Origin of the sequence: Methylobacterium platani, assembly GCF_001653715.1 — a bacterium.
GTDB lineage: Bacteria > Pseudomonadota > Alphaproteobacteria > Rhizobiales > Beijerinckiaceae > Methylobacterium > Methylobacterium platani.
This window is the reverse complement of the sequence record NZ_LWHQ01000038.1, coordinates 1-212,144: the sequence shown is the minus strand read 5'-3', so window position 1 is coordinate 212,144 and position 212,144 is coordinate 1. Positions and strand designations below refer to the sequence as shown.

213 protein-coding genes, 2 tRNA genes and 2 pseudogenes are annotated in these 212,144 nt (G+C 70.6%); 111 read left to right on the top strand and 106 right to left on the bottom strand.

Annotated elements, in window-relative coordinates:
* Positions 1 to 783: DMT family transporter (locus tag A5481_RS19625; protein WP_064504208.1), on the bottom strand; the 783-nt coding region annotated here is incomplete at its 3' end.
* A gap of 104 nt (positions 784 to 887) precedes the next feature.
* Between A5481_RS19625 and A5481_RS19620 the strand changes: the two genes are divergently transcribed.
* The 9 genes from A5481_RS19620 to A5481_RS19580 all read left to right on the top strand — a co-directional run bounded on the left by A5481_RS19620 (position 888) and on the right by A5481_RS19580 (position 8,636).
* Complete coding sequence (locus A5481_RS19620; protein WP_048436886.1) at positions 888 to 1,697, top strand: IclR family transcriptional regulator; 810 nt, start codon at positions 888 to 890, stop codon at positions 1,695 to 1,697.
* A gap of 120 nt (positions 1,698 to 1,817) precedes the next feature.
* The gene (gene pcaH, locus A5481_RS19615; RefSeq protein ID WP_048436891.1) at positions 1,818 to 2,546 is read left to right on the top strand and encodes a protocatechuate 3,4-dioxygenase subunit beta; all 729 of its coding nucleotides are present in this window, start codon (positions 1,818 to 1,820) and stop codon (positions 2,544 to 2,546) included.
* 21 nt (positions 2,547 to 2,567) lie between these two features.
* Complete coding sequence (pcaG, locus tag A5481_RS19610) at positions 2,568 to 3,203, top strand: protocatechuate 3,4-dioxygenase subunit alpha (protein WP_048436885.1); 636 nt, start codon at positions 2,568 to 2,570, stop codon at positions 3,201 to 3,203.
* Between the two features lie 326 nt (positions 3,204 to 3,529).
* Complete coding sequence (locus tag A5481_RS19605) at positions 3,530 to 4,363, top strand: 3-oxoadipate:acetyl-CoA acetyltransferase (RefSeq protein ID WP_064504206.1); 834 nt, start codon at positions 3,530 to 3,532, stop codon at positions 4,361 to 4,363.
* Positions 4,364 to 4,367: 4 nt separating this feature from the next.
* Complete coding sequence (locus tag A5481_RS19600; RefSeq protein ID WP_064504204.1) at positions 4,368 to 5,726, top strand: class-II fumarase/aspartase family protein; 1,359 nt, start codon at positions 4,368 to 4,370, stop codon at positions 5,724 to 5,726.
* An 11-nt stretch (positions 5,727 to 5,737) separates the two neighbouring features.
* Positions 5,738 to 6,919: a bifunctional 3-oxoadipate enol-lactonase/4-carboxymuconolactone decarboxylase PcaDC gene (gene pcaDC / locus A5481_RS19595; protein WP_064504202.1), complete on the top strand. Its 1,182-nt coding sequence runs from the start codon at positions 5,738 to 5,740 to the stop codon at positions 6,917 to 6,919.
* 76 nt (positions 6,920 to 6,995) lie between these two features.
* Entirely contained in the window at positions 6,996 to 7,640 is a 645-nt protein-coding gene (locus A5481_RS19590) for a TetR/AcrR family transcriptional regulator (protein WP_064504200.1), read from the top strand.
* Between the two features lie 74 nt (positions 7,641 to 7,714).
* Positions 7,715 to 8,020, top strand: coding sequence for a hypothetical protein (locus tag A5481_RS19585; RefSeq protein WP_156655639.1), 306 nt, complete (start codon positions 7,715 to 7,717; stop codon positions 8,018 to 8,020).
* Between the two features lie 208 nt (positions 8,021 to 8,228).
* Positions 8,229 to 8,636, top strand: a complete 408-nt coding sequence (locus A5481_RS19580; protein ID WP_156655638.1) for a cupin domain-containing protein — start codon at positions 8,229 to 8,231, stop codon at positions 8,634 to 8,636.
* A 24-nt stretch (positions 8,637 to 8,660) separates the two neighbouring features.
* Here the strand turns inward: A5481_RS19580 and A5481_RS19575 are convergent, their stop codons facing one another.
* The 3 genes from A5481_RS19575 to A5481_RS19565 form a co-directional block, all read right to left on the bottom strand.
* On the bottom strand, positions 8,661 to 10,817 hold the full coding sequence (locus A5481_RS19575) for a TonB-dependent receptor (protein ID WP_064504196.1): 2,157 nt from the start codon (positions 10,815 to 10,817) through the stop codon (positions 8,661 to 8,663).
* A gap of 121 nt (positions 10,818 to 10,938) precedes the next feature.
* A complete protein-coding gene (locus tag A5481_RS19570) occupies positions 10,939 to 11,724 on the bottom strand; it encodes an SDR family NAD(P)-dependent oxidoreductase (protein WP_064504194.1) in 786 nt (261 codons plus the stop codon).
* Between the two features lie 52 nt (positions 11,725 to 11,776).
* Positions 11,777 to 12,223: a cupin domain-containing protein gene (locus tag A5481_RS19565; RefSeq protein ID WP_064504192.1), complete on the bottom strand. Its 447-nt coding sequence runs from the start codon at positions 12,221 to 12,223 to the stop codon at positions 11,777 to 11,779.
* A 206-nt stretch (positions 12,224 to 12,429) separates the two neighbouring features.
* On the opposite strand from A5481_RS19565, the gene A5481_RS19560 reads away from it, so the two are divergent.
* The 5 genes from A5481_RS19560 (at position 12,430) to A5481_RS19540 (ending at position 16,510) form a co-directional block, all read left to right on the top strand.
* Positions 12,430 to 12,936 carry a copper chaperone PCu(A)C gene (locus A5481_RS19560; RefSeq protein ID WP_082172904.1) on the top strand — a complete coding sequence of 169 codons (507 nt, stop codon included), beginning with the start codon at positions 12,430 to 12,432 and terminating at the stop codon, positions 12,934 to 12,936.
* A 98-nt stretch (positions 12,937 to 13,034) separates the two neighbouring features.
* Positions 13,035 to 14,804 (top strand): PQQ-dependent dehydrogenase, methanol/ethanol family, encoded by a 1,770-nt coding sequence (locus A5481_RS19555; RefSeq protein ID WP_048431765.1) that lies wholly within the window; start codon positions 13,035 to 13,037, stop codon positions 14,802 to 14,804.
* Positions 14,805 to 14,865: 61 nt separating this feature from the next.
* Entirely contained in the window at positions 14,866 to 15,381 is a 516-nt protein-coding gene (locus tag A5481_RS19550) for a c-type cytochrome (RefSeq protein WP_048431766.1), read from the top strand.
* Complete coding sequence (locus A5481_RS19545; protein ID WP_048431767.1) at positions 15,359 to 15,985, top strand: hypothetical protein; 627 nt, start codon at positions 15,359 to 15,361, stop codon at positions 15,983 to 15,985. Before A5481_RS19550 ends, A5481_RS19545 begins: the two co-directional genes overlap by 23 nt.
* A 159-nt stretch (positions 15,986 to 16,144) precedes the next feature.
* Positions 16,145 to 16,510 carry a hypothetical protein gene (locus A5481_RS19540; protein ID WP_048431768.1) on the top strand — a complete coding sequence of 122 codons (366 nt, stop codon included), beginning with the start codon at positions 16,145 to 16,147 and terminating at the stop codon, positions 16,508 to 16,510.
* Positions 16,511 to 16,515: 5 nt separating this feature from the next.
* Here A5481_RS19540 and sfsA read toward each other — a convergent pair whose 3' ends face one another.
* Entirely contained in the window at positions 16,516 to 17,223 is a 708-nt protein-coding gene (gene sfsA / locus A5481_RS19535; protein ID WP_048431769.1) for a DNA/RNA nuclease SfsA, read from the bottom strand.
* A gap of 126 nt (positions 17,224 to 17,349) precedes the next feature.
* Here sfsA and A5481_RS19530 point away from each other — a divergent pair, with 126 nt between their 5' ends.
* The 4 genes from A5481_RS19530 to A5481_RS19515 all read left to right on the top strand — a co-directional run bounded on the left by A5481_RS19530 (position 17,350) and on the right by A5481_RS19515 (position 20,313).
* The gene (locus A5481_RS19530; protein WP_048431770.1) at positions 17,350 to 18,102 is read left to right on the top strand and encodes a competence/damage-inducible protein A; all 753 of its coding nucleotides are present in this window, start codon (positions 17,350 to 17,352) and stop codon (positions 18,100 to 18,102) included.
* Between the two features lie 6 nt (positions 18,103 to 18,108).
* Entirely contained in the window at positions 18,109 to 18,615 is a 507-nt protein-coding gene (gene gpt, locus A5481_RS19525) for a xanthine phosphoribosyltransferase (protein WP_048428071.1), read from the top strand.
* Between the two features lie 176 nt (positions 18,616 to 18,791).
* Complete coding sequence (locus A5481_RS19520) at positions 18,792 to 19,472, top strand: transglutaminase-like cysteine peptidase (RefSeq protein ID WP_048431771.1); 681 nt, start codon at positions 18,792 to 18,794, stop codon at positions 19,470 to 19,472.
* A gap of 148 nt (positions 19,473 to 19,620) precedes the next feature.
* The gene (locus A5481_RS19515; protein WP_048431772.1) at positions 19,621 to 20,313 is read left to right on the top strand and encodes a transglutaminase-like cysteine peptidase; all 693 of its coding nucleotides are present in this window, start codon (positions 19,621 to 19,623) and stop codon (positions 20,311 to 20,313) included.
* Positions 20,314 to 20,334: 21 nt separating this feature from the next.
* Here A5481_RS19515 and A5481_RS19510 read toward each other — a convergent pair whose 3' ends face one another.
* Both A5481_RS19510 and A5481_RS19505 read right to left on the bottom strand, forming a co-directional pair.
* Entirely contained in the window at positions 20,335 to 21,075 is a 741-nt protein-coding gene (locus A5481_RS19510) for a hypothetical protein (protein WP_048431839.1), read from the bottom strand.
* Positions 21,076 to 21,182: 107 nt separating this feature from the next.
* Positions 21,183 to 21,512, bottom strand: coding sequence for a DUF6949 family protein (locus A5481_RS19505; protein WP_048431773.1), 330 nt, complete (start codon positions 21,510 to 21,512; stop codon positions 21,183 to 21,185).
* Positions 21,513 to 21,764: 252 nt separating this feature from the next.
* On the opposite strand from A5481_RS19505, the gene A5481_RS19500 reads away from it, so the two are divergent.
* A complete protein-coding gene (locus tag A5481_RS19500; RefSeq protein ID WP_082172905.1) occupies positions 21,765 to 22,478 on the top strand; it encodes a hypothetical protein in 714 nt (237 codons plus the stop codon).
* 9 nt (positions 22,479 to 22,487) lie between these two features.
* Here the strand turns inward: A5481_RS19500 and A5481_RS19495 are convergent, their stop codons facing one another.
* From A5481_RS19495 to A5481_RS19480, 4 genes are all read right to left on the bottom strand, one after another.
* Entirely contained in the window at positions 22,488 to 22,688 is a 201-nt protein-coding gene (locus tag A5481_RS19495; protein WP_425339716.1) for a DUF3126 family protein, read from the bottom strand.
* A 223-nt stretch (positions 22,689 to 22,911) separates the two neighbouring features.
* Positions 22,912 to 23,751: a serine O-acetyltransferase gene (gene cysE, locus A5481_RS19490; RefSeq protein WP_048431775.1), complete on the bottom strand. Its 840-nt coding sequence runs from the start codon at positions 23,749 to 23,751 to the stop codon at positions 22,912 to 22,914.
* Between the two features lie 207 nt (positions 23,752 to 23,958).
* Complete coding sequence (locus A5481_RS19485) at positions 23,959 to 24,681, bottom strand: response regulator (RefSeq protein WP_425339717.1); 723 nt, start codon at positions 24,679 to 24,681, stop codon at positions 23,959 to 23,961.
* Between the two features lie 170 nt (positions 24,682 to 24,851).
* The gene (locus A5481_RS19480; RefSeq protein ID WP_048431776.1) at positions 24,852 to 25,079 is read right to left on the bottom strand and encodes a hypothetical protein; all 228 of its coding nucleotides are present in this window, start codon (positions 25,077 to 25,079) and stop codon (positions 24,852 to 24,854) included.
* 361 nt (positions 25,080 to 25,440) lie between these two features.
* Between A5481_RS19480 and A5481_RS19475 the strand changes: the two genes are divergently transcribed.
* Positions 25,441 to 27,183 (top strand): ATP-binding response regulator, encoded by a 1,743-nt coding sequence (locus A5481_RS19475; protein WP_048431777.1) that lies wholly within the window; start codon positions 25,441 to 25,443, stop codon positions 27,181 to 27,183.
* A 353-nt stretch (positions 27,184 to 27,536) separates the two neighbouring features.
* Here A5481_RS19475 and A5481_RS19470 read toward each other — a convergent pair whose 3' ends face one another.
* The 6 genes from A5481_RS19470 to A5481_RS19445 all read right to left on the bottom strand — a co-directional run bounded on the left by A5481_RS19470 (position 27,537) and on the right by A5481_RS19445 (position 34,682).
* On the bottom strand, positions 27,537 to 27,827 hold the full coding sequence (locus tag A5481_RS19470; protein WP_048431778.1) for a formate dehydrogenase subunit delta: 291 nt from the start codon (positions 27,825 to 27,827) through the stop codon (positions 27,537 to 27,539).
* A gap of 11 nt (positions 27,828 to 27,838) precedes the next feature.
* Entirely contained in the window at positions 27,839 to 28,660 is an 822-nt protein-coding gene (fdhD, locus tag A5481_RS19465; RefSeq protein ID WP_245238561.1) for a formate dehydrogenase accessory sulfurtransferase FdhD, read from the bottom strand.
* Positions 28,647 to 31,508, bottom strand: coding sequence for a formate dehydrogenase subunit alpha (gene fdhF / locus A5481_RS19460; RefSeq protein ID WP_048431780.1), 2,862 nt, complete (start codon positions 31,506 to 31,508; stop codon positions 28,647 to 28,649). Before fdhF ends, fdhD begins: the two co-directional genes overlap by 14 nt.
* An 11-nt stretch (positions 31,509 to 31,519) precedes the next feature.
* Positions 31,520 to 33,082, bottom strand: a complete 1,563-nt coding sequence (locus tag A5481_RS19455; protein ID WP_048431781.1) for a formate dehydrogenase beta subunit — start codon at positions 33,080 to 33,082, stop codon at positions 31,520 to 31,522.
* Positions 33,079 to 33,576, bottom strand: a complete 498-nt coding sequence (locus A5481_RS19450) for a formate dehydrogenase subunit gamma (RefSeq protein ID WP_048431782.1) — start codon at positions 33,574 to 33,576, stop codon at positions 33,079 to 33,081. The genes A5481_RS19455 and A5481_RS19450 overlap by 4 nt, the downstream gene beginning before the upstream one ends.
* Positions 33,577 to 33,773: 197 nt before the next feature.
* The gene (locus A5481_RS19445; RefSeq protein ID WP_048431783.1) at positions 33,774 to 34,682 is read right to left on the bottom strand and encodes a LysR family transcriptional regulator; all 909 of its coding nucleotides are present in this window, start codon (positions 34,680 to 34,682) and stop codon (positions 33,774 to 33,776) included.
* Positions 34,683 to 34,993: 311 nt separating this feature from the next.
* Here A5481_RS19445 and coxB point away from each other — a divergent pair, with 311 nt between their 5' ends.
* From coxB to A5481_RS19400, 10 genes are all read left to right on the top strand, one after another.
* A complete protein-coding gene (coxB, locus tag A5481_RS19440; RefSeq protein ID WP_048431784.1) occupies positions 34,994 to 35,866 on the top strand; it encodes a cytochrome c oxidase subunit II in 873 nt (290 codons plus the stop codon).
* 106 nt (positions 35,867 to 35,972) lie between these two features.
* The gene (gene ctaD / locus A5481_RS19435) at positions 35,973 to 37,601 is read left to right on the top strand and encodes a cytochrome c oxidase subunit I (RefSeq protein WP_048431785.1); all 1,629 of its coding nucleotides are present in this window, start codon (positions 35,973 to 35,975) and stop codon (positions 37,599 to 37,601) included.
* Positions 37,602 to 37,811: 210 nt separating this feature from the next.
* The gene (locus A5481_RS19430) at positions 37,812 to 38,762 is read left to right on the top strand and encodes a heme o synthase (RefSeq protein ID WP_048431786.1); all 951 of its coding nucleotides are present in this window, start codon (positions 37,812 to 37,814) and stop codon (positions 38,760 to 38,762) included.
* Between the two features lie 38 nt (positions 38,763 to 38,800).
* Positions 38,801 to 38,947 carry a hypothetical protein gene (locus A5481_RS34710; protein WP_210179216.1) on the top strand — a complete coding sequence of 49 codons (147 nt, stop codon included), beginning with the start codon at positions 38,801 to 38,803 and terminating at the stop codon, positions 38,945 to 38,947.
* Between the two features lie 22 nt (positions 38,948 to 38,969).
* Complete coding sequence (locus tag A5481_RS19425) at positions 38,970 to 39,563, top strand: cytochrome c oxidase assembly protein (protein ID WP_048431788.1); 594 nt, start codon at positions 38,970 to 38,972, stop codon at positions 39,561 to 39,563.
* Positions 39,564 to 39,741: 178 nt separating this feature from the next.
* Positions 39,742 to 40,602, top strand: a complete 861-nt coding sequence (locus A5481_RS19420) for a cytochrome c oxidase subunit 3 (RefSeq protein ID WP_048431789.1) — start codon at positions 39,742 to 39,744, stop codon at positions 40,600 to 40,602.
* A gap of 112 nt (positions 40,603 to 40,714) precedes the next feature.
* Entirely contained in the window at positions 40,715 to 41,083 is a 369-nt protein-coding gene (locus A5481_RS19415) for a DUF983 domain-containing protein (RefSeq protein WP_048431790.1), read from the top strand.
* The gene (locus A5481_RS19410) at positions 41,080 to 41,883 is read left to right on the top strand and encodes an SURF1 family protein (protein ID WP_048431791.1); all 804 of its coding nucleotides are present in this window, start codon (positions 41,080 to 41,082) and stop codon (positions 41,881 to 41,883) included. The genes A5481_RS19415 and A5481_RS19410 overlap by 4 nt, the downstream gene beginning before the upstream one ends.
* Before the next feature lie 109 nt (positions 41,884 to 41,992).
* The gene (locus A5481_RS19405; RefSeq protein ID WP_048431792.1) at positions 41,993 to 45,004 is read left to right on the top strand and encodes a penicillin-binding protein 1A; all 3,012 of its coding nucleotides are present in this window, start codon (positions 41,993 to 41,995) and stop codon (positions 45,002 to 45,004) included.
* Between the two features lie 33 nt (positions 45,005 to 45,037).
* Positions 45,038 to 46,072 (top strand): hypothetical protein, encoded by a 1,035-nt coding sequence (locus A5481_RS19400; RefSeq protein WP_048431793.1) that lies wholly within the window; start codon positions 45,038 to 45,040, stop codon positions 46,070 to 46,072.
* Positions 46,073 to 46,223: 151 nt separating this feature from the next.
* On the opposite strand, the gene A5481_RS19395 is transcribed toward A5481_RS19400, so the two are convergent.
* From A5481_RS19395 to A5481_RS19380, 4 genes are all read right to left on the bottom strand, one after another.
* Complete coding sequence (locus A5481_RS19395) at positions 46,224 to 47,618, bottom strand: alginate O-acetyltransferase AlgX-related protein (protein WP_048431794.1); 1,395 nt, start codon at positions 47,616 to 47,618, stop codon at positions 46,224 to 46,226.
* An 85-nt stretch (positions 47,619 to 47,703) separates the two neighbouring features.
* Positions 47,704 to 47,958, bottom strand: a complete 255-nt coding sequence (locus tag A5481_RS19390) for an acyl carrier protein (RefSeq protein WP_053082202.1) — start codon at positions 47,956 to 47,958, stop codon at positions 47,704 to 47,706.
* A 47-nt stretch (positions 47,959 to 48,005) separates the two neighbouring features.
* Positions 48,006 to 49,850, bottom strand: coding sequence for an AMP-binding protein (locus A5481_RS19385; RefSeq protein ID WP_048431795.1), 1,845 nt, complete (start codon positions 49,848 to 49,850; stop codon positions 48,006 to 48,008).
* Positions 49,851 to 49,883: 33 nt separating this feature from the next.
* Entirely contained in the window at positions 49,884 to 51,116 is a 1,233-nt protein-coding gene (locus A5481_RS19380) for a class I SAM-dependent methyltransferase (RefSeq protein WP_245238563.1), read from the bottom strand.
* A gap of 438 nt (positions 51,117 to 51,554) precedes the next feature.
* On the opposite strand from A5481_RS19380, the gene A5481_RS19375 reads away from it, so the two are divergent.
* From A5481_RS19375 to A5481_RS19355, 4 genes are all read left to right on the top strand, one after another.
* The gene (locus A5481_RS19375) at positions 51,555 to 53,801 is read left to right on the top strand and encodes a rhamnosyltransferase WsaF family glycosyltransferase (protein ID WP_048431796.1); all 2,247 of its coding nucleotides are present in this window, start codon (positions 51,555 to 51,557) and stop codon (positions 53,799 to 53,801) included.
* A gap of 948 nt (positions 53,802 to 54,749) precedes the next feature.
* Complete coding sequence (locus A5481_RS19370) at positions 54,750 to 56,357, top strand: integrase arm-type DNA-binding domain-containing protein (protein ID WP_048431797.1); 1,608 nt, start codon at positions 54,750 to 54,752, stop codon at positions 56,355 to 56,357.
* A gap of 230 nt (positions 56,358 to 56,587) precedes the next feature.
* On the top strand, positions 56,588 to 56,830 hold the full coding sequence (locus A5481_RS19360; RefSeq protein ID WP_053082205.1) for a hypothetical protein: 243 nt from the start codon (positions 56,588 to 56,590) through the stop codon (positions 56,828 to 56,830).
* Positions 56,831 to 57,133: 303 nt separating this feature from the next.
* Entirely contained in the window at positions 57,134 to 57,736 is a 603-nt protein-coding gene (locus tag A5481_RS19355) for a metallophosphoesterase (protein ID WP_082172907.1), read from the top strand.
* Positions 57,737 to 57,759: 23 nt separating this feature from the next.
* On the opposite strand, the gene A5481_RS19350 is transcribed toward A5481_RS19355, so the two are convergent.
* From A5481_RS19350 to A5481_RS19300, 11 genes are all read right to left on the bottom strand, one after another.
* Positions 57,760 to 58,740, bottom strand: coding sequence for an IS110 family RNA-guided transposase (locus A5481_RS19350; RefSeq protein ID WP_048431799.1), 981 nt, complete (start codon positions 58,738 to 58,740; stop codon positions 57,760 to 57,762).
* Positions 58,741 to 58,988: 248 nt separating this feature from the next.
* Positions 58,989 to 59,312: a hypothetical protein gene (locus A5481_RS19345; protein ID WP_048431800.1), complete on the bottom strand. Its 324-nt coding sequence runs from the start codon at positions 59,310 to 59,312 to the stop codon at positions 58,989 to 58,991.
* The gene (locus A5481_RS19340) at positions 59,309 to 59,608 is read right to left on the bottom strand and encodes a hypothetical protein (RefSeq protein ID WP_048431801.1); all 300 of its coding nucleotides are present in this window, start codon (positions 59,606 to 59,608) and stop codon (positions 59,309 to 59,311) included. The genes A5481_RS19345 and A5481_RS19340 overlap by 4 nt, the downstream gene beginning before the upstream one ends.
* An 11-nt stretch (positions 59,609 to 59,619) precedes the next feature.
* On the bottom strand, positions 59,620 to 60,030 hold the full coding sequence (locus A5481_RS19335) for a hypothetical protein (protein ID WP_048431802.1): 411 nt from the start codon (positions 60,028 to 60,030) through the stop codon (positions 59,620 to 59,622).
* A gap of 123 nt (positions 60,031 to 60,153) precedes the next feature.
* A complete protein-coding gene (locus tag A5481_RS19330) occupies positions 60,154 to 60,567 on the bottom strand; it encodes a hypothetical protein (protein ID WP_053082206.1) in 414 nt (137 codons plus the stop codon).
* A 148-nt stretch (positions 60,568 to 60,715) separates the two neighbouring features.
* On the bottom strand, positions 60,716 to 60,997 hold the full coding sequence (locus A5481_RS19325; RefSeq protein ID WP_048431803.1) for a hypothetical protein: 282 nt from the start codon (positions 60,995 to 60,997) through the stop codon (positions 60,716 to 60,718).
* A gap of 235 nt (positions 60,998 to 61,232) precedes the next feature.
* A complete protein-coding gene (locus A5481_RS19320; protein ID WP_048431804.1) occupies positions 61,233 to 61,979 on the bottom strand; it encodes a hypothetical protein in 747 nt (248 codons plus the stop codon).
* A gap of 80 nt (positions 61,980 to 62,059) precedes the next feature.
* The gene (locus tag A5481_RS19315) at positions 62,060 to 63,112 is read right to left on the bottom strand and encodes a hypothetical protein (protein ID WP_048431805.1); all 1,053 of its coding nucleotides are present in this window, start codon (positions 63,110 to 63,112) and stop codon (positions 62,060 to 62,062) included.
* Between the two features lie 79 nt (positions 63,113 to 63,191).
* Entirely contained in the window at positions 63,192 to 63,728 is a 537-nt protein-coding gene (locus tag A5481_RS19310; RefSeq protein ID WP_048431806.1) for a hypothetical protein, read from the bottom strand.
* Complete coding sequence (locus tag A5481_RS19305) at positions 63,725 to 64,174, bottom strand: hypothetical protein (RefSeq protein ID WP_048431807.1); 450 nt, start codon at positions 64,172 to 64,174, stop codon at positions 63,725 to 63,727. Before A5481_RS19305 ends, A5481_RS19310 begins: the two co-directional genes overlap by 4 nt.
* Positions 64,171 to 64,389, bottom strand: a complete 219-nt coding sequence (locus A5481_RS19300) for a hypothetical protein (protein WP_048431808.1) — start codon at positions 64,387 to 64,389, stop codon at positions 64,171 to 64,173. Before A5481_RS19300 ends, A5481_RS19305 begins: the two co-directional genes overlap by 4 nt.
* Before the next feature lie 140 nt (positions 64,390 to 64,529).
* On the opposite strand from A5481_RS19300, the gene A5481_RS19295 reads away from it, so the two are divergent.
* Positions 64,530 to 65,078: a hypothetical protein gene (locus A5481_RS19295; RefSeq protein ID WP_156655637.1), complete on the top strand. Its 549-nt coding sequence runs from the start codon at positions 64,530 to 64,532 to the stop codon at positions 65,076 to 65,078.
* Positions 65,079 to 65,154: 76 nt separating this feature from the next.
* On the top strand, positions 65,155 to 65,703 hold the full coding sequence (locus A5481_RS19290) for a hypothetical protein (RefSeq protein WP_048431810.1): 549 nt from the start codon (positions 65,155 to 65,157) through the stop codon (positions 65,701 to 65,703).
* A gap of 171 nt (positions 65,704 to 65,874) precedes the next feature.
* On the opposite strand, the gene A5481_RS19285 is transcribed toward A5481_RS19290, so the two are convergent.
* From A5481_RS19285 to A5481_RS19255, 8 genes are all read right to left on the bottom strand, one after another.
* Positions 65,875 to 66,183, bottom strand: coding sequence for a hypothetical protein (locus tag A5481_RS19285; RefSeq protein ID WP_048431811.1), 309 nt, complete (start codon positions 66,181 to 66,183; stop codon positions 65,875 to 65,877).
* Between the two features lie 255 nt (positions 66,184 to 66,438).
* The gene (locus tag A5481_RS35740) at positions 66,439 to 66,567 is read right to left on the bottom strand and encodes a hypothetical protein (protein ID WP_280818760.1); all 129 of its coding nucleotides are present in this window, start codon (positions 66,565 to 66,567) and stop codon (positions 66,439 to 66,441) included.
* 93 nt (positions 66,568 to 66,660) lie between these two features.
* Positions 66,661 to 68,607 carry a helix-hairpin-helix domain-containing protein gene (locus tag A5481_RS19280; RefSeq protein WP_053082207.1) on the bottom strand — a complete coding sequence of 649 codons (1,947 nt, stop codon included), beginning with the start codon at positions 68,605 to 68,607 and terminating at the stop codon, positions 66,661 to 66,663.
* Entirely contained in the window at positions 68,604 to 69,422 is an 819-nt protein-coding gene (locus A5481_RS19275; RefSeq protein ID WP_048431812.1) for a PP2C family serine/threonine-protein phosphatase, read from the bottom strand. The genes A5481_RS19280 and A5481_RS19275 overlap by 4 nt, the downstream gene beginning before the upstream one ends.
* A complete protein-coding gene (locus tag A5481_RS19270) occupies positions 69,419 to 70,129 on the bottom strand; it encodes a vWA domain-containing protein (protein WP_245298648.1) in 711 nt (236 codons plus the stop codon). Before A5481_RS19270 ends, A5481_RS19275 begins: the two co-directional genes overlap by 4 nt.
* 26 nt (positions 70,130 to 70,155) lie before the next feature.
* On the bottom strand, positions 70,156 to 72,222 hold the full coding sequence (locus tag A5481_RS19265) for a hypothetical protein (protein WP_156311686.1): 2,067 nt from the start codon (positions 72,220 to 72,222) through the stop codon (positions 70,156 to 70,158).
* Between the two features lie 68 nt (positions 72,223 to 72,290).
* A complete protein-coding gene (locus tag A5481_RS19260) occupies positions 72,291 to 76,715 on the bottom strand; it encodes a bifunctional RecB family nuclease/DEAD/DEAH box helicase (protein ID WP_053082208.1) in 4,425 nt (1,474 codons plus the stop codon).
* 406 nt (positions 76,716 to 77,121) lie between these two features.
* Complete coding sequence (locus A5481_RS19255; RefSeq protein WP_048431814.1) at positions 77,122 to 77,682, bottom strand: hypothetical protein; 561 nt, start codon at positions 77,680 to 77,682, stop codon at positions 77,122 to 77,124.
* Between the two features lie 502 nt (positions 77,683 to 78,184).
* Between A5481_RS19255 and A5481_RS19250 the strand changes: the two genes are divergently transcribed.
* The 3 genes from A5481_RS19250 to dgt all read left to right on the top strand — a co-directional run bounded on the left by A5481_RS19250 (position 78,185) and on the right by dgt (position 81,990).
* A complete protein-coding gene (locus tag A5481_RS19250) occupies positions 78,185 to 79,957 on the top strand; it encodes a hypothetical protein (RefSeq protein ID WP_156311687.1) in 1,773 nt (590 codons plus the stop codon).
* A complete protein-coding gene (locus tag A5481_RS19245; protein WP_048431816.1) occupies positions 79,954 to 80,166 on the top strand; it encodes a hypothetical protein in 213 nt (70 codons plus the stop codon). Before A5481_RS19250 ends, A5481_RS19245 begins: the two co-directional genes overlap by 4 nt.
* A gap of 222 nt (positions 80,167 to 80,388) precedes the next feature.
* Positions 80,389 to 81,990, top strand: a complete 1,602-nt coding sequence (gene dgt / locus A5481_RS32650; RefSeq protein ID WP_156311688.1) for a dGTP triphosphohydrolase — start codon at positions 80,389 to 80,391, stop codon at positions 81,988 to 81,990.
* Positions 81,991 to 82,284: 294 nt separating this feature from the next.
* Here dgt and A5481_RS19240 read toward each other — a convergent pair whose 3' ends face one another.
* The 8 genes from A5481_RS19240 to A5481_RS19205 form a co-directional block, all read right to left on the bottom strand.
* Positions 82,285 to 82,743, bottom strand: a complete 459-nt coding sequence (locus A5481_RS19240; protein ID WP_048431817.1) for a hypothetical protein — start codon at positions 82,741 to 82,743, stop codon at positions 82,285 to 82,287.
* 24 nt (positions 82,744 to 82,767) lie between these two features.
* On the bottom strand, positions 82,768 to 83,088 hold the full coding sequence (locus A5481_RS19235) for a hypothetical protein (RefSeq protein ID WP_048431818.1): 321 nt from the start codon (positions 83,086 to 83,088) through the stop codon (positions 82,768 to 82,770).
* Positions 83,085 to 83,333 carry a hypothetical protein gene (locus A5481_RS19230; RefSeq protein ID WP_048431819.1) on the bottom strand — a complete coding sequence of 83 codons (249 nt, stop codon included), beginning with the start codon at positions 83,331 to 83,333 and terminating at the stop codon, positions 83,085 to 83,087. Before A5481_RS19230 ends, A5481_RS19235 begins: the two co-directional genes overlap by 4 nt.
* Positions 83,330 to 83,704 (bottom strand): hypothetical protein, encoded by a 375-nt coding sequence (locus A5481_RS19225; protein WP_048431820.1) that lies wholly within the window; start codon positions 83,702 to 83,704, stop codon positions 83,330 to 83,332. Before A5481_RS19225 ends, A5481_RS19230 begins: the two co-directional genes overlap by 4 nt.
* A gap of 81 nt (positions 83,705 to 83,785) precedes the next feature.
* The gene (locus A5481_RS19220; RefSeq protein WP_064504186.1) at positions 83,786 to 84,217 is read right to left on the bottom strand and encodes a hypothetical protein; all 432 of its coding nucleotides are present in this window, start codon (positions 84,215 to 84,217) and stop codon (positions 83,786 to 83,788) included.
* Positions 84,198 to 84,443, bottom strand: a complete 246-nt coding sequence (locus A5481_RS19215; RefSeq protein ID WP_048431822.1) for a hypothetical protein — start codon at positions 84,441 to 84,443, stop codon at positions 84,198 to 84,200. The genes A5481_RS19220 and A5481_RS19215 overlap by 20 nt, the downstream gene beginning before the upstream one ends.
* 17 nt (positions 84,444 to 84,460) lie before the next feature.
* Entirely contained in the window at positions 84,461 to 86,098 is a 1,638-nt protein-coding gene (locus tag A5481_RS19210) for a P-loop NTPase family protein (protein ID WP_053082209.1), read from the bottom strand.
* 65 nt (positions 86,099 to 86,163) lie between these two features.
* A complete protein-coding gene (locus A5481_RS19205; RefSeq protein WP_053082210.1) occupies positions 86,164 to 86,697 on the bottom strand; it encodes a hypothetical protein in 534 nt (177 codons plus the stop codon).
* 350 nt (positions 86,698 to 87,047) lie between these two features.
* Between A5481_RS19205 and A5481_RS19200 the strand changes: the two genes are divergently transcribed.
* The 8 genes and pseudogenes from A5481_RS19200 to A5481_RS35335 form a co-directional block, all read left to right on the top strand.
* Complete coding sequence (locus A5481_RS19200; RefSeq protein ID WP_048431823.1) at positions 87,048 to 88,274, top strand: DUF7448 domain-containing protein; 1,227 nt, start codon at positions 87,048 to 87,050, stop codon at positions 88,272 to 88,274.
* 2 nt (positions 88,275 to 88,276) lie between these two features.
* A complete protein-coding gene (locus A5481_RS35735; RefSeq protein WP_280818763.1) occupies positions 88,277 to 88,405 on the top strand; it encodes a hypothetical protein in 129 nt (42 codons plus the stop codon).
* A gap of 70 nt (positions 88,406 to 88,475) precedes the next feature.
* Positions 88,476 to 89,117 carry a hypothetical protein gene (locus A5481_RS19195; protein ID WP_048431824.1) on the top strand — a complete coding sequence of 214 codons (642 nt, stop codon included), beginning with the start codon at positions 88,476 to 88,478 and terminating at the stop codon, positions 89,115 to 89,117.
* The gene (locus A5481_RS19190) at positions 89,114 to 89,458 is read left to right on the top strand and encodes a helix-turn-helix domain-containing protein (protein ID WP_048431825.1); all 345 of its coding nucleotides are present in this window, start codon (positions 89,114 to 89,116) and stop codon (positions 89,456 to 89,458) included. Before A5481_RS19195 ends, A5481_RS19190 begins: the two co-directional genes overlap by 4 nt.
* Positions 89,455 to 89,904 (top strand): hypothetical protein, encoded by a 450-nt coding sequence (locus tag A5481_RS19185; RefSeq protein WP_048431826.1) that lies wholly within the window; start codon positions 89,455 to 89,457, stop codon positions 89,902 to 89,904. The genes A5481_RS19190 and A5481_RS19185 overlap by 4 nt, the downstream gene beginning before the upstream one ends.
* Positions 89,901 to 90,116 carry a hypothetical protein gene (locus A5481_RS19180; protein ID WP_048431827.1) on the top strand — a complete coding sequence of 72 codons (216 nt, stop codon included), beginning with the start codon at positions 89,901 to 89,903 and terminating at the stop codon, positions 90,114 to 90,116. Before A5481_RS19185 ends, A5481_RS19180 begins: the two co-directional genes overlap by 4 nt.
* 809 nt (positions 90,117 to 90,925) lie before the next feature.
* Positions 90,926 to 91,615, top strand: a complete 690-nt coding sequence (locus A5481_RS33730) for a hypothetical protein (RefSeq protein ID WP_156311689.1) — start codon at positions 90,926 to 90,928, stop codon at positions 91,613 to 91,615.
* Between the two features lie 591 nt (positions 91,616 to 92,206).
* A pseudogene (locus A5481_RS35335) lies at positions 92,207 to 92,308 on the top strand (EamA family transporter); the annotation flags it as partial.
* 55 nt (positions 92,309 to 92,363) lie between these two features.
* Here the strand turns inward: A5481_RS35335 and A5481_RS19175 are convergent.
* Both A5481_RS19175 and copM (A5481_RS19170) read right to left on the bottom strand, forming a co-directional pair.
* The gene (locus A5481_RS19175; protein ID WP_048431828.1) at positions 92,364 to 93,803 is read right to left on the bottom strand and encodes a YncE family protein; all 1,440 of its coding nucleotides are present in this window, start codon (positions 93,801 to 93,803) and stop codon (positions 92,364 to 92,366) included.
* Between the two features lie 36 nt (positions 93,804 to 93,839).
* The gene (gene copM, locus A5481_RS19170) at positions 93,840 to 94,241 is read right to left on the bottom strand and encodes a CopM family metallochaperone (RefSeq protein WP_048431829.1); all 402 of its coding nucleotides are present in this window, start codon (positions 94,239 to 94,241) and stop codon (positions 93,840 to 93,842) included.
* Positions 94,242 to 94,453: 212 nt separating this feature from the next.
* On the opposite strand from copM (A5481_RS19170), the gene A5481_RS19165 reads away from it, so the two are divergent.
* From A5481_RS19165 to A5481_RS19145, 5 genes are all read left to right on the top strand, one after another.
* Positions 94,454 to 94,966 carry a sigma-70 family RNA polymerase sigma factor gene (locus A5481_RS19165; RefSeq protein ID WP_048431851.1) on the top strand — a complete coding sequence of 171 codons (513 nt, stop codon included), beginning with the start codon at positions 94,454 to 94,456 and terminating at the stop codon, positions 94,964 to 94,966.
* Positions 94,963 to 95,760 carry an anti-sigma factor family protein gene (locus A5481_RS19160; protein WP_048431830.1) on the top strand — a complete coding sequence of 266 codons (798 nt, stop codon included), beginning with the start codon at positions 94,963 to 94,965 and terminating at the stop codon, positions 95,758 to 95,760. Before A5481_RS19165 ends, A5481_RS19160 begins: the two co-directional genes overlap by 4 nt.
* A 126-nt stretch (positions 95,761 to 95,886) precedes the next feature.
* Positions 95,887 to 96,747, top strand: a complete 861-nt coding sequence (locus tag A5481_RS19155; RefSeq protein ID WP_167350021.1) for an SGNH/GDSL hydrolase family protein — start codon at positions 95,887 to 95,889, stop codon at positions 96,745 to 96,747.
* A complete protein-coding gene (locus A5481_RS19150) occupies positions 96,744 to 97,631 on the top strand; it encodes a LysR family transcriptional regulator (protein WP_048431832.1) in 888 nt (295 codons plus the stop codon). Before A5481_RS19155 ends, A5481_RS19150 begins: the two co-directional genes overlap by 4 nt.
* Complete coding sequence (locus A5481_RS19145) at positions 97,628 to 97,987, top strand: YidH family protein (RefSeq protein WP_048431833.1); 360 nt, start codon at positions 97,628 to 97,630, stop codon at positions 97,985 to 97,987. The genes A5481_RS19150 and A5481_RS19145 overlap by 4 nt, the downstream gene beginning before the upstream one ends.
* Positions 97,988 to 98,001: 14 nt before the next feature.
* Here A5481_RS19145 and A5481_RS19140 read toward each other — a convergent pair whose 3' ends face one another.
* The 4 genes from A5481_RS19140 to A5481_RS19125 all read right to left on the bottom strand — a co-directional run bounded on the left by A5481_RS19140 (position 98,002) and on the right by A5481_RS19125 (position 102,003).
* Entirely contained in the window at positions 98,002 to 99,081 is a 1,080-nt protein-coding gene (locus A5481_RS19140; RefSeq protein ID WP_048431834.1) for a molybdopterin-dependent oxidoreductase, read from the bottom strand.
* Between the two features lie 106 nt (positions 99,082 to 99,187).
* Entirely contained in the window at positions 99,188 to 99,526 is a 339-nt protein-coding gene (locus A5481_RS19135) for a c-type cytochrome (protein WP_048431835.1), read from the bottom strand.
* 11 nt (positions 99,527 to 99,537) lie between these two features.
* Positions 99,538 to 100,725, bottom strand: a complete 1,188-nt coding sequence (locus tag A5481_RS19130; protein ID WP_048431836.1) for a molybdopterin-dependent oxidoreductase — start codon at positions 100,723 to 100,725, stop codon at positions 99,538 to 99,540.
* A 195-nt stretch (positions 100,726 to 100,920) separates the two neighbouring features.
* Positions 100,921 to 102,003, bottom strand: coding sequence for a YeiH family protein (locus tag A5481_RS19125; protein ID WP_048431837.1), 1,083 nt, complete (start codon positions 102,001 to 102,003; stop codon positions 100,921 to 100,923).
* A gap of 250 nt (positions 102,004 to 102,253) precedes the next feature.
* Between A5481_RS19125 and A5481_RS32635 the strand changes: the two genes are divergently transcribed.
* From A5481_RS32635 to A5481_RS19115, 3 genes are all read left to right on the top strand, one after another.
* Positions 102,254 to 102,703: a hypothetical protein gene (locus A5481_RS32635; RefSeq protein WP_082984936.1), complete on the top strand. Its 450-nt coding sequence runs from the start codon at positions 102,254 to 102,256 to the stop codon at positions 102,701 to 102,703.
* A gap of 333 nt (positions 102,704 to 103,036) precedes the next feature.
* Positions 103,037 to 103,429: a CopM family metallochaperone gene (gene copM / locus A5481_RS19120; protein ID WP_048431760.1), complete on the top strand. Its 393-nt coding sequence runs from the start codon at positions 103,037 to 103,039 to the stop codon at positions 103,427 to 103,429.
* 69 nt (positions 103,430 to 103,498) lie between these two features.
* A complete protein-coding gene (locus tag A5481_RS19115; RefSeq protein ID WP_048431759.1) occupies positions 103,499 to 104,245 on the top strand; it encodes a MauE/DoxX family redox-associated membrane protein in 747 nt (248 codons plus the stop codon).
* Positions 104,246 to 104,489: 244 nt separating this feature from the next.
* Here A5481_RS19115 and A5481_RS19110 read toward each other — a convergent pair whose 3' ends face one another.
* The 16 genes from A5481_RS19110 to A5481_RS19035 form a co-directional block, all read right to left on the bottom strand.
* A complete protein-coding gene (locus tag A5481_RS19110) occupies positions 104,490 to 104,681 on the bottom strand; it encodes a hypothetical protein (protein ID WP_048431758.1) in 192 nt (63 codons plus the stop codon).
* A 33-nt stretch (positions 104,682 to 104,714) separates the two neighbouring features.
* Positions 104,715 to 106,757: a TonB-dependent receptor gene (locus tag A5481_RS19105; RefSeq protein ID WP_425339715.1), complete on the bottom strand. Its 2,043-nt coding sequence runs from the start codon at positions 106,755 to 106,757 to the stop codon at positions 104,715 to 104,717.
* 222 nt (positions 106,758 to 106,979) lie between these two features.
* Positions 106,980 to 107,453, bottom strand: a complete 474-nt coding sequence (gene nikR / locus A5481_RS19100) for a nickel-responsive transcriptional regulator NikR (protein ID WP_048431757.1) — start codon at positions 107,451 to 107,453, stop codon at positions 106,980 to 106,982.
* An 856-nt stretch (positions 107,454 to 108,309) separates the two neighbouring features.
* Positions 108,310 to 110,025: a sensor histidine kinase gene (locus tag A5481_RS19095; protein ID WP_048431756.1), complete on the bottom strand. Its 1,716-nt coding sequence runs from the start codon at positions 110,023 to 110,025 to the stop codon at positions 108,310 to 108,312.
* 13 nt (positions 110,026 to 110,038) lie between these two features.
* Positions 110,039 to 112,879 (bottom strand): PAS domain-containing protein, encoded by a 2,841-nt coding sequence (locus tag A5481_RS34705; RefSeq protein ID WP_053082199.1) that lies wholly within the window; start codon positions 112,877 to 112,879, stop codon positions 110,039 to 110,041.
* A gap of 529 nt (positions 112,880 to 113,408) precedes the next feature.
* A complete protein-coding gene (locus A5481_RS19085) occupies positions 113,409 to 115,325 on the bottom strand; it encodes an ATP-binding protein (protein WP_048431755.1) in 1,917 nt (638 codons plus the stop codon).
* Positions 115,322 to 116,317, bottom strand: coding sequence for an ATP-binding protein (locus A5481_RS19080; protein WP_048431754.1), 996 nt, complete (start codon positions 116,315 to 116,317; stop codon positions 115,322 to 115,324). Before A5481_RS19080 ends, A5481_RS19085 begins: the two co-directional genes overlap by 4 nt.
* Positions 116,318 to 116,367: 50 nt before the next feature.
* Positions 116,368 to 116,700, bottom strand: a complete 333-nt coding sequence (locus tag A5481_RS19075) for an ATP-binding protein (RefSeq protein ID WP_245238557.1) — start codon at positions 116,698 to 116,700, stop codon at positions 116,368 to 116,370.
* A gap of 4 nt (positions 116,701 to 116,704) precedes the next feature.
* Positions 116,705 to 117,106 (bottom strand): STAS domain-containing protein, encoded by a 402-nt coding sequence (locus A5481_RS19070; protein WP_012322130.1) that lies wholly within the window; start codon positions 117,104 to 117,106, stop codon positions 116,705 to 116,707.
* Between the two features lie 4 nt (positions 117,107 to 117,110).
* Entirely contained in the window at positions 117,111 to 117,986 is an 876-nt protein-coding gene (locus tag A5481_RS19065) for an STAS domain-containing protein (RefSeq protein ID WP_048431752.1), read from the bottom strand.
* Positions 117,987 to 118,131: 145 nt separating this feature from the next.
* Positions 118,132 to 119,010 (bottom strand): ATP-binding protein, encoded by an 879-nt coding sequence (locus A5481_RS35330; protein WP_053082198.1) that lies wholly within the window; start codon positions 119,008 to 119,010, stop codon positions 118,132 to 118,134.
* Positions 119,011 to 119,024: 14 nt separating this feature from the next.
* On the bottom strand, positions 119,025 to 121,823 hold the full coding sequence (locus tag A5481_RS35325; protein ID WP_053082197.1) for a PAS domain S-box protein: 2,799 nt from the start codon (positions 121,821 to 121,823) through the stop codon (positions 119,025 to 119,027).
* Complete coding sequence (locus A5481_RS35320) at positions 121,810 to 122,247, bottom strand: ribbon-helix-helix domain-containing protein (protein WP_245238555.1); 438 nt, start codon at positions 122,245 to 122,247, stop codon at positions 121,810 to 121,812. Before A5481_RS35320 ends, A5481_RS35325 begins: the two co-directional genes overlap by 14 nt.
* 14 nt (positions 122,248 to 122,261) lie before the next feature.
* Positions 122,262 to 123,428 carry a hybrid sensor histidine kinase/response regulator gene (locus A5481_RS19045; protein WP_048431750.1) on the bottom strand — a complete coding sequence of 389 codons (1,167 nt, stop codon included), beginning with the start codon at positions 123,426 to 123,428 and terminating at the stop codon, positions 122,262 to 122,264.
* A gap of 8 nt (positions 123,429 to 123,436) precedes the next feature.
* Complete coding sequence (locus A5481_RS19040) at positions 123,437 to 123,862, bottom strand: response regulator (protein WP_012322125.1); 426 nt, start codon at positions 123,860 to 123,862, stop codon at positions 123,437 to 123,439.
* The gene (locus tag A5481_RS19035; RefSeq protein WP_048431749.1) at positions 123,846 to 124,970 is read right to left on the bottom strand and encodes a sensor histidine kinase; all 1,125 of its coding nucleotides are present in this window, start codon (positions 124,968 to 124,970) and stop codon (positions 123,846 to 123,848) included. Before A5481_RS19035 ends, A5481_RS19040 begins: the two co-directional genes overlap by 17 nt.
* A 378-nt stretch (positions 124,971 to 125,348) precedes the next feature.
* Here A5481_RS19035 and A5481_RS19030 point away from each other — a divergent pair, with 378 nt between their 5' ends.
* Genes A5481_RS19030 through A5481_RS19020 form a run of 3 tightly spaced genes read left to right on the top strand, consistent with a single transcriptional unit; the run spans position 125,349 to position 128,216 of the window.
* Positions 125,349 to 125,555: a type II toxin-antitoxin system ParD family antitoxin gene (locus tag A5481_RS19030; protein WP_048431748.1), complete on the top strand. Its 207-nt coding sequence runs from the start codon at positions 125,349 to 125,351 to the stop codon at positions 125,553 to 125,555.
* A complete protein-coding gene (locus A5481_RS19025; RefSeq protein ID WP_245238553.1) occupies positions 125,542 to 127,671 on the top strand; it encodes an ATP-binding protein in 2,130 nt (709 codons plus the stop codon). Before A5481_RS19030 ends, A5481_RS19025 begins: the two co-directional genes overlap by 14 nt.
* Positions 127,668 to 128,216 carry a GAF domain-containing protein gene (locus A5481_RS19020; RefSeq protein WP_048431747.1) on the top strand — a complete coding sequence of 183 codons (549 nt, stop codon included), beginning with the start codon at positions 127,668 to 127,670 and terminating at the stop codon, positions 128,214 to 128,216. Before A5481_RS19025 ends, A5481_RS19020 begins: the two co-directional genes overlap by 4 nt.
* A gap of 611 nt (positions 128,217 to 128,827) precedes the next feature.
* Here the strand turns inward: A5481_RS19020 and A5481_RS19015 are convergent.
* The 6 genes from A5481_RS19015 to A5481_RS18990 all read right to left on the bottom strand — a co-directional run bounded on the left by A5481_RS19015 (position 128,828) and on the right by A5481_RS18990 (position 132,844).
* Entirely contained in the window at positions 128,828 to 129,289 is a 462-nt protein-coding gene (locus A5481_RS19015) for a hypothetical protein (RefSeq protein ID WP_048431746.1), read from the bottom strand.
* A complete protein-coding gene (locus A5481_RS19010; protein WP_048431745.1) occupies positions 129,286 to 129,663 on the bottom strand; it encodes a hypothetical protein in 378 nt (125 codons plus the stop codon). Before A5481_RS19010 ends, A5481_RS19015 begins: the two co-directional genes overlap by 4 nt.
* A 138-nt stretch (positions 129,664 to 129,801) precedes the next feature.
* Positions 129,802 to 130,287, bottom strand: a complete 486-nt coding sequence (locus A5481_RS19005) for a hypothetical protein (protein ID WP_048431744.1) — start codon at positions 130,285 to 130,287, stop codon at positions 129,802 to 129,804.
* A gap of 28 nt (positions 130,288 to 130,315) precedes the next feature.
* On the bottom strand, positions 130,316 to 130,558 hold the full coding sequence (locus A5481_RS33700; protein ID WP_048431743.1) for a hypothetical protein: 243 nt from the start codon (positions 130,556 to 130,558) through the stop codon (positions 130,316 to 130,318).
* A 10-nt stretch (positions 130,559 to 130,568) separates the two neighbouring features.
* Complete coding sequence (locus A5481_RS18995; RefSeq protein WP_048431742.1) at positions 130,569 to 132,221, bottom strand: AAA family ATPase; 1,653 nt, start codon at positions 132,219 to 132,221, stop codon at positions 130,569 to 130,571.
* Positions 132,222 to 132,307: 86 nt separating this feature from the next.
* On the bottom strand, positions 132,308 to 132,844 hold the full coding sequence (locus tag A5481_RS18990) for a hypothetical protein (protein ID WP_156311684.1): 537 nt from the start codon (positions 132,842 to 132,844) through the stop codon (positions 132,308 to 132,310).
* A gap of 334 nt (positions 132,845 to 133,178) precedes the next feature.
* On the opposite strand from A5481_RS18990, the gene A5481_RS18985 reads away from it, so the two are divergent.
* The 6 genes from A5481_RS18985 to A5481_RS18960 are packed head-to-tail and all read left to right on the top strand — an operon-like array spanning position 133,179 to position 135,368.
* Entirely contained in the window at positions 133,179 to 133,571 is a 393-nt protein-coding gene (locus A5481_RS18985) for a hypothetical protein (protein ID WP_156311683.1), read from the top strand.
* Positions 133,572 to 133,575: 4 nt separating this feature from the next.
* Entirely contained in the window at positions 133,576 to 134,121 is a 546-nt protein-coding gene (locus A5481_RS18980; RefSeq protein WP_048431739.1) for a hypothetical protein, read from the top strand.
* Positions 134,118 to 134,708 carry a hypothetical protein gene (locus A5481_RS18975; protein WP_156311682.1) on the top strand — a complete coding sequence of 197 codons (591 nt, stop codon included), beginning with the start codon at positions 134,118 to 134,120 and terminating at the stop codon, positions 134,706 to 134,708. Before A5481_RS18980 ends, A5481_RS18975 begins: the two co-directional genes overlap by 4 nt.
* 8 nt (positions 134,709 to 134,716) lie before the next feature.
* Positions 134,717 to 134,932 carry a hypothetical protein gene (locus A5481_RS18970; RefSeq protein WP_048431737.1) on the top strand — a complete coding sequence of 72 codons (216 nt, stop codon included), beginning with the start codon at positions 134,717 to 134,719 and terminating at the stop codon, positions 134,930 to 134,932.
* Positions 134,929 to 135,165, top strand: coding sequence for a hypothetical protein (locus A5481_RS18965; RefSeq protein WP_048431736.1), 237 nt, complete (start codon positions 134,929 to 134,931; stop codon positions 135,163 to 135,165). Before A5481_RS18970 ends, A5481_RS18965 begins: the two co-directional genes overlap by 4 nt.
* Complete coding sequence (locus tag A5481_RS18960) at positions 135,162 to 135,368, top strand: hypothetical protein (RefSeq protein ID WP_048431735.1); 207 nt, start codon at positions 135,162 to 135,164, stop codon at positions 135,366 to 135,368. Before A5481_RS18965 ends, A5481_RS18960 begins: the two co-directional genes overlap by 4 nt.
* A gap of 466 nt (positions 135,369 to 135,834) precedes the next feature.
* On the opposite strand, the gene A5481_RS18955 is transcribed toward A5481_RS18960, so the two are convergent.
* The 4 genes from A5481_RS18955 to A5481_RS18940 all read right to left on the bottom strand — a co-directional run bounded on the left by A5481_RS18955 (position 135,835) and on the right by A5481_RS18940 (position 139,178).
* A tRNA-Gly gene (locus A5481_RS18955) sits at positions 135,835 to 135,908 on the bottom strand.
* 83 nt (positions 135,909 to 135,991) lie between these two features.
* On the bottom strand, positions 135,992 to 137,470 hold the full coding sequence (locus A5481_RS18950; protein WP_048431734.1) for a M48 family metalloprotease: 1,479 nt from the start codon (positions 137,468 to 137,470) through the stop codon (positions 135,992 to 135,994).
* Between the two features lie 5 nt (positions 137,471 to 137,475).
* Positions 137,476 to 138,285 (bottom strand): thermonuclease family protein, encoded by an 810-nt coding sequence (locus tag A5481_RS18945; protein ID WP_156655636.1) that lies wholly within the window; start codon positions 138,283 to 138,285, stop codon positions 137,476 to 137,478.
* Between the two features lie 644 nt (positions 138,286 to 138,929).
* Entirely contained in the window at positions 138,930 to 139,178 is a 249-nt protein-coding gene (locus tag A5481_RS18940) for a hypothetical protein (protein WP_048436986.1), read from the bottom strand.
* Between the two features lie 1,495 nt (positions 139,179 to 140,673).
* Here A5481_RS18940 and A5481_RS18930 point away from each other — a divergent pair.
* A complete protein-coding gene (locus tag A5481_RS18930) occupies positions 140,674 to 141,012 on the top strand; it encodes a hypothetical protein (protein WP_048436985.1) in 339 nt (112 codons plus the stop codon).
* A gap of 376 nt (positions 141,013 to 141,388) precedes the next feature.
* Here the strand turns inward: A5481_RS18930 and A5481_RS18925 are convergent, their stop codons facing one another.
* On the bottom strand, positions 141,389 to 141,769 hold the full coding sequence (locus tag A5481_RS18925) for a hypothetical protein (protein WP_048436999.1): 381 nt from the start codon (positions 141,767 to 141,769) through the stop codon (positions 141,389 to 141,391).
* A gap of 358 nt (positions 141,770 to 142,127) precedes the next feature.
* Here A5481_RS18925 and A5481_RS18920 point away from each other — a divergent pair, with 358 nt between their 5' ends.
* Positions 142,128 to 142,388: a hypothetical protein gene (locus tag A5481_RS18920; protein WP_048436984.1), complete on the top strand. Its 261-nt coding sequence runs from the start codon at positions 142,128 to 142,130 to the stop codon at positions 142,386 to 142,388.
* A 60-nt stretch (positions 142,389 to 142,448) separates the two neighbouring features.
* On the opposite strand, the gene A5481_RS18915 is transcribed toward A5481_RS18920, so the two are convergent.
* Positions 142,449 to 142,919: an MgtC/SapB family protein gene (locus tag A5481_RS18915; RefSeq protein WP_048436983.1), complete on the bottom strand. Its 471-nt coding sequence runs from the start codon at positions 142,917 to 142,919 to the stop codon at positions 142,449 to 142,451.
* A 307-nt stretch (positions 142,920 to 143,226) separates the two neighbouring features.
* On the opposite strand from A5481_RS18915, the gene A5481_RS18910 reads away from it, so the two are divergent.
* From A5481_RS18910 to A5481_RS18890, 5 genes are all read left to right on the top strand, one after another.
* Positions 143,227 to 143,676, top strand: coding sequence for a helix-turn-helix domain-containing protein (locus A5481_RS18910; RefSeq protein WP_048436982.1), 450 nt, complete (start codon positions 143,227 to 143,229; stop codon positions 143,674 to 143,676).
* 99 nt (positions 143,677 to 143,775) lie between these two features.
* A complete protein-coding gene (gene metK, locus A5481_RS18905; protein ID WP_048436981.1) occupies positions 143,776 to 144,954 on the top strand; it encodes a methionine adenosyltransferase in 1,179 nt (392 codons plus the stop codon).
* Positions 144,955 to 145,012: 58 nt separating this feature from the next.
* On the top strand, positions 145,013 to 145,714 hold the full coding sequence (gene trmB, locus A5481_RS18900; RefSeq protein ID WP_048436980.1) for a tRNA (guanine(46)-N(7))-methyltransferase TrmB: 702 nt from the start codon (positions 145,013 to 145,015) through the stop codon (positions 145,712 to 145,714).
* A gap of 62 nt (positions 145,715 to 145,776) precedes the next feature.
* A complete protein-coding gene (locus A5481_RS18895; RefSeq protein ID WP_053082585.1) occupies positions 145,777 to 146,310 on the top strand; it encodes a coiled-coil domain-containing protein in 534 nt (177 codons plus the stop codon).
* Between the two features lie 212 nt (positions 146,311 to 146,522).
* Entirely contained in the window at positions 146,523 to 148,304 is a 1,782-nt protein-coding gene (locus A5481_RS18890) for a sensor histidine kinase (RefSeq protein ID WP_064504180.1), read from the top strand.
* A 50-nt stretch (positions 148,305 to 148,354) separates the two neighbouring features.
* Here A5481_RS18890 and A5481_RS18885 read toward each other — a convergent pair whose 3' ends face one another.
* A complete protein-coding gene (locus A5481_RS18885) occupies positions 148,355 to 149,317 on the bottom strand; it encodes a hypothetical protein (RefSeq protein ID WP_053082584.1) in 963 nt (320 codons plus the stop codon).
* 290 nt (positions 149,318 to 149,607) lie between these two features.
* Between A5481_RS18885 and A5481_RS18880 the strand changes: the two genes are divergently transcribed.
* A complete protein-coding gene (locus A5481_RS18880) occupies positions 149,608 to 150,207 on the top strand; it encodes a superoxide dismutase (protein ID WP_048429540.1) in 600 nt (199 codons plus the stop codon).
* 159 nt (positions 150,208 to 150,366) lie between these two features.
* Here A5481_RS18880 and A5481_RS18875 read toward each other — a convergent pair whose 3' ends face one another.
* Positions 150,367 to 151,209 (bottom strand): ChbG/HpnK family deacetylase, encoded by an 843-nt coding sequence (locus tag A5481_RS18875; protein WP_048436978.1) that lies wholly within the window; start codon positions 151,207 to 151,209, stop codon positions 150,367 to 150,369.
* Positions 151,210 to 151,306: 97 nt separating this feature from the next.
* Between A5481_RS18875 and A5481_RS18870 the strand changes: the two genes are divergently transcribed.
* Both A5481_RS18870 and murJ read left to right on the top strand, forming a co-directional pair.
* Positions 151,307 to 152,332 carry a glycosyltransferase family 2 protein gene (locus A5481_RS18870; protein ID WP_048436977.1) on the top strand — a complete coding sequence of 342 codons (1,026 nt, stop codon included), beginning with the start codon at positions 151,307 to 151,309 and terminating at the stop codon, positions 152,330 to 152,332.
* A 73-nt stretch (positions 152,333 to 152,405) separates the two neighbouring features.
* The gene (gene murJ, locus A5481_RS18865; protein WP_048436976.1) at positions 152,406 to 153,929 is read left to right on the top strand and encodes a murein biosynthesis integral membrane protein MurJ; all 1,524 of its coding nucleotides are present in this window, start codon (positions 152,406 to 152,408) and stop codon (positions 153,927 to 153,929) included.
* Between the two features lie 48 nt (positions 153,930 to 153,977).
* Here the strand turns inward: murJ and glcF are convergent, their stop codons facing one another.
* A complete protein-coding gene (glcF, locus tag A5481_RS18860; RefSeq protein ID WP_048436975.1) occupies positions 153,978 to 155,321 on the bottom strand; it encodes a glycolate oxidase subunit GlcF in 1,344 nt (447 codons plus the stop codon).
* A 133-nt stretch (positions 155,322 to 155,454) separates the two neighbouring features.
* Positions 155,455 to 156,423 (bottom strand): iron exporter MbfA, encoded by a 969-nt coding sequence (gene mbfA, locus A5481_RS18855; RefSeq protein ID WP_048436974.1) that lies wholly within the window; start codon positions 156,421 to 156,423, stop codon positions 155,455 to 155,457.
* A 233-nt stretch (positions 156,424 to 156,656) separates the two neighbouring features.
* Here mbfA and A5481_RS18850 point away from each other — a divergent pair, with 233 nt between their 5' ends.
* From A5481_RS18850 to lpxK, 4 genes are all read left to right on the top strand, one after another.
* Positions 156,657 to 156,902: a hypothetical protein gene (locus A5481_RS18850; protein WP_064504178.1), complete on the top strand. Its 246-nt coding sequence runs from the start codon at positions 156,657 to 156,659 to the stop codon at positions 156,900 to 156,902.
* 275 nt (positions 156,903 to 157,177) lie between these two features.
* Complete coding sequence (locus tag A5481_RS18845; protein WP_064504177.1) at positions 157,178 to 157,909, top strand: lysophospholipid acyltransferase family protein; 732 nt, start codon at positions 157,178 to 157,180, stop codon at positions 157,907 to 157,909.
* A complete protein-coding gene (locus tag A5481_RS18840; protein ID WP_064504175.1) occupies positions 157,906 to 159,210 on the top strand; it encodes a 3-deoxy-D-manno-octulosonic acid transferase in 1,305 nt (434 codons plus the stop codon). The genes A5481_RS18845 and A5481_RS18840 overlap by 4 nt, the downstream gene beginning before the upstream one ends.
* Positions 159,207 to 160,181 (top strand): tetraacyldisaccharide 4'-kinase, encoded by a 975-nt coding sequence (gene lpxK / locus A5481_RS18835; protein ID WP_064504173.1) that lies wholly within the window; start codon positions 159,207 to 159,209, stop codon positions 160,179 to 160,181. Before A5481_RS18840 ends, lpxK begins: the two co-directional genes overlap by 4 nt.
* Here the strand turns inward: lpxK and A5481_RS18830 are convergent.
* A complete protein-coding gene (locus tag A5481_RS18830; RefSeq protein ID WP_064504171.1) occupies positions 160,167 to 160,388 on the bottom strand; it encodes a DUF2093 domain-containing protein in 222 nt (73 codons plus the stop codon). The genes lpxK and A5481_RS18830 overlap by 15 nt on opposite strands.
* 132 nt (positions 160,389 to 160,520) lie before the next feature.
* On the opposite strand from A5481_RS18830, the gene A5481_RS18825 reads away from it, so the two are divergent.
* From A5481_RS18825 to deoA, 3 genes are read left to right on the top strand one after another with little or no spacing between them, the layout of a single operon-like run.
* Positions 160,521 to 160,931, top strand: coding sequence for a cytidine deaminase (locus tag A5481_RS18825; protein ID WP_064504170.1), 411 nt, complete (start codon positions 160,521 to 160,523; stop codon positions 160,929 to 160,931).
* Positions 160,928 to 161,767 carry a purine-nucleoside phosphorylase gene (locus A5481_RS18820; RefSeq protein WP_064504168.1) on the top strand — a complete coding sequence of 280 codons (840 nt, stop codon included), beginning with the start codon at positions 160,928 to 160,930 and terminating at the stop codon, positions 161,765 to 161,767. The genes A5481_RS18825 and A5481_RS18820 overlap by 4 nt, the downstream gene beginning before the upstream one ends.
* Positions 161,768 to 161,789: 22 nt before the next feature.
* Positions 161,790 to 163,103, top strand: coding sequence for a thymidine phosphorylase (gene deoA / locus A5481_RS18815; protein ID WP_064504166.1), 1,314 nt, complete (start codon positions 161,790 to 161,792; stop codon positions 163,101 to 163,103).
* A 151-nt stretch (positions 163,104 to 163,254) separates the two neighbouring features.
* Here the strand turns inward: deoA and ppx are convergent, their stop codons facing one another.
* The 4 genes from ppx to A5481_RS18795 all read right to left on the bottom strand — a co-directional run bounded on the left by ppx (position 163,255) and on the right by A5481_RS18795 (position 169,216).
* Positions 163,255 to 164,790, bottom strand: a complete 1,536-nt coding sequence (ppx, locus tag A5481_RS18810) for an exopolyphosphatase (RefSeq protein WP_048434729.1) — start codon at positions 164,788 to 164,790, stop codon at positions 163,255 to 163,257.
* A 65-nt stretch (positions 164,791 to 164,855) separates the two neighbouring features.
* Positions 164,856 to 167,156, bottom strand: coding sequence for an RNA degradosome polyphosphate kinase (locus A5481_RS18805; RefSeq protein WP_048434733.1), 2,301 nt, complete (start codon positions 167,154 to 167,156; stop codon positions 164,856 to 164,858).
* Between the two features lie 166 nt (positions 167,157 to 167,322).
* Positions 167,323 to 168,063, bottom strand: a complete 741-nt coding sequence (locus tag A5481_RS18800) for a P-loop NTPase family protein (protein ID WP_048434728.1) — start codon at positions 168,061 to 168,063, stop codon at positions 167,323 to 167,325.
* Between the two features lie 28 nt (positions 168,064 to 168,091).
* Complete coding sequence (locus A5481_RS18795) at positions 168,092 to 169,216, bottom strand: AI-2E family transporter (protein WP_048434732.1); 1,125 nt, start codon at positions 169,214 to 169,216, stop codon at positions 168,092 to 168,094.
* Between the two features lie 311 nt (positions 169,217 to 169,527).
* On the opposite strand from A5481_RS18795, the gene A5481_RS18790 reads away from it, so the two are divergent.
* The gene (locus tag A5481_RS18790; RefSeq protein WP_048434727.1) at positions 169,528 to 170,286 is read left to right on the top strand and encodes a hypothetical protein; all 759 of its coding nucleotides are present in this window, start codon (positions 169,528 to 169,530) and stop codon (positions 170,284 to 170,286) included.
* 158 nt (positions 170,287 to 170,444) lie between these two features.
* Here the strand turns inward: A5481_RS18790 and A5481_RS35730 are convergent, their stop codons facing one another.
* Together A5481_RS35730 and A5481_RS18780 are read right to left on the bottom strand one after the other, a co-directional pair.
* Positions 170,445 to 171,188 carry a calcium-binding protein gene (locus A5481_RS35730; RefSeq protein ID WP_082173189.1) on the bottom strand — a complete coding sequence of 248 codons (744 nt, stop codon included), beginning with the start codon at positions 171,186 to 171,188 and terminating at the stop codon, positions 170,445 to 170,447.
* Positions 171,189 to 171,339: 151 nt separating this feature from the next.
* The gene (locus A5481_RS18780; protein WP_245238900.1) at positions 171,340 to 171,903 is read right to left on the bottom strand and encodes a CDP-alcohol phosphatidyltransferase family protein; all 564 of its coding nucleotides are present in this window, start codon (positions 171,901 to 171,903) and stop codon (positions 171,340 to 171,342) included.
* A 90-nt stretch (positions 171,904 to 171,993) separates the two neighbouring features.
* On the opposite strand from A5481_RS18780, the gene purM reads away from it, so the two are divergent.
* The 4 genes from purM (at position 171,994) to A5481_RS18760 (ending at position 175,008) form a co-directional block, all read left to right on the top strand.
* Positions 171,994 to 173,070, top strand: coding sequence for a phosphoribosylformylglycinamidine cyclo-ligase (purM, locus tag A5481_RS18775; protein ID WP_048434726.1), 1,077 nt, complete (start codon positions 171,994 to 171,996; stop codon positions 173,068 to 173,070).
* Positions 173,067 to 173,726: a phosphoribosylglycinamide formyltransferase gene (purN, locus tag A5481_RS18770; RefSeq protein WP_048434725.1), complete on the top strand. Its 660-nt coding sequence runs from the start codon at positions 173,067 to 173,069 to the stop codon at positions 173,724 to 173,726. Before purM ends, purN begins: the two co-directional genes overlap by 4 nt.
* Positions 173,727 to 174,249: 523 nt before the next feature.
* The gene (locus A5481_RS18765; protein WP_048434724.1) at positions 174,250 to 174,486 is read left to right on the top strand and encodes a hypothetical protein; all 237 of its coding nucleotides are present in this window, start codon (positions 174,250 to 174,252) and stop codon (positions 174,484 to 174,486) included.
* Positions 174,487 to 174,651: 165 nt separating this feature from the next.
* On the top strand, positions 174,652 to 175,008 hold the full coding sequence (locus tag A5481_RS18760; protein WP_048434723.1) for a VanZ family protein: 357 nt from the start codon (positions 174,652 to 174,654) through the stop codon (positions 175,006 to 175,008).
* Positions 175,009 to 175,017: 9 nt separating this feature from the next.
* Here A5481_RS18760 and A5481_RS34690 read toward each other — a convergent pair whose 3' ends face one another.
* The 5 genes from A5481_RS34690 to A5481_RS18740 all read right to left on the bottom strand — a co-directional run bounded on the left by A5481_RS34690 (position 175,018) and on the right by A5481_RS18740 (position 178,781).
* The gene (locus A5481_RS34690) at positions 175,018 to 175,173 is read right to left on the bottom strand and encodes a hypothetical protein (RefSeq protein WP_167350072.1); all 156 of its coding nucleotides are present in this window, start codon (positions 175,171 to 175,173) and stop codon (positions 175,018 to 175,020) included.
* Between the two features lie 92 nt (positions 175,174 to 175,265).
* A complete protein-coding gene (locus A5481_RS18755; protein WP_048434722.1) occupies positions 175,266 to 175,448 on the bottom strand; it encodes a hypothetical protein in 183 nt (60 codons plus the stop codon).
* 71 nt (positions 175,449 to 175,519) lie between these two features.
* Positions 175,520 to 176,638: an ABC transporter substrate-binding protein gene (locus tag A5481_RS18750; protein WP_048434721.1), complete on the bottom strand. Its 1,119-nt coding sequence runs from the start codon at positions 176,636 to 176,638 to the stop codon at positions 175,520 to 175,522.
* The gene (locus A5481_RS18745) at positions 176,635 to 178,077 is read right to left on the bottom strand and encodes a sensor histidine kinase (protein ID WP_082173188.1); all 1,443 of its coding nucleotides are present in this window, start codon (positions 178,075 to 178,077) and stop codon (positions 176,635 to 176,637) included. The genes A5481_RS18750 and A5481_RS18745 overlap by 4 nt, the downstream gene beginning before the upstream one ends.
* Entirely contained in the window at positions 178,074 to 178,781 is a 708-nt protein-coding gene (locus A5481_RS18740) for a response regulator transcription factor (protein WP_048434720.1), read from the bottom strand. Before A5481_RS18740 ends, A5481_RS18745 begins: the two co-directional genes overlap by 4 nt.
* A 124-nt stretch (positions 178,782 to 178,905) precedes the next feature.
* Here A5481_RS18740 and A5481_RS18735 point away from each other — a divergent pair, with 124 nt between their 5' ends.
* From A5481_RS18735 to A5481_RS18715, 5 genes are all read left to right on the top strand, one after another.
* Positions 178,906 to 179,676 (top strand): ABC transporter ATP-binding protein, encoded by a 771-nt coding sequence (locus A5481_RS18735; RefSeq protein ID WP_048434719.1) that lies wholly within the window; start codon positions 178,906 to 178,908, stop codon positions 179,674 to 179,676.
* 23 nt (positions 179,677 to 179,699) lie between these two features.
* A complete protein-coding gene (locus A5481_RS18730) occupies positions 179,700 to 180,590 on the top strand; it encodes an ABC transporter permease (RefSeq protein ID WP_048434718.1) in 891 nt (296 codons plus the stop codon).
* Positions 180,591 to 180,661: 71 nt separating this feature from the next.
* Positions 180,662 to 181,678 carry an ABC transporter substrate-binding protein gene (locus A5481_RS18725; protein ID WP_064504161.1) on the top strand — a complete coding sequence of 339 codons (1,017 nt, stop codon included), beginning with the start codon at positions 180,662 to 180,664 and terminating at the stop codon, positions 181,676 to 181,678.
* Positions 181,679 to 181,768: 90 nt separating this feature from the next.
* Positions 181,769 to 181,987 (top strand): hypothetical protein, encoded by a 219-nt coding sequence (locus tag A5481_RS18720; RefSeq protein ID WP_048437753.1) that lies wholly within the window; start codon positions 181,769 to 181,771, stop codon positions 181,985 to 181,987.
* Positions 181,988 to 182,128: 141 nt separating this feature from the next.
* Positions 182,129 to 182,362 (top strand): hypothetical protein, encoded by a 234-nt coding sequence (locus A5481_RS18715; protein ID WP_064504159.1) that lies wholly within the window; start codon positions 182,129 to 182,131, stop codon positions 182,360 to 182,362.
* On the opposite strand, the gene A5481_RS18710 is transcribed toward A5481_RS18715, so the two are convergent.
* Positions 182,340 to 182,741, bottom strand: coding sequence for a response regulator (locus A5481_RS18710; RefSeq protein ID WP_064504157.1), 402 nt, complete (start codon positions 182,739 to 182,741; stop codon positions 182,340 to 182,342). The two genes, A5481_RS18715 and A5481_RS18710, sit on opposite strands and share 23 nt — an antisense overlap.
* A gap of 307 nt (positions 182,742 to 183,048) precedes the next feature.
* Between A5481_RS18710 and A5481_RS18705 the strand changes: the two genes are divergently transcribed.
* Positions 183,049 to 183,138: transfer RNA gene (locus A5481_RS18705), tRNA-Ser, on the top strand.
* A gap of 229 nt (positions 183,139 to 183,367) precedes the next feature.
* Here the strand turns inward: A5481_RS18705 and A5481_RS35940 are convergent.
* Positions 183,368 to 183,616: pseudogene (locus A5481_RS35940) on the bottom strand (hypothetical protein); the annotation flags it as partial.
* Between A5481_RS35940 and A5481_RS35935 the strand changes: the two are divergent.
* Complete coding sequence (locus A5481_RS35935) at positions 183,515 to 183,772, top strand: hypothetical protein (RefSeq protein WP_425339755.1); 258 nt, start codon at positions 183,515 to 183,517, stop codon at positions 183,770 to 183,772. The pseudogene A5481_RS35940 and the gene A5481_RS35935 overlap by 102 nt on opposite strands.
* 63 nt (positions 183,773 to 183,835) lie before the next feature.
* Here A5481_RS35935 and A5481_RS18695 read toward each other — a convergent pair whose 3' ends face one another.
* Positions 183,836 to 186,007 (bottom strand): malate synthase G, encoded by a 2,172-nt coding sequence (locus A5481_RS18695; RefSeq protein WP_048435426.1) that lies wholly within the window; start codon positions 186,005 to 186,007, stop codon positions 183,836 to 183,838.
* Positions 186,008 to 186,301: 294 nt separating this feature from the next.
* Here A5481_RS18695 and A5481_RS18690 point away from each other — a divergent pair, with 294 nt between their 5' ends.
* Positions 186,302 to 187,066, top strand: coding sequence for a DUF2076 domain-containing protein (locus A5481_RS18690; RefSeq protein WP_048435427.1), 765 nt, complete (start codon positions 186,302 to 186,304; stop codon positions 187,064 to 187,066).
* 201 nt (positions 187,067 to 187,267) lie between these two features.
* Here the strand turns inward: A5481_RS18690 and A5481_RS18685 are convergent, their stop codons facing one another.
* Complete coding sequence (locus A5481_RS18685; RefSeq protein ID WP_064504155.1) at positions 187,268 to 188,209, bottom strand: L,D-transpeptidase; 942 nt, start codon at positions 188,207 to 188,209, stop codon at positions 187,268 to 187,270.
* A gap of 260 nt (positions 188,210 to 188,469) precedes the next feature.
* Between A5481_RS18685 and A5481_RS18680 the strand changes: the two genes are divergently transcribed.
* On the top strand, positions 188,470 to 189,186 hold the full coding sequence (locus tag A5481_RS18680) for a hypothetical protein (RefSeq protein ID WP_064504153.1): 717 nt from the start codon (positions 188,470 to 188,472) through the stop codon (positions 189,184 to 189,186).
* Between the two features lie 258 nt (positions 189,187 to 189,444).
* On the opposite strand, the gene A5481_RS18675 is transcribed toward A5481_RS18680, so the two are convergent.
* Positions 189,445 to 190,557 (bottom strand): glycosyltransferase family 61 protein, encoded by a 1,113-nt coding sequence (locus tag A5481_RS18675; RefSeq protein WP_064504151.1) that lies wholly within the window; start codon positions 190,555 to 190,557, stop codon positions 189,445 to 189,447.
* Positions 190,558 to 190,709: 152 nt separating this feature from the next.
* On the opposite strand from A5481_RS18675, the gene uvrC reads away from it, so the two are divergent.
* The 6 genes from uvrC to A5481_RS18645 all read left to right on the top strand — a co-directional run bounded on the left by uvrC (position 190,710) and on the right by A5481_RS18645 (position 199,305).
* Entirely contained in the window at positions 190,710 to 192,761 is a 2,052-nt protein-coding gene (gene uvrC / locus A5481_RS18670) for an excinuclease ABC subunit UvrC (protein ID WP_048433833.1), read from the top strand.
* A gap of 79 nt (positions 192,762 to 192,840) precedes the next feature.
* Positions 192,841 to 193,440 (top strand): CDP-diacylglycerol--glycerol-3-phosphate 3-phosphatidyltransferase, encoded by a 600-nt coding sequence (gene pgsA, locus A5481_RS18665; protein WP_048433832.1) that lies wholly within the window; start codon positions 192,841 to 192,843, stop codon positions 193,438 to 193,440.
* A gap of 10 nt (positions 193,441 to 193,450) precedes the next feature.
* Positions 193,451 to 193,702 carry a molybdopterin converting factor subunit 1 gene (gene moaD / locus A5481_RS18660; protein WP_048433831.1) on the top strand — a complete coding sequence of 84 codons (252 nt, stop codon included), beginning with the start codon at positions 193,451 to 193,453 and terminating at the stop codon, positions 193,700 to 193,702.
* 298 nt (positions 193,703 to 194,000) lie between these two features.
* Positions 194,001 to 194,978, top strand: a complete 978-nt coding sequence (argC, locus tag A5481_RS18655; protein WP_048433830.1) for an N-acetyl-gamma-glutamyl-phosphate reductase — start codon at positions 194,001 to 194,003, stop codon at positions 194,976 to 194,978.
* 181 nt (positions 194,979 to 195,159) lie between these two features.
* Positions 195,160 to 197,094: a sigma-54-dependent Fis family transcriptional regulator gene (locus A5481_RS18650; protein WP_245238797.1), complete on the top strand. Its 1,935-nt coding sequence runs from the start codon at positions 195,160 to 195,162 to the stop codon at positions 197,092 to 197,094.
* A 402-nt stretch (positions 197,095 to 197,496) separates the two neighbouring features.
* Positions 197,497 to 199,305, top strand: a complete 1,809-nt coding sequence (locus tag A5481_RS18645) for a flavin-containing monooxygenase (protein ID WP_156311828.1) — start codon at positions 197,497 to 197,499, stop codon at positions 199,303 to 199,305.
* A 60-nt stretch (positions 199,306 to 199,365) separates the two neighbouring features.
* Here the strand turns inward: A5481_RS18645 and A5481_RS18640 are convergent, their stop codons facing one another.
* Both A5481_RS18640 and A5481_RS18635 read right to left on the bottom strand, forming a co-directional pair.
* Entirely contained in the window at positions 199,366 to 199,716 is a 351-nt protein-coding gene (locus tag A5481_RS18640; RefSeq protein ID WP_048433827.1) for a hydroxyisourate hydrolase, read from the bottom strand.
* A complete protein-coding gene (locus A5481_RS18635; RefSeq protein ID WP_048433826.1) occupies positions 199,713 to 201,116 on the bottom strand; it encodes an amidase in 1,404 nt (467 codons plus the stop codon). The genes A5481_RS18640 and A5481_RS18635 overlap by 4 nt, the downstream gene beginning before the upstream one ends.
* 106 nt (positions 201,117 to 201,222) lie before the next feature.
* Here A5481_RS18635 and A5481_RS18630 point away from each other — a divergent pair, with 106 nt between their 5' ends.
* The 7 genes from A5481_RS18630 (at position 201,223) to A5481_RS18600 (ending at position 207,819) form a co-directional block, all read left to right on the top strand.
* Positions 201,223 to 202,332, top strand: a complete 1,110-nt coding sequence (locus A5481_RS18630; protein ID WP_048433825.1) for an ABC transporter ATP-binding protein — start codon at positions 201,223 to 201,225, stop codon at positions 202,330 to 202,332.
* 23 nt (positions 202,333 to 202,355) lie between these two features.
* Positions 202,356 to 203,399, top strand: coding sequence for an ABC transporter substrate-binding protein (locus A5481_RS18625; RefSeq protein WP_048433824.1), 1,044 nt, complete (start codon positions 202,356 to 202,358; stop codon positions 203,397 to 203,399).
* Between the two features lie 12 nt (positions 203,400 to 203,411).
* Entirely contained in the window at positions 203,412 to 204,257 is an 846-nt protein-coding gene (locus tag A5481_RS18620) for an ABC transporter permease (protein ID WP_048433823.1), read from the top strand.
* 8 nt (positions 204,258 to 204,265) lie between these two features.
* Positions 204,266 to 205,108, top strand: a complete 843-nt coding sequence (locus tag A5481_RS18615) for an ABC transporter permease (RefSeq protein ID WP_064504149.1) — start codon at positions 204,266 to 204,268, stop codon at positions 205,106 to 205,108.
* Between the two features lie 40 nt (positions 205,109 to 205,148).
* Positions 205,149 to 205,841 carry a GntR family transcriptional regulator gene (locus A5481_RS18610; RefSeq protein ID WP_082984938.1) on the top strand — a complete coding sequence of 231 codons (693 nt, stop codon included), beginning with the start codon at positions 205,149 to 205,151 and terminating at the stop codon, positions 205,839 to 205,841.
* Positions 205,841 to 206,521, top strand: a complete 681-nt coding sequence (locus tag A5481_RS18605; RefSeq protein ID WP_064504147.1) for a hypothetical protein — start codon at positions 205,841 to 205,843, stop codon at positions 206,519 to 206,521. The genes A5481_RS18610 and A5481_RS18605 overlap by 1 nt, the downstream gene beginning before the upstream one ends.
* A 152-nt stretch (positions 206,522 to 206,673) precedes the next feature.
* Positions 206,674 to 207,819, top strand: coding sequence for an iron-containing alcohol dehydrogenase (locus tag A5481_RS18600; protein WP_064504145.1), 1,146 nt, complete (start codon positions 206,674 to 206,676; stop codon positions 207,817 to 207,819).
* 7 nt (positions 207,820 to 207,826) lie between these two features.
* On the opposite strand, the gene A5481_RS18595 is transcribed toward A5481_RS18600, so the two are convergent.
* Complete coding sequence (locus tag A5481_RS18595; protein WP_048435299.1) at positions 207,827 to 208,735, bottom strand: LysR family transcriptional regulator; 909 nt, start codon at positions 208,733 to 208,735, stop codon at positions 207,827 to 207,829.
* A gap of 120 nt (positions 208,736 to 208,855) precedes the next feature.
* Here A5481_RS18595 and A5481_RS18590 point away from each other — a divergent pair, with 120 nt between their 5' ends.
* The 3 genes from A5481_RS18590 (at position 208,856) to A5481_RS18580 (ending at position 211,924) form a co-directional block, all read left to right on the top strand.
* The gene (locus tag A5481_RS18590) at positions 208,856 to 210,166 is read left to right on the top strand and encodes a CitMHS family transporter (protein WP_048435300.1); all 1,311 of its coding nucleotides are present in this window, start codon (positions 208,856 to 208,858) and stop codon (positions 210,164 to 210,166) included.
* A gap of 97 nt (positions 210,167 to 210,263) precedes the next feature.
* Positions 210,264 to 211,601 (top strand): acyclic terpene utilization AtuA family protein, encoded by a 1,338-nt coding sequence (locus tag A5481_RS18585; protein WP_048435301.1) that lies wholly within the window; start codon positions 210,264 to 210,266, stop codon positions 211,599 to 211,601.
* Positions 211,602 to 211,612: 11 nt separating this feature from the next.
* Entirely contained in the window at positions 211,613 to 211,924 is a 312-nt protein-coding gene (locus A5481_RS18580; RefSeq protein WP_048435302.1) for an AtuA-related protein, read from the top strand.
* The last annotated feature ends 220 nt before the right edge of the window (positions 211,925 to 212,144 follow it).

Genomic DNA, 212,144 nt, shown 5'->3' with positions numbered 1-212,144 from the left:
GAAGACCAGGACGCCGAGCAGCACCGCCCAGAGCAGGTGGGCGTAGGCGAAGGGCGCCAGCGTCGAGGCCGGGGCGCGGCGATGGGCCAGGATCAGGAGCCAGTGCCCGAGCGCGCCGAAGAAGCCGACCGAGGCGATGCCGATCCAGGTCGAGGGCTCGGCCGGCGTCTCCCACAGGAACGGCAGGACCGGCGCGGTCAGCACCGAGCCGACGAGCCCGGTATAGAACATCGTCGTCTCGGGCGGATCGTGGGCGGCGAGCATCCGCGTCACCACGATGTAGACCCCGTTGACGAGGGCGGTCACCACCGCGAGCAGGGCCGCCGGATGCATCCCCGAGACGCCCGGGCGGCTCACCACCAGCACGCCCGAGAACCCGACCAGCACCGCCGCCGCCCGCCGCCAGCCGACCCGCTCGCCGAGCAAGGGACCGGCGATCAACGCCACCACCAGGGGCGACGCGAAGGTGATCGAGGTGACCTGCGCCAGCGGCAGGTAGCGCAGGGCGACGAACGAGCACATCGTCGCGGTGACGAGGCACAGCGAGCGCAGCACCTGCAGGCCAGGCTTGCGGGTGCGCAGGAGGCCGATCACGTCGCGCCGTGTCGCCAGAACCGCCGCCACGATGACGAAGCTGACGAGATAGCGCACGGCGACGATCGGCAGCGGGCTCATGGCCCCGCTGAGGAACTTGGCCGAGGCGTCGATCGAGGCGAACCCCGCCACCGCGCTCACCATCAGGGCGATGCCGATCAAGGTGTCCCGCTCGCCGGTTCCGCGCATCGCCACCGCCCTCGTCCCCATCACCCGTCTTGACTTAGACCGGAACTCCGTTCAAATCCAGAACTGCGTTCCAGATTTGGAGCGTCGAATGTCGAGCACGAGAGATGGCCGGCTCCCTGTTGCGGCGCGCCCTGGACCTGGTGGAGCTCCTCGCGAACCATCCGCGCGGGCTGCCCCTCCAGACCGTCGCCGAGACGCTGGATATCCCGAAGAGCGGCGCCCATCGGCTGCTGGCCGAGCTCGCCGAGCATCAATACGTCGTGCAGAACGACGAGACCGGCCGCTACCTGCTCACCACCAAGTTCGCGACGCTCGGCCTCAAGCATCTCTCGCGCACCGGCGTCGTCGACGTCGCCCAGTCGGTGCTCAACCGGCTGGCCGATCTCAGCGGCGAGCTCGCGCGCCTCGCGGTCGTCGACTACCCGCGGCTCGTCTGGGTGGCGAAGGCGCAAGGGTCGCGCAGCGGCCTGCGCTTCGACGGCGACATGGGCACCGAGGCCCGGCTGTCCACCACCTCGACCGGCATCGTCTGGCTCGCCAGCCTCTCGGACGAGGAGGCCTTGAGCCTCGTGATGCGCCAGGGGCTCGGCGCGCCGGAGGAATGCGGCCCCGAGGCACCCCGCACCGTCGCCGCGCTGATGGCCCTGGTGAACGAGGCCCGGGCCCGGGGCTACGCCTGGGTGCGGGACACCAACACCCCGGGCGCCGCCGCGATGGCGGCGAACATCGTGCACCCGCAGACCGGCCGGGCGGTCGGCAACCTCAGCGTCGCCGGGCCGAGCCTGAGGCTCACGGAGGCCCAGCGCGACGCCATCGCCCCCGACCTGCTGGCCGCCGCCGCCGACCTGTCCTCGGTCGGCGCCTTCTCGGACTATCTCGGGGCGCTCGGCGGCAAGGCCGCGGCGATGTCCTGAAAATGGCCGGCACGTCGCCGGGATGGTAGATCCCGTGCGGCGCGTCGAACGATCAAACGACCGGGGTTCACCCTCGCACGACCCGCGATGCGCTCCGGCAAGGAGCGCCAGGAGGAGACGATGACCCACGCCGACAGCGAGTTCCTGCAACGGGACCGCTCGATCCACCCGCCGGCCTTCACGCCGGACTACAAGACCAGCGTGCTGCGCTCGCCGCGTCGCGCCATGCTGTCGCTGCAATCCTCCCTGTCGGAGGTGACCGGGCCGACCTTCGGGCGCTCGGAACTCGGCCCGCTCGACAACGACCTGATCCTCAACTACGCCCGCGAGGGCGAGCCGATCGGCGAGCGGATCTTCGTCCACGGCCATGTCCGCGACGAGAACGGCCGGGGCATCCCCCACACCCTCGTCGAGTTCTGGCAGGCCAATGCGGGCGGGCGCTACCGCCACCGCAACGACCGCTACCTCGCGCCGATCGACCCGAATTTCGGCGGTTGCGGCCGCACGATCACCGACGAGAACGGCTTCTACTACTTCCGCACGATCAAGCCCGGGCCCTATCCCTGGCGCAACAACCTCAATTCCTGGCGCCCGGCCCATATCCACTTCTCGGTGTTCGGCTCCGGCTTCGCCCAGCGCCTCATCACCCAGATGTATTTCGAGGGCGACCCGCTGATCTGGCGCGACCCGATGGTGCTCGGGATTCCCGATCGCTCGGCCGCCGAGCGGCTGATCGCCCCCCTCGACCTCGGCGCCGCGGTGCCGCTCGACATGCTCGCCTACAAGTTCGACATCGTGCTGCGCGGCCGCCAGCAGACGCTGTTCGAGAACAAGCTCCAAGGAAACTGAGAGATGAGGGGAACTGAGACGATGGTCCAGCCGCTTCCCGTCCGCCTCCGGGAGACCCCGTCCCAGACCGCGGGTCCCTACGTCCATATCGGGCTGATCCCGCACCAGGCCGGGTTCGACATCTTCGAGACCAACTTCTCGAACGTGCTCGCCGGACCCGAGACCAAGGGCGAGCGCGTCCGGATCGAGGGCCGGGTCTTCGACGGCGCGGGCGCCCTCGTGCGCGACGCCTTCATCGAGATCTGGCAGGCCAATTCCGCGGGCCGCTACAACCACCCGGCCGACCGCCAGGAGGGCAAGCCCCTCGACGAGGGCTTCCGGGGCTGGGGCCGCACCGGCTCCGACTTCGAGACCGGTCTGTGGTTCTTCGAGACGGTGAAGCCCGGCCCGGTCGACGGGCGCAAGGGCCACCGCCCGATGGCGCCGCACATCAACCTCTGGATCGCCGCCCGCGGCATCAATATCGGCCTGCAGACCCGGCTCTACTTCGCCGACGAGGCGCAGGCGAATGCCGAGGACCCCGTGCTGAACCTCGTCGAGCGCGGGCCCTTGCGCGAAAGCCTGCTGGCGAAGCGCGAGGAGCGGGACGGACAGGCCGTGTACGTGTTCGACATCCACCTGCAGGGACCGAACGAGACCGTCTTCTTCGACGTGTGATCGATATCTGTCATACGACATCCGCTTGGCTGTTCGAATAGAGATGTAGCGCACCTCCCCTCTCCCGTGTGGGAGAGGGGCCGGGGGTGAGGGTGCTACGCTTCCGTGTGAATCGCTGAGCGTCGTGCCGGCAGCGGAACGGTTCAGCCTTCTCGCGGCGCCGTCTCCACCCTCGCGCGATCTCCGATCGCCCCTACCCCGCTCCCACACCTTGCAGCGATACCGGGCAAGCCCGGCATCGCCTGGAGAGGGGATCCCGCGCTTGACTGGTATCGGACCAGACCGGGCGTCAATCAAATCAACATAACCAGAAGCAGGAGACCCCCATGAACCCCGTCGTCATCGCCGTCGCGATCACCGGCTCGGTGCCGCGCAAGAAGGACAACCCGGCGGTCCCCACCGCGGTCGCCGAGCAGATCGAGTCGACGCACCAGGCCTTCGAGGCAGGCGCCACCCTCGTCCACATCCACGTCCGCAACGACGACGAGTCGCCCTCCTCCGATCCCGACAAGTTCGCCGCCGTCCAGGAGGGCGTGCGCAAGCACTGCCCCGGGATGATCGTGCAGTTCTCGACCGGCGGCCGCGGCCGCGATCCGAGCGCCCGCGGCCTCTCGCTGGTGCACCGGCCCGACATGGCCTCGCTCTCGACCGGCTCGGTCAACTTCCCGAGCATCGTCTACGAGAACCACGCGACGCTGGTGAACGACCTCGCCGGCGCGATGCACAAGAACGGCATCCGGCCCGAGATCGAGATCTTCGACCTCTCGCACATCCACGGCGCCAAGCGGCTGATCGAGGAGGGACTGATGGATGCCCATCCGCACGTGCAGTTCGTGATGGGCGTGAAGAACGCGATGCCGGCCGACGAGCACCTGCTCGACATCCTGCTCGCCGAGACCAAGCGCGTGATCCCGGGCGCGACCTGGACCGCCGCCGGCATCGGCCGCGAGCAGGCCCGGGTGATGGGCTGGGCGCTCGCCCGCGGGGCCGACGCGGTCCGTACCGGGCTCGAGGACAACATCCGGGTGACCAAGGACCGGCTGGCGGCGAGCAACGCCGAACTGGTCTCGCTGGCCGCCGAGATGGTGACGCGGCACAACCGCAAGGTCGCGACCCCGGCCGAGGCCCGCGCCCTCCTCCACCTGAAGCCGGCCTCCTGATCCGATGACGTTCTCGGCCCTCGACTCCGCCCTGCTCGGGCCCCTCTTCGCCACGGACGCGATGCGCGCCGTCTTCGCCGACGAGGCCCGGGTGGCGGCGATGCTGCGGGCCGAGGCGGCCCTGGCACGGGCGCAAGCCGAGGCCGGCCTGGTGCCGGCCTCCCTCAGCGCCGCCATCGAAGCGATCCGCCCGAACGCCCTCGATCCCGCGGCGCTCGGACGGCGCACCGCGATCTCGGGCGTGCCGGTGATCCCGTTCGTGAAGGCGGTGCAGGGGGCGCTGCCCCCCGAGCTCGAACCCGCCTTCCACAAGGCGACCACCACCCAGGACATCGCCGACACCGCCCTGGTGCTGCAGGTCCGCGACGCCCTCGACCTCGTCGCGGCCGACCTCACGGCGATCCTCGACGGGTTGTCGGGGCTCGCCCGCCGGCACCGCGAGACGCCGTGCGTCGGGCGCACCTACGGCCAGCACGCCGCCCCCGTCACCTTCGGCTTCAAGGCGGCGATCTGGGCGCTCGGCATCGCCGAGGTGGCCGCCCTCCTGCCCGCCCTGCGCGACCGGGTGCTCACCGCCTCGCTGGGCGGCCCCGTCGGCACGCTCGCCGGCCTCGGCGAGAAGGCGGAGGCCGTCGGCGACGGCTTCGCCGCGGCGCTCGGCCTCCATCCGGACCTCGCGCCCTGGCACGCGCGCCGCGCCCGCATCGCCGAGACCGGGTCGTGGCTCGCCCTGCTGATGGGGGCGCTCGCCAAGCTCGCCACCGACGTCGCCCATCTCGCCACCACCGAGGTCGGGGAGGTGGCCGAGCCCTACGTCCCGGGCCGCGGCGGCTCCTCGGCGATGCCGCACAAGCGCAACCCGGTCTCCTCGACGGTGATCCTGTCGGCCTTCGGCGCCGCCAAGGGCACCAGCCTGACGCTCCTCGACGGCATGGCGGCGGCGCATGAGCGCCCGGCCGGCGCCTGGCACGCCGAGTGGCACGCCCTGCCGACCCTGTTCGGCCTCGCCTCCGGGAGCTTGCGCGAGGCGCGGGGGCTCGCCCAGGGACTGGTGCCCGATCCCGAGCGGATGCGCCGCAACATCGACGAGACGCAAGGGCTCCTCTTCGCCGATGCCGCCGCGGGCCGGCTGGCGCCGGTCCTCGGCGCCAAGGCCGCCCACGCCCTGATCGAGGAGGCCGCCGGCGCCGTCCGGGACGGCAAGGGCTCGCTTCGGGAGGTCCTGCGCGCGCGCCCCGAGACGGCGGGCGCCGACCTCGACGCCGCCTTCGACTTAGGCCCCGCCATCCGCGCCGGGGCCCGCACCGCCGACCGGGCGCTGGCCGAGGTCTCCCGCCTCGCCGCCTTCCTGCATTCCGCGTAACCGAGGTTCCCATGCCCCAGATCGAGGCCAACGGTACCCTGCTGCACTACGAGCTCTCCGGCCCGAGCGGCGCGCCGGTGGTGGTGTTCTCCAACTCGCTCGGCACCTCGCTGGCGATGTGGGACCCGCTGGTGCCCCATCTTCGCGGCCGCTACCGGGTGCTGCGCTACGACACCCGCGGCCACGGCGCCTCGCAAGTGCGCGACCGGTCGATCGAGGTCGCGGACCTCGCCGAGGACCTGATCGGCCTGCTCGATGCGCTCGCCATTCCCCGCGCCCACGTCGTCGGGCTCTCGCTCGGCGGCATGACCGGCCAGGCGGCGGCGGCCCGCCACCCCGACCGGGTGCTCAGCCTGACCCTGATGGCGACCGCCGCCTTCATGCCGAGCGAGGCGTCGTGGAACGAGCGCGCCGCGCTGGTGCGGGAGAAGGGCACGGCGGCGATCGTCGAGGCGACGATGACCCGCTGGTTCACGCCCGACTTCCCCGCCGCGAACCCGGACGCGGTGGCGCCGGTGCGCGCGCAGTTCACCGGCACCGATGCGGCCGGCTACGCCGTGTGCTGCAACGCCATCGGTCGCATGGACCTGCGCCCGGTGCTGGCCCGGATCACGGCGCCGACCCTGGTGATCGCCGGGCGCGACGACCCGGCGACGCCGCCGGCGATGGCGCAGGAGATCTGCGACGGCATCCGCCAGGCCGAGCTGGTGGTGCTGCCGAACGCCGCCCACCTCCTCTCCGTCGAGCAGCCGGCGGCGACCGCCGCCCACCTCCTCGGCTTCCTCGACCGGCACCGCGACGCGGCCGAGAGCGCGACCGGCGCCGTGCCGTTCGAGGCCGGGCTCACCAACCGCAAGAGCGTGCTCGGCGAGGCCCATGTCGAGCGTTCGCTCGCTGGCGCCGGCGGCTTCGCGGGGCCGTGGCAGGACTTCATCACCCGCACCGCCTGGGGCGAGGTCTGGGGCGACCCGCGGATCCCGTGGAAGACCCGCTCCTTCGTGACGCTCGCCATGATGGTGGCGCTCGGCCGCGAGGAGGAGTTCAAGCTCCATGTCCGCCCGGCCCTGCGCAACGGCGTCACGGTCTCCGAGCTGCAGGCGCTGCTGATCCAGACCGCGATCTATGCCGGCGTGCCGGCGGCGAACGGCGCCTTCCGCTGGGCCCGCGAGGTTTTGGGCGACGACCTCGCCTGAAGCCGATGCGCCGGGGCGGCCGGGATGGTAGAGCACCATCCCGGCCGCCCTGCCCTGCCCGTCGAACCGTTAGACCATGGACGCCGTCACGCCCCGCCCCTCCCGCACCAAGGATCCCGAGCGGACCCGGGCCGACATCCTGGCGGTCGCGACCGAGGAATTCTCCGCCTTCGGGCTCAGCGGCGCCCGGGTCGACGCCATCGCGGAGCGCACCCGCACCTCGAAGCGGATGATCTACTACTATTTCGGCAGCAAGGAGGGCCTGTATCTCGCTGTGCTCGAGAAGGCCTACGCCGATATCCGCCAGGTCGAGGGCGACCTGGACCTCGGGAACCTCGGCCCGGCCGAGGCGATCCGCCGGCTCGTCGAGTTCACCTTCGAGTACGACGAGGCCCATCCGGACTTCATCCGCCTCGTCGCGATCGAGAACATCCACCGGGCCGAGCACTTGTCCGGCTCCGAGACGATCCGTGGCCTCAATCTCGGGGTGATCCAGACCATCACCGACATCATCGCCCGCGGCCAGGCCGACGGGCTGTTCCGGGCCGACGTCGATCCCCTCGACGTGCACCTGATGATCAGCGCGCTCTGCTTCTTCCGGGTCTCGAACCGCCACACCTTCGGGGCGATCTTCTCCGTCGATCTCGACGCGCCGGGCTTGCGCGCCCGCCACAAGCGGATGGTCGGCGATGCGGTCCTGGGGCTGCTCGCCCGGCACTGACCGGGCGGGAACCCGATCCGGCGCCGGACGATTACTCTCCCAAGACTTCATGCCGACTTTCGGAGGAGAGCCCGATGACCAGGGGCACCAGCCGCCTGATCCTGCTCGCCGCCCTGGCCGCCTCGCCGGTGCTGGCGCAAGTTCAGCAGGCACAAGTCCAGCACGGAGCGATCGGCACGGTCCGGCAGGCGCAGGCCGCCGACAAGCCGCTCGCCGACAGCCCGCAGCGCAGCCGCGAGCAGGCCCCCAACATGCCGCCCGCGCACGAGACCCTGCCCGAACGGGTCCGCCCGGGCGAGCCGGACGCGACCGGCACCGTCCGGCCGGCCGCACCGGACCCGAAGACCACCGACGGCGTGCTGCGGCCCCAGAAGGGGTGAGGCCCCGCGGCACCCGATTGCCTCCTTGCGCCCCGCAGCGATGCGGGGCGCGGGCGCTTTACTGTTAAGGCCCCGGCGAACTCCCATCAATTGAGATGATCCCGCCCATGTGCCGCGTGTAACCTTCGCGCTGAAGCAGACCCGACTGGATGCGACTGATGTCGCGCCGTGATGACGGTGCTGCGAGGCGTGCGAGGAGGGAGGCACGTTGAACAGGCGGATGTTCGCCGGCTGCGCGATCTGCGCCGCCATCGGCCTGATCTCCGACGACCCCTCGGCGCAGACGGCGTCCGGAATCAAGCGGACGGTCACCGGCCGCACCGAAGGGCCGGCCGAGGGCTACGAGACGCTCCAGGTGATCGTCGACATCGAGCCGAACGTCGTCCTCGACTGGCACACCCATCCGGGCACCGAGGCGGGCTATACGCTGGACGGCACCGGCGAGCTGCGGGTCAGGGGCGAGCCGGCGCGGACGATGACGCCGGGCTTCTCCTGGGTGACCGCACCCGGCACGCCCCACATGCTGAAGAACGGCGCGACGGCGACGAGGCTGCTCGTCACCTTCACGGTGCAGAAGGGCAAGCCCCTGGCGACGCCGGTCCCGGCGCCGACCTGAGAAGCCTTCCTCCGTGGGCGAGGCTCAGAACCGCGCCGTCAGGAACAGCCGGACGTTTCGCCCCGGCAGCGCGATCTCGTCCTTCTTGAACGAGGCCGAGTTGCGGATCACGTCGTCGAGCAGGTTGGTGCCCTGGACGCCGAGGGTGACCTCGCTCCAGCCGGTCACCGCCGGATCGAAGGCCTTCGTGTAGCTGACCTCGGCCTTGAGGTTGTCGTAGCCCGGGGTCCGCGTCTCGTACGGCGCGGTCTCGGTATGGGCGAAGGCGTGGAGCAGGTTCACCCGCGCGAACCAGCCGTCGGCGCGCAGAAAGACGCCGCCGCCGACCCGGTGCGGCGGGATGCGCGGCACGTAGGTGCCGTCGTCGAAGGTCGCGCGGACGAAGTCGTACTGCGCCTCGATCCCGGCAAAGCCGTTGCCGACGGGCAGGAGGTCGAGCTGCGAGCCGATCTCGGCGCCGGCGAAGGTCGCGTTCTGCTGCGAGTAGACGACCTGGGCGAGCTCGTCGCCGCTGCCGCAGCTGGCGAAGTCGTCGCCGCAGCGCAGGCCGGTCAGGCGCTTGTAGATGAAGCCGGTATAGCGGGTGTAGTAGCCGGTGGCGTCGAGCCGGAACGGGCCGACGGCGCGGCGGATGCTCGCCTCGACGGTGCGGGCGCTCTCCTTCTTGAGGTTGGGGTCGCCGATCTCGAAGGTCTCGGTCGCGTCGTGCGGCCCGCGGGAATAGAGCTCGAAGGCGGACGGCGCGCGCTCGACGTACTGGCCGGTGAGGCTGGCGACGAAGCCGGCCGGCAGGTCCTGCAGCACGCCGAAGCTCGCGCTCTTCGGCGCGAAGTGGCGGCGGCGGCCGTAAGCGAGCGGGTCCTCGCCGTCGACCGGCACGTAGTCGCCCGGGAACTGCGTCGCGGTACCGGTGGCGCGGGCGCCCTCGATCCGGCCCGCCGCCTGGAGGCGCAGGCCCCGCTCCAGCGCCAGTTCCTCGAACAGGTAGACGGCGTTGCTGCGCGAATCGGTCGGCGCGAGCAGCGTGCCGGCCTCGCCCGAGGTGCCGATCAGCCGCCGGTCGGCCTGGAGGCCGAGGGCGCCGGTGAGCGTGCCGAGGGGGGTGACGACCGGCACGTGCTGGATCTCGAGCCGCCCCTCCGCCTGCCGGTTCTTGAAGGTGGCCTGGATCCCGTCGATCCCGTTCTCGCCGATGCCGATCTCGTTGTGGCGGTAGGTCGAGCCGCCGAGCCAGAACCGGACCGCCTCGATCGGCCCCTCGACCGGGCGGTACTCGCCCTTGGCCTGGAGCTTGTCCTGCGTCGGGTCGAGGCGGGTGCGGCTCTCGGCGGCCTCGCCCCCGGGGATCTGGTAGAGCGCGTCGTAGTGGCTGAACGACAGGCCGACGAAGCCGCGGTCGAACAGGTACGACATCCCGACCGCGCCGCCCTGGGACTCGTTGGCCGAGTTGCGCTGGATGCCGAGCGGCGTCGAATAGCTGTCGGCGGCGGTCTTGAACGCATCGGCGTGGAACGCGACCGAGGACCCGGCGGCATCGACCGTCGCGGCGGCGTTGCGCCCGTTATCGACCGACGAGTACCCGGTGGTGACCCGGCCGGCGATGCCGCCCGGCGGGACGAGGGTCGGGATGCGGTTGTCCTCCGCCGAGACCACGCCGCCGATCGCCTGGCTGCCGTAGCGCAGGGAGGCCGGGCCGCGGATCACCTCGATCCGTTCGGCGACGAGCGGGTTGATCGGCACGGCGTGGTCCTCGCCGAGATCCGAGACGTCCTGGACGCCGATGCCGTTCTCCTGGATCCGCACCCGGCTCGTATCGAGGCCGCGGATGATCGGCCGGCTCGCCGCGCCCGGGGCGTAGGTGGTGGCGGAGAGACCGGGCCGGTCGAACAGGGCGTCGCCCAGCGTGCGGGGCTGCTGGCGGACGATGTCGGCTTGGGTCACCACCGTGACCGGCGAGAAGGTCGTGGTGACGACCGGCAGGACCCCGGCCGGGAAGGCGCCGGACGGTCCCGTCGCTCCCCCGCCCGTCGCCGGGGCGACGATCGGGCTCGGCGAGGCGACGTCGATCGTGTCGAGGGCGATGTCCTCGGCCCGGACCCCCGGCGCCGCCACGGTGAAGGCCGCCGCCAGCAGAGCCGGCGCCGCCCCGAGCGACCGCGCCCCCGATCCCACCTTGCCCATGATCGCCCTCAAACAACGTAATAACGTTGCAATTGCGCGGGGCGGAACACCTTGGCAAGAGGGAAGCCGGCGCGCCGGCCACGCGGCGCGCCAAGCGTAACGTTATTACAACACGGAGGGCTCAGCGCTCGGCCAGATCCCGCCGCAGGGTCGGCAGGCCGATGCCGGCGGCGTCGAAGCCGCCGTCGACCGCCAGGGTCTGGCCGGTGACGTAGCTCGCCCGCGGACCGCACAGGTAGACGATGGCGTCGGCGACCTCGCGCTCGAGGCCGTAGCGGTTGAGCGGAACGGCGTCGTGGTAATCGGCCCGGATCGCCGGGCTGTGGACCTTCTTGGCCATCGCGGTGTCGACCGGGCCCGGCGCCACAGCGTTCACCCGGATGTTCAGGTGCGCGAGCTCGACCGCCTGCTGCTTGGTCAGGTGCTTGAGCGCGGCCTTGCTGGTACCGTAGGCGACCCGGAGCGTCGAGGCGCGCTGGCCGGAGATCGACGTGATGTTGACGACCGCGCCGCCGCCGCCCCGCGCCATCACGGGAGCCGCCGCCTGCACGCACAGGAACGGGCCGGTCAGGTTGACGGCGAGCACCCGGGCCCATTCGGCGTGGCTGGTGTCGAGGAGCGGCTTGAACACCGCGGTGCCGGCATTGTTGACGAGCGCGTCGAGCCGGCCGAACCGGGCCTCGACCGCCGCCACCGCCGTCGCGACCGCCTCGGGATCGGCGACATCGGCGGTGAGCGCCAGGGTGTCGTCGGGCCGGCCGATCCCTGCCACTGCCGCGGCCTGCGCCGCGCCGTCGATGTCGAGGAGCGCGACGCGCCAGCCCTCCTCGAGAAACAGCCGCGCCGCCGCCAGCCCGATGCCCCGCGCCGCGCCAGTGACCAGCGCGACCTTGTGCTCGCCCGCCATCGTGGATCCTCCCGTCGTTAGACCCCGTGCATCGCGGCAGGGACCGGGCGGGTCAAGCCGGATCGGCCTCCGCGTTGCGGGCCATGAAGCTCTGCGCCGACCCGGCGGACGGATCGACGAAGATCACGTCGGTCGGCGCGCGCCGGGGCGTATCGACGGAGAGGAACACCACCGGTTCCTCGATCAGCCGCGGCAGGGCATGGACGACGCCGCGCTCGAAGAACAGCAGCTGGCCCGGGCCGAACTCCGCCTCGTCGGAGGCGTCGCCGATCCAGAACGTACCCCGGCCCGAGAGCACGTAGAGGTACTCGTCGCAGCCCTCGTGGTAATGCGCCGGCGTCGGGCGGTAGACGCGAAAAACCCGGGCGCTCGCCGCCGGCCGGTCGGTCAGGTAGGTATCGACCAGCATCGTGGTCGCGGTATCGGGCAGGGCGGCGGCGATCGCCCCGACGTCGAAACGACCGCGCGTCGATGTCGCCGTCGGATCGTTCCCGGCCATCGCATCCTCCCGTTCGCATCCTCGACCCTCCTAGCTAGCGCGGCCGGCGCCCGGGCGGGAGGGGCGGGCTTGCAGGTCCCGAGTGCATCGGTCGCGGGCAATTTTTTAGAAGCCCCTTAATTCAGGATCTTGACGGGGCATCGGTGCCGGCTACCCTCACCTCCAATTCGCCGCCAAAAGGCGAAGCTGATCCGAGAGGGAGGACAATGGATGTCAGCATCCATGCCGCTCGTCGACGCCACAACGGCAGCGCCATGCCGTTGATGACACGTTCCGTTGACTGCCATCCGCGCGTCTTGAGCGTGGCCGTTGCCTTGTTTCTCGGCTGTGTCCCGGCCCTGGCCGGCGACATCGACGTGCTGCACGCCTCCGTCGCCCCCACCGAGAAGGTCGGGTCCGACATCCCGCTGCACATGACGATCCTGAACCGCGCCGCGGAGGCCGATTCGCTGCTGCGCTTCCGCTGCCCGTTCGCGAATTTCAGCGAGCGGGTCGCGGTCGACAAGGGCGGCGAGGGTCCGCCGTCGAAGCGGCCGGTCCAGTCCATCGCCCTCAAGGCATCGGGAGAGACGGCGCTGACCCCGGAGGGCATGCACGTGATGCTGCTCCAGACCCGCCAGCCCCTCGTCGCGGGCGAGCGCTTCACCTGCTCGGCGAGCTTCCGCAAGGCCGGCTCGATCGAGGTGCCGGTGGACGTACGCGCCGCGAAATAGGAAATTATTCTCTTTCACGCCCGGTGGCGAGACGGTCCGCGCCAGGGCGACAGAGCCATGAACGGCCGTCCGGAGGAGACACCATGACGACGTCACGCATGGCACGGCGAATCCTTGGACGGCGGATCCTCGCCGCGACCTCGCTCGCCGCCCTCGCGGCCGCAGGGCTGCCCGCCTCCCCCGGCCTCGCCGCCGATGCCGGCGTCACGCAGGAGCGCCTGCTGAACGCCGACAAGGAAGAGGGCAACTGGATCCAGCACCACAAGAACTTCGCCGGCCACCGCTACTCGACGCTGAACCAGATCAACGCGGGCAACGTCAAGAATCTCAAGGTCGCCTGGACGATGGCGCTCGGCGGCATCGAGTCCGGCGGCATCTGGAGCCATGGCGGGCTCGAGGGCACGCCGATCGTCGAGAACGGCATGATGTACGTCACCGACGGGTGGGGCTCGGTCTACAAGATCGACACCCGCGGCGGCGAGGGCAAGCTCGTCTGGAAGATGGACCCGAAGACCGACCGGGAATGGGCCGGCGCGGTCGCCTGCTGCGGCGTCAACAACCGCGGCGTCGCGCTCTGGGGCGACCTCGTGGTCAGCCACACCCTCGACGGGCGCCTGATCGCCACCAACAAGGAGACCGGCCAGGTCGCCTGGCAGCGGCAGGTCGCCGATCCCGACAAGGGCGAGACCATCACGGGCGCGCCGCTGATCGTGAAGGGCCTGGCGATCTCCGGCGTCGGCGGCGCCGAGTACGGCATCCGCGGCTGGATCGCCGCCACCGACCTGAAGACCGAGAAGGAGGTCTGGCGCACCCACACCATCCCGGGCAAGGGCGAGCCGGGCTCCGAGACCTGGAAGGGCGACAACAACGCGGCCGTCAGCGGCGGCGGCTCGACCTGGGTCACCGGCACCTACGATCCCGACACCGACACGGTCGTGTGGGGCGTCGGCAATCCGGGCCCGGACTGGGACAACGCCTACCGGCCGGGCGACAACCTCTACACCGACTCGACGCTCGGCCTCGACGCCCAGACCGGCAAGATCAAGTGGCACTTCCAGCACACGCCGAACGACCCCTACGACTATGACAGCGTGTCGGAGAACCTGCTGGTCGATGCGGGCGGCCGCAAGCTCGCGATCGAGGCCGACCGCAACGGCCACGCCTACGCGGTCGATCGCACCAACGGTCAGTTCGTCTGGGCGACGCCCTTCGTCAAGAAGGTGACCTGGACCAAGGGTATCAACCCCGATACCGGCAAGCCGTTCGAGTACGATCCCACCAAGGACGTGCAGCGCTACAACCCGGCGGCGACTCCTAGCGCCGAGAACAAGAACGCCGATTTCTGCCCGGGCAACATGGGCGGCAAGAACTGGCCGCCGACTGCCTACAACCCGAACCTGCAATACTGGTACATCCCGGTCATCGAGAGCTGCAACCGCGTCACCCACGAGGCGATGACGCAGGCCAACCTGAAACCCCGCGAGTTCTTTACCGGCGGCGGGCCGAGCCAGCCGTTCCGGATCACCGGCAGCGTGACGGCGATCGACGTGAAGACCGGCAAGGTCGCCGGCAAGCACGAGACCCAGTTCCCGCTGCTCGGCGGCATGCTGGCCACGCCCGACCTCGTCTTCACCGGCGAGCCCGGCGGCGGGGTGATGGCGCTCGACGCCAAGAGCCTCGACAAGCTGTGGGAGTTCCGCACCGGCAGCGGCGTCAACGCCCCTCCGATGACCTTCACGGTCGACGGCAAGCAATACGTCGCGATCCTGGTCGGCCTCGGCGGCGCCTGGGACAAGTGGTTCATCGACTCGACCCCGGAACTGAAGAACATCCAGACCGGGTCGATGCTCTACGTCTTCGCGCTCTGACCGGATCGGCTCCAGAAGGCGGGGCGCGTTCGGCGCCCCGCCGCTCACGAGGTTGAAGCGGATGCGGAACTTGGTGTTGCCGGTGGTGCTCGCCGGCCTCGCGCTCGCCTCCCCGTCCTGGGCCCAATCGGCCCGGACCGGCGGGGGCGACGGCGATCTTTCGGTGTTCAAGAAGGCCTGCTCGGGCTGCCACAAGTGGCACGGCGGCGGCGGTGGCGGCTATGGCGGCGACGCCCTGTCGCTGCGCAAGACCGAGCTCGACAAGGACCAGGTCGCCGAGGTGGTGCGCTGCGGCCGGCCCGGCACCGGCATGCCCTACCACCTGCGCGGCGCCTACGACACGGTGAAGTGCTACGACTCGCTCAAGGCCGACATGGCCGGCAACATGCCGCCGGAGGCCGCCGCCTTCCTGCGGCCGGCCGAGATCGACGCCGTGGCCGGCTACGTCGTCACCCAGCTCAAGGGCAAGGGCGAGCCGAACCTCGAGGAATGCACGACCTTCTTCGGCGCGACCTCCCGGGCCTGCGACATCTACCGCAAGAAGGAGGGCTCCGATGCGCCGGCTGTCTCGCACTGAGTTCGCGGCCCTCGCCGCCCTCCTCTGCGCCGGGCCGGCGCTCGCCGCCGGGCCTGAGGCCGCGGACCTGCGCGACCTGCGGGTCGGGATGCCGGTCTCGGAGATCTCGCCCAAGGGCTACGGCGACCTCGCCTGCCGCGAGGGCCCGGCCCGCACGCTGGCGAGCTGGAGCGACTGGCGCGCCTGCCCGGCGGATGCGAAGGGCCTGCACGCCATCGGCTTCGCCTATGCCGACGGCACGACCCGCAACGGCACCCGCGTCGCCGGCCACCCGGCGCGCCTGACCCTGCTCGTCGGCGACGACGCCCGGGTCGACGGGCTGGTGATCGAGACCGACGACGCCGTGCCGCTCTACCTGCGCAAGAAGGGCCACCTCCTCGGCCTCCAGGCCCGCGGCCACTGGGGCGAGGACGGCTGGACCTGCGCCGAGGGCAAGCCCACTGGCGACGAGGCGCCGCTCGGCGAGACCTTCGTCAAGGAGGAGTGCCGCAAGGCCTTGGGCGCGAAGAGCGTGACGGTGACCCGCGACCTCTACGGCCACCAGGGCGCCGACCCGCGCGCCTTCATCAGCCGCACCCGGATCGTCGTGGCGACGACGAAGTAACGCGCGGCCGGCGGCTCTCCGCGCGGGGGCGGTCCTCCGCCGGCCAACCTGACGGCTCGACAACGGCGGCTTCAGCGGCGGTTCAACCCGCGCGGCCGAGAGTGGCGACATGCCGGCGGTCACCACCGCCCCCACGTTGCCAACCACGAGTTGTCGGCCATGACCGGGCGTCCCTCACGCTCCCTGTTCCTCGGTGCCCTCGCGCTCCTCGCCCTCGCGGGCCCGGTCGCGGCGGCCGATCTCGACGAGTATCTGCCGCCCCGCTTCGAGGGCCGGGGCGACTGGCGCGAGCCGGCGCCGCCCCCTCCCCCGCCGCGCTTCGTGCAGGGTCCCGAATTCCGCGGGCCCGGGCCCTGCCGGGTCTTCGTCAAGCGGCGCATCGACCCCTACGGCGACGAGGTGGTGCGCCGGGTGCGGGTCTGCGACGAGGGACCGGGCTATCGCGGTGGCGGCGATCGCGACGGCCCGCCGCCCTGGCACCGTCACCGCCACTGGGACGACGAGCCCGGGCCCGGTCGCTGGTAACGGCCTCACCCGACGATCGGGATCTCGCTCCCGATCGTCACCTCCCCGGCGTCGACCCGGCAGGTGAAGGCGTGGGCCGTCACCCCCGCCTCCCGGGCGCGCCGGAACGCGGCGGCGAAGCCGGGATCGAGGTCGCCGGCGACCGTGAATCGCTCGGCGCGCATCTGCACCACCCAGATCACCATCGCGCGCCCGCCGAGGCGCACCACGTCGGCGAGTTCGTCCATGTGGCGGGCGCTGCGGGCGGCGACGCAGTCCGGGAACTCGGCGAGGCCGGGCCGTCGCATCAGGTGGCAGTTCTTCACCTCGACGTGGATCGGGCCGTCCGCGTCGCCGGCCAGGAAATCGACCCGGCTGGCCTTGCCGTACGCCACCTCCGCCCGCCACGACGTGGCGCCGGCAAGCGGCGTCAGGCGCCCCGCGTGAAACGCCTCCGCCACGAGCGCGTTCGGCCGGGCGGTGTTGATGCCGACCCATTGCGGCCCGCCGGGCAGATCCGCCTCGACCAGCTCCCACGACCAGGCGAGCTTGCGGGCCGGGTTGGTCGAGGCCGAGAGCAGCACCGGCCGGCCGGGGGCGACGAGGCCGAGCATCGCCCCCGGATTGGCGCAATGCGCGGTGACGAGGCTCCCGTCGGGAAGCTCGACATCGGCGAGGAAGCGCTTGTAGCGGCGCACCAGCCGCCCCTCGGTCAGCGGGCCGGGAAAGCGCATGGGCGGAGATCGTCGCGGGGCATTCCGGGCGCTTACCCCGGCCATCCCGGGGTGTCACGCTTGAGCCCGGCCGGACACCGCGATAAGGCGGGCGTCGACCCTGCCGTTCCGTTTCGAGGATGCCCGATGCCCGATGCCAGCCCCGCCCCGGTCACGGCCGCCATCCTGGTCATCGGCGACGAGATCCTGTCCGGGCGCACCAAGGACAAGAACATCGGCTACATCGCCGAGTACCTGACCAATTCGGGCATCGACCTGCGCGAGGTACGGGTGGTCCCGGACGTGGCCGAGGAGATCGTCGGCGCCGTCAATGCCCTGCGCGCCCGCTACACCTACCTGTTCACCACCGGCGGGATCGGGCCGACCCACGACGACATCACGGCCGATTGCGTGGCGCAGGCCCTCGGCGTCGGCATCGACGTCGATCCCCGCGCCAAGGCGATGCTGCTCGAGCGGATCAAGCCCGAGGACCTCAACGAGGCCCGCCTGCGCATGGCCCGGATCCCGTTCGGCGCCGACCTCGTCGAGAACCCGATCTCGAAGGCGCCGGGCTTCATGATCGAGAACGTGATCGTGATGGCCGGCGTGCCGTCGATCATGCAGGCGATGCTCGATTCGGTCGCCCCGCGGCTCAAGACCGGCGCGCGGGTGACCGCCGAGACCATCGAGGCCGGCAACCTGCCGGAGGGCGGCTACGCCGAGGGGCTGGCCGCCATCGCCAAGGCGCATCCGGGCGTCTCGATCGGCTCCTACCCGTCGATGACCCCTGCGGGCTTCCGCAACCAGATCGTGGTGCGCGGCCGCGAGCCCGAGGCGCTGGCGGCTGCACGCACCGACATCGAGGCGCTGCTGGCGCGCCTCCAAGCAGAGCGGACCTGACGCACCATGGCTGCCCCGAGCGACAAGGCCTTTCCCGTTTCCTGGGACCAGTTCCACCGCGATGCCCGGGCGCTCGCCTGGCGGCTGGCCGGCGCCGGCCCGTTCGAGGCGATCGTGTGCATCACCCGCGGCGGGCTGGTGCCGGCCGCGATCGTGGCGCGCGAGCTCGGCATCCGGCTGATCGAGACGGTCTGCGTGGCGAGCTACCACGACTACCAGGAGCAGGGCTCCCTCCAGGTGCTCAAGGACGTCGCGCCGAGCATCCGCGCCATCGGCGACGGGAGCGGCCGGGGCGTGCTGGTCCTCGACGACCTGACCGATACCGGCAAGACCGCCCAGGTGGTCCGCGCCATGCTGCCGGACGCCCACTTCGCCACGGTCTACGCCAAGCCCGCGGGCCGGCCGCTGATCGACACCTTCGTCACCGAGGTGAGCCAGGACACCTGGATCTACTTCCCGTGGGACATGGGCCTGTCCTACCAGGCGCCGATCCAGCCCGGAACGTCCGGTTAAGATCAACACCCCGCTAAGGCGAGCATCTGTTTTCGACGGATCGGTTGAGCGGGGTCTTCGGCCTGTTCGCAGGGCCGTTTCCAGGCCCCGCGAATCGATAAAATTGCGCGGATCCATTTCAGCGCCGGCCAGCAGGTGGGCGGCCATTCTCCTTCCTAACGAAGGGGATGGCACAGATGACCACGGGTTTCGGGCGGCAGGTGAAGCGGGTTCTGGCCGGTGCGGCGGTGATCGCGGCGGCCCTGATCTCGACCCAGGGCGGCGAAGCGGCGGCCCAGGCTCTCGCAGCCCATAACCTCGCAGCCCATAACCTCGCAGCCTTGCCGATGCCGAGCGCCGGCGCCCCGGATCTCGGCCATGCCCGGCCGATCGCCGGCTGGGTCGAGTTCTGCGCCCGCTACGCCTCCGAATGCGCCGTCGACCCGAGCGAGCCGGCCCAGGTCACCCTCACCCCGCGGCTGTGGCAGACGGTCACCGGCATCAACCGCCAGGTCAACACGTCCGTGCGCGCCGTCACCGACCAGGAGCACTGGGGCGTGCCGGACCGCTGGGACCTCGCCGAGGACGGCGCGGGCGATTGCGAGGATTTCCAGTTGCTCAAGCGCAAGCTGCTGGCCCAGGCCGGGCTGCCGCGCCGCGCGATGCGGATGACCGTGGTGATCGACGAGAAGGGCGAGGGCCACGCCGTCCTGATGCTGCGCACCGACCGCGGCGATCTGGTCCTCGACAACAAGACCAGCGCCGTGCTGCCCTGGCACAGGACCGGCTACACCTTCATCAAGCGCGAATCGCAGGACGCGACCGCCTGGGTCTCGCTCGGCGGCGCCACCGCACCGACCATGACCGCCAATCGCTGAAACCCCGAATCACCTGGAAAATCTGCGTCTCGAATTGGAACCAAAGTGCGGCAGGGGCGTTTAACAGGGTTTAAATTTTTCGGTTGAGCCCCGCCCGGCCCCGTGGCAGCTTGGATGCAAGAACCAAGCTCAACGAGTCGATGGGGCAATGCGGGCAGTGATGGACGGCCTCGGCCGGGCGATTCCTCTCGATCGCCAGGGCCTCCTGATGCGCGGCGCTCGGGCGGCGCAGCTGGGGCTTCTCGGGACGCTGCTGCTAATCGGCGGCGCGACCACGCAGGGACAGACCCAGACCCTGGCGGCCCTGCCGGATGCCAGCGCGGCGATCGAGCGCGGCGGCGCGGCCAAGCCCGTGAGCGCCTGGACCGACTTCTGCACCCGCTACCCGGCGGAATGCGCCGTCGACATCAAGGAGCCGACGACGCTGGCGATGACGCCGACCCTGTGGCGCACGCTCACGGCGGTCAACCGGCGCGTCAACGGCCGCATCCGGCCGATGATCGACCAGGACCATTGGGGCGTCGTCGACCGCTGGGACTTCCCGGACGACGGCATGGGCGATTGCGAGGATTACCAGCTCCTGAAGCGCCGGATGCTGGTCGAGCGCGGCCTCGCCCGCCGCGCCCTGCGCATGACGGTGGTGATCGACGAGATCGGCGAGGGCCACGCCGTGCTGATGGTCCGCACCGACCGCGGCGACTACATTCTCGACAACAAGACCAACGCGATCCTGCCCTGGCAGCGCACCGGCTACACCTACGTGAAGCGCGAGGGCCAGGACGGCCTCGCCTGGGTGGCGCTGAACGGCATCACCTCGCCGGTGACCACGGCGAACCGCTGACCACCGATCCGCCGGGCAGACTCACGTCCGGCGCAGCACCTCCTCGGCGAGGCGGCCCCACTCCCCCTGCAGCTTGCGCACGTGGGCGGGCGCCCGGCGCAACCGGTCCAGGATCTCCCGCGCCGTGCGGCGGCCCTCCTCGGCGCGCCCCGCCTGCACCAGCACGGCGGCGCGCCGGGCGCCGGCCTCGTAGCCGTGATCGTGCAGGGCGATCGTCTCGAAGGCGTCGCACGCCTCGTCGGTGCGGCCGAGGGCGGCCAGGACGCGGGCATGGAGCATGGCGCCGCGCGGGCCGTGGTAATCGCCCTCGCGCACTCTCAGCGCCTCGAGGCCGGCGAGCGCCTCGGCGGGGCGGCCGAGTTCCAGCGCCGCCTCGGCCAGGCCGAGATGGAACACCGGCTCGCCGCCATTCGGCCGCCGGACGATCTCGTCGTACTGGTCCCACGCCTCCTGCCAGCGGCCCAGGGCGGCGCATTCCTCGGCCAGGGCCGCCCGGTTGGCCACCGTATCGGCGTCGGCGACGCGCTCGCGCAGCATCCGGCAGGTCCTGCTCGGATCGAGCTGCCGTGCGATCCCGCGCCCGGCGGAGCGTGCCCGGGGCGAGCCGAGGAGGTTCGGCAACACCTCGACGACGAGATAGGCGAGGCCGCCGATCGGCGGCAGCAGGATGATGATCCAGCCCCAGGGCGAGAAGCGCCCGGTCCTCGCGGCGTGGATGGCGAGGGCGGCGTTCAGGCAGAAGACGACGAGGGCGATCGGCACGGCGCGCATCCCGGATGTCGAGGCTGCCCGCGATTAGGGAATGGTCTTCCGCAAGGTCAAGCGCATCTCGGTGCGGAGGATTGCCGACCCGGTTCCGGCTCCGCCCGTCAGGCGCCTGAGACCAGATGGGCGAGGTCGAGCACGACCCGGCCCGAGACCAGGCTCCAGCCGCAGGCGAGGATCGTCGCCAGCATCACGAACGGCATCGGCCGCCCCTCGATGCGCCGGCCGCGCACGGTATTGCGCAGGATGATGAACGGCGCCCCGAAGGCGAGGATCGGCAGGGAGGCCAGCGCCACGAGGCCGCCGCCCGACAGGAGGCCGAAGCTCGCCCGCCGCGCCGTCGCCCATTCGAAGGCGCTCGCCAGCAAGCCGGCGAAGGCGAGGCCGAGCACCAGGGTCTGCAGGTTCTCGATGGCGGAGGGCGAGAGGTTCATGGGAGGTTAAACTCCGGCAGGCGCGTTCGTCCCACCCTGCGCCAGGGGCGATTTTCGGTTATGGTTAATTTTTCGTTATCCACAGGTCTTTGCGAGCGATCCCGTTGCGGGATTCTCCAAGGCATGACGCAGCGCCGCCACAGAAATCCGGGGCGTGGCAGCGTGGCCGTAAGGCATCGTTAACGATCGCAGCCGAACGTTCGGGGGACGGACCCTCCCGGGTCCCGCGCGAACGAATCGGAGGCGGGCGCCATGGGGCCTGCACTGGGCGCCTCTCTGGCGCGACTGGAACGGGATGGGGCGCAGGCCCCGCGGGTCGGCCGGCCGGCCGTTTCCGCCCTCGCGGCGGGCCGGACGGTGTCCGCCGACCGGCGCCTGATGCTGGCGGCGGCCCTCGGGTTCGCCGGTGCGCTCGGCCTGACGGGCGCCGTCGCCGCGTGGCTCGCCCGCCCGCCGGCCCCGGCCGGCCCGGTCGTGGTGAGCACGCTCACGCCCCGGCCCCTGGTGCTGCCCGCCGCCTGGCTCGTCCGCCCCGGCGCGACCGAGGCGACGAGCGACCGGATCGACCTGGCGATCCCCTGGACCGAGCTGACCGGCAGCGTCCTGCCCGGCCAGATGCGGGTGACGGCGACGCGCGCGCCCGAGACCGCGGCGCCGCTGAGCCCGGCCCGGCGCTACGCCCGCTTCCTCACCGCCGAGGCGCAGCCGGTTCCGGAGGGCCTGATGCGGCGGCGCTTCCGCGCCGGTACGCCGTTCGAGGGCGAGGATCTCTATCTCGCGGAAGGCGACGGCAGCCGGTTCGCGGCGCGCTGCGCTACCGGCCGGGTGCCGGAGCCGGACGCGGCCTGCCTCAGCGAGATCCGGATCGGCGCGCTTGCCCTGCGCCTGCGCTTCTCGGCCGACCGGCTGCCGGCCTGGGCTGCCGGCCTCGCCGGGCTGGAGCGGCTGTTCGGCCCCAGCCCGTGACGGATCGGCCTATTCGTCCTCGAGATCGGTATCGAGGATCGCCATCGAGAAGTTGAACGAGCGATCGCCGTCCTCGTCGTCGACCGACAGCACGCCGACGAATTCCTCGCCGATGTAGACCTCGGCCGAGTCCGTCTTCTTGGGACGGCCGACGAGGCGGATGTTGTGGTTCGCGAAAGTGCGCCGAAGGTAGCCTTCCACCTTCGTCATCTCGATCTTGTTCACGCTGGCCTCTTCACGCGCTTGGCTTGGCGGTCCCTCGCCCGGAGCGGGGACGGGCCGCCTTCAACGAGGATCCCGAGCCGCGGCACGGGATGCGACGACGCCCCCTCCCCGCCGGGCAGGCCGCGGGGGCTGCCCGCGGAGGGCTGGCGGCAGGCCCCCGCCTTGCCACGGCGGGGCCGGGCGGGCAAGGCGGCTCCGGGCCGGCGTTTCAGATGCCGTCCATCAGATGGATGAACTGGTCCATCGCGCGGGCCGGGTCGGAGCAGCCGGCCGAGCCGACGACCCGGGCCGGCACGCCCACCACGGTGGTGCAGGGCGGCACCGCCTGGAGCACGACCGAGCCGGCGGCGACCCGGGCGCGGGCCCCGACCTCGATGTTGCCGAGGATCTTCGCGCCGGCGCCGATCATCACGCCCTGCCGGATCTTGGGGTGGCGGTCGCCGCCCTGCTTGCCGGTGCCGCCGAGGGTGACGTCGTGCAGCATCGACACCTCGTCCTCGATCACCGCCGTCGAGCCGACGACGAGACCGGTGGCGTGGTCGAGGAAGATGCCGCGGCCGATCCGGGCCGCCGGGTGGATGTCGGTCTGGAAGACTTCCGACGAGCGGCTCTGCAGGTAGAGCGCGAGGTCGCGCCGGCCGCGGGTCCACAGCCAGTGGCCGAGGCGGTGGGCCTGGATGGCGTGGAAGCCCTTGAAGTACAGGACCGGTTCGATCGCCCGGCCGGCGGCCGGGTCGCGGTCGATCACCGCGCCGATATCGGCCCGGAAGGCCTGGCCGATGCCGGGGTCGTCGGCCACCGCCTCGCCGAAGCTCTGGGCGATCAGGTCGGCGGTGAGGGCCGGATGGCCGAGCCGCGAGGCGACCCGGTGCGCCACCGCCGATTCGAGGGTGGCGTGGTTGAGGACGCTCGCGAACAGGAACGAGGCCAGGCGCGGCTCGTCGCGCATCACGGACTCGGCCTCCTGGCGCAGCCGCCGCCAGACCGGATCGACGGTCCCGGCGACCGGATCGGCGCCGGGGACGGAGGGGGCGGGACTGGACGACAACGGCCTTCTCCTCGGCGGGCGCGGCGGGCGAACGAAACTCCACCCGGTGCACGGAGCGCGACGGCATTCTTCGGGGATAGCGTGGAGAGCCTACCCCGGTTCATCAAGCCCCCGCGGCGCGGATCAGGGCTGTCCCCGCGCGCAAAAACCCGGCCGATCGCCCCCAGACGGCGGGAAGCGGCCGGTCGCGCGCCCCGGACCCGCGCGTCAATCGCCGTCGGGACGGAACACGTAGCCCATGCCGCGCACGGTCCTGATGAAGCGCGGATTGGCCGGGTCCGGCTCGACCTTCTTGCGGATGCGGTTGATCCGCACGTCGATCGCCCGGTCGAACGCTTCCGGGTCGCGGGCATCGGCGAGGTCGAGCAGGCGCTCGCGGGTCAGGACCCGCTTGGGGTTGTCAAGGAAGGCCTTGAGCAGGGCGTATTCGGAGCGGGTCAGGATCTGCTCGGTGCCGGCCTCGTCGCGCAGGCGCAGGGTCTCGGTGTCGACGATCATCCGGCCGAAGCGGACGCCGCCCTCGGGCGGGGACGGCTCGGCCGGCCCGCGCCCCTGCGCGGCCCGACGCAGCACCGAGCGGATGCGGGCGACCAGCTCGCGCAGCTCGCACGGCTTGGGCAGGTAGTCGTCGGCCCCGAGCTCGAGGCCGACCACCCGGTCGATCGGGCTCGCCGTGGCGGTGAGCATGATGATCGGCACGCTCGACCGGCCTTTGAGGTCGCGCACGATCGACAGCCCGTCCTCCTCCGGCATGTTGAGGTCGAGGACGATCAGGTCCGGGGCGACCTCGGCGAGACGTCGGCGCAGGGCGCGCCCACCGTCGCACAGGCTGACCTCGAAACCGTGCATCCTCAGGTAATCGCCCACCATGGCGCGGGCATCGGCCTCGTCGTCGACCACGACGACATGCGGCGCCGGCCCGGTCACCATTCCGCCCGCCGCGATCCGCGCCTCGCCGTCATGCCGCGCCCCCGTGCCGGAGCGCCCCGAGATCGCGAGGCGCTCCGGCACGACAATGCCGTGCCGCAGGCCGTCCGTCCACGTCCCTGCCGGCCCCGGTCGGGCTCCGCTGTCGGCGCGCGACCTCGGCGGCCGGGGCCTCAGCCGAGGATGCGGGCGAGGCGCGCGGCGATCCGCAGGCGCGAGGCGGCCGGCAGCGCGCCCGGCGCCTCGGCCTCGATCAGGGCGGCGACCTCGGCGAGGCTCGGGCCACGTGAGCGTGAATCCTGCAGCAGGGCATTCAGGTCATCGAGGTCGCGCCGCCACGGCGCGTCCTCCGCCAGGGGCGCGGCGTTCGCGCCGACTTGTCTCGGGACCACGTGAAGCATGGCGTGCCTCCGTTCCTTGCAGGCGCGGCGCCTGCAGGCGGGTTCTGCTGCGGGAGCATTGCACCCCGAACCGGGCGGTACTGGATGTGCTCCCGCGCACAAGACCCGACGCCCCCCGCACCAATCGACGGCGCGACGACCGCCGGGACCGTCTTTCGCGTCGCCCGTTCGAGGGCCGCGGGATCGAAGGAAGCGGGGTACTTCCTCCGACGCGACCTTGTCGGCAGTTCCGCTCCCGGCCAGGATGACCGCGCGATGCCTAGCCCCGCGACGCCTTGCCCAGCGACGCCTTGCCCGACGTCGTGCCGCATCGCCTGCCGGCGGTCCCGGCGGAGCGGTTGGGGAGCCCCACGGACGGTCGATGAGCGACGACGACATCCTCTTCCTGCTGCCGGACGACGAGCCCGGCGAGACCGCCGCCGCCTCCTGGCCGGTCCTCGTCGTCGACGACGATCCCGCGGTGCACGAGGGCACCCGCTTCGCCCTATCGGGCTACAGCCTCGAAGGGGCCGGGCTGGAGCTCGTCTCGGCCTATTCGGCCGCCGAGGCCCGGACGGTGCTCGCCCGACGCGGCGTCGCCGTGATCCTGCTCGACGTGGTGATGGAGACCGACGATGCCGGCCTGCGGCTCGTCGATTTCGTCCGGCGCGAGCTGAAGGACGAGACCGTTCGCATCATCCTGCGCACCGGCCAGCCCGGCCAGGCACCGGAGCGCCGGGTCATCGTCGACTACGACATCAACGACTACAAGGCGAAGACCGAGCTCACCGCCGACAAGCTGTTCACCAGCCTCACCGCCGCGCTGCGCGCCTACCAGCAGCTCAAGCGCCTGGAAGAGACGCGGCGAGGGCTCGAGATCATCATCGACGCCGCCCCGATGCTGCTCGACTACAAGTCGATGCAGCGGCTGGCCGAAGGCGTGCTGACCCAGGTCGGCTCGCTGCTCAACGTCGCCTGCGAGGGCATCCTGGTGCTGCGCGACCATACCGGCCCGCAGGACGCGGTCAGCGTGCTCGCCGGATCCGGCTGCTACCAGCACCTCGTCGGCGGGGACGGGACCGGCCCCCTCGACGACGCCGTCCAGGAGATCGTCGCCCAGGCCTTCGCCGAGCGACGCCACACCTTCGGCGAGCAGTGGTCGACGCTCTACGTCCACACCGCCAGCGGCAGCGAGATCGTCGCCCTGCTGAAGGCCGACCGCTCGCTCTCCGAGACCGACCGCGCGCTCATCGCCCTGTTCACCTCGCGCCTGTCGGTCGCCTTCGACAACGTCATCCTCTACGAGCGCCTGCAGCAGGCCAATATCGGCCTCGAGCAGCGGGTGGTGGAGCGGACCGCCGAACTGATGCGCGCGAACCGCCGGCTCGCGATGCAACGGTCCGACCTGCGCCGCGCCAACCAGCTCAAGACCGAGATCCTCGGCACGGTCGCCCACGACCTGAAGAACCCGCTCGCCGTGATCCTCGGCCGGGCCGAGATGCTGGGCGACATGATCGAGGCGAACCCGCAGCCGACCGAGGCGATGCACGCCCAGATCGGCCATATCCGCGAGACGGCGCGCCGCCTCACCGGCATGATCGAGACCCTGATCGCCGACGCGATGAACGACGCCCTCGACATCGCGCTCCGGCGCGAGCCGGTCGACGTCGCCGGCCTCGCCCGCGAGGTGTCGCTCGCCAACGCGCCGCTCGCCGAGACCAAGGGGCAGACCCTGCGCTCGGCGATCCCCGACAGCCTGACGCTGCACGGCGATGCCGAGCGGCTGCGCGAGGCGATGGACAACCTGATCTCGAACGCCATCAAGTACTCGCCGGCCGGGGCCGAGATCCTGGTCACGGTGGCGCGGGAGGGGGCCGAGACGGTCTACGCCGTGCGCGACCACGGCCCGGGCCTGTCGCCCGAGGATGTCGGCCGCCTCTACGGCCGCTTCCAGCGCCTCTCGGCCAAGCCCACTGCCGGCGAGGGCTCGACCGGCCTCGGCCTTTCGATCGTCAAGCGCATTGCCGAGCTGCATGGCGGGCGCGTCACCGCGCAGACGCATGAGCACGGACCCGGCTCGACCTTCGCGATCCGGCTGCCGGACGGCGACGGCGAGGCGGCATGAGCCGATCGGTCAGCGTTGACTGTTCGTCATTGGATCATACAATCTGACCCAGGAGTGGGGCGAAGAGCTTCCGCTCCTCGCCCCTTTTCGGTGGGGCTACGCTAGCCGAGCTTGACGCGGAGGATCAGGACCACACTGGTCCTCCGCACTCGCTTGTAGAACACCGAAACGCGAAAGCGTGGTCGAAACCACCCCATCGTCGCCTCCTGGGTTCGTGTTCGGCGATGCTTTCGCCCGAAGACACCCGGCCGCTTACCGGGCGCGAGGCTGTGGTGCCCTGGCGCTTTCCGCTCGATCACGTCGCCAGATGACCATAGGTCAGTCCCGCCCGCAAGGCGAACGGGCCGACCGCGTCAGCCCGCGTCGCTCGCCCCCATTCCCTGCTCGTGCGGGTCCGTCACTGCGTCGCGGATCGGGCTGCGCGCCTTCGGGGCGATGTGCAGGGCGGTGAGCGCCAGCGGGTCGAGGCCGTGATCGGCGTCCGCGCAATAGGCGACGAGCTGATCGCGCATGCGCGGGGTCCAGAACGCCACGATGTGCTTGTGGATGCCCGCCACCGCCTCGTCCTGCGGATAGGAGCGGAAGAACGCGGCGATCTGGTTCGCCATGCGGACGAGCTTCTCGTGGGGATCGGTGGCGCTCATTTGAGAAACACTCACGGAACGGTCAGGCGCTCGGGCGCGGTGAACAGGGTGACGGTGTCGTGGCGGGCGATCGCCGCGAGGGTCAGGCCGTGCCGGGCGGCGCGCTCGACGGCGAGCGAGGTCGGGGCCGAGATCGCCACCAGGATCGCCGCGCCGAAGCTCGCGGCCTTCTCGACCATCTCGAACGAGCAGCGGCTGGTGATGACGAGGAAGCCGTCCTCGGGTCTCGTGCCGGCGCGCAGGAGCGCGCCGATCAGCTTGTCGAGGGCGTTGTGACGCCCGACATCCTCGCGGACCGCCAGGATGGTGCCGTCGCGGTCGGCCCAGGCGGCGGCATGGACCGCCCGGGTCTCGCGTCCGAGCACCTGGAGGTCGTCGAGGGCCTGGAGCGCCCGTTCGACGGCGCCGAGGGAGACCGTGACGCCTTCCGCGGCGTGCCGGTCCGCTTTCGGGATGTCCTTCAGGTCGTCGATGCCGCAGACCCCGCAGCCGGTGCGGCCCGACAACACCCGCTTGCGGGCGAGATGCTCGCGCAGGCGCCCGGGCGCGAGGTCGACGACGAGGCGCAAGCCCCCCTCCCCGGCCTCGACCGCGGCGCCGCGGATCTCCTCGGCGCCGGCCACGATGCCTTCGGTCAGGCTGAAGCCGTAGGCGAAATCCTCGAGATCCGCCGGGGTCGTCATCATCACGGCGTAGGGAACGTCGCCGTAGACGACGTTCACCGGCATCTCGACGGCGAGCGGACGCATCCCCTCCCGCTCCGCGCCGCGCCCGTAGGCGACGACGCGGGTCGGGACGGACTGACTCGTCGCGACGCCGCTACTCGGCGGCATCGAGGGTGTGAGCGATGCGGGTGAGGGAGATGTCTTCCTCATAGAACCGGGCCTGCCAATCGGACGGCCGGTTGGTACGCCGAACCTGCACCGCCGTCACCTTGTACTCGGGGCAGTTGGTCGCCCAGTCCGAGTAGTCGGTGGTGATGACGTTGGCGCCGGTCTTCGCGTGGTGGAAGGTGGTGTAGACCACCCCCGGCTGCATCCGCTCGGTGACCCGCGCCTTCAGCGCGATGTCGCCCGACCGGCTCTCCAGGCTGATGAGGTCGCCCTCGACGATGCCGCGGCTCTCGGCGTCGAAGGGATGGATCTCCAGCACGTCCTCGGGATGCCACAGCGAGTTGGCGGTGCGCCGGGTCTGCGCCCCGACATTGTACTGCGACAGGATCCGGCCGGTGGTGAGGATCAGCGGGAACTTGCGCGTGGTGCGCTCGTCGGATGCGACGAACTCGGTGAGCATGAACCGGCCGAGGCCCCGCACGAAGCGGTCGACATGCATCATCGGCGTACCGAGCGGTGCCTTGTCGTTGCACGGCCATTGGATCGAGCCGAGTTCCTCGAGCTTGGCGTAGGACACGCCGGCGAAGCTCGGGGTCAGGGACGCGATCTCGTCCATGATCTCGGACGGGTGCCCGTAGTGCATCGGGTAGCCGAGCGCATTGGAGAGCAGCATCGTGCCCTCCCAGTCGCCGTAGCCGCCCATCGGCGCCATCACCTGGCGCACCCGGCTGATCCGCCGCTCGGCATTGGTGAAGGTGCCGTCCTTCTCCAGGAACGAGGCACCCGGCAGGAAGACGTGGGCGTATTTCGCAGTCTCGTTCAGGAACAGGTCCTGGATGACGATGCACTCCATCGCCTTCAGGCCGGCCGTGACGTGGTGCGTGTCGGGGTCGGACTGGGCGATGTCCTCGCCCTGGATGTACAGGCCCTTGAAGGTGCCGGCGACCGCCTCGTCGAGCATGTTGGTGATGCGCAGGCCCGGATCGGGCGAGAGCTGCGCGCCCCACAGGGCCTCGAAGGTCTCGCGGGTCGCGTCGTCCGAGACGTGGCGGTAGCCGGTCAGCTCGTGCGGAAACGAGCCCATGTCGCAGGAGCCCTGGACGTTGTTCTGGCCCCGCAGCGGGTTCACGCCGGCGCCCGGCTTGCCGATGTTGCCGGTGGCCATGGCGAGGTTCGCCATGCCCATCACCATGGTCGAGCCCTGGCTGTGCTCGGTGACGCCGAGGCCGTAATAGATCGCCGCGGCTCCGCCCTTGGCGTAGAGGCGGGCGGCCGCCCGCACCTCGGCCGGGTCGCAGCCGGTCAGCTCCTGCACCGCTTCCGGCGCGTGGCGCTCGTCGGCGATGAAGCGGGCCCAGATCTCGAAGTCCTTCAGGTCGCAGCGCTCGCGGACATAGGCCTCGTCGACGAGACCGTCCGTCACCACGACGTGGGCGAGCGCGTTGACCATCGCCACGTTGGCGCCGGGCTTGACCGGAAGATGGTGCGCCGCCCGGATGTGGGGCGACTTGACGAGGTCGATCCGGCGCGGATCGATCACGATCAGCTTGGCGCCCTGGCGCAGGCGCTTCTTCATCCGCGAGCCGAAGACCGGGTGGCCGTCGGTCGGGTTGGCGCCGATCACCAGGATCACGTCGGAATCCTCGACCGACTTGAAGTCCTGGGTGCCGGCCGAGGTGCCGAGCGTCGACATCAGGCCGTAGCCGGTCGGCGAGTGGCAGACCCGGGCGCAGGTATCGACGTTGTTGTTGCCGAAACCGGCGCGGACCAGCTTCTGGACGAGGTAGGCTTCCTCGTTGGTGCAGCGCGACGAGGTGATGCCGCCGATCGAGTCGCGCCCGTACTGGGCCTGGATGCGCTTGAACGCGGAGGCCGCGTGCTGGATCGCCTCCTCCCAGGACACTTCGCGCCAGGGATCGGTGATCTTCTCGCGCACCATCGGCTTGGTGATGCGGTCCTGGTGGGTGGCGTAGCCGTAGGCGAAGCGGCCCTTGACGCAGGAATGGCCCTCGTTGGCCTTGCCGTCCTTGTAGGGCACCATGCGGACGATCCGGTCGCCCTGCATCTCGGCCTTGAAGGCGCAGCCGACGCCGCAATAGGCGCAGGTCGTGACCTTGGAATGCTCCGGCTGGCCCATCGCGATGACGGACTTCTCCTGCAGCGTCGCCGTCGGGCAGGCCTGCACGCAGGCGCCGCACGACACGCATTCGGAGTTGAAGAAGTCGGTCGGCCCCGCCGCCACCCGGGAATCGAAGCCGCGACCGGCGATGGTCAGCGCGAAGGTGCCCTGCACCTCCTCGCAGGCCCGGACGCAGCGGTTGCAGACGATGCACTTCGACGGGTCGTAAGCGAAGTACGGGTTCGACTCGTCCTTCGGCAGGTAGAGCTCGGAGTTCTTCGAGACGTGGTTGGCGCCGTCGTAGCCGTAGCGGACCTCGCGCAGGCCCACCGTGCCGGCCTGGGTCTGCAACTCGCAATCGCCGTTGGCCGAGCAGGTCAGGCAGTCGAGCGGGTGGTCGGAGATGTAGAGCTCCATCACGCCCTTGCGCAGTCGCGCGAGCTTGTCCGACTGGGTGTGCACCACCATGCCGTTCTCGGCCGGCGTCGTGCAGGAGGCTGGTGTACCGCGCCGCCCGTCGATCTCGACGAGGCAAAGGCGGCAGGAGCCGAAGGGCTCGAGCGAGTCGGTGGCGCAGAGCTTCGGGATCTGCGTGCCGGCATGCATCGCCGCCGCCATCACCGAGGTGCCGGCGGGTACGGTCACGGACTGGCCATCGATCGTCAGCGTCACGCTCTGGTCGGAGACGCGGATCGGGGTGCCGTAGTCGATTTCCTTGATGAGGGCCATCGGGTGCGTCCTCACTCGGCCGCCAGCGGCAGCTTGGCGCCGCGGCCGGAAAAATCTTCCGGGAAATGGGTGAGCGCGCTCATCACCGGCACGGGCGTCAGCCCGCCCATGGCGCAGAGCGAGCCGTCGGTCATGACCTCGCAGAGGTCGGTGACGAGGGCGAGGTTTTCACGCGGCGACTCGCCGGCGAGCACCTTGTCGATCGTCTCCATGCCCCGCACCGCACCGATGCGGCAGGGCGTGCACTTGCCGCACGACTCGGCGGCGCAGAACTCGAAGGCGAATCGGGCCTGGCGCGCGAGGTCGACGGTGTCGTCGAACACCACGACGCCGCCATGGCCGAGGAGGCCCTTCTTCGCCGCGAAGGCCTCGTAGTCGAGCGGCGTGTCGAGGAGCGTGTCGGGGAAGTAGGCCCCGAGCGGCCCGCCGACCTGCACGGCGCGCAGCGGCCTCCCCGAGGCGGTGCCGCCGCCGAAATCCTCGATCACCTCGCGCAAGCTCAGCCCGAAGGCGGTCTCGATCAGCCCGCCGCGCGCGACGTTGCCGGCGAGCTGGATCGGCAGGGTGCCGAGCGAGCGGCCCATGCCGTAGGCGGCGTAGGCCGGACCGCCATGTTCCAGGATCCACGGCACGGCCGCGAAGGACAGCACGTTGTTGACGAGCGTCGGCTGGCCGAACAGACCCTTCAGCGCAGGGATCGGGGGCTTGGCCCGCACGAGGCCGCGCTTGCCCTCGAGGCTCTCGAGGAGGGACGTTTCCTCGCCGCAGATATAGGCGCCGGCCCCGAGACGCACTTCGAGGTGGAAGGCTCGGCCCGACCCCAGCACGTTCGCGCCGAGGAAGCCGGCCCGCTCGGCCGCCGCGATGGCGGTCTCGAGCGCCGCGAAGGCGTGCGGATACTCGGAGCGGCAATAGATGTAGCCGCGGGTCGCACCCACCGCGACGGCCGCGATGGTCATGCCCTCGATCAGCGTGAGGGGATCGCCCTCCATCAGCATCCGGTCCGCGAAGGTGCCGGAATCGCCCTCGTCGGCGTTGCAGACCACGTACTTCTGCGGGCTCTCGGCCAGCATCACCGTGTTCCACTTGATGCCGGTCGGGAAGCCGGCGCCGCCGCGGCCGCGCAACCCCGAGGCCTTCACCGCCTCGACGGTGCCGGCGGGCCCGGCGGCCAGCGCGGCCTCGAGGCCGCGATAGCCGCCATGGGCGCGGTAATCCTCGACCGAGGCCGGATCGACGATCCCGCAGCGGCCGAAGGTCAGGCGCTGCTGGCGCGCCAGGTAGGGGTGTTCCTCGGGGCGGCCGATGCGCAGGGCATGCGCCCCGCCCTCGACCAGCCCGGCATCGAGCAGCGATTCGACGTCGCCCGGCCGCACCGGCCCGTAGGCGATGCGCCCCTCGGGCGTCGCCACTTCGAGCAGCGGCTCCAGCCACAGCATGCCGCGCGAGCCGGTGCGCACCAGGGTGATATCGAGACCGCGGGCTTGCGCCGCGCGGGTCAGCGCCCTGGCGACCCGGTCGGCGCCGAGCGCGAGGCTGGCTGCGTCCTTCGGCAGGTAGAGGGTGATGCTCACGCGGCGCGCTCCGTCAGGGCATCCGCCAGGGTGTCGAGGTCGAGGCGGCCGACCGGCTCGCCGTCGACGAGGGCCGCCGGGCCGCAGGCGCACAGGCCGAGGCAGAAGACCGGCTCCACCGTCACCCGCCCGTCGCGGGTCGTGCCGTGCCAGGCGACGTCGTAGCGGCGCAGCACGTCCTCGTGCAGCGCGTCGGCGCCGACGGCCTGGCAGGCCTCGGCCCGGCACAGCTTCACGGTGTGCCGCCCCGCCGGCTCGCTGCGGAAATCGTGGTAGAAGGTGATGCAGCCGTGAACTTCCGCCCGCGACAGGTTCAGCGCGTCGGCGATTAGCGGCACCGCCTCGCCGTCGACGTAGCCGAAGGTCTCCTGGAGCGCGTGCAGGATCGGCAGCGTGGCGCCCTCGCGGCGGGCATGCTCGGCGATGATCCCCGCCGCCCGCCCGGCATCCCAGGGCTCCCGGCCCGCGCCTCGACCAAGTTCGTGGCTCGGCATGTTTTCCAGCCCAGATCGTTATCGTTCTAAGGCCGCAAACTGGTCGGTCCGGGCCGTCGGATCAATCGCGCGGTTCGGTGGCACGACAAGGAATTTTTGTTGAACGGAGCACGCTCGCGGGGAAAAGGTCGAACAAGCGCGGGGCCTGCGACGAAAGTTCGAGCCGCCGTCGCCGAGGTGTGAAGCCGCGTTGCGCGTCAGAGCGCCGCCACCTCGGCGGCGAGATCGGGCGCGATCGCCCGCGCCTCGGACAGGAAGGCGGCGACCAGCGGGGTCATCGGGTCGCGCTCGGGCACGACGAGGCCGATCATGTGGCTGACGTCGGGATCGGTGATCGGCACCGCCCGCACCCGCTCGGTGAGGCGGAAGGTCTCGGCGAGGGCCGCCGGCATGATGCTCGCCCACTTGGCGGTGCGCACGTGGGTGACGAGCACGATCATCGAGTTCGATTCGAGCAGCGGCGCCGGCTCGGCCCCGGCGGCGCGCAGGTGGCGGTCGATGATGCGCCGGTTCTGCATCGCCGGGGTGAGCAGGCAGAGCGGAATCCGCCCGACCTCGGCCCAGGTCACGCTCGCCCGCCCGCCGTAGATCCCGTCGGCGGCGGTGAGCAGACGGTAATGCTCGCGGTAGAGCGGCAGGGCGGTGACGCGGCCGAGCGGCTCGTCCTCGATGTAGGTCAGGCCGGCATCGAGTTCGAGATTGGCGATCTGCCGGACGATCTCGTGCGAGGTCGCCGACTGCACCGAGAAGCGCACCGCCGGGTGGCGGGCCCGGAACGGCGTGGTGAGCGCGGCGACCATCGGGGTCGCGGTCGGGATCGCCGCCATCCGGAGGGTGCCCGACAGGCCGCGGCGCAGGGCCGCCACCTCCTGGCGCATGGCGCGGGCGTCGCCGACGATGCGCCGCGCCCAGTCGAGCACCCGCTCGCCCTCCGGGGTGAAGCCCTGGAAGCGCGAGCCGCGTTGCACGAGAAGCACACCCAGCCGTTCCTCGAGCTGCTTCACCCCCGCCGAGAGAGTCTGCTGCGAGACCCCGCAGGCCTGGGCGGCGCGGCCGAAATGCTGCTCGCGGGCGAGCGCCAGGATGAATTCGAGGCGCTCGATCATCGAAGGGTCATCGGGGAGCTACCGGCACGTCGGGCCGTCCAGGAAGGCGCTTCTGAATCGCGCAGGCTTGTGCGGAATCATTCGAGCCTCAGGACGAATGTCCAGTGCCCACAGGCGAATTCCGCACGCCGATGCGACGCCAACGCCGTTGCGCTTGCGTCGTCATTGTGGTGAGAGACGCCGACCGGGTCTCGGCCGGTTTCCGGCCGCAGGGCGGCGGGCCGGCATCGCGCGGGCGAGACAGGACGGCGCTCCCGCCGCGCGGGCGCCCGTTGCCGGCAGACAGCCTGTTGGGGAGCATCGAGGGCACCATGGGGATGGCGAGGGCGCAAGACCGGTCGACGGGCCGGGGCTTCTGGGGACGCGCCGCGGCGCTGGCGGCGACCGGGCTCCTCGGCAGCGTGACGGCCGCGACGGCGGCGGGCGTGGGCCAGCCGGTGCCGTGGCAGATGGACCTGCAGGTCCCGGTGACGGCGGTGGCTACGGAAATCTACAATTTCCACCACCTGCTGAACTGGATCATGCTCGTCGTCGTCCTGTTCGTGCTGGCCCTGCTGATCGCGGTGGTGGTCAAGTTCAACGAGACGAAGAACCCGACCCCGTCGCGCACCACGCACAACACGATGCTGGAGGTCGCCTGGACGATCGTCCCAGTGCTGATCCTGGTGGCGATCGCGATCCCGTCGTTCCGCGTGCTGCGCACCCAGCTCTCGGACCCGAAGGCCGACCTGATGGTCAAGGTCATCGGCCATGCCTGGTACTGGTCCTACGAGTACCCGGAGGCGGTCGGCGGCTTCAAGTTCGACGCCAACCTGCTCGAGGGCGAGGACCAGGTGAAGTCCGGCCAGCCCAAGCTGCTCGCCACCGACAACGAGGTGGTGGTGCCGGTGAACAAGATCGTGAAGATCCAGGTCACCGCCGCCGACGTGATGCATTCCTGGGCGATGCCGTCCTTCGGCTTCAAGATCGACGCGATCCCGGGCCGCCTCAACCAGTTCTGGTTCAAGGCCGAGCGCGAGGGCGTCTATCACGGCCAGTGCTCCGAGCTGTGCGGCCAGCGCCACGCCTACATGCCGATCACCGTGAAGGTGGTGAGCGAGCAGGCCTTCCAGGCCTGGACCGCCGAGGCCAAGACCAAGTTCGCCCGCACCGACGGCGGGCCTAAGTTCGCCGAAGCCAAGTAAGGCGCCCGGCGGACGCCGACTGATTTCATGACGCGGGGCGCCGCCGCCGGCGCGCCCCGCCCCTTTCGACAGACCGACCGAGACATTCCTCGAAGAGGCTGACCCCATGGCTCAAGCCGTCACGGCAGGGCACGACCACGCCCACGACCATACGCCACCGTTCTTCCAGCGCTGGTTCAACTCGACCAACCACAAGGACATCGGCACGCTCTACCTGCTGTTCGCCTTCTCGGCGGGCATCGTCGGCGCGTTCCTGTCCTTCGGCATCCGGATGGAGATGGAGGCCCCTGGCCTGCAGTACTTCTCCAACCCGCAGACCTACAACGTGTTCGTGACCGGGCACGGCCTCATCATGGTGTTCTTCATGGTGATGCCGGCCCTTATCGGCGGGTTCGGCAACTGGTTCGTGCCGCTGATGATCGGCGCGCCGGACATGGCGTTCCCGCGCATGAACAACATCTCGTTCTGGCTGACGGTCGCGGGCTTCATGAGCCTCGTCTGCTCGCTGTTCGTCGAGGGCGCCCCGGGCGCGGTCGGCGCCGGCACCGGCTGGACCGTCTACCCGCCGCTCTCCACCGCCGGCCATCCCGGCCCGGCCGTCGACTTCGCGATCTTCGCCCTGCACCTGTCGGGCGCGGGCTCGATCCTCGGCGCGATCAACTTCATCACCACCATCCTGAACATGCGCGCGCCGGGCATGACCCTGCACAAGATGCCGCTGTTCGCCTGGTCGATGCTGGTGACCGCGTTCCTGCTGCTGCTGTCGCTGCCCGTTCTCGCCGGCGCGATCACCATGCTGCTGACCGACCGCAACTTCGGCACGACCTTCTTCGATCCGGCCGGCGGCGGCGACCCGATCCTGTACCAGCACCTGTTCTGGTTCTTCGGCCACCCCGAAGTCTACATCATGATCCTGCCGGCCTTCGGCATCGTCTCGCACATCATCTCGACCTTCTCGCGCAAGCCGGTCTTCGGCTATCTCGCGATGGCCTACGCGATGGTGGCGATCGGCGTCGTCGGCTTCGTGGTGTGGGCCCACCACATGTACACCGTGGGCCTCACGCTCCAGACCCAGTCCTACTTCGTGTTCGCCACCATGGTGATCGCGGTCCCCACCGGCGTGAAGATCTTCTCCTGGATCGCCACGATGTGGGGCGGCTCGATCCGCTTCACCGCCGCGATGCACTGGGCCGTCGGCTTCGTGTTCCTGTTCACCGTCGGCGGCGTCACCGGCGTGATCCTGGCCAACGCCGCTGTCGACCGCTACCTGCACGACACCTACTACGTCGTGGCGCACTTCCACTACGTGCTGTCGCTCGGCGCGGTGTTCATCATCTTTGCCGGTATCTACTACTGGTTCCCGAAGATGACCGGCCGCATCATCCCCGAGTGGGCCGGCAAGCTGCACTTCTGGCTCGCCTTCATCGGCGCCAACGTGCTGTTCTTCCCGATGCACTTCCTCGGCCTCGCCGGCATGCCGCGTCGCTATGCCGACTATCCGGAGGCCTTCGCGGGCTGGCACTGGGTCGCCACCATGGGCGGTCACATCTTCGCCCTGGGCATGGTGGTGTTCGTCATCGGCGTGGTGCTGGCCTTCCGCTCCAAGGAGCGGGCCGCGGACAACCCGTGGGGCGAGGGTGCCACCACCCTCGAGTGGACCCTGTCCTCGCCCCCGCCCTTCCACCAGTACGAGACCCTGCCGGTGATCGTGGACGAGCCGTCCCACGCCCACTGAGCCGGTCGAGCCCGGTTCGCCGCGAAAAACCGCGGCGGACCAACATAGCGAGGAGACAGGCCCGGACATCCGGCGCAGGTCTCACGGAGGACCGCCCGGCGGGCGGTCCTCGGCTCTTCCCCCGAGCGCCCGCGCGGCGCTCCGGCGAGGAGCGCGACACCCGAAGCCCGCACGCATCATCCCGCAAGCATCATGGCCGCGACACCCAGCATGACCACCCTGTCGAACAGCGCGATCTCCGACCGCCCCTTCGTCGAGGCGAGCAGCTCCGGCGGCGAGGTGGCGGATTACTTCGCGCTCCTGAAGCCCCGGGTGATGGCGCTGGTGATCTTCACCGCCCTCGTCGGCATGACGGTCACGCCGTCGCACGTGAACCCGGTGATCGGGGCGATCTCGCTCCTGATGATCGCGGTCGGGGCCGGCGCCTCGGGCTGCCTCAACATGTGGTGGGACGCCGACGTCGACGCGGTGATGACCCGCACCCGGACGCGGCCGATCCCGGCCGGGCGGATCCGGCCGAACGAGGCCCTGTCCTTCGGCCTCACCCTGTCGGTCGGCTCGGTGCTGGTGCTGGGCCTGGCGGCGAACTGGCTGTCGGCGGGGCTCCTCGCCTTCACCATCGTGTTCTACGCCGTGATCTACTCGATGTGGCTGAAGCGCTCGACGGCGCAGAACATCGTGATCGGCGGGGCCGCCGGCGCGCTGCCGCCGATGATCGGCCAGGCGGTGGTCACCGGCTCGATCGGGATCGAGGGTACGGTCCTGTTCCTGATCATCTTCATCTGGACGCCGCCGCATTTCTGGGCGCTCGCCCTGGTCAAGGCCGGCGAGTACGCGCGGGCCGGCATCCCGATGATGCCGAACACCGCCGGTCCGGATTCGACCCGCCGCCAGATCGTCGCCTACTCGGTGCTGCTGGCGCCGCTCGGCCTCGCCCCGGTCTTCCTCGGCTTCGGCGGGATGATCTACGGCGTCGTCGGCCTGTTCGGCGGTCTCGCCATGGTGGCCCTGAGCCTCCAGGTGCTGCGCCGGCGCGAGGGCGAGGCTGCCAACAAGGCGGCGATGAGCCTGTTCGGCTTCTCGATCCTCTACCTGTTCCTGCTCTTCTCCGCCCTGCTGGCGGAGCAGGGTCTCGGGCTGTTCCGGCCGGTCCTCGGCTAGAGCCCCTCCCCTTTTCCGTCGATGCAGCGATGAGTGCGGTGCCCCAGCAACTGACCCCCGAAGAGATCCAGCGCCGGCGCAAGCGCTCCGTCGCCATCGCGATGGTGCTCGCCGCCCTGGTCCTGATCTTCTACGTGCTGACGATCGCCAAGCTCGGCCCCCAGGTCCTCAACCGGCCGCTGTGACGATCCGCGAGGCGAACCCGTCATGACCGTTTCCCGTAACGAGACGCAGAAGAAGGCCCGCACCACGGCGCTCGCCTGCCTCGGCCTCGTGGTCGGGATGACGGCGCTCGCCTTCGCCTTCGTCCCGCTCTACGACCTGTTCTGCAAGGCGACCGGCTACGACGGCACGCCGCTGCGGGGCGCGGCCGCCTCCGGGGCTATCAGCCAGGACACGATGGTGGTCCACTTCGACACCAACGTCGCGCCCGGGCTGCCCTGGCGCTTCGTGGCGGAGACCCCGCAGGTCGAGGCGCAGCTCGGCGCGACCAAGACGGTGTTCTTCCGCGTCACCAACACCGGCACGGTGCCGAGCACCGGCATCGCCACCTTCAACCTCCAGCCGGGGCTGACCGGCGGCTACTTCGTCAAGGTGCAGTGCTTCTGCTTCAACGAGCAGACGCTGCAGCCCGGCGAAACCATGGACTTCCCGGTGGTGTTCTACCTCGAGCCCGGCATCAAGACCGACTCGAACACCCGCGACCTCACCGAGATGACCCTGTCCTACACCTACTTCGCGTCGAAGAACGGCCAGCCGCAGGCCGCCCTCGCGACGCCGGCGGGGACCAGGGCCAATTGACGGGATGGGCCAATTGACGAGGTGACAACCCCGCCGAGCCGGCATTAAAGCGTGACCGTGAGACCCCGGGGCGGATGGCGCCGGGGCGCACCGGGAAGCGAGCCGTCCCGCGCACACCAAGATTCACGGCCGGCGCGGGGCGCGACCGGTCTCGAGACCAGGCAGGAGACCCGATACGATGGCCGAGGCGCACGGGAAGCACCACGACTACCACCTCGTCAATCCGAGCCCCTGGCCGCTCGTCGGCTCCATGAGCGGCTTCGTGATGACGTCGGGCGCCGTCCTGTGGATGAAGAGCCTGACCGTCGCCAACATGGCGCTCGGGCCCTACGTCTTCTTCGCCGGCCTGATCGGCATCCTGTACACCATGCTGAGCTGGTGGCGGGACGTCGTGCACGAGGCGAATACCGGCGACCACACCCGGGTGGTGCAGCTCTCGCACCGCTACGGCATGATCATGTTCATCGCCTCCGAGGTGATGTTCTTCGTCGCCTGGTTCTGGGCCTATTTCGAGGCGGCGCTCTACACCTCGGACCCGATCCAGGCCTCGCGGGTCGAGTTCACCGGGGGCCTGTGGCCGCCGAAGGGCGTCGAGGCGTTCGACCCCTGGCACCTGCCGCTGCTCAACACCCTGATCCTGCTCACCTCGGGCACCACGATCACCTGGGCGCACCACGCGCTGCTGGGCAACGACCGCAAGGGCATGAAGTACGGCCTCTGGCTGACCATCGCGCTCGGCGTGCTGTTCTCCTTCGTCCAGGCCTACGAGTACGGCCACGCCCATTTCGGCTTCTCGGGCAGCATCTACTCGGCGACCTTCTTCATGGCGACCGGCTTCCACGGCGCCCACGTCATCATCGGCACGATCTTCCTCGCGGTCTGCCTGTACCGGGCCTATCTCGGCCAGTTCACCCCGCGCCAGCATCTCGGCTTCGAGTTCGCGGCCTGGTACTGGCACTTCGTCGACGTGGTGTGGCTGTTCCTGTTCGCCGCCATCTACGTCTGGGGCTCGGGCGTCGGCCACGCCGCCGCGCACTGACACTCCGCCCCGGCAGCGTCGGGAGCATGAGAGGGCGGCGAAAGCCGCCCTTTTCTTATGACGAAAAGCCCCCCAGATCGCGCTGACCCCCTTCGCGTTCAGGAGTAGCCCCGTGGACAACAACCGCACCGTCGATTCCCCGGCGACCGTGGGCCTGCGCGGCCGCTGCCCGCGTTGCGGCGAGGGGCACCTGTTCAAGGGCTTCCTCAGCTTCCGCCCCTCCTGCGAGGTCTGCGGGCTCGATTTCCGCTTCATCGATTCGGCCGACGGGCCGGCCTTCTTCGTGATGTCGATCGTCGGCATCGTGGTGGTGGCGCTCGCGATGTGGGTCGAGTTCGCCTACGAGCCGCCGATGTGGGTCCACGCCCTGCTGTGGGTGCCGCTCTCGATCGTCCTGAGCCTGATCCTGGTGCGCCCGCTCAAGGGCATGATGGCGGCGCTGCAATACGCCAACAAGGCCTCGGAGGGGCGCTTCCGGTGAGCGCGCCCCTCACGGCGAGCGAGCGGCGCGCGGCCATTCGCGACCTCGTCGCCCCGGCGCTCGCCACCCTGGTCTGCCTCGCGATCCTGGTCGGGCTCGGCGTCTGGCAGCTCGAGCGCAAGGCCTGGAAGGAGGCGCTGATCGACAGGATCGTCGCCCGCTCGCGGATCGATCCCCCGGCGCCGCTCCCTGCCTTCGATGCCTTCGATCCCGCCCGCGACGAGTTCGAGCGGGTGCGCGCCGCCGGCCGGCTGCTCAACGACAAGGAGACGCTGGTCCACGGCCTGGCCCCCGGCGACGTGCCGGGCCGGGCGCTCCAGGGCTACTACGTCGTCACGCCGTTGGCACTCGACGACGGCCGCACCGTGCTGGTCAATCGCGGCTTCGTGCCGACCGAGCTCAAGGATATCGGCCGCCGGTCCGCCGGCCAGGTCGAGGGCGAGACCACGATCACCGGCATGCTGCGCCAGAGCGAGGCCCGCGCGATGTTCGTGCCGGCGCCGAACCCGCAGACCGGCGAGTGGTTCAACCGCGACGTCGCCGGCATCGCCGCCGCCAAGGGCCTGGCCGGCGTCGCCCCCTACCTGATCGAGGCCGACGCGACGCCCAATCCGGGCGGCTGGCCGAAGGGCGGGCAGCTCCGGGTCGACCTGCCCAACAACCACTTGCAATACGCCTTCACGTGGTTCGGCCTCGCGCTCTGCCTCGTCGGCGTGTTCACGGCCTTCGCGCTGCGGCGCCTGCGCGGCGACGCCGTGGAGCCCCCGTCCTCCTCGCCCGCCTCTCCGCCGCGTCCTTAAAACAGCCGCGTTGTCCAGGCTCGGTTCATCCCGCTAGGCGCACCTTGCCGCCGGGCGCCTTCTTCGCCGGGCCTCCCGCGGCCGGCGCCCCCCGGCCCATTGGTCATCGATGAACGCGATCCTCATCAAGCTGTTCGCCACCGCCCTGACCCTCAGTCAGGTCACGACCCGTCCCGAGGCGATCCGGACGCAGTTCGATCCGGCGACGGACGGTCCGGCGGTGGTGCAGCTCCTGCGCGACGGCTGCGCCCACATGCGCAAGGCCTTCGACATCGAGGACATCAACCTCGACGACCTGATCTCGACGGCGATGGACGACCCCAAGGCGGTCGCGGGCGAGTCGAAGCTCCTGCACGGCCTCGACATCGGCGAGCTCAACACGAGCTACAAGCAGTTCTGCAAGGGCGAGAACCCGGCGAACTCGCCCTTCGTGGCGCGGGACGTGATCGAGTTCTACAACAAGGCGGTCGCCGACCTGCCGGATGCCCAATCCCTCAAGACCCTGCGGCTGCCCGGCGCGACCACGATCCTCGACGGGCGGGGCAACCGCTTCTCCGAGACCTTCGAGCTCAACGGCCGGCGCGTCGCGGTGCCGATCGGCGAGATCCCGCCGCTGGTCCAGAAGGCCTTCATCGCGGCCGAGGACAAGCGCTTCCTCATCCATCACGGCATCGACGAGCGCGGGGTGATCCGCGCCTTCATCGGCAACCTCGCCTCGCCGGGCCGGCCGCAGGGCGGCTCGACCATCACCCAGCAGGTGGTGAAGAACCTGTCCGTCGGCGACGACGTCACCTACGAGCGCAAGATCCGCGAGATGATCGTCGCGGCCCGGGCCGAGCGGGTGATGACGAAGCCCGAGATCCTCGGCCTCTACCTCAACGGCATCTATCTCGGCCGCGGTGCCTACGGCGTCGAGATGGCGGCCCGCAGCTATTTCGGCAAATCGGTGCGTGACCTGACCGTCGCCGAAGCCGGCCTGCTCGGCGGGATGCCGAAGGGCCCGAACTTCTACAATCCCGACCGCTACCCCGACCGGGCGCGGGAGCGCCGCGCCTACGTCCTCACCCGCATGAAGGAGGAAGGCGCGATCACGGAGGCCGAGATGACCGCGGCTCTGGCCGCCCCTCTCGGCCTCGCGCCGCTGGAGCGGCTGCGCCAGGATGCCGGCTTCCACTTCGTCGATCACCTGACCCGCGAGGCGCGGACGCTGGCCGGCCTCGAATCGCTGACCGCCGGCGCCTACACGGTGCGCTCGACCCTCAATGCCGGGCTCCAGGAGGCGACCGAGGGCATCCTGCAGGAGAGCCTGTCGCGCTACGAGGCCTCGACCGGCCGCGCCCGCTACGAGGGGCCGGAGGCGAACCTGGCCGACGCCGTGCGCCGCATCGAGGCTGCCGCGCCGGCGCCCGAGCCGGCCGCCGTCCCGGCGCCTATCCCTGTCCCGGCTCCCGAGCTGAAGGGCAGGAAGGGTGCGAGGCAGGCGCGGCCCGTGAAGCCCGCCGGTCCGAAACCGGCCTGGCAGCGGGCGCTCGAGACCGCGCGCCTGCCGCTCTACGACGTGCACTGGCCCGCCGCGATCGTGCTCTCGACCGGCGGCCGGGACGGGGCGCGGGTGGGCCTCGCCGACGGGCGGGTCGCGAGCCTGAACCCGGGTGCGGCCCGCGGGCGGCTCTCACCCTACGACGTCGTGCGGGTCAAGCTGTGGGAGGGCAAGGGCGCGCCCCGGGCCGACCTGCGCGTGCGCCCGCAGGTCCAGGGCGCGGTGCTGGTGCTGGAGAACCGCACCGGCCGCATCCTCGCGATGGCCGGCGGATTCTCCTATCCGTTGAGCCAGCTCAACCGCGTGACCCAGAGCGTGCGCCAGCCCGGCTCGACGCTGAAGCCCCTGACCTATCTCGCCGCGCTCAATGCCGGCCTGCAGCCCAACACCCTGGTGATGGATGCCCGCGTCACCCTGCCGCCGATCGGCGGGGTCGGCGATTCCTGGTCGCCGAAGAACTACGAGGGCGGCGGATCCGGACCGACCACCCTGCGCCGCGGCCTGGAGCACTCGAAGAACCTCGTCACCGCGCAGCTCCTGCGCGGCGGCATCGCCGAGAAGGCGCCGGCGAGCCTGCAGAAGGTCTGCGACGTCGCCCTCGAAGCCCAGCTCTACGCCGAGTGCGAGCGCTACTATCCCTTCGTGCTCGGCGCCCAGCCGGTGCGGATGATCGACCTCGCGACCTTCTACGCCGCCGTCGCCAACGAGGGCGAGCGCCCCTCGCCCTTCGGCCTCGAGAGCGTCGCGCAGGGCGACAAGGTGGTCTACCAGCACGCCGACCGGCCGCTCGCCCGCATCGGCTCGGCCGACCGGGTGGCGTTCTACCAGCTGAAGAGCCTGCTCCAGGGCGTGACCCAGCGCGGCACCGCGGCGGCTCTGGCCCGGTTCTCGCCGTACGTGGCGGGCAAGACCGGCACCTCGGAGGACGAGAACGACGCCTGGTTCGCCGGCTTCACCAACGAGATCACCATCGTGGCCTGGGTCGGCTACGACAATGCCGACGGCCGGCGCCGGACGCTCGGCCGCGGCCAGACCGGCGGCCATCTCTCGGTGCCGATCTTCTCGCAGGTGCTCCAGGCCGCCTGGGCCAACGGCGTGCCGAAGACGCCGCTCTCCGGCCCGAGCCCCGAGGCCAGGCGCCTGATCGCCGACGCGCCGATCGACCTGCGCTCCGGCAGCCGGGTGGCGGGCGGCGGCTTCATGGAGCATTTCCGGCTCTCGGTCGACGGGCGCCTCGCCGAGACCCGCTTCAAGCTGGTGCCGCAGGAGCAGATCTACGCGATGCGGCCGGACAGCGAGCAGGACGGCGACGCGCAGGAGGGCGGCCTGCCGGGCGAGAACCCGGGCGCGATGGCCGCCCCCGACGAGGCGCCGGATTCCGACCGCTACGACCCGTTCGGCTCGCTGTTCGGCCGGCCGGAGCCCCGCACCTACAGCCGGCGCGCCCAGCCGGTCCAGCCGCCGGAGCCGACCTGGCCGGGCGCGCGCAGCCGCTCGCCCTTCGGCGACGACGACGAGTATGTCCGCCGCCCGCGCCGGCGCGACCCGGACTACCCGTTCGGCGACGACCCGACCTACTGACCGCAAGACCGACCTCTGGACAGGACCCATCCCGTGCGTGACAGCCTGACGGCGCGCCCGCGCCTCCCCTCGCTCGTGCTCGCCGCGACGCTCGCGGCCTCCCCGGCTCTGGCCGAGTACCGCACCAAGGACGTGCCGGCGGTGACCGGGCTCGATGCAGGGAGCATCGCGCCGAACACCATCGCGTTCACCGATCACCGCGACAATCCGGCGAGCCCGGAGAGCGGGCTGGTGCCGTTCACCGAATGGGGCAAGCGCAGCCCGGCCCAGAAGGCGCTGCTCGCCCCCTACCCGGCCTATGCCGAGCCGGATTACGTCCAGACCGTCAACGGCGTGGCCAAGCCCCGGCACGAGGCGCTGAAGGTCTACGTCGCCGAGGCGCGGTTCATCGTGCCGCGGAGCGCCGACCGCATCGACCTGAAGCGCTTCGCCACGATCCCGTTCCTGTCGCGGATGGACCCGGCGATCAAGCACAAGGCCCTGAGCCCGGCCGACGCCACCCCGACCAAGGACCCGGCCGCCGCCTTCGCCCGCCGGCCGGACCGGCCGTGGTGCGAGGCGCCCGACACCACCTGCATCGAGTCGCGCTACGACCTCGAGGGCAAGCTGCCGCTCGGGGTGAAGCTCGCCAACAAGCTCGAGGACGGGGGCAAGAAGATCGCCGAGTTCGTCTCGTTCCAGAGCGAGCTGCGGGTGCTGCCGCCCGACGAGGCGGCCAAGCTTGTGCAACTGACGAAGATCGAGGCGCCGGTCTCCGGCGCGATGGAGCAGAACATCTTCTGGGTCAACCAGATCCTGCGCTTCGGCAAGTTCCTCGCGGTGATGCAGCCGGTAGCGAACGATCCGGACAAGACGGTGGTGACCGCCTTCATGACGCTGGGCATCAAGGCCGACGTGCTCGACCGCAAGAAGGAGTACGAGCGCGTGCCGGTCTTGCGCAACCTGCTGCCGGCCCAGGTGCTGATGGGCAATTCCTCGTTCAACACCGGCACCTCGATCAGCGCCGGCCTGCCGACCTACGCCCGCAACCGCATCGCGGCTTTCGCGGACGCGCTGGCGAAGGAGTGAGGACAGGTCCCGGCCCGACGCGGGCCCCGCTCACGCCGCCGGGACGATAAGGAGCGTCGCGCGACACCGAGCCGGGATCGCGCGAAGCAAGCGGGATCGTGCCGCATCGCCGCCGACCGGACCCGGATCGGCGGCGCCGATCGGGGCCCGATCACTCCACGGGGTGAAACCCCCCGGCCTGGAAGGCGGCCGCGGTCCCCACCAGGTCGCCGAGCGCATGGCGGGCCATGCCGAGATGGTACCACGACGGGGCGTGAGCCGGGGCGCCGGCCACCGCGGCCTCGAGATAGGGGAGAGCCTCGGCGCTGCGGCCCTGGGCCAGGATCCACTCGCCGGCCTGGTGCTGCAGGTGGGCGTTGGCGGGCTGATGGGCGAGAGCCCGCCGGATGCGCGCGATCGCCTCCTCCCGCCGCTCGAGGGCCCAGAGCGCGTAGGCCTCGAGGGCGAGCCTGTAGCGATTCGCCGGCTGCTTCGTCGCATCGCAGCAGGCGAGCGCGCCGGCCGCGTCGCCGGAATGCAGCAAAGCCGCGACGAGGTTGTGAACGAGGCGGTCGTCCTCGTCGACCGCGGTGGCCTTCCGCGCCGCCTCGAGCGCCTCGGCCCAGCTCCCCGTCCTCAGGGCCTGCCGGGCCCGGCGGGTGTGGCGCCGCGCCGGATGGTCGGCCTGGGTCTCCAGGAACGTCTGACGCCAGCTGCGCAGGTTCCAGTCGGCGAGAGGCTGGTGCGCGTAGAACATCGCCCGCTCCGCCACCTGGACGATGACGAGATCGGGCGACAGCTCCTCGACGAGGTCGTCCGGCAGGCTGTTCGAGGGCGAGATGTAGGTCGTCTCGGCGAAGGTCCGGCTCAGGAACGGCGACAGGAACGACGAGAACGAATCGCGCACCACGAGGGCGCGGCCGCGCCCGCCGGGATAGCGGTGCTGCTGGAAATTGAACTCCCGGTCGTCGAACGTATCGACCGCGATCTCGACATCGCCCCCCGGGACCTCGGGCTGCTGCAGCAATCCCTTTCGCTCCGGGCTGAGATGGACGCCGAGATCGCCGAAGGAGGGCTTGTCGCGGAAGAAGATCGTCTCGGCCGGGATCGGCGTCAGGCCGAGCCGGGCGGGGGCGGCGGCCACGAGGGCGCGGTAGATGCGGTAGGCCGCGAAGCTCGTCCAATGCGAGTCGACGTCGTAGTAGAGCGGGACCACGCCCTTCGCCTGCCGCAGCAGGCCCGTCGCGTCGACCGCCTTGACGCCGTCCTGGCGCAGGACGTCCGTCAGGCGCTCGGCGGCGCTCGGGCGATCCTGCGCGAACCCCGCCGGCAGGAACTCGTCGTAGACGCTGGCCTTCTCGGGCGCCACCACCACCACGAGGGCGATGCCGCGGGCGGCGAGCCGGGCCTGGCGGGCCCGGAAGGTCGCGCGCAGCAGCGGCAGCGTGGTGCGCGACCATTCCGTGAGATCGGCGCCCGCCTTCAGCGGCTCGGCGCCGTCGGAGCGCTCGAGGAACAGCCACCCCTCCCGCCCTTCGACGACCGACAGGTTCGATCCAGCCAGCACGGGTATCCTCCGCCGGTACGCCCGCGAGGGGCGGTTGTCTCTCGCTGTTCGGGGAGAGGGGCGAGCGCCCCCGCTCCGGCTCTCGTCAGGCCCGGGCGCCCGCGGCGGCGATCGCCGCCACCGCGGCGGTCAGCTCGCCCACCGTGGCCGCCTCGGCCGCGACGGTTTCGGGGATGCGGATGCCGAAGGCGTTCTGCAGCCGGATCATCAGCACGGTGTGGGACAGGGAATCCCAGCCGTCGATGTCGTCCGCCACCGCGTCGTCGGTGATGGATCCGGCCGGGACGTCGAAGGTCTCGGCGATGATCGCCCGCACGGCCTGATTCAGGTCTCTCGGCATGGAAGGTTCCTCGCGTTGGATGTCCGTTGTCGCGCAGAGGGCCGGCCTCACGCCCGGCTCTCGGCCTTGGCGGCGGCGGATCCGGCGATCTCGGATCCGACCCTCGCCAGGTTCTCGGCCTTGTAGCGGGCGAGGTTCTCCGAGCGGCTGATCTTCCCGCTGCTGGTCTTGGTGAGCCAGCCGGGGCGGACGAGATGGACGCTGTGGACGGTCAGCTCGAGCTGGTCGAAGATCGCGCGCTTGACCGCCCGCTTGAGGCCCCGCAGCTCCGCCTCGTCGACGATCCGGGTCTCCGCCAGGACGACGACGTCCTCGCTGCCGACCGCCTCGTTCGCCACGCCGACGGCGACCGCCCGGCCTGGCACGATTCCGGTCGCGGCCGAGACGACCTCCTCGACGTCGTGGGCGTAGTAGTTGCGGCCGTGGACGATGATCACGTCCTTGATCCGCCCGCTGACGAAGAGCTCGCCGCCGTCCAGGAACCCGATGTCGCCGGTGCGGTACCAGCCGTCCGTCAGGACCGCCGCCGTGGCGTCGGGATCGGCGTAGTAGCCGGAGAACACGATGCTGCCGCGGACCGCGATCTCGCCGACCGGCGCGCCCGGACCCGGGGCCGGACCGTCACCGAGGGGAAGGATCCGGACCTCGACGCCGGCGAGGGACGGCCCGTTCGACACCAGGGCACGCGCGTCCGGATGGTCCGGCGCCACCGCGACCGCGCGGGCGTTCCGGCCGAGCGGCCCGGCGGCGTAGGAGCGCACGGCCTCGTGCCGGGCCGGGTCCGATTGCGAGACCGCGAAGCCGGTCTCCGCCATCGCGTAGCAGGCGGTCAGCTGCTCGGGCCGGATCCCGAACTCCGCGAAGGCCGCCGCGAAGTCGCGCAGGGACGCGCTCTTCACCGGCTCCGAGCAGCTCACGAACGCCTCGACGGTATCGAGCCGGAAGTGCCGCCCCCCGGCCTCCTGCCGCGGCACGGTGTTGACGAGGTGGCGGAAGGCGAAGTTCGGCAGCCAGCAATGGGTGCCGCGGAAGCGCTCGATCACCTCGAACAGGCTCGCCGGCCGCGCCACCCAGGCGAAGGCGTCCATCGACACCACCGCCGCTCCGACTGTGAGCGGGATCAGGAAGGCCGTGAACAATCCCATGTCGTGGTAGTAGGGCAGCCAGCTGACCACGGTGCTGTCCGGCGTCAGGCCGATCGTCCGGGCATAGGCCGTCGCCTGCGCGTCGATTTGCCCGAAGGTGAGCTCCACCCCCTTCTTCAGGCCGGTCGTGCCCGACGAATGCTGCAGGAGCGCCGTGTCCGCCGACCCGGGCGGGAAGCCCGGCCGGTCGGCCGGCCCGGCTCCGGCCAGGTCGTCGATGAGCAGGACCCGCGTCCCGAGGCCGGCGCAGAGGGCCTCGAGGTCGCCGGCGATCTCCGGATAGGTGACGATGGCCGCGGGGCGGATGCGCCGGACGAGGGCGGCGTGCGACTTCCAGTACAGGACCGGGTCCTGCTTCGGCGTCGGGAACGCCATGAAGGACGGGATCAGCCCGGCCATCATGGTCCCGAGATAGGCCGGCAGCTGCGCCGGATGGTGCTTGAGGAACAGGAGCACCACCCGGGAGGTCTGACCGGCCTCGTCCGCCGCCACGGCCCGCGACAGGCCGCCGGCGATGCATCCGGACAGGGTCTCGACGTCCGAGAAGGTCAGGACGGCGTAGCGGTCGTCCTGGTGATGGACGAGGAACGGCTTGTCGGGCGTGCGACGGGCGTGCCGGGCGAGATGGTCGAGGAGCGTGGCGGCGGGCCGCGGCTCGGGGCGAAACTCGGCCGGAAGGCTGTCCGAGGCTCGCGCGCTCCAGCCCTCGGCCCCGTCTCGGTCGGGCGCGAACGTGTCGTCGGTCATCGCGGGGGGACTCTCCGATGGATGGGGGCCGGCTCAGGTGCGGCGACGCAGAACGGCCACGTCCTGGTACCCGATCGCGCTCGGGACGATGTCGACGACCTCGAGATGGCGCGACCAGACCTTGAGCGTGTAGTCGGGACTATGCAGAGTATTGCGATAGTACGAGTCGTCGCCGATCTTGCCGTCGAGGGCGGGATCGTGCTGGCTGTCGTCGAATCCGCTGTCGCACCAGGCCTGCCACCAGTCCGGGCTGCGGAAGACGGACGTATATGCGGTCGCCGCCGGACCCGAGAAGGTGATGAGCGCGACGCCGCCGGGCTTCAGCAACCGGGCGATCTCGGCGAGCCAGGCGTCCTGGGCCTCGGCGGTGAGGTGGGTCATGACCGAGACGCCGAAGATGCCGTCGAAGCTCGCGGCCGGCAGGCCGGTCGGCGGCAGGAGCGGGACGGTCACGAAGCGTCCGTCGAGGTGGCGGGCGCACCAGCCGGCATTCTCGGCGTCGATATCCGCGCCCGTGATCCGGGCCTCGGGCCAGTTCTGGACGAAGTGCCGGGCGATCCGGCCGTGGCCGCAGCCCCAGTCGAGGATCTCGATCCCGGCGCGCCGACCCACGCCGTACTGGGCGAAGAGCGCCTCGAGGGTCCTGTATGTCCCGTAGCCGGTCACCGTCACGCTCTGGTCCGTCGACCAGGTCTGGACCCGGGTCAGCTGGGTGGTGTCGCGGGGAAAGCAGACCGCCGCGTCGAGCCGCGACGGGACGGAGATCCGCCGCCGCGCCCGGCGCACCGCCTCGGGCAATGCCTCGAGCCCCGCATCCATGCCGGGATAGACGAACTCGAACCAGAACGGGTCGCTGCCGGCGCGGCATGCCGGCAAGTCGATCGTCAAGATGAAGCTCGAGAGCTCTGCATTCGGCCAATACCAGAAATGGTGCCCGAATTCCGGTGTCCGCACCGGATAGTCGAAAGTATAGGCGACACCCTCGTCGAGTCGCACCGACAGGCGGCCCGGATCGCCGTCCGGCGGCAGGTGGTAGCCCGACACGGTCAGGCGGGCGCCGTCGAACTGCATCCAGGGCGCCGAGAACAACGGCCGGCCGTAGACCGCCTGGACCTGTTCGGCATCGAGCCCGTAGGCGTTGCGTCGCGGGGACGGCTCGACGGTCGCGCGGCCGAGCAGCACGTCCCCGTCCAGGACCTCGACCACGACCGGTCCCGGCTCGAGGGGAAGGTCGGCCGCGAAGGTGACGCCGGCCGGTTCGGACACGACCGGGACCGTCGCCCAGCCCCGTCCGTTGCAACGCAGGCGGACACGATCGGGATGGTCGGCGCCCGGGGCGAACCGGCCGCAGACGCGGCCCGGCGGCACGACGGTGAGCGCGACGGGATCCGGATCACCGGGGCTTCGGGCACCGGGACCTCGGGGAGAGACGACGCGCGCCAGGGCGGCGGAGGATCCAGTCATGGGCCTTCCATCGGTGGTTGCGTTTTCGCTTGTTAGTTGCCTTCCCTGATTACCGCAACCTAAAATCGATTGTCGATGGCTCTACACCTGATTCGTCGACCGTGAGCGGTCCGATGTGGCCCCAAAAACACAACTATTGATTGTCGGCTCCGGCTCGGCCCCGGAGCCTCGCACGGCGCGCCAATTCGGTTGCATATGAGATTTATCGCATCCTAAGATTGTACAAACGGGAGATTCGCGATGCAGCTTGAGCGCATGGACGTCACGACCGAGTTCTTCTCCGACGCCTCGATCGAGGATGTCACGATCTCGGCCGCCATGTCGGCCGTGCCCGTGCCGTCGCGCTCGGCCCCGTCCTCCCCGGGCGACGTCGCGTCGCCCGACGCGGCGCGGGGCCGGCAGCGCTTCCTGGCTCACGGCGAGCAGATCTGCCGCGACATCGAGGCCTGCTTCGACAGCGACGTGGCGACCCGCCGGTTCAGGGACCTGCCCAAGGGGACCGACGTGCTCGACGCCTATTTCGCCGCACCAACCGGCCGCCGACCGAGCCCGAACCTGCTCCTGGACGAGGTCTGGTACGTCGAGGACAATCCGGACGTGCGGGCCGCCATCGAGGCGGGGGACCTGCATTCCGGATTCGTCCACTTCGTCGCCTTCGGGCTGCACGAGGGTCGTGCTCCGAATCCGAGCCTGGCGGCCGGCCTCGGCGAGGCCCGACCGGAGCTGCTGGCGGCCGAGGCGGATTTCGACGCCGACGCCTACCTGGCGGCGTTCCCCGCCGTGCGCCGCTTCCTCGCGAGCTTCCCGGTCATCGACCCCTATACCTATTATCGGGTCTACGGGCAGCGGCTCGGCCAGGTGCCGGCGTCACAGGCTCCGGAGCGCGGGGAGCCGTCCGACCGGGCCCTGGCGGCACCTCGGCGCGACGAGGAAGACCGGTTCGCCACGATGCTGCGGAACACGTTCGACGCCGCCTATTACGGCGCGACCTACCTGACGGCCGGGACGAGGCCGGTCGACGCGCTGCAGCACTACGTCGATATCGGCGCCCGCAACGGCAACAACCCCAACAGCGACTTCGACGAGGCCTGGTACCGGACCTTCTACGCCGACGTGAACGCCGCGTTCAAAGCGGGCACGATCCTCTCCGGCTATCACCACTACCTGATGAGCGGGCGGGCCGAGCAGCGCCGGCCCAAGCACGACCTGACCTATGCCCTCGAGACCCGGATGCCGGGCGTCACCGAGCCGCACCTGCTCCACCGCGCCGAGTCCATCGCCCGCCGCATCGAGCCGATGCCTCACCGCGCGGAGCGGGGCGAGCCCCGGGTGTGGTTCTGCCTGCCGACCCTCAATCCCGACATCAGCTTCGGCGGCTACAAGGCCGTGTTCGAGCTGATCAAGGCGACGGCCCGGACCGGCCGCAAGATCGGGATCTTCGTCACCGACGACGCGACCGTCGGAACCGACTACTTCGCCTATCGCGAGCGTGACCGCGAACTCGTCGCGGCGGTCGTCGACGCGGCCTACGTCAACCGCGTCGCCGGTTCGTCCATCGGCGTGACCCCGGACGACGTGTTCGTGGTCTACTCGGTCTGGGACGCCTACGTGGTCCAGCCGCTGCTGCGGCGGACGCGGGCGAAACGGTTCCTGCTCCTGGCGCAGGAATACGAGCCGATCTTCTACGAGTGCAGCTCATCGCGGGTGCTGACCGAAGAAGCCTACTGTTTCGATCACGTCCCGCTCTACAACAGCGCGATGCTGGCCAAGTACTTCCGGTCGCACGGGATCGGACCGTTCGACGATAGCGCGCCGGAGCGCCGGAGCGGCGCGGCGCGGGATGGCCGCGACTACTTCGTGTTCGATCACGTGCCGACGCGCCTGGCGTCGAAGCCCGTCCAGGAGCGCGGGACGCGCACGCTCGCCCTCTACGCGCGGCCGGAGATGCATGCCGCGCGCAATCTGTTCGAACTCGCCTATCTCGCCTTGCGCCGGCTCTGCGCCGAGGGCGTGTTCGACGACAGCTGGCGCTTCGTCGGTCTCGGCTCCCTGCGACCGGACCACGTCCTGCCGCTCGGCCCCCGGCACCACCTGGAGATGGTGCAGAAGATGCCGCTCGACGCCTACGAGCAGTTCATGAGCAGCATCGACATCGGGGTCAGCCTGATGCTCGCCCCCCATCCGAGCGTCGTGCCGTTCGAGTTCGCAGCCACCGGTGCGGTCGTGGTCACCAACACCTACGAGAACCGCTCGAAGCGCGACCTGCAGGCGATCTGCCGCAACATCACGCCGTGCCGCCCCAGCCTCGCGGGGGTCGAGGCGGCCCTCCGGACGGCCGTCACCCTGGCGGACGATCACGAGACCCGGGCCCGCCAGCGCCTGGTCCTGCCCGATCGCTCCTGGGCCCAGACCTTCGACGCTCCGCTTCTCGACAGGGTCTTCGCCTCGCTGACCGGCGACGAGCCGCAACGGATGGCCGCCGAGTAGGACCCTCGCACCTTCGAGCGAACGCGACGGCGCCGGCCGGAGCGTTTTCCGACGAGGCGGATACCGGCTCGTCGAAGGCAATGCCGCAAGGCCGATGGCGTGGAGCAGCGCCCGATTCCGGCGAGATCGGGCGCTGCTCCCGGTCGGAAGCGTGTCCCGTCCCTGCGCCGGAGGCCTTTTCGCATCGCAACATCGATGCGAAGGCTCTACGGGCTGCGCAGTCCGGCGGCGTGCCGTCGCTACGGCGGCCCCGGCCGCGACCTCCTGCCTGCGGTCCGCGCGGAAGGGGTTCTGGTCCGGGATCATCCCGCTCCAGGCGGCCGGCACGACCGTCGGCGTTCCTTCGTCCGCCGTGGCGTCGCACCCACCGATCGCGTTCGGCCCGCCCGCCAGGATGTCGCCCGGCTCCGTGAGCACGCGGATCCCGTCCGCGCCGGGCCGGTCACGCTGGTTCAGATTGGGCTGCCCTCCGCGCCGGCCTGCCGATCGGGCCCGGCTCGGCCGGGGACATGCCGGCGACTGCCCCGGGGCGTGGCAGATACGGCACGCGGGCGAGAGGCGACCGACCACGTCCTTCGACCGGCCCCGCCATCGATGCGGCAGCCGGTGGCCGGATCCATCGCGTGCCGCACGGCGCGTGTTACGCGAGTTCAGCCGACCTGACCCGTCCCGGGCCGCGGTGTCGTCACGTCATGCTGCGGAAATCGGGCTCGTATCGCGCAAACGGAGCGATACCGTCCTCGAAAGGCTGGAGCGGGTGAAGGGAATCGAACCCTCGTATTCAGCTTGGAAGGCTTGTTGACCACCTAATGCCGCCGCCGGGAGCCGGCCATCGGTCGTTAACCACCCATTGAATCCATTGAGGTTTTCCCGCTTTCCGGTCTACCCCGGGCTTGCGGGGGCTCTCGGGACCCGCGTTGTATCGGTGTTGTATCGCGGGGGACGGGGATGGCGGCTGGGGCGGCGACGAAAAAGGGCTACGTGCGCGAGACCGTGAAGCTCACGAAGGCCCACGTGACCAGGGCCGAGCGGCTGCTGCTGGACGGAAGGGTCCCTGGCCGCGGCATGGAGTGGGGCGACACGGAGGAGCGCGGGCTGACGCTGCGCCTCACGCCCCAGGCCCTGACATGGTACCTGCGCACGCGAACCGACACGGTAAAGCTGGGCGCCTACCACACGCTCGACGTCACCCAGGCCAGGTTCGCCGCCGAGAAGGCGAAGGTCGGACTGCGGCAGGGCGAGAACATGAAGGTCGAGATGGCGATCTTCCACAACGTCCTACAGCGGACCGGCGGCGACCTCGAAGCCGTCGGCGACGTCGCCTTCCCGGACCGCTCGGAGCCGCCGCCGGTGCCGAGCATGATCCGGCGCCGGAACGGGCCGTGGTTGTGGGAGGACCTGATCGAGGAGTTCCTCGACTACAAGGCGACGAAGGTCGAGGCGAGCTACCTCCCCAAGTACGCCAAGTACCTCCGCCACCCCGGCTATGAATGCCTTCATGGGATGCCGCTCTATAGCGTCACACCTGAGCGGCTGCAGCAGGTCCGGGACGACATCATCGCGACCTTTTCCCTGTCGACTGCCGCGCGGTGCGTGAACCAGGCCAAGGAGGCCTTCGACTGGGCCTGGCGGACGCACAGCGGCAAGAGCGGCTTGGCCAGAGCCGAGGAGAAGTGGCCGCTGTGGCGCGAGCAGTGGAACGTCGAGTACCAGTCCGGCAAGCGCTCGCACACGCCCACGCTCACCGAGCTCGCCCGCACGCTCGCCCTGGCCGAACGCCACCGCTCCCTCGGGCAGACGGAGCACGGGACGTCGGCCGGCACGCTCGGGCTGCTTTGGTTCACGGTGCTGACGGGCCAGCGGACGGGCCAGGTCGCCAAGACCGAGTTGGACCAGGTCGGCCACATCTCGCAGGACGCCGGCGTCCCGGGGGACGATTGGGTCGCGGTGACGTGGCAGGGCCCCCAGATGAAGTCGCGGCGCCAGCACGTCCTGCCGCTGCCCCCTGCCGCCTGGCGGGAGCTTGAAGGCCTGCTCGCGCCCGCCCGCGCCAAGTCGAATAGGTGGCTGTTCCCGCCGAAGCGGGGCGCGGGCCACGCGAGCGCCGGGTCGATGAACCAGGTCCTCTTCCGCCTCGCCGGCAAGCGCCATAAGCAGCCCGATCCGAAGCGGGTCTCCCCGGAGGAGCCCATCCCGGACCTCCTGACGAAGCACGGCATCCGCAAGTGGACGCTCCATGACGTCAGAAGGAGCATCACCGAGTTCCTCGTCGACCGCAGGCTGGGCGGCGCGGCCTCGGCCATCCTCGACCACGAGATCGCCGGCGCGAAGGACCTGCGGGAGCAGACGGCGGCGGTGACGAGGCTGCACTACGACACGGCGCAGCGGATCGCGCTCAAGGCCGAGGCCATGGCGCTCTGGTGCGACGCCCTGCTGGCCGAGGTCGAGCGGGAGCGGGCGTTGCTCGCCCTGCAGCCGTTGCCGGCGCCGCGGCCGCGCCCGAAGCGGAAGCCCGCCAAGCGCAAACCGGGCCGTCCCCGGAAGGTCGCGGCCTAACCGGCCAGCCGCCGCGCCCGGCGTTCGCGCCGGTCCCGGCCGAGGGCCCTCGCCAGATCGGCCGGGCGCTCGGCCCGCACGAATCCAGGCCCTCCTCTGCCGGATCGGAGGGCCTCCAGGTCGTCGGCCATCGCCCTCCGCAGGGCGTCGCGCTCGTCTCCGGCGGCCGCGGCCGCGATGTCGTCCCAGCTTGGCATTGACCCTCTCCGTCCTGAGAACAGATAGAGAACATGCGGATCGGGTCAACGGCGGGGGACGGGATGCAGGTGGCGCGGACGCTGGGCGAGTTCCCCTACCGCAAGGTCGTCCTGACGTGCCCCTGGTGCCCCCGGCGCCATGGCTCCTACGACACCGAGCGCCTGATCACGCGGCTCGGTCCTCGGGCGACGCTTGAGGAGGTCCTGCTGGCGCTGGTGTCGTGCCGGTGGCCGAAGGCATGGGGCCGCCGGGGACCGAACCAGTACACGCCCTGATGCCGGGCGCGGTTCGCCGACCTGGGGTCCCGGCGTTCTCCGGACCGCGACGTGCCCCGGGGCGTAAAGTTGTCATCCACCGCCGGGCAGCGGATGGCAACTTTACGCGCCGCCCGCGCCCAGGCTTTCCGTTAACCATGTCGCGCGACGCCGCTTCACCGATGGAATCGTGAGCTGCGATCCCTGGTCCCACGAACCGCCGAGGTCCCCCGTGAAACGCATACGCCGCCCCGCACCGACCGAGACCCATCCCCCGGGGGCGTGACGCCGCGCGCGCAGCCCCTTTGACAGGAGGCACCCTTCATGAAGTCCCAACCCCTCACGCACCACCGCAACCTCACGCCCTCGAAGGGGCTGGTCTGGCTAGTGGGTGACACCCATTTCGGCCACGCCGGGAGCATTGCCCAGTCGGCGCGCCCGTTCCGCGACGTCGCCGAGATGGACAACTTGCTCATCGAGGCCTGGGTCTCGCGCGTCCGCCCCACCGACACCGTCGTCCATCTCGGCGACTTCGAGTGGGGGCACGGCGCCGAACGGGTCGCCGAGATCTTCGCGGCGCTCCCTGGCCAAAAGCATCTCGTAGTCGGAAATCACGACCGTCCCAGGGTGACGTCGCTCCCCTGGCTGACCGTGCAGGAGCGGTTGACGGTTCACGCCGCGGGCCGCCGACTCGTCTGCGACCACTATCCGCTACGCGCCTGGCCGGGCGCTTTCCGGGGCGTCCTGCACGTCCACGGCCACACGCACGGGACGCTCCCCGGGACGTCGCAGTCGTGCGACGTCGGCGTCGACGTCTGGGGCTACGCCCCGGCCAGGATCGAGGACGTCATCGCCCGCATGGAGGCGACGCCCGATCAGCCCGAGGAGCGCTGGCGGGCCAACGCCCGCGAGGCTGACGAAGCCTGAAACGAGAAGGGCCCCCGGTCAACTCAGTTCGCGACAGCGGCGAGAGCCATTTTTGCCTCTTCGGCGTAGGCGTCGCGCAGGCGAGCGTTGGCGATAACGAGGAGGCGTCGCATGATGGCGACGATGGCCACGATGGGCTTTTTCCCGGCCTTGAGGAGGCGCTGGTAGGCCTCCTTGAGGACGGGATTGAAGCGGGCGGCGGTCTGGGCCGGGAGGAAGAGGGCCTGTTTGACCTCGGGCCGTCCGCCCTTGGTGCGGCGGTAGCGCTCGGTGGTGCCGCTCTGGTTGGGATGCGGAGCGAGGCCTGCCAGCGAGGTGATCTGGCGCCGGTCGAGGCGTCCGAGTTCGGGCAGCAGGGCGAGCAGGATGATGGCGGTGGTGTCGCCGATGCCCTTGATCGAGGTCAGCGCCTTTTGGGCCCTCTTGAGCGCGGCGGCCTCGCTCAGCGTCTTGGCCATCGCCTCGTCGAGAGCCTCGATCTGCTCGGAGAGGGCGGTGATGAGGGTTTCCAGTTGGGCGTGGACGAGGGTGGATCCCGGGGCGGCCAGACGATTGCGGTAGGCGGTGCGTGTGGCCACGAAGTCGGCGCGGGTGAGCACCAGGGTCTGGAGCTTTTCCCGTGCCGGATCAGGGGCTTGCCAGCGCGCCAGGGAAGCGTGGCGCTCCTGGCCGTAGGCCGCCAGGGCCTTGGCGTCGAGGGCGTCGGTCTTGGCCAGGGTGCCGTAGGAGCGGATGAACGCCTTGACCTTGCGGGCGTCGGCGCGGTGGGCGGGGCACTCGGCGGCCAGGAGGGCGGCCAGGAGGGCATCCTCGTAGCCGCCGGTGGCCTCGCAGACGACGAGGCAGGTGGCGTCGAGGTCGGCCTTGGCGGCGAAGGCGGCGAGATCCTTGGGTTTGTTGGGGATGGTGTGGCGGGCGTTGCCGCGCGTGTCATGGACGACGATCTCGGCTTTGCCGACGTCGGCGCCGAGGAAGCGGGTGGGTGCAGTGGCGGGTTGGGTCATCCGGGTCTATCCTGAAGCCGCTTGGGATTGTCTGCGGGCGTCGAGGAGAGGCCCTGGCAACTCATCAAGCGTGGCGAGGAACGCGAACCGGCGAGCCAGATGACGACGGGCGCGAGCCCCATCCCGGGACGCTCGCCGATCCGCGCCCGGTCCGGATGGCCATCCGGACCGGGCATCCCGCCGAGGCGTAACAGGATCACCTTACAACCGAACCAACAGACAATCCCGGGGGCCCTTCGGCTATCTGGCTATCGGCGCGGCCCGGGCGGCTCCGGGAGCTCGGCCTCGATCTCGGCAGCGGCATCGAGGAGACGGCCGGCCCGCGCTCGGAGGCGGTCCGCCTCGTCATCAAGCTCGGTCGCGTGGTCGCGGAGGATCGTGGGCAATGCTGCCATGGCCCAAGGCAGAACCTCCATCGCGCCCGTGCGCCACCGGGACACCGACCTGGGGTCGATGGTCTCCCGGGGACCGTCGGGGTGGTGGCGCCCGAGCTCGCGGGCCAGCGCCTTGGCCCAGTCGTCCGTCCCCGTCAGTGCCCGGCCCGCGAGGGCCACAAGATCGCGCGGCGTCATAGCTGCTCCCTCCAGACAACGGTTCCCCGGTCGGCGTCGAGCCACAGGAAAAGCTCCCAGGGTTCGAAGCTCGCGAATCGGCCCCAGGCCAGGACGGCGCCGGAGACGAGCGTCGCGCCGTGGGAGTCGTCGGGGCGCTCCTCGCGGTACCACGCCGGGCGCTTCTTGCCCGTGGACAGGTCGAACTGCGCGACGCGGGCACGGGCGTCCTCGACGGTGACGGCGTCGCGCAGGGCGTGCTGGACGGCCTCGACGACCGGGGTGCGGTAGCGGGCGGGGATCTCGCGGACGATCATGGCGGGGCTCCTCAGAACGCGTTCGGGATTGCGAGGCCGAGGGCGAGGTCCTCGTCGTACAAGTCGCCGAGCTCGTCCAGCAGCGCGATCATGTCGAGGTCGATTGTCCGCAGGCACTCCATCTCGACGGCGGGGCTCTCGTCCGTGGCAGGCTGGATGTAAGTGAGCTTCACGCGGTGCGTGCCGACCGCGTCGGCGTCCTCGGCGTGGCGCGTCCAGGCGTCGTAGGCGCCGTCGGAAGTTGCGGCGCGGATGACGAGGTCCAGGCCGGCCCCGGGGATCGGCTTCCAGTCTAGGTCGACGACCTCGGCGTGGTAGGCGATGGCGTTCTCGCCGGCGATGGAGAGGGAGAAGGCGGCGAAGAGCTCGTCGCGCTCACGGCGGGCCAGGGCCCGCTTCAGGACGTGGACTTTCGTGGACATAGGATGCTCCTGCTGGTGGCGGGCGGCTCTGCCGACCCGAGGGGTGGGAATCCGGCCCCTGGCGGGGCGCCCCCGTGAGGCGACCCGCGAGAGGCCGGGGCTGATGCCCCGGCGGTGTTGGTGTCAAATCTCGGCGAGGGCGAGCATGTCGCGGCGGTGATCCTCCAGACGCTGGAGGAAGGCGAGCCGCTGGGCCTCGTCATCGGCGCGCTCCTGCTCGATGCGCTGGCGCTCCGCCTCGGCCTCGATGAAGGCGTAGGCGCCGCCGGCGGCCGCGGCCTCCTGGCGGGTGACGATGGCCACGGTCCGGCGGCGGGCGTGGCGCTCCTCGACGGCGAGCTCGGGATGGGCTTCGAGGCGAGCGAGGAGCTCCTCGCGGCTCGTCCTGTACTTACCGCCGTAGCGGGCGGCGCGGCCGGTCAGCGTCGAGCCGGACCAGGCCTCGTAGCCGTTGAGAACGGCGCGCTGGTAGCTTCCCTTGGCGCACTCGAAGGCGGCGGTGACGGCTGCGGGGCTGATCTGGGTGTAGTCGCTCATCGAGGATGCTCCTGCGGTCGGTGTGATGGGAGGCTTTGCCTGCCCATGACCGGAATATGCCATCGGTCATGGCGCAGTGCAAGCATTCTTCAGTAGAAATCGCGCATTCATCGAGTGTAACGCGCGATCAATACTATGTAACGGATTATCAGAAGGGGATTTCGTTGGGACCCCAGGTCGGCGCCGGAGGGCGGGATGCCTCGGCTTCGTGCTCGTCCCAGCACGTTCCGCCGAGGCACATCCGCTGCACGTTGACCTCGCCATCGACGAGGCACACGCTCTTTCCGTAGCGCGCACCCGCCGGGATGCTCCGGTTCATGGGGCAGCCGTCGCAGGTGTGCGCGTGACGGGCGACCTGGGTCCCGGCGTAGAGCGTGCGGACGTCTGGGGCCTCGCCCGGATCGTGGTCGTCGCCCCAAAGGCTACCCATGATCGGCCTCCTTCGGCGCGGGGGCGTTCGCCTCGCCGTCGGCGACGCCGGCGGCATTCCCTACGATGGCGAGGACGGCCCAGACGAAGACGAATCCGGAGGCGAACAGGCTGGCATGCCACGCCGGCGAGGTCCTAGCCGTGCCCGGCCAGGACGAAGACGATGGCGACGATGGCGGCCGCGCTGATGGAGACCCGCTCGGGGCCTCCTGCGATGAGGGCGAGAGCGGCGCGCATCAGGCGGCCTTCCTGGCGGGACGCGCCGGCAGGTCCCCCGGCGTGTACTCGCAGCCGACGGTCGTGATGTAGTGGGCGAAGCGAACCTCGACCTCCACCTGCGCGGCCCCGGTCCCGAGGTTCACGCTGGCATTGACGCTGGTGCCGACGACACCACCCATCTGCCCGAGGAACTTCAGCCGCCAGTCGAGGTCCGCGCGTTGCTCCTGGCTAGGCTCGCGATGGAGGACGGCCGTCAGCACCAGCCGCCTTGGAAGTAACCGCGCCTCGCACCACTCGACCTTATCGCCGAGCGACTTGGCCCAGCCTGCGAACAGGTCGGACGCATGGCATGCTCCCAAGGGCGGGTTCCGGTCGACGTCCTCGAACGCCACCCGGTCGCGGCCGCGCCGGAGCCGCAGCAGGGCCTCCGTCGCGGCCACGTCGACGCCGGCCTCGGCCTGGCGGGCGGTACCGTCCTCCAGGACCTGCGCGATCAGCACCGAGGCCCATCGGGCGGCCTTCTCCGTCTCGGTCTCCATGGGCACGGAAAACTGCCCGCTGACGCTACCGTCCGCGTGCCTGACTTGCATCATGATGACGGCCGGGGCGGGCTGCGGCTTCCGCACGATCTCGAAGCCGGCCTCGCCAAGGGCTTCAATGACGCCGATTGCACGGTCGACCTTACCGCCCTGCCTGAGGCGGATTTCGTCGCGGTCGAGGGCGTCGATAACGGCGGGAATGGCCTGGTGGTGTTGCTGGCGCACGCAGCGCTCCTGAGAAACCGGGGTGGAGGGGGAGGAATCGGGAGTGCGCCACTGCCGCCTGGCGCGCGACGGAGCGGGGCTCAGGCGGCCCGCTGCGGATCGCGCGCTGCGTCCCAGGCGGACAGGACGATTTCGAGCCAAGTGCGCGGCACGAGAGGATCGCCGTCCTCATCCTGCCAGGCCTCCACTAAGCCGACGAGGCGCCCGGTCGCCCGCTCCGTCACGACGACGTACTGCGGATCGCCGATGTCCCCGTCCGACAGCGGATGGCGCGCGTCGTCGAGATGGGAGATGTCGACGCAGCAACCGCGGCGAGCCGCGAGTTCGTTGGCGGCCTGGCAGCGCAGGCCCCAGTCGTCCCGCTCGGGCTCCGGCGCCGCGGTGTCGGCGGACCGGATCTCCGTGCCGGGCGGGATCTCGAACACGTTGCCCGGCTGCAGCGCCACGGTCTCCGTTGCGCGCAGCACCGTCGACTTGGCGACCGTCTCGCCGAAAACCGGCGGGGGGTCGTAGGAGACCGCGTCTGTCCGCACGACCTCGGCATGCCGGATGGTCTCGGTGGTGCCGTCAGGCTTGGCGTAGACCACTTCGAGCACGCGGCCGGTCGGAACGCCCTTATCGCGGTCGAGGGCCTCGACGGCGGCAAGGAAGGCCTTCTCGTTCTCGGTCGTCAGCTCCGCGACGGTCCGGAAGACGAAGCCGGCCGGCACGAGCGACCGCACCCAATCCATATAGTCCCGGTCCGAGACGGCGGACCAGTTGCCGGTGCGGCGGGCGAACTCGACCCGATCCTCGGCGCGGCCCTTGCGACCGGGCGGCGCGTAGAACTCGATGGGGAACACGCCGATCCCGGCCACAGCGAGATCGCCCATCAGGGCGCGGGCGTCCGTATCGAAGTTGTAGGGCAGGCCGTTGACCCCACGATGGTGGGATGCAGCGAGGGCGAGACGAACCTGGTCGAAGGCTGCCGGGCAATCGACGGGCTTCGTCTTCGGAACGATCTCGAAGCCGCGTCCTGCGAGGCATTCGATGACCTCGACAGCGCGCTCAACGGGTGGCTTGTCCGAATGCAGTTCAGCGTCCCGGTCGAGGGCAATCGTGACAGCCGGGATTGTCTGGGGGTGCTGGCGCACGGTGGCGCTCCTTGGGGAAACCGGGGTTGCTGGGGGATGGTGGTGGGGCGCCACTGCCGCTTGGCGCGCGACGAAGCCGTCAGGCCGCGGCGGCAGGCGCCGGCGTGCTCTGGCCGGCGTGGAGCCGGTCGTAGGCCTCGGAAGCCGCCGTCTCGCCGAGATACGGGGCCAGGTCTGCGGCCATGCAGAAGCCGAACTCGGCGCCCTCGTGATCGTACGCGGCCAGGTCGCCGCCGGCGCTGTAGCGGCCGCGGTCGTAGCCGTGCCGGTACGCGTCCCGGAGCGCGGCCGCGTCGAAGATCGGCGCCTGCGGCCCGTCGAGGACGTCGCGGACCGCGACGAGCGCGGCCGTCAGGGTGGACGGGTCGTCCATGCCGAGTTGCTGCGCCCATTCCCGCACGAGGTCCTCGTCGCCGGCGGCGCCCCGGAGGTGGAGGAGGGCGTCGAGCGCGATCAGGGCCTGCACGGCGCGCGCCTGGCTGGCGTCGACGACGGCGATGCCGTCCCGGTCGAGGCGGGCCAGCATGCCGCGGGCGACCTGCATGGCCGGGCGCCCGCCGGAAGCGGCGACTTCCCCCGCAAGGGCGGCTACGGCCTTCTGAGCGATGTCGATCATGCTGCAGTCCTCTCGGTGGGGGTTTCGGAAGCGGCTGCGGCGCGCGCCTGCCCGGCCAGGACGGCCTTGACGCGCTCCTCGCGGCTTAGGCGGGGGATCGGGAGGCCTCGCTCCCGGAAGAGCGTGAGCAGGAACGTGTGCTGGTAGCCGGTCTCGCGGGACGCCCGATGGACGGAGCCGAGGCGGATGGCGGCGGCGACGGCGGCGTCCTCCTGCTCGCGCGTCGTCTTCCGGTGTGCGCGGGCCACCGGGCTGGTCTCGCCCGTCTGTCCGCGAAGCATCTCGCGTCCGTGCTGGACGATCTTCTCGACCGCCGCGCGGGACAGCCAAAAATACCTCCCGACCGCGGCGTCCATCCCATGGCTCTGGGCGAGCCGGGCCGCGACGACGGGATCGGGCACCTGGTAGACCGAGAGGGGCGAGTCGCCGGGCTTGCCCTTGCTCACGCCGGCCTCCCGCAGGCGCTTTCCTTCACGCGGTAGGAGGCGTCGTCCTTCTCCAGCCCCAGGGCGTGGAGGATCGCCGGACCCGGCGCCCGGCGCCTCGCCATCGTGTCCAGCACGTAAGCGTGGCTAACGCCGTTGAGGCGCGCCCACGCGTTCGCGCTCCCCGCAGTCTCCACGCGCTGCCGCAGCAGCGCTCTCACGTCCTCGGCCGTCACCGGCGCCTCCGTTGGCTATTGACGCTGTAAAGCGTGCGCGCTTCAATTTGCGCCGTCAAGGCCAATTCGGCATCAGGAACGATCTGCACCCACGATTCCGCTTTGTGTGCAAATCGTTCCCGGGTCAGATGCTTGCATAATTGAAGGATTACGCGATGAATGCTTGCTGGCGATCGAAGGACGGAAAGCGCGATCCTTCAAAGAAAGAGGCCGCAGTCCTTGCTCTCCCCGCCTGGGAGCAGGCCTGCGAGGCCGTCCTGGCCAAGGATTGCCTCGCGCTGGGTGCGCGCTTTTGTCCTGTGGGGAAGGCCGCCGGCGAAGACCGGGTCCGCTACGAGCTCGCCCCCGGGGCGGTCGTCGCGGTCGCAGGGGCGCGGTCCCAGGCGCCCCAGCGGGCCTACGTCGCCAGGGCGGACGGCACGGTCGAGGAGATCAGCGTCACGGCGGCTGAGGACCGAATCGATCCCGCGGGCACGGCCCGGCGCGCATGGCGACGGCGCTGCTCCCGCGTAGGGCTGGGCGAGCGCCCCTTCCGGTTCTCGGCCGCCCTCGGCCACGGCTACGAGGCGGACACGGTCTACGACTGGGCCGGGGAGGAGTACGTGGCCGCCTGCGTGCGGGCGACCGCCCGATGCGTCTGGCTCCGCGCCGTGACGTACGAGGAGGCCGTCAGCCTCGGCGTGGCGTGACGTACCGAGGATGGCGCGTGTCGTATGCATCGACCCGCGGCACGATGAGAGCGTCAATCCACGGAGGGGATTTCACATGCTCAAGGCTCTCGCCGCCATCGTCGCCAGGGCGCTCGCCGCCGCCGGGCGCGTGACGCTCGTACCCGTCATCGAGGCCGGCCGCCTCGTCTGGCGCACCGTCCGCTCGGCCTTGACGCCGGCCGATCCTATCGGCGAGGCCGAGGCGGCGTTCGAGGCGGAGGCCGCCGAGCCCGCCCCGGCGCCGGCGCCGCTGTCCGCGGAGGAGGCCTGGGGCCGCGCGGCGCTGGCTCATCTCATGGGCGAGGAGTACGAGGCGGTCCTGGACGAGGCGGCAACGGCCTATCTCGACGGCCTCTCCGTCGATCAGCAGGTCGCCTTGTCGCGGCACGACAACGCCGCCGTCGGCCGGCATCTCCTCGGCGAGCGGCTGCTGCCCTCCCTGCCGCGGCCCCCGACACCGGCGGAGTTCCGCGCCATCGAGGCGGCCCGAACCGCCGCAGCGGCCGCTGAGGCGCAGGAGGCGCTGCGGGGAGACGACGCGATGCACAAGTATATCATGGCCGTCCTCGACGACCTGATCGCCGAGCCGTCGCGCGCCGCCTGATCGCGCCATCGCCGACAAGACGAAGCCCGCCCTGGTCGCCCGGGGCGGGCTTTTTCATGCCCGAAGAAATCTCGAAAAAAGTGCGTTCGGCTTGCTCGTAGGCCTTGCTTCTTGCTGCGTGCGCACATCGTGACACGCGGTGCGCACACGATGGCACGCCGTGCGCCCGTCTCAGCCCCGTGCGCGCTTAGCGGCGAGCGCCCGCAGCTGGATGGCGACCCGGCGCCGGTCGTCCTCCGCGAGGGCGCGGCGCTCGGCTTCGGCGACGGCGTGCTCGGCCAGGACACGGCGGTAGGCCATGCGGGCCGTAGCCTGCCGGATGCTGGCGGCCTCGCGGTAGGCGGCGGACTGGATCGCCCGCTGCTCGATGAGGATCGACCCCAGCGCCAGGGCGCCGAACGTCATGGTGCTGTCGAAGGTCTCGGCGACGTCGCGGGCGGTTGGCATCAGGGCGGTCTCCTCGGGCAGGGCGTACGTCAAGGAGATCGGGATCCCGAGTCCCCTGTCCAGAGCCCACGTTGGGTCGTGGTTACCGAGACCCTGGCCCCCTGTGGACAGCCGCTTTTGCCCGTACCGTTCGTACGCCCTCGAATACAGCCCCGTTGAAGGATGGCGTTCGTATGCCTGTCTTGGCGCCCCGTTACCTCCTCGCCGGATAACGCCGCATCATGAGACTGTAACGAAAGATCAAACCGCCCATGGGTCGATTTCATGGGCGGTTTCCGGGGGCGGCCGTCACTGCACGGCGACGTAGTCGACGAGGTCCGCCAGGGCGGCGTCCTGCGTGGCAGGGACCGTCAGCGTGAGTACGTCGCCGGCGTTGACGAGGTAGGGCTGCCCGTTCGTCGTCGTGAACGTGGCCACCGTCTTCCCGGCACCGTAGACAACGGTGCCGATGTTCGCGCCGTTGCCCTACCATCCGCACGCGGCCGATGGCTGCCCGCCGAGAAACAGGTTTCAGTCAAGGTCGAGCGCCTTGAGGTCGATCTCCGCTTGTCGATAGGCCGACCACGCAACGGCGTACCGGGGGTCGAGGTTTGTTCGGAATGCCTTCGCCTCAGCCGACAACCTCTGCAGCGTTCCGACCGTGTGGCTCAGCCTGCCGATGACATCGGACCGTGCCTTCGCTATGTCCGCCTTGACCGACGCGACGTCTTGCGGGTCGACGCCCTGGTGCGGGTCGAAATTGAACTTCGCCTCGGCGGCTCGCCTCCACTTGACCAGGCTGCTCGCAGTGGATGGACCGAAGTTTTTGATGGCCGTGATCCGGTTGTACTCGATGTCGGCTGCCGTCTCGATGCCGTACGAGCGCAGCGTCAGCTTCCGGGCCCCTCCGATCCCGGAGACCTTGGCCTGGGCGACCTTGAAGCGCTCCAGGTGCCTGCGCATCTGCGCTTCCCGTCGACCGGCCTCAAGAGCCGCCAGCCGCCGCGCCTCTTCGGCAGGAAGGTTCTGCATCTGCTGGATGAGCGTCTCGGCATCCTGCCTCGTCTTCAGGAACGTCGCGTTCCCCGCAGCTTGCTCGAAGGTCTTCCTTGCCGTTTCCCATTCCGTCTTCGCTGCGCGCGCTTGTCTACCGGCGGCCTCGATGACTTCAGGCGTGGCGAAGAAGGTGATGAGCGCGGCCACCATGGCGATCAAGCCTAGCGCGACTCCTCCACCCCCTAACCCCATCAGGACCAGCCCCACCGGGCCCAGTACCAATGCCGCGCCCCTGCGTCCGGTCCGGGCGCTGCGAGCTTCCTTGACCGCCGTGCTCGGCTTCGGGGCAGGCGATGCAGGCATCAGCGCGGCAAGGTCCGGTGCCGGCCCTGGGTCAGGCACACCACGGACAGACGCGATGAGTTGCGCGAGGTCGACCGCCGCGCCACCCTGGAAAACCGGTGAAGTCGGTACGAAGGCGACGAAACCGGGGAAGACCTGCTCCATCCGGCACCACGGACAATTCGGTGCCTGCCGGAAGTGATGGTGGTTGTCCTTCCGGTTGCATCGGACAAGGTCAGCTTCCGCCCGTTCGAGAAGGCCGACCCATTCGGGGGCGCCGGGCCTGCCGGAATTCGCACCGAGTGGCCCGAAAGCACGCTCGAACGCGTCGGCAAGCGGCAACGGAAGGTCCGCCAAAGTCGGCATGTTCGGCGGCGGCTCCATAAGGGTCGTCGCGCTGCGGTTCGAGTAGGCGAACCGAAACTCTGCGATCAAGCGGTCGATGGGCGGCATCTCGCCGGCGCCCTTGAAGCGTCCGACGAACGGGAAGCGGCCCATGAACAGGGTCATGAAGACCAGTGTCGCCAAGCCGAAGGCGTCGTGGTTGGGGGTGCGCACCACGCCGGCGAAGGGCTTGCTCTGGAGCTCGGGCGGCGTGAAGTCGGGCGTGCCGACCTTGCAAGGGAAGTTCCTGCCGCCGACGACGTACTGGAAGGAATCGCTGTCGATCAGCGTGACGGTCGCGTCCGGGGCGACCATCACCCCGGAGTGGTTGACGTCGCCGATCACGCACCCAGAGGCGTGCACGCTCGCCATGGCACGGGCCACGTTCGACATGGCGCGCACGAGGAGCGGGTAGGTCGCGGACGGGAAGGCCGTCTTCCGGCTGCTTGGCGAATACAGCTCGTGGACCGGTCGCCGGTTTGCCGCCTTCCTCATGGTGAAGCCGGCGAACGCGCCGGAGCGGAGGTCGAACAGCGCGTCGACCGGGTAGGCGACGAACTTGTTCGCGTGCAGGCGGGCCCCGGCCATCGCGAGCACCTTGCCCTCCCGCTCGGCGGCCAGCCCCGGCAGGTAGATCTTGGCCGCGAGGTCTCCCGAGCCATCGACGACGTGGACGACGCCCTCGCCGCCCTCGCCGAGGCGTGCGCCGAGCCTCACTGTCGCGCCGGCCGTCGTTCGGTACTGGGTCGCGCTCATGCCGTCACGGGATTGAAAATGCCGCGCTCCGGGACGGGAACGCGGCGCGCCATCAGCAGGGTCTTGTCGTCGTCCGTCCTGTCCGTGACCGGCGCGCTGTCGAGGAAGTCGTGCAGGTCGCGCGAAAGGCGGCGCCGGCGTCCCGGAGGCTCCCGGCGCAGGGCCGGGAAGACGCTCTCGAAGAAGCGGTCGAAGGCCGCGCCGGCCGCGAAGTCGAGGGCCAGGCGCTCCATGCCATCCGTGAACACCGCCACCTCCTCCACGCATCCCCGCACGGGCACAACCGAGAGACGCGGCTCGGGGTCATCGGTGACGAAGTAGGTGGTGGCGGCGTACTCCCCCTGCGCCGGCCAGCTCGGCACCCGCCAGACCGTCTCGCCGGCGAGCCGTAGGGCGCAGGCGCCGTCGCCGACATGGACGACCACGGCGGCTTCCAGCCCGACGACGACGCCGACCATCGTCGAGGCAAAGGCGCGTGCAGGCTGGCCCCCCAGCTGGGCCCGGCGGGCGATGCGGTCCCTCATCTCGTCGAGCCAGTCGCGTGCGACGGCCTCGTCGATGTCGTCGACCCGGGAGCCGGCGCGCAGGTACGCCGACGCGGACCTGCAGAACGAGCGAGCCACGATAGCGGACCCGAAGCGGGACAGGGGCGCGCTGCCGGCCCCGTCCGACGCCACGGCCACGAGCGCCGGCCCGGAGGGCGTCCAGACCTCCCGGCAGGCGCCGGCGTCGTCGCACTCCTTCTCCTCCCGAGCGTGCGAGGTCCCGGTGGCGCGGGCCCCGACCCAACTCCATTCCGGCCGGCGAGAGCTCATCCGGCCACCGCCCAGCCGCTCGGGCCCGTCGGGTTGGCGAGCGCGGGCGCCTCGTCGATGCGCGACTTCGAGACGGTCGAGAGCGACGCGGACAGCCACTTGAATAGGTCGCGGAAGCGCAGCCCGTCGAGCTTGAGCGGCTCGCGCACGCTGAGTTGGCGCAGGGTGTCGAAGTTGGCGCCTTCAACACCGACCGCGAAGAACATGAACGCCTTGGCCTCCTCGCCCTCGCGGACGAGCTGGGCCGCGCGCGAGATCGAGTCCGTGGGGCCGCCATCGGTGATCAGGAACACCCAGGGGCGATAATAGCCGATGCCGTTGCTCTTGTAGGCGTCCTTGCGGGCGCGCAGCAGCGACAACGCCTGCTCGACGGCCGCGCCCATGGGGGTATCGGCGGCGGTCGAGAGCGTCGGGGCGTGGAAGTGCTGGGCCCCGACGAAATCGATCTCGACCTTGACCGGCCCGAAGGTCACCACGGCCACGTCCACGCGCTTGGCCGCCAACGTGTCGGCGAAGAGCTCGTCCCGGAAGACCTGCAGGCCCGTATTCAGCTCGTTCATGGGCCGGCCCCTCATCGAGGCCGAGTTGTCGAGCAGCAGGACGACCGGGCAGCGGTTCTCGGGGTTCTCGGCGAATTCGGCGTTCCCGAACGGTCGTTGGTCGTAGCTCATCTCGCTCATCGCAATGCCTTCGGTGTTCGGTTGCAAGGATGGGTTCCGGGGCCGTCGCGACGCTACCGCTCGGCCCGTACGACGCTCGGGCGCGACATCCTCCGCCGCGCGATCTGTGCCGACTGCGGTCCGGCGTCGGCCGGGACCCCTCCGTCGCCCGGCAAAGGCGATGCGGCCTCAACCGCGATGTCGGAGCCGTCCACCTGCAGGGGTGGGTCGGCCAGGGCTGCCACGAGGGCGCCGGCATGCGCAATATTCGTGATGTCGCCGTTCGTCAGGCGGAAGCCCGACGCCTCCAGGCAGGCCTTCCAGGTCTCGGCGAACGCCTGCCCCGCCGCCGAGGACCGCTCGCCATAATCGGGGACCCCGCGCCGCCTGTGGACCTCGCAGTGGACGACGCAGTCCCAGGAAATGGAGTTTTCGTGCTTGTGCGGTCCCGCGCCGCCGTCGCCGAACATGGGCCAAGCCTTGACCGGTCGCATGCCGGCCGCGCCGAGAGCCTTGGCGAGGGCGTGCCAGCCCCGGCCGTCGAGGCTCTGGTAGGTGAACACGACGCGGGCCTCCGGGCGGCACACGCGCGCGACCTCGTTCAGGCGCTCGGTCAGGGCATCTGCGAAGATGCGCTCCGCGTCGTCGTGCCCGAGCGAGGTGGCCAGTTGGCCCGCCGGGAAACCGTCGAGATGCGCCGGGTCGAGGAGGCCGAGGCGCGCCATCCAGGGCACGAAGAAGTGGCCGAGCTCGGAATAGGCGATGTAGTCGAAATAGGGCGGGTCGGTCAGGACGAGGTCCACGGTACCCGTCGGGATGTGCGCGAGGTCGCGTGCGTCCCCGCAGCGGATGTCCCAACCGCCCCGGGGGCGCTCGGGGACGGGCACGACCGAGCCTTCGCGCTGCGGCTCGGTGCCGGCCTTCAGCGACCGGGCCGCGCGCACCACCGAGCGGACCGCGTTGGGGAAGGTGCCGCGCCCGTTCCGCGACAGCCATGGGTTGAGCTCGACCGGTCGGTTGATGTGCCTATAGGCCCGGATCGCGAACAGGGGCGACAAGCGCCGCCAACCGCCCGCGTAGCCGCACATGAGGTTGTTGGTGACGACGTGGTCCGAGAAGGCGATGCGTAGCGCCTCCCCCTCGATGCCGTCCAAGCCGTCCAGCGCCCGTGCCAACAGGCCGAGATGGAGGGACTGGCGCGCGTTGAAGAGTTCCCGGTAGGCCGAGTAGCCGTAACGCAGGAGGCGGTCGTCGAACCGTCCCGTACGGGGGATCTCGCCCGCCACCAGGAAGCCGGGGTCGGCCGTTGCCTCGGCGGCCAAGCGCGACCGCGCCAGCTCGTACGTGGCGCGGTCGCCGTCCTCGGCCCGGCGAAGGCGTCGCTCGCGCACGGGGTAGGACCGTTCCGGACAGCCGGGCAAAGTCTCGACGGCGAAAAGGCGGAACTCCGGCGGGCGGCCGGTCCTGGGGGCCACGTCGATCAGGCGTTGCCGATGGCCGCAGGAGGGGCAGCACGCCTTGCCGTGCGCGACGGCGCCCTTCCGCAGGTCCGTTCGGGTCCCGCACCCGCAACGCAGCGTCTTGCGCTTGATGTCGACCGCCTCGACCGTCCCGCAGGAGCGGCAGATGCCGTGCTGGGTTCCCGCCGCCTCGTCCCAGGCCAGCCGGTAGGAGGGATGGGCTTCGAAGACGTGCCCGCAGGCGGGGCAGTCCACGACCTGGACCCAGAAGGCGTGGAGCAGTCGGCCGGGGGCGCCGTCGTGGTCCGCGGCGTAGTAGGGCTCGACCTCACGCCCCACGACGTCGAACAGGCGGTCGAGCGCGGGACCCAGGTCGGGGACGTCTGCCAGGCGTCCCTGGAAGTCGGAGACCGCAGCCGCCACGGGCTCCACGTCGGTGCCGTGCACGTCCGCGCCGAGCCGCGACGCCTCCAGCAGCATTACGCCGCCGCCCATGAACGGGTCGAGCACCCGCAGGCCGGTGCAGTCGGTGTCGCGGTAATACCCGGCCCAGAACGAGCCGCCGGCAGGCGTGGTGGCCGCGACCAGGAGCGAGCGCGCGGTCGCGGCGAGGCGGCGCGCGAACCACTTGTGGGCCTGGTAGGTGTCGCGCGGCCGCACGCCCTCGCGGCGCGCCAGCACCGCGATGTCCGCGACGGGCAGGTCCCCGGCGTCGAGCAGCGAGCGCCCTGGTAGTCCCCCTCCCGCCATCAGCTCCTCAACTCGCAATCGCCCAGGACAGGGATCGAGAGTTTCATGCGCCCCTGCAAGTGACCATCGGCGTAATGCTTGAGGAGACGGGAGCGGCGGAGCGTGTCCGGGTCGCGGGGCAGGTAGTCGATGAGCGACCGCGAGAGGATCACCACGAGCTTCGCCTTAGCCCGCGATGCCACCACGTTGAACCGGTTCAGGCTGTAGAGGAACTCCTCCTCGGACGCGATCTGGTCCCGGTCGCCCAGCCCGTAGCTCGCGACCATCACCGTCTTCTCCTGGCCCTGGAAGCGCTCCACGGTGTCGACGGCCGCCATCATGGCCTCGTGCTCCGCCTGGCCGCTCCCGATCCGCAGGAGGCGCTCGACCACCGCGGCCTGCTGCGCCCGGTGCGGGGTGACGATGCCGATGCCGTCCCCGTAGAACGCGACCGGGGATAGCGGTTCTTCGCCCTTTTCGGGCAGGAGCCGGCCTCGCAGGGCGCGGACGATGCCGGAGACCAAGGCGGCTTCGCCGTCGTTGCGCTGGCTCGAATGCTCGTCGTCGTGGATCACCGCGACGAGGGGCTTCTCCGGGTCGAGGATCTCCGTCAGGCAAGCGTTCCATGCGGCGGCGTCCGCCTCGCCGGCACCGAGCGTGGCGAGCCCGCCCCCGGCGACGCGCATCCGCAGGTCCGGGAACGCGGCCTCCAGCTCGCTGCGATAGCCCGCTTGCCGAACGAATTCGACGATCTCCTTGTTCGAGCGGTAGCTCCGGTCCAGCATGACCGGCTCGATGCCGACGGCGGCCGGCTCGCCCTTCCGGTACTCCCGATAGAAGTCGTAGATCGAGCCGACGAGGTGCTCCGCGCCTTCCGGCGGCGGCACCGGCTGGATCGGCGGCATCTGCAGGTTGTCGCCGACGACCGTCACCTGAGCGCCCTCGGCGAGCGTGCTGAACGCCGTGACGGCGAGCGCCACGCTCATCTGCGACGCCTCGTCGACCAGCATGAAGTCGAAGAACGGCTTCATGGGGCCTGCTTCGTCCAGGCTCAGCTTCGCGAGCTGATGTGCCGTTCCGGCCACGACGGTGCTGCCGGCGCGGCTGGCGAGCCGCTCGACGAGGGCTTTGTGGTCGTCCTCACCGTCCGTGCGCACATGATGCGGCGCCAGTTCCGGGGCACCGTCGGAATCCTGCATGCTGGACAAACGGGCGACCGCCACGGCGGCCTGCATGCCGAGGTCGCACAGGAGCTGCGGCACCTTCCGGGTGACGGTGTCGATGGCCACCCAAGTCGGGCCGGTTACGGCGATCCGTATGGGGGTGCCCTGGCGCGCGGCCTCGGAAAGGAGGCCGCGCAGCAGCGCGACGGCGGTCGTGCTCTTGCCGGTACCGGGTGGCCCCCAGAGCAGGGACAGGCGCCGCTCGGCGGATTGCCTGATGGCGGTGGCCTGGGCCGCGGTCGGCACCCGGTCCGAGTTGGGGTCTCGCGCGGCCGCGAGCACGAGATCCCCTTGGAACCGTGCCGTCTCGCCGGCGAGCCCGTCCGCGTCCCATATGAACCGCTCCGCCGGGACCGGGGCGGACCGATGCGGGTTCGGCAGCCGCAGGCGGGTGAGGGACGGATTGCGGAACAAGGGCCGCGACCGCGAGAGCGGCGGCACCTTGATCTGCTGCAAGGCCGGCAGGAGGCGCTTCGTCACGAAGAAGTCGATCACGCGCGGGTCCAGGATAGCCTGATGCGCGACGTCGAGGTTGAAATCCAGGATGCCCAGGCGCGCGGCCACGGGAAGGAACCGCCTGTCGGCTTGCGCGACGACGATGCGGCGCACGCGGTCGAAGACCAGGACTTTCACCGCGCAAGCCTTTCGGACGGTGATCCCCTTGTCCCTGTTCTCGACGGGGCCGAGCGCGGTGGCCGCCCTGAGCGCGGGGTGCTCCTCCTTCATCGAGGCGACCGTTCTGTTCTGGTCCTTCAGTGCCGTCTCGGGCATCAGGGTCCAGGTGAAGTCGCCCTCCTTGATCTTGGTCTGAAGGGAGCGCTCGGAGAGGTGCAGCAAGAGGACGTCGTCGCGCTCGTCCAGGTCGTCACGATCCACCAGCATGAGTGCCTCGGTCCGGGCGGCGCCCGTTAGGAACGCGTCCATCCGCGCGCTGGCGAACGTCGCCTCGCGCTGGTGCGGAGGCATCGCCATCAGCAACTCGTTCTCCAGCAACTGTGCCGCGTGCATGAGGCGCGCGTGCTGGTAGAGGATCTCGCTGTCCACCGCCATCGACCCCTCGGGTTCCGTCTGGCCGAAGACGCGGTCGACCCTCGGGGCGCGGGACGAGAGCTCGTCCTTCAGGTCGTGGGCGAGCCGCTCCGCGACCGCCAGCACGGCGTCGAGGCGCCGGGCGACGTACTTGCGCAGGATGTCCCTGTAGCCCTGGAAGTCGGTGCTCTCGAAAGGCGAGCGCCTGTTCCATATCTCGTGGCCCCGCTCGGACGGGATCTGGTCAGAGAGCGGATCGACGAAGAACCGGCTCACGAGGAAGGGCTTGCGGCCTGGCTCCCGGTCCTTGTCCATCCAGGCCGGGTGGTAGGCGTTCGCGATGCCCAGCAGCGAGTAGTGGTGGGGAACGTCGGCCGCGACGAGCGCGGTCACCGCGTCGGATACGATGGTGACCGGCGAGTTCTTGCTCGTGAAGCTGGGCTCCTCGATGACGGTCTCCGGTGGGAACAGCCACGCCATCGGCGCCGTCGACGTGCGCCGCTCGGCCCGCTGCGGCGCCACCACCGCGAGGAAGTGACGGCCCATCACCGTGCGTAGGTGCTCGTAATTCAGCCGGTCCCAGAGGTAGACCTGGAAGGTGGGGAACCGCTTCGGCTCGCCCAGCGCGACGTAGGCCTCGCGGACTTCGCGCGCCGCGGCCTCGATGTCGACGACCATGAAGCGCAACGCCTCCATCACCACCTCGCGCTCGGCGGCGACAGACTTCTGCTCGACCAGCATGACCCGCGGCTCACGGCGCAAGGTCCGCCTCTTGAACCACGGCTTGCCGCCCGCCACCGGCACGCGCTCGTGCGGCATCTCGACGACGAGCCGGTATCCGATGGCGAACGTCAGGCCGCTGCCGACGTCGTAGTCGACGGAGAGCGCCACCCGCACGTCGACGCTCCGCGGCAGCACCGCCGACGTCCCGGCCTTCTTCGGTATGACGGCGTCCGCCGATGAGGACAGCACGTTCGAGCGCGCTTGGAACAAGCTGCGTCCGGCCCGGAGCTTCTGGTGCCCCTCGAAGGCCGGGCTTCCCGCGGGTAGCGCGGCGAGGTCGATGATGTTGGTGACCGAGGTCTCCCGCAGCTTGCCGCAGGCCCCGCGGGTCAAGCCCGTGATCATGCTGAGGTGCCGCTCGCGGCCTGCGACGGGCCAGCAGGAGCGTTCCCGCTTCTTCTCGTCGATGTGCCGCCGCCGCCTCTCCCTCTCCGTCTCCGGTTCGTCCGGGTCGGTGTCCTTCCTCCAATCGTAGCCTAGGTAGTCGCAGCCGCTGCACTTGTTGTCGACGAACCAGGGCAGGGTGCGCCAATCGCCGGCCGCCAGCGCTTGCCTGAGGTCGACCTCGAAGAATCGGCGCACGCGCCCAAGGACGACCTCGGCCGGCATCGTCTCAAGATCGTCTTCCCACGCCGCCAGAAGCCCTGGCAGCGCGGGCCGCTCGATCCCACGTTCGAGCTGCGACTGCTCGAATCGGCGCAGTGTCGACGCCTCGTGCTTGCCCGGCCACACGGCAGCGTTCTTCAGCACGACGAAGCGGTCGGAGCGGCCGGTGGCCTCAAGCCAGGCGGCCAGCGTCATGCCGTAATAGGCGAGTTCCGCGAAGTGCGAGGGCGACGGCTCTCCGCTCAGCTTGATGTCGATGACCCTGAGGCCGAGCTTGGGATCACCGCCCTCAACCTCCACCACGAGGCCGGACGGCGTGACGGCTTCCCGGGGGCCTTCCGTCGGTGGAAGCACGTGCAGGATGTCCGGCCTGACGTCGGAGAAGCCGAGGGCGCCCGCCACGCCGGCCTCCCTCCCGGCATGCAAGGCGACGAGGCCGTGGGCGTCGATGAATGGACGGCGAACCTCGTACTGTGCCTCGATCAGGAAGGTGTGGGGCGTGACGGTGTCGATGTGGTCCTCAAGCGCCAGGGTGCCGAACGCCTGCTCCTCACCGGCCTCATGGCGCTTGGGTTCGCCGTGCCTGACGGAGGAGCCGAAGATGTCGGCCATCTCACCGAACTTCTGCCGCTCGAACTCACGTCCTTGTTCCACGATGAGTGCGAGGCCGGGCCGGCTTACGTCCCGGGGCGGCCCGCCGGCGGCATCTCGCGCGGCCTCCGAGGCGTAAAGGTCGAGCCGGAGGCGCCGCTTGCAGTCGCGGCGCAGGTATTGCGCGAGGGCGCGTTTGTTGAGGACGTACACGACGAATCCGGTAGGCTGAGACCTCCTGTCAACCCAAGGTAGTCGACGTCCAGGGTCAAGTGGCAAGGGTTCCGGGCGACGGATTTACGTTCATATGCGACCGGCCGGCAACTGTGGAGGCGACCCAGCCAGGAAGGCCGCTCCTGCGCCTCATGTCGGTTTGGGAACGGGAACCCACCGTCGGCAGCGACGAACCTTTCTCGTCCGACGGCACGCCTCGCCGGATTAATCCGCCGCTCGGCGTAAAAAGGGCGCGATCCGCTTGATTGCTCGAGAGGTGGACACCAAGATAAGCAGCGAGACCGGAGGGATCGTCATCGGCCGCTACTCGGTTGTGACCAGCATCTCGGGCTTGCGATGCATGCGACTTTGGAGACCTCGGAAGCCTCAAGGCCGCGATGCCGCATTATACGGGCGACCGCCGAGGCATTAGCCTCAGCGACGCTCCCAACGCCTCGTCGGGCGGCGGCACGAACATCCGAAGCCGGTCGAGAACTCTTGTCCGGGCTACGTCGTAGGCGGACTGCCCCGCTTCCTTGCCGCCGCACCGGATGAGCGCGGCCGCGGCGACGATGTCAGCGACGGCGACGGTCGGGTTACCGACGGCGAGCGGGCCCGCCAGGGAACGGCGCAGCCCGGCGAGGCGGACGACCGCCCTCGACAGGTCCTCGTCGACCATGTCGGCCTTGGCCAGCGTGTCGAAGTGCGTCCTTAACCGGCCGAGCTCGTCCCGGGCGGCATAGAGCTCCGCGCGCAGCCGGGCGGCCTCTTCCTCGCGGTCGGCGGCAGCCTGGCGCTCGGCCCGCAGCGCGGTGACCTCGGCCCGCAGGGCGGCGTTCTCGGCCTCGCGGGCAAGCTCGGCCTCGCGGTGCTCCTCGCGCCAACGGCGGGCGCGGTCAGCGGCGGCGACGCGGCGGCGGGCGGCGGCGGTGGTTTCGCGGTCAGTCGGGGGAAGGGCTTCGGTCATGGCGGAAGGATGCCGGCCCGGCCAGCAAGCCACCAGGACCGGTTCGAGGATCGGATGGCCTGTCCCGAGGCACGGCCGGTTCACACGGTTCGCAGAGAGAAAAACGCCCTTTTTTCACGATTCGTAACGGGGAACGCCTCCCCCGGCCCCGCAGGGGCCATAGAGGGAGGTCGCGGTCGATCAGCCCCGGGTTGATGCCGAAACCCGACATGGGCCTTAAAGGCGCAGGGAAGCCCTCCTGGCCGGGGGGGTCGCGTCACCCCTGTAGGACACGGGCGTTGGCCGGCGAGGCGCGTAGCCCCCGTTTCCATCCACCTACAGGCAAGTATTAGGTTCCGGTTCTGGCGTTAATCATGGACGTTCGAGGGCCGTTGACCTTCTCGTGGTCGAGGTCAATCCTGGCCTTGCCCGTAGTCGGGCTGTCGCTCCTGAACATGCCCCAAACCCGGTCCTTGTCGGTGCAGAGGTGCCCCCGACGACGTCCCCCAACCCGGAGACCACCGTGACCACCCTTAACGAGATCCGGGGCCATGCTGTGCACCCGGAGGCATGGCCCGCCCGCGCCATGCCATCCGAAACCCGCGACTTCACCGCCCTCGACTACCTCCGCTTCATCCATCCGGTCGGTAGCCACGGCCTCATCCGCATCGCTGCCCGGGTGAACATCGGCAAGGGTCACAAGAAGCACTACGTCTTCCGCGAGCGTCGTTTCTCCGTGAAGCGCATCCGCCTCGGGCACGCCTCTGTCGTGAGCGCCCTCAAGGAGCTCAGCTTCCACACCTTCTGCACGTTCCCCTACCCGAAGCCGGGCGAGCCCGTCCCAGAGGCGTCGGATGCCAACGTCACCTCGATCTGCGCCAACTGGATCGACCTCGACTACTACGGCGTCCAGGGCCTCGCGGGGCTGTCCAAGAGCGACGTGCTCGACATCGTCCTTCGCCGTTGCGAGGAGAAGCGCTGGCCGGCTCCGAGCTACGTCATGGCGTCCGGAAGGGGCATGCTCATTGTGTGGCTCTACGAGGTGGCGCCCCGCGAGGTCCTGCCCCGGTGGCGCGCCGTCCAGCGCACCCTGAACCGCGCGTTCGAGGACCTCGGTCACGACGCCACCGGGATGTCGCCGACGCACCTCTACCGGTACTCGGGCAGCTACAACCCCAATGCCCTCGCCCCGGCCTTCATGATGTGGCCGTACTACACCGCCGACGTCCGCCGGGGGACGTTCGATGAGCTCGCCGCCGCGGTCATGCCGGTCTCGCGGCGCAAGGCGAAGCTGTTCGTCGCCGAGAAGCTCGACGGCATCGCCAAGCGGGCCGCCAAGCAGGCCGGGCGTGACCGGGCGCGGCGGGAGGAGGAGGTGGCCCCGACCACCGCCCCTGCCGCGCCGGCACGCAAGAAGCGCGAGCGGGTGGGCGGCCACCTGACCGGCCGCTCGTACTGGCGGGCCATCGCCGCCGACATCGAGCGCCTTCGCGCCCACCGGTTCGGCGGGAAGCGGATGGTCGAGGACACTGGTCGCTCGACCATGGCGTTCGCGGCGACGATGGTCCAGGCCTGGCTTCTGCCGGCGTGCGACCTCGACGGGTGGGTCCGGGACCAGGCGCACGCCTGGGGGCTCGACGAGGAGGAGGCCCTGTCCTGCACGAGCGGTGTCCGCAAGGCGGCCCGGGACGCTGCCAATGGCGAACGGAAGGCGTGGCTGAAGAAGGAGGTCGACCCGCGCTACCGGCCGGGCCCGAAGCGGCTGATTGAGCTCCTCAAGGTGCAGCCGTCCGAGATGGGCGCCGCCGACCTGCGCATCCTGGTGACCGCCGAGCGGAGGCGGGACGTCGTCGCGGACCGCCAAGCCACCCTGCGCCGGTCCCGGGGGGCCAAGGCCCGCGCGGATCAGCAGGGCGCTCGGCTCGCCATCGGGGTCGAGGCCCTGCGCCTTCGCAGCGAGGAGGGGCTCGACCGCCCCGCCATCGCCGCCCGGCTCGGCGTCACCACCCGCTACCTCGACACCGCCTTGCGCGACGCCAAGGCCATCGAGACCATCGGCACGGTTACCGCCCCGGACAAGCCGATCAAGCCGCGCCGTTCACACGGTTCGTCACGGGGTACTTCACGCGCGAAGGTCGGAAATACTTCCGGCGAGGCAGCCGTCGCGCTTGTGGCGCCCAAGGGGGAGGCCTATAATAGCGAAGTCACGGTGAAGGGCACCTACCTCCCCGACAACGCCCGCTGCGCGCCTCACGGCCCGGCGGGCGTTTCCGTTCCCGAGGAGGTGTCGGCATGATCCGGCCCCTCGTCATCGACCAGCCGCCCCCGAAGGTCGTCCTAGCCGGCGAGCTCAAGGCCCTGCGGGCCCGCGCCCTCGACGCACGGCACGGCGGCGCCAAGCCAACCAACCCGCATGGTCGCCGGCGCTTCGTATACGGCCGCGTTGTCTACCTAACCGAGAACCACGCGCCCTTGCCGGCGCCCCCCTCCGCCACCGCCGGCTAAGCAGCGCTCCGTGTGATCCTCGCGGTGTTATGCAGCGACATCACATAAAATCGTTGACGCCGGCGATTGTAAATGTTCCTGTTTTGTTCTATAAGCTTGGCAGTCCTACCAACGGCTAAAAAACAGTGAATGCACTCAACCTCGCGGCGATTTATCGTCGGCACCGTGGATGCCGGGGATAGCGGCACCTTGGTGGGTTTCGGTCAAGCTTGAGAGGTCAGCGTGGCGGGAGAGCAAGAGGAGTCCACCGATGACGGTCTACAGGGCCTTCGTGGAAGCGGCGAGAGAAGCGGACCGGAAGCTGACCACCCTGAGGGAGGTTTCGAAGAAGCGCGAGGCGGATCGCCAGAGGCAGCCGAGGAGCGAGACCCGAGAGCAAGTATCCCTCCCTGTGAGCGAGAAGCCCAGGAGAGGGTAGAGGTCACAGCGCTTTACAGCGCGGCGGCTTGGCAGAGGAAAGCCTTTGAGCCGGAGACGCCATGGCGTCCTCCGGTCATGCGCGATTATGCTCGCGTAATTCACAGCGCAAGCTTTCGAAGGCTACAAGGAAAAACTCAAGTTTTCCCAGGCCATGAGTCTGATTTTTTTAGAAATAGACTCACGCATTCACTGGAAGTTGCGCAAATTGCTGAGGGAATCGCCCTTCAACTAAATTATACTGAAAAGCTTTTTGAGAAGGCTAAAATTGATACTCGTCTCTGTTCTGTTGCGGCTCTACTCCACGATTTAGGCCACCCGCCGTTCGGGCACAATGGAGAGCGGCCGCTTGATGATTGCATGAAGAAGGTTGGCGGGTTTGAAGGCAATGCTCAAACTGTCCGTATTATATCTCGCGTCGAAAAGAAGCTGTCCAACGATGATTATGATGCGCTTTCTAATGTGGAAGACGAACGAGTTGGTCTAAACTTAACACTTCGCACTATCGCGTCAGTTATAAAATACGATAGAAAAATAGATTACGAACGATCTGCCGACGCAGATCTTGTAAAAGGATACTACGCAACTGAGTCAAATATCGTTGAACTTGCTAAAACATCAGTGGATCCGAAGTGGCGCGACAGACACCCTGACAATGAGGCTTATAAATTTAAAACAATTGAATGTTCGATTATGGATATTGCTGACGATATTGCATATTCAACCTATGACCTTGAGGATTGTTTCAAGGCTGGCTTCATAACTCCAGGAGACATTCTGGCGTCAAGTAAGGATCTACTAGACAGGGTCGCAAAAAAAATTGCCAAGGCATTGAAGCAAGATTTTACTCGGAAGGAAGTGATAGATACTTTTCATGCTATATTCGAGAGCGCTGACGCGACTATTGATCGCAATAACAGATTACCGCCGATCAATGAATTCAGCAAAATATATGAAATATTCAATAATATAACCAATTCAAGTCATTATAGAACCGAGTTTACTAGTCAGCTAGTCAATGAGGCAATTAGAGATATTGAAATAGAAGTCGCAAACGAAGATATTATTGGTTTAACAAAATTGAGACTTAAGCCAGAGGCTCGCAAAAAAGTGGAAGTTCTAAAAAATTATACGTATGAAGCAACCATTTATTCTGCGAGGGTTAAGGTTGCTGAATTTAGAGGCTACGAAGTAGTTAAGGGTATCTTTGATGCCCTGTCCAGCGACAAAGGATTTTTGTTGATGCCTGAGGACCTAAGGCAGCAATATTTGAAGGCTAGGCCGAATAGCACAGCAAAGATGAGAGCTATATGCGATTTTATTGCAGGAATGACAGATAGATATGCGCTAGAATTTTATGCTCGCTTACACTCAGATACTGCGCAGAGTATCTTCAAGCCTCTTTAGAGCTTGCATCACGCGGGCGCAGACGCCTTCTCAGCCTTGCCATGCAAACTATCGGGGTCGTGCGTGAGTTCGACCCCGGCCGCCTTAAGCGCGGCTCGCATGGCACGCAGGTTGTTGGCGATAAGGACACGCCGTCCTTTCTCGAAATCGCGCATGGTTGAAAGCGAGACGTTTGAACGTTTCGCTAGCTCGTCCTGAGACCAATCTTGCCATGCACGTCCGATCCATCCACCAGGAACTCCCCCTCGTCGGCATGGTCGCGGATCCCGGGCATAGCGCCAGCGCACGAGGGCCTCAGTCGCCCGACGAGACGTCGCCGGCGCCGGAGGGGCACGGCCCGCTCATGGCGACCGTCACGTCGAGGCCGTCCTGGCGGGTCACGCTCCATGTCCGCATCTGGTTCTCGCCGTAGCGGCCGCCGCCGCCCAGGGGCGTCCATGTGCCGGTGAACGAGGTCCGGTCCCGGTAGGCGTTCCCGGGGGCTTGGAGCTCGATCCGCTCGCGCCCAGTCCGGACGTCGACGGTCCCGCAGGTCACCGTCGTCGTCCAGCCGTCCCGGCCGGCGGGCGAGGCGTAGACGCGCGCGAACCCCGCGCGGCCGCCGACGACGGGCCCGCGCACTGCCATGACGAACCGGTCGTCGTGCTGGGGGAACGGCGGCGGCTCCGGCGCGGGCTTGGCCTGGCGGGCCGCCTCGGCCGGGACGGTGGCGAGGACGGCCAGGACGGCGGCGAGGATGCGGGTGGCGATCATGGCGTGGTCTCCGCGGAAGGGGCCTTAGTCGCCCGTCGAAAGCTGGCCGATCCCGCTCGCGCACCGCGCGTCGGTGAACTGCCCGGGCAGGTCGAGTTCGGCACCCTTGAGCGTGATGATGAAGTTCTGCCTTACGCCCTCGACGAGGTAAGTGCCGCCGAGGCCGGAGCCGCGACCGCGGCCGCTTGTGCCCTGGCCGACGTGGCGCGTGACGCCGCGGCCTCCGGGGGCCTGCAGGCCGTAGCGCCAGATGTCCCCGCACGAGGGGAACGGGGCCTCTGCTCCCCGAGCAGGGACGGTGGCGACGGCGGCCAGGACGGCGGCGAGGATGCGGATGCCGATCACGACAGCGCCTCCGAAGCGTCGTCGCCGAGGGGCGGCGCCGGGAGCGGCTCGACGCCCGCGGCGAGGGACCAAGCCCGCGCCGCGACGCGATGGGCCTCGTCCAGCGGTAGCAGCCCGGCCTCGACGAGGCGGGCCGCCCGCAGGACGCGCGCCCGGGCGCCACGGCCGACGAGCGAGCAGATCTCGCCGCTCTCCCATGCGGCCTGGAGGCGGTCGGCGACCGCGGTGAGGGTGGGGTCGATCATGACATGGTCTCCATAGAGGGGGTGGGGTTGGCCGCCCAGGCGGTGCCGTCGGGCTCGAACCAGACGCGGCTGGCGGCGGTGACGACGGCGCCCGTGTCGCGGCGGCGGAAGCCCGGCTCGGCCGGCCGGTAGCCGATCCGCACCGCGTCGGCGGGCCGGGCGCCGTCGGTCAGGGTGCCCTCGATGAGGGCGTGCACTTCGCGGCGATTGGCGAGCTGGCACCGGACCCTGGCCGCCTCGCTCGTGCGCATGACGCACCCGGCGAGGACCAGGGATGGCGCGTGTCCGATGAGGCGACGCTTGCGGAGGATCGACCACATCTTCAGACGGCGATGGAAGTGCACGTGCACGGGGGATGGCTTCTCGGTCATGGCGGGCGCTCCGGACGAAGGGGGACGGGAGCCCCGGCCAGGGATGGCCGGGGTAGGCGCGCTATTCGCGCGGGGGCGGCATCAGGCATCGCGGGCCTCCCTGGCCTTCCTGACGGCGGCCCGATCCTCGGGCGAGTCGTGGAAGTCCATGGGCACGATCACCGGCGGATCGGGGTCGTAGTGGACGATGGGCTCGTGAGGCTCCCGAACGGCGTCCGACGACGTCTCGGCGGCGGGGGCCGTCGCCGGCTGGGGGGCGCGACGCTTGAGTGTGATCTCGATGCGGAGCATTTCGAGCGCCGCGTCGCCCGGAGTGAGCACGCCTTCGCAGACCTCGCGGGGGATGTCGTAGATGCGGTTGATGGCGGCGTTGGCCGCCTTGCGCGGGTGCTTGCCTGCGCGCTTGCCGCAGCCGATCCGGTCAATCGCGCGCATGGACGCGGAGAGGAGCATCCAGCTGTCGCTGATGGGCTGCTTGGCGGGCCTGGCGGGCTTAGAGGCTGGTGCGGACATCGCGGTTCTCCTGGTGAGGGCGGTAGGGGGTGGACAGGGCGGCGCCGAGCAGGACGCCGGCGTCGCGGATGACGTCGTCCTCGCGGGCCCGGCTGGCGCGGACGTCGGCCTGCATGCGCTGGATCTCGATGCCGGTGGCGGAGATCACGAGGATGGAGGCCTTGCGGTCGCGAGCGGCCGCGCGGAGGCGTTCCTGGACGGCGTCCAGGCCGGGTGTCGTCGTCATGGCGGTCTCCGGAAGGGCTAGTGGCGCGTCTCGTAGGGCGCGGTCAGGCGAATCCGGACCGCGACCTCGACAAGGCGCCTCAGGGCGCGCAGGCTGCCCCCGGGCCAATGCTCGGCCAGGGAGCGAAGGTCGCTCCTGTCGAGCTCACCGTGGTCCTCAGGCAGGCCCTGGCGACGGACGATGTCGAGCGCCATGCGCCGGGCCAGGACCGGCATGTGCTCGGGCCCGGGGAGCGGGAACCTCAGCACGCGAAGCCGGTCCAAAACCTGGGGCGCGATCCCGTCCGTCGAGTTCGCCGTCGCTGCGTGGATGACGTGGCTGATGTCCACGTCAGCCTCCAGGTACGGGTCCCGGTACCGGCAGGAGTTGGCCGGTTCGAGCAGGCTGGTTAACGCGTCCCTAAGCGAACCCCCGAAGCCGCGGGTGTGCCCCCCGGCGCGGTTTACCTCCTCCCAGACCACCACCGGGTTCGCGTGTCCCGAGGTCAGGCAGGCGCGCAGCGGCAGCGCGACTTCACCTGAGGAGTACCTCCTGGGGGTACCCGCCGCCGACGCGTCCGAGCTACCGTCGCACGCGTAGCGTTCGACGTGCAGGCGGCAGCCCCGGTACAAGGCGTCGAGCGCCGTCGACTTGCCGCCCCCGGGATCGCCGATGACGAGGACCGGCGGGGTCGCCCAATGCTCCCGGCCGTCCTGCAGGGCGACGAGGTCCTGGAAGAAGCGCCGGGCATGCGGCGCCGCCGCGGCCGCTTCCTCGACGAGGGCGCGCCGGTCCTGAGGGAACGGGTAGAGCGGGAAGACCTTGCCGACGACGTCCCGGTACTCGTTCTGGACCTCGCGGTTCGACGTGCCCTTCGCGCCGCCGCCGATGCGGGGGATCAGGACGATGCCGGGGGCCTGCGGCTCGGGCTCCGGCTCGGGGGCCGGGTCGTCGTAGGAGACGGGGCCCGGGCGGTCGTCGTCGATCATCTCGGCGTGCGTCGGGCGGGGGCGTTGCGCCGCCACCTTCCGGTCGCCGAGGATCTCGCCGCCGAGGTCCAGCGCCCGCTGCATGATGCACAGCGGGGGCGAGCCCGGGGGACACGTGCCCATCTCCTCCCAGCGTGCCAGCAGCGCCCGGGCGCCGACGGAGAACCGGAGGAATCCCACGGCCCGCAGCGCGGCGCACCGCTCGGCGGCCTCCGCCGAGCGCTTCATGGCCTCGCGGTCGCCGGCCTCGGCGAGGCAGACGTCGATGACCTGCGCGAGCCGGACGTAGTCGACCACCAGGGCTTCCTGGCCTGCGGTCGCCACGTGGTCGTCGAGGTCCATGAGGAACGGGCCGCCCTCGATCTCCTCGACGCGCTCGACGCAGCGAGCGCGCAGGTCATCGAGCTTGGCGTGGGCGACCTTGAACGCGGCGGCGTCGCGGCGCCGGGCGGCCGACTTCAGGTCCTGGCACAGCGCCCAGGCCTCTGCGGCGATGCTCGCGAGGTCGGCGTTCCAGTGCGTCTCCGCCGACGGAACGCTGGGCAGCGGCGGGGTTGCCCAGCGCTGCGCGACGTAGCGGATGACCGCGATGTAGGCGTGGGAGTGGGTGCGGTCGGCAGCCGAGCATGTGCCGCGAAAGATCGCAAGCGCGCTCAAGGCCTCCGCCCTGTCGAGGGCTTCGGTCATCACGGTCTACTCCGTCTTGACGCGCCAACGGACATCCCGCCAGCGCTTGGGACAGGTCGTAGCCCCTATTCCTTTACGAGTCCTTTCTGACGCTCGGGGAAGACAGGTTTTCCACGCCGCGCGTATCGAAGGATCTCAGACGCGTTCCTTGCCTCGTGCATCGTCTCCTCAATCTGCTCGTCGAAGTGCGAGCCGGCGGAGACTTGGTCCGTGTAGCGCGCCAGGGCGAGCAGGAGGGCGCCCAGGGCCGTGGGCGCGTGGCTGTAGGACGTGTGCGCCAGCGCGAATAAGACGGCGGGCGGCAGGCCCTGCCGGGCGAGGCGCGACGCTGACAGGCTGCGCTTGTCGACGGCGAACGCCTCCGCGAACGAGGGCATCCATCCCCCCGGCCAGAGCCGATCCGCCGCGGCGTCGACGGCGGGCGCCAGGGCAGCGTTGACTTCGACCGGGTCGAGCGGATGCGGCTCGCCGTCCCCGATCAGGAAGGGCTGCCGCGCAGGGTCGAACGCGAGGGCCAGGGTTCCGACGCGCCCGACGACTGTCCAGCCCTTGGGGCGCGGCCAGTTCTCCGGCGACAGGTATTCGAGCACGATCTCCATGGCCGCCGGGATAGCACGGGCCGGGGTCGGCGTGGTTAACGGGACCGGTCGAATGCGGGCGGCAATTAACTCGGATCTGCTGCAGACGGGGCCATGCGGCCCGGAGTAGCTCATTTACGAGTTGACGACAGGCATCGCGGCGAGCCCGCGTTAACGAATGGCCGGCCCGCGACGACCGAAAATGTCGTCTGTAGAAGACACTCGTTTTCGGGTCCCGAGGGGGCTCGGATTTCGTGTCGTCTATAGAAGACACTCTGAGAGCGCTTTCTGCGATCCCGTTAACGCCTGTGGCGCGTCCCCTATGCGAATCCGGGGATCCCCGTACCCTCCCTAGCGGGAAGGGGATCAGCATGAGCGACGACGTCCACCGGGCATCCGGCAGGGTCATCTCGTCCGTAGCGGTCGAGGACGACGTACTGCGGTTCGAGTTCACCGACGGCTCAAGCCTCAAGGTCTGGGACGCGGCGGATCTGTTCTGCGAGCGGCGGTACCTGTCCTGCGACGATACCCTGCAGCACTTCGGCGGCGCCTCGTTCAGGGGCCTGGAGGTTCGCGACGCCGAGACCGGCGACGGCGACGACGGGTGTCACGAGGTCCAGTTCCTCGTCGTGTCCACGTCGCTCGGGACCTTCACCGTCGCCAGCCACAACGAGCACAACGGGTACTACGGCGGCTTCGACATCTCGGCCGAGTTCAGCGAAGCCAAGCCCTGCGACGCGTCCGACGAGAAGGTCGCCGAGCTCGCGCGCCTCTACGTCGGCATGACGCCCCAGCAGATCGCGGCCCACGAGGATTGGGTCCGTCGGTACAAGGCCGAGAAGGCAGAAGCGGCCGACCGCGCGGCCGAGCGGGAGATGGCCCGCCGGGCCCGGCTGCGCGCCATGACCGACGAGCAGGTGTCCGAGCACCTCGCCCGTGAGGGCATGGAGCCCGAAGCGTTCCTCGGGGACCTCGCCCACGCCGGCTACGTCCGCCGGACCAGCCGGCGGGTCGACGGCGGCGCCGTTGCTGGTTCGACCCCGGACATCCGGTTCGAGGTCATAGGGCGCCGCCTCGGGATCGTGACCGCGAAGGTCTCGCTCACGCTGGAGGCGCTGCAGGCGGCCGCGGCGGAGACCGGGCTCGACGTTCAATCGTTCCGCCGGCTCACCGTGACCTATCCCGAGATCGACCCGGAGGACGCGACCCTGTTGCCCGCCGGGAGCCCGGGCGAGGCGTACCTCCTGCCCAAGGTCAGGGCCGCCCTCCTGCGCGGGGATCGTGCCTTCGGCATCCGCGCGGCAATGGCGACCGCGAAGCGGAACGGCTGGCGCCTGCTCGACGCCGCCGGCGAGCCGGTCGCATCCCTGCCGCCCGCCGCCGCGGCCGGGACTGCCATCGAGCTTCAGACCGGCGCCGAGTACGACGAGTGCGGCGAGGACGGCATCGACCCGGACGCCCTGGTGCTGGTCGAGGTCGAGTATTTCAAGCACGAGCCGGGGGAGGCCGAGGGCTTCTATCGCCTCGCGACGTTCACCGGGTGCCCCCGCGGGCGCCGGCTCGCCGAACTCTGCCTCGACGCGGCGAGGGGGGCCTGACCATGCTGACGGACAAGGAACTCGACAACCTGGTGGCGGCCGACCGGAAGGAAGCGACCGCCGAGCCCTTCATCGTCGTCGGCTTCGACTGCGCTCAAGGAACCGACGACCCGGCCCGCCCCAAGGGGTAGGCCAAGTTCGATTGGGTGAGCGTGGGCATCGTCGGCCGGGACGCCGACCTTCCGCAGGTGGGGACCTTCCATGGCTGACGTCGACCGCATCCGCGCCGCGACCGAGCGCGCCATCGCCGCCATGAAGGCCCACCGCGACGCCGGGCCGTCCATCACAGGAGAGACGCCCTTGTTGTTCCATCGCGTGACGCCCGAGCCGACGCCGGCGGGCCCGACCTGGCGTGAGAAGACCGAGCTCGACAAGGCGGTCGCCTCTGAGGCCATCCGCGGGCGCCTGCCGGACGTCTGGACCCTGCTCGACATCGTCGAGAGCGCCAACCCGCCTGGCTATCTCGACGACGGGAGCGACGTAACCCTTCAAGCCCGGGATAGCTGGCAGGTCAGCTTCTTCTACGACGTCGGCGACCTCGACTACATCGACCGCATCACCACGCCGGAGGGCCTGGTCTTCTCTCCGTGGGACTGGCCCGCTGGTGCCCCTGGGCGCCAGGTGCTGATGAACTGGCGGGGCGTCGGTGACCGGGAGTGGCTGCTGGCGCATGAGGACCCGATCCGGACCATCGACTGCACCGCCCTGCAGGGCGACCTCGCCGTCGACGAGGACGAGAAGGACGGCATCACGTTCGGCCGGATCGACCTGATCGGGGGCTACCTAGACTGGGACGCCTCGGTCGTCCGTCGCACGCCGGTCCCGGCGAAGGAGGCAGCATGAGCGGGGTCGACAGCTTCGACGGCTACCGGGAGCAGCACTTCCGCAACGAGCTCCTCGCCGGAAGGATTCCCGGCAAGCCCTACCCGCGAGCCTTCCGGAACCGGGCCGCCGCCATGCGCGCGGAAGGGGCGACCGCCGAGGCCGTCAGCGCCGCCATCGGGGTCCACGTCGACACGGTCCACCGCTGGAACGGCGGGACGGTCCGGGGCGACCTGGCGGAACGGCGCGCGGAGGTCCTCGCCCATCTGGCGGCGGGGATGTCGGTTCGGGAGACGGCGCGAAGGGTCGGCTGCACGCCGCGGAGCGTCATGCGCTGGCGGGACGAGGTGAGGGCATCATGACCGAGCGCACCATCGAAGAGCGGCTGCGCCTGGCCGCCGAGCCCGACTGGCAGGGCCTCCCACGGTTCGGGAGGCGGACACCCGAACTGCTGCAGGAGGCGGCCGCCGAGATCGGCGCTCTCCGAACCGTCCTGGCGGCTGCGGTCGCCCGGCGCGATCAGGTCGAGGCCCTGTCCGACGCCATGTGGCAGCTCCTCGACGACATGGGCACGGAGGGGACCAGCGTCTGCCACTCGGCGAAGGCCTCGGCGCGCATCGCCTACGAGCCCTTCCGGGTCGACGCCGACGGCGAGGAGGCGCCTGTCGCCTACCCGCTTGAGGAGGCCGAGCGCATCCTGGGGTGGATACGGGATGGCATCCGGCACGAGCTCAATCGGCCTTTGAAGGTCCTGCCGTGGTCGGACGAGCCCGTCTCGCAGGTGATCAAGGTCGAGGACGCGCCATGAACTTCGACGACGTCGTCTACGAGGTCGGCCAGCACTACGTCGTCCGGGTGCGCGAGGACCGCCGCGGCCGGCGGCGCGAGGCGTACCAGGTTCGGGTTCAGGGGCCCGTCATGGACCGGGTGCTGCTGACCGCGTCAGGGCGCGGCGCTCAGATCCACGCCATCGACCATGCCCGCTTGCAGCACTGCGCTTCCGTGCTGCTCAAAGCCTAACGCACCCCTGAAACGAGAGCGGCCCCCTTTCGGGGGCCGTCCGGCCGGGATCGGCCTCGGGGCGAAGCTCTCGGGGGATACCCTGACCCCTCGTCCGAGGGGACCGTGCCCGTAGGCCCGATGGCGCCGGCTCTCCCACGCCCGGGGTCCGGCTGACGGCTTCGGGGCTCGCGAACGTCCCCGGGCGCCACCGCGGCGCTCCCGCCCTTGAGGCGCCCCGGCCGGACTGGGCGGCTGCCGGGGACCCTGACGCTGGCGGTCGACGGGCCGAGGATCGACCTCGAATCGGCGCGCCGCAAGGGGCCCCCTACCCGGTCCGTCGACCCGCGCCGGCACGGTCCCGGATAGCCCGTCGGGGTGAGCCACGAGTGAGCCACGGTCGGTTTCAGGCCCTGGCCGCGGCGGCCGCTCTACAGACGGGAATGGGTTTCAGCCTGTTGGACACCACCCGCTTAGAAGGTGGCCGCTCTATCCAGCTGAGCTACGGGGCCTGGCGCCGGCCGCCTCAGAAGTCACGGGTTCGGCCCATGGTCGAGCGGTTCCGCCACCACGCACTTTCCCCCTTGAAGAGGGGCCGAAAGTACTAAGCTCAGGGGAGTGATACGGTTTCGGCAGTGGATCCCCGTTTTGCCGGTGAGCGGAGTCCCTGGCCCGCAGCGTCGTGGAAAAAGCATCTATCATAGTCAACAAAGCCCCCCCGGCGACCGGCCCCTGTAAATCAATATTCAAGTTTTATCCTACATGATGATGAAGTATGGGCATCTAGTGCAGCATGTTCCGGAACGCTACCCCCAGGAGTACTTAGGAAAATGGCTCGGACGAAAGGCCGTCGCCGGCTGACCTGCCATCACGAAGCCGGACATGCGTTGACGCGATGGTACTTCGGACATAAAACGGATCGTGCCTTAGTCCTCACTGTTGATGAGGTCCGCGCTGGCAAGACTGCAAGGAACCGCAAGGGCGTGGTTATTAGCGGCTGCGAAGGCATAGTCGAAGGCTACGACATTCATGGCTATCCGTATGGGCCTATGCTGACCACAGGCTCTGCAGAGGAACAGACTCACTCCAACTACCTTAGTGCCATCAACCGAGATGTCGAACTTATTAATTGCTTCGCAGGTATCACAGCTGAAGCGCACTATCGGCATGCGTCGGTGAACGCCTGCATATTGGCAGGCGGCATACAAGACATGATCCATGCCCGGTGTTTGGTTGATGCCTGGGATTTACCATACGAAGAGCAGCAAGCACTACTACGGCTGTCCGAATTACGAGCCATCGCTTTAGTGCAGTCGAAGCCGGGGGCCGCTGCTATCAAGGCGATAGCCGATGCGCTTATGGAGCGCGGACGTTTGACCGGAGAGCAGATCGCGCGGCTGTGCCGAAAAGCCTACGACGGCCGAGAGTGCGCTCATAGCGCCTGGAACGCACACTGGCCAGCTACGCCCAAGCAGATCCGAGCAGGTTTCATTCCAGAGCGTCTTGGGCAGGTTGCATAGACCTCGCGCAGATGCATTGGATTATCGGCGCGCCTGAGAAACCACTATTTTAAATGAAAAGCATCGCAGCAAGTTGTGGCTTTATGAGCATTATCGTAGTTCTCGCATCGAATTCCTCAGCTCGTTCAGAAAATCCGTCGCCACATGCGGATCGTGACGGTGTCGCAACAGAGCAGGGTCATGCGCCCCAAGCGGTCCTTCGGAGGATTGGCAAGGCAAGACGTATGGGCTCGGTAGTTCACCATGGCCTGTTCCGCTTCGCTCCAGATATTGGCATGCCGCTTGTTCGGCTGCGCGCCATTGTCTGTCGGATCCTCTCGTCGTCCTAAGCCCCCTCCCCTTCCCCGTCAGGTATCCGGCCGCGACACGCAGGGCTGTGGCTATGTCGCAGCGGAGCGGGAGCATGGATCCTCCGCAGTTCTTCGGAGGCGTCGACCGAACCACCCGCATGATATCGGAGGCACCCTCGGTTCGTTCGGCTATGCGCCATTTCCAGACCTTCGCCACTGGCTGTTCGAATGGTCGCTCGCCGTCCGACAGCGGACTTCCGAGGGCCGTAATTGCTTAGCAGGTGCCCGAGCATATTAGGGGGTATATTTTGGGCTGTTCCTGGGCGAGTGGCTGGCCGCGCCGAACTGGCTCGGCATCGCGCTCATCGCCGCCGGCGCCGTGCTGGTCGCCTACCGGGCGTGAGGATGGCCCCCCCGAAACGGAAGGGGGCGATCCGACGACCGCCCCCTCGGCACCGTTACTGCGCGGCCTGGACCTGGACCGTCGCGCCGGTCTCGCCGGGCTTGCCCTCGACGATCACGAGGATGCGCCGCGCCGCGGCGTTCGGGTTCTGCGTCACCTGGCGGATCGGTCCGACCGCGTTGACGATGGCGGCGCCCGCAGGGTTCGTCATGAAGGCGGCGAGCGGCTCCAGCGGCCCGGCGCCCTTCGAGTCGGCTGAGAGAGCGAGAAGGTAGGGTCTCTTCGGCGTCAGCCCGGTGACCGCGGCCTGCAGCGTCTGCAGCACGCCCTGGTCGAACAACGTCACCTGCGTCGCCGGCTTGCCGTCCGGCCCGTCGAGGGTCAGCCGGCTCGACTGGCCGGCCGCGCCGAGGGGCTGCAGGTTCGGGGCGCCCGCGCCCGCCGGGACCGCCTCGGGCAGGTAGGCCACGCCCTGCGGGCCCTGGCCGATCGGGATCGTCGCGGTGACGGCGTTGGTGCCGGTGTCGATCACCGCGACCGCATCGGCATTCTCCAAGCCGACATAGACCCGCGACCCGTCGCCCGAGGGCCAGAGGCCGTGCGGGAGCGCGCCGGTCGGGATCGTCGCGACCTGCGAGAAGTCGTCGGTGCGGAACACCTTGACCTGATTGAGGCCGCCGACCGTCACGTAGGCGAACTGGCCGGCCCTGGTGCGGGCGATGTTGACGTGGTTGGTGATCGGCCCCGTCTCGATGGTCTTCAGCGCCTTGAACGGCGGCGCGGCCTCGAAGACCTGGACCCGGCCGACATCCTTCAGGGTGAACCAGACCTGGCGGCCGTCAGGCGTCGCCGCGATGTCCGGGCAGAACGGGCTCTCCTGCTTGATCCGCCCGACGATCTGCCGGCTCTCGACCTCGATCGCGACCGTCTCGGGGCTGAAGCTGGAGCAGACGTAGCCGTACCGGCCGTCGGGCGAGAAGATCGTCATGCCGGGCCCGTTCGGCACCGTGATGCGGCCCGTCTCCTTGCCCGTCGCGGCGTCGAGGATCGCCACGTAATCCTCGCCGCGCACGCTGACCCAGACCTCGCGCCCGTCCGGCGTGAAGAACGCCTCGTGCGGCGAGCGGCCGACATAGGTCGTGTGCCGCACGGTATTGGTGGCGGTGTCGATGAAGCTGACCGAGTTCGAGCCGATCGAGACCGCGAGCAGGGTCTTGCGGTCGGGCGAGAAACCCATGCCGTGGACGAGGAGCTGGCCGCGATAGAGCGGGCTCAGGTTCGCGGGCGTGGTGTCGCCGAGGCGGATGACGCCGAGGAGCGTGTTGGCGGCGGGGTCGATCACCGAGACCGTATTGGAGAACTGGTCCGAGGTATAGAAGCGGTCGCCGGGCCCGACCGGCACGTCGGGCGCCGAGGCGGGGCCCGGCGCCTGGCCCGCGAGCGCGGTTCCGCCGAGAAGGGCGAGCACGAGGGCCGCCGGAATGAGGTGTCGCATCGGATGTCGTCTCGCTGGGTGTGTGGGCCGGCCGGCTCAGTGGTGGTGCGGGGCCGGAGCTTTCGGCGTGGCGGGAACGGCGGGCGGGCGCTCGGCGAGCGCGCGCCGCATGACCTCGATCTCCTGCGCCTGCTCGACGATGATGCCTTGCGCGAGCCGGCGCAGGACGGGGTCGCGCCCATAGGCGAGTTCGGCCTTCGCCATATCGATCGCGCCCTGGTGGTGCGGGATCATCATGGCGGCGAAGTCCCGGTCCGGATCGCCGGAGGGCGGCACGGCCATGTCGGCGTGCATCCGGGTCATCGACTGGGCCATCAGCGCGTCGAAGCCGTCCGGCGCGCTCTCGGCGTGCCCGGTCCGCATCATCATCATGCCGCCGCCCGCCAGGCCGCCGGCCATCAGGGTGGCGATCAGGATCGCCGTCGGTGCGCCGCGCATCGTCTCTCCCGGTTCTCGAAGGTCACGCCGGGAGAGATGCCGGGGAGCACTGGATATTCCCCCACCACGTGGGACGCGTCGATCACGGCTGCGTGATGCGATTTTTTTGACCGGCCGGGGGAATACCGTCGCCTCATCCGGCATCTTTCGTTGCAAGCCGCGGCATTCATCTGCCACCGCCCGCCCCGGAGAAAGCTCTTGTGGAGGACGCCTTGGACGACCTCGCCGCCCTGATCGAGCCGCAGATCCCGGCGCTACGGCGCTACGCCGTCGCGCTCCTGCGCGAGCGCGAGGCGGCCGACGACCTCGTCCAGGACGCCCTCGAACGCGCGATCCGGGCCTGGCCGCAGCGCCGCAGGGATGGCGACCTGCGCGCCTGGCTGTTCGCGATCCTGCGCAACCGCTACCTCGAAGGTGTGCGCGGCCGCCGCGGCGTCGAGGTCGGCCCGGAGCTGCTCGACGGCGTCGCGGACGCCTCCGCCGATCCCGGGGCCGCCCTCGGCGTCCGGGACGTGCTCGACGGGCTCGCCGGCCTGCCCGAGGACCAACGCTCGGTCCTGCTCCTCGTCGCGGTCGAGGACATGTCCTATGCCGAGGCCGCCGCGGTGCTCGCCGTGCCGGTCGGCACGGTGATGTCGCGCCTGAGCCGGGCGCGGGGCCGGATGCGCGCCTTCCTGGACCTCGCACCGACCGTCGTCACCGGACACCTGCGGAGGGTGAAATGACCGCGTCCGACCCCCGGCCCGTCGGCGAGGACGACCTGCACGCCTTCGTGGACGGCCGGCTCGATCCCGGCCGCCGCGCCACCGTCGAGGCCTGGCTCGCCGGGCACCCGGACGCGGCGGCCCGGGTCGCCGCCGATGGGCAGGTCCGTGCTCGCCTGCGGGCTCGCCTCGCCCCGATCGCCGACGAGCCGATCCCGGCCCGGCTGCGCGTCGCCCATCTGGCGCGCCCGCGTCCCGCCCGAAGCATCCGCTGGCTGCCGGGCGCGGCAGCCGCGATGGTGTGCCTCGCCCTCGGCGGGGCGGCCGGGTGGGTCGGGCGCGGGACGGTGCCGTCCGCGGCGCCGCCGGTCGAGCCGATGACGCAGGCGGCGGTCTCGGCCTTCCGCACCTACGTGGTCGAGGCCGTCCACCCGGTCGAGGTCCGCGCCGACGGGACGCCGCATCTGGAGCAGTGGCTCTCGCGGCGCGTCGGCCGGCCGGTCAGGGCGCCGGATTTGCAGTCCCAAGGGTTCCGCCTGATGGGCGGACGCCTGCTGCCGGCCGGCGACGAGCCGGCGGCGATGCTGATGTACGACGACGACCGCGGCACCCGCCTGACGCTCTACAGCCGCGCCGGCGCGGCCGGGGGACGCGGCGTCTTCCGCTACGCCCGCGAGGGCGACGTTGCCGCCTTCTCGTGGATCGACGCCGGGATGGCCTACGTGGTGACCGCGCGCACGGACGAAGCGCGGCTACTGCGGGTCGCCGAGGCGGTCGACGCCCAGGCGAGTGGACGGGGAAGCGGGCTGCAGTAACGCCGGGCTCGGGAGGTCCTGCATCCTACGTCGAGCATAAGAGCGAAGGGTGAGACGGTCATGACGGTAAGGCATAGTGTGGCGCGTGAACGGCGGACGCAGAACGGGCTGGTGCGGAGCGGGCTCTTGCGGATTTTGGGAGCCGCCGCCTGCGCGCTGTTCCTCGGCTCTGCGGCGCGGGCGGAGCCGGCCGGCAAAACCTACCTAGCGTTGGGCGACTCCCTCGCCTACGGCCTGCAGGTCGGCAAGCTCAAGGAGCAGATCGCGGCAGGCACCGTCCGGCCTGGGAGCTTCGACACCGGCTACGCCATGGTGCTGACCTCGTATCTGCGCGAGAGGGCCCATGACCTGACGCTGGTCGACCTCGGATGCCCCGGCGAATCTACGACCTCGTTCGTCGACGGGCCGTGCGGTTTCGCGACGACCGGCAAGCCGTTCGGCACCACGCCGCTGCCGCTGCACGTGCCCTATGCCGGTGCGCAGCTCTCGGCGGCGACGGCCTACCTCGCCGCCCATCCGGGCGCGGTCGGTCTGATCACCCTCGACATCGGCATCAACGACCTCAGGGCCGTGCAGGTCGGCTGCCCGGAGGGGCACGGGTTCAAGGACTGCGTCGCAACTGGCTTACCGCCCGCCCTGGAGCGCACAGCGACCAACCTGCGGCGCATCCTGTCCGCCCTGCGCGCGGCGGCACCCAAGACGCGTATTCTGGTCGGCACCTACTACAACTGGCTCGCCGTCACCGATCCAGACACCGACCGCTTCGTCGAGGCCCTGAACCACACGATCGCTGCAGCGGTCACGGAGGCGGGCGCCGGTCTCGTTGACATCTTCCCAGCCTTCAACCGCACCGGCGAGGCTCGCGCACGGCTCTGTGACCTGACGCTGTACTGCACGCCGGCCCGCGACCTCCACCCGTCGGATGCGGGCTACCGGGTGATCGGCGACCTGTTCGCCAAGGCTCTCGGCGAGCCCGGCAAGCCGTGACCCTCGACCAGCTGCGCATCTTCGTGGCGGTGGCCGAGCGCCAGCACGTCACCCGGGCCGCCGAGGCGCTCAACCTCGTCCAGTCGGCGGTCAGCGCGGCCATCGCCGCCCTGGAGGGCCGGCACGCCGTCAAGCTGTTCCACCGGGTCGGGCGGGGCATCGAGCTGACCGAGGCCGGCCGCCTGTTCCTCGCGGAGGCACGCGCGGTGCTCGCCCGCGCCGAGGCAGCCGAGCAGGTGCTCGCCGACCTGAGCGGCCTGCGCCGCGGCACCCTCGCCATCCGGGCAAGCCAGACCATCGCGGGTCATTGGCTGCCCCGCCACCTCGTCGCGTTCCGGGCGGCCTATCCTGACATCGTCCTGCGGCTCGGCATCGGCAACACCGCCCAGGCCGCCGAAGCGGTCCGCTCAGGGCTGGCGGAGCTCGGTTTCGTGGAGGGCGCCGTCGAGGATGACGGCCTCGCGAGCCTTCCGGTCGCGGAGGACCGGCTCGTCCTCGTGGTCCGGCCCGGGCACGAACTGGCCGGCTGCTCGCAGCCGGGTCCCTCGGACCTCGCCGCGGCGGCCTGGGTGCTGCGCGAGCCCGGATCCGGGACGCGCTCGGCCCTCGAATCCGCCCTCGCGGCCGCCGGCCTCGCGCCCGACGCGCTCACCGTAGCGCTGGAACTGCCCTCGAACGAGGCGGTGCTCGCCGCCGTCGCGGCGGGGGCCGGCGCGAGCGTCCTGTCGGAGGCGGTGGTCGCCCCCTCCTTGCGGACCGGGACGCTCGTCGCCGTGCCTCTCGGTTTGCCGGCGCGCACCTTCCGGGTCCTGCGCCACAAGGAGCGATACCGCAGCCGGGCCGCGGACGCCCTGCTCGACCTGATCCGGGGAGCCGAGCCGTGAGCAGCGTCGACCCCGACGATCCGCGCGTGCGGCTGGCAGAAGATCGGACGGTGCTCGCCGCGGAACGCACCTACGCCGCGTGGCTGCGCACCGGGCTCGCGTTCCTGAGCGTCGGTTTGGCCGCGCAACGCTTCCTGTCGGAGGTGCTGCCCGGCTGGCCGCTGCGGATCATGGCCCTGGCGCTCGTTGCCTGCGCATTCGGCTGTTTTTGTGCAGCGGCCTGGCGCGATCACGCTGTGAGGCGATCCCTCGCGTCGGCACCGATGCGGATGATGCCCCGCGCCCTGACCCTCGGTATCGCGCTCCTGCTCTCCGCCGTCGCGAGCCTCGCGGCCGTGACGCTGTGGCAGATCTGAGTACCTCCCGGCGTTCACTCCACCGTCACGCGCACGCGGTGCCACGCGGCGCTGAGGTAGCCCTTGTAGTTCCAGGTGTCGTCCGGCAGCGCAGGCTGGGTCTGCCCGGCCTCGTCCCAGGCTCGCACCGCCAGCTCATGCTCGCCCGGGGGAAGATCGAGGTCGAGCGTCCAGAACGTCCAGGCGAAGCGCGCCCGCGCATCATGCTCGAGCGCCGCCTGCGCCCAGGTCCGCCCGCCATCACCCGAGACGTCGACGCGTACGACGGTGCGGTCGCCCGACACCGCGTAGCCGCGTACGGTGTTTGCCCCGGCCGCCAGTCGTGCCCCGCGTGCCGGCTCGCAGATCGCCGCGTTCAGCGGCATCGTGTTGATGGTGTGACCTCGGGCGGGGTCGGCTGTCTCCGCCGTCACGTCGGGCGGGAACAGCTTGTAGTCCTCGGCCTGGATCGGGTTGTCCGACGGGTGGTCCTGCACCGTGATGCGCTTCAGCCATTTCGGGCTGCGCACCCCGGCGAAGCCCGGCACGACGACACGCAGCGGGAAGCCGTGCTCCGGCAGCAGCGGCGCGCCGTTCATCGCGAAGGCCAGCAGGGTCTCGGGCGCGAGCGCCTTGGCCAGCGGAATCGAGGCTCCGTAGGGCCGGCCCTCGACAAGGTCGTGGCTCTCGAAGGCGACGTGCAGGTCTGCACCCTCGGCGATCCCGGCCTCGTGCAGCACGTCACCCAAGCGGACACCGGTCCAGTCGGCCGTGCCGATCGCGCCGCCGTCCCACGGATCGCCGGAGACCGGCGCCACCGCCCGCATGTCGGCGCGGCGGTTGCCCGCGCACTGCATCGTCGCCGTCACCGTGACCTCGGCATGGCGCGACCGCAGGCTCTCCAGCGACAGCTCCAAAGCCGTCGGGATCGCGCCGTCGAGGCGGAGGCGGTAGCCGTCCGCATCGATCTCCGGCAGGTCGCCGTGCGAGCGCACGTAGAAGTCGTCGGCCGCCGTGCGGTAGGAGGCCCGCAGCCGCGCGAGGGGCGGCTCGGCATTGTACGGCGCCTCCCCGTGAACGATCAGGCGCGCCTTGCGCTCGGCCAAGCTCGACATGCGGGTCTCCAGGCTGATGGATCGCGGGACAACGTGCCGGGACCGGATCGGTCCCGGCGTGCTCCCCCGGCTTTGCCGTCGCGACGGCGGGCCGGGCACGGCACCGTCAGGGCTGCGGCTTCATCGCCGTGAGGTAGTCGACGATGGCCTTCACGTCGGCCTCGTCGATCGGTGCCTTGTAGACGTGGACCATCTTGTTGACGGTCTCGGTCCACTGCGCCTTCGACAACTTGGGCTGGGTCAGCACCATCCCGGCCGAATGGCAGGCAAGGCAGTTGTTGTTGGCGGCCTCCGCCCCGGGGCCCTCCGGGAAGAAGCGGTCGGAGGTGGGCAGCTCGACCTGCTGCGAGGTGAAGCGCATCGGCTCGGCCGCCTCGGCGGCGAATGTCGGGGCGGACGCCAGCGCGAGCGCGGCGAGCAGGAACGCGGTGCGGCATGTGACCATGGCTCTCTCCCTCAGGCGACGTGAAGCGACACGGTTTCGACGCCGTTCTGCATGAACCCGGCCCCGTTCCAGACCCGCTCCATCGGCTGGGCCAGCCCATTCGTGTTGGTGCAGCGGACCTTGATCGCGTGGGTGCCGGCCGCGAGAGCCGGCAGGTCGCCCTCGAACCGCCGGAAGCTGTAGGGGCCCTCGTCGGCTCCGAGCTTGCCCAAGGACCACGTCGCGCCACCGTCGGCGGAGATCTCCACCGTTCTGACCCCGCAATCGCCCCCGAAGGCGATGCCGCGGACCGCGACCGGCGAACCGGCCGTCGCCTGTGCGCCGTCGCGCAGGTTGGTGACGAAGGCGCGCGGGACCATGCGGTTGATCGGCACCGTCTTGAACCCGGCCTGACCGGGCTTGATGTTTGCCCCCGGCACGTCCGGAATGCGGTAGGCGGTCTTCATCCAGTACTGGTCGTCGGGCTTGTCCAGCACCTCGATGTCGGACAGCATCTTGACCCAGTAGGTCGAGTACCAGCCCGGCACCACCAGGCGCAGCGGAAAGCCGTTGAGCAGCGGCAGCTGCTCGCCGTTCATCGCGTAGGCCAGCATGACCTCGCCGTCGCGGGCATGGTCGAGGTCGAGCGACTTCTTGAAGTCGGGCGCGTCGTCCACGACCGGTTCGTCGAGGCCGCTGAAGCGGACCTGCACCGCTCCACCCTTCACCCCGGCGCGGTCGAGCACGTCCTTCAGGCGCACGCCCGTCCAGCGCGCGTTGCCCATCGAGCCGTTGGCCCACTGCGCTCCCGGCACCCGTGGTTCGAACAGGCCGCGGGAATTGCCCGAGCACTGGTTGACCGCGGCGATCTCGAAGCGCGGCAGCCGGGCGAGCTCGTCGAGCGACAGCGACAGCTCCCGGTCGACATGCCCGTGCACCTTCAGCCGGTAGGCGTTCGCGTCGACCTCGGTGGGGATCGAGGCCCAGTGCCAGCGCACGTAGAAGCGGTCGTTGGGGGTGAACACGCCCTGGTCGAACACCTCGAACGGCGTCTCCAGGAGCGGCGGGCGCGTCCGCTGCAGGATCATCGGCCCCTTGCCGGGGAAGGTTGTGGTCAAGTCGCGCTGGTCGGGGCCGCCGGGCAGCGGGAGCTTGACCTTGCCCGCAGCCCAGGCCGGCACCGCGGCCGCGAGGCCGCCGAGGCCGAGACCGGCAAGCATCGCGCGGCGGGGAATGGCAGAATGGCTCAAGGGTGTTCCTCCGGGTCCGGGCCGAGCGTCTCGCGCTCTGTCCTTGGGTGATGGAAAGTATCTTCCACGAGAAAAGGTTTCCAATGGAAAGTCCTGCTCGTTCCGATCGGTCGGAGAGATCGTTTCCCTCCGGCGCGCCAGGAACGGTCGTCCGAGGACGCTCGGTCAGGCGATGCCGAGGATATGAATCAGGCAGAGGCTGACCGCGGTGAGGGCGAGCAGGGAGGCGACCACTGCCAGCGTGACCCGCAGTCCCGCGCCGGCGACGCTGCGCACGTCGACCCCGAGCCCGAGCGCGGCCATCGACACGATGGTGAGCACGTTGGCGGTCGCGGCGATCGGCGGCAGGGCGGCTTGCGGGATCAGACCGCCCGAGCGCAGGCCGGCCATCGCCAGGAACGCCAGGATGAACCACGGCACGAGGCGGTGGATCGCGACGCGGCCGGGCTTCGGACGCTCCCCCGCGGTGACGTGCGGGGCCGGCTCGTCCGTCTCCTCGCGCAGTCGGCTCGCGCCGAGGGAGAGCGCCAGCACCACCGGGCCGAGCATCAGCACGCGGACCAGCTTGACCAGGGTGCCGACCTGCACGCTCAGCGCCGCCACCGGCGCCGTCGCGGCGAGCACCTGCGGCACGGCGTAGACGGTGAGGCCGGCGAGCACGCCGTACTGCATCGGCGACAGGCCGAGGAGCGGCACGAGCAGGGGCAGGCCGAGCACGACCAGCACCCCGAGCACCGCCGTGAATGCGATGGAGGAGGCCACGTCCTCGCCGTCCGCCCCGATCACCGGGGCGGTCGCGGCGATCGCCGAGTTGCCGCAGATCGAGTTGCCGCAGGCGACGAGGATCGCCAGCCGGGGGTGCAGCCCCAGGGCGCGGCCGATGCCGTAACTCGCCGCGATCGCCGCCATCACCACAACGGCGATGCCGACGAGGAGGCCAGGCCCGGCCGCCAGCAGGGTTGCGAGGCTGAGCGAGGCGCCGAGCAGGACGACGGCGACTTCGAGGACCGTCTTGGCCCCGAAGGCGATGCCTGGAAAGAAGCGTGCACCTGGGTTCCACGCAGTGCGCAGAGCCGTGCCGAGCACGATGGCGAGCACCAAAGCCTCGAGCCAGGCGCGGCCGAACAGGTGCTCCTCGGCCGATTCGAGCGCGAGGGCGGCGCCGGTCACCGCGAGGCACAGGAGGAGGCCGGGCAGGATGCGGCGCAGGGGGGCGAGGGGGGATGCGATGAGGGTCGCGGTGGTCATGACGGTCTCGCGGGGTCGCTTTAATCTGTCCCCACCGTGCCGATCCGCGAGCATTCGATCCAACAGAACGTTACGATGATTTTGTTCGTTGTTATCGATAATTGCGACCATGCCGACGACGATGCCGGTCGTCGGATGGACAGGTGCGCCGGCCCTTGAAACTCCGAGCCCACGACCAAACTTCCCGGTGAACGGTCACGCCCGGCAGACGGGCATGATCCTGCGACCGGAGTAGGTGCGAGCCAGCCTCATGATCCCCGATCGGCCGATCGTGCGCCTGCTGGCGGCGGTGATCCTCCTGATCCTCGCCGCCTTCGTGCCGCCGGCAGCCCAAGCCCATAAGGGACACGCGCATCACGCTGGTCCCGGCTCTGCGACGCACACGCGGACCGCCTCGGTGGCAGCGGTTCCGGCCGCGAATCCTGCCGGGCATGTCGCCCGTGCCGAGCCTCTGGCCTACGTGGAGACCGCGCTCCGGATCACCGTCGTCGCGCCCGTCCGGGACCATGGTTGCTGCCCCGGCCCCTGCCGGGTCCGCTGCTGCGGAACGATGGCCTGCTGTGCCGCCGGCATTCTGCCCGGCCCGCCCGCCCTGGCGCCGATCCCGTTCCGGGCCGTCAGGCTGGTCCCGCGCGACGCCCCCGTTCGCACCGGCGCCGGACCCGAAGCCCTGCCCAGGCCTCCCCGAACCTTCGCGTGAGCTGAGGCGCGCCTGAAGGCGCGCAACGCCCGAGTTGTGCCCGCATCGACGGTGCACCTCCGGCCCTCCCGGCACGGGGAGATCCCGTGGCTGCCGATCCCGCCTCTCGCCGCCCCGGGTGCGGCCGACCCGCCTCCTAGTGCACTGACGCCTTCAAAACGTACATAGCTCATTGCGATTTCTGATGCGTTTGCAGGTACTTGGCGAAAGCGGGCGTGGTGCGTTCGTCCGCGTCAGTGCACTAGGCGAAGTCCGCGCACGCCCTGGCCTCACCCGGGGGCGTCCCGGGCGGCCCCGTTCGATTTGATTCCCATTCGAAGCAGAGACCGATCCATGACCGCCCCTCGCACCTTCGCCGCCATCGTCCTCATCTCGGCCGGCCTCGCCGGTCCCGCCCTCGCGCAGGCGTCGCACGACCATCGCTCCATGCCCGGGCACGGGATGGGCAAGACGAAGCCGGACCCGAAGGACACCGCCTCTACCGTCGAGTTCAAGGCCGCCGACGCGGCGATGATGAAGGAGATGGATGTCGCCTATACGGGCGACCCGGACGTCGACTTCCGCACGCACATGATCCCGCACCACAGGGGTGCTGTCGCCATGGCGAAGGTCGCGCTGACGCACGCCAAGGACCCCGAGACCCGGGCGATGGCGCAGACGATCATCGACGACCAGGAGAAGGAGATTGCCGACATGGAGGCGTGGCTGAAGCGGCACGGCCGGTAGGCACCGGGCGGGCCGGGCTCATCCCGGTCCGCTTCCCCCGATATCGACCGACTGCTTGAGGAAGTTCGCATGCCAGCCACCGCCCAGAAGGCCGTCCTCTACCGCATGGTGATGGACAAGCACCTCTGCCCGTACGGGCTGAAGGCCAAGGACCTGCTCGAACGTCAGGGTTTCGTGGTCGAGGACCACTGGCTCACCACGCGCGAGGAGACCGACCGCTTCAAGGCCGAGCACGACGTCAAGTCGACGCCCCAGACCTTCATCGACAGCGAGCGCGTCGGGGGCTACGACGACCTGCGCCGTCGCTTCGGCACGATGGCGAACGACCCGAACGCGACGACCTACACGCCGGTCGTCGCGGTGTTCTCCATGACGGCGCTGATGGCGCTGGCGGCCAGCTATGCCGTCACCGGCACGCCGTTCACGATGCGCGCGGCCGAGTGGTTCATCGCCTTCAGCATGTGCGTGCTCGCCCTCCTCAAGCTGCAGGACGTCGAGAGCTTCTCGTCGATGTTCCTGGGCTACGACCTGCTCGGCCAACGCTGGGTCCGCTACGCCTACGCCTATCCGTTCCTGGAAGGCCTCGCCGGCATCCTCATGGTCGCGGGAGCCCTGAACTGGCTGTCGATCCCGGTTGCCCTGTTCATCGGCACGATCGGGGCCGTCTCGGTGTTCAAGGCGGTCTACGTCGACAAGCGCGAGATCAAGTGCGCCTGCGTCGGCGGGTCGAGCAAGGTGCCGCTCGGCTTCGTCTCGCTGACCGAGAACCTGATGATGGTCGCCATGGCGGTCTGGATGCTGGCGATGCACGCATGAGCGCCGCGGCCGGCCGACGTCGCACGTCCGGCGGCATCCAGTCTGCCCGGGTTCGGACGGGGCAGAGATCTGCTTTGAGTCCAGGGCCCAAGCATCCCCGGGACCGTGCCGGTCCGGGCCCGTTGCACTGTTTGATCGACGCGTCGAGCGGCTCTCGAAGCGGCGAAGCTGCTCGGCTCTAGAAACGACCGACGGGCATCGGAGAACCCGATGCCCGCACGGTCTCGCGTTTCGAACCTCGATGCTACGCCGCCCGGCGGGCGTGACCCTTGCCGCGGCGCGACACGCCGAGGCCCTTGCGGGCATCGCACTTGAGGCCGTGGCTGTGCCAGCCCTCCGCGGGGGCCTGCTGCCACCCGTGATGGCAGCCATGCGCCGCGGCAGAGCCGATCCAAAGAGCCGTCAGCAATCCGATCGAGACAGCGAGGGTGCGCATGCGAAGATCCTTATCAGGTAGGGAACTCGGGTCTCAGAACCGGCCGGCAAGGGTCAGCCGCACGGCTGTCGGCTCGACCGAGTGGAAGTGGCGATCGGCGACGCCGCCCGCCTCCTCGCCCGGCAGGCGTGACACGTAGTAGTAGGTGATCTGATCCGCCTTGGCATTGGTCAAGTTCAGCACGTCGAGGGAGAGGCTGACGCCGTTATCAAAGTTGTACCCGACCCGGCCGTTGAGAAGCGCGGTCGGCTTCGAGCGCACCGAGTTGTCCTCGATCAGAGGGCGCGGCCCGAAATAGCGGAATCGGAGTGAGCCGAACCAGCCCTGGCCTTCGCCGAACGTGATGCCCGCCGACGCGATCGTGGTCGGCGCTTCGGGCACCCGCCGGCCGACCGGGTCGCGGTCGGCGAAGCGGGCGTTGGTGATCGTCAGGTCGCCCTCCAGGGCCAGCCAGGGCGTGACGGCGTAATGGTTGCTCCACTCGATACCGAACCGCCGTGTCGGCCGGCTCGGCTCGGTGGTGCCGGTGTCGCCCTGGAACAGGTTCTCGGAAGCGAAATCGAGCCGGAACAGCGCCAGGGAGGTTTCCAGCCCGGCGATCGAGCGGTTGCGGATCCCGACCTCGTAGCCGGTCGAGGGCACCAGGAACGGCGAGCGGGACACGTTGAACAGCGGGCTGACCGGATCGACGGTGGCCGTGACGCCGCGGGCATCGTTCGAATGGAAGCCGCCGCCATAGTTCACGTACAGCTCGGTGTCGCGCCACGGCCCGAACACCGCCCCGAGCTTCGGATTGACGATGCCGTCGCGGGCGCGACCCGAATTCGCCGGTGTGTCGGAGCGGACATCGGCATAGTAGCCGTCGGCCCGGAAGCCGACGCTGGTGCGCAGCCAGTCGGTCCAGCGCACCCGGTTCTCATAGTAGAACGCGGCGCTGGCCTCCAGCACCCGGTCGTCCAGTACCGTCGAGCGATACTGCCGCGCCGTCGTGTTGAACAGGCCGACCCGGATGTCGTCGGTGCGGGTCTGCACGCCGATCTCGTTCTCCATGGCGAGCCCGAACAGGTCGCTTTGGAACACGCGCGAGATTTCACCGCCGCCGAGCACGCGGCTGTCGCGCTGGCGGAATTGGTCGCCGTTGACCGGATCGTTGAGGAAATACGTGAAGTTGTTCCAGAGGTTCATCTGGTATCGGATCACGTAGGCCGAGGCCCGCGTGATGCCGCTGTCATCCGATTGGCTCCAGCGCCCCGACAGCGAGAAGCGCCCGGTATCGCCGCCATCGCTCGGGTCGAGGGTGCCGTAGCGGCCGATGATCCCCTCCGCCACCGCCCGCTCGGGAATCTGATTGGTGGCATTCCACTTGGCCCAGTAGGCCATGCCGGTGACCGCAAAGCCGTCGAGCGGCGTACCCTGGCTGTAGCGCACCACGCCGTTGAACTTGCGGAGGGTATCAGGCACCACCCACGGGCCGTCATAGGTCTGCGCCTCGCCCGCCACGAGCAGGTTGCCCGCGCCGAGCGGTGCCGAGGCGGCCGAGAGGGCTCGCTTGAGACCGAAGCTGCCCAGCGTCGTCAGCGCGATGTTGCGGTTGAGCTTGTCGAGATAGTCGATCCGCACCGAGCCGGCCGAGGCGAAGTCGCCGTCGCGCACGAAGTACGGGCCCTTGTGGAACTCGACCGCACCGACGAGCTCGGGGATCAGGAAGTTTAGGTCGGCGTAGCCCTGGCCGTGGGCATGGGTGCGCATGTTCACCGGCATGCCGTCGACGTTGATGGCGATATCGGTGCCGTGGTCGAGGTTGAAGCCGCGCAGGAAGAACTGGTTGGCTTTGCCCTCACCCGAGTGCTGCGTGATGATGAGGCCCGGCACTTCCTCCAGCACCTCGCCGGGTCGGGTCACCGGGCGGCTGTTGATCTGCGCGCCCGTGATGATGCCCGCGCTCGCGGCATCGACAGGCCGGAGCGCACCGCCGACGCCGGTGACGCCGCCGACATAGCCGGCGCTGGCGTTAGGTGTGCCCGAGGTCGTGGCGGCCGGTGCCTCCGGTGCGACCGTGATCTCGGAGAGCGCGATGGTGTCGGCGGTCTCGGTCTCCGCCGACGCGGCCCAGGCGTGGGAGGCAATCAGCAGGACGCTGGCGGAGCTGAGCAGGCTGTATCGGCGCACCCCGCGGGCAGAGGACAAGGTAGAGCGGGCCAATGGCGTTCCAGAAGCGGCATCGAGGCGTGCCCCTCGCACGTCCCGCGTATGAGAAATCTACGCAAAGTTCACACCTCCGGCTGTGGCCGGCGGTCCTCAGTGGTCAGCGTTGTCATCGTGCGGGTGCGGGTGCGGGTGCGGGTGCGGGTGCGGCTGGTTGGCCGGCTCGGCGCTGTTCTCGGGAATGAGGTGCAGGTGGCCGTAGCGCACACCCCGCTGGGTGACGATGCGATCGGCGTAAGCCTGCATGGCCGGCACAGATCCATGCAGCACCGCAACCTCCAGGCAATCGTCTCTGGTCAGATGCACATGCATGCTGGCGATGGACACCCCGTGGTGGTGTCCTTCATCGGTGAGACGACGCGCCAGGTTGCGGGTGCCATGATTGTAGACGTAGCTCAGCGTCCCGTAGCATGGCGCAGCGCCCGCCTGATCGCCTTGGGATGGGGCGACCGCATCGCGGACGAGGTCACGCACGGCCTCCGAGCGGCTACCATAGCCGCGTTCGGTACAGAGACGATCCACCGCTGCCAGCAGTTCGTCGTCGATGGTGATCGTGATGCGCTGCATGCCCACTCCGTCAACGGCTCGATGGCTTTGGTAGGAGCAGAGCGAGCGCGTGAACAGCTAGGGGAATGGCGCGCCTTCGCGCGGCTCATGCCCCCAACGGTCATTCCATCACATGAACTGGCATGTAAGAAAAACGACCCGTTCCTGACAGCCAGAAGAGCCTTCGGCGCTGATGCACTTGACGCCAGAGCCCGGCGACGCAGCGAATGTCAAGGAGCCTGTCATGAAATCAAATGTCTGGAAAATCCTCGCAACCGGACATTCCTGATATAGTTTGTGAGGAGCCGCTTTGGGTCATAAGCAGGCATTGGGAACGTCCGCTTCCGGGCAGTTCAGCCTAAGCTTGGGCGACCGGCTTGGGTGGTTTCCAGCTAGTCCGGTTTCGGGTGGCGAAACCGGAAAAGCGGACGCCCCATACGAGCGAACGGCCGACTGCTCTGCGCCATCAGCGAACCAATGGGCGAAACCACTTGAATAGCCGCTTAAAACCCGACAGCTGCTGTTGAGATGATGATTCTCCGTCCGGCGGCCTCAACGTTTTGACGTTGTGACACATATAAAACTTAGCTTCGGCAGTGACTTGACTGGCTGGCCCTGTACTAGGCTGATTGACAGGATCAGTCTTGATCGAAGAGGCTGGACATGAAACCAGTTCAAGGGACGTCGACGATGGCATTCCGACGGTCCGTCCTTCGGAAACTTGGGATGATCTTGTCCGCGGACCTAACGGGATAGGAAGCCTTCCTCGACGGCGGCCGATGATCATCCTGGCGACGGCACGGTCAGCTCCAGTCTCCTTCCGACCCGGCCGCATGGGACCTCGGGATTACGATTGGAGAACGAGGCTGCGACTGTCTTAGTGGATTAACCCATCCGTCAGCGGGCTCAGCATGCTCGTCTGGCTACCCTGGAGGGGTACGTCGAGAAGGCAGCGCAGCCCGGTCGGATCGAACGTCAGACGCACCTCGCCGCCGAGTTCCCGTTGCATGCCGCCGGCGATCAGCCTCGTGCCGAAACCGCTCCTGGACGGTGGTTCAACCCGGGGGCCGCCGCTCTCCTGCCAGTCGAGATGCAGGCGTCGATCACCTGCCTCGCAATGCACGAGACGCCAGGCGACCCGGACCTGCCCGCCGACATCCGACAGGGCCCCGTACTTGGCCGCGTTGGTCGCCAGCTCATGCACCGTCATGCCGATGGCGAGCGCGTAGCGTGGCGGCAAGGGCACGTCGGGTCCGTCCAGGGTGATGTGGTCGGCGCCGGTGCGGTAAGGAGCCAGCTCGTTCTCCAGCACGTCCCGCAACGAGGCGCCCGTCCAGTCCTCGCGGGTCAGCAGGTCGTGCGTCTTCGACAGGGCCAGGATTCGCGCCTCCAGTTGCGCCGCCTGCGCCTCGCCGCCGCGTGCCTGGCGTGCCAGCGACTGGACCGTGGCCAGCGTGTTCTTCACTCGGTGGTTCAACTCGTGCAGCATCGTCGTCTGCTGCTCCTGCATCCTCCGTCCCCGGGCGATCTCGCCGTGCAGGTCATCCTCCCGGCCCTGAAGCGTCGTTGCCATGGCGTCGAACGCCGCGCCCAGGCGGTCGAACTCCGAGGGGCCGCTCATCCCGGTCCTTACATCGAGGTCGCCCCCCTGCCAGGCGGCAACGCCCCGCAGGAGGCGACGCACCGGCCGCTCGATGAAGCGCCTTCCCGCGAGAAGCGTCGCCAGCACCGCGAGGAGGGCACCGAGCAGGATTACGGCTATGCCGCGATAGGTGGCGGCATCGATGTCGGCGAACGCCGTCTCGCGGTCCCGGCCGACGATGACGTTGAATCCCGCGAGAGCGCCATCGGGCTTGGCGATACCGACGATGCGCGCACGTCCGTCGAGACCTTCGACGGAACGGGTGGTCTCGTCGGCTCGCATCAGCCGCGCCAGCCGCTCGCCTGAAAGCTTGCGCCCGACCCATGCCGCGTGATCCGGTCGGCGCACCAAGACCGTTCCCGCCGGGTCGGTGACCGTCAGGGTGGTGATGGCGAAGCGCAGATCCGCCTGCAGGCGCTCCGACAGTCGGGCGAGGTCGACGCTGGCCACGACCACGCCGGTGAGGCGGTAGTCATACCCGCGCACGGGCTGTGCGAAGTGCACCGCCGGCTGACGCGTGCGCACGCCGATCACGAAGTCGCCCACCGCGAAGTCGTCGCTGGCCAAGACGCGCTTGTGGTAGGCGCGCTCGGCGTTCGAGTAGAGCCCGGGTGAGGAACCGCGGGAGTCGCACACGACGCGTCCATCGGGTTCGGCGACGGAGAGCAGGCTGAGTTGCGGCAGCCGCTCGATGATCGCCCCGAGGTAGGCGGTGCAGGCGCCGGCATCCTTGCGCCGCACGGCATCCTCGGTGCCGACGAGGTCGAGCACCTGACGCAGGCTCTGCGCGAGCTGCTCCAGGTCGGCGGCCACGGTCCGGGCGGTGCCCAGCGCATCGGCCCGCACCGCCGCATCGCGTGACGTACGCAGGGCGTACTCGTTGTAGCCCTGGATCGCGAGCGCGGGCGTCAGGGCGAGCGCCACCAGGGCCAGGATGCGTTGGGTCAGCATCGGGGTTGCGCGCTCAGTTCGGCAGTGCCGTCGGATGCGGGCGCCGGCTCGTCACGCGCCGAAATACCCTCGACAGGTCATCGGCCGAATAGGGCTTCTGCAGCAGTTCGAAGCCGTGGGTCCCTTCCTGTGCCAGCACGTGGCTGTACCCCGAGGTCAGCACCACGGGCAGGCCGGGATGCCGGTGCTGGATCTCCTTGGCGAGGTCGATGCCGTTCATGCCGGGCATGACTACGTCGGTGAACACCACGTCGAAGCGCCCCGCGTCGGTTGCAAGTTCGGCCAGCGCCTCGTCGGCATTGCCGGCGAGGACCGGCCGGAAGCCCAGCTCGATCAGCGCCTGTACCGAAAAGCCGCCCACGTCGGCGTTGTCCTCGACGACGAGCACGCAGGTGTCGTGGCCCACTGTCAGGACATCCGGTTCAAGAGCCTTGGTTGGCGTCTCACGTTGCCCCGCGGCGACGTGTGGCAGGTAGAGCGTAAACGTCGTGCCCTCGCCGACCACGCTCGACACCATCACGTCGCCGCCGGTCTGCTTGGCGAAGCCGAACACCTGGGAGAGGCCGAGGCCCGTCCCCTTGCCGACCTCCTTGGTCGTGAAGAACGGCTCGAAGATCTGGTCGAGCCTGTCGGCCGGGATCCCGGTGCCGGTATCGCTGAGCGAGATCGCGGCGAAACGGCCTTCGACGGCAGGGTGGGTGCGCATGGCAGGGATCGCATCCGCCGGACGCACCATGATGGTGATCTGTCCCTCGCCGTCCATCGCGTCGCGGGCGTTGACCGCCATGTTCACGAGCGCCGTGTCGAACTGGCTCGGGTCGGCGCTGATGAAGACGCGCTCCTCCGGCAGGTCGGTCACGAGCTTGATCCGCGCGCCCGTCAGCGTGCCGACCATCTCCGTGATCGCGCGTACGCCGTCGCAGGCGGCGAACACCTCGGGCTTGAGGGTCTGGCGGCGGGCGAAGGCGAGGAGCTGGCCCGTCAGGCGGGCGGCCCGGTCCACCGTGTCCGAGATCGCGCCGACGTAGCGCACGCGACGTTCCTCCGGCAGGTTCGTTCGTTTCAGGAGGTCGGTGGACGATTTGATCACGGTGAGCAGGTTGTTGAAATCGTGGGCCACGCCACCGGTCAGCTGCCCGACCGCTTCCAACTTCTGCGCCTGGCGCAGCGCGTCCTCGGCCCGCAGCAGGGCGTTCGCCTGCTCCTTGCCCGCGGTGATGTCGCGGGCGGAGCAGTAGACCTTGCCGTCGTCCGGCACCGCGACCCACGAGAGCCAGCGCCAGCCCCCGTCCTTGTGCCGGTAGCGGTTCTCGAAGCTCAGCGCCGGCAGGCCGAGATTCAGCGCCGCCGCCCAGGCTTCCTGCGCCGGAGCTACGTCGTCGGGATGCAGGAAGTCAAAGAATACCGTGCTCGCGACCTCCGCTTCCGACCAACCGAGGACGGTAGCCCAGGCGGGATTCGATTGCTCGAAGTAGCCCTGCGCGTTGATCACGCCCATGATGTCCGGGCTGAGTTGCCAAGTCCGGCCGCGCGCCAAGGCACGCTCCGTGACCTTCCGCTCAAGGTCGACATTGAGTTCCCGCAACGCCAGGGCTGTGCGCTGTTGCTCGGTCACGTCATAGCCGCCGACGAAGATGCCCGTGACAGTACCGTCGTCGCGCCGGGTCGGTTGGAAGCTGAAATCGATGTACCGGTCCGTGTCCTCGCCAGCGAAACGGACCGGCGTGGTCCGGGCCGAGAACGGCACGCCGGTGGCGTAGACCTGGTCCAGGAGCTCGAAGAAACCCTGACCGGCCAGTTCCGGGAACACGTCGCGCACGCTGCGTCCAAGATAAGCGCGCGGACCCGCCGTCCGTACATAGGCGTCGTTGACGTAAGCGTACGTGTGGTCGGGTCCGGTCAGGACGCCGACGAAGCTGGGCATCTGCTGCAAGAGGTGGCGCTGACGCGCCTCGCTGGCCTGCAAAGCCATTTCCGCCTGCCGCCTTGCGGTTGCCGTCCGCGTGCGAACCCCCACCTCGCGGATGAACCTGAGTTCCTCCTCCATCCAGATGCGTGGCTCGCCCGTGCTGACGTATTGCAGCGCCACGAACTGTCCGCGCTCGAAGATCGGAGTGTTGACGAACGCCCGCGCGCTGCGCTCCTCCAGGGCCGCCGCGAACGTTTCCGTGCGCGGATCCGTGCGGGCGTCCTCGACGACGACCGTCTCGCCACGCTTAAGGTCGTCGATGTACGAGCCGAAGTCGCGGAACTGGAGCATCCCGGCCAGCGACTGAGCACCGTCGGTTGTCCAGTCGTGATCGACCGTGATGGTCTCCGCCACCGGATTGACCAGGCCGTAGCCGACCAACTGAACGCCCAGTGTCCGGCCCAGGATACCGCAGGCGACGTCCGTGAGCGCCGCAACGTCTTCCTGCTCGGCGAGCCGGTCTGTCAGGTCGAACAGTGCTGTGCGGAGCCTCTCCTCACGTTTGCGTAAGCTGATATCTGCGAACAGGACCGCCACCCGCTGCTGCTCGGGGTCTCCGGTACGGTATGCGTAGACCTCGAAGTGACGACCACCGAGGGCTTGCGCCGAATACTCGAAACGGGCCGGTCGTCCGGTACGAGCGATGCTGCCGTATCGGTCGAACCAGAATTGCTCATGGTCCGGGGCGAGGTTGCGCATCCACCGGCCGGTCACGTCGATCAGGCCCGTATGCTCCTCGAACGCGGAGTTGACCTCCAGGAACCGGTAGTCGGCCTGGCGGTTGGGCGCGTCGAAGGCGACCTCGATGATGCAAAAGCCGATATCGATGTCGTTGTAAAAATTCGCGGTGGCCTGGCTGCCCTGCTCGATGATGTGGGTGCTCATCGGGTCCCACCTGTCTCTGGCGTCGGTGCGTTCGTTCCACGCGTCGAGGGCGGCGCATCCGGACGACCCCCGTCCGGAGCCTTGGGGAGCCGGAGAGCGGTTCGGACGCAGTCGCCGTGCAAGGTCCGGTCGCGATTGTCAGCACGGTGCCGCGCCTTCTCCGCGAGAAGGCAGGACAATGTGTTGTGGCGCAAGTGCTTCCCGGGCATGCTCACGCCTAGCACGCGGCGATGGACACGCGTTTCCCTAAAAGAGCGCCAAGGTCGGACGTACCGTCGCGGCGATCATCGCTCGCATGCCGGAATCGAGGTTCCCTGGCAGTTTCATGATCGCCATGCAGTCAGGCGTTCCGGTGGCACGGAAATCCCGATCGCACGACGCGGAGAAGGCCCGCCTTCCTCCCTTGGAACTAGACGGAATAGAGGTCGCTCCGCTCAATGTAATCCGACTGGCACCCGACCGAAGCGCGATCATCGTTCGGGTTGCAGCACTGCGCGTGCGGTGCCGAAGGCATCATTCCGGCGCAGCTTCACCGCTTCGGTCCGTTCCGGCCAACGGGAGTGCAAGAGGCCGCGATGACCCGGCTCAGGACTTGGCCGATTTGAGCGGCCGAGTACGGCTTGTGCAGGAGCTCAAAGCCGTGGCTGTCCTCGCGCGCCAGGACATGGCTGTAGCCCGAGGCCAGCACCACCGGCAGGGTGGGCATTCGGATGCGGAGCGCCTTAGCGAGCTCGATGCCCCCCATGCCTGGCATGACCACGTCGGAAAACACGGCCCGGAAGCCGGCGCCGTCGGCGCCCAGGCGTTCGAGCGCCTCCTCGGCGTTGACGACCCATTCCGGCGCGTAGCCAAGGTCCTCCAGGATCTGGGCGCAGAAGCGCCCGACCTCCAGGTTGTCCTCGACGAGCAGGACCGGTTGGCCCTGGCCGGAGGGCGTCGCCCCGGCGTCGGGGCCTGGGACCGGCATCTCGGCCGGCTCATCCGAGACCTCGGGGAGGTAGAGGGTGAAGGTCGTGCCCTGCCCGACCTCGCTCGACACGTCGACGTCGCCGCCGGACTGCTTGGCGAAGCCGAACACCTGTGAGAGCCCAAGCCCGGTGCCACGCCCGACGACCTTCGTCGTGAAGAACGGCTCGAAGATGCGTCCGAGGACGTCGGCGGGGATGCCCGCGCCGGTGTCAGTTAGGGAGACGGCCACGAACGGCCCGCGCGCGCCGCCATGGCCGCGGATCGACGGCATGGGCTGCCCGACGAGCACCCGCATCGTCAGCGTCCCGACGCCGTCCATGGCGTCGCGGGCATTTACCGCGGCGTTCACCACCGCCGTCTCGAACTGGTTGACGTCGGCGCGTACCAGTGCGGCTCCTTCGGGAGCCTCGACCCTCACGCGGATGCGGGCACCGGTGATGGTATCGAGCATGTCGGCGACGCTACGCAGGCGCTCGCCGACATCGAACACCTCGGGCTTGAGGGATTGCCGGCGCGCGAAGGCAAGAAGCTGCCCCGTGAGCTTGGCGGCCCGGTCGACCGTGTCCGAGACCGCATCCATGTACCGCTTGCGCCGGTCCTCGGGCAGGTCCGGGCGGCGCAGGAAGTCCACAGAGGACCTGATGATGGTCAGCAAATTGTTGAAATCGTGCGCGACGCCGCCGGTGAGCTGGCCCACGGCCTCCAGCTTCTGCGACTGACGCAGGTCGTGCTCCATCCGTTCGCGTTCGGCTGCCTCGGCGACGAGGCGAGCGTTCGCCTCAGCGAGCTCCGCCGTCCGCGCGGCGACCTGGGTCTCCAGCGAGGCCCCAGCCTGGCGCAACCGCTCGGCCTGGTCCTCCAGCTCGGCATGCAGCGCGACCACCCCGCGGTTGGTCTCGGCGAGCTCGCGGTTCAGGCGCTCCGCCTCTTCCTGGCGCTCGGCGAGCTCGGCGAGGCTGCGCAGTAGCTCGCGGTTCTGCTCCCGCAAGGCGACCAGCGGTTCCTCGGTCCGCGCCCGGGCGACATCCTCCGCCAGGCTCGCGAGCCTCTTTCCGGTGAAGGATATCGTGCCGTGCGGCAGCCGCTTGGCGAAGGTCACGAGCGTGCCCTTGCCGAGCTCGGTCTCGATCTCGAAGCGGTCCATCAGCCGGCGGGAGCCGGTGATGCCGATGCCGAGGCCCGTCGTCGAGCGATAGCGTCCCTGAAGGACGTCATCGAGGTGGGGGATGCCCGGCCCCTGGTCGCGGACGCGGACGACGAGGGACTGTCCGCCGCTTTCCTCGTCGAGGCCGTACTCGACCCGGCCGCCGCCGGCGTAGCCGTAGGCGTTGCGCGCGATCTCGGACACGGCCGTGGCGATGCGGGTCTGGTCCTGGACCTCGAAGCCGAGGCGCTCGGCCAGCCGGCGCACGCGCTGGCGCACCGTGATGATGTCGTCCTCGTGCTCGACCTGTGTGGCGAGGAGCGGCCACCTCATGCGGCGGCGTCCCGAACGACTAGGACGGTAGCGTCGTCGCGGACCCGGGCGAAGTCCCGGTAGATCAGGCCCGCCACGAGCGCCGGATGCGCCCCGGCGATGCCGGGGAAAGCGTCGAGGGACCATCCGGTCGCGATGCCATCCGAGCAGAGCACGAAGAGATCGTCCTGCCGCATCGGGTACTCGAACTCCTGGATGCGCCTAGCCGCATGACCGGCGGTGCCGGCAAGGCTGACCGTTCGCTTGGTCGCCGTGCCGGAGACGACGGCCCCCAGCACGTTGCCGATGCCTGCGAGCGCGACGGTTTCCCGATCCCGCTCGTAGCGCGCGACGGAGACCGCCCCGCCCCGGGTGTGGGAGAGACCCGCATGGATGGCGGCGAGGATCGTGGCCGGCGGCCTGTCCTGGTTCCGGTGGAACAGCCTAAGGGCCTCCTCGGATGCCTTGGCCGCCTCCGGCCCGTGGCCGAGCCCATCGGCCACGATGGCCGTCCAGCCGTCAGCCCGCTCGCGCACCGCGTAGGCATCGCCGTTGGCCGTCTCGCCCTTGAGTGGCACCGTAACCGCGCCGAAGGCTGGCAGTGCTTGCGAGGCGGCCGGCCGCACGCCCGACAGACGCGCCATCACCGCGGTGCCTCCGCCGGGCCGGGAGGCGATGTCGAAAGCGTCGGACAGCCGCCGCACCGCGCCGAGGCCCTCTCCGGGGCTGCCGCCGGTGGAATGCCCGTCGCGGAGGGCCGACCCGAGGTCCGAGACGCCGGGTCCCTTGTCGAGGGCGAGGATCTCGACCCCGGAGCCGGTGCAATCCTCGTAGGTGCCGACGAGGATCTCGCCGGGCACCCCGTACTTGACGATGTTGGTGGCGAGCTCGGTCGCGACCAGGGCCACCCGGCCGGCCGCGGTCTCGTCGAAGCCGATGGATTGCGCGGCGGCGACGGCCCGTCGCCGCGCCTCGGCAACCTGGCTCGCTTCGGTGACGGTGACGCGGTCCATGGCTACTTCCAGCGCGCGATGGTCACGCGCGTGCCTGAACCGGGCGTCGATTAGATGTGGAACTCGTTAGAGAGCCGCTTCGCTCCGCCGAGGCCGAGCCCCATGCCGCGGCCGGTGGTGAAGCAGTCCGTCATCGCCTGCTCGATGTCGGTTATGCCCGGCCCCTGGTCCTCGAAGGTCAGACGTAAGCCCTTTCGCATCCCGGCATGGACGATCTCCAAGAGGACGTCGCCGCCGCCGCCATAGTCGAGGGTGTTCCGGGCGAGCTCGCTCGCGGCGGTGACGATCTTGGTCTGGTCGACGAGGCCGAGGCCGATCTCCACGGCGAGCGCACGCACGCGCTGGCGCACGCGGACGACGTCGTCGCCGGATCTGACGGGCAAGGTCTCAGTCTTCGTGACGGTCACGGTCGCTCCCGTGTCCGTCGTCCTCCTCGGAAATCCGGGCCTGGATCAGCGCCATGCCCCGCTCGACGTTGAGCGCGGTCCTGATGCCGGTGAGCTCCAGGCCGAGCTCGACCAACGTGATGGCGACCGCGGGCCGCATGCCCGCCACGACGGTCTCGGCGTCGAGGACGCGCGAGACCGCGGCGATACTCACCAGCATGCGGCCGATGAAGGAATCGACGATTTCCAGCGCCGAGATTTCGAGCAGGACGCCGCGCGCGCCGGTGCGCGCAATCATCGCCGTGAGGTCCTCCTCCAGGGCGAGCGCGAGGCGGTCGTGCATGTCGACCTGGATGGTGACGATCAGCACGCCACCCAGCTTGAGGATCGGGATGCGCTCCATGGCGTCAGCGGCGCTCCTCGACCGCCGCCTGCTGCCGCACCACCTTGCGGCCGGTCCGCCTCAGGGCAACCGCGAAGGCGTCGGCCAGGTTGGCCTTCGAGACGACGTTTAGCTCCACGCCAAGATGGACCATGGTTTGGGCGATCTGCGGCCTGATGCCGGAGACGATGCAGTCGGCCCCCATCAGGCGCGCCGCCGCGACGGTCTTCAGCAGGTGCTGCGCCACCAGGGTGTCGACGGTCGGGACGCCGGTAATGTCGATGATGGCGATCTCGGCCTCCTCGTCGACGATGGCCTGGAGCAGGTTCTCCATCACGACGCCGGTGCGGGCGCTGTCGAGGGTGCCGATCAGCGGCAGCGCCAGGATGCCGTCCCAGAGGCGCACCACGGGCGTGGAGAGCTCGGCGATCTCCTGCCCCTGGCGCCCGATCACCTCCTCGCGGCTCGCCAGGAAAACCTCCATGGTCTGAAGGCCGAGCCGGTCGAGGACCTTGCCCGCCGCCCAGATGCCGGCCGCGAGGGACGTCGCGTCCGTGCCGGACGCGCGCTTCAGGGCCTCGAAGATCGGCTCCTTGAGCGAGAAGACGAAGTTGGCGGTGTCGGTGGGGGTGAAGCCCTGGATCGCCCGCGAGCGGGAGATGTCGGCGAGGGTCTCGCGCAGGGATGCGAAGCCCACCGCGTCGGCGTCGAGGCCGCCCGACGCGAGCGCGTCCCGGAGCTGGCCGAACACGGCCTTGACCTGGGTCTGGAGCTCGGCCTCGCGGATGCGGCCGCTTTGGAGGGAGGTCCCCTCCCGCAGGGCCGCGTTCCAGGCGTCGAGGATGGCGGCCTCGTCCTGCGTGACGGTCTTGCTCAGGACCTCGGCGCCGTCTGTCGTCATCAAATCATCCTAGCCATCTCCGAAAGCCTCTAACCTGTCCGGGGCGGGTTAGATAGGCGGCGATGCCACACGCCGGGTCGGCGAAAGGTGGCTGTTCCTGGTCGGTTAGTCGGGATCGTCCATCGGCGGGTTTTCCCGGCCCCGGCTATTCCGCCGCCTTCCTGCGTCGCCGGGGCTTCGAGGAGGCGCGGCGGAGGATGCGCGACAGCGCCTCGACCGAGTACGGCTTCTGCAGGAGCTCGAAGCCGTGGTCGCTCTCCTGGGCGAGGAAATGGCTGTAGCCGCTGGTAAGCACCACCGGCAGGCCGGGATACAACCGCCGGACCTCGCGCCCGAGCTCGACCCCGTTCATGCCCGGCATGACCACGTCGGAGAACACCACGTCGTAGGTGTCCGGCTTGGCGGCCAGGGTCGCCAGGGCCTCGTCGGCATCGGCGACCCAGTGCGTGCCGTAGCCGAGTTCCTGCAGGGTCTGGGTCGAGAAGGTTCCGACGTCCCGGTTGTCCTCTACCACCAGCACGCAGGTCCCACGCCCGTCGACGACTGCATCCGCCGGCACCGCATCCTCGACACCACCTTCACCCTTTTCCGCCCGCGGAAGGTAAAGGGCGAACGTGGTGCCGCGACCGACCTCGCTCTCGACCTTCACCTCACCGCCCGACTGCTTGGCGAACCCGAACACCTGGGACAGCCCGAGCCCGGTGCCCTGGCCGACGCCCTTCGTCGTGAAGAACGGCTCGAAGATCCGGTCGATCTGCTCGGCCGGGATGCCGGAGCCGGTGTCGGACAGCGCGATCCGGACGTAATCGCCGATCAGCGCGGGATGCGAGCGCATCGCCGGCACGACGCCCACCGCCTCCACCGAAATGTCGAGGCGGCCCTCGCCGTCCATGGCGTCCCGAGCATTGACGGCCATGTTCACCAGCGCGGTGTCGAACTGGCTCGGGTCTGCATGAATGTGGCAAGGCTCGCCGCCGACCCGGATCGAGACGGCGATGCGGGCCCCGGTCAGGGTCTCGACCATCTCGCCAATGGACCTCACGCTCCGGCCGGCGTCGAATACCTCCGGCCGCAGAGCCTGGCGCCGGGCGAAGGCGAGGAGGGCCCGGTGAGCTTGGCTGCCCGGTCGACGGTATCGGAGATCGCGGCGATGTAGCGGACCCGCCGGTCCTCCGTCAGGTCCGGCCGCTTGAGCAGGTCGGTCGACGACTTGATGACGGTGAGCAGGTTGTTGAAATCGTGCGCGACGCCCCCGGTTAACTGTCCGACCGCCTCCAGCTTCTGCGATTGCCGCAACGCCTCCTCGACCTGGAGCAGGGTCTCGGCGCGCTCCTTCTCCAGCGTCACGTCGCGGGATACGCAGTAGAGTAGTCCCTCGACCGGCACGGCGGTCCAGGACAGCGTACGGTAGCTGCCGTCTCGGGCGCGAAAGCGATTCTCGAACGCGAGCGTCAGGCCGCCGGCGGCGAGGTGCGCGACTTCGGCCCGGGTCCTCTCGCGGTCGTCCGGGTGTTCGAGCCACTCCGAGGTCTTGCCGACGATGTCATGATAGTCCCATCCCAGGATGCGGTGCCAAGCCGGGTTGATGCTCACCCAGACACCGTTCGCGTCGGCGACCCCGAGCATGTCGCGGCTCACGTGCCAGATTCGGTCGCGCTCATAGGTGCGCTCGGCGACCTGGGCCGCCAGCGTCTCGTTGAGGGCGCGCAGGTCCGCGGCGACGCGGTCGCGCTCGGCCTCCACCGCACGCCGGTCCTCCACGTCGAGGAGAACCCCTGGGAAGCTCATCGGCGTTCCGTCGGCGGCATGCTCGACCCGGCCGTTCGCCTCGATCCAGTAGTAGCGTCCATCGGCGCGGCGCACGCGATACTGGGGGGCGTAGGGCCCCCCGCGCGCGATGGCGACGTTCATGGCTTCGGCCAATCCGGCCTGATCGTCGGGATGGACGGTCTCGACGATCCGGGCGAGCGGGATGCCTTCCCTGCCGAGCGCGGGGTCGAGGCCGAAGGCGCAGGCGCAGGCGCAGGCGCAGGCGAACGCCGCATCGACCGTGAAACGGTCGTTGGGAAGGTCCCAGAGCCAGGTGCCGATGATCGCGCCGGCCGCGAGGGCCAACTGGACGCGCTGCACGTTCTCACGCGCCAGCGCCTCGCTCGCGCGCAGGGCCGCCTCCGCCTCCTTGCGGGCGGTGACGTCGGTGAACAGCACCGCGACCTCCCTGCGGCTGGCCGGCTCGACGCGATGCGCGGCGACCTCCAGGTGACGGCCGTTCGGCGCGAACTGGCGCTGGAACCGGACGGGCTCACCGGTGCGCAGCACGTCGCCGTAGATCCCGAGCCAGCCCTCGGCTCCCTCGTCGGGGATAATGTCGCGCAACGTCCGCCCTACCGCGTCGTCGATTCCGAGATGGTGCGCGAAGGCGCGATTGGCCTCGACATGCACGTAGTCGCTGAGGGGTCCGCGAGGCCCGTCCAGGAATCGGATGACGCAGAAGCCTTCGCCGATGCTGTCGAACAGGGTCCGGTAGCGTTTCTCGCTGACCGCGAGCGCGTCGCGGGCCTTGCGCTGCTCGGTGACGTCGCGTGCCACTCCGGAGAACCGGACCGGTCGGCCGGACGGGTCGTGGTCGATCTCGCCCTTGCGGGCGATCCACCGCAGCTCGCCGGTGTCGGGACGACGGATGCGGTATTCGACGTCCCGGGGCGGACCGCCCTCCCGACGGCTCTCCGCCGTCGAGACAAGGTGTGCGTCCTCGGGGATCACCAGTCCCTCGAACGCCGTCGCGGGGTAGCTCGCCTGCTCGGGGAGCCCGTAGAGGCGGCAGAACTCCGGGGTCGGCGTGAGGACGTTGTCGGCCATGTCGACGGTGAACAGGCCGACGCCGCCGGCCGCCTGCGCCTGTCGCAGCCGCGCCTCGGACTCCGCGAGCGCCTGTCCGGCCAGGTGCTGATCGGTGCGGTCGCGCAGGATCTTGAGGTAACCGACGAGCCCGCCGTCCTCCGCGTGCAACGGCATCATCTCGCCCGCGGCGAAGAACCGAGAGCCGTCCTTGCGCAGGTGCCAGCGTTCGTCGTTCCCGCGACCCTTCTCCCTGGCGCCCCGCATCTCGTCCTCGGGGATGCCCGCGGCGACGTCCTCCTCGGTGAAGAAGACGTGGGCCGGCCGGCCGCGCATCTCGGCTTCCGACCAGCCGAGGATGACCTCGGCGCCGGCGCTCCAGCCGGTCACGCGGGCGTCCAAGTCCAACGTCACCATCGCGTAGTCGATGGCGCTGTCGAGGATCTGCCGGTGGCGGGTCTCGTTCTCGCGAACCCGGCGCAGGGCGTTGTCGCGCACGGCCGCTGACCGCCGCAGCTCCATCTGCGCCATGACCTGCCGGGCCAAGGCCTGGAGGGAATCGGCCTGCTCAGGCGTCAGTCCCTCGGGCCGGGGCGTCCCGTCGATCACGCACAGGGTGCCGAGCGGCATGCCGTCGGGGGTCTCCAGGCGGGCGCCGGCATAGAACCTGAGCCGGGGCTCTCCCGTAACCAGGGGGTTGTCCCACGTGCGCGGGTCCTCGGTCAGGTCGGAGATGACCAGCAGGCCCGGCTGTCGGAGGGCATGCGCGCAGACCGATTGCGACAGCGGGGTCTCGCACGGGTCGAAGCCGACGCGGGCCTTGAACCACTGGCGGTCCCCGGCGACGAGGCTGACCAGGGCGACCGGCGTGCCGCAGATGCGGGACGCAAGCAGCACGATGTCGTCGAAACCCTGCTCGGCCGGCGTGTCGAGGATGCCGTATCCGTCGAGGGCGGCAAGCCGGGCCGGATCGCGGGCGGCCTGCTCAGGCGCGGTCACGGGCAGCCTCGGGATTGGCGGCTCCGCGGAATGCTCTCGCCTCGTCGCGCTCGATCAGCAGGCGCAGCGCCGTCCTAACGACCTCGCTGATGCAGGTGTACTCGCCCTTGGCGACCTGGGCCTCGACATAGGCGATCAGCGGTTCGGTCAGGGCGATGTGTCGAGAATGCTTGGCGGCCATCCTGGAGCCTTTAACAGCTCGACTTTCGGGTGTCGCACTCGCGACACCCGCCTCACAACGACGTGCACGGGCACGATGTCGCGTCGGTGCCGAGACCGTCATGGAACGGATTTCGAGAAACTCGATTTCTCCGGGCTCACCGGCCAGCCGCTTTACCTTGCTTGGGATGGCGACGACCACGCACCGGCAACGGGACACCCCTGCACCGGCGGCGAAACCATGAAACTCGACTTGCGAGGCCATGCCTGATCGGACCGTCAGGATGCCGTGGCGGTCGATACGAGGTGCGCGGTGCGGGATACGGGCAGCCGGAACAGGAAGGTCGTCCCCCGGTCTATGGCACTCCTGACTTCGAGCACGCCGCCCTGGCGCTCGACGAGGTCCCGGCACAGCAGCAGGCCCAGGCCGCTCCCGCGCTCGCCCGCCGTCCCGTTCGTCGTCGTCCGCCGGTCTAGCCTGAACAGGTCGTCCACCCTGCCCGGCGGCATGCCGACGCCGGTATCCGCGACGGAGATCTCGACCGCGTCGCCCTCACGCCGGGCGGCGACCCTGATGGTGCCGCCGGGCAGCGTGAACTTGATCGCGTTGCTGACGAGGTTGCGCAACACCGTGGCGAGCATGTCCCGCTGCGCACGCACCACCGTGCGGTCGCAGGACGCTTCCAAGCTCAGGCCCTTGTCCGAGGCGGCCTCGGCGGCTCCCTTCAGGACGTCTCCGGCCAGGATGCCGAGGTCGACGTCGGTGAGGGTGACCGCCAACGTGTCCATCTGCAGGCTCGCCCAGGAGAACAGGCTCTCCAGCAGGGCGTAGGCCTGCGTCGCCGCCTCGTGGATTCCCTTGGCGCGGCGCTCGATGGAGGCGGGGTCGCGCGCCGCGACGGCCTTTCCTAGCACTTCCGACAGGCCGAGCAGCGCCTGGAACGGGTTGCGCAGGTCGTGGGCGATGATCGAGAACAGCAGCGATTTCTGCCGGTTCAGCGTGTCGAGTTCGAGCGACTTCGCCTCCGCCTCGCGACGGGCTTCGGCGAGTTCCGCCTGGAAGGCGCGCCGTGCCTCGGCGAAGCGGATCGCCCGCGCCAGGCCGGAAGGCGTGACCTCGGCCTTGTCGATGTAGTCCAGCGCGCCGGTCCGCATCAGCCGCGTCGCCAGGTCCGGGTCGACCTCGCCGGTCAGCATCAGCACCGCCCGCGCCTCGCCCTCGGCCGCCAGCAGGGTCTTCAGGAGCGCGAACGTGTCGATGCCCGGCAGGCGATAGTCGAGCAGGATGCAGTCGAACGTTTCCTCGGAGGCGAGGCGCTCGCCATCCTCGCCTCCGGCCGCCTCCGTCAGGGTGTGGGCGAGGCCGGACTTGGCGAGCGCCCGCCGCACGGCCGCGCGGTCGACCGCGTCGTCGTCGATCAGCAGGATGCGGGTCGGGTTCGTCACGATGGGGACTATGCAGGAAACTCGACCACCTTCCAGTAGTGCTCCAGGAGTGCCACCGCTTCCATGAAGGTGTTGGCCGGGTCGCGCTTGACGATGTAGCCAGCGACGTTGTGGCCGTAGGCCCGCATCCTGTCCTCGTCGGCCTTCGACGTGGTGATCATGAACACCACCGCCGAACGCAGGTCCTGGTCGGCGCGGATCGCCTCCAGGAACTCGATGCCGTTCATGCGCGGCATGTTCAGGTCGAGCAAGATCAGGTGAGGCCTCGGCAACTTGGCATGCCCGTTCTCGCCGCGCAGGATCTCCAGGGCCTCGACGCCGTCACGGGCGACCGTGATCGGGTTGCCGATCTTGCTCTTCTTGAAAGCGCGCTTGAGCCCCTGAACGTCGACCTCGTCGTCGTCGACCAGCAGGATGTTAACCGTCGAGCCCATCCGCGTGTCCCTTCCGGCCGTCGCGCGGCCACGTGAAATGCACCGCCAAGCCGCGCCCGTCGGGCCCGTCGGAGAGCCAGACCTTGCCGCCCTGGCGGTCGACCAACTTGCGCACGATGGCTAGCCCCATGCCGCTGCCCTCGACCTCGTCGCGGGGCTTGAGCGTCTGGAACATGCCGAAGACACGCTCGCGGAACTGCTCGGGGATGCCCGGCCCGTCGTCGGTCACGACGAACTCGACCGCGTCCCCCGCAGGCTTGGCCTCGACCCGGATATGCCCCTCGGCCGGCCGGTCGTGATGCTTGATGGCGTTGCCGATCAGGTTCTGCAAGGCCTGGGTCAGCGGGGCCCGGGCCGCCCGCAACGTTGGCAAGGAAGCGTCGGCCGCGATGGCGAAGCCTTTCGGAGGGCTGACCAGGACGGCGAGTTCCTCGACGAGCGCCTTCGTGTCGACCATGTCCGTCGCCGCGTCGGCACGTCCCGCCCTGGAGTAGGCCAGGAGGTCGTCGAGCAGGCTGTCGAGCCGCCGTACTCGGCTCTTGAGCAACTCCATGTTGGTCTGGACGTCACCGGTCAGCGAACCCTCCAGGTCCTCCTCGATCCAACCGACGAGGTTCTCGATGCCGCGCAGCGGCGCCTTGAGGTCGTGCGAGGCGACGTAGGCGAACTGCTCCAGTTCCTCGTTGGAGCGGCGCAGGTCGATGGCGTGGCGGGCGAGCCGGCGCTCCAGTCCCTTGCGCTCGGTGATGTCGGTGTTGGTCCCGAACCAGCGCAGGATGGCCCCGTCCGGCCCGCGATGGGGTTGTGCCAGCGACAGGAACCAGCGGTACTCGCCGTCGGCGCCCCGGAGCGGGAAGGTGTCCTTCCACGGCTCGCCGGTCCGGAACGCCTCGCTGATACGCTCCACGACGCGCTCGACGTGATCGGGGTGGTGGACGTCGCGCCAGCCCCAGCCGAACATCTGCTCGATGGTGGTGCCGGTGTAGTCGTACCAGCGCTGGTTGTACCAGATGATGTCGCCGTTCGGCTCGGCGACCCAGGCCATCTGGGGCAGGGCGTCGGCGAGGGCGCGGAAGTCGTCCGTGGTGAGGTTCGCGGCTCGCTCCACGCGAGGGGCTCCCAGTCTTGCAGTCGAAGCTACGGCGATAGGCGCATACACCCAGGCCGAGGCTACGTCATCGATGCATGGGGTCCCAACATCGACACGTGGCTTTCGCTTGGGAATCCCGCCATCGGACGGGCGCCACCCCGAGGGTAAGAACCGACGGGTAACGTGACCACCCGAGCGTTACCGATGACCCGTCGACAGCCGGGGGCGATCCATAGGAGCGAACATCGTATCCGTCCCGCGCCCGACCCAACTCGGACGCTCGTGTCGGCGCGTTGCAACATCCGCTCCTGCGGGGAAGTGGACGGTGTAAGGACCGCAACCGGATCACGCATCTGTCACGTGTAAGACAGTGTGTGGACATGCTACCGATCAAGCATGGCCGTGCGCGAAACCATCACCATCTCCGTGCCCCCGGAACTACGAATGTTCCTGCAAGGGTGCGTCGCCACCGGGCGCTACACGAGCATCAGCGAGGTCGTGCGGGCCGCCCTGCGCGAGTTCGAGCGCGCCGAGATGGATAAGGCCCCGAACGCGCAGCAAGCGATAGCGCAGCGGACCTCTCCCCCTCATGATCGAGCCTGATCCGATGTCAGGTAGCCGCGACTTCCTTGCCGGGGCGGGCGAGATGGCGACGCTGATGCGCGCCTACGACTGGACCACGACGCCGCTCGGCGAGCCCGAGGGTTGGCCCTCAGGCCTGCGCACGGCAGTGCGCCTGCTCCTCAACAGCCATCACCCCATGCACATCTTCTGGGGGCCGGAGGCGACATTCTTCTACAACGACGCCTTCGTGCCCTCGGCGGGACCGGAACGCCATCCTTCCGCGCTTGGCCGCCCGGCATCCGCAAGCTGGGGTGAAATCTGGCCGGTGATCGGCTCCGAGGTCGCCAAGGTCCGCAACGGGGGCGGGCATACGTGGTACGAGGACCAGCACGTCCCGATCATGCGGCACGGCCGTCTTGAGGATGCGTATTGGACCTACGGGTTCAGTCCCATCGACGACGATAGCGCGCCCCACGGCATCGGCGGGGTCATCTCGATCCTCACCGAAACGACCAAGCGCAAGGCGCTGGAGGACAGCCTTCGCGCGAGCGACCTGCGCCACCGACAACTGTTGCAACAGATGCCCGGCTTCGTGGCAGTGCTGACCGGTCCCACGCACGTCTACGAATATGTCAACGAAGCCTACGTGACGATAGCGGGTCAGCGCAGCTTCTTGGAGCGCGGTATACGCGACGTGTTCCCGGACATCGAGGGACAAGGCTTCTTCGAGTTGCTCGATGGGGTCTACGAGACCGGCGAGCCGTTCTTAGCCAGAGGTATGCCAATCCGCCTCGGGGGTGAGGTCGAAGACCGCTTCATCGATCTTCTGTATCACCCGATCCGCAACGACGACGGCGTGTTCACCGGCATCTTCGTCGGCGGCTACGATGTCACCGTACAGAACCGCGCAACGGTCGCGTTGCGCGAACTCAACGAGACACTCGAACAACGGGTAGCCGAGCGGTCGGCCGTACTGTCAGAGACCGAGGAGAGGCTGCGCCAGTCCCAGAAGATGGAGGCGATCGGCCAACTGACCGGCGGCGTCGCGCACGATTTCAACAACCTGCTGACGATCATCCGCTCGTCGGTGGACTTCCTGCGCCGTCCGGAGCTGCCGGAGGCGCGCAAGGTGCGCTACCTCGACGCCGTCTCCGAAACCGTTGATCGGGCCGCCAAGCTCACCGGCCAGCTCCTCGCCTTTGCACGCCGCCAGTCGCTCAAGCCCGAGATCTTCGATGTCGGCAGCAAGCTGCGCGGGATCGCGGACATGCTCGACACCGTGACCGGCGCGCGGGTGCATGTGACTGTGGACGTGCCTGACGAACCCTGCTTCGCGCGTGCCGATGTGAGCCAGTTCGAGACCGCGCTGGTCAACATGGCGGTCAACGCCCGTGACGCGATGGACGGTGAGGGCCGCTTGGCCCTGCGCCTCGCCTGCGGGAAGGAGATGCCACAGATCCGTGGGCATGCGGCGTCCCCGGCCGCCTTTGTGGTGCTGTCGGTCACCGATACCGGCAGCGGTATCGCGCCCGAACAGCTCGCCCGCATCTTCGAGCCATTCTTCACGACCAAGGAGGTTGGCAAGGGCACCGGCCTCGGCCTGTCCCAGGTGTTCGGGTTCGCCAAACAGTCCGGCGGCGACGTGAACGTGAGCAGCGTCCTTGGGGAGGGCACGACCTTCACGCTCTACCTGCCCGAGGAGACGATGGCACCGGCCAGCACGGCGAGTGGCGATGCCGATGTGCTCGGGTCCCCCGTAGGCGCAGGGCAGCGCGTGCTGGTGGTGGAGGACAACATTGAGGTCGGCCGGTTCTGCACCCAGATCCTACAGGACCTTGGTTACGTCACCGAGTGGGCCGCCAACGCCGAGGAGGCGCTCGATCGCCTCGGTGTGGACGGCGGCGGATTCGACGTGGTGTTCTCCGACGTGGTGATGCCCGGCATGGGCGGCGTCGCCCTGGCCGAAATTCTGCGCGAGCGGCTGCCTGCCCTGCCGGTGGTGCTGGCGTCAGGCTACAGCCACGTGCTCGCCCGCAGGGACGACCATGGGTTCGAGCTGCTGCACAAGCCCTACTCGGCCGAACAGCTCGCCCGCATTTTGCAACGGGTCGTCGTGAAACCTTCAGCTGCTTGTGTGCGTCTCCAAGCTCGATGATCGACCGCTTTCTTCCGCCCCACCCAGTGTCCAATGCCGACCGCCTGGCGGCCCTCGATGCTTACGGAATTCTCGGTACAGCCCCGGAACGGACGTTCGACGGGATCGTGCTGTTGGCACGCCAGATTTGCGCCGCCCCCGCTGCGCTGATCAGCTTCGTGGCCGAGGACCACCAGTGGTTCAAGGCGCGCTCGGGGTTTGCCCCAGGCCAGACGCCGCTAAGCCAATCGGTGTGCGCGCATGCCTTGCACCAGGCTGATCTGCTGGTCATTCCCGACCTGACAGCCGACCCGCGCACGCGCGACAACGGCCTTGTGACAGGCAGACCGCACCTCCGGTTCTACGCAGGGGCACCACTGCGCACGCCGGAGGGCCTGACGCTGGGGACGCTGTGCGTGCTCGATACCTTCCCGCGCCCAAACGGGCTGCCCCAGGAGCAGGCCGAGGGCCTCCATGCGCTTGCCGCCCAGGTGATGGCGCAACTCGAACTGCGCCGCGAGCTAGCTGCGGCCAAGGCGGAGATCGCACGCCTAGTCGCCGCGTGATCTGGGTTACCAAAGGTCATTGCAAAAGTGGCGCTGAACGTCGGTTTCTAGGTGGGGGGCCAACTACTGTTTCTCACTCCGGGCCGAGGTTGCGGGACGGCTGACGAATGGCTGCTTTGGAGTAACTCCGACTGCGCTTCTGGCGCCCGGGTTGAGTCGTAAACGGAACGTCCGCTTCCAGGCAAGGACCCAATGTCTGCTCATGGCGCATTGCTGACGCCTAGTGCCCCCACACCGAGCAGCCGCCTTCCACCCTCAGCAGCCCGTCTCACGGTCAGGCTGATTGAGTTTTGACCCTTGGCGCTCGGCCCGGCCGTCAAGCGCCTCGACGCGGCGCGCGAAAAGCTGCTCGCCCTGCAGGCGCTTGCGCCGTGGTCCTGGGAGGCCGCGGCGCGCTACTGGGGCTGACGCCAGCCGACGAACGGCCTGCCAAGGTTAGCCTGATGCTCAGCGATGCTCACACCGACACGTGGCGTGCGCACGGCGGCCCATCCCGCCACCGCCAGCCCGAGGGCGCACGGCATCCACGTCGTCGCGAGCGACCGTTCCATGGCAGGTCCTCCGCCAGGGATGATCGCGCATCCCCGGCTTAGCGCCAGCGCACGAGGGCCTCAGTCGCCCGACGAGACGTCGCCAGCACCCGTCGGGGGGCACGGCCCGGCCATCGCGACCTCGACGTCCAGGCCGTCCTGGCGGGTCACGCTCCATGTCCGCATCTGGTTCTCGCCGTACCGGCCGCCGCCCAGGGGCGACCACGTCCCCGTGAAGCTGGTCCGGTCGCGGTAGGCGGTCCCCGGCGCCTGCAGCAAGATCCGCTCCCGTCCGGTCCGGACGTCTACGGTCCCGCACGTCACCGTCGTCGTCCAGCCGTCCCGGCCGGCGGGGGAGGCGTAGATCCGCGCGAATCCCGCGCGGCCGCCCTCGGTCGGGCCGCGCACCGACATTAAGAAGCGGTCGTCGTGCTGGGGGAAGGGCGGCGGCTCGGGCGCGGGCTGGGCCTGGCGGGCGGCCTCGACCGGCACGGTGGCGGCGAGCAGGACGGCGGCGAGGGCGAGGAAACGGGCAGCGGTCATTGGCATGTCTCCGTGGAAGGGATGGGGGCGAGGGCCCAGGCGGTGCCGTCCGGCTCGAACCAGACGGCGGCGGCGCCGGTGACGATCTCGTTCGTGTCGCGGCGCCGGAAGCCCGGCTCGGTCGGGCGGTACCCGATGCGGATGGCGTCGGCCGGCCGCGGGGCGTCGGCCAGGGTCCCGACGATGGTCGCCACGACCTCGCGACGCGCCGCCGCCTGGCAGCGGAGCCGGCCCGCCTCGCTCGCGCGCATGACGCACCCGGCGAGCGCCAAGGACGGGCGGCGGTCGACGACGATGCCGCCGCGGCGGATGGACCAGACGTAACGGTTCCTGTTCCAAAAAACGTGCACGGGTGACGGGTTCTCGGTGGTCATGGCGGGCGTTCCGGGAGGATGACGACAGCGGCGCGGGGGGACGCGCCGGGGACGGGCATGCCGGCCTGGCCGGATCTGGCGCCGAGGGGCGCCGTCGGGGTGGGCCGCGGTATTCGCGCGGCCGGGGTGGCTATGGCGTCAGGCGGCATCGGCGCCCTCGGGCTCGTCGAACTCGACGTAATTCGGTTCGTCCATGAGACGCTCGTGCTCAGCCCTTTGGAAATCGTGGTCCCGGTCCTTGTAGTGCAGCCACTGAGGCGGCTCGGGCGGCCTCGGCGGCTCCCGGACCGCGTCGTCCCAGGACACGACCGCTTGGATGCCCCCCCAATCGACGAGCGGCAGCGGCGTCCTGCCCATTGCCTCGAACTCAGCCTTGGCGATTTCGAGCGTTGCCTGGGCCGGCGGGATCACGCCCCTGATCGCGAGTTCGAGCGCCTGGGACGCCCGGGACCGGTGCGCCGGCCCCATGATGGGGCAGATCGATCCAGCCTTGACCGCGTCATTGATGCGGCGCGCTGCGGCGGTCTGGGCGGCATAGACCGCCCGCAGGGCCTGCACGTCGTCCGCCGAGACGTCCGGCTTCCGCTTCTCAGAGGAACGATTGGTGTTGGCTGGTTCGGTCATCGTGGTCTCCTTCGGGTGGGATGGGGGGTCAGTGGCAGGCCGGGTCGTGGTGCGATCCGGTCCGCAGAAGGGAGCGGGCGAGGCGGCCCGCGTCGGCGGCGACCGCCTTTGCGTCGAGCTCGCCGGAGGCCACGCGGGCCATCATGTCGGCGACGACGCGGACGCCGTCGGCGAGGAGGGCGTCGTCGCCGGCGCGGGAGAGCGCCGAGACGAGCAGCAGGTTGCTGACGCGGAGCTGGCCCGCGTCGCTGGGAGGCTGGAGGAGCGTCACGGAGATGCCCTCAGTGGCGGGGCATCGCCGCGGGGCCGCTTTCACGCGCCCGGAGAACCGCCTCCACCAAGCGGCGCAGGCGGCGGATCGAGCCTCCCCGCCAGGCGTCGGCCAGGGCGGCGAACTCGATGTCCTCCAGCCAGCCGAACCCGATGTCCTGGCCCGCCTGGCGGCATGTCTCGAACGCCAGGATCTGCGCCAAATGGTGCAGGTGCTCCGGACCGGGCTCGTTGACCTTCACGACGGTCATGCGGTCGACGAGACTGCTCGGCAGGCCGTCGAGGCTGTTCGCCGTGCACAGGAACACGACGTGGCTCAGGTCGACCTCCGACAGGAGATATGTCGAGCGCCAGGCGCGCGCCGTCTCGACTTCGAACCAGCCGTGCAGCAGGTCGAGGGGGTCCCCACCGTTGCTCCGACGTCCGCCGGCACTTTTCTCCAACTCGTCCAGGAGGGCCATTCCGCTCGCCTTGCCCTCGCCCGCCAGAAGGCGCTCGACGAAAGACGGGTGCCTGGTCTGCCAGCGGATGCTGGTGCCTCCCATGGCGTTGTCGCTGGTGGCCTCGCAGTTGATCCGCGCGAACGGAAGCTTGGAGACTTGGGCGATGCGGCGGGCGTGGTACGTCTTGCCAGACCCCGGCGCCCCGACCGCGCAGATCACGGCATGCCCCCAGTGCGTGCGATTACCCTGGGAAAGGCGCACTGCCCGGGTGAGCGGCGCGAGCCACGGGGACTCGGTGTTGACCGCGTTCTCCCAGTAGTCCCAGTTCTCCGGGACCGGGATGAGCGACAGACGGGCCCCGAGGGCCTTGCCGAGGAAGCGCTCGACCTCGCGCCTGTTGTCACCCTTGCCGACGGCCTCGGCGACGTCGGCAGGGAACACGACGACGCCCGGCCCCTGCGGCTCCGGCGCGGCCGCCGGGGCCGGCTTTACGGGGACGGGCTTCGGCGCCGACGGCGTATGGCGCACGATGCCCGCGCGGTCGTCGTCCATCTCCTCAGCGTGCGTGGGACGTTCCGTGGCGCGGCCGCCCTCGTGCTCAAGCCGGGCGAGCGCGTTGCGTCCGACCTGGATCGCCGTCCCGATCACGGGGATGGGCGGCTGCCCGGGACGCCACTCGCCCAGGTCTTCCTGCGTCGCGAGGATGTGCCGGGCGCCGGTGGCGAACGCCTGGTAGCCGGACGCGCACAGGGCGGCGCACGTCTCCGCGGCCTCCGCGAGCCGCACCAGGGCATCGCGGTCGCCGCATCCGGCGAGGCAGACGTCGGCGATCTGCGCGATCTGAACGGTGCCGGTGACGGCCCGCTCGGCGGAGACGTCGAGGATGGACATCGGCTCCGCGTCGAGGCTCTTGGCGAGCAGGGCGGCCGCGGCGCTCAGCGTGGCCACCTGGATGCGCGCCACGGCGAAGTCGCACGTCGACGACAGCAGATGGTCGCGGATCGCGCAGGCGGACCAGAGCATGCCCGCGTAGCGGTCGTCCTCGGCGTCGAGTCCCTCGTCCGGCTCACGCAGGTCGGGCGTCACCGGGCAGAGGAGCGCCAGGAGGGCGATTAGGGGGATGAAGGGGTTGGGGTCGCGGCGGGATGCGGCCGGGGCGTCGCCACGCATGATGGCGTGCGCGCTGAGGCCCTCCGCCCGATCATGGGCATCGGTGTTCATCAGATGGATCTCCGAGCGACCCGCACCGGAAGCGCGCGTCGATACCAAAGGACTACACCGCCAATCCTTTCGAATGCGTTACCGTGTCAATCCTCGTCGGCCTCCGTCCGGCGGCTCGGGAAGACAGGTCCACGCCTCCGAACGTCGAGCAGCGACGCCATGCAGGCGTCGACGTCCCGGCGCACGTCCTCGATGCTCCCCTCCAGGCCTTGGCGCGGCCAGGAGTACCGGTCGACGTAGCGGGCCAGGGCGACGAGGAGGTATCCACGGCTATCCGCGTCGTCGCCCTCGGCCAGGCTGCCCAAGGCGCGCAGAACCTGGGGATGGAGACCCTTCTTCGTGACCCTGCTCGGCGTCACGGCGCGCCGGTCGATCCCGAAAACGTCGCTGAGTGGTACCGTCCATCCGCCCGGCCAGAGCCGCAAGGCGGCTATCTCGATGGCGGGGTAGAGTGCCGCGTTGACGGCGACCGGGTCAGCGGGTTGGGGCTCCCCGTCGCCGATCAGGTACGGACGTCGGTCCGGGTCGTACGCGAGGGCTAGGGTTCCGACGCGCCCGACGACGGTCCAGCCGGCGGGGCGGGACCAGTTCTCCGGGGACAGGTATTCGAGCTTGATCTCCATGCCCCCCGGCATACCACGGGCCTCGGGCGGACGTGGTTAACGGGGTCGCTCAAATGCCTGGCCCTTTTGCTCGATCCACGAGTCAAAGAGGCTCGCCCCCGCCTCTTTGCCTCGTATACGCGACAATCGGAGGCGGCCCGCGCACCCCGCTGTTAACCAATATCCCCTCGGAAACGTCTCCTGTGGGGGACGCCCCCTGAGCGAGGCCGGGATCGAACGTCCTCTGCAGGAGACGTCCCGGGGCGGCCTTCCGCGATCCCGTTAACGCCTGTGGCGCGTCCCCTATGCGAATCCGGGGATCCCCGTACCCTCCCTGATGGGAAGGGACCGGGACATGCTGAAGGACACTGAGCTCGACAGCTTGGCGCGCGCCGTCGCCGCGCTCGACCGCGAGCGTGCCCTTCGCAAGGACGCCGACGAGGGGTTGGAGCTCGTCTGGGCGGAGCTCAATCAGGCGACCGAGGAGCTCGAACGTGAGCGAGCCCGGCACGCCGCGGACGCCGAGGCGCTTCGGGCGGTGATCCACCACCTGCGCCCTGGGGCGGCCATCGTCCGCGTCGACGAGCCGACGACCGGCAGGCACCGCTACGAGCTCTGGACCAACCCCACGCCGAAGCCCGCCTTTGACGCTGCCTTTCTGGCGAGTGTCCGGGGCGTGCCGTGGACCGAGGAGCCCAAGCGCACCCGGGACGCTGACCTGCCTGCGACGGGGACCTTCCATGGATAAGCGCATGACGACCGAGAGCTTCGAGCTCGTGTCGGCCGGCGAGACTTGCTGGAGCCGGGGGCTCGACCCGGACGACCTCATCCTCATCCTGGAGGAGCGCGACGCCGCCGGGGAGAAGGTGGGCGGCACCCGCATCGCGACCTTCCCCAACATGCGCTTCATGGACAGCCTGGCGCCGCGGCTCGCCAAGCTCTGCCAGGGAACCGCGCAGGCCGAGCTCGACAAGGCCGGCGGCGTCCCGCCCCGGGCGCCCGCAACGGGCCCGCAGCCCCATGCCCGCCTCGGCGACGACGTGGTCGTCTGCGACTTCGACTGGCGGAACCCGAAGCTCGCCTGGCCAGGCACCTGGCTGTTCCACGACATCAAGCGCAACCGCCCCCTGTTCCAGGCCCGTAAGCGGGACATCGGCGACGACCCGCCCGTCGAGGTCCTCGTCGCCTTGCTGTTGGCGTTCGCGGCGGGCGAGCGCGCGGGCCGGGAGGATGGCCGGGACGAGGGGCGCGCCGCGCTCGCCGGCGACATGCGGAAGCTGATGGGAGTGGGGGCGTGAGCGTCTTTGACGACATGGACAACCTGGCGCAGGTTCAGGCCCACCTCGCCCATTGGCGGGACCAACTCGCCGACGACCGCCGCAAGGACGACTTCCTGTTCGGCGTGCAGGCCAAGGGCATCATCGCGACCCTGGAGCGGAAGGAGGCAGAGCTCCAGGCGGCGCCGGCGAAGCCGAACTGGCAGAGCGGCCACCAGGGCATCCCGACCGACCGACCGGTGTGGGCGATCTTCTTCGAGAGCGGCAGCGGCGAGGACGAGGACGTCATGCTGCTGCGCGGCGTCTCGGACGAGGACGGCGAGGTGTTCACCGTTCAGCACAAGGGCGACTGGGACCGGTACGGCCACGTCGTCTGCTGGATCGACGTCGAGGAGCGCCCGCCGTTCTCCGTCGAGGCCGTCGACGCCATCGTGGCCGCCCTGGCCAACCAGAGCGGCATCCACTGGGGCTGCGCGGACCACATCGTCGAGGACTGGCTGCATCGCGAGGCCTTGCGGGCGGTCGTCGACGGGAACCGTGACGCCCCGGCCATCGCGGCGGCCGCGCTCAAGTCCCGCGAGATCAGGTTCTCCCGGTACTACGGCTGAGGGGCATCATGACGACCGACTGGAATAGCCAGGTCTTCCGCAACGGGGCGTCCGTGCACATCCGGGTCGAAACCGGGCCGCGCGACGTCACACCATGCGGCGAGTGGACCCGCAAGGACGAGATGCGGGCCGAGGACATGCGGATCGACCGCCTGGCCAGCCGGGTGGTCAGCCTCGACGAGGTCCACGAGACCCCGTGGGGCGGAAGGGGGGCCAAGGCATGACCGGGCGCGAGAAGGCGGCCGCCGACGCGGCCCTGGCGAACCTGCCGACCGGGGGGATGCGCCTCGTCCCCCACCCGTTCTCGTCGCAGATCGTGTCCGCCCCGGCCGCCACGGTCACGCTGCAGGTCGACTGGGGTGCTTCCACACCACCTTCGTTCGACCTGGCGGACCTCGCGCGGGGATGGGTGACGACCCTCGGCGAGGTCCTGGCGGAGCGGAGGGAACAGGCATGACCGAGGCGAGCGCCCCCTACACGATGTTCGGGCAGTGCCACCGGCAGCCCTACACGCAGGACGTCGATGACCTGCACGAGGCCGTCTGCGTCGCGGCCGCGGCCATCGACCTGAACCTCTGGATGCCCCAGGGTGTCCGCGACCGGGACGGCAACGTCGTCATGGGCGAGGACGAGCTCTGGGATCGGGCGATGGACATCTGAAACGAGAGCGGCCCCCGAAAGGGGGCCGTCCGGCCGAGGGCCTCGGGGCGAAGCTCTCGGGGGATACCCTGACCCCTCCCGGGGACCGTGCCCGTAGGGCCCGATGGCGCCGGCTCTCCCACGCCCGTGGTCCGGCTGACGTAAGCGAGAGGGCCCGGGAGCGACCCGAGCCCTCTGTCTGCCCATGCAGCGGGGCGACGCGCCTGACGTGATTGCCACCAGGCATGGGGATCGAACCCATCACGCCGTTTGCGCCGCCAACGGGAGGATCGACCTCGAATCGGCGCGCCGCAAGGGGCGACGGCGCCGGCGTCCGACGTGCTATCCCCAGGCATCGTACGGGCGCAGCAGCCTGGGCGGCGCGTTGTATCGATGTTGTATCGGGGGGTTTCGAGCCTGAAACGCAGCCGAGCCCGGACAGCGCCTAAGCGACTGTCCAGGCTTCAGGAAACGGCGATGGGAAGGATGGAGCGGGTACCGGGAATCGAACCCGGGTATTCAGCTTGGAAGGCTGCTGCTCTACCATTGAGCTACACCCGCGGCGGCTGCCCAGATAGCATGGTCGGTCCGGGTTGAGAAGCGGGGCGGCGGGGCGAAATCGCGTCGGCGACCGCCCCCGCCTCCTACTCGACCACCAGCTTGTAGGGCAGGCCGGCCCGCACGGCGGCGCCCTTGTCGAGCCCGTTGAGGACCTGGAAGCGCTCGAGCGGCCGGTCCACGGCGGTCATGCGCTGGGCCAGGCCCTCGGCGGTGTCGCCGGGCGCGGCGGTGACGATCTGGATGCGCAGGGGCTTGAGGCTGCGCGCCTCCTCGGGCGTCACGAGCGCGATGCTCGACAGCCAGCGCCCGAAGGCGGGCTCCGGATCGGTGGCGCCCTTCGCGGCCATGATCATCCGGAAGGTGTTGGACCCGACCCGCACGGCGGCGAGGCGGAAGAACCACTCCTTGCCCTTCGACACCGCGGTGACGGCGGGAAAGCCGTTCAGCATCCGGTTCTCGAAGCTGCCGGTCTCGATGGCGTCGTTCCAGGTCGCCTTCAGCACCTCCTCGAGGCCCTGGCCGGCATTGGTCTCGACGGCGTCGAACAGCAGGCGGCGGTTGCCGTCCGGCGTGGTGCCGAGCACCGCCCGGGCGGTGTTGTCGAGCCCGAAGCCCTCCGGCGCCTCGAAGGCCACGCCGAGGCGCGGATGGATGAAGCGGCGGCCGCGAATCAGCCCGTCGGCGGGGTTGTCGCCGTAGGCGATGCCGTCGATCGCCGCGAGGTAGCGGTTGCGGTCGTCGGCGCCGAGGCCGGGGGCGCCGATGCGGCGGGCGGCCTGCGTCACCTGGGTGATGCGTTCCGGCGTGCTCGGATGCGTCGCCAGCATGTCGGGCTCGGAGTTCAGTCCGGACCCGGCCCGCAACGCCGTGGTGCGGTTGAGCGCGGTGAGGAAGCGCGCGGCGCCGAACGGGTCGTAGCCGGCGCGCGACAGCGTGCGCACCCCGGTCTGGTCGGCCTCGAATTCCTGGCTGCGCGAGAAGCGGGCGAGGACGAAGCGGGACTGGTCCTGCAGCAGGGCGCCGGTCGCGGGGTCGTTGAGGACGTCGGCCACGACCTTGCTGACGAGCTCGGAGCGCAAGGCCATCTCGGTCCGCGCGCTGGCGTGGCGCAGGGTCACGTGGGCGATCTCGTGCGCCAGCACCGCGGCGAGCTCCGACGTGTCGTCGGCGAGCGCCAGGAGGCCGCGGGTGACGTAGAGCCGGCCGGTCGGCAGCGCGAAGGCGTTCACCACCGGCGAGTCGAGCAGCGTCACCGCGTAGGTCTCGTCCGGCCGCTCGGTCGCCTTCACCAGGCGGTCGGTCACGTCGCTGACCAGCCGCAGGGCCGTCGGCGCCTTGTACTCGCCGCCGAACGACGCCACGAGCTTGGCGTGGTCGGCGTCGTTGGCCGGCCGGTCGCGCCCGGTGGTGCGCGGCGCCTCGGGCGGCACGACGGCCGCCACCGGCGCCAGCGCGCCGGTCTGGTCGGCGGTGCAGGCGGCGAGGGCCAGGGCCAGAACGGCCATGGGCCAGAGGGCCGCCGCGGATCCGGCCGGCCGTGTTCGCGTGAAAAGCCACCCCATGGCGATCAGCGCCGCTGCGCCTGCTCCTCGTCCAGCATCTCGATCATCTCGGCCGCGCCGACGTCCAGGGTCGGCCCGCGCCAGAGCTCGACGATGCCGCGAGCCCGCACGCGCCGCCCCCGAAGCGCGACAGCAGAGAAACCACGTTCGAGCATGATCCGCCAAGTGCGTTTCGACACCGTGACGGTCACACCTTCCGTGCCGAAAGGGGCGAAGTTGAGGTAGGTGCGGCGCTCGCGCTCGCCGACGTTGCGCACACGCCCTTCCACCACCGCAAAGCGTCCCGCGAGCGCGGCGAGGCGCCCGACCTCCTCCGCCGGCACGGGCGGCGCCCCGGCCCAGATCCCGCGCCCGGCGCGGCGCGCCGCCTCCTCCAGCGCCAGCAGGCCCGGGCGGCACAGGCTGTCGCCCTCCCCGGCATCGACCGGCGCCAGCCCGGCCGCGACGAGGCCGCCGGCGAGGTCGACCGGCTCGCCCTCCTGCGTCGCGGCATCCAGGGTGATTCGGCCCCAGCGGTCGGGCTCGGGCGCCTCGCGGGTGGCGAGGGAACGCCCGGCGAGGCCGACGAGCCAGGCCCGGGCGGCTTCGGCCGCCGCCGGATCGTCGGGCCAGCGCAGCCCGTCGAGGCGGGCGCGCCGGCCGGAGGCGAGGACGAGCTCGCCCCCCGCCGCGACCGATTCGAGCCGGTCCTGCCCGGCGACGCGGCCCCGGCAGGCGGGCGGCTCGCGACCGCGCGGGCTCGCCGCCTCCGCCGCGCCGGTGAGAAGCGCCAGGGAGCCGGTCACGAGGCCGAGCGCCGCCATCCGTCCCGTCATGCCGGTCGTCCACCCCATTCCGCCCCCGGCGAGGTTGGCGGAAGCGGGCCGAGATGGTAAGAGGCTCGCCGTGGGTCTCCGTAGCTCAGCTGGACAGAGCACAGGTTTCCTAAACCGAATTGGGCGTCGCGCCGGGAAACTGCGCGGCGGATCCGCTCAAAGTCGGGGAAAGCGTCGAGCCGCGAGGCCTCACGCCGATCCCGAGCCAAGCCCGGCCTCCCAGGCCGGGAAGGTGTAGAGACTAGACGGGCGGCACCTAAGGGCCTTCTCGAGGCTACGGTGAAGGGATAGTCCAGACCACGAACGCCTCGCGGCGGCGGCGAAAGCCGAAGTGGTACGAAACCTGGGGTCGCAGGTTCGAGCCCTGCCGGGGACACCACGCATCTTCAGGCCCTTGTCCGGGCCGAAACACCGGTTGAAATCACCGCTCCGTGGTCCGCCGGCCCTGCAGGTCGGGGCAGATTGTCCACGGGGCTGATGAACGGCATCCTGCGGGACGGGCTCGACATCTGCTGTCGGCGCGCCTCCCGAGGGAGGATCCCGCCGATGCCGGACGGGCCCATCCGCTAAGAGAGCCATGCCCGCCGCCCGCCCCGTGGCATGGCGGGCCGCGAAGTTGCCCGGCCGGGCCGGCGGGCGGATCGTCACGGCCTATCGCCGGTGTCCTCCATCTGCCCGCGGACGAAGCCCCGGGAGATGAGCCGGCTGCGCTCGCGGGTGCGGCGCTCGGCTTCCAGAAGGTCTGCCAGGGCATCGGTGATGGCGCAGCGCAGGGCGAGCGCGAGGTCGCCCGAGGTTTGGGTGAGGTAGGCCGCCGCGATAGCCTCGACGGGGCACGAGATGCCGGAGGGAGTGGAGGAGCCTTCAGCGGGTCCGGTGTGTCTCGCCAGCATCGTGGGCCTCCTTCCGAATCATCGAGAACGAAGAGGGAACACGCCACGAGCGGGTTGGTTCGGTCAAGGCTGGCGGGTGGGCCTTACGCCAGGAGCGCCCATGGATCCGCCGTGATGGCGACGGACGGCACGGTACCTGAAGCATCGATGCCGAGGTGAAGCGATCGCGCTCGTTTCCGTGATCGCTAACGCCGCCTCAACCACTCTGCCTGTACACCTCGGCGACAGGGGGCATCCATGCTGCTGATTGTGTTCGTGGCGATTGCCGGGGGCTTGCTGACGGCGGCGGCCATGGTCCCCTATGGACCGTTGATCGCCTTGCTCGGTGCGCCCTTCGGCGGCAGCCTCTGCGCAGCGGTGGCGGCTTTGGTCATCCTGCAGCTTCGCGGACCCGCCTACCGCTCCGACGAGGATCTGGACGCACGGACGGATGCCATGGTGGCCGACCTGCAGGGCATCCTGGCCCAGGCTCGGCGCCAAGAGCCGTCACGGCACCAAGAGCCGTCACGGCACCAAGAGCCGTCACGGCACCAAGAGCCGTCACGGCACCAAGAGCCGTCACGGCACCAAGAGCCGTCACGGCACCAAGAGCCGTCACGGCACCAAGAGCCGTCACGGCCGGAAAGCGAGCGAGCCAGCAGGCTCGCTTGAGCGCGGCGACCGCCACCTCCCGCTCGCCAGGGCCGGGAGCCGGCACGACACCCGCCTCCCCGCCATCGGCGCCCGTCCCACGATCGCGCCGGTCTGGCCGGGCCGGCTTCGAGATCGTCTCCACTTTCGTGCGGCCCGTCGTCGAGCCTCCCGCAGGGCCACCGCCCGGCGCACGGCCGGGTCCCTCGGCAAGGGCTTCCGCTCGCCTTGCGGTTCTTCGACACCGACCGGGCGAAGCGATCCACCCTGCTCCGTGTGCCCCCGCACATCCCGAAAGACGAAGTCGACGCTAGACCGCCGGGACGCCCGCAGGCTCCGGCCTGCCCCGGCCGGCGGCAGTCCGGTGCCCGTTTTCGCCCCCTCCGGGCGCGGGACTGCCGCCCTTTCGAGGGCATCCGACGGCGCATACCGCTCAATGGCAGGCCGCCGTCGCCGAAGTCGGGGAGTGCCTGGGAGAGCCGGATCGCCGTCTCGACCGCAACGTCCCCGCGATCCAGCGCGACCCGGCCCCTGCATCAAGAGTTTGACCCCAGATGCTCGACGTGAGTCGATAGCGTCCCATGACGGAGCGCGCGTCGACACCCGGCGATCGACGTCCATGCTCTTGCGCTCCGGTTCGGGCAACTTGGACGAGATCGACGCCGCCGTCGATTCGAGGGTTCGGGATGCTCGGGATGTTTTGCGGGACATGCGGGTCGACGACCCCCGCGGCCCGCGACCGGGCGGACAGACGTCGCGGCGGTAGCGTGGAGGCAGGACGAGCCGACATCGGTCGCAGGGCCGGCGCGGCCGCGGCACCTCACGGGACGCGACACAGAGCGCCGCGGCCGATATCGCTTGTCTCATGTCAAGGTGGCGGGACCGGACAGATCTCATTCTCCCACGCCTTTTTCGGCAGAGGAAGACCGACCGGGTGAAACACCTCCCAGTCAAGGACAGCCAGCAGACGAGGATCCGCAAGACGCTCGCACGCATCGCCGACGCGGTCGGCCGACCGGTCGCAGCGTTCGTCGACACCTCCCGCGACGACGTCTCTGCGGACGACGCCGCAGAATTGTTGCGGCTGTGGACGGCGATCGAGGACCCCGAGGCGCGCCGGCAGGCGCTCGCCTTCGTGCGGTCCCTGGCGGAGGCTCGACCCCGGGAACCGGGGGCGGCGCCCGGAGAGATTCGCGGCAGGTGACTTGGTGCAGGTGACTGGCGCAGATGCCTTGGCACAAGTGACTTGCGGGGACGGCGCCGTTTTCCGCTTGATCGTGGTCCCGAAACCTCACTGCCGCCTTTATTGCCGTGCCTCCTGCGCGACGACACGGCCGCGACGCGGTCCGACGACCATCCAGCGAGGCAGCAGCGTGCGGTTCATCGGCATCTTCGGAGCGCTTCTCTCGGTCGCCCTCGTCCTCGCGGTCGGCGCGGTCTTCACCCTCCTGGCGGCCCCGTTCCGGGCGGCGCTGGCACTCAAGCGGGCGTGATCCAGACGCCCGCGCGCCATGGCGAAGCCCGCCCGGTCGCCCGGGCGGACCGCCGCGGCCCGGGACGCGCAGGCGGTTCGCCCACGCTCACGCGGCGGCCCTGACGAGCCAGATCGCGGCGGAGAGGCCCACTCCGGCAACGCCGATGAAGCCGACATAGAGGACGAGCGTCGGATCGGCGCGGTCGTGCGCGTAGCCGGGCTTGCGCGGCGACAGGCGCCACCGTTCCTTGATCTCGGCGAGGCGGGCCCGGGCGATGTCCTTCGGGGACAGGGCGTTGCCGCCAGCCTCCTCGCAGGTTCCGAGCATCGCCATGCCGGGATCGAACACCTCGACCTTGTCGCCGCTGCGGCCGGAATCGATGTCGCCCTTCAGCATCGCCGTGTTGGGCTTCGGGGCGTCGACCGGGGCCGGTGTCGCGGCGGGCTGTGCCGACAGGTGCGGCGGAACATCGGTGTCGTAACTCATGGCCATGGCCCTCGTGATCGGCGAGGCCGTCGCCCCGCATCCATCCCGGTACTACGTCCGTCGGCGCACGAAGTTCGCCCCCGGGCGGCCTCGCCAAGGGGCGATCCGGTCGGGGCGGGATCGGCGGCCGGACCATCGCCATGCGGCATCGTGCGTGCTCGAAGGGCGTTCGCGACCGGGGCCCGACCGACGAGCGGAGAGCGCCGGCATCCCGCGGCCTCGGGCCGGAAACGGCCTGGCAGCAAATACGTAGCCGGCCGGCGAGATCGCGGTACCTCCGCGGCCGAATTCGCGCTATGGGGCTTGCGAATCCCGGCCGGCCCCGGCCGGACCTCTCGCGACGATCGAACCCGGTATCATGGCGCACGACGACACCTCGCTTCGCATCGAACTGGAGGAAGTCGCGCCGGGGGAGTTCATCATCTCGATCGGCTGGCGGGAGAAGAAGCTCGGATCGCTCTACCTGCGCGGCGACCGCGACTACGCCGCCGCCTTCCTCGATGCGGCCCGCCAGCGCATCGTGCTGGCGATCGCCGGCGACGCGCCGGGCGACGTCGACGGGCAGGTCCAGCGCGAGCTGATCGACCTGAGCCGCACCCTGAAGCAACCCCGGACCTGATCGCCGGCCGGGGACGCGCGGCGCCGGCCCCCACCTCCTCGCCGACAGAGGCGCCCGGGCTCAGGCCGTGCCGCCGGGTCCGGGTTGCTCCTGCGTCTTCCGCTTGCGCCGCGCCTCGATGCCCCGGTCGATGGCGCCGCCGACCAGCAGGGTGACGAGGAGGAACCCCGTGGCGAGGGCCAGCGGGCGGTAGGCGCCGAGGCCGCAGACGATGCCGAGGGCCGCCGTTACCCAGATCGCCGCGGCGGTGGTGAGGCCGTGGACGTGCCTGCCCTCGCCCTTCACGATCACGCCGGCCCCGAGGAAGCCGATTCCCGTGATGGTGCCCTGGATCGCCCGGCTCGCATTCGCGTCGGTCCCGTCGCCGGAGAAGCCGGACCCGGCCAGGGTCACCAGGGCGGCGCCGAGCGCCACGAGGCCGAGGGTGCGCACGCCCACGGGCTTCGAATGCATCTCGCGATTGAGGCCGACCAGCCCGCCGGCGAGCACGGCGGCCCCGAGACGCAGGCAGATGTCGGTGGTCGAGAGCATCGTCCGTCCCCGTTCGCCGCCGCCGGGACGACCGGCCGACGGGTTCGCGGCCGCGTGCGGGAGCGGGGCGTCCCCGCCGGATCCGGGGGGATCGTCCCGCACCCTCGCGACCCCGCGTTAACGCCGCGTATCGGCCGGTGCCGGCGGCTGCGGCGGCGTCCGTCGCCCAGCGCCTCATCCGCTATGACGAATGAAGCGTTCGCCCAAAGCGCGGGCATTTACCCGATCGCAACCGTTGGAAGTCAACAATCCTCCCGTCGCCTTCCACGCCGCGGCGCGACACGCGGGCAGACCTGCGAGCCGGGAGATGGCCGGGAAACCTGCGGATCACCGCGACGTCCATATCGGCGGCCTCATCGAGGAGCGGCGCCTGCGGGCCGGCCTCAGCCGCGAGGCTCTTGCCGCCCCCCTCGAGGTCTCGCTCTCCCAGCTCGGCAAATACCTGAAGGGCGCCAATCGCCTGAGCGCCACCGACCTGGACGTCGTGGCGCGGGTGCTGGGTGTGCCGGTGGGCTTCTTCTTCGAGGGCATGCCGGGCCGGGAGGGGCATCCGTCCGGGCTCAGCGACCGGCCGCAGGCGCCGCTGGAGGCCCTCGCCGGGTGGACCGGGTTCGCCGAGGCGGTGGCCCTGGCCGCCGAGAGCCATCTCGATCGGGAGCACCGGCAGGCTCTGGGCAGCCTCGTGCGCGCCGTCGACCGCGCGCTCTCGCGGCAACAGACGTTCGATAAAGAGAACAACTCCGCTCCGTCGGATTGACGTTCGGGATTCCGGCTGCCAGAACCCCGCGATCGAAAATGTCGGGCAGCAATCGGCCGTCGTGTCGCGCCCGACGCGACCCTGGGGGCCTCGCACGCCATGCCGCGTTCAAACTACCTGTTCACCAGCGAGTCGGTCTCCGAGGGCCATCCGGACAAGGTCTGCGACCGCATCTCCGACACCGTGGTCGATGCCTATCTCTCGGTGATGCCGGAGGCCCGCCTCGGGGTCGAGACCCTGGCGACCACCAACCGCATCGTCATCGCCGGCGAGGTGCGCGGCCCCGATTCGGTGACGTTCCGGGATCTCGAGGAGCTGACCCGCCAGGCCGTCAAGGACATCGGCTACGAGCAGGACGGCTTCCACTGGAAGAACAACGACGTCGCCATCTACCTGCACGCCCAGTCCGCCGACATCGCCCAGGGCGTCGACGCCGCGGGCAACAAGGACGAGGGTGCGGGCGACCAGGGCATCATGTTCGGCTATGCGTCGGACGAGACGCCCGCCCTGATGCCGGCGCCGATCTACTACGCCCACAAGATCCTGAAGGACCTGGCCGACGCCCGCAAGGCGAAGTCCGGCGATGCGGCCAAGCTCGGACCGGACGCCAAGAGCCAGGTCACCGTGCGCTACGTCGACGGCCGCCCGGTCGAGGCGACGCAGATCGTGCTCTCGACCCAGCACCTCGACGAGTCGCTCGACTCGGCCGCCGTGCGCGCCATCGTCGAGCCCTACATCCGCGCGGCGCTCCCCGAGAACTGGGTTACCGACGGCACGGTGTGGCACGTCAACCCGACCGGCAAGTTCGTGATCGGCGGCCCCGACGGCGATGCCGGCCTGACCGGCCGCAAGATCATCGTCGACACCTACGGCGGCGCGGCGCCCCACGGCGGCGGCGCCTTCTCGGGCAAGGACCCGACCAAGGTCGACCGCTCGGCGGCCTACGCGGCGCGCTACCTCGCCAAGAACGTCGTCGCCGCCGGCCTCGCCCGCAAGGCCACGATCCAGCTCGCCTATGCCATCGGCGTCGCCAAGCCGCTGTCGATCTACGTCGACCTGCACGGCACGGGCGAGGTCGACGAGGCCAAGCTCGAGTCGGTCCTGGGCCAGCTCGTCGACCTGTCGCCCCGCGGCATCCGCACCCATCTCGGCCTCAACAAGCCGATCTACGCCCGCACCTCGGCCTACGGCCATTTCGGCCGCGAGCCGGACGCCGACGGCGGCTTCTCGTGGGAGCGGACCGACCTCGTCGGCCAGCTCAGGAGCGCCCTGGCCTGATCCGCCGCCCCGGTGCTAACGGGGCGTCCACACGCCCCCTCTTCGGCACCGGGACATCATGGACGACCACGACAGCGACGCGGAGGCCGGGCACGTCCGCGCCTTCTATGGCCGGCGCAAGGGCAAGCGTCTGCGCCCCGGCCAGGAGGAGCGCCTCGCCGACCTCCTGCCGCGGCTGCGCCTGCCCGAGGCCGGCCGCCTCGACCCCTCGGCGCTGTTTCCCCGTCCGGTCTCGGAGACCTGGCTCGAGATCGGCTTCGGCGGCGGCGAGCATCTGGCCGCCCAGGCCCGGCTCAATCCCGGCACCGGCATCATCGGCTGTGAGCCCTTCGTCAACGGCGTGGTCAAGCTGCTGCGCACCGTCGACGAGGAAGGCCTCGACACCGTCCGGTTCTGGGACCGGGACGCGATGGAATTGCTGCCGCGCCTGCCCGATGCGAGCATCGGGCGCGTGTTCCTGCTCTATCCCGATCCATGGCCGAAGCGCCGGCAGCGCAAGCGCCGCTTCGTCTCGGACGAGGCGCTCGGCGAGATCGCCCGGGTGCTCGTCCCCGGCGGCGAGTTCCGCTTCGCCTCCGACATCGACGACTACGTCGGCTGGACCCTGGTACGCGCCGCCCGCTGCCCGGCCCTGCGCTGGACGGCCGCCCGCTCGGCCGACTGGACCACGCCCTGGCCGGAATGGCCCGGCACCCGCTACGAAGCGAAGACTACGGCCGAGGGGCGACGGCCGAGCTACCTCACCTTCGTACGGGTATGACGTGACGGCAGACGCCCGGCGGGCTCCTGTCGCGTCACCCGGGCCCATGCTAGGCTGACCGCATGACCGCCGTCGCCTTCGACACCCTGAAATTCGCCCGCGCCCTCCGGGAGCGGGCCCACCTCACCGCCGAGCAGGCGGAGGGCCTGTCGGAGGTCTTCGCGGAGGCGGTGCAGGGTGGGCTGCCGACCCGGGCCGACCTGCAGGGCCTCGAAGGTTCGGTGACCGCGGAGTTCGCGGCGGTCCGGGCGGAGATCGCAGGGTTCAGGGTCGAGACCCGGAACGAGTTCGCCGCGGTCCGAGCGGAGATGAAGGCCGAGTTCGCCGCCGTGCGCTCGGAGATCGCGGCCTTCAAGGTCGAGACCCGGAGCGAGTTCGCTGCGGTCCGAGCGGAGATGAAAGCCGAGTTCGCCGCGGTCCGCTCGGAGATGAAGACCGAGTTCGCCGCCGTCCCCTCGGAGATGAGGACCGAGTCGACCTCGGTCCGGTCGGAATTGAAGCTCCTCGAGCAGCGGATGACGATCAAGCTCGGCGCCATGCTGGTGGCGCTCGGCGGCATCCTGATCGCGGCGATCCGGTACATGCCGGCCCGCTGACGGCGCCGGGGCGTGCTCGGGCGCACTGCGCGGGCGAAGCGCGAACGACCGACCTTGCCGCCGACCGCACGGACGGGCATGGTTTTCCCCGCAGAACCGCCAAGCCGGGCCGGGCGGGGCATGTCGGCTCGGGATGCCGCGCGGGAGGGCACGGGGGCCATCGGCCCTGCACCTCCGCCACCCCGCCCGCCGATGACCAGGACTGACCCGCCTTGGACCAGAGGCCCGACGCCGCCCCCGGCCTGCCGGACGTTTCCCTCTCCCGCCTCGCCTTCGCGGGTGCGCCGGTCGCCCTCGCCTGCCTGACCGGACCGGACCGGCGCATCGCCGCCGCCAACCCGGCCCTCGGGGCGCTGCTCGGCCTCGCCGCGGGAGACCTCGTCGGCCGCACGATCGCCGAGATCGAGCACCCGCACGGCCCCGCGACCGATCCCGACCTGTCGGGCGACGGCTGCTGGCGCCGGGCCGACGGGTCGCCGGTCCGGGTGCGGCTTCGCGCGGGCGCCGAGCAGGACGGGGTCCGGATCGTCGCCGTGGAGGCGATCGCCGAGGCCGCCACGGCCCGGGCGGAGCAGACCCGCCTCGCCCTCGCCTCCGCCGGCCTCGGCGAATGGAGCTGGAGCCCGGCCGACGGCCGCGTCGTCCTGTCGGATCGGGCCGCGGCGATCCTCGGCCAACCGGCCGGCGCGACGCCGGCCTGGGCCGCGTTGCAGCAGGCGGTCGGCCGCGACGACCTCGAACGGGTCCGCGCCACGGTCCAGGATGCCGTCGCCAAGGCGATCCCCTACGCCGTCGAGATGCGCTTCCGCCGGGCCGGCGACGGCCAGGAGGCCTGGATCTCCGCCCGCGGTCAGGCGACCTGGGCCCCCGACGGCACGCTCACCGGCATGATCGGCGTGCTGCAGGACATCACCGCCCGGGAGGCATCGCGCCGCGCCTTGCACGACCGCGAGCAGCGGCTGCGGGTGGCGACGACCGTGGCGGCCCTCGGCATCTTCGAATGGCACGTGCTCGACGACCAGTCGCTCTGGGAGAACGAGCGCATGTGGGAGATCTTCGGCCGCCGGCCGCAGGACGGCACGATCAGCATGCGCGAGTTCTTCCGCAGCGTGGTCCACCCGGAGGACAAGGCGGGCTTCCGCGCCGCCGTGGCCGCGGCGCTCCACAGCGACGGGGTGCTGCACGCCACGGCGCGCATCCGCCGCCCGACGGACGGCCCGGCGAAGGACCCGGCCGCGGAGGTATGGCGCACGATCGAGATGGCCGGGCGCTTCGAGCGCGACGGACCGGCCGGCCTGCCGCAGCGCCTGATCGGCGTCGTCGCCGACATCACCGACCGGCGGCTCGCCGAGGAGCGCCAGTCGCTGCTGATCCGCGAACTGCACCACCGGGTGAAGAACACGCTCGCGACCGTGCAGGCGATCGTCGGGTCGACGGCCAGGACCGCATCGAGCATCGACAGCTTCTACGAAGCCTTCGTCGGCCGCATCATGTCCCTCGCCCACACCCATTCGGTGCTCACCGAGGACGTGTGGCAGACCGCCTCCCTGCGCGGATTGCTCGAGAACGAGCTGCGTCCCTATGCCGACGGCGAGATGGGTCCCGGCACCGGCGGGCGGATCGACCTCGACGGTCCGGCGGTCGACCTGCCCTCCGAGGTCGCGGTACCGATCGGCATGGCGATCCACGAACTGACCACCAACGCGGCGAAGTACGGTGCCCTGTCCAACCGGGCCGGACAGGTGCGGATCCGCTGGAGCGTCGAGCCGGGGGACGACCGGCCGCGCCTGCGCTTCCACTGGCGGGAATCCGGCGGCCCCGCGGTGGCGCCGCCGACCCGCCAGGGCTTCGGCTCGCGCCTGCTGCAGCGGGTGCTCACGACCCAGGTCCAGGCCGAGGTCGCGATCGACTACGCCCCCGGCGGCCTGACGCTGACCATGCTGGCGCCGCTGCCGGCCCGCAACGCCGCGCTCAATCCGCTGGCGACGCTGTGAGCGGCGGCCGGGCCGGCGCGGCGTGCGCGGCCCCTTCGACGTAACGCCGGCTACGCGGAGCGTGCGGTCCCCTCGCCGCCGGCGCTGCGGAACGCCTTCAGCTCGTCGATCGAGGCGAAGTGGAAGCGCCCGGCCGGCGTCTCGGCGTCGATCGTGCCGTCGGCATACATCGTGTAGGTGTTGCCGCCCGAATCGTAGGTGCCGATGACGGTCTTGGCCGGCGGCTCGCCGGGACCATCCTCGGGCAGCGGCTCCTCCCGGGCGGGCTCCGGCGCCGGAGGCACGGGCTGGGATGCGGGCGGCATGACCTCGGCCGGAACCATGGGCTCCGCGTCCGGCGGGGCGGGCGGCGGCGGGGCGGCCCCGTGCGGGTCGGCGGCGTGGATCTCGGCGGCATGGATCTCGGAGGCATGGATCTCGGCGGCATGGATCTCGGCGGCACGGGCTTCGACGGCCTCGAGCCGCGGCTCCTCGACCGGGACGTGAAGCGCCGGCTCGTGACGGCCGGCCTCCGGCGGCGCGGGGTCGTGCGCCATCGGGCCTGGCGCCGCGTGCGGCAGGTCCGCATCCTCGGCCCGGGTCAGGCGCAGCTCGCTCGCGGCAAGCCCGGCTCCCGCGACGGCGGCGCCGGCCGCGAGGGCCGCCCCGCCGTCGAACCCCGTCGGCTCCGCCGGGCGCATCTCGGAAGCCGACGGCGCGGCCGCCGGGAACGGGATCGGCGGCGGGACCGGCGGCATCACCGGCTCGCTGCGGCCCGGGCGGGCCGGCGCGGCCTCCGCGCCCGGTTCCGCCGAGACGGCCGCCGGGCGGCCCGCCAGGGCGCGCTCGATGCGCCCGAGCCGCGCGACCGCGGCGGCGATCCCGAGCAGCACCGCGCCGCCGCTCGCCCCGACGGTGCCGGCGATCACCATGGTCCAGCCGACCTCGAGCCGCACGAACGGGATGCCCTGGACGATCGCGGCGACGCCGCCGATCAGCATCAGGAGGGCGAGCACGAACAACGCAACGATCATCGGACTCTCGGGTTGGCGAGACGCGGAAGCGGGCGGCATACCCGGTTCGGGACAGCCGAACGGGCGGTCCGGGACCGCCGTCCCGCCCGCCCGCGACGGCCAAGACTTAACGACGCCGGCCGCTTTTGCAAAATCGCCGCGCTTGACCGGGGACCAAAGTCCGGGATGGGGCCCCGGGATGGGCGACCGGCGTTGCCGCCGGCCCGGGGCCGACTTAGGTAGACGCGGGTGCCGCGGCGGCGCCGTCTCGGGAACCGCCGCGCCGAACCCATGCGATCCGGAGACACGCCATGGCCTTCACGCTGCCCGAACTCCCCTACGCCTACGACGCGCTGCAGCCCTACATGTCGAAGGAGACCCTGGAGTTCCACCACGACAAGCATCACAAGGCCTATGTCGACACCGGCAACAAGCTCCTCGAGGGCTCGGAGCTCGCCGGCAAGAGCGTCGAGGAGGTGGTGAAGGCCTCCTACGGCCAGAACCAGCCGCTCTTCAACAACGCCGGCCAGCACTACAACCACATCCACTTCTGGCAGTGGATGAAGCCGAACGGCGGCGGCGCGATCCCGGGTGCGCTCGAGAAGAAGATCGCCGAGGATCTCGGCGGCACCGACAAGTTCAAGGCCGACTTCATCCAGGCCGGCGTGTCGCAGTTCGGCTCCGGCTGGGCCTGGCTCGCCGTGAAGAACGGCAAGCTCGAGATCATGAAGACCCCCAACGGCGAGAACCCGCTGGTGCACGGCGCCAAGCCGATCCTCGGCGTCGACGTGTGGGAGCACTCCTACTACATCGACTACCGCAACCGTCGTCCCGACTACCTCAAGGCGTTCATCGAGAACCTGGTGAACTGGGAGCACGTCGAGAAGATGTACGGCGAGGCGATCGCCTGATCGGCGCCGGATAGACGCTGATCGAGAGCCCCCTCCCCGCCCGGGCGAGGGGGTTCCTCTAGAGCACTTCGCGATCGCGTTGCAATCGCGAAGCTCTCTATGTCTTTGTTTTGCCGCATTTTTCACGACGAACCGGTACCCACTTCGTCGAAAAATGCTCTAGGCGGCCGGGGCCAGCACGAGCCGCAACCCCTCCCGCTCCAGGAATTCTTCGAACCGCGCGGAGCCGAGATAGGCGAGTTCGAGCGGCCGGCTCGCCACCACCGGGTCGAGGGCGCGCAAGCCATCGTCGACCTCGCCGGGATGGCACATCACCACCGGCGCCGGCCCGAGATCGCGAAAACTCCGCTCGAAGGCGTCGGCGAACCCGTCTCCCGCCGCGAAGTCCGAGAAGCCGGAGAACCCCCGGTTGACGGCGAACCCCGCGCGACGGGCCGCCTTCGCAAATCCGAGACCGAGCCCGGCCACCACGGCGGCCTTGCCGGCCTGCGGCCGGCTCCGGATCGCCCTCGGGCGGTCGCCCGGATCGCGCAGCCAGCCCCGCCAGCCCCGCGCGCTCAGCGCCTCGAGGAGCGCCCCCCGCACGCCGGGCAGGACGTGGACGTGCTGGTGGCCGTCGACGAAGTCGGGCGCGAACTCCATCGCCGCCGCGAAGGCGTCGAGCTGGCGCTCGATCTCGGGCCGGATCTCCGCCGCCCGCAGGCGGCCCGACACACTGAGCGACATCAGCCGTCCGAGCGGCGGCAGGCGCCCGTCCGGCGCCAGGCGCGGCAGGGGGCCGAGGGGCGCGCCCGTCGTCAGGGTCAGGTGGAGGCCGAGGCCCACCGCGCCGCGCAGCTCCCGCAGGGCCGGGGCCGCCGCCCGGAAGGCCGGGATGTTGGTCATCGACCCGGTGGCTGATATGCGCTGCCGTCGCGCCAGGTCGAGGATGCCCCGGCTGACGCCCGGGCTCAGGCCGTAATCGTCGGCGCAAAGCACGACCGGGCGCCGTTCAGGAAGCATCGCTTAGATCTCGCGCTTGAGCCGCCGGTGCCCGCACCGGCCTTGTGACCGTCCGCCGGCCCCGCCGGCGCCAGACACCGAAACGAGGGACAGCGTCGTGGAGCTGTTCAGACATCCCGAGACGGTCGACCTGAGCGTCGTCATACCGGTCTTCAACGAGAGCGCCAACGTCGCGCCGCTGCTCGCGCGCCTCACCCCGGTGCTGGAGCGCCTGACGCCGGCCTGGGAGGTGGTGTTCGTCGATGACGGCAGCCACGACGACACCGCCGCGGCCGTCGCCCGGCACAACGCGGCCGAGCCCCGCATCGGCGCGGTCTCGTTCAGCCGCAACTTCGGCAAGGAGATCGCCATCGCGGCCGGGCTCGACCATGCCGAGGGCCGCGCCGTGGTCATCATGGATGCCGACCTGCAGCACCCGCCCGAGCTGATCGCGACCTTCTGGGAGCGCTGGCGCGAGGGCAACGTGATGGTCTACGCCCAGCGCACCGACCGCGACGACGAGAGCCCGATGCGGCGCGGCTTCGCCCGGCTGTTCTACCGGCTGTTCGCCCGGTTCGGCGAGATGCCGCTGCCCGAGGGCGCCGGCGACTTCCGGCTGATCGACCGCAAGGGCGTCGAGGTGCTGCGCTCGCTCCCCGAGCGCGCCCGGTTCTCCAAGGGCCTGTATTCCTGGATCGGCTTCCGTTCGGTCGGCGTGCCCTACCAGGTCGAGGAGCGCCAGCACGGCAGCTCGAAGTGGAGCTTCCGCAAGCTGTTCCGCTTCGCCTTCGACGGCATCACCTCGTTCTCGACCGTGCCGTTGCGGGTCTGGACCTATCTCGGCGGCACCATCGCGGGCATCGCCTTCCTCACCGCGCTCTACTTCGTCGCCGACACGCTGCTGCGCGGCCCCGACGTGCCGGGCTACGCCTCGCTGATCGTCTCGGTGATGTTCTTCTCCGGCGTGCAGCTGATGTCGCTCGGCATCATCGGCGAGTATATCGGCCGCATCTTCGCCGAGGTGAAGCGCCGCCCGCTCTACGTCGTCGCCGAGCGGATCGGCCCGGCGGCGCAGGGGCACGACCGTCTGGTGCGCGACGACCGCCGCGGCGCGCGGCCTGCGCGCTATTCCGGCGCCGCGTGACGGCGCATTTCCGGCGCCGCGTGAGGCTTGCCGGTCCCGCCGCGGGCCCCGCGCCTGTGCTATCGACGGCGTCATGATTCGCAGCATCCTCTCGGTCGGCGGCTGGACGCTGGTCTCCCGCGCCACCGGCTTCCTGCGCGACGTGGTCATGGCCGCCGTGATGGGCGCCGGGCCGGTCGCCGACGCCTTCGTGGTGGCCTTCCGGCTGCCGAACCACTTCCGCGCCATCTTCGGCGAGGGCGCCTTCAACGTCGCCTTCGTGCCGACCTACGCGGCCCTCGACGCGCAGGACGGTGCCGCGCGCGCCTTCGCCGACCGGGTCTTCACCCTGATGCTGCTGGTGCAGGTCGGGCTTCTGGCCCTCGCCCTGCCGCTGATGCCGGCGGTGGTGCGGGCGCTCGCCCCCGGCTTCGCCGACGAGCCGGACAAGTTCGCGCTCGCCGTGGCGCTGACCCGCATCACCTTCCCGTACCTGCTGTTCATCACCCAGGTGACGCTGCTGTCGGGCATCCTCAACGCCCGCCGGCGCTTCGCGGCCGCCGCCGCCGCCCCGGTGCTGCTCAACCTGTCGCTGCTGTCAGCCCTCGCCCTCGCCTTCCTGTTCCCGAATGCGGGCTACGCCGCCGCCTGGGGCGTCGCGGTCTCGGGCGTGCTGCAGTTCCTGCTGGTCTGGGCCGATGCCCGCCGGGCCGGCCTCGCCCCGTCGCTGGTGCGCCCGACCCTGAGGGACGCCGGCATGCGCCGGTTCTTCCGGATGCTGGGACCGGCGGTGATCGGCTCGGCGGGCGTGCAGATCGCGATGTTCGCCGACACGATCATCGCCTCGTTCCTGCCGACCGGCGCGGTCTCGGCGCTCTACTACGCCGACCGGCTCTACCAGCTGCCCTTCGGGGTCATCGGCATCGCCGCCGGCACGGTGCTGCTGCCGGAGATGAGCCGGCGCATCGCCGCGGGCGATCCGGACGCCGCCCACGCGGCCCAGAACCGCGCCACCGGCTTCTCGCTCGCCCTCTCGGCGCCGTTCGCGGTGGCGTTCCTGCTGGTGCCGGACCTGATCATGACGGCCCTGTTCCAGCGCGGCGCCTTCGACGCCGAGGCGGCGTCCCGCTCCGGCGCGGTGCTGGCGGCCTACGGCCTGGCGCTCCCGGCGGCGGTGGTGATCCGCAGCATCGTGGCGAGCTTCTACGCCCGCCACGACACCCGCACGCCGGTGATCGCCTCGCTGACCGCGGTCGCGGTCAATGTCGGGCTCAAGATCCTGCTCACCAGCCCCCTCGGGGTGATGGGCCTGGCGCTCGCCACCGCCGCCGGGGTCTGGGTGAACGTCCTGATCCTGTTCTGCCTCGCCTACGGCCGCGCCTGGACCGCGCCGAGCCGCACGCTGATCGTCACCGCCTGCGGGGTGCTCGCCGCCTGCTGCGTGCTCGCCGCCTGCACGCTCGGCGGCCTGCCGCTGATCGACCGCCTGGTGCCGGCCGTGCCGCGCTTCCGCGAGCTCGCGGTGCTCTCGGTCCTCGGCACCGCCGGGCTCGTCGCCTATGCGGCGACGCTGCTTGCAGCCCTTCGGCTGTTCGGGGTGCGGCTGCGGCGGGTGTGAGACCGCGGCGCGTCGAGCGGACGCGCCTCCCCCGGCCCGCCGTGTCCCCTATTCCGCCGCCGCCAGGGCCGGGCGCCGGTCCGCCACCCCGTCGAGGGCCGCCGGGCGGGGTCCGCCGGTGGCCCAGTCGAGGAGCTCCACGGTGTGGACGATCGGGATCTCGGTGCCCTTCCCGATCTGGGTGGCGCAGCCGATATTGCCGGTGGCGATCACGTCGGGCTGCACGCGCTCGATATTGGCGACCTTGCGGGCGCGCAGGTGCGCGGCGAGCTCCGGCTGCAGGATGTTGTAGGTGCCGGCCGAGCCGCAGCAGATATGGCCCTCGGGCACGTCCTTCACGGTGAAGCCGGCGCGCGACAGCAGCGCCTTCGGCTCGGTGCGCAGGCCCTGGCCGTGCTGCATCGAGCAGGCGGAGTGGTAGGCGACGACGAGGTCGGTCTCGACCACCGGCTCCGACAGGCCGAGGCCCGTGACGTACTCGGTGACGTCGCGGGCGATGGCGGAGACCCGGGCGGCCTTGTCCGCGTAGGCCGGGTCGTCGCGGAACATGAAGCCGTAATCCTTGATCGTGGTGCCGCAGCCCGAGGCCGTGACCACGATGGCGTCCAGCCCCTCCCCGTCCATCTCGGCGATCCAGGCATCGATGGTGCGCTTCGCCAGCGCGTGCGAGGAATCCTCGTGGCCCATGTGGTGGGTGAGCGCGCCGCAGCAGCCCTCGCCCCTGGCCTGCACCACCTCGACGCCGTGGCGGGTGAGGAGCCGGATCGCCGCCTCGTTGAAGTCCGGCCGCAGCACGCTCTGGGCGCAGCCGCGCAGGAGCGCCACCCGGCCGCGGCGCGGGCCGGCGGGCGGGAAGCGGCCGGGCCGGTCCTGGGCCGAGCGGGTCGGCAGCGCCCCGGGCGCGAGATCGAGCATCGCGGCGAGCCGGTTGCCGACCTTCGGCATCTTCGCGGCGATCCCCCGGAACGGCCGGCCGAGGGTGGCGCCGAGCAGCGCCAGCCGGAAGCGGTTCGGGTAGGGCAGCACCCAGGCCAGCACCGCGCGCAAGGCGCGGTCCTCCGCCGGGCGGGCATAGGTCTTCTCGATATGGGCGCGGGCGTGGTCGACGAGGTGCATGTAGTGCACCCCCGACGGGCAGGTCGTCATGCAGGACAGGCAGGACAGGCAGCGGTCGACGTGCTTGACCACCTCGGGGCTCGCGGGCTTGCCCCCCTCCAGCATGTCCTTGATCAGGTAGATGCGCCCGCGCGGCGAATCGAGCTCGTCGCCCAGCAGCAGGTAGGTCGGGCAGGTGGCGGTGCAGAAGCCGCAATGGACGCAGGTGCGCAGGATCTTCTCCGAGGCCGCCATGGCCGGGTCGGCGAGCTGCGCGGGGGTGAAGCTGGTCTGCACGGCGATTCCTCGGGACGATCTTTTGGGGGGCGTTTCTGCGGGCCTCCGCGCACCGTTTCTAGACCATTTTCAAGGTGGCGGGAGCGGCTTTCGGCGCCGCCCCCCGCGCACGGTGCCGCACGGATGCCCCCTTTCAGGCGCTGCCGATGGCGACGCCGGCGAGCAGCACCAGCACGCCGCCGAGCACCACCTGCAGGGCGGCGCGCCAGAACGGCGTCTCCATGTAGCGGGTGCGGATCCCCGAGATGACGAGGAGCTCCACCGCCACCACGAGGGCGGCGAGCAGGGTCGCGATCGCGAAGGCGTTCGACCAGGAATCCGGCACCAGGTAGGGCAGCGTGTGGCCCAGGCCCCCGACCGCCGTCATCGCGCCGCAGACGAGGCCGCGCAGCCACGGCGAGCCGCGCCCGGTGATGCTGCCGTCATCCGACAGCGCCTCGGTGAAGCCCATGCTGATGCCCGCGCCGATCGAGGCCGCGAGGCCGACCAGGAAGGTCTGCCAGTTGTTGTGGGTCGCGAAGGCGGCGGCGAAGAGCGGCGCCAGGGTCGAGACCGAGCCGTCGATCAGCCCGGCGAGGCCCGGCTGGACGTAGCGCAGCACGAACAGGCGATGGGCCGCCCGCGCCTCCTCGGCCGCGGCGTCGCCGCTCTCCTGCTCGCTCGCCAGGGCCTCGGCCCGGCGGCCATGGCCGCGCTCGATCTCGGCGAGGCGGGTGAAGAGCTGGCGCACCCCGAGGTCGCGGGTGAGATCCGCCGCCCGCTCGTAGAAGCCGGCGGACTGCGCCTCCATCGCCTCGGTCTCCCGCCGCATCCGGCCGGCATCCAGGCCCTGCCACCAGAACGCCCGGCGGCGGGGAAAGCCCTTCACGTCCTCGCGCCGCAGCGGCGGCAGGTGCTCGCCGAAGCGCTCGCGATAGGCGGCGTAGAGGTCGTCCCGGTGCCCGCTCTCCTCCTCGGCCATCGCCTCGAACACCCCGGCGGAGCCCGGCAGGTCGGCGCGCAAGCTCTCGGCGAAGCTGCGGTAGATGCGGGAATCCTCCTCCTCGCTGGCGATGGCGAGCGCCAGGACCTCGCGCTCGGTGAGATCGGTCAGGGCCTTCACGGGCATGCTCCTGTTTGGAATGGCTCCAATCTATAGATTGGAGCCATTCCAAACAAGTCCGTCGTGACGCACGAGAGGGGTCACCCATCCCGCCGCGGCGACGACGGGCGACGATGCGAGCCACGATCCCTCGCCGACGATCCCTTGCCGACGATCCTTGACCGCATTCGTGCTGGTCCGCACAGTGTGGACGTGACCTTGGGTACACCCGGCCCGCTTGAGGGACATCCGCGATGGCCGACGCCTCTCTCGATATCGCCGAGCAAGTGGCACGGGTTCTGCGCTCGAACGCCGAGACCCAGAAATTCGTCGAAGAGCAACGCAAGCTCTCAGCCGAAATGAACAAATTGATGGCAGAAGCAGCCAAGCTCAATCGCGACCGCATGCTTGCGCCGTGGCAGATCGTAGCCGCCAGCGTCGCGGCGACATCGGCGCTGATTGGCGGCACGGCGGCGGTCGCCAGGTTCTTCTTCCCGTAAAATCCGACGGGCTTCGTGGGAAGCCGGGTCGGACCCTGAACCGCCGTTTCCATGACGAAGCGATCGCCAGGAATGCCCGCCGTCCGGCCCGCGCTCCGAGACGCCGCGCGCGTGCGCCGCCGCACCCGCCATCGGGCGCCGATCCCCCGCCGGCGGTTGCCTCGCCGCCCCGAACGGAGCATGACGGCGCCCGGTTTCGCAGGGTCCCGCCCGGCCCGGCCCCCGCCGGATCCGCGGCGTTCCCCTGAAGCGCACCCCCTCCGCGAAGTGTCCCGATGAGCGCCGTCACCCGCATCGCCCGCAGCCGGGCCGCCCAGGAGAGCCTCGGTTTCCTCGGCGCGAGCTACCTGAACCTGGTGCGGGGCACGAACCGCTTCAGCCTCGATCCGCCGGGGGCCTACGACTGGCTGTCGCCGCTCAGGCCGTTCATCATCGCGATGTGGCACGGCCAGCACCTGATGGTGCCGTTCGTGCGCCGGCCGCAGGACCGGGCCGCCACCATGGTGTCGCGCTCGGTCGACGGCGGGGTGAACACCGCGATCCTCGAGCGGATGGGCGTGCGGGTGATCCGCGGCTCCGGCGCCCGGCGCGCGAGCGACATCTGGGCCAAGGGCGGGGTCCAGGCCCTGCGCGGCTGCCTCAAGGCGCTCGAGGACGGCGAGACGGTGGCGTTCAGCGCCGACGTGCCGAAGGTGTCGCGGCGCTGCGGCGAGGGCATCGTGATGCTGGCGCGGATGTCCGGCCGCCCGGTCGTGCCGACCGCCGTGGTGACGAGCCGCTACCTGCAATTCGACAGCTGGGACCGGGCGAGCCTCGGCCTGCCCTTCGGCCGCGGGGTGATGGCCTTCGGCGAGCCGATCACGATCCCGCGCGACCTCGACGCGGCCGGGATCGAGGCGGCGCGCCTGCGCATCGAGGGCGACCTCAACGCGGTCCATGCCCGCGCCTTCGCGCAGGTCGGGCGGATCGACCCGGTCCATACCCGTAGACGGAGCGCCGCCCGATGAGGCGCGCGGGCGTCCCGGCGCTGCTGCGCGCCTACCATTACGGGCTGATCGCCGGCGAGCCGGCTTTGGCCGGCCTGCTGGCCTGGCGGCGCCGGCGCGGCAAGGAGGACCCGGTCCGCCTGCCCGAGCGCACCGGGCGGCCGGGCAAGCCGCGCCCGGCCGGGCCGCTGGTCTGGGCCCACGGCGCCAGCATCGGCGAGGCCCTGTCGCTCATCGGCCTCGTCGAGCGGCTGACCCGGCGCGGCTTCACCGTGCTCGTCACCTCCGGCACCCGCACCTCGGCCGAGCTGCTCGCCCGGCGGCTGCCGCGGGGCGCCCTGCACCAGTTCGCGCCCCTCGACGCGCCGCGCTACCTCGCCCGCTTCCTCGACCATTGGCGGCCGGACCTGGCCCTGGTCGCCGAATCGGAATTGTGGCCCAACACCATCCTGGCCCTGCACGCGCGCGGGGTGCCGCTGATCCTGGTCAACGGGCGGATGTCCGAGCGCTCGGCCCGCGGCTGGGCCCGCACCCCGGCGGTGGCCCGCGCTCTGCTGTCGCGCATCGCGCTCTGCCTCGCCCAGAGCCGGGAGGAGGCGGAGCGCTTCGCCCGCCTCGGCGCGCCGCGGGTCGAGACCGGCGGCAACCTGAAATTCGATGCCGGCCCGCCCCCGGCCGATCCCGAGCTGCTGCGCCAGCTCGCGGGCGTGATCGGGGGACGCCCGGCCTGGCTCGCCGCCTCGACCCATCCGGGCGAGGAGGCCGCCGCCACCGCCGCCCACAAGGCGCTGGCGCGGCGTCATCCCGGCCTGCTCACGATCGTGGTGCCGCGCCATCCCGAGCGCGGCCCGGCCATCGCCGCCGACGCCGCCGCGGCGGGCCTCCGGGTCGGGCGCCGCGCGGCGGGCGGGCAACCGCACGACAAGGTCGACCTGTACGTCGCCGACACGGTCGGCGAGCTCGGCCTGTTCTACCGGCTGTGCCCGCTCGTCTTCGTCGGCGGGTCGCTCGCCCGCCACGGCGGCCAGAACCCGATCGAGCCGGCCCGCCTCGGCGGCGCGATCCTGTACGGGCCGCACGTGCGCAACTTCGCGCAGGTCTACGGCGCGCTCCAGGCCGCCGGCGGCGCCCGCACGGTGCGGGACGGGCAGGAGCTGACGGCCGCCCTCGACGCGCTCCTCGCCGATGCGGCGAGCCGCCAGGCGATGGCCCGGTCCGCCGCGCAGGCCATCACGGAGTCCGGCGGCGCGACCGACCGGGCGATGGCGGCCCTCGAGCCCTTCATCTGCCAGCTGATGATCGCCGGACGGTTCGCCTCGTGAGGCGGGCACCGGGCTTCTGGTGGCACGAGGCGCCGACGCCCGCGGCCCGGTTGCTCGCCCCTCTCGGCGCGGTCTACGGGGCGCTCGCCGCCCGCCGGATGGCGAAGGCGGGCGCCCGGGCGCCCTGCCCGGTGGTCTGCATCGGCAACTTCACCCTCGGCGGGGCCGGCAAGACCCCGACCGCGCTCGCGGTCGCCGCCCTGCTGCGCGACCTCGGCCGGCAGCCGGCCTTCCTCAGCCGCGGCTACGGCGGGCGCCTGGCCGGCCCGGTGCGGGTCGATCCGGCGCGCCACGGCGCGGGCGATGTCGGCGACGAGCCGCTGCTGCTCGCCCGCTCCGGGGCGGCGATCGTCGCCCGCGACCGGGCGGCCGGGGCGCTCGCCTGCGTCGAGGCCGGCGCCGACGTCGTGGTGATGGATGACGGGCTGCAGAATCCGGGCCTCGCCAAGGACCTCGCCCTCGCGGTGATCGACGGCGCGGTCGGGCTCGGCAACGGGCGGGTGTTTCCGGCCGGCCCGCTGCGGGCGCCGGAAGCGGCGCAATGGCCGCACGTCCACGCCGTCCTGGCGATCGGCGACGGCGCGCCGGGGGACCGGGTGCTGGCGGCGGCGCGGGCCCGCGGGGTGCCGGCCCTGCGCGGGCGGCTCGTCCCCGATCCGGCGGCGGCGGACGCCCTGCGGGGGCGCCCGGTGCTCGCCTTCGCGGGAATCGGGCGGCCGGACAAGTTCTTCGCGACCCTGCGCGATCTCGGGGCCGACCCGCGCGAGACCCGCGCCTTCCCGGACCATCACGCCTTCACGGCGGCGGAAGCCGGGCACCTGGCGGCGGAGGCGGCGCGGCGCGGCCTCCTCCTGGTGACGACCGAGAAGGACCGGGTGCGGCTCCCCGCCGCCATGCCGGTCGCGACCCTGCCGGTGGTCCTGGAGCTCGACGAGCCGGAGAGGCTGGCGGCGCTGCTACGCGGTCTTTGACGCCGCGCGAAGGCGCGTCATGACGGCGTCGGGATCGGCATAGGCCTCCTGGCGCTCGACGCTCCAGTAGCGCAGGGCGTCGAGGGGAATCTCGACCCCGGTCACGGCGCAGCGCACGAAGCGGCCGGGCCGCACCACCCGCAGGTTGCTGTCGCCGTACTCGACGACGGCCTCGCCGGACCCGCCGCGGTCCAACCGTCCCAGCATCGCCACTGTCCTTCTCGGTGGAAAGAATGCGGGTTTAGGGCGCCGGCGGCGGCTTGTCGACGGGCTCGACGCCGCGCCGCCGGCCGGCCATGATCCGGGTCCCTTTTCGCAACGACCGAGGCTGGAGCGACCATGGCGGCGGCGACGGACCCGACCGACACCCTGTTCTCCGCCGCCCGGGCGGTCCAGGCGCGGGCGCACGCGCCCTATTCCCGCTTCCGCGTCGGCGCGGCTTTGCGCGACGAGACCGGGGTGGTGCATGCCGGCTGCAACGTCGAGAACGCCGCCTACCCGGTCGGCACCTGCGCCGAGGCCGGGGCGATCGCCGCGATGGCGGCGGCCGGCGGCCGGCGCATCGCGGCGATCCTGGTGCTCGGCGACGGCGAGGCCCTGGTCACGCCCTGCGGCGCCTGCCGCCAGCGCATCCGCGAATTCGCGGGTCCCGACACCCCGATCCACGTCGCCGGTCCGGAGGGGGTGCGGCGAACCTTCACCCTCGACGACCTGCTGCCGGCCTCGTTCGGCCCGGACAACCTCGCGTGAGCCCGCCCGACGATCCCCGGGTCGCGCAGGCCGCCGCGGCCTTGCGGGCGCGCGGCTTCGAGGGCCCTTACGCGCTCGCCCTCGTCACCGGCACCGGCCTCGGCCCCCTGGCGGACCGGATCGAGGACCCGGTCGCCGTGCCCTATGGCGAGATCCCGCATTTCCCGGCCTCGGGCGTCTCGGGCCATGCCGGGCGGCTGGTGGCGGGGCGCTGGGGCGGCCGGCGCGTGCTGCTGTTCCAGGGCCGCGCCCACCCCTACGAGCACGGCGATGCCGCGGTGATGCGGGTCCCGGTCGGCGTGGTGGCGGCCCTCGGCGCGCCTCCGCTCCTCCTCACCAACGCCGCCGGCTCGCTCCTGCCCGAGGCCGGCCCGGGCCGCCTCGCGCTGATCACCGACCACATCAACCTGTCGGGCCTGAACCCGCTCTACGGCGAGCCGTCGGACGCGCGCTTCGTGCCGATGGCCGGGGCCTACGATCCGGCCCTGCGGGCAGCGCTGAAGCAGGCGGCGACGGCGAGCGGCGTGCCGCTGCACGAAGGCGTCTATGCCTGGTTCTCGGGCCCGAGCTTCGAGACCCCGGCCGAGATCCGCATGGCGACGGTGCTGGGCGCCGACCTCGTCGGGATGTCGACGGTGCCGGAGGTGATCCTCGCCCGGTTCTTCGGGCTCAGGGTCGCGGCCCTGTCGCTGGTGACCAACTACGCCGCCGGGTTCGCATCGGGCACCGGCGCCGGGATCGGCGCCCCGCATCACGCCGAGACCAAGCGGGTGGCGGCGCAGGCCGCCGACGACGTCGGACGACTCGTCGCCGCGCTGCTGGCCGGCGACCTCTGACTTCTCTTCCCGGGACGACGCCATGACGCTGCTGCCGCAGGAACTGATCCGCCTCAAGCGCGACGGCCGCGCTTTGCCGCCCGAGGCGATCGAGGCCTTCATCGCCGGCCTGACCGAGGGCCGGGTCACCGAGGGCCAGGCGGCGGCCTTCGCGATGGCGGTGTTCTTCCGCGGCCTGTCGCTGACCGAGCGCGTCGCGCTGACCCGGGCGATGCAGCGCTCGGGCACGGTGCTGACCTGGGACCTGCCCGGCCCGGTCCTCGACAAGCACTCGACCGGCGGCGTCGGCGACACGGTGAGCTTAGCCCTGGCCGCGATGGTGGCGGCCTGCGGCGGCTACGTGCCGATGATCTCCGGCCGCGGCCTCGGCCATACCGGCGGCACCCTCGACAAGCTCGACAGCATCCCGGGCTACACCACGGCGCCGGACGTCGCCCTGTTCCGGCGCGTCACCCGCGAGGTCGGCTGCGCGGTGATCGGCCAGACCCCGGACCTCGCGCCCGCCGATAGGCGGCTCTACGCCATCCGGGACGTCACCGGGACGGTGGAATCCCTCGATCTCATCACCGCCTCGATCCTGTCGAAGAAGCTCGCCGCCGGGCTGCAGGGCCTCGTGATGGACGTGAAGGCGGGCTCGGGCGCCTTCATGGCCTCCACCGAGGAGGCGCGGGGCCTCGCCGAGAGCCTGGTCACGGTGGCGAACGGCGCCGGCCTGCCGACCCGGGCGCTCCTCACCGACATGGACCAGCCGCTGGCCTCGGCCGCCGGCAACGCCGTCGAGGTGGCCTACGCCCTCGACTACCTCGCCGGGCGCCGGCGCGAGCCGCGCTTCCACGCCGTCACCCTGGCACTCGGCGCCGAGATGCTGGTGCTCGGGGGCTTGAGCCCGGAGACGAGCGAGGCCGAAGCCCGCCTGGAGGCAGCCCTGGTGTCGGGCCGCGCCGCCGAGGTCTTCTCCCGCATGGTGACCGCCCTCGGCGGCCCCGCCGGCCTGATCGACGCGCCCGAGCGCCACCTTCCCCGCGCGCCGGTGGTGCGCCCAGTCCCCGCGCCCCGGGCGGGCCGGGTCGGGGCCATCGCGACGCGCGACGTCGGCGTCGCGGTGATCGGGCTGGGCGGCGGGCGCACCCGGCCGCAGGACGCGATCGACCACGCGGTCGGGTTCACGGATCTGGCGGAGCTGGGAGCGGAGGTCGGGCCGGACCGGCCGCTCGCGGTGGTGCATGCCCGCAGCGAGGCGGAGGCCGCGCGGGCGGAGGCCGAGGTGGTGGCAGCCTACCGGATCGGCGCGGAGGCCGTGACTGCGCGGGCGGAGATCCTGGAGCGGATCGGATAGGCCCCGCGCCTTCGCACAAGCCCGGCGCCCGTTCCGGCTTGGTCGGCGTCGTCGAACGAATTCGTTCGATGACGCCGCGGTACGACTGCTTCGCGACGGCGAAAGGCGACGTCGCCCGAGCGCACCGCGATCGCGCGATCCGACCTCCGGATTACCCCTCGATCTCGATCCGCGCCTCGACGCCGAGCAGCCGCCCGAGCCCGCGCAGGCGGTTCGACAGCCGGTCGCTCGCCAGATCCCGCAGGTCCGGCGGCAGGGTGAGGACGATCGCGCCGTCGCGCATGGCGAGCGGCGTGCGCGGCAGGATGCCCTCCATCGCCACCGAGACCGGGAAGGCGACGCGCAGGACCGCGCCGAGCAGCCGCGCCTGCTCGAACAGGCGCGGGCCGGCGAGCTGGCGCAGCAGCGGGCTCGCCTTGTCGGGGGCGACGCCCTCGTGGCGGAAGAACACCGCGACGGCGAGGTAGGCCCGGCCCGGATGGTCGATGCCGACGAAGGAGGCGTGGGCGATGACGTTGAGGCTCTGCTCGCCGCGGTAATCCGGATGGGTGCGCCAGCCGACATCGGCGAGGAGGCAGGCGGCGTGGCGGAGCCGCCGCTCGTCGGCGGTCTCGGGCGTCGACAGGCTCGCCATGAAGGCGTCGGTCCAGGCCTGCAGCTCGGGGCCGTGGCCGGGGCTGCGGCAGCGCAGGCGGTTGAGCTCGCTCGCCGCCAGCAGCAGCGGGTCGCGGGCGCGGGCGGCGGCGTCGAGCTTCTCGAACAGCAGGCCCTCGCGCACGCCGGTGGCCGAGATCGCGATCTCGCGCGGCTTGCCCGAGCGGATCACCTCTTCCAGCACCACCGCCCCGTAGGCGAGAAGCGGCCGGCGGGCCTCCGACACGCTCTCGACGGCGGCGAGCGTCGCGGCGTCGGACTGCTCGACGACCTGCAGGAAGGAGAGCTCGTCGTTCGGCTCGATCGAGTAGCCGTGCATCACGTGCAGGCGGTAGTCCCGCGCCGCCTGATGCAGGCGCGCCAGCGCCCGCCAAGTGCCGCCGACGGCGTAGAAGGTCCGGCCCTTCAGGGTGTCGAGCTGCGGTCCCGCCTTCTTCAGGGCCTCGGCGGCGATCTTGCGGGCCTTCTTCAGCGAGCCGCCGCTGAGGTCCTGGAGCGCGAGGCCGCCGAGGGGCATGGTCACGCCGCTGCCGACCGCCGAGCCGCGCACGTCGACGAGCTCGAGGCTGCCGCCGCCGAGATCGCCCACCACGCCGTCCGGGGCGTGGAAGCCCGAGATGACGCCATAGGCCGACAGCTCCGCCTCGCGGCGGCCGGAGAGCAGCTCGATCGGGTGGCCGCAGGCGGCCTGCGCCGCCTCCAGGAAGGCCGGGCCGTTCTCCGCGTCGCGGGCGGCCGCGGTGGCGAGCACGAAGACCTGGCCGACATGCATGGTCTCGCACAGGACCCGGAACCGGGCCAGCGCCTGGAGGGCGCGGCGCACCGCCTCCTCGTTGAGGCGGCCGGTGGAGAGCACGTTGCGGCCGAGGCCGCACAGGACCTTCTCGTTGTAGAGCGGCGTCGGCGCCCGGCTGACGCCCGAATAGGCGACCAGCCGGACGGAGTTCGAGCCGATATCGATGATCGCGACGGGGGCGCCGGGCTCGATCTGCGCGAGCGCGGCTTCGTTCAGGGCGGTACGATCCAGGCCCATCCAGATCCTCATGACGGGAGCGCCGCCGGACGGATGGCCCCGGGGACCGACCCCCGACCGCCGCGTCAGACGCGCTGGGCGCGCCGGCTGAGCGCGCGCGGACTCGACTTCTTCGATGCCTTCCCGCGGCCCGACAGGCTCGGGTTGGTCATGAAATACTTGTGCGCGTTGAAGGGTTCCTCGCCCTCGGCGGGCTCGATCCGCTCGCTCGCGCCCGACGCCAGTACACGCCAGCTCTGCTGGTTGTCGAGGAGATTCGCCATCATGATCTGGTCGAGCACCTGCTGGTGCACGGTCGGGTTGAGGATGGGCAGCATCGCCTCGACCCTGCGGTCGAGGTTGCGGCTCATCAGGTCCGCCGACGAGATGTAGACCCGGGCCTTGGGGTGGGGCAGCCCGGCGCCGTTGCCGAAGGCGTAGACCCGGCCGTGCTCCAGGAAGCGCCCGACGATCGACTTGACCCGGATGTTCTCCGACAGGCCCGGCACCCCGGGCCGGAGGCAGCAGATGCCGCGCACGACGCAGTCGATCGGCACCCCGGCCTCGCTGGCGTCGTAGAGCGCGTCGATGATCTGGGTGTCGACGAGGGAATTGCACTTGATCCAGATCGCCGCCGGGCGCCCGGCCTTCGCGTGCGCGATCTCCTCGGCGATGTGCTCGAGCAGCCGCGCCTTCAGGGTCAGCGGCGAGACCGCCATCCGCTCCAGCTCCGCCGGCTCGGCATAGCCGGTGATGAAATTGAAGATCCGCGAGACGTCGCGGCCGATCACCGGGTCGGCGGTGAAGAACGACAGGTCGGTGTAGATCCGGGCGGTGATCGGGTGGTAGTTGCCGGTGCCGACGTGGCAGTAGCTCACCAGGCGGTCGCCCTCGCGGCGCACCACCATCGAGAGCTTGGCGTGGGTCTTCAGCTCGATGAAGCCGAACACCACCTGGGCGCCGGCCTTCTCGAGGTTGCGGGCCCAGCGGATGTTGGCCTCCTCGTCGAAGCGCGCCTTGAGCTCGACGAGCGCCGTCACCGACTTGCCGGCCTCGGCCGCTTCCGCCAGCGCCGCGACGATGGGGGAGTTCGACGAGGTGCGGTAGAGCGTCTGCTTGATCGCCACCACGTTCGGGTCGCGGGCGGCCTGCGACAGGAACTGCACCACCGAGTCGAACGACTCGTAGGGGTGGTGGACGATGAAATCCTTCTGGCGGATCGCCGCGAAGCAGTCGCCGCCGCTCTCGCGGATGCGCTCGGGGAAGCGCGGGTTGTAGGGCTTGAACTTCAGGTCGGGCCGGTCGATCCCGACGATCTGGGACAGTTCGTTGAGGGCCAGCATCCCCTCGACCAGGAAGATCGCATCGACCGAGATCTCGAGCTCGTCGGCGACGAAGGTGCGCAGGTCCTCCGGCATGCCCGCATCGACCTCGAGGCGGATCACCACGCCGCGGCGGCGCTGTTTCAGCGCCGTCTCGAAGTGGCGCACCAGGTCCTCGGCCTCCTCCTCGATCTCGAGGTCGGAATCGCGCACCACCCGGAAGCCGCCCTGGCCCTTGACGAGGTAGCCCGGGAACAGGCGGCTCGTGAACAGCACGATCACCTGCTCGATGGCGATGAAGCGCGCCGCGCCGCTGCCGGTCGGGTCGGGCAGGCGCACGAAGCGGTCGATGATCGAGGGCAGGCGGATCAGCGCCCGCAGCACCCGGGCGTCGCGCGGCCGCACCAGGGTGAGCGCGATGGTCGAGCCGAGATTCGGGATGAACGGGAACGGGTGGGCCGGGTCGATGGCGAGCGGCGTCAGGACCGGAAAGATGTGCTGGAGGAAGTAATCCTCGAGCCAGGCCGCCTCTTCCGCCGTGAGGTCCATCGCCTCGACGAGGTCGATGGCGTGCGCGTGCAGCGCCTCGCGCAGCTCGCGCCAGCGCCGCTGCTGGTCGCGGGCGAGGCCCGAGACCTCGGCGTCGATGCGGGCGAGCTGCTCGGCCGGCGACAGGCCGTCGGCGGAGGGCGCGGTCAACCCGGCCCGGACCTGGTCGTGCAGGCCGGCGACCCGCACCATGAAGAACTCGTCGAGGTTGTTGGCCGAGATCGACAGGAAGCGCAGCTGCTCCAGCAGCGGGTGGCCGGTATTCGAGGCCTCCTCCAGCACCCGGCGGTTGAACTGCAGCCAGGACAATTCGCGGTTGACGAAGCGCGCGGGCTCGTGGCGCAGGGCCCGGCCGGCCGATACGGCCTCGGCCTTGGCCCGGCGGGCGGCTTCCTGCGCCGCATCGGCCTCGTCGGCGGCGCGGACCGCCTCGGGGGCGGCCAGACCCTCGGCCGCGTCGTGACGGACAGCCTCGGCGGCCGCAGACGTCGCCTCGGTCTCGTCGAGGACCGGGATGGCACTGGCTCCGGCAGCATTGTCCGACACGTGGGCTCCTCCTTGGATCGATGCCGGGTCAGGGCTTCCAGCCCGCCCCGGTGACAGGACAGTTTGACAATTGCGTGAAGGGCGGCTGTGGGCGCCCGATCGGCCTCATGCAGCGGCGACGACCTGCTGGAAGACTTCAGTCCTCGCCGTCCGGTTCCTCGTCCCCGCTTCCCTCGTCGTCGCCGCCCTCGTCCTCGGCCCCCTCCAGGGCCGCCAGGGTGGCGAGCGCCAGCGGCCGGGTGATGCGCCGGCGCCGGCTCAGGCCCTCGCGGTCGAGGAGCGCCACCACGTCCCGGGCGCGGGCGAGCGAGCGGTCGAGGCGCAGGGTGAGCGCGTCGACCACGCTGGTATCGACGACGAGCTGGCGGTCGAGGAAGAGCTTCACCAGCACCACCCGGAGCAGGGCCTCGTCCGGGGGTTCGAGGCTCACCCCCGGCGCGAGGCGCAGGCGCGAGCGCAGGTCGGGGGTGGCGAGGCCCCAGGCTTCCACGGGGCGCGAGCCGGTCGCCACCACGCTCGCGCCGCGCTCGCGCACGAGGTTGAGCAGGTGGAACAGCGCCTTCTCGTCGCGGCCCTCGGCTCGGTCGGCATCCTCGATCACCAGGGCCTCGGCCCGGGCCAGCTCCGGCACCGCCTCGGCGGTCACGGCGGCGACCGGCACGGTGAGCGCGCCGGACCGCTCGGCGAAGATCGCCGCGAGGTGGCTCTTGCCGCTGCCCGGCGGGCCGACGAGCACCAGCACCCGGTCCGGCCAGTCGGGCCAGGCCTCGATGCGGGCATAGGCCGCCTCGTTGGAGGGGCTGACCAGGAAGTCCTCGGAGCCGAAGCGGGGAATGACGGGCAGGTCGAGGGCGAGCTGGCGCGGCGGGTCGGACATTGCGGGGCGCGGGGTCTTCTCGTGCGGGTCAGGGCTTCGATATGGCGGGCGGCACCGGCTTGGCCACCACCACGGTCGCGTCGGCGGCCAGGATCGGGGTGCCGTCGTGGTAGAGCCGGCTCTCGAGATAACGCTTCACCCCGAAGCGGGCGACGACCCCGAGGGCGGCGGCCACCGGCACCGCCAGCAGCAGGCCGAGGAAGCCGAACAGCGAGCCGAAGGCGAGGAGCGCGAACATCAGCCAGACCGGATGCAGCCGCACCGCGTCGCCGACGAGCTTGGGCTGGAGCACGTTGCCCTCGAGGAACTGGCCGACCAGGAAGATCCCGACCGTCAGCACCACCGAGACCCAGTCGGGCCAGAACTGCACGAGCGCGACGCCGGTCGAGAGCAGGAAGCCGGTGAGCGAACCGACATACGGGATGAAGGTGAGGAACCCGGCCATCAGGCCGATCAGCACGCCGAAATTCAGCCCGACCGCCCACAGGCCCAGCGCGTAGAACGTGCCGAGGATCAGGCAGACCAGGCTCTGGCCGCGGATGAAGGCGGTGATCGCCCCGTCGATGTCGCGGGCGAGCATCCGGGCGGTATCGCGGTGGCGCGGCGGCACCCAGCGGTCGAGGGTCGCGATCATCCGGTCCCAGTCGACGAGCAGGTAGAACGCCACCACGGGCGTCACGACGAGCAGCGAGACGATGCCGACGACCGCCTGGCTGCCCGACCACAGCGAGCGCAGGAAGCCGAGGATCCAGGCCACCGCCTGCCCCATCAGGTTGCCGACGGAGGATTGCAGCTCCTGGAGCGCGCCGTGGCCCCCGGCGCGCTCGATCAGGGGGCCGGCCCGCTCGGCGATGATCGCCTGGAGCTTCGCGATCATCGCCGGCAGCGAGGCGACGAGGGCCGCGACCTGGTTGGCCGCGAGCGGCACAACCAGGATCAGGGCGAGGATCAGCCCGAACAGGAACACCGCCAGGATGATCAGCGTCGCGGTGAGCCGCCCGATCCCGAGCCGCTCCAGCCGGTCGGCGACCGGATCGAGGGCATAGGCGAGCGCGGCGCCGGCCACGAAGGGCAGGAGCACGTCGCGCAGCTGGTAGAGCAGGACGACCAGCACGGTGAGGATGGCCAGGATGATCGCGGCCCGGCGTTGGATCGGCATGCGCGCTGGCCCCGTCACCCACGCGAATCCGTCGCGCCCCGGCCGGACCGAGATGGAAGGGCGCCGCCGCAGGGTCAAGCCCGGTCTGCGGGCGCTCCGGGAGTTCGGCGCCGGGCGCCCTGCGGTAATAGGTTAATAAAAAATATCCCGGCCATCAAAAATAAAACATCGGCTCGGCAAGAAATTCAATGCTTTGGGTTTTCTTGCCATTGCCGCTGAGAAACGAATCCGATAAATAGGGTTACATCAAAAATCGATGGCGGCCTGCCTCGTCTCCACCGCCCGCGCCGTGTTCAGGATGTGCCATGACCAGCATCGGCAATACACCAGCATCGTATATCACCACGCTCCTGCAAACGACGGGGCCGGTCTTTCACGGCCGCGTGGGCGGCATCGGACCTGAGGACACGGACGAAGCCGCCGCCGCGATCCTCAAGATCGTCAATACGATCTCCGTCGAGACCAGCGCCGCGAACAAGGCAGCAGCGGCCAAGATCGGCGATGCAGCCTTGCGGGCGGCTGAGATCTGGGCGAGCCCGAACCACGGCAGCAGCCCGGGGGTGCGGTACTACGAGCGCCCGGAGGACATCGAAGATCCGGAGTATCGCGCCATCATGGTGGATTTCGCGAGAAAGGAGGCTGCGCGGAAAGTCATCGATGCCGTGACGCCAGGGTATCATCGTTGGCCGGAACAAATGCGAGAAGGAGAAAAAATATTCTCCATCATGGAAGATTATTTTAAATCAGATTTTTCATACACGACTGGCAGAACCAGCGGCGGTGACGTGATTGAACAGAAAAATATGTCGTATCTACATTTCCTTGGAGCGCTTCGGGATAAAATCTCGACGTTGACGGCGGGTGTCGCTGAAGTTGCGGACATTTCCGGCAAGATCGTCTCGCAGGGGGTTGACGGCCAACTCCGCATTGGCAAATTCGAAGCACGGGATAAGACAACAGGACAGTTGTTCATGAAGATGGACGACAATAACATTCTCAGATTTTACGATCAGGGCACAGTGCTTCTCGAAGTCGACTACGGGGCAACGGATGTCGAACAATAAATTTGCCCCGATTAAATATCACACACCCGAATTTGCATCGCCTGGCTGAAACAAAATAGAATGGCTCTTCCGTGCGATCCGTTCACGGGGAGCGGCAGTTCAAGCAGCATATCTCAAGGCGGCTGTCACGTCAGATAGCGTGACAGCCGCCATCTATGCTACCCGTATATATTGTAAGGAGTTGTGCCGAAATCGTCGGCGCTGATCAACGCTGAAAAAACTCCAGACAGAAGTATACTGGTCGCTCCAGCGGTCACGAGAGTGCCATTGCCAGAGGCGGCGAAGCTGTAACTAAGTTCAGCGGGAAACAGAATTTTGTCCACGCCGTCCTCAAAATCGTAGATGATGTCAGAGCCATGGCCGGTATCGAACACAAATTTGTCAGCACCAGCCCCACCATAAAGTGCGTCGTTGCCGCGCCCACCGACTATCTCATCCGCTCCATTGTCACCATAGAGCGTGTCATTACCGATATATCCTTCCAGAAAATCATCTCCATCCAGTCCTTTAATAATATCGTTTTTTCGACTTCCTTTTATATATTGCGTTCCGGCCATGCCCCTTATGTCGTTTATACCTCTCAGCTCAGTTCCATTTAAATTTAAATTATTGTCAGTCACAATATAAGCTGCAAGCTGGCTTTTATTATCGATCAGCTCGACGCCTTCCATGGAGGCTATCTCAAGCCAAATGTAATTATAATACAACGGAACTTGCTCGATCGAGATTTTGTCATACCCAGAGCCGCCATCGTAGTGGTCCGGTCCTTGACCACCTTTCACCAGAAACGTATCATTTCCACTTCTGCCAATAAGAACATCATTCCCTAACGCTCCATCGATCACATCGTCATATTCTGTCCCATAAAGAACATTGTTGTCATAATCTCCGGTGATATTCATCGTGTTATTCCTTCGCCTCGCCGCGAATCACGCGCAGCCCATTCTACGACGTTTCTACAATTTTACTATACGTAAATAGAAATTTTCTTGACATGTCGGAAAACAGCTTTCCAAAACAACCCAGAAACGAATCGGCACAACGGCACCCGCCTCACCCGCCTGTCGCCCCTCCCCGTCGCCATCCCGCAAGCCCCTGCGCCAGCGCCGACGCGACCGACAGCCCGGCGAGCGCCGGCATCGCGACCGCCTCCGCCTCCACCGCCGCGATCCGGAGCGCCCGGCTCCCGAGGAGCCAGGCCAGGAAGGCGATCTGGCCGGCGGTGTTGAGCTTGCCGATCGCGAGCGGCGGGGTCTCCAGCGGGCGGCCGGCGAGGCGGGCGAGGCCGGCGCCCACCACCATCAGGGCGTCGCGGGCGATCAACACGGCCGGGAACCAGGCCGGCACGAGTCCGGCGAGCGTCAGGCTCACCAGCACGGCGAGCATCAGCGCCTTGTCGGCGAGCGGGTCGAGGATCGCGCCGAGGCGGCTCGTCAGGCCGTAGCGGCGGGCGAGGAATCCGTCGATCCCGTCGGAGAGCCCCGCGAGGGCAAAGAGCAGGAAGGCAAGCCCCCAGGCCTCGCGGAGGATCGCCCCGACGACGAACGGCACCAGGGCGAGGCGCGCGGCGGTGATCAGGTTCGGCAGCGACCGGAACGGCATCTTCGGCAATGGCATGACTCCTCCGGCTGCCCCGACTCGCGGTCTTCGGCAAGAGCGGCTAAGAGCGGTCGCAGCATGTGACGGATCGAGGCGAAGGGTCGAGGGATGACGACGGGCGAGCGCCAGAACGGAATGACCTACGCGGAGGCGGGCGTCGACATCGATGCCGGCAACGCCATGGTCGAGGCGATCAAGCCCCTGGTGCGGGCGACCCGCCGGCCGGGGGCCGATGCGGAGATCGGCGGCTTCGGCGGCCTGTTCGACCTCAAGGCGGCGGGCTTCAAGGATCCGATCCTGGTGGCGGCCAACGACGGCGTCGGCACCAAGGTGAAGATCGCGATCGAGACCGGGCGCCACGCCACGATCGGCATCGACCTCGTGGCGATGTGCGTCAACGACATCATCGTGCAGGGCGCCGAGCCGCTGTTCTTCCTCGACTACTACGCCACCGGCAAATTGGTGCCGGGGGTCGGCGCCGACATCGTCAGGGGCATCGCCGAGGGCTGCCGCCAGGCCGGCTGCGCGCTGATCGGCGGCGAGACCGCCGAGATGCCGGGCCTCTACGACGGGTCCGACTACGACCTCGCGGGGTTCTCGGTCGGCGCCGCCGAGCGCGGCGCGCTGCTGCCGGTGGCCGGCATCGCGCCGGGCGACGTGGTGCTGGGCCTGCCCTCGTCGGGCGTGCACTCGAACGGGTTCTCGCTGGTGCGCCGGATCGTGGCGGCGTCGGGTCTCGGCTACGACGCACCGGCGCCGTTCGCGCCGGCCAAGAGCCTGGGCGAGGCGCTGCTCGAGCCGACCCGGATCTACGTCAAGCCGCTGCTCGCCGCGCTGAAGGAGACCGGCCACGGCGCGATCAAGGCGCTCGCCCACATCACCGGCGGCGGCTTCCCCGACAACCTGCCCCGGGTGCTCCCCGACGGGGTCGGCATCGCCCTCGACCTCGACGCGATCGCCGTGCCGCCGGTCTTCGGCTGGCTCGCCCGCCAGGGCAACGTCGCCGAGGCCGAGATGCTGCGCACCTTCAATTGCGGCATCGGCATGGTGGCGGTGGTCGATCCGGCCCGGTCCGAGGCGGTGAGCGCGGCGCTCTCCGCCGCCGGCGAGGCGCCGGTCCGCCTCGGGCGGATCACCGAGCGGGGCGAGAGCCCGGTCACCTATTCCGGACGCCTCGCCCTATGAGCGGCCGCGCCAGGGTCGCGATCCTGATCTCCGGCCGCGGCTCCAACATGGTGTCGCTGCTGGAGGCCGCGCAGGCGCCGGACTACCCGGCCGAGATCGTGCTCGTCGCCTCGAACCGGCCGGACGCGCCCGGGCTCGTCCGCGCCGCGCAGGCCGGGCTCGCCACCGAGGCGGTCGACCACCGCGCCTTCTCCGACCGGGCCGCCTTCGAGCGGGCGCTCGACGAAGGCTTGCGCCGCCACGGCGTCGAGTTCCTGGTTCTCGCCGGCTTCATGCGGGTGCTGACGCCCTGGTTCGTCGAGGCCTGGGCCGGGCGGATGCTCAACATCCATCCCTCCCTGCTGCCGCTGTTCCGCGGCACCCACACCCACGCCCAGGCGCTGGCCGCGGGCGTGCGCGTGCATGGCTGCACGGTGCATTTCGTGGTGCCGGAGCTCGATGCCGGCCCGATCGTCGCCCAGGCGGCGGTGCCGGTCCTGCCGGAGGACGACGAGGAGCGCTTGGGCGCCCGGGTGCTGGTGCAGGAGCACCGGCTCTACCCGGCGGCGCTCGCCCTGGTGGCGAGCGGCCGGGCCCGCCTCGACGGCGGCCGGGTGGTGTTCGCGGCGGGCAGCGGGGCCGCCGAGGGCGCGCTGGTGGCGCCGGCCCTGGGCTGACGGACGGAGCGTTTCGGCCGGCACGGCGCCACGTCCGGGCGCTTACGGGGACGAGGGCGGCGGGGGGTACCCTCCTCTCCGAGCGGGCGGCAGGGCTGTCCGAGGGAGAACTCCTTTCAGGATCAAGCGCGTCTCCCCTCTCCCACTCGGGAGCGGGGATCCCGCGCCGTTCCTTTCCCCGGACGGCCCTGCCACCCGCGGAATGGAAATCCGCGCCGTTTTTATCTTTTGTCACCCTGTCCGGATGCCGACGCCGTCCATGTCCGTCAGACCGGCCTGATGCAGACCCGCCCCGACGCAGATTTTGGCGCACGCTCTGCTTCCATGATCGAGTCGCTGATCAATCCGCGTATCCCGGATATCACGCCGAACCATCCCTCCTGCGCCACGACACCCTGTCGGTGGTCGTACCCGCATTCCGTCCACCAGCCCGTAACCCCGCTCGTAAATTGCGCTTCACAGAAAATACAACTTGAAATAGAAATACCGCCCGGATCGAACGCAGCGGGATGGGAGGTGCCGGGTGTTCTTCGTCGTCGCGGCCACGATCAGCGGCGGCATGACCGCCGGGGCCTGGACGCTGCAATACGGGCTCGGCTGGGCTTGCGTGTTCGGGATCCTGGCGGCGACGGCGAGCGGCGCGCAGGCGATGCTGGTTCTGGGAGCGATCGAGCGGCGCGAGGAGCGGGAGCGCGTCGCGACCGCCCGCGAGAGCGGCCTTCCGGCGACGCCGTCCCGGCTCCCGCGCGATCCCGCCTGAAGTCGCCGCCTCCCACGTCATGGTGCCGCAGCCCCTTCGGGCGGCGCCCCGAAACCCGGCGACGGGATTGCGCCGTCCTCTGCGATCTGGCACCGCGTACCGCGTCATTCCGACAGCCCGGACCGTCCGGTCCTCACGGGTCCTGCCTCGCGGGTCTTCCCCAGCATGTCCAGAGCGTCACGCCTTCTCGGCTGGCTGATCCTGGCCGCCATCACGGTGGCGACCGTCGCGCCGATCGGCTACCGGCCGGTCAGCACCATGCCGGTCTCGGTCGAGCGGTTCTCCGCCTTCGCGGCGCTCGCCTTCCTGCTGTCGGTCGGCTACCCGCGCCATCGCTGGCAGATCCTGGCGCTCACGATCGGGGCGGCCGGCCTGCTCGAGGCGATGCAGCTGCTCGAGCCGACCCGGCACGGCCGCGTCGCCGACTTCCTGGTGAAGGTGGTCGGGTGCGGCTTCGGCGCGGCGGCGTCGCTCGCCGCCGGCCTGGTCTGGCCCCGCCTCGCCACCCGCGGCGAGGCGTGAGCGCGCGTCTCAGTTGATGCTGTAGGCCCGCTCGATGACGACGCCGCAGCTCTCGGCGAGGCTGAAGGCCATCTCGCGGGTCAGGCCGAAGATCAGCGGCGTCTCGCCGCGATAGAGCGTGTAGCGGCCGTCGGGCCGCACCGTGATGCGAACCACGTCGTGCATGATGCTTCCTCCGGTGGTCGCCCCGTTATCGTGCGGGACGGCTCACGGCCGGGGAGCTTAGGGCGATTCGCGACCCGCGCGAAGGGGCCGGCTCAGGCGGAGCCCCGCTTGGCCGGGCGTCGCCGCTTCGTCCTCGGCTTGGCGGTCCCGGTCCGGCTCATCGCGGTCAGCGCCGCGCGCTGCTGGCGCCGTACCGCGTTCGCGGCATGGCCCATCCAGAAGCCGGCGGCCCGGTTGGCGGCGGAGAGCCAGAGGCTGGTCGGGGTTCCCTTCATGACGATCGCTCCACGGCGTCACCCGACGGTCAACCGCGCGAGGCCGGAACCGGTTGCCGGAGGAGGCCCGCTCACGGCGCCGGCCCGCCCGTCTGCCCCTGGGGGCCGATCGACTGGCGCCACTCGGCGAGGAAGCGGGCGCGCTTGGCGCGGTCCTGCACGGCGAGCAGCACCGGCCCGACGGTGATCGGCCGAAAGAGGCCGGCCGCCGCCAGGCTCGGCGGGCCGTCGACGCCGGGCGGCAGCGGGCCGGTGCGGTCGAAGAAGAAGGCCTCCTCGCGCGACACCCGCTGGCCGCGCGCCGACAGCAGGTAGTCGAGGAACGCGAAGGCGTCCCCAACCGCCCGGGCGGTGACCGGCACCATGGCGGCGCGGCTGAGCACCAGGGTGTAGTCCCGCGGCACCACGATGCCGAGGCGGGCGCCGCGCCGCATCGCGCCGTAGACGTAGGAGCCGAGGAGATTGTACCCGATCGCGATGCGGCCCGCCTCGAGATCGGCGATCACGTCGGCGGTGCAGCAGCGCACCCGGAGGCTGGCCCGCCCGAACGCCTCGACGAGGCGGCCGTAGGTGGCCGCGGCGCGGGCGTCGTAGACCGCGAACAGGTAGCCGACGCCCGACAGGGTGATGTCGTAGGAGCCGATCCGCCCGGCATAGGCATCGGGCTTGCGCCGCAGCAGGTCGACGAGCTCGACCCGGCTGCGCGGCAGGTCCTCGCGCGGCACGAGGTCGGGCCGGTAGGCGATCACCGCCGGCTCGGTGGTGAAGCCGAACACCTCGTCGCGCCAGGCAGCCCAGTCGGGCTGGCGGCCGGTCTCGATCGAGCGGTGGGCGCGGGCGCAGCCGTCATTGGCGAGCTTGATCAGGTGGTCGACCGAGGACGAGATCACCACGTCGGCGGCGTAGCCGCCGCTCCGGCGCCCCTCGGCGCAAGCCCGCTGCACCTCGCCGAACAGGTCGGCGGTGACGTATTCGTGGTAGACGACCGTCACGTCGGGATAGAGGAGCTGGTAGTCGCGGATCAGCGGCGCCATCGCGTCGAGGTCGGCGGCGGCCCGGATCGTCAGGGTGGTCCGCTCGTGCTCGCTCGCGGGGAAGCGGGTCTCGGTCTCGGCGGCGGCCGGGCCCGGGAGGGCACCGGCGAGGGCGAAGAGGAGCGGGGCGGCGAGCCGGCCGAGGCGCCGGATCATGCCGGCGCCCCGTCGGGCAGCGACAGCACGACGCAGAATCCCCGCTCGGAATGGCTCTCGAAGCGCAGCTCGCCGCCATGGGCCGCCGCGACCTCGGCGGCGATCGACAGGCCGAGGCCGGAGCCGATGCCGCCGCCGGCCGCCGCCTGGAACGGCTCGCGCACCCGGGCCCAGTCGCCCGCCGGAATACCCGGCCCGTCATCCTCCACCGCCAGCACCACCCGGTCGCGCTCGCGCCCGAGCCGGACCGTGAGGCGGCCCGGCGCGCCGTGCTTGAGGGCGTTGTGGATCAGGTTGGCCAGCGCCTCGCGCAGCGCGATGGCGTCGCCCGGGATGGTCAGGGCCCCGTCCGGTCCCTCGTAGCCGATGTCGATCTCCCGGGATCCGGCCGCCTGGACGGCGTCGATCAGGGTGCGGCGGGCGAGCCCCGCCACGTCGACCGGATCGAACGACGCCGAGCGGGCGCGGTGGATCACCATCGCGTGGTTGAGGAGCTGGTTGGTAAGGTGGCCGAGCTCGGCGGTGCGCTCGCGCAGGCGGGCGATCTGGTCGCGGCGGCGCCCCTCGTCGGTCTCGCTCGACAGGAGGTCGAGCTGGGCGGCGAGCGCGGTGAGCGGCGTGCGGATCTGGTGCGCGGCATCGGCGATGAAGCGCTTCATCACCGCGACGTGACCCGAGAGCCGGCCCATGAAGTGGTCGATCGAGGCGACGAGCAGGTGGATCTCGCGCGGGGCGGCGAGCCCGAGGGGCTGGAGGTCGTTGGGCCCGCGGGCCGCCAGCACGCCCTCGATGGCGCCGAGCGGCCGCAGGGCGGCGCGCACCGCCACCGCGACGGCGCCCAGCGCCAGCGCGCTCATCGCCAGTACCATCAGGCTCGCCTCCGCGGTGAGCCCACGGGCGAGCGCCCGGCGCGCCTCGCGGGTCTGGGCCACCACCACGGCGGCGAACCCCGCCTTCGTCGCGTCCGGCACGTAGCGCCCGGCCACCACCGCCCGCACCGCCTGGCCGCGATGCTCGGCATCGAGGAGGACCGGCCCGGCGGCGAGCCGCGCCCGGTCGACCGGCACCGCGAGGTCGGCGTCGCCGGTCAGCAGCCGGTCGGCGGGATCGACCACCTTGTAGAAGATCCGGTCGCGGGGGCTGAGGCCGAGGGTCTCGAAGGCGGAGAACGGCGGGTCGACGGTGATCTCGCGCCCGTCGCTGGCGATGGTCTCGGCGATCTGCAGCGCCGCCCCGACGAGGAGCCGGTCGTAGGCCTCGTCCGCCGCGTGCCGGGCCGAGGCCCAGGCGGCGACGAGGAGGAGCCCCGCCCCCGCCGCGAGGACGACCGCCAGCACCGCGACGAGGCGGGCGAACAGCGACGAGGCGAGCAGCGAGGGCGCTCGCTTGCCCGCGGAGGCGGGACCGGACGAGGCGGGAATCACGGAGTCGGGGATCATGATTCGGGATGGCCCGGCTCAGGATTTCCGGGTTCCTGGCACACCACCTGGTAGCCGAGCCCGCGCAGGGTGCGGATCTCGGCCCGGGCGCCGGCACCCGCGAGCTTGCGGCGCAGGCGCGCGACGATCTGCTCGACGGCGTTCTCGCTCGACTCCTCCTCGAAGGCGAAGACCCGCTCCAGCAGCTCGCCCTTGGCGAAGACGCGGCCGGGCCGGGCCGCCAGGATCTCGATCAGGGTCCATTCCCGGCGCGTCAGGTCCACGACCTCGCCGGCCACGCTGGCGCTGCGGGCCTCGCGGTCGAGGCGCAGGTTGCCGAGGGTGAGCGCGTTGTCGGCGTGGCCGCTGTTGCGGCGCAGGAGCGCGCGCACCCGCGCCTCGAGCTCGCGGAAGTCGAACGGCTTCACCAGGTAGTCGTCGGCCCCGAGATCGAGCGCCCCGACCCGGTCGTCGACCTCCGAGCGGGCGGTGAGGACGAGCACCGGCACCGGCCCGCGCCGGGCGCGCAGGCGCCTGAGGATCGCGAAGCCGTCGAGCCCCGGCAGGTTCACGTCGAGGATCACGAGGTCGTAGGCCTGCACGCCCAGCAGCGCGTCCCCGGCCGACCCGTCCACCTCCCAGTCGACCGCGTGACCGAGCCCGCGCAGGCGCGCCGCGATGGCCTCGCCGACGTCCCGCGTGTCCTCGACGAGCAGGATGCGCACGAAAATTCCTCTTTCGCCGGCCGGTGGAGATATCTGTCAGGTTGGCGACAGGTTCGAAGGCTACCCCACGCTCCAAGGCCCGGCCAAGCGGGCAATCGCGACGGACGAACGGGGAGGACACGCCATGAACGCACGCCCGACACTCATCCCGGAGCCGCTGCTCTCGGTCGAGGGCGTCACGCTCCAGTACAAGACCACCGACCACCTCGTGACCGCGACCTACCGGGTCGATTTCGAGGTGATGCCGGGCGACCGCTACATCCTGCTCGGGCCGTCGGGCTGCGGCAAGTCCACCCTGCTCAAGGCGATCGGCGGCTACATGACCCCGGTCGAGGGCGAGATCAAGCTCAAGGGCCGCAAGGTCACCGAGCCCGGCCCCGACCGGATGATGGTGTTCCAGGAATTCGACCAGCTCCTGCCCTGGAAGACCGTCAAGCAGAACGTCGCCTTCGCGCTGACCGCGAGCGGCCGGGCCAGCGGCGCGGAAGCGATGGACCGGGCGATGGCCTACATCGAGAAGGTGGGCCTCGCGAAGTTCGCCGATTCCTTTCCCCACATGCTGTCGGGCGGCATGAAGCAGCGCGTCGCCATCGCCCGCGGCATGGCGATGGAGCCCGACATCCTGCTGATGGACGAGCCCTTCGCGGCGCTCGACGCGCTCACCCGCCGCAAGATGCAGGACGAGCTCCTGCGCCTGTGGGAGGACACCCGCTTCACCGTCCTGTTCGTCACCCACTCGATCGAGGAGGCGATCAAGGTCGGCACCCGCATCCTGCTGCTCTCGCCCCATCCGGGCCAGGTCAAGGCGGAGCTCAACAGCCTGCCGGCCTCCGAGCTCGGCACCGCCGCGCAGGGCGCCCTCGAGACCCGCATCAACGACATGCTGTTCGCCTGACAAGACGACCCGGGAGACACGCCGTGACCGCCACCCTCGCCCCCCTCTCCACCCCGCCGCTGGTCCAGCGGCCCGAGATCGTCCGCGAGACCTCCGCCGCCGGCGCGATCAGCGTCGAGCAGCGCCTGTCCTTCGCCGAGCTCGCCTATCGCCAGAGCTGGCTGCGCAAGGCCCTGGTGCTCGCCGTCCTGGCGGCGGCCTGGGAGGCCTACGGCCGCTGGCTCGACAACCCGCTGCTGTTCCCGACCTTCTCGGCCACCGTCGAGGCCTTCGCCGCCGCGATCCTGAGCGGCGAGATCCCCGCCAAGGCGCTGGTCTCGCTCCAGACCCTCGCCATCGGCTACGGCATCGGCATCGTGCTGGCAGCCCTGCTGACCACCCTCGCCATCGGCTCGCGGATCGGCACCGACCTGCTCGAGACGCTGACCGCGATGTTCAATCCCCTGCCGGCGATCGCGCTGCTGCCGCTGGCGCTGATCTGGTTCGGCCTCGGCCAGGGCAGCGTGGTGTTCGTCCTCGTCCACTCGGTGCTGTGGGCGATCGCGCTCAACACCCATGCGGGCTTCCGCTCGGTCTCGAACACCCTCAGGATGGTCGGGCTGAACTACGGCCTGCGCAACCTCGCCCTGGTGCGGGCGATCCTGATCCCGGCGGCCTTCCCCTCGATCCTCACCGGCCTCAAGGTCGGCTGGGCCTTCGCCTGGCGCACCCTGATCGCCGCGGAGCTGGTCTTCGGCGTCTCCTCGGGCTCGGGCGGGCTCGGCTGGTACATCTTCGAGAACCGCAACGCACTCGAGACCACCAACGTCTTCGCCGGCCTGTTCACCGTCATCATGATCGGCCTCTTCGTCGAGAACGTGATCTTCGCCAACATCGAGAAGAAGACGATCCGCCGCTGGGGCATGCAGCACTAAAAAGAAGCGATCGCCCCCTGGACCGCGCACGGTCCGGGGGGCATGAACGACGAAAACGGGAGGATCGATCCATGTTCGCACGCAAGCTCCTCGGCCTCGCGGCCGGCGCTGCCCTGGCCTTGTCCCTCGGCCTCGCCCCGGCCCGCGCCGAGGTGTCCGAGGTCCGCATCTCCAAGGGCTACGGCGTCCTCTACCTGCCGCTCTTCGTGATGCAGGAGAAGAAGTTCCTGGAATCCCAGGCCGCCAAGGCGGGCCTCGGCGACGTCAAGGTGAGCTGGCTCACGCTCGACGGCGGCAACGTCATCAACGATGCGATGATCGCCGGCTCGCTCGACATCGCCGGCACCGGCGCCCCCGGCTTCCTCGCCCTGTGGTCGAAAGGCCGCGGCAGCCCAAAGACCGAGGTGATCGGCATCTCGGGCATGTCGACGACGGCCCTCGACCTCAACGTCAACAAGCCGGAGATCAAGTCGCTCGCCGACTTCACCCCGAAGGACAAGATCGCGATTCCCGGCATCAAGACCTCGCTCGCCGCGGTGGTGCTGCAGATGGCGGTGGCGAAGCAATTCGGGCCCGAGAACTACGCCAAGCTCGATTCGAGCACCGTCGGCCTGCCCCACCCGGAGGCGGTCGCCGCGCTGCTCTCGGGCAAGACCGAGATCGTCGGCCACTTCGCCTCGCCGCCCTTCACCAACGTCGAGCGCGCCGACCCGAAGATCCGCACGATCCTCAAGGCCTCGCAGGTCTTCGGCGACATCACCCTCGACGTGGTGTTCGCGCTCAAGCGCTTCACCGAGGCGAACCCGAAGGTCACGCAGGCCTTCCTCGCCGCCCTCGACGAATCGTGCGAGTTCATCAAGACCAACAAGGCCGAGACCGCCGAGATCTTCGCCCGCGCCTCGAAGGTGAAGGTGGCGCCCCAGGAGGTCGCGCAGATCCTCGACGACCCGGACAGCCGGTTCTCGGCAACGCCGCACGGCATCATGGAGTTCGTGACCTTCATGAACCGGGCCGGCATCATGAAGACCAAGCCGACGAGCTGGCAGGACCTGTTCATCCCGGCCCTGCGCGACCGCGCCGGCAGCTGATCCGCCGCCGCCCCCGACCGGCCCCGCCGCGCACCTGCACGGCGGGGCTTTTTTACGTTTGGTTAAGCATGTCGTCGCCTCATGCGGCCCATGCCGACTCACGCGACGACGACCCGCCCCACACCCCCGCGTCCCGCCGCCGATCCGCTCGGCGATGCCCGCGACCTCCAGGCCAGCATCGCGGCCTTGCGGCTCCTGCTGCGCGCCCAGAGCCGCCAGCTCGAGGCCCTGGAGCGCCGCCTGTCGCCGGCCGGCAGCCCGGCCGAGACCGGGGCGCGGCGCCTGCGCGCCCTGAAGGCCGGCGCCTGAGGCGGGGGCGCCGCCGCAACCCGAGAGTGCAGTTTCGCCGGTCGTGCACGTCGGTGACCAGGCCGTAACCTTGATCGAGTCCCGAATGGACCACGCCCCCCTGCCCGGCGTTATCCGGTTGACAGTGAGAGGAGAGGAAGCGTGGACACCTGCAGCGGGACGCCCGTCAGCCTGACCCTGGGTCGACGCAGGATCGAGGGTGTCCTGCGCGCCGTCGGCGAGTTCGTCGACATGCCCGAGGCGCCCGGGACCCCGGGGCGCCGGTTGCGCAACCTGATCCTCGATTTCGGGCCGGCCTGCGCCCCGGTCGAGGTCTGGCTCGCCGAGCCGGAACCCCTCGGCCCGCCCGCCCCTACCGCTTCATCAAGGTCCTGAGCACCTCCAGGATGTCGTCGCCGCGGCAGGGCCGGGCGACGAAGCGGGCATGGGACGGCATCCGCTCCGGATCGGGCTTGGTGCGGCCCGACACCACGACGATCGGCAGGTCGGGCCGCATCTGGGCCGCCGTGCGGGCGAGGTCGAAGCCGTCGGTCTTGCCGGAGAGCTCGACATCCGTGATCAGCGCGACGATGTCGCTCCGCCCGGTCAGCAGGCCGAGTGCCCGCTCGGCGGAGGCCGATTGCAGCGCCTCGAATCCGGCGGCGTCCAGCACGTCGCTGAGATCCATGATCGTCAGCGCCTCGTCCTCGACCACCAGGATCACGGGCCGCTCGCCGTCCTGGGCGTCCTTGGCATTCACGGTGTCGTTGTCCACGTCGCCTGTCCTTGCCGGTCGGGCCCATCCGGAGCGCCCGCCCGGGAGCGGCGCGGCCGAAGGGGCGGTGTCGCGTTGTCGGGCGGCCGGTCACGGCCGACCGGCGCCCACGCGCCGGCCGATGATCGAAACGGCCGATACCCTGCACCGGTTGCAGCGACGCCCCGCCCCGCCGCCGTGATTTCGCGGCCGCGCCGCGCCCTGAATCGACGAACCCGGCGATCTCGCGCTTGCGCCGCGGCCCGCGCCCCGCTAGAGGACGGCACCTGACCGGCACGGGCGCTCCGCCGCCCCGCCGATCTGGCCCGGAGAGGTGGCCGAGTGGTTGAAGGCGCACGCCTGGAACGCGTGTATACGGGCAACCGTATCGAGGGTTCGAATCCCTCTCTCTCCGCCAAATTCAGAGATCAGGTCGCGTCGGCGCCTTTCTGACCGCGGCCGATCCAAGAGCTGTCCTGCGTGATCGCGGCCTGGTCCATGCACAGGCATGTCGGTCGAGCGCGACGCCGGTATCCGTCCGGAAGCACAGCGAACTCGAACGACACGACCTGCAGCATCCCGTGCCGTCGTCTTTCTCGGCGACCAGGATCGCCGGGTGTCGGTGCCGTCGAGGAGATGGTGTCGGAGGCGGGCAGGTGCAGGGCGGGCAGGATCGTCCCCCCGTCGCCCCGCCCCTGGATCGCGCCTCGCACGGGCAAGTCCGGGACCGCCCTCGCCTCGCCCGTCCCCCTTCCCCGATGGTGGCCGAACCGGCGTGCGCCAGCGGCGTGCTGGTGGGCCCGCACCTCCGTCGCGTCCACGACGTGCAGGTCCCGCTCGAGGTCGCCGCGGGCATCCGCCTGCGCTTGCCGGACGGCGCGATCCACGATGCCTGCAACCGGCCCGAGGGCGCCACGCCCTTCGACACGCACGAGGCCCGCAACTGGATCGTCCAGGCCGACGGAGAGCCCTATTGCCCGCCCTGGATCCGCGACCGCGTCCCCGAGGACGAGACCGAGGGCCTGCGCGTCGTCGGCGCCCGCTCGGCCTGATGCTGCCGCGTCCGGGTCGGAAGGAGCGCCCGGCCTTCAGCCGGACGCTCCCCCCTTGACGCCTCAGGCAGGCGCGCCCGCGGCCTTCGCCTCGCGGCGGCGCGCATGCAGCACGTACTCGGTGTAGCCGTTGGGCTGGACGCGGCCCTTGAACACCAGGTCGCAGGCAGCCTGGAAGGCGGAGCCGTCGAAGCCGGGCGCCATCGGGCGGTAGAGCGGGTCGCCGGCATTCTGGCGGTCCACCACCTTTGCCATGCGCTTCATCGTCTCCATCACCTGGTCCTGCGAGACCACGCCGTGGTGCAGCCAGTTGGCGATGTGCTGGGACGAGATCCGCAGGGTCGCGCGATCCTCCATCAGGGCGACGTCGTGGATGTCCGGCACCTTGGAGCAGCCGACGCCCTGGTCGATCCAGCGCACGACGTAGCCCAGGATGCTCTGGACGTTGTTGTCGATCTCCTGCTGGACGTCGTCGGGGGCGAAGTTCGAGCGGGCGAGCGGGATCTGCAGGATCTCGTCGAGGGCCGAGCGCGGCCGGCGCGCCAGCTCCTGCTGGCGGGCCTTCACGTCGGTCTCGTGGTAGTGCAGCGCGTGCAGCGTCGCGGCGGTCGGCGAGGGCACCCAGGCGGTCGAGGCGCCGGCCTTCGGATGGGCGCCCTTCTGCATCAGCATGTCGGCCATGGCGTCGGGCGCCGCCCACATGCCCTTGCCGATCTGCGCCCGGCCGAGCAGGCCGCAGGCCAGACCCACGTCGACGTTGTTCTCCTCGTAGCCCTTGATCCAGGGCGTGCCCTTCATGTCGTTCTTGCGGATGACCGGGCCGGCCTCCATCGCGGTGTGGATCTCGTCGCCGGTGCGGTCGAGGAAGCCGGTATTGATGAACACCACCCGCTCGGACGCCGCCCTGATGCAGGCGGCGAGGTTGACCGTGGTGCGGCGCTCCTCGTCCATGATGCCCATCTTGAGGGTGTTGGGCTTCAAGCCCAGCATCGCCTCGACGCGGGTGAACAGCTCGACCGCGAAGGCGACCTCCTCGGGTCCGTGCATCTTCGGCTTGACGATGTAGACCGAGCCGCGGCGGCTGTTGCGGAGGCCCGTGCTCCTGAGGTCGTGGATCGCGATCAGCGCGGTCACGGCGGCGTCCAGGATGCCCTCCGGCACCTCCGCCCCGCTCTCGTCCAGCACCGCGTCGGTGAACATGTGGTGGCCGACATTGCGCACCAGCATCAGGGAGCGGCCGGGCACGGTCACCTCGCCCGTGCCGTCCGGCGCGGTGTAGGTGCGGTCGGGGTTGAGCTTGCGCTCGAAGCGCTTACCGTCCTTCTCGACCGCGGCCGAGAGCGTGCCGTTCATCAGGCCGAGCCAGTTGCGGTAGACCACGACCTTGTCGTCGGCATCGACCGCCGCGACCGAATCCTCGAGGTCCATGATGGTCGAGACCGCCGACTCGATCACGATGTCGGCGACGCCCGAGGCGTCGAAGCGGCCGATCCGGTGGGTGCGGTCGAGCACGATCTCGGCGTGCAGGCCGTTGTGGCGCAGCAGCAGCGCCGTCGGCGAACCGGCCTTGCCGCGGTAGCCCGCGAAGGCGTCGGGCCGGGCGAGCGGGATGGTGTCGCCGGTATTCATGTTGCCGACGAGCTGGCCGCCCTCGACCGCGTAGGTCACGACGTCGGCGTGGCGGCCGCCGGCGAGCGGCATGTTGCGGTCGAGGAAGGCGCGGGCGCGGGCCACCACCCGGGCGCCGCGGGTGCGGTTGTAGCCCCCGCCCCGGGTCGCGCCGCCCTCCTCCGACACCGCGTCGGTGCCGTAGAGCGCGTCGTAGAGCGAGCCCCAGCGGGCATTGGCGGCGTTGAGCGCGTAGCGGGCGTTCGAGGTCGGAACCACGAGCTGCGGGCCGGCGATCGTCGCGATCTCGTCGTCGACGTTCTCGGTGCGGACCTGGACCGGGCCGGGATCGGGCAGGAGGTAGCCGATCTCGGTGAGGAAGGCCTTGTAGGCGGCCTCGTCGACCGGCTTGCCGATCCGCTCGCGGTGCCAGGCGTCGATGCGCGCCTGCAGGGCGTCGCGGGTCTCGAGCAGGGCGCGGTTGCGGGGGCTCAGGTCGCGCACGATGGCCGAAAGGCCGGTCCAGAACGCCTCCGGGGCGATCCCGGTGCCCGGCAGGGCTTCGTTCACCACGAAATCGTGCAGCACGGATGCCACCGACACGCCGCCGACCGTCTTGCGATCCATGTTCTTTCCTCCCGCCGGCCCCGCGCACGGGCCGCGTCGCGGCTCCCCTTAACAGGGGTTGCGGGCGCCAGAAAGTCGGGGTTGCGCCGGCACGATGCGGCAATCCCGCCCCGGACGCGGCGGGGATGCCGGCGGGCCCGCGCAGGATGAGGAGACCTGTCGAAAACGTCATGCAGGGTATGGGCGAAAATGCTCCGCTCGCGCGTTGCCTCCCCGTGACAAACGCCGGCCCCCCTCCCATCTCGTGGGCGCCGGGCCGGGCCCGCCCGCCGGCCATCGAAGGAGTACGGCTCCATGAACAGCGAAGAACGCGACGTCATCAACGGCATATTCCAGCGACTGGAGCAGGCCGCGCAGCAGCCCCGCGATGCCGACGCGGAGCGCTTCATCGCCGACAAGATCCGCGCCCAGCCCTACGCGCCCTACGCGATGGCCCAGCTCGTCTACGTGCAGGAGGAGGCGATCAAGAGCCTCAACCAGCAGCTCGAGCAGGCCCGCGCCGAGGCCCAGCGCGCCGGCCAGGGCGCGGGCGCCGGCCAGGGTTCGGGCGGCGGCGGCTTCTTCTCCAGCATCTTCGGCGGCGGCTCGCGGCCCGAGCCGCAGCAGCAACCGCCGCGCGGCGGCGCCTGGGGCAACCAGGGCGGCGGCTACGGTCAGCAGCAGCCGGGTTACGGGCAGCAGCCCGGCTACCCGCCGCAGCAGCCGGGCTACGCCCCGCAGCAGGGCGGTCCGTGGGGCGGCCAGCCGCAGGCGCCGCAGCAGCGCGGCGGCGGCTTCCTCGCCACCGCCCTGCCGATGGCGGCGGGCGCGGCGGGCGGCATGCTGCTCGGCAGCGCGCTCAGCAACGCCTTCGCGGGCGGCCACTCGTCGCTCGGCAGCATGGCGGGCCTCGGCGGCGCCGGCATGGGCGGCGGCGAGACGGTGGTCGAGAACAACTACTTCGGCAACCAGGGCGGCAGCGAGGATTTCGGCGCACCGCTCGGCGGCGACGATGCCGGCTTCCAGGACGCCTCGTTCGACGGCGACGGGGGCGATGGCGGCAGCGACGACTGGGTCTGACCCGGCACTCGCACGCGACGTCGTGAACGTCCGATACCGCAGCGCCTTCGAGCAGATCGGTTCGAAGGCGCCGGCTGAGCCCGCGAGGTCTCCATCTCCCGGCGCCGATGCGCCGGATGCCCCGGCGTCGACGTGCTGATGCCACGACGCGAAAGCACGACAGGCCCCGCCGCGGCAGCGCGGCGGGGCCTGTTGCCAACGTCACATCACCATCACGCGGGCGCCGACCGGCACGCGCTCGTAGAGGTCCATCACGTCCTCGTTCATCATCCGGATGCAGCCCGAGGAAACGGACTGGCCGATCGTGTGCGGCTCGTTGGTGCCGTGGATGCGGTAGAGCGATGAGCCGAGATAGAGGGCGCGGGCGCCGAGCGGGTTCGAGGGACCGCCGGCCATGTGGCGCGGCAGGTCCGGACGCCGGCGCAGCATCTCGGCCGGCGGGGTCCAGTCCGGCCATTCGCGCTTGGCGCTGACCGTCTTCATCCCCGACCAGGCGAAGCCCGGCCGGCCGACGCCGATGCCGTAGCGCAGGGCCCGGCCTCCGGGCTGGACGAGGTAGAGGAAGCGCGACGGCGTGTCGATCACGACGGTGCCGGGCCGCTGCCCGCCGTCGTAGGCGACTTCCTGGCGCTGGAAGCGCGGGTCCATCGCGCGGCCGATCCCCTCCTCCCGGGCCTCCGGGACGGGCATCGGGGCACGACCGGCGCCGGGCGTCTCGAACGGGTCGGCATAGGCCTGCCGGCCGGGATACGGCTGCGCCGGGTAGGCCTGGGGTGCGTATGTCCGGGCCGGCACCGGGTCGCCGGAATGCAGGGCCTGCCCGGCGACGTCCGGCGCGTAGCCGACCTGGGCGCCGGAATAGCCCGCGGCGGCGTAGCCGGCGGTACGGGCATAGGTCGGCCGCGGCCCGTAGGCATCGGCGGGGTAGCCGGAGCGGCCGTAGCCGCGGCCAGGCAGGATCGTGCCGTCGGCCGCGACCGGTGCGGGGCGCAGGGGCCGGGCCGCGGCCGCCGGATCCTGCCCGGTCATCAGGAACTCGATGAAGCCGCCGCCATAGCCACCCGGCGCACCCTGAGCCAGCGCCGGCCCCGCCCCGAGACCCGCCGCGACCGCCCCGGCCAGCACCACCCCGCGCAACACCATCGCACCCGTCCCCGAACCTCTGGCCCGGCGGAAGGCCGGCTCCCCGCGAAGAGAGCAGGCCGGCCGGCATCGGGCGGTGAAGGAACGTGGTGACCATTCGGCTAAAGCCTTGCGGCGAATCGTTAATCCGCCCGCATCGTGAATCCTTCGTCACCGCGACCGCCGGATGCGGCAGGCATTCAGCAATTCGCAATCAATCCCGGAGACAGTGGCGGGGTGGGCCGTGCGATGCGGCCGCGGTTGCAGGCTCTCTCGGATCCATGAAGAACAAGCGCTTCCGCATCGAGGACAGTCTCGGCGTGTCCTACGCTCCGGTCGAGGCGGCCCCGTCGGCGCCGTCGGCCAACGACGACCGGATCTCCGAGATCCTGGCGACGGTCAACGAGCTGAAGCGGCTGACCCAGACCACGACCGGCGACGTGATCGATGCCTGCCGGCGCGAGATCACCGAGGTCTACGGGCTGCGCGACGAGCTCGACGTGATGAAGGCCGCGATCGGCCGGACCAAGCACGAGATCGCGGTGCTGCACCGCCAGGATTTCGACGGCAAGGGCGTGCGCCGGGCCGCCGGCGAGCTCGACGCGGTCGTCGACGCCACCGAGCGGGCGACCACCACCATCCTGGCCGCGGTCGAGGACATCGAGACCCACGCCTCGGTGCTGCGCTCGAGCGGCGCGCTCAAGGACCGCTCCGACGTCGACGCCATCCTCGAGCGGACCGTGGTGCTCTACGAGGCCTGCAACTTCCAGGACCTGACCGGCCAGCGCATCAGCAAGATCGTCAACGTGCTGAAGTTCGTCGAGGACCATATCGACCGGATGATCGAGGCCTGGGGCGGGCTCGACGCCTTCAAGGACCTGATGGGCGAGAGCACCGGCGTCAGCATCGACGACGAGAGCAGCCTGCTCAACGGACCGAAGCTCGACGAGGATCCGGGCCACGTCGACCAGACCGACATCGACGCGCTGTTCGACTGAGCATTATCGTCGCTCACCCTGCGCACACAGAATCGGAATTCTCCATCGTCATCCCGGGCGCGCGCAGCGGAACCCGGGATGACAGCGGAGAATGAAGCCGTGAATTTTTCCGCCTGAGAGCTTGCGCGACTTGCGTCGAAGGTTCCCCCAATTTTGTCCTCATCCCGAGGTCGTGGAGTGAGCAGAAACCCTCTTCGAAATCAATATTACAGCAGAATAGCGATATAGTCGCCATTTCATCTCGGCGCGCCAAATCGATTACTTCGGCATCGCGCCCCGCCCGACCATCCGGCCGAGCCGCGACCATGCAGCCGCCAGCGCCCCGCGCTCCCCTCCCCCCACCGCCATCCGCTCCATCCGCCGCAGCAGTCCCTCCGCCGCCGCCCGGGGGTCGGGCAGGAACTGCTGGCTGTTGAAGGCGCCGGGCTCCGTCTCCACCGTACCCGGCTGGTGCAGGTAGGCGACGGCGTTGCCGCACAGGGCGTCGACAAGCAGGAAGGTCGGGTTGATCCCGGGTCCGGCGCTCAAGGCCGCGACCCGGCGGCCGGGCGGCGCGAACAGGGCGGTGTGCAGGGCCGAGCCGAGGGAGCCCGCCAGCACCCGGCGCCGGGCGAACAGCCGGACCTGCTCGGCAAAGCCCATCGCCTCCGGGTGCAGGATCTCGACGCCCTCGCGCGCCAGGATCTCCGTCACCTCCTCCTCGTTGGCGAAGCGGCGCACGCCGCCCGCGAGCCGCGTCTTGGCGAGGTAGGCCGGGCGATCGTCGGCATCGACCTCCCCCGGCGCGTAGCAGCTGGCGCCGATCCGCAGGCACAGGTCGCGGAAGACCGTGTGGGCGAAGGCCTCCTCGCGGAAGGCCGGCTCCGGCACGACGACGCGGCGCAGCCGCACCGGCTCGTCGAAGGCGTGGATCTCCCGCACGCTCAGGCCGAGCAGGCCCAGGATGTCGACGGCGAAGCGGTAGGGCTGCCACAGCGCCTCGTGGACCGGCGCGTAGCAGAGGATCGGCGCGGCCGGCCGCGCCTCGAGGAGGGGCCAGAACCGCGGCAGGGTGGTGACGAGGAAGTGCCCGTAATGCAGGTGGGCGCCGCCGAGGAACAGGTAGGTCTCCTCCGGCGCCTCGGGCACGTCCGCCGGCAGGCCCGCGGACCACTCCGCCGGCCAGTCGGTGCGTTGCCAGGACGGCGCGTCGCCCGGCCCCCGGATATCGACGCTCGACGGGACGGCGCGGCGCGCGGCGTCGAACAGGGCCGAGGGCTGTCCCCGGGCCGTGCTGTGCGGCAGGTAGACGGCGTGCTCGATCGTGCGCACGGCCGGCAGCGCGCGCCGGAGGCGCGGGATCCGGGGCGTCCGGCAGTCGCGGAGGGTCATGCGCGGAGGGTCATGCGGCGGGCGGGGTCAAGCGGCGGGTCCTCCGGCGCGGGGGCTGACGAGGCCTTGTCGCAGCGGCCTTGTCCACGGGTGGCCTTTTAGCGCCTGGCCGCGGTCTTTCCAGCGGCCCGCTCGCCGCCTACATCGCCCTCATGAGCCGACAGCCTGGGAACGACGTGCCGCCCGACGCCCTCGACACCCTCGAGGACGACGACGAGGCGGTGGACGCCCTCGACACCGCCCCGGAGATCGATTTCGACCTCGATGCCGGCGCCGGCGCGATCCAGGCCGGCACGGCGGTGATCCGCCGGTTCTGGACCACCCTGCCGACCTCGCCGGGCGTCTACCGGATGTTCGACGCCAAGGGCGACGTGCTCTACGTCGGCAAGGCCAAGAACCTGAAGAACCGGGTCGGCTCCTACGCGCGGGGCCAGGCGCACACCAACCGCATCGCCCGGATGATCGCCGAGACGGCCTCGATGGAGTTCGTCACCACGGCGACCGAAACCGAGGCCCTGCTGCTCGAGGCCAACCTCATCAAGCAGTTGAAGCCCCGCTTCAACGTGCTGATGCGGGACGACAAGTCCCTGCCCTACATCCTGCTCACCGCCGATTCCGACGCGCCGCAGCTCGTCAAGCATCGCGGCGCGCGGCGACGGGCCGGGCACTACTACGGCCCCTTCGCCAGCGTCTGGGCGGTCAACCGCACGGTCAACGCGCTCCAGCGCGCCTTCCTCCTGCGCTCCTGCTCCGACAGCTACTTCGAGAACCGGACGCGGCCCTGCCTGCTCTACCAGATCAAGCGCTGCTCGGGCCCCTGCACCCAGGAGATCTCGGTCGAGGACTATGCCGGCCTCGCCGCGGAAGCGCGGGGGTTTCTCTCGGGCAAGTCGAATGCCGTGAAGGAGCGCATGGCCGCCGAGATGCAGGCGGCATCCGACGCCTGGGAGTTCGAGAAGGCGGCGCGCTACCGCGACCGGATCGCCGCGCTCGCCGCCATCCAGGGCGTGCAGGGCGTGAACACGCAGGGGATCGAGGAGGCCGACGTCTTCGCCCTCGACGAGCAGGCCGGGCAGTTCTGCATCGAGGTGTTCTTCTTCCGCAACTGGCAGAACTGGGGCAACCGGGCCTACTTCCCGAAGGCCGACCGCAGCATGAGCCCGGCCGAGGTGCTGGCCTCGTTCCTGGCCCAGTTCTACGACGACAAGCCGGCGCCGCGACTGGTCCTGACCTCGCACGAGATCGAGGATGCGGAACTCGTCGCCGCCGCGCTCTCGACGCGCAGCGAGAACCGGGTCGAGATCCACTGCCCGAAGCGGGCCGAGCGCAAGAACCTCGTCGACTACGCCGCCCGCAACGCCCGCGAGGCCCTGGGGCGGCGGCTTGCCGACACCGCCTCGCAGGGCAAGCTGCTGGCGGCTCTGGGCACGTCCTTCAACCTCGCCGCGGCGCCGCGGCGGATCGAGGTCTACGACAACTCCCACATCATGGGGACGAACGCCGTCGGCGCGATGATCGTCGCCGGCCCGACCGGCTTCATGAAGACCCATTACCGCACCTTCACCATCAAGTCCGAGGAGGTGAAGCCCGGCGACGATTACGGCATGATGCGCGAGGTGCTGCAGCGCCGCTTCTCGCGCCTGGTCAAGGAGCATCCCCGGACCACGGCCGAGGCCGCCCGCGCCGCCGCCGAGGGCGGGCCGGCGCGGCCTGAGCCCGCGCCCGATCCGGCCGACACCGACGCCTTCCCGGCCTGGCCCGACCTGGTGCTGGTCGACGGCGGCCGCGGCCAGCTCGAGGCGGCCCGCAAGGCCCTCGACGAGGTCGGGGTCACCGACGTGCCGCTCGTCGGCATCGCCAAGGGGCGCGATCGGGATGCGGGGCGCGAGACCTTCTTCGTGCCCGGCCAGGCGCCGTTCCGGCTGCCGCCGCGCGACCCGACGCTCTACTTCGTCCAGCGCCTGCGCGACGAGGCCCACCGCTTCGCGATCGGGGCGCACCGGGCCAAGCGCAAGCGCGAGATGGTGAAGAACCCCCTCGACGAGATTCCCGGCATCGGCCCGACGCGCAAGCGCGCGCTCCTGCACCATTTCGGGACCGTGAAGGCGATCCAGCGCGCCGCGCTCGAGGACCTCGCCCGGACGCCCGGGGTGAACGCCGCCACGGCCCGCGCCGTCTACGACTTTTTTCATGCGGATGCGTGAGTCGGGGCCGATGCGCGACGCCCCGTCCGAGACCAGATCTGTTGACGCCCCCTCCTCCCGCGTGGTTTCACCGACGGCGATGAACGTGGTCCTGCCCCGGCGCCGCTCGACGGCCCTGAACCTCGCGAACCTCCTGACCTACGGCCGCCTGGTCGCGGTCCCGGTGGTCGTGGCGCTGCTGTTCTGGCCGCAGGACGACACCGCGCGCTGGGTCGCCGTCGCGGTCTTCGTCGTCGCGGCGATCACCGACTACCTCGACGGCTACGTCGCCCGCACCTACTCGCAGAGCTCGGCGCTCGGGCGGATGCTCGACCCGATCGCCGACAAGCTCCTCGTCGCCGCGAGCCTCCTGATGCTCTGCGCTGACGGCACGATCCGCGGCTGGTCGCTCTGGGCCGCGATCGTGATCCTGTGCCGCGAGATCCTGGTCTCGGGCCTGCGCGAGTACCTGGCCGAGCTGAAGGTCGGCGTGCCGGTGAGCCGGGTCGCCAAGTGGAAGACCGCGGTGCAGCTCGTGGCGCTCGGCGTGCTGATCGCGGGTCCGGCCGGCGAGCGGGTGCTGCCCGGCAACGGCACGCTGGGCCTCGTGCTGCTGTGGCTCGCCGCCGCGCTGACGCTGTATACCGGCTACGACTACATGCGCTCCGGCATCCGCCACGTCATCGACGACGAGAGATGAGCCGCCGCCGATGAAGCTCGTCTACTTCGCCTGGGTCCGCGAGCGGATCGGCCGCCCCGAGGAGACCCTCGACCTGCCGCCGCAGGTGACCACGGTCGCCGACCTCGTCGCCTGGCTGAAGGGCCGGGGCGAGGAATACGCCTACGCCTTCGAGGCCGACGGCGTGGTGCGCGCCGCCGTCGACCGGGTCCACGCCAAGCCCGAGACGCCGCTCGCCGGCGCCGGCGAGGTGGCGTTCTTCCCGCCGATGACCGGCGGCTGAGGCGCCCCGCCGGGATCGATCGCCCCGAAGGGCGGCGGACAATCCGCTTGACGCGGCCGGGACCGGGCGACAGTGTCGCGGGGCATGATCAGGCCCGCGACCCTTTGCGACCGACGCCGACGCCGCTCCCTTCAAGCGGCGGCTTGCGGGCCTGCGCGTCGATCGGCGTCGCTCCACAGGGACTGCACCTGAACCCCGGGTGCCCCAGGACGGAGCGGCCCCTTCCCGCGTTCCCGAACCCCCGCAGCCCCCGGCTCCGGGGGTTTTCTTTTGCCCGCATCCCGGAAAGGACACACCCATGAGCATCCGCGTCGGCATCGTCGGCATCAGCGGTTTCGGCGGCGGCGAGGCGATGCGCCTGATCGCGAGCCACCCCGCCTTCGAGCTGGTCTACGCCGCCGGCGAAGGCAGCGCCGGCACGCCCCTCGTCGACCGCTTCCCCGGCCTGCCGGCAAGGCTCGCCGGGCTGGTGATCGAGAAATGGGACCCGGCGCGCCTGCCGGCGCTCGATGTGCTGTTCGCCTCGCTGCCGACGGGCGCCTCGGCCGAGGCGCTGGCGCGGGTGCCGGCGGGCGTGAAGATCGTCGATATCGGCGGCGACCACCGCTACGTCGACGGCTGGACCTACGGCCTGGCCGACATCTGGCCGGACCGGATCGCCGGGCGGAGCCGGATCGCCAATCCCGGCTGCTTCCCGGTGGCGACCCTGACCGCGCTGGCGCCGCTCCTGGCCGGCGGCCTGATCGAGCCCGGCCACATCGTGATCGACGCCAAGACCGGCATCTCCGGCGCCGGCCGGGGCGGCGGCGACAGCCGGTTCGGCTACGCCGAGAGCAACGAGAACCTGGTGCCCTACGGGCTCCTCCGGCACACCCACATGCCCGAGATGGCCGAGACGATCGAGCGGCTGAGCGGCGGCAGCGCGGCGGGGCTCGTCTTCACCCCGCACCTGGTGCCGATGACCCGCGGCCTCCTCGCCACCATCTACTGCCGCGGCCGCGCCACGACGGAGCAGTGCCTGGATGCGGCCCGGCGCTTCTATGCCGGGCGGGCCTTCGTCCGCGTCACCGACCGACCGCCGCAGACCAAGTGGGCCACCGGCTCGAACCTCGCCTTCGTCAGCTACGCGGCCGATCCGGAGCGCAACCTGGTGATCGCGATGGGCGCCGTCGACAATCTCGGCAAGGGGGCGGCCGGCCAGGCGGTGCAGAACGCGAACCTGATCTGCGGCCTGCCGGAGACCGCCGGACTGGACGGCGTCGCGCTCTGGCCGTGACGCCGGCGATCCGGCCGGCGTCACGCCGGTGAGGCACCCCTCGCATCCGGATCGCGCCCGACCCGCCCCGACGGCCGCTCCCCGGCGGAGAGGCCGCCGGACTTTCCCTGCCCGCCGGTCTCGCGCAGTATGGCGCGAGAGAGCCGGCGCACGGCTCCGGCGGAGATCCGGGAGGGACGCGGTGCGGTCTGCCGTGATGGCCCATATCGACGAGCTCGTCCGCACCGCCAGCGACGGCGGCGGCGGGCGCGACCCGCTCATCGACCAGTCGTGGCGGCGCTGCCTCGCCGAGTACCGGCTCGACCCCGCGGCGCCGCGGCGGGCCTACATCCACACCCAGGCGCGCCTGCAGGAGCACCGCGACGCCCTCGACGACCTGATCCGCGTGGCGCGGTTCGGCGTCGAGGCGCTGTACCGGCAGGTCTCTGGGCTCGGCTACGTGCTGATCCTCGCCGATGCCCGCGGCGTCGCGGTCGACTTCATCGGCGATCCCGGGCGCGACGGCGACCTGCGCCGCGCCGGCCTCTACCGCGGCTCGGACTGGAACGAGCACCTCGCCGGCACCTGCGCGGTCGGCACCTGCATCGCCACCGGCGAGGCGCTGTCGGTCCATCTCGACGACCATTTCGCCGGCGACCATATCGGGCTGACCTGCACCGCCGCCCCGGTCTACTCCGCCGACGGCACGCTCGCGGCGGTGCTCGACATCTCGGCCCTGCAATCGCCGGCGCCGAAGGCGAGCCAGCATCTCGCCCTCCAGCTCGTCACGTCCTTCGCTCACCGGATCGAGACCGCGAGCCTGCACAACGGCTTCCGGCGCGAGTGGATCCTGCACCTGTCGCGCTCGCCGGAATTCGCCGACATCGAGCCCGAGCTGGCCCTGGCGGTCGATGCCGGCGGGCGCCTCCTCGGCTTCAACAGCCGGGCGCGGGCGCTGATCGACGCCGCCCTGCACCGTCCGCGCGGGCCCGCCGAGCACCGCCGACCCGATCTCCGCCGACCCGATCTCCGCCATGCCGGGCTCGGCCTGCGCCTCGACGCGCTGTTCGAGGTCTCGGTCGACGACCTGCCGCGCTTCACCCGGGCGGTGCCGGTCGAGCGGCGCGTGCTGCGCCTGCGCGGCGGCGAGCGCTTCTACGCCCTGGCGCTGGAACCGGCCGCCGCCGCCCGGGGCGCGCGGCCGGTCGCCCCGCCGCCCGCCACCGATCCGGTCCTGCCCGTGGACGATCCCGCCCTGGCCGAGACGGCCCGGCGGGCCTCGCGGCTGTTCGCGGCCGGGGTGAGCCTCCTCGTCGGCGGCGAGACCGGCACCGGCAAGGAGTTCTTCGCGCGTGCCCTGCACCGCGCCTCTCCCCGGGCGGCCAAGCCCTTCGTGGCGGTCAATTGCGCGGCTTTGCCCGAGACCCTGATCGAGTCCGAGCTGTTCGGGCACGAGGCCGGCGCCTTCACGGGCGCGGCCGCCAAGGGCCGGGCCGGCCTGGTGCAGCAGGCCGATGGCGGGACCCTGTTCCTCGACGAGATCGGCGACATGCCGCTCCACGCCCAGACCCGCCTGCTGCGGGTCCTGGCCGAGCGCGAGGTGACGGCCGTCGGCGCCGCGAGCCCCCGGGCGGTCGACATCCGGGTGATCGCCGCGACCCATCGCGACCTCGACGCCCTGGTGCGCGAGGGGCGCTTCCGCGAGGACCTGCTGTACCGTCTCGCCGGGGCCCGGTTCACGCTGCCGTCCTTACGCGAGCGCGAGGACCTGCCCGCCCTCGTCGCCCGGCTCCTGGCGGGGCGGCCCGGCGCCCCGCGATTGTCGGGCGAGGCGGCGGCGGCGCTCCGGCGTCATGCCTGGCCCGGCAACGTCCGCGAGCTCGTCTCCGCCCTCGACTATGCCTGCGCGCTGGCCGATGGGCCGGAGATCGACCTCGACGACCTGCCGCCGACGGTGAAGGCCGGGCGCCGGGACGCCGCACCGCCGGCCCTGGCCGGGGACGATCCGCTCGAGGCGGCCCTGCGCCGGCGCGCCTGGAACGTCTCGGCGGTCGCCCGCGACCTCGGGCTCGACCGCTCGACCGTGCACCGGCGCATGCGTCGCCTCGGCCTCGTCTCGCCCAACCATGGGGGGTGACGGGGATGCCCCACCTGGAGCGGCGCCACAGGTGAGGCGCCGCAGGTGTTGCTCCCGGTCGCGCTCCGAGGGAAGGCTCGCTCCCGCGGCCGACGCGATCCGATCGAGACGATCCGGCATGCCGCCGAGATCGTCCCGTTCCTGGCCAAGACATCGCCCGACGCTGTACGGCCATATCGGCCTAAACAATGACTTCGGAGAGACGTGATATCTCCGAACCGTCCTCACCGATCATGCGATCGTCGATCGACCGAGACGTCGCGATCCGGTCGAGGCCGGCGCCGACGACACCATGTGTCCGAATATTCGCCGAAGCAGGCGATCCTCCCGTCTCCGCACCCGTGGCACACCGCTTGCGCGATCCGCCCCGCAACGACAACAGGAGGAAACCCGATGGACGCCATGGTTCGCAGGCCGGAGCGCCTGTCCCCCGCCGACGAGCGGGTGATCGCCTGGCTCGACCGGTTCGAGGCGGCCCTGCGCGCGCGGGACGCCGCGGGGGCGGCGGCCTCGTTCGCCGAGACCTGTTTCTGGCGCGACCTCGTCGCCTTCACCTGGAACATCGCCACGATGGAGGGGCGGGGCGCGATCCGCGACATGCTGGCGGCGCAGCTCGGCGCGGTCTCGCCCGGGAGCTTCACGCTGGAGGAGCCGGCGAGCGAGGCGGACGGCGTCACCGAGGCCTGGATCGGCTTCGAGACGGACGCCTTGCGCGGGCGCGGCTACCTGCGGCTCAAGGGCGAGGAGGCCTGGACCCTGCTCACCGCGGCGCGCGAGCTCAAGGGCTTCGAGGAGCCGGGCGGGCCGCGCCGCGAGAAGGGCGTCCATCACGGCGTCGAGCCCGGACGGCGCTCCTGGGCGGAGCGGCGGCAGGACGAGGAGGCCGCGCTCGGCCGCACCCGCCAGCCCTACGCGCTGGTGGTCGGCGGCGGCCAGGGCGGCATCGCGCTCGGCGCGCGGCTCAAGCGCCTCGGCGTGCCGGCCCTGGTGGTCGACAAGCACGACCGGCCCGGCGACCAGTGGCGCAAGCGCTACAAGTCGCTGCACCTGCACGACCCGGTCTGGTACGACCACCTGCCCTACCTGCCCTTCCCCGACCACTGGCCCGTCTTCGCCGCCAAGGACAAGGTCGGCGACTGGCTCGAGATGTACACCAAGGTCATGGAGCTGAATTACTGGCCCAGGACCGAGGTGCATGCGGCCCGCTACGATGCGGCGGCCGGAGAATGGGAGGTCGATCTCACCCGCGACGGCGAGCGGCTGAGCCTGCGACCGAAGCAGCTGGTGCTGGCGACCGGCATGTCGGGCGTGCCGAACCTGCCGCGCTACCCCGGCATGGACCGGTTCCGGGGCGAGAGCCACCATTCGAGCCGGCATCCGGGCGGCGAGGCCTATCGCGGCAAGCGCGCCGTGGTGATCGGCTCCAACAACTCCGCCCACGACATCTGCGCCGATTTCCACGAGAACGGCGCCGACGTCACCATGGTGCAGCGCTCCTCGACCCACATCGTCAAGTCCGAGACGCTGATGGAGCTGGCGCTCGGCGGCCTCTATTCCGAGGAGGCGCTGGTCAAGGGCATCACCACCGACAAGGCCGACATGCTGTTCGCCTCGGTGCCCTACCGCATCATGCACGAGTTCCACGTGCCGGTGTACGAGGCGGCGCGCAAGCGCGACGCCGCGTTCTACGCCCGGCTGGAGAAGGCCGGGTTCCGGCTCGATTTCGGCGACGACGGCTCGGGCCTGTTCATGAAATACCTGCGGCGCGGCTCGGGCTACTACATCGACGTCGGCGCCTCCGACCTGATCGCCGACGGCAAGATCAGGCTCGCCCACGGCACGGTCGCCGAGATCACCGAGGACGCGGTGGTGCTGGAGGACGGCACGCGGCTCCCCGCCGACGTGATCGTCTACGCCACCGGCTACGGCTCGATGAACGGCTGGGCGGCCAGGCTCATCAGCCAGGAGGTGGCGGACCGGGTCGGCAAGTGCTGGGGCCTCGGCTCGGACACCACCAAGGATCCCGGGCCCTGGGAGGGCGAATTGCGCAACATGTGGAAGCCGACCCGGCAGGACGCGCTGTGGTTCCACGGCGGCAACCTGCACCAGTCGCGCCACTACTCGCTCTATCTCGCGCTGCAGCTCAAGGCGCGGATGGAAGGCCTGGCGACGCCGGTCTACGCGCTGGCCGAGACGCACCACACGGCCTGACCGGCAATCGGCGTCGCGGGCGGCCGCACCCGCGACGCCTGCGCCTCGCTCCGTTCGCGGCTACACCCCCCGGAACACGGCGTAGCCGAAGCGGGTGAACTTCAGCGGCAGGTGGTAATGCTCGGCCGCGTCAGTGACGGTGAAGCGGAACGGTACCGCGTCGAGGAAGTGCGGTCCCGGCCGCCCCTGCCCGGTGAAGTACGCGCCGAGGTGGAACACCGCCTCGTAGGTGCCGGCCGCGACGCCGACGCCGCGCACCACCGGATGGTCGAAGCTGCCGCCCGGGCCGATCGTGCCCTCGGCGACGGGGCGCGGGCCCGCCGCCTCGAGGGCAACGATCGTGACCCGCAGGCCGACGGCCGGGCGGCCCTCCGCCACATCGACGGCGTGAACCGAGATGCCGCCGCTCACCGGACCGCCTCCCCCGGGAGGACGGGCCGGCGATCGGCGAAGGGGCGGCGCGTCTCCAACGCCTCGGCGAGGTCGAGGAGGAGGTCGTCGCGGCCGAAGCCGGCGACGAGGTGGAGGCCGATCGGCATCCCGTCCGGCGCCGGATCGACCGGCAGGCTCAAGGCAGGCAGGCCGGCGGCGTTGACCCAGCCCGAATAGACCGCGTGGCCGCGCGGGCCGACCGCCTGCCCGTCGATCGTCTCCGGGTAGACCGCGTCCGCCGCCCAGGGCATCGCCGCGGCCGAGGGCGTGACGATGAGGTCGAGTTCGGCGAAGGTCGCGCTCGCGGCGTTGCGCAGGGCCTGCACCCGCTCGAGGATCTCGGCGAGAAGGAGCGCCGGGGCGCGGGCGCCCTCCCGGGCCATCGCCCGGTAGGGCTCGCTCGCCCGCGCGGCGAGGTCCGGATCGGCCGCGAACAGGCGCGCGAGCCCGATCTTGCCGATCTCCGGCCACAGGGCGTTCAGCCGGGCGATGTCGAAGGGCAGCCCGCCCTCCTCGACGGCGACGCCCGACGCCTCCAGGTCGGAGAGCGCCCGCCGGCACGAGGCGGCGATGACGGGATCGAGGGGCGCGTCGCCGATCCGCTCGACGTAGCGGGCGCGCAGGCGGCGATCGGGCCGGGGCGCGAGCGCGAAGGTCGACCACAGCACCCGGGGATCGGCGCCCTGCATCAGGTGGAGCATCGCGCGGCTGTCGGCGACCGTCCGGGTCAGCGCGCCCGCCACCTCGAAATCGAGCAGCGGCGAGGGCAGGCCGCCGAGGCGCGGCACCCGGCCGAGGCTGCTCTTCAGCCCGACGAGCCCGGCATGGGCGGCCGGCCGCCGCAGGGACCCGCCGCCATCGGTGCCGAGCGCGACCGGCGCGTAGCCGGCGGCCGTCGCGGCGGCCCCGCCGCCGGTCGAGCCGCCGGGGGTGAAGGCGAGGTTCCACGGGTTGCGGGTGACGCCGAAACGGGCAGATGCCGTGTAACCTTGCACGGCGAATTCCGGCATCGTGGTCTTGGCCAGCGTCACGAGGCCGGCCCGGCGGGCCCGCGCCACCGGCAGCTCGTCCTGCGCCGAGGGCGGCGCCTCGCCCGGCTCGGCATAGGTCGAGGGCAGCCCCTCGGTGACCAGGAACTCCTTGACGGTCATCGGCACCCCGTCGAGGGCCGAGAGCGGGGTGCCGGCCCGCCAGCGGGCGGCGCTCGCCTCGGCCTCTCCGCGGGCGCGCGGATTGCCCCGGGCGATGGCGTTGAGGTGCGGCTCCCACAGGGCGGCGCGGGCCGACGCCGCCTCCAGGGCGTCGACCGGCGAGGCCCGGCCCGCGGCGAACATTCGGCCGAGCTCGATCGCGGAGAGCCGCCACAGCTCCGTGCTCATGCAGCACCTCCGGCGCGCAAGTGATGGGCAATCATGGGCTTTCCCCGAAATGGCATACGATTTGCTGCTCCCCGGTGGCAAGATCGATGCCGCAGGAACAGCCACCGTGACACCATTCGGATCCCGCGATCGGCCCCAGGCGGAGGGCCGGTCCGTCGTGCTCGACGGCATCACCCATCGTTACGGCGGCGCGACCGCGGTGGAGAACGTGAACCTCGACATCCGGGGCGGCGAGCTGGTCTCGCTGCTCGGGCCGTCGGGCTGCGGCAAGACCACGTTGCTGCGCATCGTCGCCGGCTTCCTGCGCCAGACGGAAGGGCGGGTGATCGTCGCAGACCAGGTCATCGACGCCCTGCCGCCTAGCCGGCGCGCCGTCGGCATCGTGTTCCAGAACTACGCGCTGTTCCCGCACCTGACGGTGGCCGAGAACGTCGCCTACGGCCTCGCCGCCCGCGGCGCGCCCCGGGCCGAGCAGGCGGCGGAGGCAAAGCGCCTCCTCGACCTCGTGCAGCTGGGACACGCCGGGGCGCGCTATCCGCGCCAGCTCTCCGGCGGGCAGCAGCAGCGGGTGGCGCTCGCCCGGGCGCTGGCCATCCGCCCGGCGGTGCTGCTCCTCGACGAGCCGTTCGCGGCCCTCGACAAGAACCTGCGCCTCGACATGCAGATCGAGGTGAAGCGGCTCCAGCGCGTCGCCGGGGTGACGACGCTGCTCGTCACCCACGACCAGGAGGAGGCCCTGTCGCTCTCCGACCGGGTGGCGGTCTTGTCGAACGGGCGCCTCGAGCAGTTCGCCGCCCCGACCACGGTCTACGACGCGCCGGAGACGCTCTTCGTCAACACCTTCGTCGGCTCGGCCAACGCGGTGCCGGGGGTGATGCTCGGAGAGGACGGGGCCGGCCCTCGCATCGCGCTGGACGCCGGCGGCGAGGTGGTGGCCCGTCCCCTGTCACGGCCGATCGCGCCGGGATCCCGGGTGACCCTGTGCCTGCGGCCCGAGCACCTGCGCCTCACCGACGGGCAGGACGGGATCGCGGGTGTCGTCGAGATGGCGCTGCCCCTCGGTGCCACCGTCGTCCACGAGGTCCGGGTCGGGGCCGGCCGCCCGCTCAAGATCGCCGAGCCGCGCCTCGGCGGGGCCGGTTTGCGCCCGCCCGGCACGCCCGTGCGCATCGCCGTCGCCCCCGGCCTCGCCTCCGCCTTCCCGGCCGCCGCCTGATTCCACCGACGGAGATTCCTTCGATGCTCGACCGCCGCACGTTGCTCACCACCGCCCTGTCGCTCGGCGCGATGGAGCTGTTCCCCGGCCTGTCCTTCGCGCAGGCGCGGCCGCTCGTCTTCGCCACCTTCACCGGCAGCTGGGAGGAGGCGCACAAGGCCGTGCTGGTGCCGGCCTTCCGCAAGGAGACGAACAACGCCCCGATCGTCCTCGACCCGATGCTGTCGGTCGACCAGATCGCCAAGGTCTCGGCCGCCAAGGCCAACCCGCCGATCGACGTGATGCTGCACGATCCCGGCCCGGCCCTCACGGCTCTGGCCCAGGACCTGGTCGAGCCCTTTCCCGTAGAGCGCAGCGCCGCCTTCAAGGAGCTGATCCCCGACGCGCAGGACCCGCACGGCCCGGCCGCCTTCTTCCAGGTCGTCGGCCTGACCTACAACCCCGACACGGTGAAGACCCCGCCGACCTCCTGGGCCGACCTGTGGCGGCCCGAATACAAGGGCCGGGTCGGCATCACCAACATGAACTCGACCCTCGGCACCGGCTTCATGGTCGAGATCGCCAAGATGCATGGCGGCTCGGAATCGAACATCGATCCGGCCTTCAAGGCGATGGAGAAACTGAAGCCCAACCTCTCGGCGGTGGCGGCCAATCCCGGCGCGCTCGCCACCCTGTTCCAGCAGGGCCAGGTCGACATCTCGCCCGGCAACTTCAACGCGATCCAGATCCTGAAGGCCAAGGGCGTGCCGGTGGAGTTCGTGGCGCCGAAGGAGGGCGCGATCGCCTTCAAGACGCTGATCCAGATCGTCAAGAACTCGCCCAACCGCGAGCTCGCCTTCAAGCTGATCGAGGCGGCGATCTCCGAGCCGGTCCAGACCCGGCTGATGCAGGCGCCCTACCTGGTGGTTCCCACCAACACCAAGGTCAAGATGACCGGCGAGATCGCCCGGGTGCTGGCGAAGGACACGGACGACCTGAAGAAGAAGTTCGTGTTCCAGGACTGGAAGACGATCAACGCGCAGCGCCCGGCCTGGATCGAGCGGTTCAACCGCGAGATCAAGCTGTAAGGAGCGGCACCCGTGGCTCTGCCGGACGTCACAACCTATCCCTTGCGGCTGGCGAGCCCGCTCGCTGTGTTCTTCACGGCGTTCTTCGCCGCCCCCCTCGTCGCGCTCCTCGGGCTGTCGCTCCGCGGCGCCGATGGGGGTTATGGCCTGTCGCAATACGCGGCTTTCCTCGGCGACGGCTTCAGCCTCGGCGTGCTCCTCGGCACGCTCTGGCTCGGTCTCAAGGTCACGGCCGCCTGCTTGGTGCTGGGGCTGCCGCTGGCGCTCGTCGCCACCCGGGCCGGCGGCTGGGTGCGCGGCGTGATCATCCTGGCGGTGCTGACGCCGCTCCTCACCAGCGTCGTCATCCGCACCTTCGCGTGGATCGTGATCCTCGGACGCCAGGGCGTGATCAATTCCCTGCTCTCCTCCCTCGGGCTGATCGAGACGCCGCTGCGGATGCTCTACGCGGAAGGCGGCCTCGTCGCGGCGCTCGCCCAGGTGCAGATGCCGCTGATGGTGCTGCCGCTGATGACGGCGCTCGCCCGCATCGACCCGAGCCTGTGGGACGCCTCCGAGGCGCTCGGCGCCGGGCGCTGGCGGACGTTCCTCCGGGTGACCCTTCCGCTCTGCCTGCCGGGCCTGATCGCCGGCTCGGTCCTCACCTTCGCGGCGGCGATCTCGGGCTTCATCACCCAGTCGCTGATCGGCGGCGGGCAGATGCTGTTCATGCCGGGCTACATCTACCAGCAGGCGATCGCCTTGCAGAACTGGCCCTTCGCGGCGGCGATGTCGGTGATCTTCCTCGTCGCGGTGCTCGCCGTGGTGCTGGCCTTCAACGCGCTCGGCCGCCTCGCCCGCGGCTACGCGCAGACCTGAGAGGACCCATGTCCCGCTCCCCCGGCACCCGATCTCCCGGCACCCGATCTCCCGGCACCCTTGACCGGCTCTCGTTCGAAGGGCTCCTGCACCTGCTCGCCATCCTCGCCATGGTGCTGCTGCTCGCGCCCACCCTCATCGTCCTGGTGGTGTCGTTCACCGACGGGCTGTCCCTGCGCTTCCCGCCGCCGGGCTACTCGCTGCGCTGGTACGGCGAATTGCTGGAGGCCTGGCAGCTCCACTACGCGCTGAAGAACAGCCTGACGGTCGCCGTCCTGGCGACCGCGCTCGCGGTCGGGCTCGGGGTGCTGGCGGCACTCGCCGTTGCGCGCTCGCCGCGCCTCTCGGCCCGCCTCCTCGACAGCTTCTTCCTCTCGCCGCTGATCCTGCCGGCCCTGGCCTTCGGCCTGTCGAGCCTGATGTTCTTCTCGCTGCTGGGCTGGCCGGTCTCGGTGGCGACGCTGGTCCTGGGCCACACCGTGGTCTGCGTGCCCTACGTGGTGCGCAACACCGTGGCGGCGCTGACCCAGCTCCAGCCGTCCCTGCTCGAAGGCTCGGCGAGCCTCGGCGCCTCGCGGCTCTACACCTTCCGGCGCATCACCCTGCCGCTGATCCGGCCCGGCATCCTGTCCGGCGGCTTCCTCGCCTTCATGGCCTCGTTCGACAACATCCCGGTCTCGCTGTTCCTGCGCGACGCCGCCACCGACATGCTGCCGATCCGGATGTGGCAGGACCTGGAGGGCCGCCTCGACGTCACCATCGCGGCGCTCTCCGGCATCCTGATCGTCGCGACGATCGGGGGAATCGCCGTGATGGAGCGGGTGACGGGATTGTCGCGGCGACTGGTGTGAGCACGACGCCGTGTCCGACCGATCGCAGGTCGAGGAATCCGTGACCGAACCGCGCTGTACGCCGTCCGACGCCCCCTCCCGCCCCTCCCGCCCCGAGCCCTCCCTCACCGAGCAGGCCGCCGCTTCCCTGCGCCGGCTGATCCTGCTCAACCTGCTCGCGCCGGGCGAGGTGCTGAACGAGCCCGACCTCGTGACCCGCCTCGGCATGTCGCGCACGCCGGTGCGGGAGGCGCTGAAGCTGCTCGCCGGCGAGGGCCTCGTGACGCTGCGGCGCAACCGGGCCGCCCTGGTCGCCCGCCTCGATCCCGCCGACCTCGTGCCGCTGTTCGAGCTGGAGGCGGCCCTGGAGAGCGCCTGCGCGGGCTTGGCCGCCGAGCGGATGACGGAGGCGGAACTCGCCCGCCTCGCCGGGTTGCAGGACGTCCTGGAAGCGGCGCGGGACGACCGCGACACCTATACCCGGCTCAACCGGCAGGCCCACCGGCTGATCGTGACGGCCGCCCGCAGCCCGGCCATCGCCGAGGCACACGGCCGGGCCTTCGCCCGGCTGGAGCGGGCGCGCAACTTCGCGCTTGCCGCCGACGGGCGGGTGGCGGAATCGCTCGCCGAGCACCGGGCGATCCTCGACGCCCTGCGGGCCCGGGACCCGGAGCGCGCCCGGACCCTGATGCACGCCCACGTCGCCCGCACGCAGGCGCTGCTGGTGGCCCGGCTCGCGCAAGGACCATGCTGATGACCGCGACCGAGCCGACGACCGACATCGCCCTCGGGGTGATCCTGCCCTCCTCGAACCGGGTGGTCGAGCGGGCGACGGAACACCGCCTCGCCGGGGCGACGGCCGCCGCCTGCTATGCCCGCGTGCCCTACGGCGCGATGCTGCGGGGCGAGACTTACGACGAATCGGTGTTCCTTGCGGCGGCCGATCTCCTGGCTGACGCCGGCGTCGCGGCCTTGTGCTGGAACGCCACCCGCGGCGCCGCCCTGGGCTTTACCCCCGACGAGCGGCTATGCGCGGCGATCGCCCGCCGCACCGGCCTGCCGATGGTGACGACGGCGCTCGCGGCCCGAGCGCGGCTCCGCGCCGGCAATGTGCGGCGCCTCGGCCTGGTGGTGCAGGGCGGCGCCGACGAGGCCGCCCTGGTCGGCGCCCGCTTCGCCGAGGCCGGCATCGCCGTCGCCCGGGCCGTCACCCTCGGCATCACCGAGAACCGGCTCGCCGCCCTGGTGCCGCTGCCCCGCCTCGCGCAGGCCGCGCGGGAGGCGGGCGCGGACTGCGACGCGGTGCTGATCTGGAGCACCAACCTCCCGGGCTGGCGCCTGCCGGCCGCGGTCGGCGACGTGCCGCTCCTCGACGCCACGACCCTCGGCACCGACGCCCTGCTGGAGGCCGCCGGGCTGACGTCGGGTCGGTGACGGCCCCGCATGCCGTGCCCGCAATGCCGGTCCCCGACGGCCCGTGCTAGGGTGCCGCATGCCCGGAACGGGGCGTGCGGGAGGAGCGGGAGCGGTGCTGCCGGCCTCCTCGCGCGTCCGAGCCGGGCTCCGGTCCCATCAGGCAGCGTCCCATGAGTCTCATCACCTATCTCACCCGGATCCAGTTCGAGCGCGGCGCCGTCCGGCTGATCGGCGAGGAGCTGGCGCTTCTCGGCGTCCGCCGGCCCCTGATCGTAACCGATCGCGGCGTCGTGGCGGCCGGCCTGATCGCCCGCGTCCTCGACGCCGCCGGCCTGCCCGCCGCCACCCCGGTCTACGACGGCACGCCCGAGAACCCGACCGAGGAGGCGACGATCGAGGGCCGCGACCGCTTCCGGGCGGAGGGCTGCGATGCGGTGATCGCCGTCGGCGGCGGCTCGCCCCTCGACCTCGCCAAGGGCGTGGCGCTCCTCGCCACCCACGACGAGCCGCTGGCGACCTATGCGGCGATCCTCGGCGGCATCCCGCGCATCCGCGCCGACCAGCCCCCGGTGATCGCCGTGCCGACCACCGCCGGCACCGGCAGCGAGGTCGGCCGCGCCGCCCTGATCACGCTGGCGGACGGGCGCAAGCTCGGCTTCATCTCGCCCCACCTGATCCCGAACGTCGCGATCTGCGACCCCGAGCTGACGCTCGGCCTGCCCCCCGGCCTCACCGCCGCGACCGGCATGGACGCGCTGACGCACTGCATCGAGACGTATCTCAGCCCCCGCCACAACCCGCCGGCCGAGGCGATCGCCCTCGACGGGCTCGCCCGCGCCACCCGCTCGCTCGCCCGCGCGGTCCGGAACGGCGGCGACCTCGAGGCCCGCGAGGACATGATGATGGCCGCGCTCGAAGGCGGCATGACCTTCCAGAAGGGCCTGGGCGCCGTCCACTCGATGTCGCACGCGCTCGGCGGCCTGAAGGCCAAGCGCCTGCACCACGGCACCCTCAACGCCGTGATCCTGCCCCACCTCCTGCGCTTCAACGCCCCGGCCTGCGAGGCGAAGTACGTCGCCCTGCGCCAGGCGATGGGCTTGGCCCCGGGCGCCGATCTCGCCGCGGCGATCGAATCCCTCAACCGCGACCTCGGGCTGCCGACCGATCTCGCCGCCATGGGGGTGACGGAGGCCGAGTGCGAGGCGCTGGTGCCGCGGGCGGTCGAGGACCACTCGACGGCGACCAACGGCCGGCCGGTCGGGGCGGAGGAGTTCCGGGAGCTCTTCCGGGTGTCGCTGCACGGTAGGGCGGCGTAAGCCGGGCTCAGCCGGCGGCCGGGAACTCCGCCGCCAGCGCCGGCACCAGCTCCCCCAGAAAGTCCTCGGCCGCCGCCGGCAGGGTACGGCCCGCCTTGGCGATCACGCAGACCGGCCGCGAGAAGCTCGCCTCGGCGATCGGGCGCGAGCGCACCGACGGCTCGGCCCGGATCTCGCGGGCCGAGCCCGGCAGGATGGTGAGGCCGAGCCCGGCCCGCACCATGCCGACCGCCGTCATCATGTAGGTCGCCTCGCAGGCCGTCACCGGCAGCCGGCCGGCGGCCACGAAGGCGGCGTCGACCACCGCGCGCACGCTGGTCTCGGCATCCATCAGCACCAGCGGGTATTCGGCCAGCGCCTCAAGGGTCACGGCCGCCGCGGCCCCGATCGGGTGGCCGTCGGGATAGACGACGTGCAGGGCGTCCGCCGCGCGGGCCAGCACCGTCACGTCGGGATCGCGCACGGCGCCGCCGGTCACCCCGAGATCGACCTCCTCGCTGCGCACCAGCGCCAGCACCCGCTCGGCGATCACGTCCTTGACGAGGAAGCTCATCCGCGGATGCGCCGCCCGGAAGGCCGCGATCGCGTCCGGCAGCAGGCCCGCCGCCACCGAGGGCAGGGCCGCGATCCGCACCGTGCCGTGGCGGCGCGCCGCAAGGTCGCGGGTATCGACCACCACGCTGTCGAGCTCGCGCAGCACCCGCTGGAACACCGGCAGCAGCTCGCGCCCGACCCGGGTCGGCGCGACGCTGCGGCTGTTGCGGTCGAGGAGGCGCACGGCAAGGGCCTCCTCCAGCCGGCGGATCTGCACGGTGAGGGCCGGCTGCGACAGGTTCAGCAGGGACGCCGCCCGGGTGAAGCTGCGCAGATGCGCCACCGACACGAAGGCGCGGACGTGGCGCAGGTTGAGATCCATAACCAAACGCTATTCCGACGATCGGATCTTTTCAATGGACGGATCGCCGACCCTGGGTTGTGATTTGCCGGTCACCAACGGCGCCATGATCCCGAGCGCCGGAAACCCTGGGAGGAAGCGATGCTGGCCCTGCTCGGCCTGTGCACCATCGCGCTGCTGCTCGCGGCGATTCTGACGAAGCGCCTGTCGCCCCTCGTGGCGCTGATCGTGATCCCGGTCGCCGCCGCCCTCGTCGGCGGGTTCGGGCTCGATACCGGCAAGTTCGTGCTCGCCGGCATCCAGAGCCTGGCGCCGGTCGTCGGCATGTTCGTGTTCGCGATCCTGTTCTTCGGGATCGTCAGCGATGCCGGCCTGCTCGACCCGATCATCGACCGGATCCTCGCCACCGTCGGCACCCGGCCGAGCCGGATCGTGCCCGGCACGACGCTGCTGGCGCTGCTGATCCACCTCGACGGCTCGGGCGCGGTGACGTTCCTCATCACCATCCCGGCGATGCTGCCGCTCTACGACCGGGTCGGGATCGACCGGCGCATCCTCGCCTGCGCGGCCTCGCTCGCGGCCGGCGTCAACTTCCTGCCCTGGACCGGGCCGATGATCCGGGCCTCCGCGGCGCTGAAGCTGCCGATCCCCGACATCTTCACCCCGCTGGTGCCGGTCCAGGCGGTGGGCCTCGCCTTCATCTTCGGCGTCTCGTACTGGCTCGGCCTGCGCGAGGAGCGCCGTCTGAAGCGGGCGAAGGCCGGGGCGGTGGACGCGGTGGCGGCCGGCACCCGCACCTTGAGCGACGCGGAGCGGTCCTTGCGCCGTCCTGACCGGTTCTGGCCGAACCTCGTCCTGACCCTCGCGGTGCTCGGCACCATGGTGCTTATGGCCGAGAAGATCCCGCCGGCGCTGATGTTCATGCTCGGCACGGCGCTCGCGCTGATCATCAACTACCCGAGCGTCGACGCGCAGCGCCAGCGCATCGACGCCCACGCCAAGGCCGCCATCCTGATGGCGTCGATCCTGCTGGCGGCCGGCGTGTTCACCGGCATCATGCAGGGCACCGGCATGCTGAAGGCGATGGCGCAGAGCGCGGTGTCCTTCGTGCCCCCCGGCCTCGCGCCGCACATCCCCTTCGCGCTCGGCCTCGTCTCGATGCCGCTGAGCATGCTGTTCGACCCCGATTCGTTCTATTTCGGCGTGCTGCCGGTGGTGGCCGAGGTCGCCCACCAGCTCGGCGTGCCGCCCTTGCAGGTGGCGCAGGGCGCGCTGCTCGGCCAGATGACGACCGGCTTCCCGGTGAGCCCGCTGACGCCGGCCACCTTCCTGGTCTGCGGCCTGTGCGGCATCGACCTCGCCGACCACCAGAAGTTCACCTTCCCGTTCCTGCTCGCCGCCTCCGTGGTGATGACCTTCGCGGCCGTCGCCTTCGGGGTGTTCCCGCTGTGATCCCACAGCGCCCGCAGGGTGCCGGCAAGCCCGAACGGGCGTCGGCGCCGATGCGCCGGGCGCCTTCGCCGAAGGCGAAGGCACAAGGAGAAGCCTCATGAGAACCGTCCGCCTGGGTGCCGGGGCCGGCTATGCCGGCGACCGGATCGAGCCCGCGATCGAGCTCGTCGAGCACGGCGCCCTCGACTACCTCGTCTTCGAGTGCCTCGCCGAGCGCACCATCGCGCTCGCCCAGCAGGCCCGCCTGCGCGATCCCGCCGCCGGCTACGACCCGCTGCTGGAGGCGCGGATGCGGGCGGTGCTGGCCCCGTGCCGCAGGAACGGCACCCGCATCGTCACCAACATGGGCGCGGCGAACCCGCTCGCCGCTGCGGAGCGGACACGGGCGATCGCCCGCGACCTCGGGCTTTCCGGCCTCAAGGTGGCGGCGGTCACCGGCGACGACATGCTCGCGGTGCTCGGGGCCGGCGACGACGAGATCCTCGAGACCGGCGGCCGGGTGCGCGACCTCGGCAACCGGGTGATCTCGGCCAACGCCTATCTCGGCGCAGGCCCGATCGCCGAGGCGCTGCGCCAAGGCGCCGACGTCGTCATCACCGGCCGCGTCGGCGATCCGGCGCTGTTCCTCGCACCGCTCATCCACGCCTTCGGCTGGGCCATGGACGACTGGGACCGCCTCGGCCGCGGCACGCTCGCCGGCCACCTCCTCGAATGCGCCGGCCAGATCACCGGCGGCTACTTCGCCGATCCGGGGGTGAAGGACGTGGCGGACCTCGCCCGCCTCGGCTTCCCGATCGGCATCGTGGACGAGGATGGCGGGATCGAGATCACCAAGGTGCCGGGATCGGGCGGGCAGGTGACGCTCGCCACCTGCAAGGAGCAGCTGCTCTACGAGGTGCACGACCCCGCCCGCTACCTGCAGCCCGACGTGGTGGCGGATTTCTCCGGCGTGACCATGGAGGCCCTCGGCCCCGACCGGGTGCGGGTGACCGGCGGGCGCGGCCTGCCGGCGACCGGGCTCCTCAAGGTCTCGGTCGGGCTGATCGACTCCTACATCGGCGAGGGGCAGATCTCGTATGCGGGGCCGGGCGCCGCGGCACGCGGCCGCCTCGCCCTCGACATCGTGCGCGAGCGCCTGCGCCTCACCGGCGTGCAGGCGAGCGAGCTGCGCTTCGACCTGATCGGCGTCGATGCGCTGCACGGCGCCCGCCTGGCGGGAGAGGCGGAGCCCTACGAGGTCCGCATCCGCGTCGCCGGGCGCTGCGACAGCCTCGCGGAGGCGGCGCGGATCGGCAACGAGGTCGAGACGCTCTACACCAACGGCCCGGCCGGCGGCGGCGGCGCCTGGAAATCGGCCCGCGAGGTCGTCGGCGTGCTCTCGGTGCTGATGCCGGCGGCGCTCGCCCGGCCGGGCATCCGGATGATCGTGGCGTGAGGGAGGATCCGATGAAGCTGCGCGCGCTCGCCCATTCCCGCACCGGCGACAAGGGCAACACCGCCAACATCTCGCTGATCGCCCACGATCCGGCCGATTACCCGCGCCTCGAACGCCACGTCACGGCCGAGCGGGTGCAGGCCCACTTCGCCGGGATCTGTGCCGGCCCGGTGACCCGCTACGCCCTGCCCCGCCTCGGCGCTCTCAACTTCGTGCTCGGCGACGCCCTCGGCGGCGGCGTCACGCGGTCGCTGGCGCTCGATGCCCACGGCAAGGGGTTGAGCGCGGCCCTGCTGGACCTGGAGATCCCGGACGAGGGGTGAGGGCGGCGGGTCGAGCCGACCTCCGAAGAAGTCGCGGGATCCCCGATCCCCAGCCTCGGCGGGACCGTGAGGGAAGTGACAGAAAGCGGCTTTTTCCGTCTCTACGCGGGCGGCAGCGGTGTCCGGGGGGAAGGAATGGCGCAGACTTTTGCCCTCCCCCCTCTGCGCAGGGCTGTCCGGGGCAAATCCCCTCTAGAAACAAGCGCGGGATCCCCTCTCC

Bases quoted from the DNA above. Each gene is read 5' to 3' on its own strand.
- A5481_RS18605 (WP_064504147.1), top strand. From the start codon at position 205,841: ATGACCGCGACCGAGCCGACGACCGACATCGCCCTCGGGGTGATCCTG.
- A5481_RS19240 (WP_048431817.1), bottom strand. From the start codon at position 82,743: ATGATCGCCACCCGCATCCTCGCCGCCGTCCTGGCCGTCCTCGCCACC.
- A5481_RS18830 (WP_064504171.1), bottom strand. From the start codon at position 160,388: ATGCTGGGACGGTTGGACCGCGGCGGGTCCGGCGAGGCCGTCGTCGAG.
- A5481_RS19550 (WP_048431766.1), top strand. From the start codon at position 14,866: ATGCGGAACTTGGTGTTGCCGGTGGTGCTCGCCGGCCTCGCGCTCGCC.
- A5481_RS19135 (WP_048431835.1), bottom strand. From the start codon at position 99,526: ATGGTCACATGCCGCACCGCGTTCCTGCTCGCCGCGCTCGCGCTGGCG.
- A5481_RS19605 (WP_064504206.1), top strand. From the start codon at position 3,530: ATGAACCCCGTCGTCATCGCCGTCGCGATCACCGGCTCGGTGCCGCGC.
- A5481_RS19085 (WP_048431755.1), bottom strand. From the start codon at position 115,325: ATGAGGTGGCCGCTCCTCGCCACACAGGTCGAGCACGAGGACGACATC.
- A5481_RS18745 (WP_082173188.1), bottom strand. From the start codon at position 178,077: ATGATCCCCGACTCCGTGATTCCCGCCTCGTCCGGTCCCGCCTCCGCG.
- A5481_RS19175 (WP_048431828.1), bottom strand. From the start codon at position 93,803: ATGCGACACCTCATTCCGGCGGCCCTCGTGCTCGCCCTTCTCGGCGGA.
- A5481_RS19095 (WP_048431756.1), bottom strand. From the start codon at position 110,025: ATGCTGACCCAACGCATCCTGGCCCTGGTGGCGCTCGCCCTGACGCCC.
- uvrC (WP_048433833.1), top strand. From the start codon at position 190,710: ATGAGCCGACAGCCTGGGAACGACGTGCCGCCCGACGCCCTCGACACC.
- A5481_RS19505 (WP_048431773.1), bottom strand. From the start codon at position 21,512: ATGAACCTCTCGCCCTCCGCCATCGAGAACCTGCAGACCCTGGTGCTC.
- A5481_RS19290 (WP_048431810.1), top strand. From the start codon at position 65,155: ATGCTCAAGGCTCTCGCCGCCATCGTCGCCAGGGCGCTCGCCGCCGCC.
- A5481_RS19585 (WP_156655639.1), top strand. From the start codon at position 7,715: ATGACCAGGGGCACCAGCCGCCTGATCCTGCTCGCCGCCCTGGCCGCC.
- A5481_RS19200 (WP_048431823.1), top strand. From the start codon at position 87,048: ATGAGCGACGACGTCCACCGGGCATCCGGCAGGGTCATCTCGTCCGTA.
- A5481_RS18845 (WP_064504177.1), top strand. From the start codon at position 157,178: ATGAGCGCCGTCACCCGCATCGCCCGCAGCCGGGCCGCCCAGGAGAGC.
- A5481_RS19375 (WP_048431796.1), top strand. From the start codon at position 51,555: ATGCAGCTTGAGCGCATGGACGTCACGACCGAGTTCTTCTCCGACGCC.
- gpt (WP_048428071.1), top strand. From the start codon at position 18,109: ATGGCTGCCCCGAGCGACAAGGCCTTTCCCGTTTCCTGGGACCAGTTC.
- A5481_RS35320 (WP_245238555.1), bottom strand. From the start codon at position 122,247: ATGGCCTCGCAAGTCGAGTTTCATGGTTTCGCCGCCGGTGCAGGGGTG.
- moaD (WP_048433831.1), top strand. From the start codon at position 193,451: ATGAAGCTCGTCTACTTCGCCTGGGTCCGCGAGCGGATCGGCCGCCCC.
- metK (WP_048436981.1), top strand. From the start codon at position 143,776: ATGCCGCGTTCAAACTACCTGTTCACCAGCGAGTCGGTCTCCGAGGGC.
- A5481_RS19210 (WP_053082209.1), bottom strand. From the start codon at position 86,098: ATGACCGAAGCCCTCGACAGGGCGGAGGCCTTGAGCGCGCTTGCGATC.
- A5481_RS18790 (WP_048434727.1), top strand. From the start codon at position 169,528: ATGACCAGCATCGGCAATACACCAGCATCGTATATCACCACGCTCCTG.
- trmB (WP_048436980.1), top strand. From the start codon at position 145,013: ATGGACGACCACGACAGCGACGCGGAGGCCGGGCACGTCCGCGCCTTC.
- A5481_RS19445 (WP_048431783.1), bottom strand. From the start codon at position 34,682: ATGATCGAGCGCCTCGAATTCATCCTGGCGCTCGCCCGCGAGCAGCAT.
- A5481_RS18960 (WP_048431735.1), top strand. From the start codon at position 135,162: ATGACCGAGGCGAGCGCCCCCTACACGATGTTCGGGCAGTGCCACCGG.
- fdhD (WP_245238561.1), bottom strand. From the start codon at position 28,660: ATGCCGCCGAGTAGCGGCGTCGCGACGAGTCAGTCCGTCCCGACCCGC.
- A5481_RS18760 (WP_048434723.1), top strand. From the start codon at position 174,652: ATGTCCAGAGCGTCACGCCTTCTCGGCTGGCTGATCCTGGCCGCCATC.
- A5481_RS18910 (WP_048436982.1), top strand. From the start codon at position 143,227: ATGGCCGGGAAACCTGCGGATCACCGCGACGTCCATATCGGCGGCCTC.
- A5481_RS19390 (WP_053082202.1), bottom strand. From the start codon at position 47,958: ATGCCGAGAGACCTGAATCAGGCCGTGCGGGCGATCATCGCCGAGACC.
- A5481_RS19115 (WP_048431759.1), top strand. From the start codon at position 103,499: ATGCCAGCCACCGCCCAGAAGGCCGTCCTCTACCGCATGGTGATGGAC.
- A5481_RS19245 (WP_048431816.1), top strand. From the start codon at position 79,954: ATGATCCGGCCCCTCGTCATCGACCAGCCGCCCCCGAAGGTCGTCCTA.
- A5481_RS19230 (WP_048431819.1), bottom strand. From the start codon at position 83,333: ATGATCGACCCCACCCTCACCGCGGTCGCCGACCGCCTCCAGGCCGCA.
- A5481_RS18735 (WP_048434719.1), top strand. From the start codon at position 178,906: ATGAACGCACGCCCGACACTCATCCCGGAGCCGCTGCTCTCGGTCGAG.
- A5481_RS19570 (WP_064504194.1), bottom strand. From the start codon at position 11,724: ATGGCGGGCGAGCACAAGGTCGCGCTGGTCACTGGCGCGGCGCGGGGC.
- A5481_RS19405 (WP_048431792.1), top strand. From the start codon at position 41,993: ATGAACGCGATCCTCATCAAGCTGTTCGCCACCGCCCTGACCCTCAGT.
- A5481_RS19040 (WP_012322125.1), bottom strand. From the start codon at position 123,862: ATGGGCTCGACGGTTAACATCCTGCTGGTCGACGACGACGAGGTCGAC.
- A5481_RS19025 (WP_245238553.1), top strand. From the start codon at position 125,542: ATGATCGAGCCTGATCCGATGTCAGGTAGCCGCGACTTCCTTGCCGGG.
- deoA (WP_064504166.1), top strand. From the start codon at position 161,790: ATGACGCTGCTGCCGCAGGAACTGATCCGCCTCAAGCGCGACGGCCGC.
- A5481_RS18920 (WP_048436984.1), top strand. From the start codon at position 142,128: ATGGCGCACGACGACACCTCGCTTCGCATCGAACTGGAGGAAGTCGCG.
- A5481_RS19140 (WP_048431834.1), bottom strand. From the start codon at position 99,081: ATGTCGAGCTTGGCCGAGCGCAAGGCGCGCCTGATCGTTCACGGGGAG.
- fdhF (WP_048431780.1), bottom strand. From the start codon at position 31,508: ATGGCCCTCATCAAGGAAATCGACTACGGCACCCCGATCCGCGTCTCC.
- pcaH (WP_048436891.1), top strand. From the start codon at position 1,818: ATGACCCACGCCGACAGCGAGTTCCTGCAACGGGACCGCTCGATCCAC.
- A5481_RS19190 (WP_048431825.1), top strand. From the start codon at position 89,114: ATGAGCGGGGTCGACAGCTTCGACGGCTACCGGGAGCAGCACTTCCGC.
- A5481_RS19425 (WP_048431788.1), top strand. From the start codon at position 38,970: ATGACCGTTTCCCGTAACGAGACGCAGAAGAAGGCCCGCACCACGGCG.
- A5481_RS19520 (WP_048431771.1), top strand. From the start codon at position 18,792: ATGACCACGGGTTTCGGGCGGCAGGTGAAGCGGGTTCTGGCCGGTGCG.
- A5481_RS18965 (WP_048431736.1), top strand. From the start codon at position 134,929: ATGACCGGGCGCGAGAAGGCGGCCGCCGACGCGGCCCTGGCGAACCTG.
- A5481_RS34705 (WP_053082199.1), bottom strand. From the start codon at position 112,879: ATGAGCACCCACATCATCGAGCAGGGCAGCCAGGCCACCGCGAATTTT.
- A5481_RS18925 (WP_048436999.1), bottom strand. From the start codon at position 141,769: ATGAGTTACGACACCGATGTTCCGCCGCACCTGTCGGCACAGCCCGCC.
- A5481_RS19180 (WP_048431827.1), top strand. From the start codon at position 89,901: ATGAACTTCGACGACGTCGTCTACGAGGTCGGCCAGCACTACGTCGTC.
- A5481_RS19110 (WP_048431758.1), bottom strand. From the start codon at position 104,681: ATGCGCACCCTCGCTGTCTCGATCGGATTGCTGACGGCTCTTTGGATC.
- A5481_RS18825 (WP_064504170.1), top strand. From the start codon at position 160,521: ATGGCGGCGGCGACGGACCCGACCGACACCCTGTTCTCCGCCGCCCGG.
- A5481_RS18945 (WP_156655636.1), bottom strand. From the start codon at position 138,285: ATGACGGGACGGATGGCGGCGCTCGGCCTCGTGACCGGCTCCCTGGCG.
- A5481_RS18880 (WP_048429540.1), top strand. From the start codon at position 149,608: ATGGCCTTCACGCTGCCCGAACTCCCCTACGCCTACGACGCGCTGCAG.
- A5481_RS19450 (WP_048431782.1), bottom strand. From the start codon at position 33,576: ATGCCGAGCCACGAACTTGGTCGAGGCGCGGGCCGGGAGCCCTGGGAT.
- A5481_RS19620 (WP_048436886.1), top strand. From the start codon at position 888: ATGGCCGGCTCCCTGTTGCGGCGCGCCCTGGACCTGGTGGAGCTCCTC.
- A5481_RS19345 (WP_048431800.1), bottom strand. From the start codon at position 59,312: ATGACGCCGCGCGATCTTGTGGCCCTCGCGGGCCGGGCACTGACGGGG.
- A5481_RS19370 (WP_048431797.1), top strand. From the start codon at position 54,750: ATGGCGGCTGGGGCGGCGACGAAAAAGGGCTACGTGCGCGAGACCGTG.
- A5481_RS18950 (WP_048431734.1), bottom strand. From the start codon at position 137,470: ATGGGGTGGCTTTTCACGCGAACACGGCCGGCCGGATCCGCGGCGGCC.
- A5481_RS19160 (WP_048431830.1), top strand. From the start codon at position 94,963: ATGACCGCGTCCGACCCCCGGCCCGTCGGCGAGGACGACCTGCACGCC.
- A5481_RS18995 (WP_048431742.1), bottom strand. From the start codon at position 132,221: ATGAACACCGATGCCCATGATCGGGCGGAGGGCCTCAGCGCGCACGCC.
- A5481_RS19220 (WP_064504186.1), bottom strand. From the start codon at position 84,217: ATGTCCGCACCAGCCTCTAAGCCCGCCAGGCCCGCCAAGCAGCCCATC.
- A5481_RS18595 (WP_048435299.1), bottom strand. From the start codon at position 208,735: ATGGATCTCAACCTGCGCCACGTCCGCGCCTTCGTGTCGGTGGCGCAT.
- A5481_RS19565 (WP_064504192.1), bottom strand. From the start codon at position 12,223: ATGGCCGGGAACGATCCGACGGCGACATCGACGCGCGGTCGTTTCGAC.
- A5481_RS19070 (WP_012322130.1), bottom strand. From the start codon at position 117,106: ATGGAGCGCATCCCGATCCTCAAGCTGGGTGGCGTGCTGATCGTCACC.
- A5481_RS18680 (WP_064504153.1), top strand. From the start codon at position 188,470: ATGAAGAACAAGCGCTTCCGCATCGAGGACAGTCTCGGCGTGTCCTAC.
- A5481_RS19215 (WP_048431822.1), bottom strand. From the start codon at position 84,443: ATGACGACGACACCCGGCCTGGACGCCGTCCAGGAACGCCTCCGCGCG.
- A5481_RS19355 (WP_082172907.1), top strand. From the start codon at position 57,134: ATGAAGTCCCAACCCCTCACGCACCACCGCAACCTCACGCCCTCGAAG.
- A5481_RS35330 (WP_053082198.1), bottom strand. From the start codon at position 119,010: ATGGTCGAGACCCTGACCGGGGCCCGCATCGCCGTCTCGATCCGGGTC.
- A5481_RS18635 (WP_048433826.1), bottom strand. From the start codon at position 201,116: ATGAGCACGGAGCTGTGGCGGCTCTCCGCGATCGAGCTCGGCCGAATG.
- A5481_RS18720 (WP_048437753.1), top strand. From the start codon at position 181,769: ATGCCGACTCACGCGACGACGACCCGCCCCACACCCCCGCGTCCCGCC.
- A5481_RS19500 (WP_082172905.1), top strand. From the start codon at position 21,765: ATGGGGCCTGCACTGGGCGCCTCTCTGGCGCGACTGGAACGGGATGGG.
- A5481_RS19470 (WP_048431778.1), bottom strand. From the start codon at position 27,827: ATGAGCGCCACCGATCCCCACGAGAAGCTCGTCCGCATGGCGAACCAG.
- A5481_RS19255 (WP_048431814.1), bottom strand. From the start codon at position 77,682: ATGACCGAAGCCCTTCCCCCGACTGACCGCGAAACCACCGCCGCCGCC.
- copM (WP_048431829.1), bottom strand. From the start codon at position 94,241: ATGCGCGGCGCACCGACGGCGATCCTGATCGCCACCCTGATGGCCGGC.
- A5481_RS18780 (WP_245238900.1), bottom strand. From the start codon at position 171,903: ATGCCATTGCCGAAGATGCCGTTCCGGTCGCTGCCGAACCTGATCACC.
- A5481_RS19325 (WP_048431803.1), bottom strand. From the start codon at position 60,997: ATGGGTAGCCTTTGGGGCGACGACCACGATCCGGGCGAGGCCCCAGAC.
- A5481_RS19010 (WP_048431745.1), bottom strand. From the start codon at position 129,663: ATGACCACCGAGAACCCGTCACCCGTGCACGTTTTTTGGAACAGGAAC.
- A5481_RS18840 (WP_064504175.1), top strand. From the start codon at position 157,906: ATGAGGCGCGCGGGCGTCCCGGCGCTGCTGCGCGCCTACCATTACGGG.
- A5481_RS18850 (WP_064504178.1), top strand. From the start codon at position 156,657: ATGGCCGACGCCTCTCTCGATATCGCCGAGCAAGTGGCACGGGTTCTG.
- A5481_RS19005 (WP_048431744.1), bottom strand. From the start codon at position 130,287: ATGACCGAACCAGCCAACACCAATCGTTCCTCTGAGAAGCGGAAGCCG.
- A5481_RS18930 (WP_048436985.1), top strand. From the start codon at position 140,674: ATGTCAAGGTGGCGGGACCGGACAGATCTCATTCTCCCACGCCTTTTT.
- A5481_RS18915 (WP_048436983.1), bottom strand. From the start codon at position 142,919: ATGCTCTCGACCACCGACATCTGCCTGCGTCTCGGGGCCGCCGTGCTC.
- copM (WP_048431760.1), top strand. From the start codon at position 103,037: ATGACCGCCCCTCGCACCTTCGCCGCCATCGTCCTCATCTCGGCCGGC.
- A5481_RS19185 (WP_048431826.1), top strand. From the start codon at position 89,455: ATGACCGAGCGCACCATCGAAGAGCGGCTGCGCCTGGCCGCCGAGCCC.
- A5481_RS19555 (WP_048431765.1), top strand. From the start codon at position 13,035: ATGGCACGGCGAATCCTTGGACGGCGGATCCTCGCCGCGACCTCGCTC.
- A5481_RS18895 (WP_053082585.1), top strand. From the start codon at position 145,777: ATGACCGCCGTCGCCTTCGACACCCTGAAATTCGCCCGCGCCCTCCGG.
- coxB (WP_048431784.1), top strand. From the start codon at position 34,994: ATGGGGATGGCGAGGGCGCAAGACCGGTCGACGGGCCGGGGCTTCTGG.
- A5481_RS19020 (WP_048431747.1), top strand. From the start codon at position 127,668: ATGATCGACCGCTTTCTTCCGCCCCACCCAGTGTCCAATGCCGACCGC.
- A5481_RS18615 (WP_064504149.1), top strand. From the start codon at position 204,266: ATGTCCCGCTCCCCCGGCACCCGATCTCCCGGCACCCGATCTCCCGGC.
- A5481_RS32635 (WP_082984936.1), top strand. From the start codon at position 102,254: ATGATCCCCGATCGGCCGATCGTGCGCCTGCTGGCGGCGGTGATCCTC.
- A5481_RS18970 (WP_048431737.1), top strand. From the start codon at position 134,717: ATGACGACCGACTGGAATAGCCAGGTCTTCCGCAACGGGGCGTCCGTG.
- A5481_RS19015 (WP_048431746.1), bottom strand. From the start codon at position 129,289: ATGACCGCTGCCCGTTTCCTCGCCCTCGCCGCCGTCCTGCTCGCCGCC.
- A5481_RS18675 (WP_064504151.1), bottom strand. From the start codon at position 190,557: ATGACCCTCCGCGACTGCCGGACGCCCCGGATCCCGCGCCTCCGGCGC.
- A5481_RS19495 (WP_425339716.1), bottom strand. From the start codon at position 22,688: ATGACGAAGGTGGAAGGCTACCTTCGGCGCACTTTCGCGAACCACAAC.
- A5481_RS19030 (WP_048431748.1), top strand. From the start codon at position 125,349: ATGGCCGTGCGCGAAACCATCACCATCTCCGTGCCCCCGGAACTACGA.
- A5481_RS19530 (WP_048431770.1), top strand. From the start codon at position 17,350: ATGCCCGATGCCAGCCCCGCCCCGGTCACGGCCGCCATCCTGGTCATC.
- nikR (WP_048431757.1), bottom strand. From the start codon at position 107,453: ATGCAGCGCATCACGATCACCATCGACGACGAACTGCTGGCAGCGGTG.
- A5481_RS19280 (WP_053082207.1), bottom strand. From the start codon at position 68,607: ATGAGCGCGACCCAGTACCGAACGACGGCCGGCGCGACAGTGAGGCTC.
- A5481_RS19545 (WP_048431767.1), top strand. From the start codon at position 15,359: ATGCGCCGGCTGTCTCGCACTGAGTTCGCGGCCCTCGCCGCCCTCCTC.
- purN (WP_048434725.1), top strand. From the start codon at position 173,067: ATGAGCGGCCGCGCCAGGGTCGCGATCCTGATCTCCGGCCGCGGCTCC.
- A5481_RS18625 (WP_048433824.1), top strand. From the start codon at position 202,356: ATGCTCGACCGCCGCACGTTGCTCACCACCGCCCTGTCGCTCGGCGCG.
- A5481_RS19275 (WP_048431812.1), bottom strand. From the start codon at position 69,422: ATGAGCTCTCGCCGGCCGGAATGGAGTTGGGTCGGGGCCCGCGCCACC.
- A5481_RS18750 (WP_048434721.1), bottom strand. From the start codon at position 176,638: ATGATCCGGCGCCTCGGCCGGCTCGCCGCCCCGCTCCTCTTCGCCCTC.
- pcaDC (WP_064504202.1), top strand. From the start codon at position 5,738: ATGCCCCAGATCGAGGCCAACGGTACCCTGCTGCACTACGAGCTCTCC.
- A5481_RS18690 (WP_048435427.1), top strand. From the start codon at position 186,302: ATGAACAGCGAAGAACGCGACGTCATCAACGGCATATTCCAGCGACTG.
- A5481_RS18695 (WP_048435426.1), bottom strand. From the start codon at position 186,007: ATGGATCGCAAGACGGTCGGCGGCGTGTCGGTGGCATCCGTGCTGCAC.
- A5481_RS18800 (WP_048434728.1), bottom strand. From the start codon at position 168,063: ATGTCCGACCCGCCGCGCCAGCTCGCCCTCGACCTGCCCGTCATTCCC.
- A5481_RS19575 (WP_064504196.1), bottom strand. From the start codon at position 10,817: ATGGGCAAGGTGGGATCGGGGGCGCGGTCGCTCGGGGCGGCGCCGGCT.
- A5481_RS19340 (WP_048431801.1), bottom strand. From the start codon at position 59,608: ATGATCGTCCGCGAGATCCCCGCCCGCTACCGCACCCCGGTCGTCGAG.
- A5481_RS19485 (WP_425339717.1), bottom strand. From the start codon at position 24,681: ATGGTGACCGGGCCGGCGCCGCATGTCGTCGTGGTCGACGACGAGGCC.
- A5481_RS18990 (WP_156311684.1), bottom strand. From the start codon at position 132,844: ATGGAGATCAAGCTCGAATACCTGTCCCCGGAGAACTGGTCCCGCCCC.
- A5481_RS18580 (WP_048435302.1), top strand. From the start codon at position 211,613: ATGAAGCTGCGCGCGCTCGCCCATTCCCGCACCGGCGACAAGGGCAAC.
- A5481_RS19600 (WP_064504204.1), top strand. From the start codon at position 4,368: ATGACGTTCTCGGCCCTCGACTCCGCCCTGCTCGGGCCCCTCTTCGCC.
- A5481_RS18725 (WP_064504161.1), top strand. From the start codon at position 180,662: ATGTTCGCACGCAAGCTCCTCGGCCTCGCGGCCGGCGCTGCCCTGGCC.
- ppx (WP_048434729.1), bottom strand. From the start codon at position 164,790: ATGGGCCTGGATCGTACCGCCCTGAACGAAGCCGCGCTCGCGCAGATC.
- A5481_RS18590 (WP_048435300.1), top strand. From the start codon at position 208,856: ATGCTGGCCCTGCTCGGCCTGTGCACCATCGCGCTGCTGCTCGCGGCG.
- A5481_RS19420 (WP_048431789.1), top strand. From the start codon at position 39,742: ATGGCCGAGGCGCACGGGAAGCACCACGACTACCACCTCGTCAATCCG.
- A5481_RS19385 (WP_048431795.1), bottom strand. From the start codon at position 49,850: ATGACCGACGACACGTTCGCGCCCGACCGAGACGGGGCCGAGGGCTGG.
- A5481_RS19125 (WP_048431837.1), bottom strand. From the start codon at position 102,003: ATGACCACCGCGACCCTCATCGCATCCCCCCTCGCCCCCCTGCGCCGC.
- A5481_RS19130 (WP_048431836.1), bottom strand. From the start codon at position 100,725: ATGCTTGCCGGTCTCGGCCTCGGCGGCCTCGCGGCCGCGGTGCCGGCC.
- A5481_RS19475 (WP_048431777.1), top strand. From the start codon at position 25,441: ATGAGCGACGACGACATCCTCTTCCTGCTGCCGGACGACGAGCCCGGC.
- A5481_RS18940 (WP_048436986.1), bottom strand. From the start codon at position 139,178: ATGCTGGCGAGACACACCGGACCCGCTGAAGGCTCCTCCACTCCCTCC.
- A5481_RS18985 (WP_156311683.1), top strand. From the start codon at position 133,179: ATGCTGAAGGACACTGAGCTCGACAGCTTGGCGCGCGCCGTCGCCGCG.
- purM (WP_048434726.1), top strand. From the start codon at position 171,994: ATGACGACGGGCGAGCGCCAGAACGGAATGACCTACGCGGAGGCGGGC.
- A5481_RS18980 (WP_048431739.1), top strand. From the start codon at position 133,576: ATGACGACCGAGAGCTTCGAGCTCGTGTCGGCCGGCGAGACTTGCTGG.
- A5481_RS19430 (WP_048431786.1), top strand. From the start codon at position 37,812: ATGACCACCCTGTCGAACAGCGCGATCTCCGACCGCCCCTTCGTCGAG.
- A5481_RS19590 (WP_064504200.1), top strand. From the start codon at position 6,996: ATGGACGCCGTCACGCCCCGCCCCTCCCGCACCAAGGATCCCGAGCGG.
- A5481_RS19195 (WP_048431824.1), top strand. From the start codon at position 88,476: ATGGCTGACGTCGACCGCATCCGCGCCGCGACCGAGCGCGCCATCGCC.
- A5481_RS19360 (WP_053082205.1), top strand. From the start codon at position 56,588: ATGCGGATCGGGTCAACGGCGGGGGACGGGATGCAGGTGGCGCGGACG.
- A5481_RS18875 (WP_048436978.1), bottom strand. From the start codon at position 151,209: ATGCTTCCTGAACGGCGCCCGGTCGTGCTTTGCGCCGACGATTACGGC.
- A5481_RS19225 (WP_048431820.1), bottom strand. From the start codon at position 83,704: ATGACCGAGAAGCCATCCCCCGTGCACGTGCACTTCCATCGCCGTCTG.
- A5481_RS19310 (WP_048431806.1), bottom strand. From the start codon at position 63,728: ATGATCGACATCGCTCAGAAGGCCGTAGCCGCCCTTGCGGGGGAAGTC.
- sfsA (WP_048431769.1), bottom strand. From the start codon at position 17,223: ATGCGCTTTCCCGGCCCGCTGACCGAGGGGCGGCTGGTGCGCCGCTAC.
- argC (WP_048433830.1), top strand. From the start codon at position 194,001: ATGAGCATCCGCGTCGGCATCGTCGGCATCAGCGGTTTCGGCGGCGGC.
- A5481_RS19350 (WP_048431799.1), bottom strand. From the start codon at position 58,740: ATGACCCAACCCGCCACTGCACCCACCCGCTTCCTCGGCGCCGACGTC.
- A5481_RS19515 (WP_048431772.1), top strand. From the start codon at position 19,621: ATGCGGGCAGTGATGGACGGCCTCGGCCGGGCGATTCCTCTCGATCGC.
- A5481_RS33730 (WP_156311689.1), top strand. From the start codon at position 90,926: ATGGCTCGGACGAAAGGCCGTCGCCGGCTGACCTGCCATCACGAAGCC.
- A5481_RS19335 (WP_048431802.1), bottom strand. From the start codon at position 60,030: ATGTCCACGAAAGTCCACGTCCTGAAGCGGGCCCTGGCCCGCCGTGAG.
- A5481_RS18645 (WP_156311828.1), top strand. From the start codon at position 197,497: ATGGTTCGCAGGCCGGAGCGCCTGTCCCCCGCCGACGAGCGGGTGATC.
- A5481_RS18885 (WP_053082584.1), bottom strand. From the start codon at position 149,317: ATGATCGTTGCGTTGTTCGTGCTCGCCCTCCTGATGCTGATCGGCGGC.
- A5481_RS35730 (WP_082173189.1), bottom strand. From the start codon at position 171,188: ATGAATATCACCGGAGATTATGACAACAATGTTCTTTATGGGACAGAA.
- A5481_RS19065 (WP_048431752.1), bottom strand. From the start codon at position 117,986: ATGACGACAGACGGCGCCGAGGTCCTGAGCAAGACCGTCACGCAGGAC.
- A5481_RS19330 (WP_053082206.1), bottom strand. From the start codon at position 60,567: ATGAGCGACTACACCCAGATCAGCCCCGCAGCCGTCACCGCCGCCTTC.
- murJ (WP_048436976.1), top strand. From the start codon at position 152,406: ATGATTCGCAGCATCCTCTCGGTCGGCGGCTGGACGCTGGTCTCCCGC.
- A5481_RS19560 (WP_082172904.1), top strand. From the start codon at position 12,430: ATGGATGTCAGCATCCATGCCGCTCGTCGACGCCACAACGGCAGCGCC.
- pgsA (WP_048433832.1), top strand. From the start codon at position 192,841: ATGAACGTGGTCCTGCCCCGGCGCCGCTCGACGGCCCTGAACCTCGCG.
- pcaG (WP_048436885.1), top strand. From the start codon at position 2,568: ATGGTCCAGCCGCTTCCCGTCCGCCTCCGGGAGACCCCGTCCCAGACC.
- A5481_RS19205 (WP_053082210.1), bottom strand. From the start codon at position 86,697: ATGGAGATCGTGCTCGAATACCTGTCGCCGGAGAACTGGCCGCGCCCC.
- A5481_RS19080 (WP_048431754.1), bottom strand. From the start codon at position 116,317: ATGGACCGCGTCACCGTCACCGAAGCGAGCCAGGTTGCCGAGGCGCGG.
- A5481_RS18685 (WP_064504155.1), bottom strand. From the start codon at position 188,209: ATGGTGTTGCGCGGGGTGGTGCTGGCCGGGGCGGTCGCGGCGGGTCTC.
- A5481_RS18755 (WP_048434722.1), bottom strand. From the start codon at position 175,448: ATGAAGGGAACCCCGACCAGCCTCTGGCTCTCCGCCGCCAACCGGGCC.
- A5481_RS18600 (WP_064504145.1), top strand. From the start codon at position 206,674: ATGAGTCTCATCACCTATCTCACCCGGATCCAGTTCGAGCGCGGCGCC.
- A5481_RS35735 (WP_280818763.1), top strand. From the start codon at position 88,277: ATGCTGACGGACAAGGAACTCGACAACCTGGTGGCGGCCGACCGGAAG.
- ctaD (WP_048431785.1), top strand. From the start codon at position 35,973: ATGGCTCAAGCCGTCACGGCAGGGCACGACCACGCCCACGACCATACG.
- A5481_RS18585 (WP_048435301.1), top strand. From the start codon at position 210,264: ATGAGAACCGTCCGCCTGGGTGCCGGGGCCGGCTATGCCGGCGACCGG.
- A5481_RS34690 (WP_167350072.1), bottom strand. From the start codon at position 175,173: ATGCACGACGTGGTTCGCATCACGGTGCGGCCCGACGGCCGCTACACG.
- A5481_RS19540 (WP_048431768.1), top strand. From the start codon at position 16,145: ATGACCGGGCGTCCCTCACGCTCCCTGTTCCTCGGTGCCCTCGCGCTC.
- A5481_RS19480 (WP_048431776.1), bottom strand. From the start codon at position 25,079: ATGCTTCACGTGGTCCCGAGACAAGTCGGCGCGAACGCCGCGCCCCTG.